Consider the following 230,686-nt stretch of genomic DNA (forward strand, 5'->3'; position numbering starts at 1 on the left):
TGGGGTGAAACCAGTCCCCAAAGATTCCCAAGCGTGACGTAAGTAATCAGCGTGATGGGTGCCCTCTTCGTCGACGGTGATTTGAGCTTGCAGTGGAATTCCTAGCGACTCGATATCGACCAGGTGCGCAGGATCAACTCGACCATCAACACCCATCAAGGTGATGTGCTCAAGCTTAAACGGTACAAAGAGGTGGATTCTATCGAGCATCTGTATACACGCAACAAATCACAATTCAGGCAATCGTATGCGAGTGATTAGTTACGTGTCAATACGCAACTTGTATACGCGCAACAGTTAAGCAAGAATCATGTTTTACGTGACTAACTTCGGCTTACAGGAGGCGCGATGAGCACCGTCAGAATCGACCAGGATCGCTGGGAGCGGCTGGAAAAGAAGGAGGTAGAATTCACCCTGAAAAGGAAAAAGCTGACCAAAAAGTCAGAGATCATCAATATCTTGTTGGACAGGGTTCTCGACAAGGTAAAAATGAACGCCGATGGGGAAATCTACATCGAACAAGAAGACGGGAAGCCACCAATAAAAGTCTAACCGTTAGACAAGAGTCCACCATTAGAGATATGGGTCGAATACTGCCAATCACGCAATCGACAACAAAGGGGGATCATCTTAGGGTTGACCGAGCTAGACGTGGGGGAATACATCAAAGTGGTGGGAATCTATTAGAAGGCTGGTCAATCATCGAATTTGGTAATAATCCATTTCAAAAAACTACGTAAAAAAGACCCGCAAGCGGGTCTAAAAAGGAATTCAATTAATCACATGAAACTGTTCCTGCTCCTTATTCCTCAGATGCCACCAGTCGCACACCTTGACGCGTAACCTGTTGCCCGACTTCAAAACTCGCATTGGGTGAGCGCACCGTACTAATTTCGCCTTGCGCGTTTTTCACTTCATAAGCGGTTTCAGACTTGCCAATGCCTGCCTGCACCGCACTGCCGGCGAAAAAACCGCCAGCTGCGCCGACTAGTGCACCGATCGGCCCGCCTGCCGCGCCAACCATCATTCCGGTCAAGGCGCCAAAACCCTTGCCAGCGGTTGTATCGGGTGCTTCACGGATTATCTGGTCTGCCTGGCATAGCGGAGACAGCAGTGCACACAGGGTAAAACTGAGCGCGATTGAACGAGTCATGACATTGTCCCTTTGAGGTTGACATTTAAATGCGCTAACCAATACACAAAACGGGCCAATGTTCTTTATTGCACGTTATCAAATACTTATGAAATTGAATAGTCGTTATGACGTAATGCAGCATTGGTCATTATGACAACATAATAGTCAATATGACTACTAGGTTGACAGCTTTTACATGGCGCGTGGCTGGACCATTGATATTCGATGAGTGACTTTTACGTGGGGCGCAGTACCCAATGCCAGGGATATTTCAACGCCTCCAGCGGCGGGCCAACTTGAGCGTCTGCATGATGCCTTTCCCTCAAGTCGGCGGTCGAAATAAAATTGTGCGGGTACTGTTGCACCCCAAGAAACTGAATTTATTGATCTCGATCAAAAAGAAAAACGATTTTTATTCGTATGATCGTTATTAGCGAGCCGAGCAAAGAAAATAAGTCTTGCCCGGGAACCCCTGATCTAACATCGGATTAAAGAAACCATTTCTGTTTCTGCCAACGACAACAATGGCGTTTTCCGAACAACATATGTTATTTAAATAGCATCGCCACACCTTGCAATAACTGGGGAAGAGTTTTTACTTCTGCTGTTTCAATACATCAGGCTCTATAATATTAACATGGCGGGACTCGTCATTATTTCGAACTCGCCTGCGTCTAATGTAATCCTTTATTATTTTGATAGTATCTACAACAGTCACAACCTACAGAAAATATTCTATTAATATGCAGGCCTTCTGTTTAAATTTTGAAAGGTGTTAAAATGCGTCCGTTTTGGCGAAAAAATATACACCAAACCAATTCAGTCTCAGAAGATACAACAATAACTTTTCCAACGCCCGTTGCGATCGAACCCGCCCTCCCTGAAGTGCGCCCGGAAGACCTCAGCCCGGGAGACTTCTATCGTGGACTGTCTGAGAACCTTTTGACATGTGGTAATTCTCTATCGCATGTAAGTGAGTCTTTCTCCACGCTTAACCAACAACTCGAACACAATTACCAGCGTGCAGAAAACGTAGCTGATTCAGCGATCAGCAATCGTGGACAGATCAAAGAGTTGCAGGATCAATCTCACGTCCTGGAAATGGGGGTAGAAGCGCTAGAAAGCGTGATAAATAATTTGGTCGTTCGTGCTGGCGAAATTGATCGCATCGTCGATATGATTAGGGATATCGCACGTCAAACTAACCTTTTAGCACTCAACGCGGCGATCGAAGCAGCTCGGGCGGGAGAATCGGGTCGAGGTTTTGCCGTCGTGGCTAACGAGGTTCGTAATCTGTCGGAAAGGACGGCCCAAGCTACGCAAGAGATAGTCAACGAAACATCGGCTATCCAAAAAGAAGTCAGCATCGCCAAAGACGCTATTTCCAGACAAAGTAAGGCATCAGAGATATTCACCACCGTGATTGACCATACCGCACAGGCAATGACGAGTATGTTCGAAGAAGCGCAAACTATGCAGGTTGAAATTGATCGATCTCATGTTCTTTCAAGAATAGAACTTGCCAATATGGAAGAGCTCACTATTAAAGTAGCAGTCTATGATCGACTCATCAACCCTCGCCCAGAACCCCTAGTCCTTCCAGATGAAACCGAATGCCTATTTGGTCAATGGTACTTAGAGCAAAAAAACTCTAAAAGCTCCCATGATGCTGAGTTACGTCGTTTGGAAATACCCCACAAGCTTGTGCATAGTAGTGGTTTGGCGGCCATTATTGCTTATACTAAAGGTGATCTGAAAAATACGCTTAAACATGTGAGCATCATGGAAGCGGCAAATCTGACTGTTATGCAAACAGTTAAAAGCATCAGGAAAATACTACCTCGCTGATGCATATTACAGCCAGGTTTATTGAATTAGTGGGGCAGCTGCATCGCCAATGACGAAATCGATGGAACAAATCCGGACAGCCATCGTTAGACGATAAGAGCCGCCCTTCGCTGCTCCAACCAACAGGAGTCACCCAGATGATCAGCAAACCCAAAGCCTTCGCTCTCGCCTTCATCCTCGGCAGCGGCACGCTGGGCTATGCCGGCATCGGCCTCGCCGCTACAGATCACGATCACGGCCATGCCGACGGCGCGACGACGCTGCAACTCGACGAGGGCACCCGCTGGGACACCGATGCGCCGCTACGCAAGGCGATGGGCAAGGTAAACGAGAGCATGCGCCAGGCCCTGCCCGCGATCCACGAGAACCGCCTGTCTGCGGTGCAGTATGACCAGCTCGCTGAAGAGGTCCGAAGCCAGGTCGCCTACATGGTCGAGAACTGCAAGCTGGGCGCCGAAGCCGATGCGCAGTTGCACCTGATCATCAGCCGGCTGCTAGCCGGCGCCGATGCCATGGCAGACACTCGGGCCACACAGCGCGACGGTGCAATCACCGTAGTGGGCGCATTAGGCGACTACGCCAGCTATTTTGCCGACGACACTTTTACCCCGATCAAGCATTGACAGGCTGCCAGGTCACCCCTTGTCCGGCTGCGCTAGCGCGCTCGCAGGGATGACCGACTCGGTCGCTAGAGGCATGCCGACCGCACCTTTTTCGCGGTCGCCACTACGGTTGGCCAGCAGGCTGGTAGTGGCTGGCGTCGCAGCATCGTATCGACCACCCGCCCTGGCGATCCGCTCACCACCCGGCACCCGCCCTGGCGATCCGCTCACCACCCGGTTCGCAGCCCAGCCGATAGCGATACAGACGCGCCACTCTGGGCCGACAGTTGCCCGCCATGATAGGCGGTAAATGGACAGACGCTGACGCTCGCCGGTATCTGATGGCCCTTTACCACTTCAGGTCTGACCCCAGCGATGTTTTGCTACAGAGTCCGGCCATCCTGATAGAATCGATCAGGTTATAGATAACACCCTTCTGAGAAATGGTATGAATACAGAATTGATGGAAGATGAGATGCGCCGGGCGCTATTCGGTGATTCTGAGTCCTCTGCGCCTGCAATCAACTCAGACGTGCAGGACACAGTCCCGGATGTTGTGATCGTGCAACCGGTGAAGGCAGCGAAGAAAAAGACAGTCTCAAAAGGCTTTACACCTAGGTTGAGAGTCACGCTCCGTGTAGGAAACGAATTTGAAGGCGAGATGCACGAGATGGTACATGAGGCCGATACGCTGAGTTCCCTAGTTACAGAGCAAGAAGCTACTAAGACAGCCAGAAAAAAATTCAGGTTTGTGGAAGTGGTCTCGGTCAAGTCGATGTAAGTGGCTACTCTCACTTAGTTCGCCCGCCTGGCATTGAACCGCATTCGGTTACCGCGGGTCACCCAACAGGTTCGTGTCGATTGAGGCCTCAAACATTAGGGGCGGTAGTCGTATCCCGGACTGGATTTAACACCATCACTCCATCCAACTCTCAATGTTTAACTGGTCGCCAGCCCCTGCCATATAACTTAGGGTGGCGACAGGCAGAAATCGGCCAATTGCTGACGGTCGCGAAGGAGCGGTGTCGGCCAATAGCACTCGCCTCTGTCCTCCTGACAACGCGACTGGAAGCAGCGCTACCCTCACTGCGCTTAGGTTTCCTGCGGATCATCAAATTAAGTAGTTAGGAACTACCACGGTTGCCGGCCATGGCTTCCAAAGAAGCCACCAGTAGGACCGTCGGATTCGAGCAATGCCATCTTGATCGCGATAGCCGCACCCTCTTCAGGGGTTAGCACACCCGAGTTGCCATTAAGGTCGGTCCTTACATGACCAGGCTCGACCGCGTTCACCTTGATGCCCAACGGCGCCAGCTCCTTGGCGAAGGAGACGGTGACCGCGTTGAGCGCGACTTTCGACGAGGTGTAGTCAAGCAGGTTGACGGTCGAATAGAGCGAGGTGGGGTCGGTGATCAATGTGAGCGAGCCGACGCCGCTACCCATCATGACAATCCGCGCCTGATCGGCGGCCCTGAGCAACGGCAAAAACACTTGGGTGACGCGCACTGGGCCAAACAGGTTGACCTCATAAACAGCCTTCATGTCCTGCATGCGCACCTGGCTGGGCGCCCGCGTCATGTCGACTGCAATGCCCGCATTGTTGACCAGCACATCAAGCGCCTCAATGTGCGCAGCCAGAGTCGTGGCAGCGTCTTGCACGCTGGCGTCGTCTGCAACATCCAATTCAAGAAAGCCGGCGTCGAGCCCTGCTTTACGCAGCTCAGCAACGGCGTGCTCGCCACGTGCAACGTCGCGTGCGCCGATCCAGACAAAAAAACCGGCCTCGGCAAGACCTTTGGCAATCGCGAGCCCAATGCCTTTGTTGGCACCGGTGATCAGCGCCTGTCGTTTGTTATTCAAATTTGAATTCCTCGGGAGTAAAAACGCCTTGGCGAGACAGGCATTTATGCGAAATGAGCGAGAAGCCAAGCCGCCCCCCACCATTCAGGAACGGCGCGGGACGTGCTTTTCCCATCAGGCGCTCTAAGCAACTAGATGGCGCTGCGCGCCTTGCACGTGGTGCTGAAGGTCACCTGCGAAGCGCAACGTCACCTCGCGACGACTGAATCGCCATTCGCCATCGTGCAATTCAAATTCGTCGAGGTACTTGCCGGTGCAGATAGGCTGCAAGGGAAACCCATCAAGCTGTTGATGCACGGTGTAATAGCTGGCCGAACTCGCCTTGTCGCCCGAGGGCGCGACATCAATCAGCACGTTGGTGATCGAGTGCCAGGTGCGTGGCGTGCCGTCTTCATGCACTTGCAGGCCGGCTTCGAAGAACGCCAGCAAGCCCTCCCGAGTGGACGCTTCGGTGCCAAGAACATGAAGCACGGCATGCTGAAGCACGTCTGCCACACCGGTAAAATCGCCACTGTCCAGACGATGAATATAGGTAGCGTGAAGGCGGTGGATGGCGCTCTCGGCGGCGAGACGTGCAAGCAGTTGTGGGGTATCACTCATGTTTTTCTCCAGGGATTAAGGGCGAGCCGGGGTGACAGCGATGGGGTCACACCTGAGAGGCGCCGCCGTCGGCGAATAGCTCCACGCCATTGATGTAGCTCGCGGCATCACTGGCTAGAAAGGCCACGGCCTTACCGATTTCGTGGGCCTGGCCGATACGGCCGATGGTGCTTTTTTCACTCAATGCCTTGATGACTTCATCGGCCTGCTCGGCCAGCATCTTGCGCAACGAATCGGTGTCGACGGGGCCCGGACTGACCATATTGATCCGCACCCCACTGCCGCGAATGTCGAGCACCCAGCTTCTTACCAGCGCTCGCAGTGCGGCCTTGGTCGCGCCATAGACGCTCAGGCCTGGGCCCGGATCGATAGAGGCCGTTGAGCCAATAATGACGATGCTGCTGCCTTTTCCCATAAGGGCGAGCGCCCCCTGAACGGTGAAGGTCACGCCTTTCACATTGGTGTTGAACACCCGGTCGAAATACGCTTCGGTGATGCTGCCCAAAGGCTCTACTTCGCCCATACCGGCGTTTGCCACGAGTACGTCAATGCGGCCGTGGCGCGACTTGATCTTGCCGAACAACACCGCCAAATCTGCCGCGATTGAAACATCCGCCACGATTGCGGTGGCACGATCACCCAGGATGGCCACGGCATCATTGAGCTGCGCCTCCCTGCGACCGGTGATGACTACATGAGCCCCCTGCTCCACCAGCTCCTGGGCAATGGCGAGCCCAAGGCCCGACGACCCACCGGTGACCAGAACGACTTTGTCTTGAAATTGCATTGCGATGTCCTCTACAGGCGATTTGGAAGATTGAATTTATGTAGCGAACACTACATACGCACGATCAACCACGCAACACATTTAGTAATCGCTACATAAATTGAGCGATCCGCATCGGACAATTGATGTTGAATTTAGTGATCGCTACACTGGACGCTTATCCACGAGGTCACCATGAACGAGAAAACTCGCCAACGTCGCCCGGCCTTCGACAGAGAAGCGGGAGTCGCCATCGCTCAGGCCATGTTCCATGAACACGGTTTCGACGCGGTGAGCCTTACCGACCTGGTCGACGCCATGGATATCAAGCCGCCAAGCTTCTACGCGGCATACGGCAGCAAAGCCGAGTTGTTTGAGCGGGCGATGCAGCTCTACGCCAGCGAAAACGCCCTCCCGCTGGACAAGATCCTCGCGCCGGAGCACCCGCCCGGCGAGGCGCTTTGCGCGCTGTTGGTCGCCGCTGCAAAGCAATATGGAAAAGACACCACATTGCGTGGCTGCATGATTACCGAGGGCCTGCGTGCCGATGACGAAGTGGCCCGCACGATGGCTGAAACCCTGGCTAACGGCGGCCTTAAGATCATACGGGCGTACCTGGACAACGTGCAGCCGGGTAACGCGCAAACCCTCGCGGATTACATTACGGTTACGTTGCGCGGGCTTTCAGCCTCCGCGTGCAATGGCATGTCGCGCAAACGACTGATCGACGTGGCGCAGACCGCAGGCAGGTTCATCAGCCATGAACTAGCAGACCCGCAGGATTGAGCGCTATTCGCGTAAGAATGATCAGCGGCCCATCTACCGGTCAGTCACCCACGTACCAGGAATGCTTTGAGCAAAGCCGACGCCAAACACCTGTGCCGGCGTTGCAAAGCCCTGCCTGACTTCACCTCCCAATACCCTGCGCGCTGCCTCTACTGCGGCCAGAGGCGTATAGGAATAACCGTTCACCGTCCCGATCACCGAGCGCGCCACGGTTCCGTCAGCGCCGGTCACTTCAGCGACCGCGTGAGCGGGTTGCGCCAGCCGCTGCTCGGCGCTCGGGCCATCAGGGAGTTGTGCCAGATCACCTGTGGGAAATGCATCACCGGTGACGTGAACGTACATTGCGATATTGGGGATAGCCGTCGAATGCCATGCGGTAATCAGGTCACCAAAAGACAGCGGTGCGCAGAGGACCGGGCCGTTACCAAAGTCGAACAACTGTGGCTGGGCGTCGGGGGTGGCAACCAATCGCCCATCGATCCGCGCCATCAAGCCTGCGCCGATGATTTCGCTGGCGCTGATTGCCGAACCTCTCGACATGGACCCCGCCACCTGAAGTGCAACACGCAGTGATTGAGGGCTACGCACACGCTCCGCTACGTGCATGGCCAGGCAGTCGGTTGGCACCACGTCCCAGCCAACACCGGGCAGCAACATCACCCCCGCTTTGGCAGCCTGCACGCTGAGCCGCTCAGCCAATCGGTAAACGTTGATTTCGGCGGTGATGTCCAGGTAGCTGACGCCGGCCTCAATGCAGGCGTGCATCAAGGGTTGCGCGGTGAGTGCAAACGGTCCCGCGCAGTTCAGGAGTACATCCACTCTTTCCAAGGCCCTAGACAGCGGCTCATCGAGCGAAAGTACCCGATAGGGCACGCCGAGGCGCTCGGCCAGTTTTCGCAGCTTGGCGGCATCGCGACCGGCAATTTCAACGTTCAGCCCAGCGGCCTTGGCTTGTTCTGCAACCATGGCGCCGGTGTAACCCGCAGCGCCGTATATCAATAGTTTTTTCATGCGCTGTGCTGCCATTTTTTGTAGACGAATTCGAGGCTATAGCCGTCCGGGTCCAGCACATCGGCGGCGTAGTACTCGGGGTCGTAGTGCAAACGGGCGCCAGGCGGACCGTTGTCTGTGCCGCCGGCCTGAATAGCGGCGGCGTAGGCGGCATTTACCTGCGCGCGGCTATTGGCGACAAAGCCGATATGCGCCGCGCGCCCTTCAACAACGCCTTCGCGCAGCCAGAAAAATACGCGCCCGTGAGCCCCAAACCCCTTGAGGTCGGGATGGCCGGGCGGGCCATCCTTGCCGTCGTAGTCAAGACGGCTGGTGATGCCCAGCGGTGGCAGCGCGGCGCTGTAGAACGCGATGGAGCGCTCCAGGTCTGCGACAGAAATAAAGACATGGTCGAGCATGGTGTTTTCCTCGCTTAAAGGGGGTGTGTGGAGGGTTCTAGATCATGTAACCGCCCGCAACCTCAATGGTCTGGGCATTGATCCAGGCACTCTCCGCAGACAGCAACGTGGCGATCACACGGCCCACATCTTCTGGCTCGCCTACCCGGCCCAACGCGGTTTGCCTGGCGAGCAACGCTTCGAACTCATCGTTCAGGCCGCCACCCAACTCGGTACGAATGGCCCCTGGCGAGACGGCGTTGGCGCGAATACGGCGCTCGCCAAACTCCTTGGCCATGTAACGGGTCAGCACTTCCAGCCCGCCTTTCAACGCGGCGTACGGCGCAACGCCCGCCGTGGCCACACGGGTCGTGGCGCTAGTGAGGTTGACGATGCTGGCGCCATCGGCCAGCAACGGCAGCAGTGTCTGGGTCAGAAAAAACGGACCCTTGAGGTGGACGTTAAACAACCCATCGAATTGCGCTTCGCTGACCGTTGCGATTGGATTGAACAGCCCGTAGCCGGCGTTATTGACGACACCGTCGAGGTGCGCCACATCCCATACCTGCTGCAAGACCTGCTGAACTGTTTCAGCAAAAGCGCCAAAGCTGCTCACGTCGGCCACATCCAGTTTCAGCGCAACGGCTTTGCCACCACCTGCCTGAATCTGCTCGACCACTGCCTGCGCCGCTTTCGGGTTGTTGTTATAGGTCAGGACTACGCCCATACCTCGTTCGGCGCAGAGGGTGGCTGTACTAGCGCCGATGCCACGGCTGCCCCCGGTGATCAGAATGACGCTCATGGTGTGCTCCGGTGTGGATTAGATGAGATGCCACAGTAGCTATCACCGTGCGCAGCCACGCAGCCATTCCTACTTGAAACCTGCCTGTTTCTGCTTTTTGCTTGCGCGGCGTACCCGCTCTGGCGTCAGATGCTCAGCATGAATAATCAACTGAACGAACTCCGGGCGCTGGCCGCCCATGCCGAGAACCGGCGTACCGAAACCGGCATTCCCCGTGTCGCCATGGTGCAAGGCGAGGTACCGGAACATCTGTTGGCCGCTGTGTACGACCCGATGATCAACCTGATTTTGCAGGGCAATAAGTCGATGACTGTTGGCGACCGCACCTTGCGCTACGACCCGGCGACCTACTTTGTAATGTCCATCGAGTTGCCGGCCGTGGGCAAGGTGCACCCCGCCGCCACGGGCGAGCCGTACCTGGCCGTGAGCCTGACGTTGGACCCGACGATTCTCGCCACGCTGTTGGCGGATCTGCCCAAACCTGCCGAGCGGGTTGCACAGGAAAACGGCTTTTCCGTAGCCGCTGTCACGCCCGAACTGATGGACGCGTGGGTGCGTATGTTACGACTGATGGAGCGTCCGCAAGACATCACCGCTCTGGCGCCGGCGTATGAGCGGGAAATTCTCTACCGCGTCTTGCAGGGGCCTCTGGGCTGGATGCTGCGTGAAATCGCAGCCCCGGACACCGCCATGGCCCGAGTAAGCCTGGCCATCCAGTGGATTCGTCGCGACTTCGCCGAGCCCATTCGTGTCGACGACTTGGCTGAGAAAGCAGCGATGAGTGTGTCGGCCTTCCACCGCCATTTCAAAGCAGTGACCAACTTGAGCCCATTGCAGTATCAGAAACGCGTTCGGCTGCTCCAGGCCCGCACGCTGTTGGTGTCCAGCGCCAAGAGCGTCACCACGGCGGCCTATGAAGTGGGCTATGAAAGCCCCACCCAGTTCAGCCGCGACTACGCCCGTGTTTTTGGCTTGCCGCCGGCGCGGGATGCCGCGCGAATTTTGGCGGACACACGGGCTTAAGCCGTTTAGCTGTTCTGACCACCATCTACATTCAAGGTGGCGCCGGTGATATATCCAGCGTCAGGCCCCACCAAGAACGCCACGGCGCCCGCCACTTCTTCTGGCTGGCCGTAGCGACCCAATGCCGTCATCTGTTTAACCATGGCAGCCACATCACTTGTTTCTGGGTTCATCTGGGTGTTGATCGGGCCCGGCTGCACGGTATTGACGGTGATATGACGCCCGCCTAAATCGCGCGCCCAACCACGGCTATAAGCAGCGACCGCCGCCTTGCTCGCAGCGTAGTCAGCGATACCTGGGAAAGGCGCACGGCTGGCAAACATGGTGCCGATGGAAACAATTCGTCCACCGTCAGCCAACAGCGGCACCGCCGCACGAACAGCCGCGACAACGCCACCCACATTGATGGCCTGCTGGCGCTCCAGCTCGGCAATATCGGCCTGCGGATCGCCGATTACGCCGGTGACAAACACCCCAGCGCTGTTCACCAGAATGTCCAGGCGACCGAAGTGCGCGTGTACTTGGTTGACCATCGCAGCGACGGCATTAGCGTCCGCCTGATCGGCAACTAGGGCCAACGCCTGCACACCCAGTGATTCGATGTGGTGCGCCACCGTACGGGCATGCTCCGCTGATGTGGCGTAGCTGAACGCCACATCAGCACCTTCGGCGGCCAAACGTTTGGCTATAGCGGCACCAATGCCACGTGAGCCACCGGTAACCAATGCAACTTTACCTGCCAAGGACTTGCTCATGATTTTCTTCCTGTGTAGTGAGGGGCCAGTCGCGAATGACAAACCGTGCCGCCACACTAACCACCACCCAAGCGGGGATAAACTGATCTAATCGGTATGCTCTATCACTGCTTTGGTGATAAACGTACTTCTCCAGATTCCTCAAACGGTGCCCGCGTGGACTACTTTCTTGCCGTACAAGCGTTCAACCGCATTGTCGAAACCGGCAGCTTCGTCAAAGCAGCCACGCAAATGGACCTGCACCCCAATGCCGTGACCAAGCTGGTACAAGCGCTGGAAGCACACCTGCGGGTAAAGCTGCTTAACCGCACCACGCGGCGGGTCACGCTGACCAATGAGGGCGGCGTCTATTACGAACAGATGAGTCGGGTGCTTGATCGCTGGCTGGAGGTGGAGGCGGAAATTGCGCTCACCCAGTCGGCCCCGAAAGGCAAGGTCAGAATCGATATGGGCACCACCATTGCCACCCTACTGGTGATACCGGCGCTGCCTGACTTTCACGCCCGCTATCCGCAGGTGCAGATTGATATTGGCGCGAGTGATCGCACAGCAGACCTGGCCAGCGAAAACATTGACTGCGTGATTCGCGGCGGCGTCCTGCAAGACTCCTCGCTGATTGCGCGACGCCTGGGAAGCCTGCCGTTTGTTACCTGCGCAACGCCGGCTTACTTGGCTAAGCACGGTGTGCCCAGCCACCCAGGTGAACTGGAAGATGGCCATGCGCTCGTACGTTACTTTTTCCCGGGTTCCAGAAGGCAGAACAACCTTGAGTTCATCAAGGGCGATGAACACGTCGCCGTGCAAGGCCATTACGTGGTGGCCGTCAACGACAGCAACGCCTACCTCGCCGCAGGCCTTGCAGGATTAGGGGTGATCCATACGTTACGGTTTATGGCGCAGCGGTATATCGACGCCGGCACCTTTGTGCCGGTGTTGCAAGATTGGCAGGCCGAGCCCAACCCGCTGTCGGTGGTGTACATGCCCAACCGACACTTGAGCGTTCGCGTGCGCGCATTTGTCGATTGGCTGGTGGACCATTTCGCTGCCCACCCACACGTGTTGCCCTAAGGGTCTACCTGGGGAAGCTCGCGACAATCCACAATGTGGCGCCCAACGTACCCGCCACTCCCACCCCCATAGCCATTTGAACGCCGAAGTGATCAACCACTACACCGCCGATCAGTGCGCCGAGCCCCATCGCCAACTGCCCGGCAGCAACGAATAGCGCTGCTACAACCTCAAGTTGATCGGGCGCGGCCTTGAATATCCAACTCTGGATGGCGATAGGCAGCATGCCAAAACCAATGCCCCAGGCGACGACCGCTGCTGCCGCCCACCCTGAACTCGCGCCACAGATAACCAGCGCCAACATGGCACCACCCAAGAATATCGATGTGGCCAGCACCGCTCTGCGTACATTGCGCTCGACAAACCAACCGCAAAAAAGGTTGCCGAAAACTCCCGCCACGCCATAGGCGAGTAGCAACGCACTCAGGCGGCCCGACTCGATACCGCTAATTTGCGTTAGAAACGGTGCGATATAGGTGTAGGCGGCGAACTGCCCGATAAAAATGAGCACAACCGCCACGAGCCCTGCCCGAACGGTGTTCATCCTCATCACCACCGGTACTTGAGCGAAGCCCAGGGATTTTTCAGGTGGAATACGCGGCAGCAGCACCACTAACGACACCACCACCAGCACAACCAGCGCCGCGAAGGCTGCAAACGCTAATCGCCATCCCAGTAGCCCGCCAAGGAATGTCCCTGCTGGTACGCCGACTACGGTGCCCACTGTCACCCCGGAAAAGATGACGGACGTTGCCCGGCCAATGGCGTCGGGCCTTAGTCTGGGGCCCAGTGAAACCCCAATGGTCCAGAAACCGCCCACCGCGACGCCGAGAAGCATCCGAGCCACGAGAAGAACGCCAAGGCTATTGGCGCAGGCGACCAGTGCATTGGAAATGACCAACAGACTGAGCAACACCAATAATGCGTGCTGACGTTGAATACGCTTGCCCACGCTGATGGTTAACAGCGCCGCACCGGCGGCCACGATGCCGGGTGCCGTGACCATAAGGCCGGCCTGCCCCTCACTGACCGCAAGGTTCTGGGCAATTTGCGGCAACAGCCCCACGGGTAAACATTCTGCGGTCACCAGCGTGAACGCGCCTACGCCGATGGCAACAACTGCGCTCCAGGAGGCCGGTGGGGATTGGGTGCTTGGAGTAGTTGATAACGCCAAAGGAGATGCGGCTTTTAAACTATCCGTCATTGTCGAAACCTGAAGGCATACAGGCGCACGTTGCCGAACGCCCGTGGGTTATTCGGCAGACGTTAGTAGCCCACGCCGCGCACACCACCGGATGCCCGGATGGATTCACCTGTCACCCAGTGGGCATCTTCGGACGCTAAGAACACGGCAAGCGGCGCAATGTCCTCAGGCTCGCCAAAGCGACGCAACGGCGTACCGGCGATAAGTTGCTCGCCAAATTCACCGGCGAAATTGCCGTCTGTGGCAGGTGTGTTGGTATGGCCTGGAAGGATGGAGTTAACCCGAATACCCCGTGGCCCCAACTCTCTAGCCAACGCGAAGGCCAACGTATCGACTGCGCCTTTGGTAGCCGAGTAAACGCTCGAAGCAAGGTAGGGGTCGGTGCTGAGGATTGAGCTGATATTGATGATGCTGCCGGATGTGCCCAGCAGTTTCACAGCCTCGCGCGCCGCCAGCAGATAGCCGAGCACATTGAGGTTGAACTGCTTATGGAAGGCCTCTTCGGTTAAGTCTTCAATCATTTGAAATACGGCAACACCCGCGTTGTTCACCAGAATATCCAGCTTGCCGAAGTCAGCGGCAACGGTTGCAAATAGGCGCGTCACGTCAGCGCCGCTGCTCATGTCCGCTTGTATGGCAACAGCATTCGCGCCTTGTGCTTGAATATGTGCGACCACCGATTCCGCGTCGTCTTTGCTGGAGGAGTAATTGACGATGACGGTGGCGCCAGCTGCGCCCAGTGCTTTGGCAATCCCAGCACCGATGCCTTTGGAAGCGCCCGTTACTACCGCGATTTTTCCTTCAAGTTTCATAGGAGACCTTTCTAAAGTGGCAAGTGACGCAGCGTCCGTTATTGGCCTCCGGTCAGTCTCGAAGGCCTAACGCTGCTTGCCATCAGTATTGGCTCGGCGCCGCGTAAAGCCGTTGCCGGTTCTTCTCGCACCCTTGCCTATTCTTCTCACCTGCATTGCTTTACACACCGGTCTACGCCATCGTCACTCGCATGAACGACACCATGAATGAACTGCGCAGCATCGTGATGCGTGCTCAAAGCCAGTGGACGGAAACCGGGTTGCCACGTGTGGCGATGGTCCATGCCGAGGCCTGTGCCAGCCAGGTTTACCAGCCGATGCTGCACCTCGTACTGCAAGGCTCGAAAACCTTGTCCATTGGCGACCAGGTGCTGAGTTACGGAGCGGCCACGTATTTTGTGGTGCCTATTGATGTACCGGCTACCGGGGAGATTTACCCAGGCGGGCCGGACGAGCCCTATCTCGCCATCAGCTTGACCCTGGACCCCAGCATCATCGCGTTGTTGCTGGCGGACAGACCAAAAACGGAAAGTCAGCCTCACCCCAGTTGCTTCGCGCCTGTTGCGGCGCCCACTGAAATGCTTGATGCCTGGTTGCGCATGCTGCGCCTGATTGACCATCCCGATGAGGCGCCGGTGCTTGCCCCGATGATCGAACGCGAGATTTTGTTTCGCGCGCTTCAAGGGCCCATTGGGGAGATGTTGCGCGAGATAGCTCGCCCGGATGGCCGAGTTTCACAGGTCCGCCGAGCTACCCAATGGATACGCGAGCACTACACCGAGCCCTTTCGTGTAGAACCTTTAGCGGCCATGGCCGACATGAGCGTCGCGGCGTTCTATCGGCACTTCAAAGCCATTACCGCAATGACACCGATCCAATACCAAAAGCGCCTGCGCCTACTCAGAGCGCGATGGCTCCTGCTATTCGAAACACACAACGCGGCCGCCATCGCATTCACTGTTGGCTACGAAAGCGCCTCGCAATTTAGCCGTGAGTACGCACGCTTGTTCGGGTTGCCGCCTGCCAGAGACGCCGCAAGGTTTAAAGCGCCGGCGGATGCCAGCGACCCAGACAAGATGAATGTGACGGCATTAGGGGGTTAACGAAGCATTCGAAGGTTGTCAGTCCGAGTCGCCAGATGAAAAGCGCGGCTAGGTTCTGGCCGAGCGGACAGTCCGCTATTGGCCGATTTCTGCCCCTCGTGACAGGCAGAAATCGGCCAGAAGCGGACATTCCATTCAGAGTGATTGGCACCGCCAGTCCGCAACCTCTCGCCTTTTGGGACTCGCATAAACAGCCTAAGATGCGTTTTGAAAACGGCCGGAAAGCTGAGATGAATTCCGAAACTTCAAACGTCCTGCTACCGATGCGGAGCGCCTGTCACTTTGAAATATGGAAAAGACGTTGCGGTTGTAGAGGCCTTTCAAAGGCTTGCGCGCAATATAGACATTGAGTTTCCTGAACGCCTCGCGACTCTCATGGGAATAGCACATACGCATCCAGCAACGGCAGCACTGAGTAGCCTTGAAGATTTTATATGGCTTGATGCCGAACAGGCCGAGCGAGAAATCAATGAGTGGCTTAATCCTGATGACCAGCAAGGTCGAACCTTTCTTCCCTTTGCGGCTACAGGCGGTGGTGAGCCTTATTGCGTGGTTCGATTGGAAAACGGCGCTTCGGGGATTGCTCAGGTACTTCATTTTGCACAGCCATCCCCACTTGCCCATGCCGATATCTCTTCGTTCGTGACAAGGGAATACGTGCGCGTCGCTAGAGATCTATCTTGGCTACCACCTAGAGCAGACTTCAGTGTTGCACTGAAAAGTGAAGTGGCATTGATCCAATCGGCTCTACTACCCGCAGATTATGCACTTCTTGAGTCTATTTTCAGTCGACAGTGTGTTGCCATGAACTACCTAGCTGGGCCTCGAAGTATCCCGAAAATTGTCAAAGCTTTCATTTCTCAAGACGAAGAGGAATCTTTAGCCGCCCGACTGCGCCATCCGAACCCAATTGAGTTCGAAGCTCTTCGTGCCTGGATGCGCTAATTGTCCATCTCGTGCTCGGGGCCTAAAAATGGGCAAGTTTTGGCCAATAAATGGCTGCCGTGAATGGCCGCAATGGGTCCAGAGTGTGTAAAAACGCCTCCGCGAACCCTTGCTATGATTTCTGAGGATTTCATCGCAGGGATCGCCCATGAAGCGCTTTATCCAAGGTGAACATCGAGGCCAAGGCACCTTACTTCCCGAGAACCTCGACGACTACGTCAGCGATACCAATCCGGTGCGTGTAGTCGACGTCTTTGTCGACGAACTCGACCTGGTCAAGCTGGGTTTTGACGGTGCCATCCCAGCCGATACTGGCCGGCCGGCTTACCACCCCGCGATCCTGCTGAAGATCTACATCTACGGCTATCTCAACCGCATCCAGTCGAGCCGACGTTTGGAGCGAGAAGCCCAACGCAACATCGAACTGATGTGGTTGACCGGGCGTTTGATGCCGGACTTCAAGACGATCGCCAATTTCCGAAAAGACAACAGCAAAGCCATCAGAGGGGTCTGTCGCCAGTTCGTTGTGTTGTGCCAGCAGTTGGGACTGTTCGGAGAACATCTGGTCGCCATCGATGGCAGTAAATTCAAAGCAGTCAACAACCGCGACCGCAATTTCACCAGCGCCAAACTGAAACGGCGCATGGAAGAAATTGAATCAAGCATCAACCGTTACCTGGCGGCACTCGATGCTGTCGATCGGCAAGAACCAACAGCTTCCGAGCCCAATGCCGTGCGGCTGGAAGAGAAAATCGCCAAGCTCAAAACTCAAATGAAGGAGCTTCAGGCGATCGAAATCCAGCTCAATGAATCGCCGGATAAACAGGTCTCACTGACCGATCCAGACAGCCGCTCCATGATGACGCGCGGCACAGGAATCGTCGGCTACAACGTGCAGACAGCGGTCGATACGCAGCACCATTTGATCGTTGCGCATGAAGTGACCAACGTCGGTTCCGACCGCGATCAACTCAGCTCGATGGCCAAGCAGGCCCGCGAGGCGATGGCGTCAGGTTCGTTGTCGGTAGTGGCTGACCGAGGTTACTTCAAAAGCGAACAAATCCTGGCTTGTCACGATGCAGGCATCACCGCCTATGCGCCCAAGCCGATGACCTTTGGAGCCAAGGCTGACGGGCGTTTCAATAACGATGCCTTCATCTGTGACGCGGCAAAAAACGAATACATTTGTCCGGCTGGCGAGGCGCTGATCTGGCACTACTCCTACGTTGAAAAAGGCCTGAAGTTGCATCGTTACTGGAGTTCGAAATGCCAGGGTTGCGCGTTGAAGTCGCAATGCACCCCGAGCACGGAACGACGAATTCGACGCTGGGAACATGAAGCTATACTGGAGGAAATGCAGGCCCGGCTGAGCAATGCACCGGAGATGATGCGAGTCCGAAAACGGACTGTTGAGCATCCCTTCGGGACGCTCAAACAATGGATGGGTGCGACGCACTTCCTGACGCGAAAGCTGGCTGGGGTGAGTACGGAGATGAGCTCTGACTGGCCGCCACGCTATGACAATCATTGATATCCAGCTGGATTTGTTGCGAAGTCTGCCCCTTCAGCGGCACGACGGTTTCCGCCCATCCCTGGGTCGACGAAACCGACAATGCGACGCACAGGCTTATGAATGACAGCTTGCTCATGATGACCTCCGACAGGGCCCGGCACTCTGCAAGAACACTGGGTCGGTAGACAGCTGACGACTGATTCCGGGCTTGATTCAGCACCAAAGAGTGTAGATCACCCATCACTCGCCCTCCTCCCCGGTTTTGAGTGACCTTGCCCGTCCAAACGATTCTTTTCGGTCGTTTTGGCCTGATGACCTAACCTCATAGGTTGAGCGATTAACAATAGAGCCGAGCACTCCTATGCGTAATGCATTGAAGTTAATGATTTTCGTCGCGCTCACGCTGCTGGGACCGGGTTGCGGAGTCGTGTCGGCCGCCGATATGCCAGTGCCTTCAACTTCCACGCCAGGCGTATCGTCTTTTGCCGTCTCCCAGAGTGATCTGCAAGCACTGCAAATTCGGCTTGACCGGATCAAGCAACAGGCTTCGCTCGCCAATAACCTGACCCAGATGGTCGGTCTGCAAGATTCGGTTCAATTGTTTATCAGTGATGTGGATAGCCTGCAGTCATCGCTGCTGCCCGAACAGAAGCAATTACAAGCCCAGCTTGACGTTTTGGGCCCCGAATCGGCAGGCGATGTCGCGTTAGAGAAGTCTGATATTGCGACCCAAAGGGTCTATCTTTCCGAACAAAAGAGAACAGTCGATTCCACCTTGAAAACCCTGGCCGCGCTGAGAGCAAGTGCTGCCGACCTCATCACTCAGATTGTCGGCTTTCGCCGTAACCTTCTGGAAACCGAAGTCACGCTTCGCAGCGGCAGTATCCTGGGGCCGGGGTTTTGGGCACCGTTGTTCAACCCGCCATTAGAGGACCGTCAGCGGCTACGCGCCTTCTTCGAGCAGGCTGGCAGCGTCATCAAAACCGCCTGGCAACCCGGCGAAGGTCTGTTTACCACGGCACTGATTGTGCTGGCCCTGGCTATTTGGACCTGGGGTCGAAGGTTCGCGGAGCGCGGGCTGACCTGGGTGTGCATTCACCGAATGCCTGAAGGACGTTTGCGTCGCAGTTCGCTTGCACTGGCGACAGTCGTGGCCACGGTATTGACCGCCGCCTGCGCGATGCACCTGCTGTTTTATGCACTCACTCGACAGCTGACGTTGTCACCCATGATGCAAAACTTTGCCGATGAATTCGAAAAACTCTTCTATACCTGCGTCCTGATCACCGGTTTAAGCCGGGCGCTGCTGTCGATCCAGCATCCCTCCTGGCGGCTACCGTCCATCGCCGATCCCGTCGCACTGGCGATGAAACCCTTTCCCAGACTATTGGCCGCAACGCTTCTGGTGCTGGTAGGGCTGGCGCAAATCTCCAATGTCACCGGGATGAGCACCCCGGCCATACTCTTCGGTCGAGGCTTTATCGCGCTCGTTGTCACGCTGATTATTGGTGCTTTATTCCTGCATGCCAGCAAAGCCCGAAGAGCCGTGGCGGCTACCGGTGAAGCTCCGGAATCGAGTACCACCCTCGCCGGCCTGATTTATTCCTTCGCCAGCATTGCGATTGTGGCATCGCTGTTTGCGCTGTTGATCGGCTATATATCCCTGGCAAGGTTCATCACCTATGAACTGGTCTGGGGGTTCACCATCCTGTCCGGTTTCTACTTGCTCATTCAGCTGCTCAAAGACAGTTGTGAATACCTGTTTTCACCCAAGAGCCCCAGCGGAAAAGCACTTAAACAATTGCTCGGGATTGGCGATGTGCGCCTTGAGCAAGTGTCGATCATTTTGTCCGGCGTGGGTCGGGCTGCACTATTGCTGCTCGCCGTCATTTCACTGTTTGTGGGTGGCGTAGGAACGACACTCGGGCAACTGGTCACCCAAACGTTCGCCATCCTCGGCGGTGATGGCTTGCGCAAGCTGAATATCATCCCGGGCCACTTGCTTAACGCGCTGCTGGCCCTGTTGATTGGTATCTACCTGATTCGCTCTCTGCGCCGGTGGCTGGATAACGAATTCCTGCCCAAAACCGACATGGACCCCGGCATGTGTGCCTCCCTCAGCACACTCTTCGCCAACATCGGCTACGTCCTGGTCTTTCTGCTGGCGTTGTCGTCACTGGGAGTGAAGTGGACCAACCTCGCCTGGATCGTCAGCGCCCTGTCGGTGGGTATTGGTTTCGGCTTGCAGGAAATCGTCAAAAACTTCGTCTCCGGCCTGATTCTCCTGACCGAACGTCCGGTCAAGGTCGGCGACTTGATCAGTATCAGCGGCGTGGAAGGTGACATCCGGCGAATCAATGTCCGGGCCACCGAAATACAACTCAGCGACCGCTCGATTGTCATCGTGCCGAACTCTCAATTGATCTCGCAAAACTTGCGCAACGTAACGTTGGGCGGAAGTGCGCAAGGTGTGGCGACACTCGAACTGATGTTCCCTCTGGACATCAACCCCGAGCAAGTACAAAACCTGTTGTACGACACCTATCGTGAACACGAGACCATCCTTGATAAACCGGCCCCGTTTGTCCGATTCAGCAAACTCTCCCCCGAAGGCATCACGTTGACGGTCACCGGCTACGTCAGCAGCCCGAGAATCGTGGGCACGACCAAAAGCGATCTGCTGTTTGAGATATTGAAGCGGCTGGGCGCAGCCGGCATAGAGCTGGCGAAACCTGCGCCCGTCGCCTGATCGATGGGCTCAATACACCGCGATATGCGAGTCCGTTCTCGGCTCGGTGCCACCGCACAACACGCCGGTATCAGGATCACGCAAGATGATTTGCCCACGCCCGTAACTGGTCAAGTCACACGCCACTTGCACCTCATGCCCGCGCCGCGCCAAGGCTGCGGCCATATCCCGCGAAGCGCCCTGCTCGATACCGACCTTCAGTCCTCCCAGCCACTGCCAGCGTGGTGCATCCAGCGCGGCTTGCGGGTTCAGACCGAAATCCACCAGGTTCATGACCATCTGCACGTGCCCTTGCGGTTGCATGTAGCCGCCCATCACGCCAAACGGCCCCATCGGCACGCCATCCTTGCTGAGAAACCCCGGGATGATGGTGTGGAAGGTCTTCTTGCCCGGCGCCAGACAGTTCGAATGCCCGGGATCGAGGCTGAACTCTTCGCCGCGGTTTTGCAGGGCGATGCCACTGTCGGGCAACACAACGCCGGAACCAAAGCCGTGGTAGTTGCTCTGGATGAACGAAACCATGTTGCCTTCGGCGTCGGCGGTGGCCAGGTACACCGTGCCGCTGGCATGCGGGTCGCCCGGTTGCGGCGCCACAGCCTGATCGCCGATCTGTGCCCGACGGTGCGCGGCATAGGTTTCGCTGAGCAAGTCATCGACCGCGACTCGCATATGCTCCGGGTCAGTGATGTAGTGCAGACCGTCGCTGTAGGCGAGTTTCATGGCCTCAAGCTGACGGTGCCAGGTCTGCTGACTGTCGCGGTGATCGAAGTCGAAACCCTCCAGAATCTTCAAGGTCATCAATGCGACCAGCCCCTGACCGCTCGGCGGAATCTCCCAGACGTCATAGCCCCGGTAATTGGCCTTGATCGGGTCGACCCACTGGGCGCGATAATCCTGTAAATCATCGGCGCGCAAATAACCGCCCGTGGCACGGGAGTACGCATCCAGCCGTTGCGCCAGAGCGCCGCGATATAGGCTTTCGCAGCCTGTGGTCGCCAGTTCCGACAACGTCCGGGCCTGGGCCGGGTTGCGAAACATCTCGCCGGCGCGGGGTGCCCGGCCATCGATCAAAAAGGTCTCGAACCAGCTGTCGAGCACTTCGTTGCGGCTCGGGGTGAAGTCCTCCAGCGCGGCTTGCCATTGCAGGGCAACCACCGGCGACACCGGGAAGCCATCTCGCGCCAGGCTGATCGCCGGTTGCAACAAATCAGCAAAGGGCAGACGCCCGAAACGCTTGGAAAGCTCGGCCCAGGCCGACGGGCAGCCCGGAATCGTCACGGGGGTCCAGCCATGCAACGGCATTTTTTCGTGGCCGGCGGCTTTCACCGCGTCGATGCTAAGGGCTTGCGGTGCCGAGCCGTTGGCATTCAAACCGTGCAACTTGTTTTGCGTCCAGACCAGCGCAAAGGCGTCGCCACCAATGCCGCAACCGGTCGGCTCAACCACCGTCAACGCCGCGGCCGTGGCAATCGCCGCGTCGATGGCATTGCCACCCCGACGCATGATTTCAATCCCCGCTTCGGCGGCCAGTGGCTGGGAGGCGGCGACCATGCCGCGTTTTGCGAAAACACTTTGACGTTGCGAGGCGTAGGGATACTCATGGGCAGAAAATTTAAACATGACAGGACTCACACAAAAGGAATTTTTCGGGCTCACAACACCCGACTGAGAAAGGCGCGGGTACGGGCATGACGCGGTTGGCTGAAGATCTGCTCGGGCGGGCCTTGCTCAATCAACTCACCTTGATCGAGCACCACCACTCGGTCGGCCACCTCGCGGGCAAAGCCCATTTCATGGGTCACCACCACCATGGTCATGCCCTCTTCGGCCAACTCCTTCATCACCTGCAGGACCTCGCCAACGGTCTCCGGGTCCAGGGCGCTGGTGGGTTCGTCGAAGAGCATCGCCTGAGGCTTCATCGCCAATGCCCGGGCGATGGCCACCCGCTGCTGTTGACCGCCGGACAACATCGATGGGTAGTGATCGGCCTTCTCGGCCAGCCCGACGCGCTTGAGCAGCGCCCGCGCCTGTTCCAGTGCCGCAGGGCGGGACACACCCAGCACATGAATGGGCGCTTCGATGATGTTTTCCAGTGCCGTCATGTGCGGGAACAGGTTGAAGCGCTGGAACACCATGCCGATGTCCCGGCGCTGTCGGGCAATATTGCGCTCCGAGTCCCGTACCAGGCTGCCGTTGGCCCGGGTGCGATAACCCATGGGCTGACCACTGACGCGGATCTGCCCGGACTGAATGTCTTCAAGCAAGTTGATGCAGCGGATAAACGTGGTTTTGCCGGAACCGGAGGCGCCGATCAGCACCACCACTTCACCGCGTCGAACCTGCAACGAGATGCCTTTGAGAATCTCCAGATCACCGAAGGACTTGTGAATATCCAGCGCTTCGATGACCAGTTCTTCACTCATGTGCGCCATGTTCAACGCCCTCTCAACAGTTTCATGGTGTTGCGGCCGAACATTCGACTGGCGGCCGCTGCCGGTCGATCAGACTGCCCGAAACGCGCTTCAAGCCAACGCTGGAAAAAGCCCCAGAGTGTGGTCAGCACCAGGAAGTAAATGGCGACCACCAGATACAACTCGAACACCCGGAAGGTCGCCGATGTCACCATTTGTGTACTGAGCAGCAGCTCCTGCACACCGATAACGCTGACCAGCGTGGTGTTCTTGAGCATCACGTTGAACTCGTTGCCCAGCGGCGGCACGATCACCCGGAACGCCTGAGGCAACACAATGCGCCGCATCAATTTGCCAAAGGTCATGCCCAGGGAACGCCCGGCTTCGTACTGGCCCTTGTCCACCGCGCCGATGCCCGCACGGATGATCTCGGCCATGTACGCGCCTTCGTTGAGGCCCAGTGCGATGATCGCTGCCTGGATATTGCCGGGCACGATGAACCAGCCCAGGTCCAGGTCTTCGAAGCGAAAAATCCCCCCGGCCGCCAGTGCCGTGTACAGAAAAACGATCTGCACCAGCAACGGCGTGCCGCGCATCAGCCACACGTAAAAACGCACCGGGTACTGCAACAACGGATTACGCGACAACTTCATCAACGCCGCGACCAGCCCCAACACACAACCCAGCAGCATGGCCGATACGCTAATCAGGCAGGTCAGCCAGAGCCCGGTCAAGTAGACATCGCTGGGCTGCAACAGGTACTGCCAGAACACATCCCAATTGAAATTCATCGAGTCGGTCCTCAGTCCAGTTTGTCGCTGTCGACATGCCATTTGCTGAGCAGCGCAGCGTAGCTGCCATCAGCGCGCATGCCTTGCAGGACTTCGGTCAAGGCAGCCGTCAGCTGCGGATCGTCTTTACGCACGCCAAACCCGGTAAGAATCCGGTTGAACGCCGGCACTGCCGACTGGAACAGGTCAGGAGCGAGTTGTTGATAGTGCCCGGCGGACTCCACTGTGGTGCCGAAGGCGTCCACCTGATGGATGCGCAATGCCTGGAAGGCATCGGCGTCGACGTTGTAGATCACCAGTTTCATCGGCGCCTTGCCGGCCGCTTCGAGTTTTTCGTTCTCCTTGCCGAGCAGCACACGGATCGTTGAACCGTTGCTGACCGCGACCTTCAGGCCCGACAGGTCCTCCAGCGTGCTCACTGATTTCGGGTTGCCTTTGGGCACCACGATCGACTGACTGGAGTACATGAAATTAACGATATTGATCACTTCGCGGCGTTCGGGCTTATCGAACAGTTGATCGACGATCATGTCGCATTGCTGCGCGAGCAGCGCCGGGATGAGGCCGGCGAAAGGAGAGATGCGCCATTCGACTTTCTTGTCGCCCAGGCGCTTGGCAATCGCCTCGCCCATGTCCACCTGAAGACCGACGGGCTTTTGTTTCATGTCGAAAGACACCAGGGGTGGCGAGTCCATCCCGGAGCAATAAACGATCTTCTCGCTCTTGCTTAATCGTTCGGAAAGTTCGGGGACGGCCAGCGCCCATTGTGAGCAGAGACTTAAGGCAAGAACAGCAGCTAACGCGCAAGGCTTGTGCATGGCAATACTCCCAGTTATGTCAGGTAACGAGGTGCTACTCAAGGTCACAACAACCGCAAAATCGCTTGGCAAAAAGGCCCTTTTATTGATGAGCCTCAAGAAACTGAATCAATCGCGGAATCGTCCCTTCGATGTGCTCGCAGACCACCGTCGCGGCTTTGTCCGGGTCACCTGAACGCAACGCGGCGACAATCGAGGCGTGTTCATCCCGGGCGCTACGGAGTTTGTCGGCGTGCTGCAGCCACAGGCGCATGTGCGGTTCGATCACCGAATACAGCGCCGAAATCTGCCGCATCAGCCGGGGTCTTTCGCTCAGGCTGCACAGGTATTCATGGAAGGCGCGGTGACGGCTGACCCACTCGGCGCCGTCTTCGCGGTAGTCGTCCATCTCATCGAGCAAACGCTCCAGATGGCTGAAATGGCGCTCGGAGAGTTTCGTCACGGCCACCCGGATGGCGAGGCCTTCCAGGGCGCTGCGCATTTCGAAAACCTCACGCATTTCGTCGATGTTCAAGCCCCGGACGATGGCGCCGCGATTGGGCCGCAGCGTTACCAGGCCGTCGGCATCCAGACGCCGGAACGCTTCGCGAACGGGCATTCGGCTCATGCCGATTTCACCGGCGATGTCCTCGGCAATCAGCCGCTCCCCGGTGCGGTAACGTCCTTTGCAGATGGCCTCAAGAAGAAAGTTGTAGGCCTCCTCTTCGGCGGTGATGGGTTGGCGCTCGGTGTAGACAGGGGCAAATTTCATCAGGTGCACCTTTTGTATTTTTGTATCCAATTATCCATAAAGCCAAAAAAGCACATTGCATGCCATCTTCCGCGAATGCCATTCAGGTGCTTGATTCGATTGATTTATTGATGATTTAGAGCGTAGACAAAGCCGTTTGCCGGCTTAGGAGAACGGGGCAAAACGCCCCATCGGGTAGCCTGCCGACACGAAAAGAGTGCAGACAGGTAACACCGGTCACAGGATTGAAACATTACGAGGGGTGCCGGCTTGTACGCTTGAGCGTTTCGCTCGGCAATTCCTTGAACAACGCCCGATAGCTGCTGGAAAACCGCCCCAGATGCCAGAACGAGCACTGCATCGCCACTTCGGCAACGGTGGTTTCGTTCGGTGTACGGCTGAGCAATTCACGATGGGCGCTGTTGAGTCGGCGCAAGCGTAGCCAATGGGTTGGCGTCATACCGGTGTAGGCCTTGAACGCATGCTGCAATTGACGCAGGGAAACCCCGGCAACCTGGGAAAGCTGCAACAGGTTCAGGGTTTCTTCCGGCGAATCAGCCGCCCATTCACCAATGCGCTTCATCACCGAGCGCTCTTCGGTCCGGCGCTGTAACCCACCGCGATCAAGGCAAACACAGGCGTTGTCGAGGATGTACAGACAGTCTTCCAGCAACTGCTGAGTCAACGCCTCCTTGCTTGGCGGGTCCAGCGTCTGCGCCAGCCGGGTCAACGTCCCGCTCAGCCAGCGGCTGAACAGCGCGTTCTGTCCCGAATTCAGTGGCGCCATGAACAACCCTTCAAGCATGGCGACATTCAGGCCATGACGCTGCACGAAGTCCGGGCCGAACACCACGGCGATCTCCTGGTAGTTCTCCGGGGTGATCCAGATGTTGCGGCTTTCACCATTGAGGACGTAAAGCGAGTTGTCACTGCGATCGAAACAAAACGCCAGCGAGCCTTGCGGGGCGCTGAAATTCTGCTCGACCCGGGTGTTCATGTGCTCCTCGTAAATCTCCACGCCTTGCAGGTCGAGATAGCGCACCCGTCCGGCGAAATGCCCCGGTGACATCTGCTGGTAATGCTGCACCCAACCCGGCGTGGCGCGGATTTGCTCGACCACATCGGCGGTATTGAACGCTTGAACTTGTAAGGCGTTGCACGTTGTCATGGGAGACCTTACGCACTCGTTTGGTGCGTTTTGGTGCTGTTGAAAGTGGATAGATGGAACCGCAAGGCTCGCCCAAGATAGTCGTCAACGCGCCTCGGGGGAAGTGTGTGGTGGATGAAACCAGCCTCCCCGGCGTCAATAAAACCAATAACGAGGTCTCTATGAATGTCCCTTTCGATCAGCTGTTCACGTGGCTGAAAGATCACAAGATTACCGAAGTCGAGTGTGTCGTCAGCGACCTGACCGGCATTGCGCGCGGCAAAATTGCACCCACCAACAAGTTCCTGCATGAGCGAGGCATGCGCCTGCCGGAAAGTGTGCTGTTGCAAACGGTAACCGGGGACTTTGTCGACGACGACATCTACTACGACCTGCTCGACCCGGCCGATATCGACATGGTCTGCAAACCCGTGGCCGACGCGGTGTACGTGATTCCATGGGCCATCGAGCCCACCGCCATTGTGATTCACGACACCTTCGACAAGTTCGGCAACCCCATTGAGCTGTCGCCACGCAACGTGTTGAAGAAAGTCTTGCAGCTTTACACCGACAAAGGCTGGAAGCCGATTGTCGCGCCGGAAATGGAGTTTTACCTGACCCAGCGCTGCGAAGATCCGGACTTGCCGTTGAAGGCGCCGCTGGGTCGTTCGGGCCGTGCGGAAAGCGGCCGGCAGTCGTTTTCCATCGACGCCGCCAACGAATTCGATCCGCTGTTCGAAGACGTCTATGACTGGTGCGAACTTCAGGGCCTGGACCTCGACACACTGATCCACGAAGACGGCCCGGCGCAGATGGAAATCAACTTCCGTCACGGCGACGCACTGGATCTGGCCGACCAGATCACCGTGTTCAAACGCACCCTGCGTGAAGCGGCGCTCAAACATAATGTGACCGCTACCTTCATGGCCAAACCGATCGGTGATGAGCCTGGCAGCGCCATGCACATTCACCAGAGCGTGGTGGACATTGCCACCGGCCAACCGATCTTCGCCCATGCCGACGGCACTATGAGCGAGCTGTTCCTGCACCACATCGGTGGGCTGCAAAAGTACATTCCCAAAGTGTTGCCGATGTTTGCACCCAACGTGAACTCGTTCCGACGTTTCCTGCCGGACACCTCGGCGCCGGTGAATGTCGAATGGGGCGAAGAAAACCGTACGGTCGGTCTGCGCGTGCCAACGTCCACCCCGGATTCGATGCGCGTGGAAAACCGTTTGCCGGGGGCCGATGCCAACCCTTATCTGGCTATTGCGGCGAGTTTGTTGTGTGGCTATCTGGGCATGGTCGAGCGCGTCGAGCCGAGCGCTGCGGTGCAGGGTCGGGCTTATGAACGCCGCAACTTGCGCCTGCCGATCACCATCGAAGATGCCCTGAGGCAGATGGAAGAGTGCGAAACCGTATCGCGCTATCTGGGCAGCAAGTTCGTTCGCGGTTATGTCGCGGTCAAGCGCGCCGAGCACGAGAACTTCAAGCGCGTGATCAGCTCCTGGGAGCGTGAGTTCCTGCTGCTCAGCGTCTGAGACCTGATTTGTCCGCACGGGCCCCTTCGCGAGCAGGCTCGCTCCCACATTTGGAATGCATTCCCCTGTGGGAGCGAGCCTGCTCGCGAAGACGGCCGCCAGAACACCAAAGAAACTCCGGAAGAATCCAATAACGACAAGAGGTGTCGAAATGCGTCTATTGAAATCAGTGGTTCCGCTCGCGTTGACGTTGTTGTGCAGCGCCGTTGCTCAGGCTGAGCCCACTGTGAGCGTCTACAACTGGACCGATTACATCGGCGAGACCACCCTCGTCGACTTCCAGGCGAAAAGCGGGATCAAGGTGATCTACGACGTGTTCGACTCCAACGAAACCCTGGAGGGCAAATTGCTCGCCGGTCGCACCGGCTATGACGTGGTGGTGCCGTCCAACCACTTCCTCGCCCGACAGGTGAAGGCCGGTGCATTCCTCAAACTTGATCGTTCGCAGCTGCCTAACTTTAAAAACATCGACCCGAAACTGCTGGAGCTGCTGGAGAAAAACGACCCGAGTAACGAGCATTCGGTACCGTACCTGTGGGGCACCAACGGCATCGGCTACAACGTCGACAAGGTCAAGCAAGTGCTGGGCATCGATCGCATCGACTCCTGGGCGGTGTTTTTCGAACCCGAGAACCTGAAGAAACTCAGCCAGTGCGGCGTGTCGATGATGGATTCGGCCGATGAAGTGTTTCCGGCAGTCCTGAACTACATGGGCATGGATCCGCGCAGCGAGAATCCTGAGGACTTCAAGAAAGCCGAAGCCAAGCTACTGACCATTCGTCCTTACGTCACCTACTTTCATTCTTCCAAATATGTGTCGGACCTGGCCAACGGCGACATCTGTGTGGCCTTCGGTTACTCGGGCGACGTGTTCCAGGCCGCCAACCGGGCCAAGGAAGCGAAGAACGGCGTGAACATCGCCTACTCAATTCCCAAGGAAGGCAGCAACCTGTGGTTTGACCTGCTGGCGATTCCGGCAGACGCCAGCAACCCGAAAGAAGCTCACGCCTTCATCAATTACCTGCTTAATCCACAAGTGATTGCCAAGGTCAGCACCTCGGTCGGTTATGCCAACCCGAACACGGCCGCCAAGCAGTACATGGATGCCGAACTGGTGAACAACCCTGAGGTTTACCCTCCCCAAGAAGTCCTCGACAAACTGTACATCTCGACCACCCCGCCCCAGGCGATCATGCGTCTGATGACCCGTTCCTGGAGCAAAGTGAAATCCAACAAATGAATCAGTACAGCAACGAACATACTCACTCCTATTACGCCGCGTCGGTTAATGAAATGGCGCCCTACCCCACGCTGGCATCGGACCGGGTGGCCGATGTCTGCGTGATCGGTGGCGGTTTCACCGGGGTCAACACCGCCATCGAACTGGCCCAGCGCGGGCTCTCGGTGATCCTGCTGGAAGCCCGGCGGATCGGCTGGGGCGCCAGCGGGCGCAACGGTGGTCAGTTGATTCGCGGTATCGGTCACGACGTCAGCGGTTTCGCCCGCCATGTAGGGCAGGAAGGCGTGCGTTATCTGGAGCGCGCCGGGATCGAATCGGTGCAAGTCGTGGGCAATCGCATCCGCGAACACGCCATCGATTGCGACCTGCGCTGGGGCTTCTGCGAACTGGCCAACACCAAGGCGCAGTTCGCAAGACTGAAGGCTGAACACGAGGGGCTTCGCGAGTCGGGTTACGCCCATGAAACCCGGCTCGTCGGACCCGAGCAGATCCGCCAGCAAGTGGTGGCATGCGATGTCTATGCCGGCGGCCTCATCGACATGGGTTCAGGGCACTTGCACCCACTCAATCTGGTCCTCGGCGAAGCGCGGCTGGCGCAATCCCTCGGCGTTCAGATCTTCGAGCAGAGCCCGGTGCTGGAGTTGATCCATGGCCCTACCACTCAGGTTCGCTGTGCCGGTGGCACGGTTCGCGCCGGCAGCCTGGTGCTGGCCTGCAACGCGCACCTGGAAGAACTCGAACCGCACCTGAGCGGCAAGGTGCTCCCGGCGGGCAGCTACATCATTGCCTCCGAACCGTTGGCGCCTGAGGTTGCAGCGCAATTGATCCCGCAGAACCTGGCGCTGTGCGACCAGAAAGTCGGCCTGGATTATTACCGGCTCTCGGCGGACCGGCGCTTGCTGTTCGGAGGTGCCTGCCATTATTCCGGGCGGGATCCGGCAGATATAGCGGCCTATATGCGGCCACAAATGCTCAAGGTTTTCCCGCAACTGGCGGACGTGCGCATTGACTATCAATGGGGCGGCAAGATTGGCATCTCCGCCAATCGCTTCCCCCAGGTCGGGCGTTTGAGCCAGCATCCGAACGTGTTCTACGCCCAGGGTTACTCCGGCCATGGCCTGAACGTGACCCACTGGTGCGCGACGCTGTTGGCCGAAGCGATCCATGCCGGACACAGTCAAGGCTTCGACGTGTTCAGCGCCGTGCCGCACATGACCTTCCCCGGTGGCCCGATGTTGCGTTCGCCGCTGCTGGCCCTCGGCATGTTCTGGTATCGCCTGCGCGAGTTGCTTGGCTGACGCCCTCCCCCAACTGATCGTTTGAGTCTTTCGATTTGCTCAATCGTGAGGCACTTCTATATTGAGGGAGTGCTCATCACTTCCTGCCTCCTGTCGAGCTTGGCCTATGGCAACGACTGAACAGCTGATCATCTGCGAGCACTGCGACTGCGTGTATGAAAAAGTCACGCTCGCCAAACATCAGAAAACCCTCTGTACACGCTGCGGCGGCGTGCTTCAGCGCTATAACGGTCTGACGGTGGAGCAGCGTCTGGCGTTGAGCTTCACCGCGCTGGTGGTATGGATTTTCACCAATTTCTATCCGGTGATGAGCATCAGCCTCAAAGGCCTGAAAAACAGCGCCACGCTCTGGGATTCGGTCCTGGCCCTGAGCCACGGACCCATCACGTTCATTGCGATGGTGGCGGCGATCGCGATGATCATCGCGCCGATTTTCCAACTGGTGCTGCTTATCTGGGTCCTGAGCTTCGCCCTCGCACACCAACGTTCTCCCGGATTCAGGTTCTGCATGCGCTGGCTGGAAACCCTCAGGCCCTGGAGCATGCTGGAGGTCTGTCTGCTGGGCGCAATGGTCGCCGTCATCAAACTCGCCGGGTTGCTGGATGTGTTGCCCGGCATCGGTCTGTTTGCCTTGGCAATTCTCAGCCTGATGATGATCCGTATCGCCGGGCGCGACGTCCGTGACCTGTGGGACACGTTATGAAAAGGCCTCCGGTGGCGAGCGAACTTAATCTGTGCCTGTGTCACAGCTGCGGGCTGGCCTGTGACATGACACTCGAACCCCACGAATGCGAGCGTTGCGGCGCGCCGCTGCATCGATACAAAACCAACTCGCTCGCCCGGACCTGGGCCTACATGTTCACTGCCCTGGCGTTTTACGTCCCGGCCAATCTGCTGCCGGTAATGAACACCCAGATGGTCGGCAACGGCGCCGACAGCACGATCATGAGCGGCGTGCTGGAGTTCTGGCAGCACGGCGCCTGGGACATCGCCCTGATCATTTTTATCGCCAGTATCGCGGTGCCGGGCATCAAGTTCGTCGCCCTGACGCTGCTGCTGGTGACCGTTCAGCGCGGCAGCCAATGGGCGCGCAAGGAGCGGTCAAAAATGTACCGTTTCGTCGAGCTCATCGGTTACTGGTCAATGCTCGATGTGATCGTGGTGGCGCTGGTGGCCGCACTGGTGAAGTTTCAAGCCCTGGCCGATATCGAACCGCGCCCGGGCATTCTGTTTTTTGGTCTGGTGGTGGTGTTCACCATGCTGTCAGCGATGAGTTTCGACCCGCGCCTGATCTGGCAAAAAGAACAGCAAAACCCACAAAACGAGGAGGTCACGGATGAAGTCGCAAGCCACTGACGGGCCGCAAGCCCCCGGCCACGCCCCGATCAAGACTCGTCGTTTCAGCGTATCGCTGGTATGGATCGTGCCAATTGTGGCCGTGCTGGTGGGGATCTCGCTTGTCGTGCACAGCCTTATGCAGGAAGGCCCGACCATCACCGTCACGTTCAAGACCGGTAGCGGCCTGACCGCCAACAAGACCGAGGTCAAATACCGCAACGTGGTGATCGGCCAAGTCTCGGACGTAGAACTGAGCGACGATCAGAAAAGCGTCAACGCCACGATCAAACTGGCCAAGCAAGCGGAAAGTTTCACCCGTGAAGACTCGCAATTCTGGGTGGTGCGACCGCGTATCGGCGCCGGCGGGGTTTCGGGGATCGATACCCTGCTGTCCGGCGACTACATTGGCGCCGACATCGGCCAGTCCAACGCCCGCGCAAAAAACTTCACCGGTCTGGAAAACCCGCCACCCATTACCTATGGCGAGCCGGGCAAGCGTTTCACCCTGCATACCCAGGACCTCGGTTCGCTGGATATCGGCTCCCCGGTTTATTACCGCAAGATTCCGGTCGGCCAGGTGGTGGCCTATGCCCTGGATGCGGACGGCAAAGGGGTCAACATCGAAGTCTTCATTCATTCGCCCAATGATGCTTACGTCACCGAAAACACGCGGTTCTGGAACGCCAGCGGGATCGACGTGAATGTCGGCGCCAACGGCTTTTCGGTGAAAACCGAGTCGCTATCTTCCATCCTGGTGGGCGGCATCGCCTTCCGCGCTCCGGAATACAGCCCCAACGATCAACCGGCCGCAGAGGCAAAAGCGTTCGACCTGTTCGAAGATCAGCTAACCGCCCTCGCCCCGCCCAGCGGCAAGGGACAGTTCTTGAGTTTGCGTTTCGATCAGGCCTTGCGCGGGCTCAGAGTCGGGGCGCCGGTGGAATTCCTTGGCATCGAGTTCGGCAGAGTCGTGTCGGTCAATCTGGATTTCGACGCGAAAAAACGCAGTTTCCCGGTCAATGTCGGCATCGTGATCTATCCGCAACGGCTCGGACAGGCCCACATCAAAATGCTCAAGGTCTTGAAGCATGACCCCGAAGACGAAGCCGCGGGCGTACGCCTGATCGGCAGCTTCATCGACAACGGCCTGCGGGCTCAGGCTCGTAGCGGCAACCTGTTGACCGGTCAGCTGTACATCGCGCTCGACTTCTACCCCAAAGCGGAGAAAGTCGTGTTCGATCCGACTGCCCGGCCGGTCTCTATCCCGACCATTCCTGGCAGCCTGGAACAGTTGCAGGAAAAACTCGAAGGCATGGTCAACAAGATCAACCAATTGCCGATCGAGCGCATAGCCGGCAACCTCGACAGCAACCTCGTCGAACTGCGCAAAGGGCTTGCCCAATTCAACGCCAAGACCCTGCCCGGCGTGCAGACCACCCTCGCGGACGTCAGCAAGACCCTGCAATCGGCCAGTTCGACGCTTGCCGAAGACTCACCGCAACGTGAACAGTTGACCCAGACCCTGGACGAACTCGGACGCATGTCGCGCTCCTTGCGTGAACTCTCGGATTACCTGGGACGGCATCCGGAATCGCTGATCCGCGGCCGACCCGACAATGCCGCGCCAATGGATCTGCAAGGGCCACCACGCAAATGACCACAGGAGCATCACCCATGGCTTTTCCGCTGAAGATCACCTTGGTCGCTGCGTTGCTGCTGCTCGCCGCTTGTCGCAGTGATCCGATTCAGTTTCATACCCTGATTCCGGCGCAACCGGGCCTTGCTGCGCGCAACAGCGGTGCGGAAATCCAGATTGAGGGCATCAGCGTCCCGCCCCAGGTCGATCGTCCACAGATCGTCATTCGCCAGGGCAACAGTGGCATGGCGATTCTCGAAACGGAGTGGTGGGCCGCGAGTCTGGTGGATGAATTGCGCAGCGCGCTGATCGATCAAATGGTCAACAGCAATCCTCGGCGCAACGTGTCGGTGCGGTTAGACGTGCAGCGGTTTGATTCGATTCCCGGTCAATATGCATTGATCGACGTCAAGTGGCGCCTGCGCAATCTGAGCGAGGGTGATGCTGGGCTCCTCACCTGCCGCAGCACTTTGCAGACGCCTTCAGGCGCTTCCATCGATGAGTTGGTGGCGGCGCAACAAAACAACGTCAAACGCTTGGCCGCGCTTATTAGCCAGGCCGCTGGCGGAACACAAAAAGGATGTCCATCGGTCCAGTGATTTGTCGTTTTTTTCTCGTTGGGGCCTTTACATTTGCCGCGCCTTAAACATGCAAATGATTCGTATTGATCTACACTGATCGACGACCTTCCCCGTTGGTTCTGTCGAATCTGCGTGCTCGATTCTAAAAAAAACAGGAGCTGTCACTGCATGATTTCTCACATCCCTTCTTTCCTGAAAAAAGCACTGTTGGCCACCGCGCTGCTGAGCGCCGGTCACGTGTATGCGGCCGATGCCGACGGCATTGTGGTCTACAACGCCCAGCACGAAAGCCTGACCAAAGCCTGGATCGAGGGCTTTACCAAGGAAACCGGCATCAAGGTCACCGTGCGCAATGGCGACGACACCGAGATGGGCAATCAGATTGTGCAAGAAGGCGCCGCCTCGCCGGCTGACGTGTTCCTGACCGAAAATTCCCCGGCGATGGTGCTGGTCGACAACGCGGGGTTGTTTGCACCGGTTGCGCCGACAACCCTGGAACAGGTTGACGCAGCCTACCGCCCGGCTCATGGCAAATGGGTGGGGATCGCCGCGCGTTCCACGGTGTTTGTCTACAACCCGAGCAAACTGCCTGAAGCCGAGTTGCCCAAGTCGCTGATGGACCTTGCCGGTCCGGACTGGAAAGGTCGCTGGGGCGCGTCGCCGGCCGGTGCCGACTTTCAGGCCATCGTCGCCGCCGTGCTCGAACTCAAGGGTGAAGCCGCGACCCTCGAATGGTTGAAAGGGATGAAAACCAACTTTACGGCGTACCGAGGCAACAGTGCGGTGCTTAAAGCGGTCAATGCCGGTCAGATCGACAGCGGCGTGATTTATCACTATTACCGCTTCGGCGATCAGGCCAAGACTGGTGAAAACAGCAAGAACACCGCCTTGCACTACTTCAAACACAAGGATCCGGGCGCCTTTGTCAGCCTCTCCGGCGGCGGCGTTCTGGCGTCCAGCAAACACAAGGACCAAGCCCAGGCATTCCTCAAGTGGGTGACCGGCAAAGACGGCCAGGCCATCCTTAAAACCGGTAACTCGTTTGAATACGCCGTGGGCAAGAACGCTGAGTCCAACTCAAAACTGGTGCCTTTGCCGCAACTCGACGCGCCAACAGTCGATGCCTCAAAACTCGACAGTAAAAAAGCCGTGGAGCTGATGACTCAGGCCGGGCTGCTTTAATTGATGCCTGAAACCCTGCCAGCGAATGTTGCCGAGGCGATACCCGCGAACTTGCGCCGAAGATCCCACGGCCTCTTTGCAGGCCGCGGTGGCGCGTGGGTGATCGGTACGGCGGCGCTGGTTTCGCTGCTGGCGCTACTGCCGATTGCCTTCGTCATCGGCGTATCCTTCCAGACGGGCTGGGCAACCCTTGTGCCGCTGGCATTGCGGCCAAGGGTCGGCGAGTTGCTGATCAACACCGTGTTGCTGGTCGTGCTCACCATTCCCTTGTGCGTCACGTTGGGCTTGGCGCTGGCGTGGCTGACCGAGCGCACCGACATACCGGGACGGCGCTGGTGGTCGCTGCTGGCGACCGCGCCGCTGGCGGTTCCGGCCTTCGTTCACAGCTATGCCTGGGTCAGTCTGGTGCCACCGATTCATGGGTTGTTCGCCGGGGTTCTGGTCTCGGTGATCGCCTACTTCCCCTTCCTGTATTTGCCGATTGCAGCGACCTTGCGCCGGCTCGATCCGGCCATCGAAGATGTCGCCGAATCGCTGGGCCTCAAGCCCTGGGCGGTATTTTTCCGGGTGGTGGTGCCGCAATTGCGCCTGGCAATCTGCGGCGGCGCCTTGCTGGTTGGCCTGCACTTGCTGGCCGAATATGGCCTGTACGCGATGATCCGCTTCGACACGTTCACCACGGCGATCTTCGACCAGTTCAAATCCACCTTCAACGGGCCTGCCGCCAACATGTTGGCCGGCCTGCTCGCGCTGTGCTGCCTGGCAATGCTGACCGTCGAATCCGCGGCTCGTGGCAACGCGCGTTATGCCCGGGTCGGTTCGGGAAGTGCCCGCGAGCAGCGGGTCGTACATCTGAAAGCGAACACAGCCGCACTCGCACTGACCTTGCAAATCGTCACCTGTGCACTGGCGCTGGGTGTGCCATTGCTGACCCTGAGCAAGTGGCTGATCGCGGGTGGTACGCAAGTCTGGCAGATGACCGAACTGTTGCCGGCGCTAGAGCAGACACTGCTGTTGGCTGTCTCGGGGGCTGTTTTGACCACGTTGGCGGCTATCCCGATTGCCTGGCTGTCGATTCGTTCACCGGGCCGACTGCAGCGAATCCTGGAAAGCTGTAATTACATCACCAGTTCGTTGCCGGGCATTGTCGTGGCCCTGGCACTGGTGACCATCACGATTCATTTTGCCCGGCCGATTTACCAGACCACCGTTACGGTGTTGCTCGCGTATCTACTGATGTTTTTGCCCCGTGCGTTAGTGAGCTTACGTGCCGGTATCGCCCAGGCACCGGTGGAACTGGAAAACATGGCCCGCAGTCTCGGTCGCTCACCCGCCCGGGCACTGTGGCTGATCACCTTGCGTTTGGCCGCACCCGGGGCTGCCGCGGGCGCGGCGCTGGTGTTTCTGGCGATCACCAATGAATTGACCGCCACGCTGCTGCTTGCCCCGAACGGTACACGCACCCTGGCCACCGGGTTCTGGGCCATGACCAGCGAAATCGACTACGCCGCCGCTGCACCCTACGCCCTGCTGATGATTTTGCTGTCGCTTCCGTTGACCGGACTTCTTTATCACCAATCCAAACGAACGGCTGGCCGATGAACGCTCTTGAACTGCACTCGATCTGCAAGACCTACGGTTCCCAACGAGCCCTGGAAAACATCAGCCTGTCGGTACCGACGGGCAGTCGTACGGTGATTGTCGGCCCTTCAGGTTCGGGCAAGACCACCTTGCTGCGGATGATCGCCGGCTTCGAATTCCCGGACACGGGGCGTCTTTCACTCAATGGCCAAACGCTCGTCGACAGCACGCATGAGGTGCCGGCGCATCAACGTTTGATTGGTTATGTTCCCCAGGACGGCGCCCTGTTCCCGCACATGACCGTGGCCGCGAACATCGGTTTCGGGCTATCGATCAAGGGCCGTGCAAAACAGGAGCGAGTCGCAGAGTTGATGGACAGCGTGGCGTTGGATGCAAACATGGTCAACCGTTGGCCCCATGAGCTTTCCGGCGGCCAGCAACAACGCGTGGCACTGGCGCGGGCGTTGGCGCAACAGCCGCGCTTGATGTTGCTGGACGAGCCGTTTTCGGCCCTCGATACAGGCCTGCGCGCCGCCATGCGCAAATTGGTCGCGCGGCTGCTGGCTGACGCTGGCGTCACCACCATTCTGGTCACCCATGACCAGAGCGAAGCGTTGTCATTCGCCGATCAGCTGGCAGTGATGCGCCAAGGCCGGCTCGTGCAATCGGGGCATCCACTGGATCTGTACCGCTACCCTGATGACGAACAAACCGCACTGTTCCTCGGCGAAGCCGTGGTCATGCCCGCCAGAATTGAAGCGGGCTGGGCCCATTGCGACCTGGGTCGGATACCGGTCAACAACCACAGGAACAATAAATCAGCGCAGATCATGTTGCGGCCCGAACAGTTGCAGCTGGTCAGCATTCAGCCCGGTCCCGCAGAGGCTGCCGGGTGTCGCGCGTTGGTGACCGAGCGGGATTTCAGCGGCAATACCTGCACGGTGACCGTGGAGCTAGAGTCGCTTGTTTTCGGGGCTCCGCCAGGTCGATCACTCATGGTGCGCAGTTCGGGCATGTATGCGCCACCCACGGGTAGCGCGGTTCACGTCTCAACGATCGGCCATGCGCATGTCCTGAGCGAAGCCTGAACCTGTGCGTCAAAGATCGAAGCGATCAACCGCCCGCCGCCGCTCGTTGTCATCGCGCACATCGTAGTTGGCTGTCGTCTGGATATTGCTGTGATGGGCGAGTTTCTGGGCGATCGACAAGTCGTACTCCTCAATCACTCGAGTAATGAACGAGCGTCGAAAGTCATGCGGCATGATTTTCACCCCGACCTGCGCGCCCCGTTGCCGGGCAATGTAATAGATCGCGTGCTTGGTGATGCGCTCGCGGGTGATGTGACTGCCGCGGCGGATGCGGTTGAACAGGAACGAATCGTCCACTTCACCCTCCTTCAGTAGCGAGCGCCGCAGCTCCAGCCAGTCATTGAGTTTGGCGAACGCCCAGGCCGGTGCGTACTTGATCAATTGCTTGTTGCCCTTGGCGGTCACACGAAGGCTGCGCTCGGCGAAATCGACCTGGTTCAGGTCCAGGTTCACCGATTCCGATTTGCGCATGCCCGAGCCATACAAAATGCCGATGATCGCCGCATCCCTCAACCCTTGTGGCCGTGGATCGGCAGCGCAGACCGCCATCATTTCCTGGATCAGCGTGCGCCTGAGGTTGCGCCCCTGTGACAGCCGGGTTCCGGCAATCCCCTTGACCGAGCGCATTTTCAGCAGGTGTTCCTGACTGATCAGGCTCATGCGCCACGCTTCGTTCATCACCCCGCGCACCGCGTTGACGTACAGCGAAGAGGTGTTCGGTGCATAGCCGTCGGTGCGCAAGGTGGCCACCAGCGCGATGACATCTTCCGGTTGCAGGTTGTGCCAGGGAATCTCCTCGACGTTCATGTCTTCAAAGCCCAACCGGTCAGCGGCGTCCTGCAACACATAACGCATGGTCAACTGGCTGGAGGGCGCCAGACGTGCCAGGTACAGGGTCAGCGGGTTGGTCTTTGAGGGAATGGAGTCGGTAGCGGGTAAGTCAATCAAACGAAACGGCCTTAAGTGGAAAACAGTTCATTAAACAACTAAGGATTGAAACATCCTTCATATAACGCGGAACACTTCTGTAGGAATTTCCACTAAAAAACTCGATGAACGGCAGAAGTCTGAACAGTGACTGTATGACTTTCAGGTAAGCAATTCACCCACCGGTTTTTTCATGCCCCTTTCACAAAACCAGACATAACCTTCAATCAATCCAGTGAGCCTCGGTGGGCTCCCAACCTGCCGGCCACGGCTGTAAATGTCAAATACAGTGTGCGTCTGGCCGTTAGCTAAATCATTGAAATCACGTTTCTTTCGGCATTGGCGCTGAAGGATGGCTTACGCCCGAAAGTTCTCCAGGAGCCAGGCTTTTCCCCGTTGTCCCGTTCCAGTACCGGCGATGAAGAAACTGCCGTCGTAAAGCAAGTATTGCGTTTCGCTCAATACAGCCGCGAGGCCGTGGCTTGAGGTCTGAAACGTCCGGACGTGGCGTTGTACAGCACGATAGACGAATTGAAATATGACCCCGCCTATCCTGACGCCGCCCCCCAACTCTCGCCCTGCTCTCGCGTCCGAACTCAGGAGTGCCCCATGAAAATCAGTGTATTTGGTAGCGGTTACGTTGGCTTGGTGCAAGCGGCTGTCCTGGCTGAAGTCGGCCACGACGTGGTCTGCATGGACATTGACGAGCGCAAAGTCGAACGGCTGCAACAAGGCCACGTGAGTATTTTCGAACCGGGGCTGGCCAGCCTGGTGCGCGAAAGCCTGGAGGCCAATCGTCTACAATTCACCACTGACGAGAAGTTTGCGGTGCAGCATGGCCAAGTGTTGTTTATCGCCGTCGGCACACCGTCGCGGGACGATGGTTCGGCGGATCTGCGTTATGTGCTGTCGGTGGGCGAAGCCGTGGCGCGTCATCGTGAACACCCGGTGATTCTGGTGGAGAAATCCACCGTGCCGGTGGGCACCGGCGATACCTTGCGCGCGCACATCGACAAGTGCCTGATCAAGGTTGGCCGGCTGCTGCAGTTCAATATCGTCTCCAACCCGGAGTTTTTGAAAGAAGGCTCGGCCGTCGCCGATTGTCGGCGTCCGGACCGGATTATCATCGGCTGCGAAAGCGATGATGTGCGTGACGTGATGCGCGACCTCTACGCACCCTTCAACCGCAACCATGACCGGATCATGTTCATGGACCTGCGCAGCGCCGAGCTGACCAAATACGCCGCCAACTGCATGCTGGCAACCAAGATCAGCTTCATCAACCAGATCGCCGAACTGGCCGAGCACCTGGGCGCTGACATCGAATCGGTGCGCCTGGGCATCGGTGCCGACTCGCGCATTGGCTACCACTTCATCTACCCCGGTTGCGGTTATGGCGGTTCGTGTTTTCCCAAGGACATGCGCGCGCTGATCCACAGCGCCGAAGAAGCCCATTGCTCCAGCGACCTGCTGCAAGCGGTGGAAGCCATCAACCAGCGGCAAAAACACAAACTGTTCGAGCGTATCAATGCGTTCTACAAAGGCGATTTGCGTGGCAGGACCTTTGCCGTGTGGGGCCTGGCATTCAAACCGAACACCGACGACATGCGTGATGCACCGAGCCGGGTGCTGCTGGAATCGCTGTGGGCAGCCGGGGCCAATGTCCGCGCGTTCGACCCGGAAGCGATGCAGGAAACCCAACAGCTGTATCCCGATGAGTCCCGATTGATGCTGATGGGCACGCCGGAATCGGTATTGGCCGGCGCTGATGCCCTGATCATTTGCACCGAGTGGCAGCAGTTCAAGGCGCCGGATTTCGACCTGATCCGGCAGCGACTCAACGCACCGGTAATCTTCGACGGACGCAACCTGTACGACGCCGATCGACTGGCCCGCGCCGGTTTCATGTACTTCCCGATGGGCCGTGGTGAGTCGCGCAACTTGCCGATTCCGCATCAGCAGTGGCCCGCTGCTTCGGTCGTCGCTTGAATGCGATGTGAACCGCTATCAGAGCGACGCCTTCAAATCGACCCCCAACGCCTGGGCAAACGCCTTGACCAGCGGACTGCGCACAGTGTTGTGACGAAGGATCAGATTGAACGGGGTGATGATGTTGATCAGGTCCGGGCGCACCGCGCGAAATTGTCCCTGAGCGACCATCGATGCAGCGTAATGCTGTGGTAGAAAACCCACGAAACGCCCGGTCTTGATCAACAATGCCACCGCTTCGACCTGGCTGGCCGAGGCGGAAAAGCTGTCGTAGTAGGCAAAATTCAGTTTGTCGCGATGAATCGCATAGCGGTGGTTGATGCACTCGTAATCCTTGAGCACATGACTGCCGATTTCTGCGTCCGGCACCGTGAATAACGGATGACCGACTGCGCAATAAACTTCGGAGCGTTCTTCATAAAGCGCGTAGTAATCAAACTCTTCGCGTTTCTGATACACCGGCACGATCCCCGCCACTAACCGTCCCTCTACCACGCCTCTTTCCACCTCATCCAGCTGAGAGGCTTGAAGTTGAAACCTGACTTTAGGCGATGTCTCATTAATTATTCTAAGCGCAGCAACTAACGGGGAATTAGCATCGGAAATCGTATTATCAATAACCCCCACGCCAAGATCACCGATCAGTTCGTTCTGCGCTGAACTAAGCCGATCACGAAAGTTGTCGACCGAGGCAAACAAATCGATCGACGCCTGATACACCAGACTGCCTTCTTCGGTCAGGTGAAAGCCCTCCCGCCCTCGGGTACACAGGCGCATGCCGATGCGAATCTCAAGGTCGGAGATCTGTTTGCTGATGGCTGCCAGCCCCACATTCAGTTCATTCTGGGCCGCACTGAACCCTCCGGCCTCGACCACCGCCTTGAACACTTTGAGCAACTTGAAGTCCAGACCGCTGAGGGTCAGCGGTGCCCGATGTGCCGTTTTCGGTGGCGGGTTTCCGGAATTGGAAAGTGGGGTTTCCATAATGCTTATTTACCTCTGGTGCCCAATTCAACACTCTGTGCTCAACAACAAAAATAGTGCTGGCCAATAATAATGAACACAGAAAACCAGGCTTGGCAACCGCTAATAAATCCCGCACATCAGTGCCAACTCACTGATTTCGAACTACTAAAAGCTGACACTTCGATCAGCTCTCGCACGCTGCAACTGCCCTCTTGAAAACTGCTTTGGCCTAACCACGCCCGGTTGAATTTTTTTGACCAACGGCAAGTGTTCGGGGCCCGGCACACCGATTTCAGTTCGCTTTACCGACGAGGAAAACAACAATGTCTCAAACCACCGACCGTCTCTGGGGTGCCCGCTTCAAAAGCGGGCCGTCCGAAGCCCTGGCGGCCTTGTCCCGTTGCCCTGAGCGCTACTTTCGCCTTACCCCGTACGACCTCGCCGGTTCCAAGGCTCATGCCCGTGAATTGCAGCGCGCCGGGCTGCTCGACGAGCAAGAAACCCAAACCATGCTCGACGCGCTTGAGCGCATCGGTGATGACTTTCGCGCCGGCAGCATCGCGCCGACCCTGGACGACGAAGACGTCCACACCTTCATCGAGCGACTGCTGACCGAACGCCTCGGCGCGCTGGGCGGCAAGCTTCGCGCCGGCCGTTCGCGTAACGACCAGACTGCCAACGACCTGCGTCTGTTCCTGCGTGACCACGTTCGTACCCTGGCCGTTGAAGTGCTGGCCCTGCAACAGGCGCTGGTGGATCAGGCCGAGCAACACATCGAGAGCATCTGCCCCGGCTTCACTCACCTGCAACAAGCCCAGCCAATCGTTTTCGCTCACCATTTGCTGGCCCACGCCCAATCAATGTTGCGCGACGTGCAACGCCTGGTGGATTGGGACGTGCGCACTTCGCTGTCGCCACTGGGCGCTGCGGCCATGGCCGGCTCCGCCATCGCTCGACTGCCTCAGCAGTCAGCCAAGGAAATGGGTTACAGCGGCGTCTGCGAAAACTCTATCGACGCGGTGGCCAGCCGCGATCACGTCGCCGAATTCCTGTTCATCGCCAGCATGCTAGGGATCAACATCTCCCGCCTCGCCGAAGAGTTTTGCCTGTGGTCGTCGCGGCAATTTCGCTGGGTCGCACTGGACGATGCCTACGCCACCGGCAGCTCGATCATGCCGCAGAAAAAGAACCCGGACATTGCAGAACTGGCCCGGGGCAAGGCTGGTCGCTTGATAGGTAACCTCACGGGTCTGCTGTCCACGCTCAAATCCTTGCCGCTGTCTTACAACCGTGACTTGAGCGAAGACAAAAACGGCGTGCTCGACAGCGTCGACACCCTGCTGCTGGTGCTGCCAGCCATGGCCGGGATGGTCGCGACCATGAAAGTCAACGTCGAAGAGCTGCGTCGTCAGGCGCCGCTGGGCTTCACACTCGCCACCGAAGTCGCCGACTGGCTGGCCATGCGCGGCGTGCCGTTCAAGGAGGCTCACGAAATCACCGGCGCGCTGGTCCAAGCCTGTGAGAAACACGACATCGAGTTGTGGGAAGCGTCTCCGGCGTTGCTTGCAGAGATTGACCCGCGCCTGACCGCGCAAGTGCGCGAGAGCCTGACCCTCGAAGCCGCCATCGCCGCCCGCAGTGGCTGGGGCGGCACTGCGCCGCAACAGGTGCGCGAGCAGATCGGCCGTTTGAAAACCGCCCTCGCTGCGCAGCACGAATGGACCGAGAACTATCAGGGCTTTCGCCTCTGAAGCAGCACGCAAAACCTGTGGGAGCGAGCCTGCTCGCGATAGCGGTATGACATTCAACCCCCTGTGCCTGACCCGCCGCCATCGCGAGCAGGCTCACTCCCACAGGGATTGTGTGTGACCTGAAAGAACAGTGTACGGAGAACCAACATGAGCCAGACTCAGGCAGAACGACTCCAGTCGGAGCGAAAACTGGCGGAAAACCAGTTCGATATCACCCAGTACCACCATGTGCCACGGCGATACTACGGACGGATTTTCTTCGCGACCGTGATCGTTATTGCGATGCTCGGACTGGTACGCGCCTTCGCCGAAGGCAAGATTGAATGGTCATACATCGGCCAGTTCCTCACTTCCCAGGCGATCATGTGGGGCTTACTCAACACCATCGTCATGGCGGTGTTGGCGATGGCGTTGGGCATTGTCTTTGGCGTGATCACGGCGATCATGCGCATGTCGGCCAACCCTATCCTGCGCTACGTGGCGGTGACCTACACCTGGCTGTTCCGCGGTACGCCGCTGATTCTGCAACTGCTGCTGTGGTTCAACCTGGCGCTGATCTTCCCCACCATCGGCATCCCCGGCCTGGTCGAAATGGACACCGTCAGCCTGATGACGCCGTTCGTGGCCGCCCTCCTCGGTTTGAGCATCAACCAAGGCGCGTACACCGCCGAAGTGGTGCGCGCCGGCCTGCTATCGGTGGACACCGGTCAGTACGAAGCCGCCAAGTCGATCGGCATGCCGCGCCTGCAAGCGCTGCGCCGGATCATCCTGCCCCAGGCCATGCGGGTCATCATTCCGCCGGTGGGCAACGAGTTTATCAGCATGGTGAAAATGACCTCCCTGGCGAGCGTCATCCAGTACTCGGAACTGCTCTACAACGCCCAGAACATCTACTACGCCAACGCCCGGGTCATGGAGCTTCTGATCGTCGCCGGTATCTGGTACCTGGCCACGGTCACCGTCCTGTCCTTCGGTCAAAGCCGTCTGGAGCGCCGTTTCGCTCGCGGCGCCGGCAAGCGTTCTTGAGGAGTTCAACATGAGAAGCATCGTCAAGGCCGTGAGCCTGAACAAGTACTACGACCATTTCCACGCGCTCAAGGACATCAATATCGAAGTCGAGCAAGGTGAAGTGCTGTGCATCATCGGCCCGTCCGGCTCCGGCAAAAGCACCTTGCTGCGTTGCATCAACCAGCTGGAAAAAATCGACAAGGGCGGCCTGTGGGTCGACGGCGAACTGGTGGGTTACCGGATCGTCGGCAACAAACTGCACGAACTCAACGAGTCACAGATCGCCCGTCAGCGCCTGTCCACCGGCATGGTGTTCCAGCGTTTCAATCTGTTCCCGCACATGACCGTGCTGCAAAACATCATCGAAGGGCCGTGCCAGGTGCTCAAGCGTTCGCCCAAGGAGGCGCATGAAGAAGCCGTGGAATTACTCGCTCGCGTCGGTCTGGCCGACAAACGCAACAGCTACCCGATCGAACTCTCGGGCGGTCAGCAACAACGCGTCGCCATTGCCCGTGCATTGGCCATGCGACCCAAGCTGATGCTGTTCGATGAACCCACTTCGGCACTCGACCCGGAACTGGTCGGTGAGGTGCTGTCGGTGATGCGCGATCTGGCGCAGACCGGCATGACCATGATCGTCGTCACCCATGAACTGGGCTTCGCTCGCGAGGTGTCCAACCGCATGGTGTTCATGGACGATGGGCAGATCGTGGAGGCTGGGAGCCCCGAAGAAATACTAATAAGTCCGCAAAACCCACGCACCCAAAGCTTCATTTCTGCCGTTCGAACCTAAGGGCCGTGCTTGGAAAACAAGAGCCGCCTCACAACACTCATAAGAGAACGACCATGAAGAACATAGTTATCCCAGCTGTACTCGCAGGCCTGATGGCTTCCAGCGTCAGTTTCGCCGCCGAATTGCCGGCCAGCATCAAGGCCAAGGGCGAGATCGTGGTAGCGATCATGCCGAACTACCCGCCGATGGACTTCAAGGACCCGGCGACCAACACGTTGACCGGGCTTGACTATGACCTGGGCAATGCCTTGGCCGAGCGTCTGGGTGTGAAGATCAAATGGCAGGAAACCGGCTTCGAACAGATGATCAATGCGCTGACCACCGACCGTGTGGACATGGTGCTCTCGGGCATGACCGACACCGTTGAACGTCAGGCCAGCGTGACCTTCGTCGATTACTTCACCAGCGGGCCGCAGTTCTACACCTTGCAGAAGAACAAGGATTTCAACGAAATCACCGACCTGTGCGGCAAGAAAGTCGGCACCAGCCGACGTACCACCTTCCCGGCGGAAATTGCCGAATACAGCAAGGCCAACTGCGAAGCCGCCGGCAAACCGGCCATCGTCGTTATCGGCACCGAAGGTTCGGCCGATGCTCGTGCGCAACTGCGCCAGAGCCGTATCGATGCAGCAATGCAAGGCAGCGAGACCTTGTCGTACCTGAAGACTCAGGAAAAAGACATGTACAAGACTGTGGGCCAACCGATTTCCGTGCAGTTCACCGGTATGGGCGTGAGCAAGAAAAAGCCTGAGTTGAGTGAAGCGGTGAAAGTCGCGTTGCAGAGTATGGTCGATGACGGCACTTACCAGACCATCCTGAAAAAATGGGACCTGGAGCTGGGTGCGATCAAGACTGTGACCATCAACGCCGGCAAGTAATCTGGTTCGAAATCGCCCCCTCACCCCAACCCTCTCCCCAAGGGGGAGAGGGGGAAAGGGAGCTGATCTTCATGTTTTTCAGAACCTGAGCTCGACTCAATATTTCAGGTCGCAGTAACTCGAGAGATCACCTCGGTCAGCTCCCTCTCCCTCTGGGGAGAGGGTTGGGGTGAGGGGTCGATTTTGACCGCACCAACGATCAGCAACCGGAGCGCCACACCCATGTCCTCCTCGCCACAACCCACCTGGCCCGTCCAGCACAAAGCATGCCTCGCCCTGGCCTTCGACCTCGACGGCCCGACCGGCGATGCCATGCTCAACGGCTCGATCTGGCGCAAGCCCGAGTACTTCGGTTTCGGTGGTTACGGCCCTTACCGCGCATTGCCGCGAATCCTCGATTTGCTCGACGAGTACCAGATCCCGACGACATTCTTCGTCCCGGCCTGGGTCGTGGAGAACTGGCCAAAACAGTGCCAGGCGATTGTCGAGCGCGGGCATGAAGTGGCCTGCCACGGCTACAAACACGAATCCTTTTACGCCCTGACGCTGGAACAGCAAAAGGACGTGATGAACAGATCCCGTGAAGTGTTCTGGAAGCACCTGAACATCCGCGCCGAAGGTTTTCGCACCCCGTCCGGGGACTGGCGGGCCGAGACCCCGGCGATGCTGGTGGAAGCCGGCGTGACCTACTCCAGCAGCATGCGTGGCGATGACCGCCCGTACCTGGTGAAGGTCCCGGGCTTTGAAACGCCGCTGGTGGAAATCCCCGGCCGCTGGGAAATGGATGACTACGCCTCCATCGCCTATACGCGAGCGCCGGACTTCCCCTCGGGCTTGGACCGCACCGCCAGCTACGCGCTGACGCTGGACAACTGGTGCCGCGAGTACGACGGCGCCATGAATGAAGGGCTGTGCCTGACCACCCTGTTCCACCCCAAGATCACCGGTAAACCGGGGCGCATCCTGTTGCTGGAAAAACTTTTCGAACACATGCGCCAGCGCGACGATGTCTGGTTCGCCACGTGCCGCGATGTCGCCCAATGGTGGCTGAAGGCGCATCGCCATGGCTGATTCCACTGTCTGGCCCAAAGGCTACCGCTGCGCCGTGGTGCTGACCGTCGATTACAACGACATCCACGGCATCCTCACCCAGGCTCCGGAAGTCGCCGGGCGTGACAAGACCCTGTCGGTCTGGCGCTATGGCAGCCAACGCGGCGTCGACCGCTTACTCGGATTGTTCGCAGAACTGGGGGTATCCAGCAGCTGGCTTATTCCCGGCATCGTCGCCGAGGAAAACCCGGAACACATCCGCGCGATTCAGGCCGGCGGGCATGAGATTGCCTGCGCCGGGTATCGCCACCAGAACTACGACACCCTCGACCTGGCCGCGCAGAGCGCCGAAATCGCCAAGGGCTGCCAGGCATTGACGGCACTCACTGGCCAGCGTCCGACAGGGTTTCGCATCCCGGCCGGTAACGGTGCGCCGGGTTTTATCGAGGCGTTAAAGGATCACGGCATTCACTGGTCTTCGTCGTGGCGCGGCGATGATTTGCCATTTGCGCACCCGACGGCGCCGGAAGTGATCGAGCTGCCGTTGCACTACGAACTCGAAGACGAGCCCTACTTCGCCTTCAACCTCAGCCCCGCCGTGCCACCGGCGCAATCGCGGATCGCCTCTTACAGCCACACCCTGGGCAACATGCAAATGGACTTCGCCGGGTTTCACCGGTTCGGGCTGTGTTATGTGCTGCGACTTCACCCCGAGATCATCGGCACACCGGGACGGATTGGCGTGTTGCGCGAATTGCTTGAAGGGATTCAACAGCACAATGACGTGTGGATTGCCACAGGTGCCGAAGTTGCCCAGTGGTGGGCGGATTCGGCGGCACCGGTCACGGAGGATCATCCGGCGGCGGTGTATGAGCGCCATTATCGGGATTACATCTGATGAGTGAGCGAATGCAGCGATTGGCGCAATTTTGTGTCGACACGGGATTTGAAGACTTACCACCGGCATTGGTGGCACAAGCCAAACGGCACATTCTCGACACCTTCGGCGCGACATTGGCCGGGGCCGACAGCGATATCGCGAAACAGGCGCGTCAGGTGTTTGCCGGGGAAACCGGCGGCACGTTGATCTGGGGCACCGATCAGTGCATCGGCGCCGCTCAGGCGGCAATGCTCAACGGTATCGCCACCCATGCGCAGGAACTGGATGACACCGGCGGTTGCGACCATTCCGGCGCGGTGGTGTTGCCAGCCGTGATGGCGGCGGTGTCGATGTCTGAGCAATCGGTGAGTGGCCGAGAATTGATCATGAGCCTGCCCTATGCCCTCGCGGCCCGACTGGTCCAGGGCCATTGCCGGCTGGAGGCTTATGACGATGAACAACGGAGCGATCCACGGATTGCCCACTGGATGTCGCGCATCCGTCTTGAAGTGGACCCGCAACTGTCAGAGGATGGCGAGCCCGTCGTCAGCGTGCGGACCGTGGACGGTCGGCAGGCTAGCCTGTGCGTTGACGTGCCGCTGGGTGCGCCGGGCAATCCGTTGAGTGATGTGGCGCTGGAGGAGAAGTTTTTCAGTCTGGCTGGGCGGGTGATGCCGCAGTTGCAGGCTCAGGAATTACTCGGGCAGTTGTGTCGGCTGGAGGAATCGAATTGCATTGAGACCTCGATCATTCCCACGCTCCGCGTGGGAATGCAGCCCGGGACGCTCCGCGTCCCAGAAGCGGACGCAGAGCGTCCGGTGAGGCATTCCCACGCAGACGGTTCGACGCCTCGACGTGGGAACGATCAAAGCCAAACACCAAAATAAGGATATTTGCACCACCGTGGCCACTTACTCACTCGTTATCCGCCGCTTGATGATCGTTTCACTGACCATCGTCGTCAGCCGCGCCATCACCAGCCCGTTGCTCACGCTATTCCTGAGCAACAAACTCGGCCTCAACCAACAGGACGTTGGCTTGCTGCTAGGCATTGCGGTGTTCATCGCCACCCTGCTCGCCCTGTACGGTGGTTACATCATCGACCGTCTGGAGAAGCGTCGGCTGCTGATCCTCGCGATGCTCTCCAGCGCCATCGGCTTCGTGCTGCTGACCTTCGCCGACAACCTCTACCTGACCACCGCCACCCTGGTGATCACCGAAACCGCCTCGGCGTTGTTCCTGATCGGTTCCAAGGCGATCCTCAGTGAAAACCTGCCGATGGGCCAACGCGCCAAGGCGTTTTCCCTGCGCTACACCCTGACCAATATCGGTTACGCCACGGGCCCGATGCTCGGTGTGGTGATTGCCGGCGTGTATCCAATTGCACCGTTCCTGATTGCCGGTGGCATCGCGTTCTTCAGTATTTTCTTGATGATCGGGATTCCCAAGGATTCGGCCCAGACACCCGCCATTGGTCAGCCCCAGAGTTTCCTCAAGACACTGGTGACCCTGAAGAACGACCGGACGCTGATCATGTTCACCTGCGGCTGCTTGCTCAGCACCGTGGTGCACGGCCGTTTCACCCTGTACCTGTCGCAATACCTGCTGGTGACTCACGACTCCAAGCGCGCCCTGGAAACCATGGCCGCCCTGCTCGCCTGCAACGCTATCAGCGTGATCCTGCTGCAATACCAGATCGGCCGTTTCCTCAAGCGCGAACAATTGCGCTACTGGATCGCGGGCGGTACCAGCCTGTTCATCGTTGGGCTGATCGGGTTCAGCATGGCCGACAGTCTGGTGTCCTGGTGCCTGGCGATGTTCATTTTCACCCTCGGTGAAATGATCATTTATCCCGCCGAATTCCTCTTCGTCGACACCCTGGCGCCCGAAGAACTGCGCGGCAGTTACTACGGCGCGCAAAACCTTGCGGCCCTCGGCGGTGCCCTGAGCCCGGTGATTTGCGGTTTTCTGCTGATGCACACCCCCGCGCCCACAATGTTTTATGCCTTGAGCGCGCTGACGGCCATGGGTGGTTTCCTGTGTTTCATGAGTGGGCGCCGGGTGGCAATAGCGCAAAATTAATGCACTGAAACCTCATTAATATGAATTTGTCAGCATCAGGAATGATCGGCACACTGTGCTGGTTCCTCCCCCAATAGTGGGAACAACTTCAAGGGCTTTCTGGGTATCCCAGCTAAGCCTTTTTTTTGCCTCGGTTTTTTTTGGTAATGGATCGATTTTTATAATGTTCGCTCGCTGGTTTCCCTCCGCCATCAATACCCGTCCCTCCGAATGGAGCCGTGCCGCCATTGGCATGTCCTTGGGCACGATGTTCAGCGTCTGGCTCTGTAGTCAGGTGTTCGGCATGCAGGTGGCGCAGCACTTGATCGGTCCGCTGGGTGCATCGGCGGTGCTGCTGTTCGCCGTGTCCTCCGGCGCCCTCGCCCAACCGTGGTCGATTCTGGGTGGTTACTTGAGCGCCGGAGTGGTTTCGCTGCTGGTCGCTCACGTACTCGGACGCACGCTGGGCAGCGCTTGCCTGGCGGCCGGCATGGCGCTGATTCTGATGTGTTGGTTGCGTTGCCTGCACCCGCCGGCCGGGGCACTGGCGTTGCTTTTAGTGTTGGCGGACCCGGCAACGATTGCCCTTGACTGGAGAGCGCTCGGTCCGGTCATGCTCAGCGCAGCGACCATGTTGCTTAGCGCCCTGGCCTACAACAATCTGACGCGCATTCGTTACCCCAAGCGCGCCAGCGAACCGGTCGCTTCGGTGCCCGCCGATCACCCGCCCATCGACAGCCAGGCAATCACCGCCCAAGACCTGAAACTGGCTTTGGCGCAGATGGAAGCGTTTTTCGATGTCACTCCCGAAGACCTCGAACAACTGATCCACATCAGCGAGCTGCACGCCAAGCGCCGTAGCATCGGTGAGGTACTTGCGCCACGGCTCTGAGCACGCCGCGGATGCATTTCACCGGTAGCGGTGGGTTTTTGGACTACGATCAAGCGGCGCTGGAAGCCGACAACCATCATGCAAAAATGCACAGGCAACCTGCACTTATCCGGGTTGTACATCACAAATTTGCACTGGTACGATCCAGCATCGCTCGCGCGCGAGCTTCTCTATAAAGAACAATAAAAGCAGGGAGTTACTGATGACTGCTCAGGTTTCATCGAAAGGGACTTCGTCCATGGATGCCACGCAAAACGAAGTGCTGGCCGAGGTTCGCAACCACATCGGTCACCTGACCCTCAATCGCCCCGCCGGCCTCAACGCCCTTACCCTGGACATGGTTCGCATTCTGCAGCGTCAGCTCGACGCCTGGGCTGTGGATCCACAGGTGCACGCAGTGGTGTTACGCGGTGCTGGCGAGAAGGCTTTCTGTGCCGGTGGCGACATTCGATCGCTGTATGACAGTTTCAAAAGCGGCGACACGCTGCACGAAGATTTCTTTGTCGAGGAATACGCCCTCGACCTCGCGATTCACCACTACCGCAAACCGATACTGGCCTTGATGGACGGTTTTGTCCTGGGCGGTGGCATGGGTCTGGTGCAGGGCGCGGACTTGCGGGTGGTCACCGAAAAAAGCCGTCTGGCGATGCCAGAAGTCGCCATTGGTTATTTTCCGGACGTCGGTGGCAGCCACTTCCTGCCGCGCGTTCCCGGTCAACTGGGTATTTACCTCGGCGTCAGCGGTGTGCAGATCCGCGCGGCCGATGCGCTCTATTGCGGCTTGGCCGACTGGTATCTGGAGAGTGAAAAGCTGGGCGCACTTGACGAGCGACTCGATCAACTGCAATGGCACGAAACCCCGCTCAAGGATCTTCAAGGCCTGTTGGCGAAACTCGCCATGCAACAACTGCCAGCCCCACCATTGGCGGCGTTACGCCCGGCCATCGATCACTTCTTCGCCCTGCCCGATGTGCCGAGTATTGTTGAGCAACTGCGTGAAGTAACAGTCGCCGACAGCCATGAATGGGCCAAAACCACGGCCGACCTGCTGGAAAGCCGCTCACCGCTGGCCATGGGCGTGACCCTGGAAATGCTGCGGCGCGGTCGGCACCTGAGTCTGGAAGACTGCTTCGCCCTTGAGCTGCACCTGGACCGTCAGTGGTTCGAGCGCGGCGATCTGATCGAAGGCGTGCGCGCCTTGCTGATCGACAAAGACAAGAAACCGCGCTGGAACCCGCCGATCTTGCAGGCGCTGGACGCCGAGCACGTCGCGAGTTTCTTCACGGGTTTTGACCGGAGCGGGAGCTGAGCCATGCACGATATCGAATTGAGCGAAGAGCAAGTCATGATCCGCGACATGGCCCGGGACTTTGCCCGCGGCGAAATCGCACCCCACGCCCAGGCCTGGGAAAAGGCCGGCTGGATCGACGACGGTCTGGTGGCGAAGATGGGCGAACTGGGGCTGTTGGGCATGGTAGTGCCCGAGGAATGGGGCGGCACCTATGTCGACTACGTTGCCTACGCGCTGGCGGTGGAAGAGATTTCTGCGGGCGATGGTGCTACCGGCGCGCTGATGAGTATCCACAATTCCGTAGGCTGCGGGCCAGTGCTCAATTACGGCACCGAAGAACAGAAACAGACTTGGTTGCCGGATCTGGCCAGCGGCCAGGCCATCGGTTGCTTCTGCCTGACCGAACCCCAGGCCGGTTCCGAAGCCCACAACTTGCGCACCCGTGCCGAACTGCGCGATGGCCAGTGGGTGATCAACGGCGCCAAGCAATTCGTCAGCAACGGCAAACGGGCGAAACTGGCGATTGTGTTTGCGGTGACCGATCCGGATCTGGGCAAGCGCGGTATCTCGGCGTTTCTGGTGCCGACGGATACAGCGGGTTTCATTGTTGATCGCACTGAACACAAGATGGGCATTCGCGCATCCGATACCTGTGCAGTGACTTTGAACAACTGCACCATCCCCGAAGCCAATCTGTTGGGTGAACGCGGCAAGGGACTGGCGATTGCCCTCTCCAACCTCGAAGGCGGTCGCATCGGCATCGCGGCGCAGGCATTGGGCATTGCTCGTGCAGCATTCGAAGCGGCGTTGGCCTACTCGCGCGACCGAGTGCAGTTCGACAAGCCGATCATCGAGCACCAGAGCATCGCCAACATGCTGGCCGACATGCACACGCGGTTGAACGCGGCGCGGTTGCTGATCCTCCATGCCGCACGGTTGCGCAGTGCCGGCAAGCCGTGTCTGTCGGAGGCTTCACAGGCCAAGCTGTTTGCGTCGGAAATGGCCGAGAAGGTGTGTTCGTCGGCGATGCAGATTCATGGCGGGTACGGGTATCTGGAAGATTACCCGGTGGAGCGTTATTACCGGGATGCGCGGATCACGCAGATTTATGAAGGGTCGAGCGAGATACAGCGGATGGTGATTGCCCGAGAGCTCAAGCACTATTTGGTGTAAAGCCTAAAAGCATCGCGGGCAAGCCCGCTCGCACAGGGATCTTCTGTGTACACCTGGGACACTGTGGGAGCGGGCTTGCCCGCGATGACGTTCGCAAGAACGCCCTATTACTTACCGACGAACTCAGCCTCACGCTTGGCAATAAACGCCGCCATCCCTTCTTTCTGATCCTGCGTCGCAAACGCCGCATGGAACACCCGACGCTCAAAGCGTACGCCTTCCGACAGGCTAACTTCGAACGCACGGTTAACGCTTTCCTTAACCATCATCGCAATCGGCAAGGACTTCTTGGCGATCAACGCAGCAACTTTCAACGCTTCTTCCAGCAATTCATCTGCCGGAACAATCCGCGCGACAATCCCGCAGCGCTCCGCTTCTACCGCATCGATCAGTCGACCACTGAGGCACATTTCCATGGCCTTGGCCTTGCCCACGGCGCGGGTCAGGCGCTGGGTGCCGCCCATGCCTGGCAGCACGCCGAGGTTGATTTCCGGCTGACCAAATCTGGCGTTGTCGCCAGCCAGGATGAAGTCGCACATCAGCGCCAGCTCACAGCCACCGCCCAGCGCGAAACCGTTGACCGCCGCGATGATCGGCTTGCGGCGGTTGGCCACGCGATCGCTGTCGCTGAACAGATCGTCGAGGTAGATCTGCGGATAGGTCAGCTCAGCCATTTCCTTGATGTCGGCGCCGGCGGCGAAGGCTTTTTTCGAGCCGGTCAGCACGATGCAGCCGATGTTCGAATCGGCTTCCAGGCCATCAAGCGCGTGGTTCAGCTCACTGACGATTTGCGCGTTCAACGCATTCAGGGCTTGCGGACGGTTGAGGGTGATCAGGCCAACACGGCCATGGGTTTCCAACAAAATCGTTTCGTAGCTCACAAGTACTTTCCTTCTTAAAGATTGCGCGAAATAACCATGCGCTGAATATCGCTGGTGCCTTCGTAAATCTGACAGACCCGCACGTCGCGGTAGATCCGCTCCAGCGGGAAGTCGTTCAAGTAACCGTAACCGCCAAGCGTTTGCAACGCCGAGGAGCAAACCTTTTCGGCCATTTCCGAGGCAAACAGCTTGGCCATGGACGCTTCGACCAAGGCCGGTTTGCCGCTGTCTCTTAACGCCGCAGCGTAATGCACCATCTGCCGGGCGACGGCGATCTGGGTCGCCATATCGGCGAGACGGAACGCGACCGCCTGGTGTTCGATAATCGGCTTGCCGAAACTCTCGCGCTCACGAGCGTAATCGCGAGCCGCTTCAAACGCGGCGCGGGCCATGCCCACCGATTGCGAAGCGATGCCGACACGGCCACCTTCAAGGTTGGCCAGAGCGATCCGGTAGCCTTCGCCCTCCTCGCCCAACCGGTTAGCCACTGGCACCTTCACGTCTTCAAACAGGATCTGGCAGGTGTCGGAAGCATGTTGACCGAGTTTGTCTTCGACCCGCGCGACTTTGTAGCCCGGCGAATCGGTCGGCACGATCAACGCCGTGATGCCACGCTTGCCGGCACTCGGGTCAGTCACCGCAAACACGATCACCACGCCGGCGTTCTGCCCGGAGGTGATGAACTGTTTACAGCCGTTGAGCACGTAGTGATCGCCATTCAACTTGGCGCGGGTTTTCAGGCCGCTGGCGTCGGAGCCGGCCTGTGGTTCGGTCAGCGCAAAGGCGCCCAGCATCGAACCGCTGGCCAAGGGTTTGAGGAAGCGTTCTTTCTGCTCATCGGTGCCGTACTTGAGGATCGGTACGCAACCCACCGAGTTGTGCACGCTCATGATGGTCGAGCAGGCGCCGTCGCCGGCGGCGATTTCTTCCAGGGCCATGGCGTAGGCCAGGTAGCCGGTGTCGCAACCGCCCCACTGCTCCGGCACCAACATGCCGAAGAAGCCCAGTTCGGCCATCTCGCCGATGGCTTCCTTGGGAAAGCGATGCTCGCGGTCCCATTCGGCGGCGAACGGCTTCAGCCGTTCCTGGGCAAATTGCCGGGCGGCTTCGCTGATCTGAAGTTGTTCGTCATTGGGAATCATGCCAAGTCCTTAAAAATCAAGTTGAAACGCAAGACTTTGTGGGAGCGGGCTTGCCCGCGATAGCAATCTGTCGGACGACATCGTTGGCGTCTGGAAAACCGCCATCGCGGGCAAGCCCGCTCCCACAGTGATTGGCGTCAGCCTTAGTACAGGCATTCCACGGCCATCGCCGTGGCTTCACCGCCGCCGATGCAGATCGCTGCAATCCCGCGTTTCAGGCCTTTCTGGCGCAGGGCCGAGAGCAAGGTCACGAGGATCCGCGCACCAGACGCACCGATCGGGTGGCCCAGGGCGCAAGCCCCGCCGTGCACGTTGATCTTCTCGTGGGGAATCTCCAGTTTGCTCATGGTCACCAGGCTGACCACCGCGAAGGCTTCGTTGACTTCGAACAGCTCGACTTCGTCCATGGACCAGCCGGTTTTTTTCATCAGCTTTTTGATCGCACCCACCGGAGCGACTGGAAACAGGCCCGGGGTATCGGCAAACGCCGCATGGCCATGAATCACTGCCAGCGGCTTGAGGCCGCGCTTTTCAGCTTCAGACCGGCGCATCAGCACCAGTGCCGCCGCGCCGTCGGAGATCGAGCTGGAATTCGCCGCGGTGACGGTGCCGCCGTCGCGGAATGCCGGTTTCAACGAAGTGATCTTGTCGAGTTTGGCTTTCGGTGGCTGTTCGTCATTGCTGATCAGCACCTGCTCTTTACCGACGGTCACGGTGAGCGGAACGATTTCGTCCTTGAAGCGGCCGTCCTTGATCGCCTGCTGCGCGCGGGTGGTCGAGGCAATGGCAAACGCGTCCTGGGCTTCGCGGGTGAAACCGTTGGTTTCGGCACAATCCTCGGCGAAGGTGCCCATCAGGCGACCCTTGTCGTAGGCGTCTTCCAGACCGTCGAGAAACATCGAATCGAGTACCCGACCATGGCCCATGCGGTAACCGCTGCGGGCGCGGTCCAGCAGGTACGGCGCGTTGGACATGCTTTCCATGCCACCGGCGACGACAACGTCGGCGCTGCCGGCGATCAGCATGTCGTGGGCCAGAATGGCCGCTTCCATCCCCGAACCGCACATCTTGTTCAGGGTGGTGCAGCGGGTCGACTTATCCAGCCCGGCGCCCAATGCAGCCTGACGTGCAGGGGCCTGGCCGAGGCCGGCGGGCAGTACGCAGCCGAACAGCACTTCTTCAACGGCGTCCGGTGCAACACCGGCGCGTTCTACTGCTGCGCGAATCGCGGCAGCACCGAGTTGCGGCGCAGTCAGGCTTTTCAGTTCGCCCTGGAAACCGCCCATCGGGGTGCGGACGGCGCTGACGATAACGATTGGATCGTTGGCAATAGTCATGACAAATCCTCCTTACTTGGCGGCCATGCGCAAGGCACCGTCGAGACGGATCACCTCGCCGTTGAGCATGCTGTTTTCAATGATATGCCTGACCAGCTCGGCATACTCGCTCGGTTTGCCCAGACGCGGCGGAAACGGCACGCCGGCAGCCAGGGACTGTCGGACTTCCGGGGTCATGCCGGCCATCATCGGGGTTTCGAAAATACCGGGGGCGATGGTCATCACACGGATGCCGAAGCGCGCCAGTTCGCGGGCGGCGGGCAAGGTCAGGCTGACGATCGCGCCTTTGGAGGCCGCGTAGGCCGCCTGGCCGATCTGGCCGTCGTACGCGGCCGCCGAGGCGGTATTGATGATCACGCCGCGCTCACCATCGGCATCCGCTTCGGTTTCGGCGATGGCCGCTGAAGCCAGACGCAGCATGTTGAAACTGCCGATCAGGTTAACGTTGATCACCTGGCTGAAACTGGCCAGCGCGTGCGGCCCGGTCTTGCCGAGGATCTTCTCGCCGCGCACGATGCCGGCGCAGTTGACCAGACCGTTGAGGCCGCCGAAGGCTTTGACCGTCGCCTGCACCGCCGCTTCCGCCGCCGCTTCGTTGCTGATGTCCGCCACCACGCTTTGGGCGCCGAGACGTTCAGCCTGGGCGGTAACCGCCTCGACGTTCATGTCCACGAGCATCACTTTGGCGCCCGCAGCCACCAGCATTTCAGCCGTCGCGGCACCGAGACCGGAAGCACCACCGGTGACGAGAAAAACCTTGTTTTCGATCTGCATCATTGTTTCCTTGGATTCAAGCTTAAACGTTCTTCGCGGCGGCCTCTTGAGCCTTGGCGATTTCCTGGTTGCGCAAGATAAAGCGCTGCAATTTGCCGCTTGGGGTTTTCGGCAACTCGCTGACAAATTCGATTTCACGCGGGTACGAATGCGCCGCCAGACGCTTGCGCACGTGTTGGCGCAGTTCTTCGGCCAGTTCCGGTGCGGCGCGGTGTTGCGCGCTGAGCACGACGAAGGCTTTGACCAATTCGGTGCGCTCCGGATCGGGCTTGCCGACCACCGCCGCTTCGACCACCGCCGGGTGTTCGATCAACGCACTTTCCACATCAAACGGGCCGACCCGGTAGCCGGAGGTGGTGATCACATCGTCACTGCGGCCGACGAAGCTGATGCTGCCGTCCGGGTTCCATTCGACGGTGTCGCCGCTCAGGTAGTAGTTGCCGACGAAGGCCTTGGTGGGCGCGCCTTCATAACCGCCGAACCAGCACATCGGCGACTGGGTGCGGTCGATGGCCAGAATGCCGGGCTCGCCGATGCCCAGTTCTTTGTAGTCATCATCCAGCACGACGATGCGGTGACCGGGTGAAGCAAACCCGGCGGCGCCGACATGCACCGGGTGTTCAAGCGCATGGTGATTGCACAGGACCATGCCCAGTTCGGTCTGACCATAGTGGTCGTGAATGACTACGCCGAGGTTGTCGGCGAACCAGCGAATCACTTCCGGGTTCAGCGGCTCACCAGCGCTGCTGACGATCCGCAGCTTGCCCTTGATCGACTTGGCAAATTCGTCTCCGCCAGCGATCAGCAAACGATAGGCCGTCGGTGAACCGGTGAGGTTGGTGATCCCGTATTTGTTGATCACCCGGCAGGTGCTTTCGAGCGTGAACGGTCCATCGTAAAAGGTAATCGGATGCCCCATGGCCATCGGTCCGGTGACGCCGAAATAAATGCCGTAGGCCCAGCCCGGGTCGGCGACGTTCCAGAAGGCGTCTTCGGGGCGCAGGTCCACGGCGTCGCGGGTGTAGCTCTGGAAGGCGACGATGGCTTTAAGTGGTACCGACAGCGCTTTCGACGGGCCGGTGGTGCCCGAGGTGAACATCAGCAGGAACGGGTCTTCGCCGGTCAGCAGCACCGGTTCGCACTCAGAGGGATAATTGGCCAGTTCGGCCCAGAAGCTGTAATCGCCACGGACAATGCCCTGCCCCTTGGGGCCCGCGACGGTGACGATGGTCGGGCAGTCGGCGACGTCGGTGAGTTTGCTGCGATTGACCGCGTCGGTCACCACGACGTTGGCGCCGGAGCAGCTGAGGCGGTGCTCGATGGCTTTCGGGCCGAAGGCAGTGAACAGCGGCTGATAAACCGCGCCGATGCGCCACGTGGCGAACACAGTGATCAGTAATTCGATGTTGCGTGGCAGCAGGCCGGCAACCTTGTCGCCCTTCTTTACGCCCTGAGCCAGCAGAAAATTGGCGAATCGTGCGGCTTTATCCTGCAGATCGCTGAAGGTGTACGTCGCGCTGGCGCCGTCGCGGCCTTCCCAGAACAGCGCGATTCGACCCGGCAACGCATGCCGGTCGCAACACTCGACGCAGGCGTTGAGGGCAGTCAAATCGCCGGCGAGTGCGGCGTCGACGGTGTGCTGATAATTGAACTGTGACGTGGCAGACAAGTAATCGAGCATTGCCAGAATCCCTCTGTATTTTTATTAGGTTGGGGGAACCGTAATTAACAGGGAAATACTCGCTCTGCGCGGGGCGCGGGACAATGGTCAAAGCTATCAAGTTGCGTGACTGGTTTGGCCAAGGTGGCCAATGATCGTTCCCACGCTGTGCGTGGAAATGCAGCCCGGGACGCTCTGCGTCCCATCAACAGCCGAACGCGGAGCGTCCGTTGAGGCATTCCCACGCAGAGCGTGGGAACGATCGGTGTCTAGCTGGCTTCGTTGAGGATCAGGCTGCGGTAATGCCCTGGATTTGAACCGGACCACTTGCGAAACGCCTTGTAGAACGAGCTGGCATCGGCAAACCCCAAACGCGTGGCGATCTCGGCGAAGCTGATGGCAGGCTCGGCCAGCCAGACGATGGCCAATTCCTTGCGCACGCTGTCCTTGAGCCCTTGGTAGGTCTGGCCCTCTTCGGACAGTCGCCGGCGCAGGGTCGATGCCGACATGCATAACTGTTGCGCCAGCGCCTCGGTTTCCGGCCAGTGTTCGGCGGGCAGTTGCCGTAAATCATGCTTGATCCGGCTGGCAAGGCTCTGAGGGTCGCGGTACTTGACCAGAATATTCGCTGGCGCATGAGCCAGAAAACGCTTGAGTTCTTCCGGGCTGCGCTTGATCGGCAAGTCCAGGCAGTCGGCGGAGAAAATCATCCGCGTGCGCGGGCGGTCGAAACGCAGGTTCTCGGAGAACATCACCTGATAATCATCGCAAAAATCCGGTGCAGGACACCGCAACTCAATGGCCAGGATCGGAATCCTTCGCCCCGCCAGCCAGCAGGCCACACCGTGCACGATCATCCAGTAGGTGAAATAAGTGAAGGCCCGACGCGGGTCCTGGTCGTCCTCCAGCAGGACGATTTCCGCGAGGCTTTGCTGACGCACCAACTGTGCTGGCATGTATTCGAGCATCAACGATAGAAAGCTCAGGCCCGAGGTCAGGCCCGCCGCCAGGCTCGACTGGACCATCGAGCAGCGACACAGAAACTCCAGGCTGCCGGATTTGAGCTTGCGCGGGTCCATGCCAAAGAACTCGTCGTCCCCACGCCGCGCCAGCAAACGCCACAAGCGCGCATAAGCCGTGGCCGGGACGCGGGCATCGGTGGTTTGCAGCAATACCGGATCGATGCCGACCTTGTTCAACACCTCTTCGGTGGCGACTCCCGGGGCGCAGCTTTGCAACAGCGCTTCACGCACCAGTTGAATGGAGATGGTGTCCTTTTCCGACATTGAGTGTTGCGCGCTCTGTTGTTTGCGTGGTGGGCATATTAGCGCAGCCGCCAGCCCGACGCAGGGTGGTGCGGCGCCTGGAATGGCCGCCGCTGTGATTGATCCGCGTCGGCGCACTCGTAGCGGCCGCGGGGTTTTCCAGCAGCATGATGGCCGATGCCGCGTGGGGTCTGTGGCTGTGTTGCTTTTTGTCTCGGCAGGCGGCATGGGGCTGATTTTCCCCTCCTTCGCCGCACTCGCGACCAACGCAGTCGAAGCCTCGGAGCAAGGTGCTACCGCAGGCTCCATTGGTGCCGCTCAGGGTTTAGGCGTGGTCATCGGACCATTGGCCGCAACGCTGATCTATGGCATCGAGCCGCGCTTGCCCTACCTGATGGCCGCGGTGCTGTTGCTGCGGGTAGCCCTTTGGCCGGGGCCCCGGCAGCGCTGAGTCTCACAGAATGCGATAGAGCAAGCGTTCGATCCGCACGCGACTGACACGCTTGAGGAACTTGGCCACCGCCACCGGGTATTCCAGCAGTGTGTCCAGGTCCTGATAACGTTCGATGCGATGGGTGTGCTGAAAAATCTCGTCCAGCTCTTTTCGCCTCGGCTCGAGCAGCTCACCTTTCGGATCATCGATCAGCAATGCGTTTTCCAGATCGAGACGAAACGCCCGCGGATTGAGGTTGTTACCGGTCAGCAAGGTGTAGCGCTGATCGATCCACATGCCCTTGAGGTGATAGGTGTTATCGCCATCCTTCCACAAGTGCAGGTTCAACTGGCCGCTGTCGACGCTGCGATGATGACGCTTGGCAAAGCGGCGCAGGCTGATTTCATACAGATACGGCAGCGCTGCGATCACCTTGAACGGCTCGCTTGGCGGGATGTAGAAGTCGTTGGCAGTCTTGTCGCCGACCACGATGTCGATCTTCACACCCCGCGCCAGCGCGCGGTTGATTTCCCGGGTCACCGCCAGCGGCAGGTTGAAGTACGGCGTGCAAATCGTCAGTTGACCCTTGGCGCTGGCGATCAACTCGCAAATCACTCGACTCAGCGGGTTGTTCTTGCCAACACCCAGTAGTGGGCTGACGGACAAACCGCCCTTGGTCGTGGTGCCGGTCGTGATGTCGTACGTCGCGTGCTTGAGGCGACTGCGCAAGTCGCCGATATCGTTGCGCAAGCTGCGGGTGGTCGGCAGGTTCGGCAAGTCGAGACGATGCACGGCTTTGGAGGCGATCAGACCGTGCTGGACCAGATGCTGCATCGAATCGGCCAGGGCGCGGTTGTGCAGCAGGTGATAGCGGTCGTAGCGGTATTTGTCGAATTTGTGCAGATAGACGTTGTTCAGACTCGCGCCGCTGTAGATCACGCAGTCATCGATCACGAAACCTTTCAAATGCAGTACGCCAAACAGCTCGCGGGTCTGCACCGGAACACCGTACACCGGCACTTCACTTGCGTGGGTGCGGGTGGTTTCCTGATACCAGGCCGAGTTACCGGGCTGCTTGCCGGCACCGATCAAGCCGCGCTGGGCACGCAACCAGTCAACAACCACCACCACATCCAGTTCCGGACGCGCCAGTTTGGCCGCGTGCAAGGCATCGAGAATTTCCTGGCCCGCTTCATCCTGTTGCAGGTACAGCGCGACGATATAGATGCGTTGGGTGGCGCTGGCGATTTTTTCCAGCAGGCAACGACGGTACTCGGCAGCGCCTGAGAGGATGGTGACGGCATCGGCAGTCAGCGGAAAACTGCGCAGTTTGGGCAGCAGAGAGCGTTTGAAAAGCGACGGCATAGGGCTCGCAAAAAGGTCAAATCCGAAGAACCCGAGAGCTTACACCATGGATTGCCTTGGGTCTTGTTAGTGACTGTAATGGCCCCTTCGCGAGCAGGCTCGCTCCCACATTTGAAATGCGTTCCCCTGTGGGAGCGAGCCTGCTCGCGAAGGCAATTTCGCAGGCAACAAAAACATTCGCTTGACCAAGAAGAACGATCGTTCTACTGTTTGCTCCATGAACGAAATAACCCGCAACGACACACGCGACATTATTCTGGATGTCACCGAAAAGTTGATCTACAAAAGTGGCATCGCTGCCACTGGAATGGACCTTCTGGTGAAAACCGCCGGCGTCTCCAGAAAAAGTATCTATCGCTACTTCGCCAACAAGGAGGAGCTGACCGTTGCGGCCCTGCAACGCCGTGACCTGCGCTGGATGCACTGGTACAGAAGCGCAGTCGATCAAGCACAAACCCCGGCCGAGCGGCTGCTCAACCTGTTTACTGTGCTCAAGGCCTGGTTCGCCTCCGAAGGCTTCCGTGGCTGCGCATTCATTAACACCAGCGGCGAAACCGGCGACCCGCAAGACCCGGTTCGCCTGGTCGCCAAAGACCATAAACAGAAACTGCTCGACTACCTGCGCGAGCTTTGTACCGAACATGGCGCTGCAGACCCGGAGACGCTGGCCAAACAGCTGCTGATCCTGATCGACGGAGCCATTACCGTGGCGCTTGTCATGGGTGATCACAGTGCCGCCGATAATGCGCAATGCATGGCGCGAAAGTTATTGGACCTGTAACACTTTAAATAAGCCCGACAACGTGTTTGAACTTTAACTTGAGAGGGAGACTATAAATGTCTAACGCCGAAGTTCGTCCGCCATTGCCGCCCTTCACCCGTGAATCGGCCATCGAAAAAATTCGCCTGGCCGAAGACGGCTGGAACTCTCGCGACCCGGAGCGCGTGTCCCTGGCCTACACCCTGGACACCAAATGGCGTAACCGCGCCGAGTTCGCCTACAACCGTGAAGAAGCCAAAGGTTTCCTGACCCGCAAATGGGCCAAGGAACTGGATTACCGTCTGATCAAGGAACTCTGGGCCTTTACCGACAACCGCATCGCCGTGCGTTATGCCTACGAATGGCACGACGATTCGGGCAACTGGTTCTGTTCCTATGGCAACGAAAACTGGGAGTTCGACGAGAACGGTTTGATGGCCAATCGGTTTGCCTGCATCAATGACATGCCGATCAAGGAAAGCGACCGCAAATTCCACTGGCCGCTGGGCCGCCGGCCGGATGATCATCCGGGCCTGTCCGACCTGGGCCTATAGGCTCACAAAGATCCAATGTGGGAGCCGGGCTTGCCCGCGATGACGGTTTCACATTCAACACATAGGTTGCTTGTGACATCGCCATCGCGGGCAAGCCCGGCTCCCACAAGGTTTGGGGGTGTTCAGGCGACCGCGGCTTGCGGCGTTACACCTGCCGTGGCCTCAAGCTCGCGCACCAACGGCAACACACGCTTGCCGAAGTACTCCACCTCTTCCTGAAAATGCAGAAACCCCGCCAACACCAAATCCACGCCCACGGTTTTGAGCGCGACGATCCGCTCGGCGATTTGCCGGGGTGTGCCGATCAGGTTGGTTTTGAAGCCGTCGTTGTATTGCACCAGATCCTCGAAAGTTGACTTGGCCCAATGGCAGGATCGCCGCAATGACTTTCAACGTCGTCGCCGCCAGCAACGCATGGCTGAAGGCGACCGATTCATGCTGGTACTCGGCACCGTAACCGGCGGTGAAACGGATCTGCGTCAGGGCGTATTCGAATCCTGCGGCTTCGGCCAGTTGCGCCAGTTTGCGGTTGTAGTCGATCCCCCAGTGGGTGCGTTGTTCGATTTTGCTGACCACCAGCCCACCGCTGACGTTCGGCACCCAGTAGGCAAATTTGACGGCTTGCTGACTCATTGGCGTGTCCTCGGGACATTGGGGAATGTCCTTGGGCAAGAGCAGCAACCGTGCCAGCGCCGACACCGCCGTATACCGGGCACTCGACGGGATTTGGCTGACAACTCTCGGGACGTTTTGCTGATGCGCTGTTGTTGCAGCAACAGTTCCAGCGGGCCCGAACGATGCAGAGCGTGGGAACGATCAGCTGTAAGAGGATAACTTTCTAGGTAAGATACCGGCCCTTCCCCGCAGCCCTTTCCTGCACCCTGCCGAATAAGCCAATTCCATGCCTTTCGAACTCAGCGTTGACCTCACCACCCTGGCCATCCTGGCCTTTGTCGCTTTCATTGCAGGTTTCATCGACGCCATTGCTGGCGGTGGCGGTCTGTTGACCACACCGGCGCTACTGACCGCCGGCCTGCCGCCGCACATGGTATTGGGCACCAACAAACTCAGTTCGACGTTCGGTTCAGCCACCGCCAGTTTCACCTTCTACCGGCGCAAGCTGTTCCATCCCAGGCAGTGGATGCACGCCATCGTCGGCACGCTGGTCGGCGCGCTGACCGGTGCCGTGGTCGCGCATTACCTGCCAGCGGAATGGCTGAACAAGATGCTCCCGGTGATCATTTTCGCCTGTGGTGTCTACCTGTTGTTTGGCGGAACGCCGAAAGCGCCGCTGGACAGCGACGCACCGATCAAGAAAAAGTGGCAATCGACCCAAGGCTTCAGCCTCGGTTTCTACGACGGTGTGGCCGGCCCCGGCACTGGAGCGTTCTGGACGGTCAGCACCATGCTCATGTACCCCATCGATCTGGTGAAGGCCAGCGGCGTGGCGCGCAGCATGAACTTCGTCAGCAACATTGCGGCGCTGTCGGTGTTCGTGTTTTCCGGGCAAGTGGACTGGATCATCGGCCTGAGCATGGGCCTGTCGGTGATGGTCGGTGCATTCTTCGGCGCTCGCACCGCCATCAGCGGCGGCGCGAAGTTCATTCGCCCGGTGTTCATCACCGTGGTACTGGGCTTGACCGTGCGGCTAGCCTGGCAGCACTGGTTCAGCGTGGCCTAAGCGCCGCGCCACGTAGACATCGATCAGGTAACGGGCAATCGATTTTGACGCCGGCAACGGCGGCAGCTCGTGCACGTTGAACCACTGGGCGTCTTCGATTTCGTCTTCCTGACACACGATCTCGCCACCGGCGTACTCGGCGTGGAAGCCCAGCATCAGCGAATGCGGGAACGGCCAGCATTGGCTGCCCATGTACTGAATGTTCTTGACCTCGATCTGCACTTCTTCGCGGACTTCGCGAATCAGGCAGTCCTCAGCCGACTCACCCGGTTCGGCAAACCCGGCCAACGTGCTGTAAACCCCGGTCACGAAGCGCGGTGAACGGGCCAGCAGGACTTCATCGCCCCGGGTAATCAGCACGATCATGCTCGGCGAGATCCGCGGGTAGTAGCGTATATCGCACGGCTGGCAATACATCGCCCGTTCCCGCGTAACCTGGTTTGTCGCCTGCCCGCAATTTCCGCAAAAACGGTGCTCGCGAGCCCAGGTGCCGACTTGTGCGGCATAACCGAGCACCTTGTAGACCGTGTGATCGCCTTCCAGCATGAACGCCCGCAGGCCTTTCCAGTTGCAGCCCGGTACTTCGCTGTGACTGCGCAGTTCCAGCAGATAGACCGGCTCGCCATCCAGATGACCAATGCCATGTTCGGCGAGAATCGACAAGTCCTGACGCTTGAGCCATTCGCGCGGGAACAACGCGCCATTGTCATCGAACAGAAAGCCTTCAGGGCTGCGAGCGACCGCCCAGCCGCCGGGTTGGTCGGTATCCAGTACTGCAGTGGTCCAGCGTGAAGTCATTTTTCATCAATCCAGAAATTCGGGTTTCTGTTTGCTCATATGGGCGGCCATGGCTACGCGCAGATCGGTGGATTGCAGCATGGCGGCGTTCCAGGTGGCGACGTATTCGAGGCCGTCATCAATGCGATGGTCACGCATGTAGCTGATCATTTCCTTGGTACCGGTGATCGCGATCGGCGACTTGCTGGCGATGTCGCGGGCAATGCCCATGACGCCGTCGAGCAGGCTGGCGGTGTCGCTGTAGACGCGATTGACCAGGCCCATGCCCCGGGCTTCTTCGGCACCAAAAGTGCGACCAGTGTAAGCCAGTTCACGCAGCATGCCGTCACCGATGATCCGCGGCAAGCGTTGCAAGGTGCCGACGTCGGCCGCCATGCCGATGTCGATTTCCTTGATCGAGAACTGCGCGTCCTCAGCGGCGTAGCGCATGTCGCACGCCGAGATCAAATCGATGGCACCCCCCAGGCAATAGCCCTGAACCGCCGCCAGTACCGGTTTGCGGCAATTGTCGACGGCATTGAACGAAGCCTGGAGGGCGAGGATCTTGCGGCGCAGCAGACGGGCGTTGCGACCGACATCCTTGCCCAGTTCATTGGCCACGCCGGCCAGCATCATCAGATCGATACCGGAAGAAAAGTGTTTGCCCGCGCCACTGAGGACCACCACCCGGACTTCGTCAGTGTCGTCGACCCACTGGAAAATCTCGATGATCTCGTTCCAGAACGCAGCGTTCATGGCGTTGATTTTTTCCGGCCTACTGATCTGCACGTGGGCGATTTTGTCGGCGAGTTCGACGGTGAACGCGGTGTACTGAGACATGCTAGTGATCCTTTACCGGGCAAAAATGTGTGCCGAACTATAACAAGGCATCAACACCGGCTGTAGGCAGCGGTTCAGCCAAATGCGGGACTTGCCATGCGCGCACCACAACAGTGCGCGAGTACACCTTTGCTTCGCACATTTATGTGACCGTCCGAATACGTTTTGAGGCAAAACCACAAAAAAACCTGCCCTTCGTCGGTGCGTTTCTTCCTCTAACGGGTACGTCCGTACCTCTTTAAACCGATTGTCGAACAATTTTGCCATTTGCCCTCCCCCGCTCTAACTTCTGGCCTAGACTGATTTTCGCGAGACGAAACCGGTCGGTCACAAAGTGGAAAAAAAGTCGGAACGTTTGCTCGTCGCGACGGGTCAGCTGAAAGGTAGGTACGTTGCGACTGGTGCAATCCTTGCAATGACTACTTCACCCATTCTGCTTCAGCGTATTGGGCAGCGCTTGCTCACCGATGCGTGGCGCGTTTGCGCCCGGCCACGGAATTGGCCACGGAACACCGTTTGCCAGGCCTAAGAATTAGATCAATAACACGGGAGATTCATATGATAAGTGCGGCTTTAGATATTCAGGGAGAACGTGCTCATCAGCAGGTCGGCGAATCGAGCGCCGTGACTGCCCCCAGTGCCCAATCGATCAGCGTCCCCGGCACCAGGATGCTGGCACCCGTGGCCAGTCAGAATCCCAACAAGAAAAAAGTGTTGTTCGTTACCTCCGAGATTGCCGATCTGGTGAAGACCGGTGGCCTGGGCGACGTTTCCGCCGCCCTGCCGCGAGCCATGGCTCACTTGCACGATGTGCGCGTGTTGATCCCCGGTTACCCGCAAGTGCTCCACAGCGAAAACCCGATTCATATTATTGGTGAACTGGGCGGGCACGCCGCGTTGCCCCCCTGCAAGATCGGGCGCATGGACATGCCCGACGGCCTGGTCATTTACGTGTTGATCTGCCCCGAACTCTACGAGCGCGAAGGTTCCCCTTACGGCGCCAACAACGGCCGCGACTGGCCGGATAACCACATTCGCTTCGCCCGCCTGGGCCTGGCGGCCGCCGATATCGCCGCCAACCTCGCTCAAATTCACTGGTGCCCGGACCTGGTGCACGCCCATGACTGGCCGGCTGGTCTGGCCCCTGCTTATATGCACTGGCGTGGACAACGCACCCCGACACTGTTCACCATCCATAACCTGGCCTACCAGGGCGTCACCAGCCTGGGATCGTGCCCAGAGCTGGGCATTCCCACTCATGCCCTGCAACAGGACGGCATGGAGTTCTACGGCAAGATGTCGTTCCTCAAGGCCGGCATGGCTTATTCGAGCCACATCACCACCGTCAGCGCGACCTACGCCCAGGAAATCACCACCCCGGCCTTCGGCTGCGGCCTCGACGGCTTTCTCGCCGCCAAGACCCAGCAAGGTTTGCTCAGCGGTATTCCTAATGGCATCGATGAAAGCTGGGACGCCGCCACCGATCCACACCTGTTCTGCCCCTTCAGTATCGGCGATTGGGACGGCAAGGCGGTCAACGCCGCCCACGTGCGTGATCTGTTCGGCCTGGACGATTGCGAAGGTCCGCTGTTTGCCGTGGTTTCACGACTGGTCTATCAAAAAGGCCTGGACCTGACCGAAGCCGTCTCCGAATACATCGTCGAATCGGGTGGTCAGATCGCGATCATCGGTCGCGGCGAGCCGGAAGAAGAACAAGCCATGCGCGAACTGGCTCTGCGCTTCCCTGGCAAGATCGGCGTACGTATCGGCTTCAACGAAACCGACGCCCGTCGCATGTTCGCCGGCAGCGATTTCCTGCTGATGCCTTCGCGTTACGAGCCTTGCGGCCTGAGCCAGATGTACGCTCAGCGCTTCGGTTCATTGCCGGTGGCACGCAACACCGGCGGGTTGGCCGACACCATTGAAAACGGCGTGACCGGTTTCCTGTTCGACGAATCCACGGCCGAGAGTTATCAGGAAGCTCTGAGCCGGGCATTCAAGGTTTTTGCCTACCCCGACCTGCTCAATGCCATGCGTTGTCGAGCCATGGCGGCGCCGTTCAACTGGTGCAAGGCGGTCGAGCCCTACGCCGAACTCTACGAGCAGCTTGTCACCAAAGCATTGGGTAAATCGGGCCATAAATAATAGTAAGAGGTTTTCATAGATGCCGTTACGGACCCTTGAGACCTGGCCCCACGGCGCAATCATGCTGGACGCAGAGCACACGCGTTTTGCCTTGTGGGCGCCAGATGCGTTTTACGTCAGTGTCGAACTGGACGATGGACAATCCCTGCCACTACTGCCTCAGGCCGATGGCTGGTTCGTGATCAACACCCGCTGCCCGGCGGGCACGCGTTATCGCTACAACATCGACGGCGAGCTGGAGGTGCCTGATCCGGCCTCCCGCGCGCAGGCCGGTGATATCCATCTGCACAGCGTGGTGGTCGACCCCCTCGCCTACCCGTGGCAACACAGCACCTGGCTGGGTCGACCCTGGAATGAAGCGGTGATCTACGAATTGCACGTCGGTGCGCTCGGCGGCTTCAGTGAAGTCGAGCAGCACTTGACGCGCCTCGTCGAGCTGGGCATCACCGCGATCGAATTGATGCCGCTGGCGCAGTTTCCCGGTGACCGAAACTGGGGCTACGACGGCGTTCTGCCCTACGCGCCCCAGGCTTCATACGGCTCCCCCGAGCAACTCAAACACTTGATCGACACCGCCCACGGCCATGGCCTGGCGGTGATTCTCGACGTGGTCTACAACCACTTCGGCCCGGACGGCAATTACCTGCATCGCTACGCCAAAGGCTTCTTTCGCGAAGACAAACACACCCCTTGGGGTGCTGCCATCGACTTCCGGCGACGCGAGGTGCGGGACTTCTTCATCGAAAACGCGCTGATGTGGTTATTGGAGTACCGCTTCGACGGCTTGCGCCTGGACGCGGTGCACGCTATCGAAGACCCGGACTTTCTGCAGGAACTGGCACGAAGGGTTCGCCAGCAGACCGACCCTGCGCGGCATGTGTGGCTCAATGTCGAGAACGAGCACAACCAGGCCAGTCTTTTGGAGGAAGGCTTCGACGCCCAGTGGAACGACGATGGCCACAACGCCTTGCACGTGCTGCTGACGGGCGAGACCGACGCCTATTACGCCGATTATGCGCAAAACCCCACCGAACAATTGGCTCGCTGCCTGAGTCAGGGTTTTGTGTTCCAGGGCCACCTCACCCGCCACGGCACGCCACGCGGCGAGCCCAGCGGGCACTTGCCACCCAGCGCTTTTGTGCTGTTCCTGCAAAACCACGATCAGATCGGCAATCGGGCCTTTGGCGAGCGACTGCACCAACTGGCCAACCCGCAAGCGTTAAAAGCCGCCACAGCGCTGTTGCTGCTGTCACCGATGATCCCGCTGATGTTCATGGGCGACGAGTTTGCAGCCGAGCAACCTTTCCTGTTTTTCACCAGCCATCACGGTGAACTGGCGGAGTTGGTCCGCGAGGGACGGCGTAACGAGTTCGCAGCGTTCAGCGCATTTACTGATCCGCACAAACGCGAACAGATCCCCGACCCGAACGCGCGCCAGACCTTTGAAGCTTCAAAGCCCACGCTGACACCCCACCGTGAATCCGCCATGCACGACCTGTATCGCCAACTGCTGCAGATCCGCCATCAGCAGATCATTCCCCGCCTGCCCGGCGCCCAGGCCTTGGGTGCCGAGGTGCTGGCCGAGGGTGCGGTGACGGCTCGTTGGCGACTGGGCGATGGCAGTCATCTGCGCATTGACCTGAACCTCAGCGACACGCCTGTGGTCCACACCCCACAGGCCGACGCTGTGCTGCTGTTCGAACACCCAGCGAAATCAGCCGGCCTGTTGGATCGGGGCAAGCTTGCCCCGTATAGCGCGCTAGTCAGCCTCACGGCCGCAGCCCCTTTGCTACCCCCGGATGGAGAGCGCCAATGAGCGATGCGCAACTGGAAATACTGGCCGGTCGAGCCGGCTTGGCAGTCGACTGGATCGACGCCAACGGCCGTCCACAGAAAGTCGCTCCATCAGTATTACGCAACGTCCTCACCGGACTCGGCCACCCGGCAAGCAGCGCCCAGGAAATCGACGCCAGCCTGCTGCAATTGCAGCAGGTGCAACAGACCCGGCACCTGCCGCCGCTACTCACCGCAGACTTCGGCGTCGGCCTCAATCTGGCGCATTACTTTGAGCCAGAAACACCGTGCGAGATTCACCTTGAAGACGGCTCACGGCTCAACCTGAAACTGGATGCCGAGGCGATGCTGCCCGGCTTGGTCCCGGTCGGTTATCAGCACGTCAGCATCGACGGCCAATCGTTTACCCTGGCCGTGGCACCGACGCGCTGCTACAGCGTGGGCGATGCCGTCGACAGTCCGATTCCGCGTGCCTGGGGCCTGAGCGTTCAGCTGTACTCTCTGCGCCGCTCCGGCGATGGCGGTTTCGGCGATACCCAGGCACTCGAAGACCTCGCCCGCGTGGCCGGCGAACGCGGTGCCGAAGCGTTGGCCATCAGTCCATTGCATGCGATGTTCAGCAGCGATACCCAGCGGTACAGCCCTTATTCACCGTCCAGCCGTTTGTTTCTCAACAGTCTGTACGCCGCACCGGGCGCTGTCCTGGGTGAACGAGCGTTGCGTACCGCGATTGATGCAACCGGCCTGGCAGCAGAACTCAAGCAACTCGAAGCGTCGCCGTTGATTGACTGGCCGGTTGCCGCTGAAGCCAAACATCGTCTGTTGCAGGCGTTGTACGAAGGCTTTGTCCAGGGTGAACACCCGTTGCACGCCGACTTCAGCAGCTTCCGCCACGCTGGCGGCGAAGCCCTGGAAAATCATTGCCGCTTCGAAGCCATTCAAGAAGCCCGCGCCGCCAAAGGTGAAAGCCTCGACTGGCGCGAGTGGTCCGAGCAATGGCGAGACCCGCGCAGTGCTGCCCTGGCCGAATTCGCCGAAGAGAACGCCGGGCGTATCGGCTTCTTCGCCTTCTGCCAATGGTTGATCACGCGCTGCCTGGAGCGTGCGCAAACAGCCGCCCGCAGCAGCGGCATGAGCATTGGCCTGATCGCTGATCTGGCGGTGGGTGCCGATGGTGGTGGCAGCCAGGCCTGGAGTCGACAGGACGAATTGCTCGCCTCGCTGACCGTGGGCGCACCACCGGACATCCTTAACCGCACCGGTCAGGGCTGGGGGATTTCCGCGTTCTCGCCCGAAGGCCTGGTGCGTAATGGTTTTCGCGCCTTTATCGAAATGCTCCGGGCCAATTTCGCCCATGCCGGTGGCCTGCGCATCGATCACGTCATGGGCCTGCAACGGCTGTGGGTGATCCCCAACGGCGCGTCACCCGCCGACGGCGCTTACCTCTATTACCCGGTAGACGACCTGCTGCGGTTGCTGGCCCTGGAATCCCATCGCCATCAGGCCATCGTTCTCGGTGAAGACCTCGGCACCGTGGCAGATGGCTTGCGAGAAAAGCTCATCGCCCGTTCGATCCTCGGCATGCGCGTGCTGCTGTTCGAACAGGACAACGCCCACTTCAAAACGATTCTCGACTGGCCGGACAACGCGCTCGCCACCACGAGTACCCATGACCTGCCGACGCTCAATGGCTGGTGGCATGGCCGCGATATCGACTGGAACGCCCGGCTGGGCCTGGTCGACGCCGCGAGTGAAATCGAATGGCGCCAACACCGCGAACGCGAGCGCGAAGGCCTGCGCCGGGTGTTGAGCGAGGACCCGCAAAACTTCCGCGAAGAGTCCCATGAAACCGATCAGGTGCTCGACGCCGCGATACGTTTCCTCGGTCATACCCGTGCGCCGCTGGTGTTGCTGCCACTGGAAGATGCCTTGGGTATCGAGCAACAAGCCAACTTGCCTGGCACCATCGACACACACCCCAACTGGTCCCGGCGCCTGGCGGGTGACAGCGACGCCTTGCTCGATGATCCGGACGCCGCCCGGCGCCTGGAACTGCTCGCCTGCGCGCGACTTCAGGCGGCCGAGCGTGACCAATGAATCAAACGATTATCCAACCGCTGCGGGCGACCCAGCGGCTGCAATTTCATAAAGGCTTTACGCTGGACGATGCGGTGCCACTGGTGCCGTACTTCGCCAGCCTCGGCATCAGCCATGTCTATGCCTCGCCACTGCTGAGCGCCCGTGCCGGCTCCATGCATGGCTACGATGTTGTGGACCCGACCACCGTCAACCCGGAGCTGGGCGGCGAAGCGGCATTACGGCGTTTGGTCAGTGCGTTGCGCGAGCAGAACATGGGGCTGATCCTCGACATCGTCTCCAATCACATGGCCGTCGGCGGTGGCGATAATCCCTGGTGGCAGGATCTGCTGGAATGGGGCCGCTTGAGCCCTTACGGCGAGTTCTTCGATATCCAGTGGCATTCGCCCGACCCGCTGATGGAAGGCCAGTTGTTGCTGCCCTTCCTTGGCAGCGACTACGGCATCGCCTTGCAGGACGGCACCCTGCCCTTGCGCTTTGATGTGCACAAGGGCGCGTTTTATGTCGAGCACTATGAGCATCACTTTCCGATCTGCCCGACCCATTACGGCGAATTGCTCAGAACCGATGATCCACTGACCGCCGAATCACTCAAGTCATTGGCAGACCGTTTCAGCACCCTGAGCTACCAGACCGACGCCCATAGCCTGGCGGTACCGCTCAAAGCTGAGCTGCGTGAACTGGCTAGTGATCCGGCGATTCTGCAAACCATCGAACAAAATCTCAGCGCTTACGACTCGATCACCCCCGAAGGTTTCCAGCGCCTGCACCAGTTGCTTGAACACCAAAGCTATCGCCTGGCCAGTTGGCGCACGGCGGCAGATGACATCAACTGGCGGCGTTTTTTCGATGTCAACGAACTGGGCGGTCTGCGCGTCGAACGCCCGGCGGTGTTCGAAGCGACCCACGCGAAAATCTTCGAGCTGGTGGCCGAAGGCCTGATCGACGGTCTGCGCATCGACCACATCGACGGCCTCGCTGACCCTCGGGGTTACTGCCGCAAACTGCGGCGGCGGGTGGACAGCCTGTCACCGGATCGGCACCTGCCGATCTACGTCGAGAAGATCCTTGGCGAAGGTGAAACCCTGCACCGCGACTGGTCGGTGGATGGCACCACCGGGTACGAGTTCATGAATCAGTTGTCGTTGCTGCAACACGCACCCGAAGGCGCCGACACCCTGGGTGAACTGTGGAACCGTTACAGCGAACGGCCCGCCGATTTCCGTCAGGAAGCGCAACTGGCTCGCCAGCAGATCCTCAACGGCTCCCTCGCCGGCGACTTTGAAAGCGTCGCCCAGGCCCTGTTGCAAGTAGCCCGGGATGACCTGATGACCCGCGACCTGACCCTCGGCGCGATTCGTCGCGCGTTGCAGGAGCTGATCGTGCACTTCCCGGTGTACCGCACCTATATCAACCCCCGGGGTCGTTCGGCGCAAGACCATGTGTTTTTCCAGCAAGCCATGGACGGTGCCAGGCAAACCCTCGGCGAGGCCGACTGGCCGGTGCTTGATTGCCTGGCCCGCTGGCTGGGTGGTGAATCATGGCGCAAACGCCCGCTGGGTCGGCCGCGCAAGATGCTCAAGCATGCCTGCGTACGTTTTCAGCAACTGACCTCGCCGGCGGCGGCGAAGGCTGTAGAAGACACCGCGTTCTATCGCTCGGCGGTTTTGTTGTCGCGCAATGACGTGGGGTTCAGCACTGAGCAGTTCAGTGCACCGGTGGCCGATTTCCATGCGGCGTGCGCCAATCGCCTCGAAGAGTTCCCCGATAATTTGCTGGCCACCGCGACCCACGACCACAAACGCGGTGAAGACACCCGCGCGCGCCTGGCGGTGTTGAGCGAGCGCAGTGCCTGGTACGCCGAGCAAGTGCCGCTCTGGCAGGCCCTCGCCCGGCCCCTGCGCGACGATGACCTGATGCCGACGACGGGCGATGAGTTGATCCTCTATCAAGCGATCCTCGGCAGCTGGCCGCTCGATCTGCGCAGTGACGATCAAGCAGCGCTGGAGAACTACACTCAACGTGTGTGGCAGTGGCAACAGAAAGCCTTGCGCGAAGCCAAGTTGCAAAGCAGCTGGAGCGCCCCGAACGAGGCTTACGAACAAGCGGTTCACCAATTCCTGCAACGACTGTTGCTCAGCCCTGAAGGTGAACTGTTGCGCGCAGCCCTCGGCAAAGCGGCCAAAAGCATCGCCGCCCCCGGCGCACTCAATGGATTGGCGCAAACCTTGCTGCGCATGACCGTGCCGGGGGTGCCGGACCTTTATCAGGGCACCGAGTACTGGGACTTCTCGCTGGTCGATCCGGACAACCGTCGGCCGGTGGATTACGCCAGCCGTCAGCAGTCCACGCAGGCACCGCTGGAATTACCCGGGCTGTTGGCTAACTGGCGTGACGGGCGGATTAAACAAACCCTGATTGCGCATACGTTGAACCTGCGGCGCGACCACACCGAGCTGTTTCGGCGAGGGGCGTATCAAGCCCTTGAAGTCGTCGGCAGCCAGGCTCACCGGGTGCTGGCATTTGCTCGCTCGCTGGAAGGAGAACGAGCCATCGTGATCGTACCGATACGCTGCGCCGAACTGCTGAAAAACAGTGCCCAACCCCTGATTGACGCGCCGCTGTGGGGCGATACACGGGTCAAATTACCGTTCACCACCCCTGATGAAAATTTGAGGGGACTTTTTTCAAGCGTCGCAGTCACACCCCAAAGGGAGCTGAACATCAGCGTCGCGTTGGGAGATTTCCCGATTAATTTTTTTATCCAGACTACCCACACTTGAGTTCAGTTCAGGAGCATTGCGATGAGTACCAACGATAAACGCATCCGCGAATTTGCCTATCAGATCTGGGAATCGGAAGGAAAGCCCGAGGGCCAGGAAGCCCGTCATTGGGAGATGGCCCGCAAACTGGCGGAAGCCGAAGCGCTGTCACCAAGCAAATCGGCAAAAGCGGCTGGCAGCAAAACCTCCAGCACCAAGGCCCCTGCCAGCAAATCCACCAATGGCAAGGCGGCCGAGCCTAAAACCAAAGCCAAGGCCAAACCCGCCGCCGCGTCGAAAGTGATTCCGCCCGGCGAAAAAGCCACCGAGAAAAAGCCTCGAGCAGCGCGTAAACCGCCCGCTGTTTGATACCTGATACCTTTGCCCTGATTGACGTTGTGGCGAGTTTTCTCACCACGAGGGCTCGCTCGCCCTCGAAAAAAACCAGAGCCAAGAACTGTCCCCCCTTTGTAGGAGCACCTATGACCAGTCCAAAAAAAGCCGCGCCAGAACCTCACGCCGAGGCCTCGCGAATTCGTGAAGGCTTGCCCTTCCCGCTGGGCGCGACCTGGGATGGGCTTGGGGTCAACTTTGCCTTGTTCTCCGCCAACGCCACCAAAGTCGAACTGTGCATCTTCGACGATGCCGGTGAAGTCGAACTGGAACGCATCGAGCTGCCGGAATACACCGACGAGATCTACCACGGCTACCTGCCTGACGCCCATCCGGGGCTGATCTATGGCTACCGCGTGTACGGCCCGTACGACCCGGCCAACGGTCATCGATTCAACCACAACAAACTGCTGATCGACCCCTATGCCAAACAATTGGTCGGCCAATTGAAATGGTCTGAAGCGCTGTTCGGCTACACCATCGGCCACCCCGACGCGGACCTCAGTTTCGATGAGCGCGACAGCGCCCCGTTTGTACCCAAGTGCAAGGTGATCGACCCGGCTCACACCTGGGGTCGCGACCATCGGGTCAGCGTGCCGTGGGACAAGACCATCATTTATGAAACTCACGTGCGCGGCATCAGCATGCGTCACCCTTCCGTCCCCGAGAACCTGCGTGGCACCTTCGCCGGGTTGATGGTCGATGACGTGCTGGAACACATCCGCAAGCTCGGCGTGTCGACCGTGGAGTTGCTGCCCATCCACGCCTTCGTCAACGACCAGCATCTGTTGCACAAAGGCATGACCAATTACTGGGGCTACAACAGCATCGCGTTCTTCGCCCCCGACCCTCGCTACCTCGCCAGCGGCAAGATCGACGAATTCAAGGAGATGGTCGCGCACCTGCACGAAGCGAATCTTGAAGTGATCCTTGACGTGGTCTACAACCACACCGCCGAGGGCAATGAGCAAGGCCCGACCCTATCGATGCGCGGCATCGACAACGCTTCCTACTACCGCTTGATGCCCGACGACAAGCGCTACTACATCAACGATTCCGGTACCGGCAACACCCTGGACCTGAGTCACCCGTGCGTGCTGCAGATGGTCACCGACTCCTTGCGTTACTGGGCGACGGAAATGCACGTGGACGGTTTCCGCTTCGACCTGGCGACCATTCTCGGGCGCTATCACGATGGCTTCGATGAACGTCACAGCTTCCTCGTCGCCTGCCGTCAGGACCCGGTGCTGCGTCAGGTGAAGATGATTGCAGAAGCCTGGGATTGCGGCCCCGGGGGCTATCAGGTCGGTAAGTTTCCGCCGGGCTGGGTCGAGTGGAATGACAAATTCCGTGACACCGTGCGGGCGTTCTGGAAAGGCGACGACGGCCAACTGGCAGATTTCGCCAGCCGCATGACCGCCTCCGGGGAGATGTTCAATCAGCGTGGCCGGCGACCGTATGCCTCGGTCAACTTCATCACCGCCCACGACGGTTTCACCCTTAACGACCTGGTGTCGTACAACGACAAACACAACGAAGCCAACGACGAGAACAATCAGGACGGCAGCAACAACAACCTGTCCTGGAACCACGGTGCCGAAGGCCCGACCGACGATCCCGAAATCAATGAGCTGCGTCAGCGCCAAATGCGCAACTTCTTCGCCACGCTGCTGCTGTCCCAAGGCACACCGATGCTGGTGGCCGGCGACGAATTCGCCCGCACCCAGGAGGGCAATAACAACGCCTATTGCCAGGACAGCGAGATCGGTTGGGTCAATTGGGACCTGAGCGAAGACGGCAAAGCCCTGCTCAAGTTCGTCAAACGCCTGATCAAGTTACGTCTGACCTACCCGATTCTGCGTCGCGGGCGGTTCCTGGTGGGCAATTACAACGAGGACATCGGCGTCAAGGACGTCACCTGGCTCGCGCCGGATGGCAGCGAAATGTCCATTGAGCAGTGGGAGGAAGGCCACGGCCGCTGCCTCGGCATGCTGTTGGATGGCCGCGCCCAGGAAACCGGTATCCGCCGCAAAGGCGCGGACGCCACCTTGCTGTTGGTGGTCAACGCGCATCACGACGTCGTCAATTTCCTGCTTCCGGAAGTGCCCGACGGCGCTTTTTGGACCTGCATGATCGACACCAATCAACCGTCGATTCGCGGGCAGGAACGCTTCGAGTTCGATCACGAATATTCGGTCACAGGCCGTTCGCTGCTGCTGTTCGAATTGCAGCGTGAGGAAGAAGAGTGAAATGGACCTTCAAGGATTTCTCCAGCGTCAGCCAGCGGACTACGCCGACACCCGAGCGTTAGGCCGGTGCCTGCGGGCGATGGTGGAGGCCGGTCTCGACCAGCTTCCGCTACCCGGCAGCGGCCAGACGCTGGAGAGGTTTCAGCGGTTGGCCGAAGTCGGCGGTCATGACCTCGGGCTGTGCAAGCTGTACGAGGGCCATACCGATGCACTGGCGATCATCCAGCAACTCGGCGGCTCGCCGACACCTTCCAGCACGTGGGGCATGTGGGCCGCCGAACCGCCACAAGCGCGGGTGCGGGTCAGGCCTCATGGCCATCTGGTTACATTGAATGGATGCAAGGCCTGGTGTTCGGGTGCGGCGGTGTTGAGTCATGCCTTGCTCACCGCGTGGGATGAACAGGACCGACAGCAATTGGTCGCGGTGGCGCTGGACCAACCCGGCGTCACTGTCACCAATCACGGCTGGCAAGCAGTGGGTATGGGTGCTACCGGTAGCGTCGAGGTGCTGTTCGAAGGTGCCGAAGCGCAAGTCATCGGCAGCGCCGGCGACTACCTGCAACGCCCGGGTTTCTGGCAAGGCGGAATCGGCATTGCCGCTTGCTGGTACGGCGCGGCGCAGAGCATTGCCGAACGCCTGCGCCGTCATTGCGCACACCATGAAGAACCCCATGCCCTCGCTCATCTCGGTGCAGTCGACAGCGCGTTACATGCCGCTGCCGAGGTGCTGCGGGTCAGCGCCCTGACCATCGACGCCGCGCCACTGGACGATGCCGAACTCCTGGCCCGTCGTGCCCGGGCGGTGGTCGAACACTGCGCTGAACACGTCATCCGACACGTCGGCCGAGCCTTGGGTGCCGGACCCTACTGCAAGGATGGCCAGTTCGCCCGGCTGATCGCCGACCTGCCGGTATTCCTGCGCCAAAGCCACGCCGAACGGGACCTTGCGGCGCTTGGACAGCAGGTTCTGACGGAGTCATGGACGTTATGAAAGCCAACCCTATTGTCGGCCAGGGTACGCCCCTGCACTTATGGCAAACCTCAAGCCACCTGGCGCAATTGCCGGTCATCGACATTCTTGAATGGGTTCCTGAAGGCGCTCGTGCCGTGATCATTGCCCCGCACCCGGATGACGAAGTGCTGGGCTGCGGAGGTTTCCTGCAATTACTGGCCGCTGCCGACCGGGCACTGCAGTTGATTTCTGTCACCGATGGCAGCGCCAGCCACCCCGGCTCCGAGCGCTGGCCGGTGGAACGACTTAGCGCAGTCCGTCCACAGGAATCGGTGGAAGCCTTGCGTCGTCTCGGTCTGCCGTTGCACAGCTTGAAATGGCTGCGCGGCGGTTTTGCCGACAGTCAGGTAGCGGCTCGGGAAGCTGAGTTGAGCGCGTTTATCGAACGTCATCTGCGCCCCAACGATGTGGTCTTCACCACGTGGCGCGAAGACGGTCATTGCGATCACGAAGCCGTTGGCCGTGCCAGCGCCGAGGCGGCGAAACGGGTCGGTGCCACCCTGCATGAACTGCCCGTCTGGACCTGGCACTGGGCAACGCCCGAAGACAGTCTGGTGCCGTGGCACCGGGCGCGAAAAATCCCCCTGGCACCGGCACTGGTGGCACGTAAGCGCCATGCGATTCACGCCTTCGCCAGCCAGCTGGAAGGTGACCCGCAAATCGGCTTGCCTCCGGTGTTGGCGCCCTATGTGCTGGATCGTTTGCTGCAACCGTTCGAAGTGGTGTTTCTATGAGCGTCGAAGATCGCTATTTCGACGGTTTGTTCGCCGGTAACGACGATCCCTGGGCCTTTCGTCAACGCTGGTACGAGCAACGCAAACGTGCGGTGACCCTGGCCGCGCTGCCTCGACCGCACTACCGCGCTATCTTCGAGCCCGGGTGCGCCAACGCTGAACTCAGCGCTGATCTGGCATCACGATGCGATCGCCTGTTGTGTTGCGACACTGCAGCCGCCGCCGTGGCACTGGCTCGCACGCGGCTGAGTCTGTTTGAGCATGCCGAAGTCCGCCAGGGCCGCCTGCCGGGCGATTGGCCGAACGAACAGTTCGACCTGATCGTACTCAGCGAAATTGGCTACTACCTGGATGCCGAAGACCTCAAGTGCCTGATCGAACACGCTGCGCAGTCGCTGACCGCCGACGGGCAGCTCTTGGCCTGTCACTGGCGCCCACCGATCGATGGCTGCCCGCTGAACGCCCGACAGGTCCACGACATGCTCCATGAGCATTTGCACTTGTCGCGTCTGGTGCTGCATCAGGAGGCCGATTTCCTGTTGGAACTCTGGAGCCGCGAACCGCGCTCCGTGGCTGCTCTTGAGGGTTTGCGATGATTGGCATTTTGATCCCGGCGCATAACGAAGAAGACTTGCTCGAAGAGTGTCTGCAAGCCGCTCTGCTAGCGGCGCAACACGAGTCGCTGCTCGGTGAAACCGTTGAGGTGCTGGTGGTGCTCGACAGTTGCACCGATCGATCATCAGAGATCGTTGGCAGCTACCCGGTACACAGCATGGCTATCGAGGCGCGCAACGTTGGCCAGGCACGCGCGGCCGGTGCGAGGTTCCTGCTGGATCGGGGGGTACGCTGGATTTCCTGCTCCGATGCCGATAGCCGGGTGGCTCACGACTGGCTCGTGGCGCAACTGGCCCTCGGTGCCGACGCGGTTTGCGGCACCGTTACGGTGGACGCATGGCACGAGTCATTCGATGAGTCGGCGCAGATTCGCTATCACCAGCAGTATCAGCCCCGCGAAGGTCATCGGCATATCCACGGCGCCAACCTGGGGATCAGCGCTGAGGCTTACCGGCGTGCCGGCGGCTTCGAACCGCTGGCTTGCGATGAAGATGTGCAACTGGTGCGGCAACTCGAGCGCTGCGGGGCGAACATCGCCTGGAGTCAACGACCGCAGGTGCTCACAAGTGCCCGATTGGACAGTCGCGCGCGGGGTGGTTTCGGTGATTTTTTGCGGGACATGGCGCAGATCGGATAAAAAAACGTACCGGATGGAACATCGAGGCGACGAATAGCATGACATGAGCAATACTCTGCTCGCGGCAATCCAGGGTTTGGAGCGCAGCACATTGCTATCGACGAAAACAAGGACGTAGCCTATGAAACCTGTATCCATCAGTGAAAGCAGCCAGCCAGCACAGATCTGGAACAGCGCCCCGCAACTGGACAACATCCCCGTCATCAGCACTCAAACCCTGGTTCCCGCCGGCGCACGCGCCGTGGTGATTGCCCCGCATCCCGGCGATGAAGTCGTCACTTGCGGCGGCCTGCTGCAATTGCTCAGTGCTCTGGGGCATCCGCTGCAATTGATCTCGATTACCGACGGCAGTGCCAGCCACCCGGGGTCGCAACAGTGGTCAGAGAAACGCCTGAGTGTGTTCCGTCCCCAGGAAAGCGTCGAAGCCTTGCGTCGGCTCGGGTTGCCGATGCACAGCCTGAAGTGGATTCGCGGCGGCTTCACCGACAACGCCCTGGCCGAGCGGGAACTACAATTGACTCAATTCATCACCCGCTATTTGCGCCCCGGCGATGTGGTGTTCAGCACCTGGTGCGAGGACGGTAACATCGACCACGACACCGTCGGCCGGGCCAGCGCCAGGGCCGCGGCCCTGGTTGGCGCGGCGTTCAACGAAATGCCAGTCTGGGCCTGGCACTGGCCAACCCGCGAAAGGGGGCTGATCCCCTGGCATCGTGCGCGCAAAGTGCGCCTCGACACCTGGACCGTCGCGCGCAAAAGCCACGCCACTCACGCCTACGCCAGTCAGCTCGACGGCGAACCGGCCATCGGCCTCGCCCCGCTACTGCCCCCGGTGCTGTTGGAACGGATGCGGTTGCCTTATGAAATTGTGTTTGTGTAGCAGCTACATTTCACTGAGTGCTCGATACGACGAATCGCTCTGAACTGCCTGCCAGCTCATCAGTCGCATACATAAGCAACCCTGATTCAGAGGAGTGAACGTGACCAGCGATTCCAAGCAGCAGACGGTCGAACCGATCCCCCCGAACACGGATGCGGCGATTCATCGGCTCAGGGTGCTGACGGTTAACACCCACAAGGGGTTTACCGCACTGAACCGACGCTTCATTCTCCCGGAGCTGCGTGAGGCGGTGCGCAGCACCTCGGCGGATCTTGTATTTCTGCAAGAAGTGGTCGGTGAGCACGACCGCCATTCTTCCCGCTACAACAATTGGCCAGCCACCTCGCAATACGAGTTCCTCGCCGACAGCATGTGGAGCGACTTCGCCTATGGCCGCAACGCGGTCTACCCCAATGGTCACCACGGCAATGCGCTGCTGTCGAAATACCCGATCCGCGAATACCGCAACCTCGACGTCTCGATCACCGGCCCCGAACGTCGCGGGCTGCTGCATTGCGTGCTGGACGTACCGGGTCACGCCGAAGTCCATGCGATCTGCGTGCATCTGAGCCTGCTCGAAAGCCATCGTCAGTTGCAGCTCCAGTTACTTTGCCAACTGCTCGAATCCCTGCCCGACGATGCACCGGTGATCATCGCCGGCGACTTCAACGACTGGCAGTTGCAAGGCAACGTCGCCCTCTCCCGCCGTGACTACCTGCACGAAGCCTTCGAGCGCCACCACGGCCGACCTGCGAAAACCTACCCGGCACGGTTTCCGTTGCTGCGTCTGGACCGGATTTACCTGCGCAATGCCAGCAGTCATGACCCGCGCATACTGGGCAACAAGCCCTGGACGCATCTGTCGGATCACTTGCCGTTGGCGGTGGAAGTGCATCTTTGAAACACCCGATAGCTTCGTTGAATACGGTATCCGAGAAGGAAATTCGCGGCCCTACCTGTTATTTCTGACAGTAGCGCCGTTCACAATCTGTTGTTACGTTGCGCATGTCCATACCCATTGCATGTACGGACATACAACCGTAGCAGCCAACGTTGCCGAAGGTTTTCCAGTTCGGGTACTTGTGTTCTACCGATGTCGTCTCGCAATTCGCGCTGCCAAGGACGCCTGACACTTTTTCACTTACGACGAGTGAAGGGATCGGGCGCCGATCGATGCGTGGAGACAAGCATGATATTTTCGACAGAACTGCCCAAGTACCGTTACTCAGCCTGCGCCGTTTCTCTCTGGCTATGGATAGGCTGGTCCCAGACCGCCCAGGCGGCCTGTACGCTCACACCGACCGCCGGCAACGACAACTACGTGTGCGACAGTGCCAGCACTGGCCCGCTGACCGATTTGTCGGGCAACAACACCCTGACCTTTCCTGCCAATGGCACCGGCACCATCAATGGCGACGTCATCTTCGGCGCGGATGTCGACCGGGTGTTCATGGGTTCAGGCACCGTCGCTGGCGTACTCGATCAGGGCGACGGCGCCAACATTCTGCAAATCGACAACGGGCAGATTACCGGCGAAGTCCACCAGCACAGCGGCATCGACACCTTCATCATGAATGGCGGGAGTATTCAGTCCCTGGCGCAGGGCGATGGTTTCGACCAGTTCCTGATGACCGGCGGCACGATTGTCGGCGGCTTTGAAGATGGTGACTTTGCGCAGATGACGGGTGGCACGATCGGTCGCGTCGACATGAAACTCGACGACAACACTTTCGACATGTCCGGCGGGCAGATCCTCGGCAACCTGGTGACCGGTTTCGGCACCGATACCATCATCGTGTCCGCCGGGCGTATTGGCGGCAACGTCAGTGTCAGCGGCGGCAACGACAGCATCACGGTGAAGGGTGGCGAGATCGTCGGCGAGGTCCGCGCCAGCGCCGGCAACGACACGTTGGGGTGGAACGGTGGCGGTATCATCCGCTCGGCCATCCTCATGGGCGTCGGCAACGACAGTGCCACCCTGGAAAATCTCGGCGAAAACACCCTTGCCCTCACCCCGAGCATCGACGGTGGCAACGGCACAGACCTGCTGACCTTCGATCACACCACCTCAGCGGGCGCTGCCCGGTACATCAACTGGGAAACGGTCAACCTGAACAATTCGCAGTTCGATCTGGCCGGCAATTTTGTAGTGGGCGACAGTGCCAGCGGCACCGGTGTGTTCAATATCGATGGCAGCAGCACGCTGACGTCCACCCAGGGCAGCATCACGCCATTCACCGCCGGCCAGCGTGCAACCTTGAACAACGCCGGGCGGATCGACCTCAGCAGCGGTAATACCCGCACCAATGACTCCCTGACCGTGCAAGGCAATTACGCGGGCAATGGCGGCCAGTTGCTGTTGCAGAGCGCGGTGGGAGACGACAACTCCCCCAGCGACAAACTGGTGGTGAACGATGGGACATTGACCGGCAGCACATTGATCACGGTCACCAATCTGGGCGGAACCGGCGGGTTGACGCAGCAGAACGGTATTGAGTTGGTGCAGGCTCAAGGCACCGCTCTCAGCACCCCCGATGCGTTTGCCCTCAAAGGTCCGGTATCTGCCGGTGCCTTCGATTACTACCTGTTCAAGGGTGGCGTTACCGCAGGCAGCGAAAACAGTTGGTATTTGCGCTCTGCCGTTGTGGCCCCCGCGACCGTCACCCTCCCAAACCCGGATCCGGCCTTGCCACCGATTGTCGTCCCGGTCGTCGCAACGCCGGTGGCCGCACTCGCTCCCGCCGGCAGTCCACCGCTACCGGTTTTACCGACAGCCGTACCGGGCGCGTCGCCGATTCCGCTGTACCGCCCCGAGGTCCCGACCTGGTCGGTACTGCCACCCGCTGCCGCGCAACTGACCCTGAATGCACTCGGCACTTTCCATGATCGGCAAGGAGATCAGCGCCTGCTCAACGAAACCGGGGCCTTTGGCGCTGGCTGGGGCCGGGTCTACGGCAAGAACGTCGATCAGACCTGGGCCGGCACCGTAACGCCAAGGCTCGACGGTTCGCTCAGCGGTTTCCAGGTGGGTAACGATGTGTACAGCTCACAGACTTCCAATGGACAGACCCAGCGCAGTGGTTTTTTTGTCGGGCATACGCGTTTGCAGGGCGATGTCGACGGTTTCAACCAAGGCTTTGAAGACAAGCGCGCTGGCAAAGTGGAACTTGAAGGCGACAGTTATGGCTTGTACTGGACGTTTACCGACCCCAAGGGCTGGTACGTCGACACCGTCATCATGGGCACCCGGCTCGACGGTGACAGCCACTCCGAACGCGGCCTCAAACTGGATAACCGAGGCCACGCCTTGACTGTTTCGGCAGAAACCGGCTATCCGATTCAAGTGACGGGTAACTGGGTGGTTGAACCCCAGGCGCAGGTCATCCATCAAAAAGTTTCGCTGGACAGCCAGGACGACGGCATTTCCCACGTCTCATTCGACTCCGACAGTGCCTGGACCGGTCGCCTCGGCGCTCGACTCAAAGGCCGCTACCAAGTCAGCGGACGACCACTGGAACCTTATATACGAGCCAATCTGTGGCACACCCTTTCCGGTACGGACTCGGTGACTTTTGATGGCGCGAACCGGATCGATACCGAGCAAAAATCGTCATCGGCCGACCTCGGTGTCGGCGTTGTGCTTAGCCTCGCGAAAACCGTGAGCGTGTATGGCGGAGTTGACTACACCGGCAATATCGACAGCAATCAGTTGCGCGGAACGGCCGCAAATGTCGGTATCAGGGTGCGTTGGTAGACCGGTAGCCCACTATCAAAAGCGCTCTGGAACGCGGATTCTTTGACGATTTTCCGAACAAACAAGAACTTAGATGGCCGTCGAAAATCAGTGACTTGGAATCGCTAAAATACCCATACCATTTATCGGCCATTTTCTTGACGCAGCCGCATCGGTCTTCTTAGCTACACGTTACTACCCCCGGAAACACCACCCGGGACAAACCTCCAGACACCCGTTAAAACGGGCGGCCAGTGGCTTGCCCCAATTCATTCGGTCGCCCCTCATTCGGGGTAGGAGAGACGCCAGAGCGAGATACCGCATGCGATTGCAAGGTAGACCTCCATGAAAACTTCATTCACCCAACAAGAGATCAAAGTTACTTTTTGCACTGTCTCGAGCTCACTCCTTCTGTGCTCGTCCATGGAAGTACAGGCAGGGCCGGCAGAGAATGAAACCACGCCTTGGTACCGTCAGGATGTTCCCGTCATGACCTTACCAGCCGTCACTATCACCGCCCCCTACCCCGGCCGCTTCAGCGCCGCTTCCGATACACGAAGTTCACGCCTGACCATAGAAGACGCTGCGCCTTCGGCCTGGGATCAGGTCTACGGCACCGCTTCGCGGCAGGCACAAACCGATTATCTGGCCCAGGATTCTTCAATCTTTGGCGCAAGCGCATTCAAAGGCCCGGCGATCCTGACCCTGCAAAGCGGCAGCGGCCATACCCAACGGGTTGGGCTGGTCGGCGGTATGAACCAGATACAGGGCAACAGCAACGGCCTTCTGACCACCCGTGCTCCTGCCGACCCCGGCAACGACACACTCAACCTTCAAGGCCAGAGCCTCGGCGCCTACTGGAGCCTGACGGGGCCTGAAGGCTGGTACGTGGATTTGACGGCCAGCGGCGGCCGGGTCAATGGCTACAGCCGCAATGATAAGGGTGCCAGACAAATCACCGAGGGCAGCGCGGTGACGCTGTCGGTGGAAGGCGGGTTTCCCATTGGCATCAGCGAAAACTGGGTGGTCGAGCCGCAGGCGCAGTTGATCAACCAGCGCATTACCCTGGACACCCCATATGCGGGCTCGGCCAATGCATCGTCCAGCGACCTGACGTCCTGGAGTGGTCGGGTCGGTGCCCGGTTGAAAGGTAGTTACGACATCAACGGCCTGCCGGTCGAACCCTATGTGCGGACCAACTTGTGGCACACGGTGCACACCGGTAATACCGTGACCCTCGATCAGGTCGACAAGATCAGCAGCAGCCGTAATTCATCGACGGTGGATGTAGGTCTGGGGCTGGTGGCCAGAGTGACACCGTTGGTTAGTCTGTATGTCAGCGCCGATTACAGCAGTGACGTGGATGACAATGATTTGAACGGGTTGATTGGCAGCTTGGGTGTGCGGATGCGTTGGTGAGGGTCAGGCAGTAAGAGATCTGTTGTCTGGGCTAACGCCATCGCGGGCAAGCCCGCGATGGGCATGACTCGGTGTTAGATCAACCCTCTGGACGCAGGATCAGCACAGCCAGCGGCGGCAAATTTAGCACCAGAGAAAGCGCCTGCCCATGGCTTGGCTCATCTTCGGTAAACGCCCCGCCACTGTTGCCGTAATTGGAACCGGCATACGTAGCAGCATCGCTGTTGATCACTTCCGTCCAGCGCCCTCCAAAAGGCACGCCGATGCGATAAGCCTCACGCGGCACCGGGGTAAAGTTAGCCACCACCAGCGCTGGCCGACCTTCCTTGCTCCAGCGCAGGAACGCGTAAACGCTGTTGATAGCATCATCGCCGATCAACCACTGGAAGCCTTGCGGAGCATCGTCTTGTTCATGCATCGCCGGCTCTTCCCGGTGCAGGCGATTAAGGTCGCCGACCAGTTTCTGCACGCCTTTGTGCTCGGAGTATTGCAGCAAATACCAATCGAGCTGCTGATCGTGGTTCCACTCGCGCCACTGACCGAATTCGCAGCCCATGAACAACAGCTTCTTGCCCGGATGCGCCCACATGAAACTCAGGTAGGCCCGCAGATTGGCGAATTTCTGCCAGCGGTCGCCTGGCATCTTGTCGATCAGCGAATGCTTGCCGTGAACTACCTCGTCGTGGGAGATCGGCAAGATGAAACGCTCGGACCAGGCATACATCAGGCCGAAACTCAGCTCGTTGTGATGATGGGCGCGGTAGACCGGATCCTGCTGAATGTAATGCAGCGAATCGTGCATCCAGCCCATGTTCCACTTGTAGTTGAACCCCAGCCCCCCCTGTTGCGTGCTCTGGCTCACGCCCGGCCACGCGGTGGATTCCTCGGCGATGATCAGCGCGCCCGGCGCCTCCAGAGCGACCACGTCATTGAGATGACGCAGGAAGTCGATGGCCTCCAGGTTTTCGCGACCGCCGTGACGGTTCGGCACCCATTCGCCGGCCTTGCGCGAGTAATCGCGATAAAGCATCGAAGCGACTGCATCAACCCGCAGACCGTCAACGTGGAAATGTTTGAGCCAGTGCAGCGCCGAGGCCAGCATGTAGCCGTGCACTTCGGTGCGGCCCAGGTTGTAGATCAGCGTGTCCCAGTCCTGGTGAAACCCTTCCTGCGGGTTGCCATATTCATACAGCGCAGTGCCGTCGAACTGGGCCAGGCCGTGGGTATCGGTAGGGAAATGCGCTGGCACCCAATCGAGGATCACGCCGATGTCGGCCTGGTGGCAGGCGTTGACGAAGGCAGCGAAGTCATCCGGCGAACCGTAGCGCGCGCTCGGGGCGAACTGCGACAACAGTTGGTAACCCCATGAGCCGCCGAACGGGTGTTCCATGATCGGCATCAGCTCGATGTGGGTGAAGCCCAGTTCCTTCACATAAGGAATCAGTCGTTCGCCCAATTCGTGCCAAGAGTACTGACGGGCGACCTCGCCCAAATCATCCAGTTCGCACTGCCATGAACCGGCGTGCAATTCGTAGATCGACAGCGGCGAGCTCGGCCGATGACGGTCGCCACGCGATTGCATCCACGCGTGGTCCTGCCAATCGATGTTCAGCGGTGAAGCGACTTTTGACGCGGTATCCGGCGGTAACGAAGTGGCCAGGGCCATTGGGTCGGCCTTGAGCGGCAGAATGCCGTGGCTGCCGAGGATTTCGTATTTGTACGTTTCCCCCGCTTGCATGCGCGGGATGAAAATTTCCCACACGCCGGTAGGATGCCGCAGGCGCATCGGGTGCCGGCGGCCGTCCCAATTGTTGAAGTCTCCCACCACCGAGACCCTTTTGGCGTTCGGTGCCCACACCGCAAACCGTACGCCATCAACACCGTCAACCGTCCTCAGCTGCGCACCGAGGCAAGCGCTGAGATCCCGGTGATTGCCTTCGGCGAACAGGTACAAATCCATCTCGCCGAGCAACGGGCCAAAGCTGTAAGGGTCCTCGGAAACCTGTTCGCCGCCGGCCCACCGGGTTCGCAGCAGATACGGCTGCGACCGGTCGAAGTGCCCGACGAACAAGCCTGGGGTCTGGGTGGCCTCAAGGTTGCCGAGTTCTTCCCCGGAGTCCTTGGCCAGTACCTGCACGCTCAAGGCGTCCGGCAAATAGGCCCGAATGAATTGCCCGCCGGCGCCATCGCCGTGGGGGCCGAGAATTGCAAAGGGGTCATGGTGTTCGGCGCGAACCAGCGCGTCGATGTCCCGCGATCTGGGCAGTAGCGCCTCTTTAGCGTGACCCTGTTCCTTGTTCGAGAAACTCATAACTACTCTCCACCAAGATCGGAAAAGGGTTTAAGCCCACTCAATAGTCCATATAAGCCGTGCAATGGCACAGGCAGCCAAGTGGGGCGATTTTCCGCCTCATACGCCACCTCATAAGCTGCCTTTTCCAGACCGAACAACGCCAATGCGGCGTCCTCGCCTTCCGGATCTTGCCACGCATGAGCAAGACTAGCTGCCGCCAGCCGATAAGCGTCGACAAATGCTTGTTTGGCTTCAATTAAATAGCGTTCGGCGACGCGCTGACGAGCGGCCTGGGCTTGGGCGGTGTTGTCGACGTTGTGCACGTTGATCGTCATCGCGGCGGCGTAGTCGAAGGAACGCAAAACGCCGCTGACGTCTTTGTACGGGCTGTGTTTGCCCCGGCGTTCGTGCAGCGGTCGCGCAGGCTCGCCTTCGAAGTCGATCAGGTACGCATCGCCCTTGATCACCAACACCTGACCCAGGTGCAAGTCGCCGTGCACGCGAATGCGCAAACCGCCAGCGGCTTTTTTGCCCAACTCTTGAACATGGCTGAGGATGGCTTTTTTGTTGTCCAGTAAACGACTGACCAATGCTTTGTCTGCCGGGGTCAGTTCATTTTGATGCTGCTTGAGCAACTTCAGCGCGTGTTCCAGTTGCGCCGCCACATCCTTGGCCGATGCCAGGGCATCCTTTTGCGTGGTGACCTGAGGTGCAAAGTCCGGGTTATTGCTCGGCGCCGCCAGGACCTGATGCATTTCACCCAGACGCTGGCCGAGCATGCCGGCAAAGTCTCGCAACTCAGCGAGGGCGTTGTAGTGCTGTTCCTGCTCGGACATGGCGTCGGCGAGTTCATCGCGCAGCGCCCGTTCGAGGTTGTTCTGCGTCCATTCCCAGGCATCGCCCTGATTGCTCAGGTAGCCCTGGGCAATCATCAGCAGATTGTCTTCACCCGCCGCATCGCGGCGAATCACGGAACCCAGCAGCGGCGAAATGTTGAGGAAACCGGCGTGGGTCAAATACGCGCTCATCTCCAGCTCCGGGTGCACACCAGAAGCGACCTTGCGGATCAGTTTCAGCACCAGGCTGTTGCCAATCACCACCGAACTGTTGGACTGTTCGGCGGACAAGTAACGCACCTCCGATTCGGCTGTCAGGCCCAGTTTCTCCAGTTCGGCGGTCGGCTCGAACCGGATCTCGCCGCCATCCGAATGCAACAGGAGGCTGTTCTGCATGCTCTGCAACACAGTGTGGACAAAGTTCTCAAGGCTGAATGCGTCGGTGATCAAACCGACCTGAGGCCCACGTCGTACCCGAGACAGCGCCAGTTGCTGCGGTAACGCGGCACCGACCTGGTCTTCGGCAATGAAGCCGAACGGCAGTTGGTAACGGTTGGTCTGGCCGCCACTGGTGACTTCGATTTCACTCAACAGCACCGGATGCTGCGCATCACCGAAGCGCACGCCATAGGCCAGGTTGACCTTTTCGATGGCCGCGTCCTTACCGGCAAACCAGCGGCGATTCTGCAGCCAGCTCGGCAGGATGCCCTGCTCCAGCGTGCCGCGGGACGGCGCTTCGAGCAGTTCTTCCATGCGTTTTTTCAATACCAGCGTGGTGAAGTCCGGAAGGCTTTGCGCCGGTTCCACGTGCCAGGTCGGCATTTGATTTTCTGCCGCCAGACCGAACCAGTAGAAACCGTAAGGCGCCAGGGTCAGCAGAAAATTCAACTGACCAATCGGCGGGAAGGCGTTACCGCCGAGCATCTCCACCGGCACCATGCCGACGTAAGCCGACAGGTCCAGCTCTGCGGCTTGCGCGCTGCGCGAAACGTTGGCCACGCACAGAATGATTTCGTGCTTGCCGTCCGCCCCGGTGAACTCGCGGGTGTAGGCCAGAATCCGTCGGTTGCTCGGCGACAGCATTTTCAGCGTGCCACGACCGAAGGCCTTGGACTGCTTACGCACGGCGAGCATGCGCCGGGTCCAGTTCAACAGTGAATGCGGGTCGCCAGCCTGGGTTTCAACGTTAACGGACAAGTAACCGTATTGCGGGTCCATGATCGGTGGCAGCACCAGGCTGGCCGGGTCGGCGCGGGAGAAGCCGCCGTTACGGTCAATCGACCACTGCATGGGCGTGCGCACGCCGTCACGGTCGCCGAGGTAGATGTTGTCGCCCATGCCGATTTCATCGCCGTAATACAGGGTCGGCGTGCCGGGCATCGACAGCAGCAAGCTGTTGAGCAGTTCCACGCGACGACGATCACGTTCCATCAATGGCGCCAAGCGGCGGCGAATCCCCAGGTTGATCCGCGCGCGACGGTCGGCCGCGTAGTAATTCCACAGATAATCGCGCTCCTTGTCGGTGACCATTTCCAGGGTCAGCTCATCGTGGTTGCGCAGGAAAATCGCCCATTGGCAGTTGGCCGGAATTTCCGGGGTCTGGCGCAGGATGTCGGTGATCGGGAAACGGTCTTCCTGGGCCAGCGCCATGTACATGCGCGGCATCAGCGGGAAGTGAAACGCCATGTGGCATTCGTCGCCGTTGAGGCCCTTGGCGTCGGTGTCGCCGAAGTACAGCTGTGTGTCTTCCGGCCACTGATTGGCTTCGGCCAGCAGCATGCGGTCCGGGTAATTGGCGTCGATCTCGGCACGGATCTGCTTGAGGACGTCGTGGGTCTCGGACAGGTTTTCGTTGTTGGTGCCGTCGCGTTCGATCAGGTACGGAATCGCGTCGAGGCGCAGACCATCGATACCCATGTCGAGCCAGTAGCGCATCACTGAGAGCACTGCTTTTATGACTTGCGGGTTGTCGAAGTTCAGGTCTGGCTGGTGGGAATAGAACCGGTGCCAGAAATACTGGCCAGCGACCGGATCCCAGGTCCAGTTGGACTTCTCGGTGTCCAGGAAGATGATGCGGGTGCCGTCGTATTTTTGATCGTCATCGGACCAGACATAGAAGTCCCGTGCCGCCGAGCCCTTCTTGGCCTTGCGTGCACGCTGAAACCAGGCGTGTTGGTCAGACGTGTGGTTGATGACCAGCTCGGTGATCACCCGCAGGCCACGTTTGTGGGCCTCGGAGATAAAGCGCTTGGCGTCGGCCATGGTGCCGTAGTCGGAGTGAACACCCCGGTATTCGGCAATGTCGTAGCCATCGTCACGGCGCGGCGAGGGATAGAACGGCAACAGCCAGATGGTATTGACGCCCAGATCGGCAATGTAATCGAGTTTGGCGATAAGACCAGGAAAGTCACCGATTCCGTCGTTGTTGGAGTCGAAAAAGGATTTAACGTGAACCTGGTAGATCACTGCATCCTTGTACCAGAGCGGATCCTTAATAAAGGTGGCTGCCTTTGGTTTCTTCGCCATTTGAAACTCCTGTTGAAAACTGGAAAGCGCCTGGCCCAGATCATCGTTCCCACGCGCCGCAAAGGAATGCCTCCACGGACGCTCCGCGTTCGGCTCTGGATGGGACGCAGAGCGTCCCGGGCTGCATTCCCACGCAGAGCGTGGGAACGATCGTGTTAAACAGAAATGCGCCAGATCCCGAACGGTTGATTCGCCGGGTCGATCCGCATGAATTGGTACTTGCCGTGCCAGGTCCAGCGGTGGCCACTCATCAAGTCTTCACCCTGGGTGCTGGCGTCGTCGGAGAGGCCCATTTCCCACAGTGGCAATTCGAAATTCGCTTCCTGCACGTTATGTGGATCAACGCTGATGGCCACCAGAATGAAGTTGCTGCCATCCGCGCTGCGCTTGCCGAAATACAGAATGTTGTCGTTCCAGGCGTTGTAGACCTTCAAGCCCAAATGAGTCTGCAGCGCCGGGTTTTGCCGACGGATGCGGTTGAGCTGGGCGATTTCGGCAATGATGTTGCCCGGCGCGTTGAAATCCCTTGGACGAATTTCATACTTCTCGGAATTGAGGTATTCCTCCTTGCCCGGCACCGGCGCTGCTTCACAGAGTTCGAAACCTGAATACATGCCCCACAAACCGGAGCCCATGGTCGCGAGCGCCGCACGGATCAGGAAACCTGCGCGGCCCGATTCATGCAGAAAAGCCGGGTTGATGTCCGGTGTATTAACGAAGAAATTCGGCCGGAAGCATTCGCGCCATGGCGACTCATTCAGCTCCGTGAAGTAGGTCGACAGCTCCACCTTGGTGTTGCGCCAGGTGAAGTAGGTGTAGCTCTGGGAATAACCGACCTTGCCCAGCCGCGCCATCATCGCCGGGGTTGTAAAGGCCTCGGCCAGGAAAATCACCTCGGGATGCAGCGCCCGCACATCAGCAATCAGCCACTGCCAGAACGGCAACGGTTTGGTGTGAGGGTTGTCGACGCGAAAGAGCTTCACGCCCTCCTCGACCCAACCCACCACGATGTCACGCAATTCGACCCAAAGACTGGGGATCGCGTCCGCGGCATAGAAGTCGACGTTGACGATGTCCTGGTATTTCTTCGGCGGGTTTTCCGCGTATTTGATCGTGCCGTCCGGCCGCCAGTTGAACCAGCCCGGATGCTGTTCGAGCCACGGGTGATCCTGGGAACACTGAATGGCGAAGTCGAGGGCGATTTCCAGTCCATGGTTAGCCGCCGCCGCCACGAGCCGCCGGAAATCCTCACGGGTGCCCAGCTGCGAATGAATCGCTTCATGCCCGCCCTCGGCGCTGCCGATGGCATACGGGCTGCCCGGATCGTTCGGCCCGGCCGTCAGAGAATTGTTCGGGCCTTTGCGGTAACTGCGGCCGATCGGGTGGATCGGCGGGAAGTACAGCACGTCGAATCCCATGTCCTGGATCATCGGCAGTCGTGAATGCACATCGTTGAAGGTGCCATGGCGAGCCGGATCGTCAGTGATCGAACGCGGAAACAATTCATACCAACTGGCGAACTGCGCCAGGTCCCGTTCAACATCGAGCGGGTACTCAGGGCTGAGGCTCAGGTATGCACGGAGATCGGCCTCGGCCATCAGGTCGGCGCTACGCTGGTGCATAAACAGCGCGACCTGTTCGGTTTCGAGCAGTCCCGACAGTTCATGATGCAGCGCTGCCAGTTGCTCACTCAGCTGTCCTTCGGCGCGTTCGGCCGCTTGCTGGACCATCGTGCGACCTTCCTGCAATTCCAGGCTGATCGGCACTCTGGCGGCGTGTTTCTTCTCCAGCTCATAACAGAAGCTGGCGCATTGATCGATCCAGGCTTCGATGCAAAACACATAGCGGCCCTGGCGCGTGACCCGGAACTGACCCTGCCAGCCGTTATTGCCCAGCTCGCCCATGACGTCGCTATGCCAGGCTTCGTCGCCCTCGGCGCGCCAGCGGATGCGTACCGCCAGTTTGTCGTGACCGTCGGCAAACACTTTGCTGGTTACCACCACGTCCTGCCCCACCACGGCTTTGACGGCAAACTGCCCGCCATCGAGGGTCGGCATGGTGTTTTCAATCGCGATGCGCGGCAGCAATAAGGCCTGCGACAGCGGCATGTGAGGGTTGTAGTTAAGCTCTGTCGGTTTTTCAGCAGTCATCGAGCATCTCTCCTTTACGCCCCATGGACGCTCTTGTGTCTGGTATTCCTTGAATAAACTCACTTAGGTTCCGAGCGACAGGTGCCGGTAAAAGTTCACGAGGATTTGCCTGTGTCTTCGGGGGAATCAATTCCTTTGCGCGGCGGTCAACTCACTTAAGCACGACTTGCGCCATCTGCCACTGGAGGCTTTGACAATGAGTATTCCGATTCCGGCCGAAACACCCGATCCGAACATCGACAACCCGTCAGTTCCAGAGACCGAGCCTGAACCGGTGCCAGAGCGAGACCCGCCGGGCACCACCCCGCCGCCGCGTGAAGAGCCGCCAGAGACGATGCCGCCGGTGATTGTTACGCCGGAGTAATGATCGTGCTGCTACGGCTTACTGTCCTGATCGTCCTTTTCAAGCATCTTCACAACCCTCGGCATCGCGCTAAGGATGGCCAGCGCCAAAAACGTACTGAACACCGCCGTCGCCTCTCGCCCCATTCCGGCCGAAACGCCAATCGCGGCGGTCATCCACAACCCGGCGGCGGTGGTCAGGCCTTTGACATGACCCTCATCGCCTTCAGTGTTCTTGAGTATCGTCCCGGCACCCAGAAAGCCGATCCCTGCGATCACGCCCTGCACAACCCGGCTCATGGCGTCGGCCTGGGAGCCGGACATCTGCGGCACCAGCACAAACAGCGCCGCACCTAAAGCCACGAGCATGTGCGTGCGCACCCCGGCGGCCTTGCCCTTTTGTTCGCGCTCGAAACCAAGAATCCCGCCCAGCAGCGCGGCCATCAGCAAGCGCACGGTAATGCGCGTGAGTTGCGAGGCGTCGCCAATGTCGGCGAACTCTGCTCGCAGCGTCACCCAAACCTCATGCCACCAGGCGTTCATGGTTGTTGTCCTTGTCAGGTTGTTAGAGGGTGGACCGCGCCGACCATTAATCGGTTGCACAGAACGATGTCCGCCGGGCGCGTCCTAACACTGTAGAACCCGCAGCAAAACCCGCAGAAAAAAGGATATCTCCATGACAGTGCGCATCGAAAACCAGACCTGTTTCTTCACTACCGAAAACGGCGAAGAAATTCGTCTGTGTCCCGACGTCACCATCATCACCGACTCGGAAAAAGCAATGTCGGCGGTGGACGTCAACGGCCAGCGCGTTTACATCACCGAAGCAGAAGCCGACGCATTGACCGTAGCAGGCGCAGTCGACGGTCGTAAGCATTTGAAGGAAACCGACAGTGATTCGGTGATTTGACTGTCCTGGATCAACAACAGCCGCTAGCGCCTGATATAGGCGCCTGTAGCCTGCTGCGCGGAGTGCATCAACTTGTCGCAGGTAGCGGATCAACACCCATCTGATCCGCTTTTTATTGCAATAGCTGAGTCTGTTATGCAAACAGATCGCCGCTCATAGTGCTCACGCCTGATGGAGGCTGATGAGCGAAAGACCATGAGCAATAGAATCCCCGCCCGAATCGTTGAAAGTGCCCCTGTAGTGCAGAGCTATGAGCCTTCGCGTCCAAAGATGAAGGCCAAGTCCAGCGACAACCTGATCCATACCCGCAGCTTCACCGGCCTCTTTAGGACCTTGCGCATGAGCGGCGCGGGGTTTCTGTTTTTGCTGTTCTTCGGCACGGTATGGTTGAACTGGGGCGGCCGCCAGGCGGTGCTTTGGGATCTTTCCGAAAGCAAATTCCACATCTTCGGCGCCACCTTCTGGCCGCAGGATTTCATCCTGCTCTCGGCGCTGTTGATCATTGCCGCGTTTGGCCTGTTTGCGATCACCGTGTTTGCCGGGCGGGTCTGGTGCGGCTACACCTGTCCACAGAGTTCCTGGACGTGGATCTTCATGTGGTGCGAGAAGCTCACCGAGGGCGAACGCAACCAGCGGATCAAGCTGCAAGCCGCACCCTGGGGCCTGAACAAACTCATGCGCCGCTCGGCCAAGCACACGTTGTGGCTGGCCATCAGCCTGCTGACCGGCCTGACCTTCGTCGGTTATTTCACACCGATCCGGCCGCTGGCCGAAGAGCTGCTGACCTTGCAGATGGGTGGGGTCAGCCTGTTCTGGGTGCTGTTTTTCACCGGCGCCACCTACATCAATGCCGGCTGGCTGCGTGAAGCGGTGTGCATGCACATGTGCCCGTATGCACGGTTTCAGAGCGTGATGTTCGACAAAGACACCCTGACCATTTCCTACGACGTGGTCCGCGGCGAAAACCGTGGCCCGCGCAAACGTGACGTGGCACCGGTTGAAGTGGGCCTGGGTGATTGCATCGACTGCCAACTCTGCGTGCAAGTCTGCCCAACCGGCATCGACATCCGCGACGGCTTGCAGATGGAGTGCATCGGTTGCGCCGCGTGCATCGACGCCTGTGATTCGATCATGGACAAAATGGGTTATGCCCGCGGGTTGATCAGCTATACCTCGGAGCACGAGTTGCAGGGCGGCAAGACTCACCTGTTGCGGCCGCGACTGATCGGCTACACCGCGGTGCTGCTGGTGATGATTGGTGCGCTTGCCCTGGCGCTGGTGGAACGGCCGATGGTCTCATTGGACGTGAGCAAGGATCGCGGTCTGTTCCGCGAAAACAGTCAGGGGCAGATCGAAAACATCTATAGCCTGAAGGTCATCAACAAGACTCAGCAACGTCAGGACTATCGTCTGACCCTGGTCGACGGTGACGGCTTCCAGTTGCAAGGCAAGACAGAGTTGAGCCTGGCCCCCGGTGAAATTGTCGATGTGCCGGTGTCGGTGGCGATGACCATCGAACGGCCGAGCAGCAGCTCCCAAAGCATCAGCTTCAAGATTGTCGACAGTGATGAAGCGGACATTTACAGCATGGCGAACAGTCGCTTTGTTGCACCGATGAATCGATGATCCCTTAGACTGCGGTGCTCGCGAATGAAGGCGACTCGGTCTTCCAGAATAAAATCAATCCGGCCCCTAGATGAAACGCTACGAAAAATTCGCCGACGACATCGCTGAACTGATCCGCTCCGGCGTCCTTGGCCCCGGCCAACGCGTGCCATCGGTGCGCTACGCCAGCCAGACTTACGGGGTCAGCCCATCGACGGTGTTCCAGGCCTATTACCTGCTTGAACGCCGTGGGCTGATCCGCGCTCGACCGCGCTCCGGCTACTTCGTTAACACCCACGCGCCGAGCCCGTTTTCAGAGCCGGTCATCAGCAGCCAGGTCAGCGAATCCACTGAGGTCGACGTCAGCGAACTGGTGTTCTCGGTGCTCGACTCGATCAAGGACCCGAACACCGTGCCCTTCGGCTCGGCGTTCCCCAGCCCTACCCTGTTTCCACTGCAACGGTTGTCCCGCTCCCTGGCCAGTGCCGCCCGGGACATGGACCCGCGCATGGTGGTCACCGACATGTCGCCGGGCAACCCGCAATTGCGTCGCCAGATCGCCCTGCGCTACATGGTTGGCGGCCTGATGCTGCCCATGGAAGAACTGCTGATCACCAACGGTGCCCTCGAAGCCCTGAACCTGTGCCTGCAAGCGGTGACCGAACCCGGCGACCTGGTGGCCATCGAAGCGCCGGCGTTCTATGCCTGCCTGCAAGTGCTGGAACGGTTGAAACTCAAAGCCGTGGAAATCCCCGTGCACCCGCGCGATGGCATCGACCTTGGTGTACTCGCGCAAACCCTGGAGCGGCATCCGATCAAGGCTGTCTGGTGCATGACCAGCTTCCAGAACCCGATGGGCGCCACCATGCCCGAGGCGAAAAAGCGGGAACTGGTGGAGCTGTTGCGCAGCCATCAGGTGCCGCTGATCGAAGATGATGTCTACGCCGAACTCTATTACGGTCAACAGGCGCCAAAGCCGGCCAAGGCCTTCGACACCGAAGGGCTGGTGATGCATTGCGGCTCCTTCGCCAAAAGCCTGGCCCCCGGCTACCGTATCGGCTGGGTCGCCGCCGGACGCTATGCGCAGAAGATCGAACGACTGAAACTCATGACCTCGCTCTGCGCCTCGATGCCGGCCCAGGCTGCCATCGCCGATTACCTGCAACATGGAGGCTACGATCGCCACCTGCGCAAGCTGCGTTATGCCCTTGAAGAACAGCAAAGCGCGATGCTCGCGGCCATTGCCCGCTACTTCCCGGCGCAAACCCGCGTCAGCCAGCCGGCTGGCGGCTACTTTTTGTGGCTGGAGTTGCCGGCGCAGATGGACTCGTTGAAGTTGTTTCAGATGGCATTGGCCCAGGGCATCAGCATCGCGCCGGGGCCGATTTTTTCACCGACGCAAAGGTTCAGGAACTGTATTCGGTTGAATTACGGAAGCCCATGGGATGAGGCTGCGGAGAAGGCGATGGAGACGTTGGGGCGGATTGTGCGTTCGTTAGTGTTATGAATTGAGAAAAGCTTCAATAAAAAAATCCTGCCAGCAGAAGCTGGCAGGACTTTTCTGAAAGATCGTTTGCAACTTGCCCGAAATGACCAGGCACAGCACCGGACTAAAATTATTTAACAATAAGGATCGATATTATTCGCCAGGCTGTTTTTTAATTATTTCCCACACTCAGCCAATGTCGCTCAATTCCATAACACCAGCACCTCTGACCTCTACGTAAAACTGCACAGCCTGCGGATCCCAAACCACATGATCACTTCGCACAAATGTGTCAGCAAAATATTGCTGCCCTTCATTTTCAAGATTTCCTTTATTTTTGTAGAGATAAGTCGGGCCGCCTATCTTGTTTTCTATCGCATTTAATACTGCAAAAACGGTGGTATTTTCCAGTAATCTCACACTTACATCGATTGCCGACTTCCTATCGACATTCAACATTCGCACAACATCCGGAGAGACCTTCTCAAGGTAAAACCGGGAAGGACTACCCTCTTTCAGCACTACGAGATTACGAGTTGATTGCTCTTCGCCGTAGGTATTCTGTATATTTTCCATGCTTAGAAAATACCCATAAAACTTACCGGGTGTTGCAACACGCAACGTATAGCGATCATCTTCCGAACGAAAGTGAATCAATAAAGGCTCGTCCTTTTCCTTATCGGCAACCGTCAGGAACCCGCCTTCACTATGCAGCTGACGACTATACTCCGCACGTTGAGCGGGCGTCAGGCGTGGTCGCTTCAGCCTGTTCTCCATGAGTTGATAATTCAACACCAAAGGTTTTCCTTCAAGGAAAAGATTGGCAATCATCGACTTGCTTTCATCTTCCGCATTCATTTAAATATATCCCTATGTGATATTTGGCATCCTGCCGGCAGACCGCTTAGTTTGCAGCGACATCAGACTCTTCAATCACGTCACGCTTGCGTCGCTCCAGAACCATCTTGTCGGCAAGATTGGCTACATTTACGTATTCTTGAGGAGACGTCAATGCGGAAAAATTACTATAAATATAATTCAGCACCACACCATCCCAAAAAGCAACTTCATCCTTATAAAGATCCATACCATATACTCCGTTATTTTATTTAAATAATTCGCCTCTTGCGAATCAGGCAAAAGAATAAGCAGTTCTTTTTTGAAGCTCAATAGTCATACACCACAAACACAATACAGAGCGTGTCAAAAACTAAAAACACTTCAAAGATCATAAAGAACAACGCGCCTTAAGATACAAGGCGCGCCAACTTGAGAAACAGCAATTAAGGACGGGATAACTTTATAGCTAAAACAGTGATTTATTTTCGAGCCTGATCAACTCGATGATACTCAGGCATTCCAGGCGCCCGTTTCAGCGCCCGCCGCCCAAATCAACAAAAGTCCCCGTCGCATACGACGCCTTGTCCGACAGCAACCAGACAATCGCCTCAGCCACTTCATCCGGCCGTCCACCCCGCGCCATGGGAATCGCGGATTCCAGCTTGCTGACCCGATCCGGATCACCGCTCAGCGCATGGAAATCGGTATAGATGTAACCAGGACGCACGGCGTTGACGCGGATGCCTTCGCCGGCCACTTCCTTGGATAAACCTATGGTGAACGTATCCAGCGCACCCTTGGAGGCCGCGTAGTCGACGTATTCACTTGGGGCGCCCAGACGTGAAGCGACCGATGACACATTGACGATGCTGCCGCCCTGCCCGCCATGCTTGGGCGACATGCGCAGGATCGCGTGTTTGGCGCAGAGGATCGGCGCCAGGACGTTGGTTCTGAGGATTTTGAGAATGCGGAACTCAGACATTTCGTCGACCCGGGACTTGTGCCCGACGGTGCCGGCGTTGTTCACCAGTGCCGTGACCCGGCCCAACTCAGTGTCCACGCGGTGGAACAGCGCGATCACTTCATCTTCGATGCTGACGTCAGCACGCACTGCGATGGCTTGGGCGCCGAGGGCGCGGACTTGCTCCAGCACCGTTTGCGCAGCGGATTCGTCGGCCAGGTAGTTGATGCAGATCCGATAGCCTTGTTCGGCGGCCAACAGGGCTGTGGCGGCACCGATGCCGCGGCTGCCGCCGGTGATGACGATGACTTTGTCCATGCAAGCTTTCCCCTATTCCAAGCGTAAGCAGTCGGGGCCAAGAATAACCGCCATCGCTGGCTTTTGCATGGGCTCACATCAATCACATTGCTTTCAAGCCGTCGCCAGTTGCTCGGCGCGATGAATATCCACCATGAAGCGTTCTGCAGGCAACGGGTGCCCGAGCAGGTATCCCTGCAATGAGTCGCAACCGAGTTGAGTCAGGAAGTCCTGCTGCACGTCGGTTTCCACACCTTCAGCGACAATCCGCAAACCCAGCGCCTGGCCGAGGGCGACGATGGCGGAAACGATGGCGGCGTCATCACTGTCACGCTCCAGATCGCGGACAAATCCCCGGTCGATCTTCAGTTCGTTGGCCGGCAGGCGCTTGAGGTACATCAAACTCGAATAGCCGGTGCCAAAGTCATCGATGGACAGGTCAACGCCCATTTCCGACAGTTCCTGAAGCACCGTCATGCTCGCATCCGCATCGCTCATAGCGGTGGTTTCGGTGATTTCCAGGGTCAGGCTGTTGGCTGGCAAATGGTGCGTAGCCAAGGCTTTGGCGACACTCTGGACCAGTCCCACGTGGCAGAACTGCAAGGCCGAAAGATTCACTGCAATGCGCCAGTCGGTGTAACCGAGCACGTACCACTCGCGCATCTGACGGCAGGCTTCGTTGAGTACCCACTCGCCAATCGGAATGATCAGACCGGTCTTTTCCGCCAGTTCGATGAACTTGTCCGGTAGCAGCATGCCTTGGGTCGGATGCACCCAGCGCAGCAGCGCCTCGGCGCCGACCGGCCGACCGTTGGCGGCATCGAATTTGGGTTGGTAATAGAGACTGAATTGCTGCTGATCCAGAGCGATGCGCAAGTCTTGCAGCAATTGCAGCTGCTTGCGCGCGTTGCTGTTCATCGAGGCATCGAAGAAGCTGTAGCCGTTTTTCCCGGAACCCTTGGCGTGATACATCGCCGCGTCGGCGTTCATCAGCAATTCTTCGGCGGTTTCACCGTTACCCGGATAAAGCGCGATGCCGACGCTGGCGGAAATCTGCAAGTCATTTTCGGCGACCCGGAACGATCGCGCGATCAGCCCAACCTGGCGGGCCGCCAGATTCAATGCATCATTCTGCTCGCCGAGTTGCACCAACAATACGAACTCATCGCCGCCGATCCGCGCGAGGGTGTCCTGGCTGCGCAAGTCCTCGCGCAGGCGCAGGCCCACCTCACGCAACAACAGGTCGCCCATGTGGTGACCGAAGGCGTCATTGACCGGTTTGAAACCGTCCAGATCGATAAACATCAACGCAAAACAGCCGCCTTGCTCCTGCACTAGCGACATCGCCTGATCGATTCGGTCGGCCAGCAACACCCGATTAGGCAGGCCGGTCAGGGTGTCATGCAAGGCCAGTTGGGTCAGTTCGCGGTTAGCCTCGGTCAGTGAGAGGGCAAGGCTTGCCGTACGCGCCTCCAGGCGCGCATCGAGTATCGAGGTGAGCAACGCAATACTCAACACCGCCAGGGTGGTGATCAGCACCAGGTTGTCCAGGCCCTTGCCGTTCAAGCCGTCAACAGCCGCGCCACAGAAGCTGCCATCGGGAAAGCGCGCCGCCGCCATGCCGGTGTAGTGCATGCCGACAATCGCAATCCCCATGATCACCGCCGCGCCGCCACGGATCAGGCCGACATAAGGTGTGTGCTGGCGCAGGCGGAAGGCAATCCACAACGCCGCGCCCGATGCACCTACCGCGATGAGCAGAGAGGCGCCAAACAGCGTCGGGTCGTAATCGATGCCCGGCTGCATGCGCATGGCAGCCATGCCGGTGTAATGCATGGCGCTGATTCCGCTACCCATGACCAGCGCGCCGAACGCCAGTTGCCACGCCGGCAATTGTGGCTGGCTGACCAGCCACAGGGCAAAGCCGCAGGACAAGATCCCGATCAGCAGCGACAGCACCGTGATGCTGACGTCGTAACCGAGGTCAATGGGCAGTTTGAACGCGAGCATACCGATGAAATGCATCGACCACACGCCAACGCCCATGGCAAAGGCACCGCCCGCCGTCCATAGATGCACCGCGCGGCCCTTGGCCGTGGCGATGCGCTCTGTCAGGTCAAGCGCGGTATAGGAGGCGAGAATCGCTACGCAGAGCGAAATGATAACCAGCGTGGGGGAATAGCTACCGATGAGCATGGGACTTCTCGCAACTACCCCACCGTACTGCTTCCGTTCTCGGCGGGGAAAATCGGGCGATTGTACTGATTGCGCAAAAGAACGCACTGACAAAATAAGCAAAGGGCCATCAAGCCGATGAAACGCTTGTTTTAAGGTTTTACATTAACTGCCACCCTGCTCGATGATCGTTCCTACGCTCCGCGTGGGAATGCAGCCCGGGACGCTCTGCGTCCCTTTCGATAGCTGGAACGCGGAGCGTCCCTAGAGGCATTCCCACGCAGAGCGTGGGAACGATCAGTTGAGCGGGCGCTTTACTCTTTTTCGCTCACCTGCAACGCCCCATCCCAGCCACCGCCCAGCGCCGCAATCAGCTGCACACTGGCGATCAAGCGGCTCTGCAACAAGTCCAGCACGTTGCGTTCGTTACTCAGCGCCGTGGCCTGGACCACCACCACCTCCAGATAAGCAATCACCCCGGCCTTGTACTGGTTCTCGGTCAACCGCAGGGACTCACGGGCCGAATCCAGTGCCTGTTGGCGCACCTGGGATTCGTTTTCCAAAACCTTTAGCTGAACCAGGTAATTTTCCACTTCGCGGAAGCCATCGAGCACGGTCTGACGGTATTTGGCCACGGTTTCGTCATAGGCCGCTTCGCTGCGGTCGACTTCCGCCGAGCGTTGGCCGCCGTCGAACAAGGTCATGGCCAGTTGCGGCCCGACCGACCAGAAACGGTTCGGCACGCTGATCCAGTTGGAAGAGGTGCTGCTGCTATAGCCACCGTTCAAACTCAGCGTCAGGTCCGGGTAGTACGCCGCCTTGGCCACGCCGATGTTGGCATTGGCCGCCATCACCGAGCGTTCGGCAGAGGCGATGTCCGGGCGGCGCTCGAGCAGTTGCGAAGGCAGGTTCAGCGGAATCTGCGGCAGTACCGGGATGTCTCGGGTTTCAGCCAGGCTGAACTCGGCCGGTGGCAGACCGATCAGTACGGCAATAGCGTTCTCGAACTGAGCGCGCTGCCAGATCAGATCGATCATGTCAGCCTGAGTGCTTTTAAGTTGAGTCTGCGCCTGGGCCACCGCGTCCTTGCCGGAGACACCCGCGCGGTACTGGTTTTCGGTCATTTTCAGCGAGCGCTGATAGGCCTCGACCGTCGCTTCCAACAGGCGTTTCTGCTCGTCGATCACCCGCAATTGCAAGTAGTTCTGCACCAGTTCCGACTGCTGGCTCAGGCGCATCGCGGCCAGATCGGCGAAGCTCGCTTCGGCGTTGGCAGTGTCGGCCTCCAGTCCACGGCGCAGTTTGCCCCAGACATCGGCTTCCCAACTGACTCCGGCCTGAGCGGTGTAGGTGTCGCGAATACCACTGGAGGAACTGGTCAGGCTCGAACTGCTGCTACCGGTGCCCTGACTGGAGCGGTTCTTCCCGACAGTCAGGTCTACAGTAGGAAAAAACGCACCCCGGGCACTGCGTACCAAGGCCTGAGCCTGGCGGTACTGGGCTTCGGACTGCGCAACGGTCTGGTTGGCGCTGTTGAGTTTTTCGATCAAACCATTGAGCTGCTGATCGCCATACAACTCCCACCACGCACCGCGGGCCAGGGAATCGCTCGGATTGGCCTGACGCCAGCCTGCCGCTTCCTTGTACTGAACCGGCGCGGCGGTTTGCGGGCGCTGGTAATCCGGGCCGATGGCACAGGCGCTGAGCATGGCCACGCACAGTGACAGGCTCAACAAACGCGAGCCTCGGGTCGTGACCAGTGGTGCAGCCAGATTGATAAGCGAACGGTCAGTCATAGCGGAGTTTCCAGAGCAGCATCGGTACGCACCCCACGCCAGTGGTTGAAGCGATGGCGCAGTTTGTCGAGATAGAGGTAAACCACCGGGGTGGTGTAAAGGGTCAGCACCTGACTGAAGATCAGGCCGCCGATGATGGTCAAGCCCAATGGTTGACGCATTTCTGCGCCTTCGGCGCGGCTCAGCAACAACGGCAAGGCGCCGAGAATTGCCGCCAGGGTCGTCATCAGAATCGGCCGCAAACGTTGCAGGCAAGCACTGCGAATCGACTCCAGCGGCGCCATGCCTTGATGGCGTTCGAGCTGCAATGCCAGGTCGATCATCAGAATGGCGTTTTTCTTCACCACGCCGATCAGCAGGAACAACCCGAGCAGCGAGATCAGGCTGAACTCACCGCCCAATGCATAGATCGATAGCAACGCGCCAACCCCGGCCGACGGCAAGGTCGAAAGAATGGTCAGCGGATGGATGTAGCTTTCATACAGCACACCCAGCACCAGATACACCGCGACTAACGCGCCGAGAATCATCCACGGCTGGCTCTTCTGGGTCGCGGCGAAGGCGTCGGCGGTGCCGGACATTTTCGCGATCACGCCTTCGGGCAGGCCGACCTTGGCAATCGCCCGTTCGATAGCGGCGGTGCCCTGCTCCACCGTGACGCCTTCAGCCATGTCGAACGAAATGCTTTCCGAGGCGAACTGGCCTTCGTGGCTGACCCGATCGTCTTCCAGGCTGTTTTCGTAATGGGCGATGGTCGACAGCGGGATCCGCGCGCCGTCAGCGGTGATCACCTGAACCTGCTTGAGGGTGATCGGATCCTGGGCGTATTTCGGATTGACCTCCATGACCACCTGATACTGGTTGAGGCTGTCGTAAATCGTCGAAATCTGCCGCTGACTGTAGGCGTTGTTCAGCACCGAAGTGACCATATCCATGTCGACACCCAGGCGTTTTGCCTGATCGCGATCGACAATCAGTGTCACCTGCTGCGCGCCACGACCTTCGCGAGCATCAATCGCCGTCAGTTCCGGCAATGCCTTGAGCGCCGTCACGACTTTTGGGTACCACTGGCGCAATGCCCCCAGATCACCGCTTTGCAGGATGTAGGAATACTGCGACGTGGTCTGTTCACGACCGCCGCCAAACTGCAGGTCCTGATCCGCCATCAGCATCAGTTGCGCACCAGCGACCTTGGGCATTTCCTTGCGCAGGCGTTCGATGACTTTTTGCGCGGAAAGGTTACGTTCCTTGATCGGCTTCAGGCGTACCAGCATGAAGGCATTGTTGGTGCCGTTGGTGCCACCGATGAAGCCGGCGACGCTTTCTACGGCTTCGTCCTTGAGCACGGCGCGGCGGAAGATCTCCATTTTAGGCTGCATCACGCTGAACGACAGGCCGTCGTCGCCGCGTACAAAACCGATCAGCTGACCGGTGTCTTGCTGAGGCATAAAGGTTTTAGGAACAACCACATACAGAGCAATGTTAACGCCAACTGTCACGATCAGGCTGAGCAAGGTCAGTCGGCGATGGCGCAATACCCAGTCGAGGCTTGTCGCGTATTTGCCGACCATCCACTCGTTGGCTCGCTGGCTCCAGCGTTGCAGACGGTTCTCCTCACCCGGCGTATGCGGCTTGAGCCAACGGGCACAGAGCATCGGCGTCAACGTCAACGAGACGACCAGCGATACCACGATGGACGCCGCCAGTGTGATGGAGAACTCACGGAACAGACTTTCGATGATCCCCCCCATGAACAGAATCGACAGAAATACCGCCACCAGCGAAACGTTCATCGACAGCAACGTGAAACCGACTTCCTCGGCCCCCAGGTACGCGGCCTTCATCGGCGGCACGCCTTTATCGATGTGCCGGGATATGTTCTCCAGCACCACAATAGCGTCGTCCACCACCAGCCCGGTAGCCAGAATCAGCGCCATCAAGGAAAGATTGTTCAGGGAAAAACCGTAGAGGTACATCACGGCAAACGTGCCCACCAGGGACACCGGCACTGCAAGCGTCGGAATCAAGGACGCGCGAAAGTTACCGAGGAACAGGAACACCACCAGAATCACCAGCGCCACGGCGATCAGCAGAGTCATTTCCGCTTCATGCAGGGTGGCCTTGATCACCGGCGAGCGGTCCATCGCCAGGTTCAGCTTGACGCTGGCCGGCAGCACGGCCTGCAACGCCGGCAACTGAGCCTTAATATCGGTGACCGTCTCGATGATGTTGGAGCCCGCCTGGCGGTTGATCACCAGCAGTACTGCCGCGTCATTGTTGAAGAAACCGCTGTTGTAGCGATCTTCGACGCCATCGCTGACCTTCGCCACATCCTTCAGGCGCAGGGCCGCGCCGTCCGCATAGTGAATGATCAGCGACTCGTAATCCTTGGCTTTCTCCAATTGATCGTTGGCCTGCACCTGCCACAGCCGCTGACCGTCTTCGACCGAGCCTTTTGGCCTGCGCACGTTGGCATTGGCGATGGTGTTACGCACATCGTCCAGGGCCACGCCGTATTGGTTAAGCGCCTGGGGTTCGAGTTCGATGCGCACCGCCGGCAAGGAGCTGCCGCCGATCTGTACTTCGCCGACGCCCTGCACCTGGGACAGGCTCTGGGAAAGAATCGTCGAAGCCAAATCGTAGAGCTGGCCTTTTTTCAGTACGTCCGAGGTCAGCGACAACACCATGATCGGCGCTTGGGACGGGTTGACCTTTTTATAGGTCGGCATGCTGCGCATCCCGCTGGGCAGCAGATTGCGCGAGGCGTTGATTGCCGCCTGCACTTCCCGCGCCGCGCCATTGATGTCGCGGTCCAGATCGAACTGCAAAATCACCCGGGTCGAACCCTGGCTGGAACGGCTACTCATGGTATTGATCCCGGCGATAGCGCCGAAGGAACGCTCAAGCGGCGTGGCCACGGTCGAGGCCATCACCTCCGGACTCGCGCCGGGAAGGCTGGCCTGAACCACGATCACCGGAAAGTCCATCTGCGGCAGCGGCGAAACCGGTAACAGACCGAAGCTCACGCCGCCCAGCAGCATGATCGCCAGGCTCAGCAACAGGGTCGCGACCGGGCGCTTGATGAAGGGACCGGAAAGGTTCATGGCTGCTCTACCGGTTCCACAGATTCAGACCTGCGGCCCCAGCGCCGACCGAGACGGTCGAAGTACAGATAGATCACCGGCGTGGTGAACAAGGTCAGCACCTGACTCACCAGCAAACCACCGACCATTACCAGACCCAGCGGCTGACGCAACTCAGCACCGGAACCGGTGGCCAGCATCAACGGGACCGCGCCAAACAACGCCGCGAGCGTGGTCATCAGAATCGGCCGGAAACGCAGCAACGCCGCCTGATAGATCGCTGTCTCCGGGTCCATGCCCTGATTGCGCTCAGCGTCGAGGGCGAAGTCGATCATCATGATCGCGTTCTTTTTCACGATGCCGATCAGCAGGATGATGCCGATGATCGCGATCATCCCCAGGTCATTGCCGCTCAACAGCAACGCCAGCAAGGCCCCGACCGCTGCCGAGGGCAAGGTCGAGAGAATGGTGATCGGGTGGATGTAGCTCTCGTAAAGCACGCCAAGCACGATGTACATGGTCACCACCGCCGCCAGAATCAGCAGCAAGGTGCTCGACAGCGACGCCTGGAAAGCCTCGGCGGCGCCCTGGAACTGAGTCTGCACGCCGATCGGCATGCCGATGTCCTTCTGCACCTGGTCGATGAGTTCCACCGCATGCCCCAGCGCCACGCCGGGCGCGAGGTTGAACGACATCATCACCGCCGGGAACTGGCCGATATGAGTGATCGCCAGTTGCGCCTGACGCTCCTCCATGTGCGCAAGACTGGACAGGCGCACTTGCCCGCCGTCGGTGGTTTTCACGTGAATCTGGTTCAGCGCCTCCGGGCCGATCTTCTCGCCCGACTGCGATTGCAGCACCACGCGGTATTGGCTGGCCTGGGTGTAGATGGTGGAAATCTGCCGCTGACCGAAGGCGTCGTACAGCGCATCGGTGATGTTCGATACCGATACCCCGACCCGCGACGCCGCATCGCGGTCGATCACCAGATAGACCTGCAACCCCTTGTCCTGCAAATCGCTGGCAACATCGGTCAGCTCCGGCCGCTGGGCCAGGGCCTCAACCAGACGCCCGCTCCACAGGCTCAACAATTCGGAATCCGGCGACGACATGCTGAACTGGTACTGCGTACGGCTGACCCGGTCTTCGATGGTCAAATCCTGCACGGGCTGCATGAACAGGCGAATGCCGGTCAGCTTGTCGAGCTCCGGTTGCAGACGGGCAATTACCTCAGTCGCGCTCAGGTCACGGTTGCTGTGGGATTTGAGGTTGATCAGCAAACGACCACTGTTGAGCGTGGAGTTGTCACCGTCCACACCGATGTAGGACGACAGGCTCTCGACTGCCGGATCAGCCAGGATCACCTTGGCCAGTTCCTGCTGCCGCTCGCTCATGGCGGCAAAGGAAATCGACTGCGGCGCCTCGGAAATACCCTGGATCACCCCGGTGTCCTGCACCGGGAAGAAGCCCTTGGGTACGACCATGTACAGAAAAACTGTCAGCGCCAACGTGCCGATGGCCACCATTAATGTCAGCGGTTGATGCTTGAGAACCCACTTTAACTTGCGCCCGTAAGCCGCGATCATCCAATCAATTGTGGCGCCGCTGGCCCGGTAAAAGCGGCCTTGTTCTTCTTCCTTGGGTTCACGCTTGAGCAACCGTGCGCACATCATTGGCGTCAGCGTCAGCGACACCACCAGGGAAATCAGGATCGCCACCGCCAGAGTGATGGCAAATTCGCGGAACAACCGCCCGACCACGTCGGCCATGAACAACAGCGGAATCAATACGGCAATCAGCGACAGGGTCAGGGAAATCAGGGTAAAGCCAATCTGCTTGGCGCCCTTGAGCGCCGCATTCAGGGGGCTGTCGCCCTCTTCGATGTATCGGGAAATGTTCTCCAGCATCACGATCGCATCGTCCACCACGAAACCGGTGGCGATGGTCAGGGCCATCAGGGTCAGGTTATTGACCGAGAAGCCCGCCAGGTACATCACGCCGAAGGTGCCGATCAGCGACAACGGCACGGCCACCGACGGAATGATCGTGGCGCTGGCCCGACGCAAGAAGAGGAACGTGACCATGACCACCAACGCGATGGCGATCAACAATTCATGTTGCACGTCGGTGACAGAGGCACGGATGGTCTGGGTGCGGTCGGTGAGGACCGTGACTTCGAGGCCGGCCGGCAGGTTGTCGGTAATGCTCGGCAACAACGCCTTGATCCGGTCGACCACTTCGATAACGTTGGCGCCGGGCTGACGCTGGATGTTCAGCAACACCGCCTGGTTTTCATTCGCCCAGGCTGCCAGACGTTCGTTTTCGGCGCCGTCGACGATCTCCGCCACATCTTTGAGCCGCAACGGCGCGCCGTTGGCGTAGGCCAAAATCAGGTTGGCGTAGTCCTTGGGTGAGGTCAGCTGGTCGTTGGCATCGAGCATCGACACCCGGGTCGGGCCGTCGAAGTTGCCTTTGGGCTGGTTGACGTTGGACGCGCCGACCAAGGTGCGCACATCTGACAGGTTCAAACCATTGGCCGCCAGGGCCTCGGGGTTGACCTTGATTCGCACCGCCTGACGCTGGCCGCCGGCAATGCTGACCATGCCGACGCCGCTGATCTGAGCGATTTTCTGCGCCATGCGCGTGTCGACCAGATCATTGAGCTTGGGCAACAACATCGTCCTGGAGGTAATGGCCAGGGTCAGCACCGGCGTATCTGCCGGGTTGACCTTGTTGTACACCGGGGGGGCCGGCAAGTCCTTGGGCAGCAAATTGGTTGCGGCGTTGATGGCCGCCTGTACCTGCTGCTCGGCGACGTCCATGTTGATGTCGAGGCTGAAACGCAGGGTCAGTACCGAGGCGCCGCCGGAGCTGGTCGAGGCCATTTGGGTCAGGCCGGGCATCTGCCCGAATTGACGCTCAAGGGGCGCGGTCACGGCGCTGGTCATGACATCCGGGCTGGCGCCGGGGTAAAGCGTCATGACGCGGATAGTCGGGTAATCGACCTGAGGCAATGCCGACACCGGCAACAACCGATAGGCGATCACGCCGGCCAGAATAATGGCCAGCATGCTCAGGGTGGTGGCTACCGGGCGAAGGATGAACAGCCGCGAGATGTTCATGCGCCGCCCTTTTTCGCCTTGTCGGTGGCGGTCGCATCAGGCGTAGTGGCGGCCGACTTGCCTTGCAGGTGCCCGGCCGGGGTGGCCGGCACGTCTTTGCTGTCGTTGACCACTTCCACTTCGCTGCCATCCTTGAGGCGGTCGGTGCCTTCCAGGACGACGCGATCACCCGCGGCCAGGCCTTCGGTGATCACGGTGTTTTCACCGTCACTGGCGCCGATTTTCAGCTGACGGATCGTCACCTTCTTGTCGCCATCCAGGGCGTAGACAAACGTGCCGTTGGTGCCGAACTGGATCGCTGCCGAGGGTGCGAGCACCACGTCTTTGAGGGTATCGGCCAGCAGGTGGACGTTGACGAACTGGTTGGGGAACAGCGCTTGATCGCGGTTCTCGTAGCGCGCCTTGAATTTAAGGGTGCCGGTGGTGACGTCGATCTGGTTGTCCAGGCTCTGCAAAACGCCGGTGGCCTGCAACTTGGTGTCGCCGCGGTCCCAGGCTTCTGCCGGCAGCTTGGCACCGGTGCGATAGCGGGCCAGCACAACGTCAAGGGTGTTTTCCGGCAAGGTGAAGGCGACGCTGATCGGCTGGGTCTGGGTGATGATCGCCAGCGCGGCGGTGTCGTTGGCGGCCACAAGGTTGCCGACGTCCAACTGACGCAGGCCTACACGCCCGGTGATCGGGGCGCGGATCTTGGTGAATTCGAGATTAAGCTTGGCGTCGTTGACCGCTGCCTGATTAGTTTTCACGGTGCCCTGATACTGGCCCACCAGCGCTTCGGCAGTGTCCAGGGTCTGCTTGGCGATGCTGTCTTCGCGGTACAGGCCGCGGTAGCGCTCGACATCGACCTGGGCGTTTTTCAGTTGCGCCTGATTCTGCAGCAAGGTGCCTTCGGCCTGAAGCAAGGCGTTCTGGTAAGGACGCGGATCGATCTCGGCCAACAAGTCGCCGGCCTTGACCATCTGCCCTTCTTCAAAGGAGATCTTCATCAATTCGCCGCCAACTCGGCTGCGCACATTGATGGTGTTCAGCGCGGTGACGGTGCCCAGCGCCTTGTAATACAACGGAAAGTCGCCTTTGACTGCCGGCGCCACACGCACCGGGACCGGTCCGGACGCGCCACCGAAACCCGGGCGCATCCCCCCTGACCTGCCGGTGTGCCCGGCAACGGCTTTTTGCCCGGCACCGTCTTTTGGCGTAGCGCTGCCGGGCCAGAATTTCCAGCACAGGCCAGCGATGACCAACAGGACAAGCAGGCCAAACAGCCAGCGACGGGGGCTACGGGGAGCGGAGGATTGCATTGAATGATCAACCATTGGGCGCGCGGGCTTCTTTTACAGGAGGCTGAACGATAAGCACTGGCGGGGATTAAGCAAAGCGCCTTTACCGGCAATTTACCTTCGTCTTACGTAACAGGAGTTTTATCTAAGACACTGAAGCACAAATGAAAACGGCCTGGACAGGGCCAGGCCGTTAACAATTGTAATGCTTTACTTATTTCAGAACGGCAAGTGCCGCTTCGTAGTTCGGTTCGTCAGCGATTTCCTTGACCAGTTCGCTGTGCAGGACGTTGTCGTTTTCGTCCAGAACCACGACGGCACGGGCAGTCAGGCCTTTGAGTGGGCCATCAGCGATGGCCACGCCGTAGTTCTCGATGAACTCGGCACCGCGCAGGGTCGACAGGTTCTGTACGTTTTCCAGACCTTCGGCGCCGCAGAAACGCGCTTGTGCGAACGGCAAGTCAGCGGAGATGCACAGCACGACAGTGTTGGCGATGTCACTGGCCTGAGCGTTGAACTTGCGAACCGACGTGGCGCAGGTCGGGGTGTCGACGCTTGGGAAGATGTTCAGCACTTTGCGCTTGCCGGCGAAGCTCGCCAGGGTCACGTCGGACAGATTGCCGGCAACCAGGGAAAAGGCTGGCGCCTTGGAACCGGCTTGTGGCAGTTGGCCGTTGACTTGAACCGGGGAGCCTTTAAGAGTGACTTGAGCCATGAACTGAGTCCTTCTGAACGTTGTTGATGAGAATTTTGAAGAGGCCGAAGTTAACCACGAAATTGTCCGACGACCTATGCCCGGATACAAATTGTGATGTGTTGTCGCACCAATTGGATACAACTTTGGCAACCAACACAAAACCTTGTGGGAGTGAGCTCGCGATGGCGAACTGACAGTCACCCCATATGTTGAATGTTTTACCGCTATCGCGAGCAAGCTCGCTCCCACAGGACCGCATACAGGCGGCTTCAGCAAATTGCGGTGTCCAGCGTACCCCCCCTCACCCACTCCAACACGGTATTCATGACGAAAGGCGCGCATCGGTCGTTGATCCCGGATGTCGAAAACAAGTCGGATTCTTCTTCCGTTAAAAACCCTGTCGATTGGGTGCACCGCCATTCGACTAGACAATGAATCACTCAATCCAGCGGAGATAAGACCATGCGATTCATGATCATTGTGAAAGCCAGCCAGGACTCCGAGGCCGGTGTGTTGCCCAGCGAGGAGTTGATGACCGCGATGGGCAATTTCAACGAAGAACTGGCCAAGGCCGGCATCCTCATCGACTGCGATGGCCTGCAACCGAGCAGCAAAGGCGCCCGCGTGCGTTTCTCGGGTGACAAACGCACGGTGATTGATGGCCCGTTCGCCGAAACCAAGGAGCTGATCGCCGGCTATTGGCTGTGGCAGGTGAAATCAAAGCAAGAAGCAATCGAGTGGGTCAAGCGATGCCCTAACCCGATGCCAGGCAGCGACGCCGAGATCGAGATTCGCCAGGTGTACGAGGCCGAGGATTTCGGGGCTTGTCATCGACAGACGTGATCGCGCGTTTGGCGCTCACCCACTAAACCGGGTACTCACGCCGGTCCCTGAACATGACGTAAAGCGGGTCCAAACCTGACTCAGGCGGGAAGACCACAACATAGTCATCGAACTGAATCGCTTTGATATCGCTGAACGGTTCCAATAGTGGCGCGGACGGAGATTGCAGGAATCCCAACCTGTATTCCGGCGCTGGCGCCAGGTCAGGAATGTTTTCAAGGGTGCCTGGCGCAATCCAACTGATCGTTACCGGTGCCACTCCGTCGGCAGTGAAACGGAACGCGTGCAGATGCTCATCCCAAACGGCAGCACGTACTCGGACAGTTGATGGCAACACATTGCCATTGGTGGGTGTGAGAACGACCTGTAGCAACATCGTTATTTCTCTCAGACCTCTGATCAGGGTGCCCGCGGGTACGGAGCAAGAACCGCTGCTGACTCTAAAAGGAATGTCGACTTCGGCCTGAGTCATGGCCAATCTTTGCCAGTCCTGCCCCTCAATCGGCAGCAATTCGACAAGGGGGATGCTCAACCCATAGACCTCGGTTTCCGCACGACTGGAAAAATCAAATTGCAGGACCGCTGCGTACTGCCCCAAATGACTGTCGGTCGCGGCTGTAATCTGCCACGTGAACTCCGCAACGGCCGAGCGTATGGCTTTTTGCAGGGCGACCCGATGAGTTTCCAATGGCTGCGACAAAGCACCATTGAGCAAAACACTGGGACGCGAATTAACAAAACCCAGTGGCGCTGTAAGAAGGCCCGGAGCCTGGGTTGGCCCAACACCCTCCAGACGGCGTTGGCGAACCAGTTGCGTTTGCGCGTTGATCAGTAACGCTTCGGCCTCGACTTGCAGGCCTTGCAGACGCTGCTTGATGGCGCTCAACGTCGTCAAATAGTGCGCCTCAGTGGCGGTGATCTGCTGGAGGATGTTTTGCCACTGTGCTTGCTCGACGCGGCTGTAAGTCAGATCGCGCTGGGCAGCTTCTCTTTTGAACCTGAGCCTCATTTCCCAGAACTCGTAAAGCCTGACCGCCAGACGCGATTCAAATTCAGCAGTTTCGAGACCACGGATGCCCGCCTCACGCCCACGGATGTCTACATCAGCGCTCTGTTGACTACGCAGATGCCTGATACGTCGCTCGAAAAGGCCGAACGCAGGTTCTAGAACCTGCTTCGAAGCCGCGACGTCTACGGCGACTTTTTGTACCTCGGCCAGACTTTGAGCTATCCGCAGTTGCGTCACCTGCGCAAAAGTCATCGGCGTAGACGGCCATGCGGCAACGGGTGCCCGAACGGGAACTCCCTCGCCCTTGAATGCGGGCACTCCCCGTTTGTGGTGCCAGTCTTTGACGTAGTACATGACCGAGCCCGTGCTGGTGCCGCTGTAATCATTCTCTGCGGGATAGAACAACAAGTCTGCGCCTTTGGGGTGGCCAACGATCTGGTCGAAATGATTGATCAATCGGTCGTGGTCCTGTTTGGGTAAGTCGACGGCCCAGATTCTGTTTACCAGAGCCTGGAATTCCGGCTCGGTGTAATCCTTGAGCGTTGCTTTAAGTTCCATCTTTGGTTCTTCCTTTTGTCTTTTGGCAAACTTCCGAAGAGACTGGCACCTGCTCATTTCCTTATGAGCAGGTGCCAGTTAGTCATGGGTGGCAAGTTACTCGGGTTTGAAACCAGGTTTGTTATTGGCTGCCCGCCACTTTTTGACTTCTTTCAGAATCCCTTCGGGACTGTCCTCCTGACCGTCCTTGGGATAGAAAATGACGTCTGATCGGTCTGGGTGTTCGGTGATTAACTCAAAATGGACCAACAGGCTATCCAGATAAGCCTCCAACTCTTCTCCCTCCAATTCATCCGGATAATTATTAAACCCTTGTAAAAAAGTCAAAAATTCCGCTTCTGTATAGTCTTCCAACTTCTTTTTAAAGATCATTTTCTTTTTTTCCTCCATGCAATTGGATGTGCCGCTTGGGTGTCATCACTAAGATGTTATCCATCCCATACACCTCCCCACCGTCTGCAATTCCAACTTCGTGGTGAAGCTCAAACGTTTTGCGACCACCAACCTGATCAGCAGCCAAAGGGTATGGAGAAAGGCCTGATCGCATTCTTTTTAAATTGTGAACACTAAACTGTTTGCTCAATGCCACATCCTCTGCAACAGCCTTCCAAAACGCCCGTCTGAACCCATGGAAATCCCTGAACTCCTGCCACCGCAATTGATCCGCAATGTGCGAAGGAATCGGTGCACCCACTCCCCTCGCATCATCCCCTAACCAAACCTCCGAGGCATGAGATCCCCAACCTGTCGCAGTCCCCGGATCATCTCGCCGATCAAGAAACAGAACATCCGGCGACGGCAGTTCCATATCCCCCGGATACCCAGGAATACTGGCACCAATCTGCCCTTCGTCAACAGCCGGAAACGTCTCGTTTTGCGGTAGGACGGGGATGGCAGGTGCGCCCGGATAAACCGCAGCAATCGGTGGTGTGATCGGCGAGGTCGTTGGCCCGAGATGTTCGATGCCTGGTGGAACCAAAGGGGTCCAGGTACCGCCTCCCACGGGGCGAATCGGCCAGGGTGGAACCGCCGGAGTAATCCCCAGTCGCCCCTGGGTACTTTGCGGTGTGGTGATACTTATTTTGTCGAGGTTGAAGGGGTTCGCCCCGAGTTCTGCCCGCTCCTGATAACGCAGCTCGAATTCACGCCGTTCACCGACCCAAGTGCTTTTCGGCGCGTAAGGTGCAAAGCCTTGTTCGAGGCGTTTTTTGTTCACCTCATCGAATTCGGCGACAAGCGCCGGATGTTCGCCAACCGTGCGCCACAGCGCTTGATCGAAGGCGCTGAACGACGGGATTTCCCGACCTCGGAACTGATCGCCAATCTGCACGGGAATGGCCGCACCCAGGGCCTGGCTTGCGGCTTTCCACCAATCATTCGCAGCAGGTTGACCGGTCCCGGTGACAACGCCCGAGCCCATGGGCGGCAGGTTGAAGGACAGGTACGTCGGTGGCAGGCCCGGCACGCAAACGATGCAATCCTGAATACGCAAGTCGACACCCGCCGGGATGTCCTGGATCTGCGGTGCCATCACCGCCAGGCCGGCTTGGTCAGAAGTGGTCACCTGAGGTGTGGACTCGGGTGTGAACTGCAGGAGTCGTGGCGGTGAACCCGGGACCTCGGCGCTGTAGACACCGGTCAGCGGGTCAAGTACGGCATTGATGACCGGTACACGAGCGTCCACTTCACCACCGGTGCTGGTGACGATAATCGCGGTACCTTCCGGCACAGCTTCGGGTTTGAGCCGGTACGCCACCTCCGCCGAACCGCCCGCATCTGCGATTGACTGCAGCGCCCGACTGTCAGTAAAACCCAGCGCTTGGGCCGGAACGCCAATGCCCTGCAACAAACGCCCGCGCTGTTCCGTAGTCAACTCGCCATTGCCAAGGGTTGGCGAATAAAACATTGCAGTGACAAATACCGGCCCTGTCCTGACTACGATGCGTCCGGCATCGATGAGGGTGTCGATGGCAGCCTGGACAGCCCTTTCAAGTGCAGCGGCGACGTCTTGCGCAACCAACACGCTTTCTCGAGTCAAAAACATTCCGCCAGCGGCCACCGAAGTTACCGGCGCCGTCAGCGTTTTGGCCTGCCTGACCCGTTCAATCCGCGCATCTTCATCGACTTGCTGCTTGAACCGAACTCGCGCTTCGCGCTGCTCGACGAACTGCCGCTGTGCTTCCCAGATGGCCTCCCGCTTACGCCAGACAATGGTCTGCTCGGCGTGGTGCTCGGCCAGCGCAATGGATTTACCCGTGAGAGCGCTTAGCTGTGCAGATAGCTGTCGAGCTTCATGGGCTGCGTTGTAGGCGTTTTCCCATGTCTGGTGACCGTGAACGAGCGCCTCGCCGAATTGCTCCAGTCGGGCCCGGTAATCGTTCACCGTGCGGGTGAGTGGATCGTGCCCATCGAATGATCGGGCAATCGCGTTCTTTGCGTTCAGTTCTGCCGTTTTGCGGGTGATCAGCCCATCGATTTCTTGTTTTTTTCTGGTGATGTTGTGAAGCTGCAAGCGCTCGCTCAAGTGGATATCGGGCGGTCGTCGCGCCGCCAGGACTTCCTGCTCAAGGGCGGGCGCAAGTTGCGCTGACCGGGCAGCAAAACGTTGGTCTACCTCGACTCTTACAGCGGTATGACGCTGCGTCAGCCCCGCGAGTTGATGATGCCGGGCCTGCACGCGAGCCTGTTCCTGCGCTTGTGCAGCGGCAGCCTGTGCTTGTGCAGCCTCGGCTTGCGCCTGAGCCGCTGCTTGCGCACTCGCTTGTTCCCTTGCCTTACGATCAGCTTCTATGGCTCGCTTTCGGGCTTTTCGCTTTCCCTTGCTGGTTTTACCAAAGCCACCTGAAACCCCACCGCCGCCACCGAAACCGCCCCCCGAACCGCCACCCGAAGCGGGTGGTCCCGACCTGATGACAACGCTCCCTGATGATCCATCGTTAAATGTGTTTTGTGCCATACAGTCACTCCTTGTCTGTAGGGCACAGCATGTCGATGAGTTAATGGTCTGGTGCGGTACATATTTATGTCGGTGGGATTCGGTGCAATAGGTGGGACCACCGCGTCATCGTTTTTCGCGGGCAAGCCTTGCTCCTACAGATCAAGGGCGATGCCTGCCTGTGATTATTTTTCGAGCTATGCTCCCCAACCCATGATTCGCATTAACTTTTTAGTTCGACTGGCGAACCCGAAGTTAGCTGCTAATTTCAACAGACGTGTCCTAAAGGATTGATAGGAAAGAGATTACGCAGTAACGGCCGAGAAGTGCCGAGTCGTCCAATGAGGCCACCAAGGAACCGGGGAAGCATGTCGATGAAATTGGCAGTACACGTCTTGGTGTTGGCGGCATCGGTTGCGCCTGTTGTTTGTGCCCACGCGGACAACGCCGATACCGCCAATAAAAGTAACAATCCGCTGAACCTGGCGCCCGGCGCCAACCTTCAGGATTACTACACGCCCAAGCTGTTCGACAGCAATGCCCACATCGGCCCGCAGATCACCGCGCCCACTGCCGATCAGGACGAACTGGGTACCGGCAAATGGCAAGCAGGCCTGGCCGCGATAGCGATTGATTCATCGCCTCGCGGTTTGCTCGGTGCGCTGGTGCAATACCAGAGCTCCTTCGCCGGCGACCACGATCGCGCCCACGTCGAAACGACCACGCTGCAACCCGTCATCATTCATAACCTGGAAAAAGGCTGGTACCTGCGCTCGACCGGCACCTGGACCTTCGACCTGAAAAACAACCCCCATTACATCCCACTCGGTTTGGGTGGCGGCAAAGTGTGGAAATCCGGCTCCAATATCCTCAACGCCTTCATCGAACCGCAGTGGACCGTGGAGCGCAAAGGCGGTGGCCTGCCGAAATTCACGTTGTTCACCGGGACCAATGTCACGTTCGGCAACTAAGGATTTTTATATGCACTTTGTGATTCGCGCAGCCGGTTTCAGCCTGATGACCCTGTTCGTCAGTTGCGGCGTCGGCGCCCAGGACCTTGATACCCGCCTCGGCAAAATCGCGATGGAAGGCGAACTGCCGGCCCATGAGTCCGTTGCCAAACTGTACGCCGAACTGGATTTCCAACAGGCGACCCAGAGTTATTTGTGGGCGTTGCCGTTGGTGTCCTACGCACAATGGCAGGAAGCATTTCGCGACAAGCTGGGTGCCCAAAGCGGCGACCTGATGGTGCTCAACAATTACCAAGACAAGCTCGGCGTGATCACCGCCAACGCCACCACACCGTACATCCTCGGCTTCGTCGACCTTAATGAAACCGGCCCGTTGGTGATCGAGCTGCCACCCGGCCCGACGGCAGGCGGCATCGGTGATTTCTGGCAACGGGCGATCATCGACATGGGCCAGACCGGGCCGGACAAAGGCAAGGGAGGCAAGTACCTGGTCCTGCCACCGGGTGCAGAGCCACCGGCCGACGCCGGCAAGTATTACCTCGCCAAATCGGAAACCATGAACGTGCTGGTGGGCTTTCGTGTCCTCGATCCGGACCCGGCCAAAGGCAAGGCGCTGGTCGAACAGTTCAAGATGTACCCGTACGCCAAACGCGCCACACCCGCCACAACCAAACTGCTCTCCCCCGGCGGCAAAGCCTGGTCCGGTACCCAACCACGCGGCCTGGCCTATTGGGAACGCTTGCACCAGATCATCCAGAAAGAACCGGTCAACGAACGTGACCGCTTCTACATGGCGATGCTCGCCAGCCTGGGCATCGAGAAGGACAAACCCTTCAACCCCAACGACAACCAACGCAAGGCACTGGAACAAGGTGCGCAAATCGGCGAGCTGATCGCCAAGGCCAACACCTTCGCCAAGCGTTTCCCCGATGCGCAGTACTGGCCGGACCGCCAGTGGGACACCGTGTTGAACATCGCCGAGCCGTCGCAACGCGTGGCTTATTACGACCAACTGTGGGAACGCAGCGCCTGGTTCTATGAAGCGGTGACCAACACCAAAGGCATGGTCTCCAAAACCCCCGGCCTGGGCCAGACCTACCTCGGCGCCTACACCGACAGCAAGGGCAACTGGCTCGACGGCGCCAAGAGCTATCGCCTGCACGTCGGCGCCAATCCCCCGGCCAAGCAGTTCTGGTCGATGACTGTTTATGACATCGACAGTCGCTGCCTGATCGACAACCCCCAGCGCAAGGCCGATCTGTCATCCCGTCAGGACCTGAAAAAGAACGCCGATGGCTCGGTGGACCTGTATTTCGGCCCAACCGCGCCTAAAGGTTTCGAAAACAACTGGGTGCAAACCGTGCCGGGTAAACACTGGTTCAGCTACTTCCGTTTGTACGCCCCCACCGAAGCCTACTTCGACAAAAGCTGGAAGCTCGACGACATCACGGCCGTGGAATGACGCCCATTGCTTCAAAAGGAAGTCTTATGAAGAACCGCCTGTTGCTCACCGCACTCTCTCTGACCCTGAGCACCAGCGTCTGGGCCGATTTCACTGCCACCCCGCAAGAGGCCCGAGGCATCGCCAAGGAAGCCTACCTCTATGGCTTTCCGATAGTGGAGATGTACAAGACTCTCTACACCCAGACCGTGGACGAAAAGAGCCCGAACTTCGAGGCGCCATTCAACCAGATCGGCAATACCGCCAAAGCGTTCACCGCGAGGGACACCGCGTTTGTCACCCCGAACGCCGACACACCCTATTCGTTTGTCTGGATGGACCTGCGCTCCGAACCCGTGGTGCTGACTCTCCCGCCCATCGAGGAGCACCGTTACTACTCGGTGCAATTGATCGACGCCTACACGCAAAACTTTGGGTACCTGGGCACTCGCAGCACCGGCAACAACGGTGGCAATTTCATGATCGCCGGGCCGAATTGGCAAGGTCAGCAACCGGAGAAAATCGACCGGTTGCTGCGCAGCGAAACTGACATCGCTTATGCGCTGTATCGCACACAGCTGTTCGACAAGAAAGACCTGGCCAACGTCAGACATATCCAGGAGGGTTACACGGTCGAGCCGCTGAGCAACTACGTCGGGGAACAGGCTCCGGCGCCCGCACCGACCGTCGACTGGCCGAAACCGGCGCCCACCATGAGCGACACCCCGGACCTGTTCCGCTACCTCAGTTTCATGCTGGCCTTCGCCCCAGCGCAGAGTGTGGAAAAAGACCTGCTCGGGCGCTTCAAGAAAATCGGCATCGAAGCCGGCAAGCCTTTCACGCTCCAGAAGTTCAGCGACGAACAGCGCAAAGCCCTGGAGGATGGCATCGCGGATGCCAAAGCCGAGTTCGCCCAGTTCAAAAGAAACAAAGTCGATACCCACCAGGTCTCCAATGGTGACCTGTTCGGCACCCGCGACCACCTCAATGGCAACTACCTGTACCGCTACGCCGGCGCCAACATGGGCATCTTCGGCAACTCCGCCGAGGAGGCAAACTACATCGGCTACTTCGTCGACAAGGATGGCCAGCCAGTCGATGCCTCGAAGCACGATTACACCCTGCATTTCGACAAAGGCGCCCTGCCCCCGGCCGACGCGTTCTGGTCGCTGACCCTGTACAACGCGAAGAACAAATTACTGGTGGCCAACCCGCTGAATCGTTACCTGATCAACTCGCGCATGTTGCCCGATCTCAAGCTCGACGCCGACGGTGGCCTGACGCTTTACGTGCAGAACAAGGCGCCGGCCAAAGACCTGCAAAGCAACTGGCTGCCGGCGCCGAACGGACCGTTCTATGGGGCCTTGCGTCTGTACCTGCCAAAACCGGAAGTCGCCAATGGCCAATGGAAAATGCCGCTGCTGACCCCCGTAAACCAACAACAGTAAGCGGAGTCAGTCATGGTCAGGCCTTTTGTTGTGCGTCCTTTACTGGCTTTGTGTGTGCTCGGCGGCAGCCCTTTGGTCCTCGCGACCGAGGGCGGCGTCGGCCGGCCGATCAGATGCTCGACCGTTTGCTCGACAAAGTGGCGATTCCCGCATGAATGCGCAGCGTCTGGCTTATGTCTCTCTGGCGCAGTTGATGGCGCGGGAGTTCAAGGCCCATGACCTGAGTTTCCTCGCCCGTCAGCCCCAGGGCAGCGTACTCGCCGGCGACCATGCTTCGCGTTTGCGTGGTGCGGTCGGCTCAAGGGTGTCGCCATGTTGCTGCGCCGCTGCCAGGTGCCGTTAATGATGTTCAGCACCGCCACCGATGCCCAGGAACAACTGCGGGCCGAATTGGGCAAACCCGGTGGAGGGCGGCGATCAACGCGGGCGTGCCGAGCATCGAGCAACTCAAGGAGATCGGATTGCCTGCGTTGATCAGCTATGCGCCGCAGACGTGGCGTTGGTGGGTGTTGCTCGGTTTGCTGGTGGTTACTGCGTTGCTGATCGGTGCCCGGCGTTACTGGCAATGGCGGCGGGATCGTTATCGGCGTGACGCGTTGGTGCGGCTGGCGCAGTTGCAAAGCCGAAGTGATGACTTGAGCGCGTTGCGCGAATTGCCCGCGCGGCTTAAACGCGTGACCCGCTCCATGCCGACCACAATCCTTGTGGGAGCGGGCTTGCCCGCGATGAGGCCATCAGCCCCAACGCATCACTTGGACTTGAGCTTCAGATACGACTGATGCAGATCCGAAGCCCACCCATCGATCACGCCTTTGACGTCATCGGCCTTCATCACCTGCGACTCGTTTTCCAGCGGTTTGCCGGTGCCCTTGCGCACGACCTGCGCCAGGACATGGTTGTTGCTGCCATCAAGAAACACCGCTTCAGTGGCCAGGTCAGTTTCCTGATCGCGGATGCCGCTGGCGGTGCTGACTGCCGCTGCCACCAGGGCGATCGGGATCACTTCATAAGGTTTCAGGCCTTCGGTCTTGCTGCTCACGGCGGTGATCGCAGCACGCACCACGATCACACCAGGGCCGGGGCCTGCGGCCAACGGCAAGGATTTGCCCACTTCACGCTTGAGCGCCTGATCGTAGTAACTGGTGATTCCATTCAGGGTGACCTGAGGGATTTTCACCGTCGGTTGAGGCTTGGGATAGAGCTGCGTCGGTTCGATATAGACACTGGTGTATTTGTTGATGTCGAGTTTGGGGTCCACCCAGCGCATCACCGTGGCGCCGGATGGCGACTTGGCTTCCTTGAGCTGGCTGTAATCCTTGAGAAACCCCGAATACTGATCCGGGTCGACGACTTTGCTGGAGCAGCCAACCACTCCGATCGAGGCAACGCACAGAGTGCTCATCATTAACGCTAACTTCATGCTGTAACTCCTGTAAGGCGATCGACAACGGTGCGAGAAAGGGTGTTACAGGTATAGCCAATCCAGAGCATTTTGTTTTCAAAAATCACAATATTCATCTATGGCTGCGCAGAGGATCACCACCGTCATTTGACCGACGCCGGTCATCCGGCAAAGCTGCATCGAGCTTGTTGGCATCGCGCCTTTGCAACAATATTTGATCGAGGTCGGCGTAGGTCGGCTGCAGCCCTGGGCGTGGCCTGGGATACCGAGAAGCATCGCTGGTTTCACCTCTGTTCAGGCCAGGGCGTGAACGTCAAAGACCCGTTGCACTGGAGCAAACCCAGCCAGAACGCCAACTTCATGTGCGTCGAGTGCAACACCACCGGGTACAAGCGCAATTTCGATGCCGCAAAAAACACCTTCGAGAGCCACTGGAACAGTCTCGGTGTCGGCTGCCAGGCCTGTCACGGGCCGGCCTCCAATCACCTGGAATGGACAGCGAAAAAAGGTGACCTGATCCATGCCGGTTTTGCCGTCGACCTCAAGGACAACAACGCCACTGTCGAAATCGAAACCTGTGCTCGCTGTCACTCGCGCCGCGCGCCCTTGGGCGACGGCTTTACCGTCGGCAAGCGCCTGATGGATGACTACTTGCCGAGTACGCTGACCCGCGAGTTGTAGTCGGGCTTTGGCTGGCGGTGGAATACTGCCTGAAGCACCAGACAGCTGAAAGTCTGGAAGAGGCGAGCCTGATACCGTTTACCGATGACCCGGAGGTGGCGCGGCGGGTGGAACTGGCGACAGGCAAGGCTGTGAAGGCGGTTGCGCCTGAAGTCGCCAAGCCAGACTGGGGAGATCTGGAGGTTTGATCGTTCCCACGCTCTGCGTAGGATGCAGGCCGGGACGCTCTGCGTCCCAATGGAATGCGGAGCGTCCCTTGAGGCATTCCCACGCGGAGCGTGGGAATGCTCAGTAGGCTCAGCCGCGCTCGCGGGGAATCAGGCTCTGCAACTGCTGCGCCAAAAAGTTCGCATCGAAGGCAAAGGTATCCGGGTCTTTCAGGCCGTTGGTCTTGCGCCACTGCCAGCTGCTCGATGGCGGCAGGCACACCAGCGAAATGCTGCCGTAACGCGCGGCCGTCAACCCCATCACCGCCAACGAAATCTGACCGCCCACGCCCATCACATCCGGCACGAATTCCACCGGTTTGCCGGCGATCACAATGGTCAGTTTTTCAGTGTTGAAGGTCGATGTCTCGACCGGTACGCTCGGCCCCGATGCCACATACACCTCGCGGCTGACCTCCAGCAGATTCGGCGTCTTGACCGGTTCCAGCCACTGCTGGATCTGATCGAACAGCGCCCCAATGCGCGTCGCCCACACGGCCGATTGCGACTCAAACAATTGTTTCTTGTGCGCTTCGCTTTCTGCGTAGTGGCGAAGCATCTCACCCAGTTGCTGTACGTCGTCCATTGCGGTGTTCCTTTGGTTGAAGCAGTGCTGCGGACTTTGAGCATGGCAGATGCGCGTCGCCGGCGTACGACTAAAAGTGTGAGTGGTAATGGCTGGGCGTCAGTCGCGCAGAAAGCGCAACTCGTTTTGCCCGCGAGTAAAAGCCCAAAACCCAACGCACATTGCTCAAGCACCAGCAGGTCAGGCACTCTTGCGCAAACGGTTGCCATCAACAGGAGCACGTCATGCGCACCATCGGCCTTATCGGCGGCATGAGCTGGGAGTCCAGCGCCGAGTATTACCGCCTCATCAACCAACAGGTGCGTGAACGCCTCGGGCCGTTGCGTTCGGCGAAATTGCTGATGTACAGCGTCGACTTCGGGCCTGTCGAACAGGCTCAACATGCCGGGCGCTGGGACGATGCGGCGTTGATCCTGGTGGATGCGGCGCAACGGCTGGAGGCCGGCGGCGCCGAATGCGTGGTGCTGTGTACCAACACCATGCACAAGGTCGCCGGGCAGATTCAGGCCGCGATCAGTATTCCGTTCCTGCACATCGCCGACCCGGCCGGTCAGGCGGCGGTCGAGGCCGGTGCGCTCAAAGTCGGCTTGCTGGGCACCGCGTTTACCATGGAGCAGGACTTCCTGAAGGATCGCCTCACCGCGCAAGGGTTGACCGTGCTGGTGCCGGAGGCCGATGAACGTCAGGCCGTGCATCGGATCATCTATGACGAATTGTGCGTGGGGGTCATCAGCGAAGCGTCGCGCAGGATTTATCAGCAGGTCATCGAATCGCTGACCCGGCGTGGCGCCCAGGCAATCATCCTCGGCTGTACGGAAATCGGCATGCTGATCAAACCCGAGCACAGCGCCCTGCCCCTGCTCGACACCACCGAACTGCATGCGCAGGCGGCGGTGGCGTTTGCGCTGAAAGACTGACTCAGCCAGCCTTGGGCGTGCGACGCAGGCGCGCCATGCTCAAGGCATCCACCAGCCCGCCATCACGCACTGCGTAGTCGCGAAACACGCCTTCGGTTTCGAAGCCAAACTTGCGGTACAAGGCGATGGCAGCTTCATTGTCGGTGTAGACCGAAAGCTCGACCCGCTGCAGGTTCATCCAGTTGTCGGCGATATCCAGCGCCGCCGCGAGCAATTTCGAGCCGACGCCCTTACCCTGCCAGGCCACCGCGACACCCATGCCGAGGTTACCGGCATGGCTGCGACGGATCCGGGAAAACTGCTCAAGGCCAAGGTTGCCGATGACCGTTCCCTGATACAACGCCACCAGCTGAACCACCCGTTCGTTGTCCGATGCCAGGCGTTTGCGCCAGACTTCGGTGGACTGAAACGGCATTTGCAGCACCTGACGGGTGATGGTCGGGTCGTTATAGAGCGCGGTAATGCCGTCGAGGTGGGATTCGTTGAAGCGTTCGAGGGTAATGACAGGGTCGGTGATAGTCATGAGTGATTCATCCTTGAGACAGACATGGCCGCTCACTCTACAACGCATTCTTCCGGCATGGCGAGAGCCAATGTGGGAGCGAGCCTGCTCCCACATTTGAGGGTGGGTCAGCCTTCGAACCATTCCCCGCGCTCATTGAAAGTGTTGTGAATCAGTTCGACGATCATTTGCACCTGCTCGTGCCCCTCGGCCCCGGCATTGACCGCCATCCACACCTGACGCTGCATCGGCTGGCTGAACAGCCCCGGCAATGCGATCAACCCCCGGTCGAAGCTACTCATGTAGCCCGGCAGCAGGCCAATGCAGGCGCTGCACCGGATCATTTCCAGCATCAGTTCATAGGCGTGCAACTGCACCACACCAGCCAGACGTTGGTCAACGAGGGTATTCCACGGCCGGAAGCTGTCGACTTGGCGATCATGCTGCCATTGCACCAGCAGGAAATCGGCCAGATCATCGAGGCTGTCCGGGCGTGAGGCGACGCGTGAGTAACGCTTGGCGATGTGTGGCAGGTAGTCCAGCCGCGCCAGACGTTGCGGTTCGCTGACGGCGAAACTCGGGCCTGGCAGCGGCGAATCGGTACCCGCCAGCCACACCACCACATCGGCACTGATTGCTTGCAAGGACAATTCGCTGTCCAGGGTGATGATGTCCAGACGCACGCTGGCGTTGCGCCGCAGCAAGGCCACCAGATCGCGACCGAGAATGTCATGCAGGATCGATTCGGCAACCGCCAGGCGAACCAACGGCTGTTCGATCACCGGCAAATCGCGCTCGTGGGCCAGCGCAATCAATTGCGATTGCAGCTGCAATCCGTCACGACTGAGGGCAAAGCCATTATCTGAATGGCTGAACAGCGAGCACTGCAGCTGTGATTCAAGCTGCGCCAATTGTTTACGCAGCTGGGTAGCTTTGATGTTGAGACTGCGCGCAGCCTGCATGAAGCAGCCGCAACGGGCACTGACCCGGAACGATTGCGCCAGCACTGGATCGAGCCCCGCCGCCAGCGTGCGCCAGGATGAGGTTTTTTCTACCGGAGCGCGATACTCGGCAACACGCTGACGGCCGGTGGTTTCCATGAATGGCATCGATGACTCCCTGTCTTTCTGTCCCTGAACGTTTCATCCTGCGCACCGTTCATGAAACTGGTGTGACAACAGCTCAGCCACTCGGGGTTTGCCGAAAACTCACGGCCAGGCGATTCCAGCTATTGATGGTGGTCACGGCGATGGTCAGGTCGACCATCTCGCTTTCGTTGAACTGCTCCCGGGCTTGAGCGTAAACGTCGTCCGGCACATGGCTTTCGGAGAGCAAGGTCACCGCTTCGGTCCAGGCCAGCGCCGCGCGTTCTCGAGGGTTGAAGAAGCCGCTGTCGCGCCAGACCACAATCGAATACAGGCGGCGGTCGGTCTCGCCGCGCCGACGGGCATCCACCGAATGCATGTCGGTACAGAAGGCGCAGCCATTGAGCTGCGAGGCGCGAATTTTGATCAGGTGCAGCAGGGCCGATTCGATACTGAGGTTGCTGGTCAAGGCCTCCATGGCAATCATGGCTTTCATCGCTTTGGGCGACGCGTTGTAGTAATCCAGACGGACATTCATGGAAAAGTCTCGCAAGCGAATGGGTACGCCTCAAATGTAGGCGTTGATGCACAGGCGTTACAGATCCAATTCTGCGAAATTACCGCGCACCACCCGCGAGCAGACCAATCGCCGGTTTATCGCCCACGCAACTTCTGCACAGCGGCTCATGCGGGTAATCTGGCGCGACGCACACGCGCCCCAACCGCCCCAGGAGCCTCGCCAGTATGGAACTTCACGTCGTCATCAACGGCCGCAAGGACCTGGCAGGCCAGTTGTACAACCAATTGCGCAGCGCTATTGAATCCGGTCGCCTGGCAGCCGGGACGCAGCTGCCACCCAGTCGGTTACTGGCAGAACAGCTGGGCATCTCCCGCAAGACCATTTCCGACACTTACGCGCAGCTGACGTACGAGAACTTCCTCACCGGGGTGGTCGGCAAAGGCACCTACGTCAACGCCCGGGCAGCGAAAATCACCCGTCAACAAAGCCATTCAGAGCTGGCGAGCTTCGAAGTCATCGAATCCTGGCGCAATCTGCCGCAGTTTCTGCGTCACCCAACCCTTGAAGGCTCTTTGCGCTACGACTTCATCGGCGGCGCTACCAGCAAGGGTCAATTTCCGCAGGATGACTGGCGGCGTTGCACCTCGCATGCCTTACGCCAGATCGCCGGTTCCAAGGGTTTCTACAGCCTGCCTGAAGGTCTGCCGGCGCTGCGCAATGCGATCGCCCGGCACATCGCGTTTTCTCGCGGGGTCAATTGCCAGGATGAAGACGTGGTGGTCTGCAACGGCGCCCAACAGGCACTGGACTTGATATCCCGCGTGCTGACGCGTCCCGGCAACCTTGTGGCCATGGAAGACCCCGGTTACCCGCCGGCGCGCTTGTTGTTCGCAAGCCACGGGGCCACGGTGGTCGGCGTGCCGGTGGATGCCGAAGGCATTGAGGTGGATAAAATCCCCGATGGCACACGACTGATTTATGTCACGCCTTCGCACCAGTTCCCGCTGGGCATGCCCATGAGCCTGGAGCGTCGGATCGCGCTGCTCGCCAAGGCCTATGAGCTGGGCGCGATCATCATCGAAGACGATTACGACAGTGAGTTTCGCTACGAAGGCCGGCCCACCGACTCGCTGCAAAGCATGGACGAGCGCGGGATCGTCGCCTATGTCGGGACCTTCTCGAAAACCCTGCTGCCGGAGCTGCGGCTGGGTTATGCGATCCTGCCGCCGGCGATTCTCGAAGCGGTGATCCGTGCCAAGCAGCTCACTGACCTGCACACCTCCACCCTGCCCCAATGGGCGTTGGCCAAATTCATCGCCGAAGGCTGTCTGCTCAAGCACATTCGGCGCTGCCATACGATCTATGCCGGGCGTCGTGAACGGATCCTCACGCGCATCGCCGGCGACCTTTCACCGTGGCTTGAGGCGGTGCCAAGCACGGCCGGGTTCCACATGGTGGTTATGTGCAAAGTGCCTATCGATATTCCATTAGTGATCGAGCTTGCAAAAAAGGTCGAAGTCGGCCTCTACGCCATCGATACCTTTTTCTACCAGCACGCCCCGCGGGCCGGGCTTTTCCTGGGGTTTGGCGCGATTGAAACCCTGGACATCGACACCGCCCTGGACCGCTTGCGGGACATTTTGCAGCAGGTTGCGTGACGGATTGGTCTGCGGTTTTATCCGGCGATTGGCTATTGGTGGTCCAAAGGGGCAGGCCTATCCTGCATAAGCGTTATCCCTCAATGAGTAGGATTCGTCCGGCCTGATTCAGGAGTGTGAGTAATGTCCAACGAAGTGATCAATACCGTAAAGGTGCAAGCCGCCGCCGGCTGCTCGGATGAACTGGGTAAGCAACTGCAGAAGATTGTCGATACCCTGCGCGAACTACCGGGCTGTGGTTCCTATATGGTCGACCGCTGCCCCGAGGACGACAATCGCTGGACTGTCAGCGCCCGCTGGCAATCGGAAGCGGCCATGCAAATGCATTTCAACTGCCCCGAAGTACAAGGCTTTATCGGCCTGATCGACAGCCGTCTGGCGAACTCCGTCGACTTCAACAGCTTCCCTATCGTCTAACCAGTCAGATCGCAGTCTTCGGCCACTCCTACAGGGCAATGGGTACGCCTGCAGGAGTGGCTGGAGGCTGCGATCTTCTGTGTGTGATGCCCTGATTGGCCCCCTCGCCTTCCCGAAAATTGGCTGTTTGATTGCCCCGGTTTGCGGACTACTGTGATCCCTGACGACTAACCAACGCAGGTGATGATCCATGAAAATACTCCGTTTTTTTACCGCCCCTCTCGCCGTCCTGGCCGTGACCCTTTCAGCCCCGGCATTCGCCCACGAAACCGCAGGTTCGTCGGAAAAAGTCACGGTGTTGCAGGACCAGATGCTGAAAAACGTCCCCGGCAAAAAAGCTTTGATGATCGAAGTCGATTACAAGCCCGGCCAAGAGTCGATAGCCCACATGCACCAGGGCACGGCCATGGCCTACGTCCTTTCGGGAGAGATCACTTCTCAGGTGAAGGGTGAAAAAGCGGTCACCTACAAGACCGGCGAGTACTGGTACGAGGCTGCCGGGTCGGAGCATTTGGTTTCGAAAAATGCCAGCGCTACCAAACCCGCCAAGCTGCTGGTGTTCATGGTGTTGTCCCCGGACGAGAAAGTGTTGATCCCCTTGCAAAACTGATGACTGAACGAGCAGCCATAAATAAAAAGGCCCAAATGACAAATTCCGGCCTTTTTAGGTCTCGACGTCATTAACCGCAAATGTTTAAACCAAACAAAACTATTGGCCACCTGACAAGTGCAGTTATTGGCTATTTCATTGCGTCGAGACAGGTTTAGTCTGGAATCACCGCCGGACACTTCTGGCAACTTATACTTTCAGACTGAAGCTGTTGCACTGGAGAAATACCATGAAACTTGCGCTAGTCAGCACATTGACAATGACTGTTCTTTTAACAGGCTGTTCAATTCCCACCGCGCCAAAAGCGGTGTCTTCACTGGACGGTATCTTCACTGAACCGGTTGGCCGCAGCAGTGCTACCAGCGTCGCCAACGGCGGGAGTGTTTCGCTGGGCATCGTCTACAGTCGAAACACTCAGACCAACCGTGCGTACCTGCAGGACTACCAGGCCAATGCCGGGACCGGTTTCGGCCAGAGCCTGCTGGTGCAATCGATTCACGACGCCTACGTAGCCACCTCCAAACCCGACCTTGCGGTGGACTGGGTCAAAGCGTCCTTGCAACGTCAATTTGGCTCGGTGACGGTGTACCCGGACATGCAAAGTCTCCGGGGCGCGAAACCGGACGTGGTCGCCATTGTCGATACGCGCAGTCAATTGATGACGTCGCGCAGTTCGGATATCAAGGCCGATGTCAGTGCGGCTTTCTATGATTCGAACTTCAATTACATTGGCACTGCGCAAGGTCATGACGCCAAAGTACTCAGCCCGTTATGGGCGGACTATAAACGCAGCGAAGAGATAGTTGCAGACATTAACGAACAACAGAATGTTCAAGTTAGGGCGCTGCAAAAGTTTGACCTGTCGCTCAGTAATTTATTGACCAGGCCGACAGATAAAGTATCGATGATCAATAATAAAACAGGCAAAAAGTTGTATTGAGGCCCGACCAGACAGCACAAACCTTCAGACAAAAAAAAGCCCCGCCTCTTTCAAGGCGGGGCTTTTTCATTCAGCGGCTAATCAGGCAGCCGGCTCCAGCTCAGCGCTGACAGCAGCAGTGACAGGCACTACCGCTTGACCGCTCAGCGCCAGGTCCAGCAACTCACGGTTGGCTACCGCATACATGGCGTAATCAGTGCCGCTGGCGGCACGGATTTCTACCAGCATGGCGCGCCAGCGTTCGATCATGCCGTTGTGCTCTTCCATCCACAGCGCCAGGCGTGTTTCCACGTCCTGGGTACCGTCGCCCTGTTGCAGGACCGAGATGGTGATCGCACGTTGCTGCCAGTCGACGTCATCGCGGAACGCTTCACGGGCCAGGGCCTGCCAGTTGTTTTCAACCGGCAGAGCGCTGATCTGTTGCAGGTACCAGGTGATGTCCAGCGCGCTGCCCACGGCGAAGTAGGCCTTGGCCACGTCCGCTGCGTTCTGGCCGGTCACGTCGGAGGCTTCGATGATCGGCAGCAAGGTGTACAGGTGAGTGGTGCCTGCAACCATGCGCGCCAGCAACTCAGGAACGCCAGCCGCGACGTACGCCTGGTAACGGGTCTGCCAGCCTTCGCGGGTCGGGCCTTCCAGCAGTTCGTCGAGCTTGAGGCCCAGCGCCGCCAGATGCGGACCAAAGTGCGCGACGTCACGGGCAGCATTTTGCTCATTGCGACGGCTGCGCAGGAACCAGCGCGTAGCGCGACGGCCCAGACGCATCAGCTCGTCCATCAGCTCCAGTTGTACGTCGGCCGACACCTGGTAGTCCAGGGCTTCGATCTGACGGAACCAGTGCGGGAGATGGAAGATGTCACGCACGATCACGTAGGCGCCGGCCACGTTCGCCGGGCTCATGCCGGTGGACTCTTTGAGTCGTTGAACGAAGGTGATGCCCATGTGGTTGACCAGATCGTTGGCGATCTGGGTGCTGACGATTTCGCGCTTCAGACGGTGACGGCGCATGGCGTCGGAGAACTTGCTCACCAGTGTTGGCGGGAAAGCGGTTTCCATGTCGCGCGTCAAGTAATCGTCGTCCGGCACCTGAGAGTTGAGCAGCGCTTCCTTGAGGTCGATCTTGCTGTAGGAGATCAGCACCGACAGTTCCGCACGAGTCAGGCCATGGCCTTCCGCGAGACGCTCGTTGATCGCCTCTTCACCCGGCAAGAACTCGATGGCGCGATCCAGCTTGCCGCGACCTTCCAGATCGTTCATCAGACGCTTGTACTCGGCAATCCGCACGAAGGCACGGCGTGCCGCCAGGGACAAGGCCTGAGTCTGCTTGTAGTTGTTGCCCAGAACCAGGTTTCCGACTTCGTCGGTCATGCTCGCCAACAACTGGTTACGTTGCTTGTCGGTCATGTCACCGGCATGAACCACTTCGTTCAGCAGGATCTTGATGTTCACTTCGTGGTCGGAGCAGTCCACGCCACCGGCGTTGTCGATGAAGTCGGTGTTGGAACCGCCGCCATTGAGACCGAATTCGACACGACCCAGCTGGGTCATACCGAGGTTACCGCCCTCGCCCACGACTTTGCAGCGCAGTTCATTGCCGTTCACGCGCAGCGCATCGTTGGCCTTGTCGCCGACATCGGCGTGGCTTTCGGTGCTGGCTTTGACGTACGTACCGATACCGCCGTTCCACAACAGGTCTACCGGGGCCTTGAGCAAGGCATTCAGCAGTTCGGTCGGGGTCAGCTTGTCAGCCTGAATGTCGAAACGCTCTTTCATCTGCGGGGAAATCGCGATGCTTTTCGCACTACGGGAGAAGATCCCGCCGCCTTCGGACATGATGCTGGTGTCGTAATCCGACCAGGCCGAACGCGGCAAGTCGAACAGGCGCTGACGCTCGGCGTAGCTGTTGGCAGGCTCCGGATTCGGGTCGATGAAGATGTGCAAGTGGTTGAACGCTGCGACCAGTTGCAGTTTGTCGGACATCAACAAACCGTTACCGAACACGTCACCGGCCATGTCGCCGACGCCCACCACGGTGATGCTGTCTTCCTGGACATTGATGCCGCGTTCGCGGAAGTGACGTTGTACGCCAACCCACGCGCCCTTGGCGGTGATGCCCATTTTCTTGTGGTCGTAACCAGCCGAGCCGCCGGATGCAAACGCGTCGCCGAGCCAGAAGCCGTAGTCGATGGCGATACCGTTGGCAATGTCGGAGAAGGTTGCAGTGCCCTTGTCCGCCGCCACGACCAGGTACGGGTCATCGTCGTCATGACGCACGACGTTGGTTGGCGGCACCAGTGCGCCGTCTTTCAGGTTGTCGGTGATGTCCAGCAGGCCCGAAATGAAGATGCGGTAGCAGGCGATGCCCTCGGCCGCGATCTCGTCCCGACCGCCGCCCAATGGCAACCGACGCGGCAGGAAACCGCCCTTGGCGCCCACTGGCACGATGACCGAGTTCTTCACTTGCTGGGCTTTTACCAGGCCCAGGACTTCGGTGCGGTAGTCTTCTTCACGGTCGGACCAGCGCAGGCCGCCCCGTGCGACGTTGCCGAAGCGCAGGTGCACGCCTTCGACACGCGGCGAGTAGACGAAGATTTCGAACTTCGGCACCGGCTTCGGCAGCTCTGGAATCTGGTGCGGGTTGAACTTGAAGCTGAAGTAGGACTTGTTCTGACCGTGGGAATCGGTCTGGTAGAAGTTGGTCCGCAGGGTGGCCTTGATCAGGTCCAGGTAGCGACGCAGGATCCGGTCTTCGTTCAACACCTGGACGTCGTCCAGTGCGCTCAGAATCGCGTGTTCCAGGCGTTGCTGCTTGTCTTCCAGATCGTCAGTACCGAGCTTGCGGGCAAGGTAGAAACGGGTTTTGAACAACCGGGTCAACTCGCGAGCGATGTCGGTGTGGTTGTTCAGGGTGCTGGCGATGTAACCCAGGTCGAAGCCCAGGCGAATCTGCTTCATGTAACGGGCGTAGGCACGCAGCAACGCCACATCGCGCCATGGCAGGCCGGCGGTCAGCACCAGACGGTTGAAGGCATCGTTCTCGGCATCGCCACGCACGATATGGACGAAAGCGTCCTGCAAGGTGTCGTTGAGTTGCTGGATGTCGAGTTCCAGGCCTTCGGCGGCGGTGAATGCGAAGTCATGGATCCAGAATTCGCGGCCATTGTTGTGACGCAGGCGATACGGGAACTCACCCAGCACACGCAGGCCAAGGTTCTCCAGGATCGGCAACACGTCGGACAGCGCCAACGGGGTGTCGGCGTGATACAGCTTGCAGTGCAGCATGCGCTGGCCGGAGACCTGGGCCAGTGGCTGATAGAAGCTCATCACCAGTGGATTTTTTTCGCTCAGGCTCAACAGGTGCTGCATGTCGACCACAGCCGAGTGGGCTGCGAAACGCTCGCGGTAACCGGCCGGGAAGCCTTTCGGGAAGTCGGCCAGCACGTTGGTGCCGCTCGCCTCGCCAAAACTTTCAACCGTCAGGCTGGCGTAGTCGTCCTGCCAGCTGCGGCAGGCCTGTACCACTTCTTTTTCCAGCAGAACCGGGTCGATGTCCAGACGGTTTTTCGGATCAACGCGCAGGATCAGTTGCACACGAGCCAACACGGATTCGGAGAAGAAGGTCCAGAACTCGCAGTCCGACGCTTTCAGACGGTCCATCAGCACTTGCTGGATCTTCTGGCGCACCTCGGTGGAATAGATGTCACGCGGCACGTAGGCCAGGCAGTAGCAGAAACGGCCGTACGGGTCTTTGCGCAGGAATACGCGGATCTTGTTGCGTTCCTGGATCTGTACGATCGACATCACGGTGGTGAACAGCTCGTCCACCGGAGTCTGGAACAGATCGTCGCGCGGCAGCACTTCGACCACCTGCGCCAGTTCCTTGCCCAGGTGAGCCTTGGCCTGGAAGCCGGAGCGGCGTTCGATTTCTTCGACCTTGCGGCGGATGTACGGGATGACCCGCACGCTCTCGCCATACACCGACGAGGTGTACAGGCCCATGAACCGGTATTCCTTGAGGACGTTGCCCTCGGCGTCGATTTCACGGATCGACACGTAATCCGGGTAGGCCGGACGGTGTACACGGCTCGGGTGTGCAGCCTTGGCGAACGACAACAGCGTCGGTTCACGCAGGTAGTTCACGGCGTAATCTTCGATGCGCAGGTCATCGTAGGTCAGGCCGGTACGCAGCAGCTTGGTCAGGCCCAGGAAGGAATCCTGGTCATAGACGATATGGCCGCCGTCGGCTTCATCGCGCACCACGAATTCTTCGTAGCCCAGGAAAGTGAAGTGGTTGCCCACCAGCCATTCCAAAAAGCTTTTGATCTCGGCTTTTTCTTCGGAATCGACAGCGAACTGGCTGTTGTCCAGGCCAGTGAGAATTTCCTGGACCTTGGCTTTCATCGGTTCGAAATCGGCGACCGCAACGCGGACTTCACCGAGAACCTGCTCCAGCTCTTTGCTCAGTACATTCAGTTCAGCGGTGTTGGCGCAGCGGTCGATTTCCAGGTACATCAACGATTCTTGAAGGATGTCGTCGCCCTGGGTGCCTTTGGGCAGGACTTCCAGCAGCTCGCCCTTGCTGCCGCGACGCACGCTCAGCACAGTGGTTTGCAGGGTATGAATGCTGTAACCGCGACGGTTCAGCTCGGTACGCACCGAATCCACCAGAAATGGCAGGTCGTGGTGCAGTACTTCGACCGCGGTGTGGGTCGATTGCCAGCCATGACGCTCGTAATCAGGGTTGTAGACGCGCACTTGCGGTTGCGCGTGATCGAAACGCTCAAGCAGGCGCCACGCAGAAAGGGTGCAGCCGGCGAGGTCGGACAACCGACGCTGGGTCAGTTCGTCCAGGGAAATAATGCCAAAGAATTGTTCAGCGAACAGCGCCACTTGTGGCAGTGCCTGTTCACTGATGTGCTGCGCCAGTGCCGCTTGCAGTTGGTGCTGGAAGTCGGCTTTGCTGGCTGCGGTGAAGAACGCCATCTGTGGTACTCCGCTTGGGCTTGTTATTGATGGAAGCGTCGCGTGCAACCCCCTTCCGGGGTAATCCGTCACCCTGTTCCTGATTCTCGGGCAGAGGAAACAGGATGACAGGTGGGTGAAGCTGGACGAGACACTCAGGTCACATTCACCTTCCATGAATGGGCATCTGCAAAAACGACTCTGCGATCAATTGCACAATGTCTTTACAGGTATCCATTCGATGCGCAGCTTAACCAGTGCGGCAAGGCCCGTGCTTGCGGTGCTGCGACATATTCGGTCATCGGTACGCAGTTCAACGCGCGTGCATCGAACAACACTAGCAGCCGCTGGGGAAAATGGAGGTTTTGCGCCCTGTTTTACGGCACTTGCGTACCAGAAATGGCCGGTAACACACTGGGTGTTCGGCGCGAGGCTTTGGATGCGCGTATGAGCAGAGACTTTTTTTGGGGGAGTACGAAGCTTGATGGCGCCAGATCCAGTGATCTACGAAGACGGGATGATCTAGCGTGCCGAAAGAGCACTGATCCTTCAGTGCTCTCGCGGCAACTGGAGTTTACGGCAGAGACAACACATACCCGGCAGATGGCTTGTTATGGGCAATCCACCCCTAGCTTCCATTCCTTGCCAAACTCCGCTGAATGGAGATCCGGTTGCTTGTTTTGGTTCCAGAAGTTCTGTATGTATTTTTTTTCCTTGAACGCCACTTCTTCTTTGGCGACGTCATAAACTTTTCCGTCATCCCAGGCCGGGATATCGCCGCACTCACCGCCCCCGGCAGGTGCTTTGATATTGAGATGCTCAGTTAGCGTAATGGTATGCGTGCCATCAGAAACGTCTACAGAAAGGGTACCTCTAGTATCCGCAGTGACTGTTGGCGCTGTGAAGGACATCGTTTGCGTATTACCTATCGGAGGCATGAATCTGGTTGCGGTCCAACGATAAGTCAGGGGCTTGTTTGTTGGAGACTGCGCATAGACATGTGCGCTAAACGTCTCACCCGATGCTACTTCCTCTGGCACGGCAAGCCGTCCTGTAGGCGGTTTGTCCGCCCCGTCTGCCAACATTTTTTCGATAGCGACCTCCAGATCGGGTTGAACGCCGATTTCTGTACGATTGCCGTTGATCTGCGGGTAGCCTGTTTCGACGAGGAGTTTACGGAGTTCTTTCGGTGGAATATTGCCTAGTCCTTTGGCGCGGGCTATTCCTTGTAATGAGGCAACAACACCGGCAATGATTGGATTCGCTGAAGAGGTGCCACTAAACGTATGCGTATAGCCCGTGGTTGGATTGCTCACACTCCATGCTGTCGTTGTGACATTGAGACCCCAACTGAATAAATCGACGCGACTTCCAAATTCGGAATAGTACGCTCTAAGGCCAGTTTGTGGATTAACAGCTCCCGCATAAATTGCACCGCTATCGAAAACATTACGATCATAGTAACCATCGAAAAATGGATGATCCAAATTTATATTGCCATTCGCCGCAGCCTCCACCACATGCACGCCCTTTTCTTCAACAAGATAAGAAATAATATCGCGCACTGTTCTATTATCTTCGATCGGCATAAAACAGTTATCCGTGCAACCTACCTCACTAAAAGGCTCCTTTTTTCTGATATGAACACCTATCTGCACTACGTCACCCTCACTCAGCTTATCCGCCAACTGGAGCAACCTGTCCGTACCCCAGTGCAAATAACCCAACTTGGTATAGGGAACAATCCCCGTAGTGCCAAAACCATTTTCCTGTGATGCAATAATGCCTGCACTGGCCGTATCATGAGAGCCTGTTACGGCCCCGACATCAATTTCCAAATTGGCTTTTGGCAAATCAACATGTTCCTCCGCCCAACGATCTATTTCTGCGGAGACCACTTGCATATCCTGGCCTTTGCCACCCGAAATTTTCCAGGCTTCAACCGCGTTCACGCCACCAATCTTATAGGTGCCTACTGCAGCTTTGCCGTGCAGATAGTTTTGTTGGCCCGTGAAATCAGGGATATTTTTGCGCGCGAGCTTTTCAATAGGCTCACCATTATCTTCATCCATTCCTTCTACACGGGGCTCAAACTCGGCGCTTTCGACCAAAGGATTCTGTCTTAACTTATCAAGCAATGACTCAGCCTGATGCTCAGTTAGTTTGTGGGTATCAACGATGAAGTAACGATCCAATCGATGTCTCTGCAGTGCCTGTAACTGGGCATTGGTTCTCTCTCGGGAAGCTGGAACCAGCGGCCGCATATCAGGCACAAGAACTTTGAGCGCCTTTAACGAATCTACACTACTGCCAGCTTTTTCCTGATCACCGGAAGCTAAAACGCCGCGCTTAACTAAAATCATCACATGTGAATAATCAGGAGTAGCTGCATTCACCCATAAAGGCAACAAAGCAACACATAAAACTATTGCGCCCAGCCATTTACTCATCGACTTCATATCCATGCCTCGCAACTGTCATATACATCGATTAAACACTTGCCAGCCACCAACCCTGGCCCACACAACATAAAACAAGCTCAACCAATACTTATTAAATGCTCGAGCTACAGCTAACACTTCAAGCCGGAGAATGGCTACTGTCAGAAATTACAGTGTCGACGACTGGTCAATGCTCTACGGCCATTCTTGGACAGGCAACTTGTCCGGGTAACGAGTCAGCACGAGCATTTCGCCTTTGCCGCGGTAACGTTTCAGACTGGCCAATGCGGTCGAGCAGAAATTTCCAAAGGCAGGCAGAATCGCCCTTTGTTCGTCTTCATAACGCTCGCAGAGCCAGGAATTCCCCATGCAAATGACCACCGCCCTCTTGATCGTCAACCCGTGTGATGACGAAGAAGACAACATGGCCATGCTTTGCTGCCACAGCGATCAGGGCGATATGTTCCTGATGACCCGCTACCCGGACGAGGACGCGCTGGACATCACCCTCGATGGCGAGCCTTCGACGCTGGATGGCGTGAAAGTCACCCTCAGCCCTACCCGTTTGCTGATCGAAATCGCTGCCGCAGATGCTGATGCGCTCAATGGCGATGATTCGCTGGAAATCATTCACAGCACGGATGCGAGCGATCTGCCGGAAGTGGAAGAAACTTTGCAGAACATCCTCAAGGGGACCGGCACCTACATCAGCGAGCTCTGATGGTGTCTGGGCGGGCCCCATCGCGGGCAAGCCCGCTCCCACAGGGTTCTGATGTGTTGGATAGATCGCAAGTCCACCTCAGGTCCTTGTGGGAGTGGGCTTGCCCGCGATGGCGTACGCAAGAACACCACTGACCGGCTTACCTCCCAATTTCAAACGGCTTTGCCAATTATTTCCCGCAGATTGCGCAAAATGCCGTTAGTCGCCGCCCCCCGCGATAGATTAAAGTAACGCCCCCAGCCCTGGCGTTATTCGAACGTCTTCGGTCACCCTTTCCAGGAACAGTCATCGATGGAACATCGTGAAGCGCTGCTAGCGCTGCGAACTTTTCTTTCAACGCAGATTCTCGGCCAGGAAAAACTCATCGAGCGCTTGCTCATCGCCTTGCTTGCCGACGGCCACATGCTGGTCGAGGGCGCCCCGGGCCTGGCCAAGACCAAGGCCATCAAAGAACTCGCCGAAGGCATCGAAGCACAGTTCCATCGCATCCAGTTCACCCCCGACCTGCTGCCCGCCGACATCACCGGTACAGAAATCTATCGCCCGGAAACCGGCAGTTTCGTGTTCCAGCAAGGCCCTATCTTCCACAACCTGGTGCTGGCGGACGAAATCAACCGTGCCCCGGCCAAGGTTCAGTCGGCTCTACTTGAAGCCATGGGCGAGCGCCAGGTCAGTGTTGGCCGCAGCACCTACGAGCTATCGCCCTTGTTCCTGGTGATGGCCACGCAAAACCCGATCGAGCAGGAAGGCACTTACCCGCTGCCCGAAGCCCAGCTCGACCGCTTCCTGATGCACGTGAAAATCGGCTTCCCGGACGCCGCCGTCGAACGCCGCATCCTGCAACAGGCCCGCGGCGAAGCGCTGAACGGTGAAACCAAGCCCGAGCGCCGGGTCAGCCAGCAGGCGATCTTTGCCGCACGCAAGGAGATCCTCGGTTTGTACATGGCCGACGCCGTGGAGGAATACCTGGTGCAATTGGTCATGGCCACGCGCACCCCGGCCAAATTCGACCCGGAGATGGCCGAGTGGATCGCCTACGGCGCCAGCCCTCGCGGCTCCATCGCCCTCGACCGTTGCGCCCGGGCCCACGCCTGGCTGGCCGGTCGCGACTTCGTCAGCCCGGAAGACATCCAGGCCGTGCTGTTCGACGTATTGCGCCACCGCATCATTCTTTCTTTTGAAGCTGAAGCCGCCGGCATCGACCAGGACCGGGTGGTCCAGCGGATTCTCGACGTCGTAGCCGTCGCTTGACCCCGATGAACGTCATCCTGCCGCCCGAGCCGGGCATCCGTGTCAGCCTCGCCGAGCTGATCGAGATGCGACATCGCGTGCGCGAAGTGCAGTTGTTTTCCACACCGAGCCAGCGCAGCCCGCTGATCGGTCTGCACCACTCCAAGCTGCGCGGCCGTGGTGTGGACTTTGATCAAGTGCGGGTCTATCAGGCCGGTGACGACGTGCGCAGCATCGACTGGCGCGTCACCGCCCGAACCCAGGAACCCCACACCAAGCTGTTCCACGAAGAACGCGAACGGCCGATTTTCATCATGGTCGAGCAAAGCCGTCGACTGTTTTTCGGCTCAGGGCTGATGTTCAAATCCGTGCTCGCCGCCCAGGCCGCGAGCCTGATCGGCTGGGCGGCGCTCGGCCATAACGACCGGGTGGGCGGGTTGGTGTTCGGCGACAACGAGCATTACGAGATCAAGCCGCGACGCAGCAAACAGAGCCTGCTGCAATTGCTCAACCGGCTGGTGCGGGTCAATCAGTCGTTGCACACCGAAAGCGAGACAGACCGCGACGCCTTCAACATGGCCCTGCGCCGTGCCCGGGAAGTCCTGCGTCCGGGCAGCCTGGTGATCGTAATCTGCGACGAACGCGCCCTGACCGAGGGTGCCGAACAGCAGCTGAGCCTGTTGTCGCGTCATTGCGACCTGTTGCTGCTGCCGGTGTCCGACCCGCTTGATCACGCCCTGCCCGCCGCCGGGCTTTTGCGCTTCGCCGAACGGGGTGCGCAGCTGGAACTCGATACGTTGAATTTCGACTTGCGCCAGACCTACCGCGCTCAAGCCGAAGCCCGTATCGCTCGCTGGGAGCTGCTCGCGCAAAAACTGCGCGTGTTGCTGATGCCGTTAAGCACTCAGAGCGAAATGGTCGAGCAACTGCGCGAGTACCTGAACCCACAAAAACCGGGGAAAGCTCGATGAGCAGCCTCGATCAACTGCAACCGCTGATCTCACCGCCGCCAATCGACTTCTGGCCACCCGCGCCCGGCTGGTGGCTATTGCTGTTGTTGCTGCCGCTGATCGGCTTCGGTCTGTGGCACCTACGGCGTTTCATTGTCAACAAACGCCCTGTCGTGCGCGCCGAACAACCGCTGGACCCGGTGCGCATCGCCGCGCTGGCCGAACTCGCACTGATGCCCAAACCCTACGACGGCGCCCCGGCCGGTGCCTGGTTGCAGCAACTCAACGGCTTGCTCAAGCGCTTGTGTCGCAACCATTACCCCTACAGCCAGAGCCACACCCTCAATGGTCGCAAGTGGCTGGCGTTCCTCGACAACCGCTGCCCCGCCGCCGGCCTGACCCGCTGGATGGTACTGGTGGAAGGCGCTTACAAACCCGAATGCAAACTTGACGACAAGGCCATCGCCGGCCTGACCCAGGCCGTCGATACCTGGATTCGCAAACATGTTTGAGTTCGCCTGGCCGTGGATCTATGCCCTGTTGCCGCTGCCCTGGCTGATGCGGCTTGTGCTGCCCGTGGCCGACAGCGGCGAACCGGCGCTCAAAGTCAGCTTCCTCAGCGACCTCGAAGGCCTGGCCCGACGCCGCGCCCGTGCGAACCTGCCGGCCTGGCGTCAACAAGCACCGTTCATTCTGCTGTGGCTGTTGTTGCTGATCGCCGCGGCGCGCCCGCAATGGCTCGGTGAACCGTTGCCGATTGCCGCCAGTGGCCGCGACTTGCTGGTGGCCGTGGACGTGTCCGGTTCCATGGATTTTCCCGACATGCAGTGGCAGGACGAAGACGTCAGCCGCCTTTCACTGGTCCAGCACTTGCTGGGTGATTTTCTCGAAAGTCGCGAAGGCGATCGGGTCGGCCTGATCCTGTTCGGCAGCCGGGCGTACCTGCAAGCGCCGCTGACGTTTGATCGGCACACCGTGCGGGTGTGGCTCGATGAAGCGCGAATCGGCATTGCCGGCAAAAACACCGCCATCGGCGATGCCATCGGCTTGGCCCTTAAACGTCTGCGCATGCGTCCGGCACAAAGCCGCGTGCTGATTCTGGTCACCGATGGCGCCAACAACGGCGGCGAAATCGACCCGCTCACCGCGGCGCGACTGGCCGCTCAAGAAGGCGTGAAAATCTATCCGATCGGCATCGGCGCCGATCCGGAGCAAAGCGGCACTCTGGGGTTCCTGGGTATCAATCCGAGCCTGGACCTCGACGAGACCTCATTGAAGGCTATCGCCGAAGCCACTGGCGGTCAGTACTTCCGTGCCCACGACGGCAAGGAATTGCAGGTGATCAAGGACACCCTCGATCAACTGGAACCGGTGACCCAACAACCGACTCAGGCTCGCCCGGCTCAGGCGTTGTATCACTGGCCATTGGCGATTGCGCTACTTTTGAGCATGTTGCTGGTGATCCGCGAGCTCTGGCCGGATAACCCGTTGCAGCGTCTGTTTACCAAGGATCTGTTCTTGCAATCGCAACTGCCCGACTGGCGCCAGCGGCTCAAACGCCTGCGTCTGCGGAGGCGCCGATGAGTGCGCTCTGGCCCTACTGGTTCCGCCCCTGGTGGCTGCTGTTGTTGCCGTTGCTCGGCTGGTTGCTTTGGCAACTCTGGCATCGGCAGAAACGCGCCGGGCGCTGGCAGATGATTCTGCCGCCAGCCTTCCACGCTGCTTTGCTCAGTGGTGGCAACGGTCGCGACAGCAAATTGCCGTGGGTCGCGCTGGGCCTGGCCTGGGTGCTGATCATCCTGGCCTTGCTGGGGCCGAGTTGGGAACGTGTCGAGCAAACCAGCCAGAAACCTGCCGACCCCCTGGTGGTGATACTTGAGCTGACCCCGGAAATGCTCGCCACCGACGTTACGCCCAACCGGCTGGAACAAGCCCGGCGCAAGCTGTTCGACCTGCTGCAAAACCGCAGCGACGCCCAGACCGCAATCGTCGTCTACGCCGGCAGCGCTCATACGCTGGTACCCCTGTCGGATGACCTGTCCACCAGCCGTAATCTGCTGGATGCCCTCAAGCCGTCGCTGATGCCCCAAGCCGGTCATCGCGCCGATCTGGCGGTGGTCAAGGCCCTTGCGCTGCTGGATCAGGGGGCTCTCGGCGACGGGAAGATCCTGCTGATCGGCTCAACCCTGACTGAACAGGAACGCCAAGGGGTTCAGCAGGCGCTGCACGGCAAATCGACGCAATTTCTGATGCTCGGTATCGGTACGGCCGAAGGCGCGCCGATTACTCAGGAAGACGGGAGTTTCCTCAAGGACGAACTGGGTGCGATTCTGGTGCCACACCTGGACGAACCCGGTCTGAATGATTTTGCCAACGGCCTGGACGGGCGCTATCGCCATGCGCGCCTGGACGATGCCGACCTGCGCGCCCTGGGCCTGCTCGACGGTCCACGCAATCTGCGCAACGACGGTCAGACACTGCGCCTCGACACCTGGGCCGATCAGGGTTACTGGTTGTTGTTGCCACTGTTGCTGCTGGCGGCCTGTGCCGGCCGTCGGGGTTGGTTGTTCTGCCTGCCACTGCTGTTCCTGCTGCCTCAACCGAGTTATGCCTTCGACTTCGAGGATTTGTGGCTGCGACCCGACCAACAAGGTTTGCACTTGCTTAAGCAGAAGCGCCCTGCCGAGGCTGCGCAGCATTTCGACAATCGACAATGGCAAGGTGTGGCGCTCTATGAAGCGGGTGATTACAGTGGCGCCGCCCAGCGGTTCGCCGAAGGCAGCGACGCCCATGCCCACTACAATCGTGGCAACGCTCTGGCCAAAAGTGGTGAACTGGAAGCCGCGCTGGATGCTTACGATCAGGCGCTGGAACGTCAGCCGGATTTACGTCCGGCCCTGACCAACAAGGCGCTGGTGGAAAGTCTGCTCAAGCAGAAAAAAACACCGCCACCGGCTGATCCGGACAAAAACGCCGGCGACGAGGTCGAGCCCACTACGCAAGAGCCGCCACCGGGCACAGCCACGCAACCATCGGATAATGGCGAACCGAAAACCGACGCCCAACAGAGCGCATCAGACGCCGAGGAGCAGCCCACAACCCCGCCCAGACCCGGTACCAACGAAGTCCCGGGCAGCGAGTTAGGGGACGAACAAAGCACCAAGCCACCGTTGCGCCCAGCCAGCGACAGCATCAATGGCGAACAGCGCCAGGCGCTGGAGCAATGGCTGCGCAAGATCCCGGATGACCCGGGTGAATTGCTCAGACGCAAATTCTGGTACGAACAGCAACAACATCAGGATCAGGGAAAAACTCGATGACCCGCTTCACCACCTTCATGCTCGCTCTGCTGTTCTCGACTGCTCAGGTCCAGGCTGCGGGGCTGGTCGCCAGTGTGGATCGCAGTCGCCTGAACTCCGGTGAAACCGTCGAACTGATCCTGGAATCCAACGACGTGACGCAATTCGGCAAGCCTGACCTGGCGCCGCTGGAACCGCTGTTCGAAGTACGCGACACCCGCCAGGTCAACCAGTTGACCACCCTGAACGGCGACAACCGGGCGACCACCCGCTGGATCATCACCCTGCTGCCTCGGCAGAACGGCAGCGTGGTGATTCCGTCGCTGCAACTGGCTGACGTCCAGAGCCAGCCAATCACCCTCCAAGTGATCGAGAGCGAAACCCAGAACACCACGAATAAACTCGCGCCGGTGTTTATCGACGCCAGCCTCGATCAAAGCAGTGTGTATGTGCAGGCCCAGGCGATCCTGACCTTGCGCATCTACCACTCGGTTTCGCTGTACGACGACAGCAGCCTGCCCCCTTTACAGATCCCTGACGCACGCATCGAACAATTGGGTGAGTCGCGCACCTACGAGAAAGTCATCAATGGCCTGCGCCATGGCGTGATCGAAAAGCGCTATGCCATTTATCCGCAGCACAGCGGTGTATTGACCATTCCGGCGCAGATATTCAACGCCGCACTGGTGGATGCACAGCCCGCTCAGGACAACGCCACCCAAGCACCGAAATCGGGCAAGCTGATGCGCGTCAGTTCCTCCGAAATCCCGCTGACGGTCAAGGCCAAGCCCTCCACTTACCCCGCCGACGTGCCATGGCTACCCGCCCGCAGCCTCAGCCTGAGCGAAAGCTGGAACCCGGAGCCGGATCACGCTCAAGTAGGCGATTCGCTGACCCGCAGCCTGACCTTGAAGGCCGAAGGCCTGGCCAGTTCGCAACTGCCACCGCTGCCCGGCACCGACGTCAACGGCCTGCGGCGCTACCCGGATCAACCGGTGCTGGGCAACCAGAACAGCGAGCGCGGCTTGATCGGCAGTCGCGAAGACCGTGAAGCCCTGGTGCCGACGCGTAGCGGCGCAATCGAGTTGCCGGCGGTGGAAGTGGTTTGGTGGAACACCTTCGAGGACCATCTTGAACACAGCAGCCTGCCTGCCCAAACCCTGCAAGTCGCGAACAATCCGAGCCTGATGGTCGACACTCCGGCCGGCACGTCGCAGGTCATTTCCGCTGGAGACAGCGAAGCCCTTTGGTGGTGGAAACTAAGCACCCTGATCCTGGCCTTCACCACCTTGCTGGGTTTCGGTCTGTGGTGGCGCGCCCGCTGGCAACCGGCCATCCTGCGTGCGGCGCAGACGGGGCCGAGTCCGAGAACCGTGCTCGACGATCTCAAGCGCGCCTGCCAGGCCAACGACTCCCACGCCACCCGCCAGGCCCTCGACGCCTGGGCTCGGCAACAACCGGAAACCCTGGCCGACATGGCCGCCCGCTTCGTACCGCTGTCCGACGCCCTCGATGGCTTGAACGGCGCGCTCTACAGCGAAACCGGCCAGCACTGGCAAGGTGAAGATCTGTGGCGGGCGATTCGGGCGATCCCGATTGCCGAGCGGGTTCAAGACCCGGTGGGCGACAGTGGGCTGCCGCCGCTGTACCCGAAATAAACACTCTCCGCAGTCCATCCAATTACAAAAAGAGTGCGTGGCCACATGCAACCTGTTTGCCAGTAAACTCTCTCCCCTTTCGCCGCTGCCCATTTCCTCGCGGCCATCACCTTATTTCCTACGGAGTCCGCCTTGCGTCTGTTCCACACCTCCGACTGGCACCTTGGACAAAACCTGCACGGCCAGGAACGCGATTTCGAGCACGGCTGTTTCCTTGAGTGGCTGTTACGCCAGCTGAAGCTGGACCAGCCTGATGTGCTGCTGATCGCCGGCGATATCTTCGACACGGTCAACCCACCGGTCAAAGCCCAGGAGCGCCTCTACGATTTCATCGTCAGCGCCCATGAACAACAGCCGAAGCTGACCATCGTGATGATCGCCGGCAACCACGACTCCGGCTCACGGATCGAACTGCCCGCCCCGCTGATGCGCCGTTTGCGCACTCACGCCCTCGGTCGTGTGCTGTGGCTGGATGACGGCCAGCTCGACGCCGAGCGCCTGCTGCTGCCACTGCCGGATGCCAAGGGCAAAGTTGTCGCCTGGTGCCTGGCGCTGCCGTTCCTGCGACCAGCGGAAGTGACCGGCGCGCATTTGGGCGACAACTACTTGCGCGGTATCGGCCAGGTACACGAATGGCTGATCGAAGCGGCCAACGCCAAGCGCAAACCGGGCCAGGCACTGATCGCTATCAGCCATGCGCACATGGCCGGCGGTTCGGTTTCCGAAGACTCCGAGCGCAGCCTGATCATCGGCAACGCCGAAGCCCTGCCCGCCAGTCTGTTCGGGCCGAGCATCAGCTATGTCGCCCTCGGTCACCTGCACAAACCACAGAAGGTCAACGGTGAAGAGCGCATCCGCTACAGTGGCTCGCCGATTCCGTTGTCGTTCTCTGAAATCGGTTATCAGCATCAGATTCTCGACATCAAGCTCGACGGCGAAACCCTGGTCAGCGTCGAATCAAAATTGATTCCCCGGGCCGTCAATCTGCAACGCCTCGGCCCTGCCCCTCTGGCAGAAGTCCTGCTGCAACTGGCGGACCTCCCAAACATCGACTTGCTTGCCGACTTCCAGCGCCAACCCTGGCTTGAAGTGCGGGTGCGCCTTGATGAACCGCAACCCGACTTGCGCTACCAAGTGGAAACCGCCCTGCAAGGCAAAGCCGTGCGTCTGGTGCGCATCGCCGCCGAGTACGCCGGCAACGGCAGCCGTGATGGCATCGATGACGGCGCTACCTTGATCGAACTGGACCAGCTCACGCCCCAGGAACTGTTCAGCCGCGCCTGGCAGGATAACTACGGCAGCGAGGTCGATGAGCAAACGCTGAAGGACTTTGCCGAGCTGTTGCAAGACGTACAGATGGAGCGCGAACAACCATGAAGATTCTCGCGATCCGCCTGAAGAATCTCGCCTCACTGGCCGGGCCCTTTGAAATCGACTTCACCGCCGAACCCCTGGCCAGCGCTGGATTGTTCGCCATCACCGGGCCGACCGGCGCCGGCAAAAGCACCTTGCTCGACGCCTTGTGCCTGGCGTTGTTTGGCGCCGTGCCGCGCCTGAACAACACCGGTCGCGATGCCAAGGTCCCGGACGCCGACGGCGAAATCGGCACTGGCGACCCACGCACCCTGTTGCGTCGCGGCACCGGTGAAGGCTATGCCGAAGTGGATTTCGTCGGCATCGACGGTCGCCGTTATCGGGCGCGCTGGGAAGCCAATCGCGCTCGTGAGAAGGCCGGCGGCAAGCTGCAAGCCAGTCGCCAGAGCCTGCGCGACATCGATCAGGATCAACTGCTGGCCAGTCAGAAAGGTGAATACAAAACCCAGCTCGAAGCCGCGCTGGGCTTGAACTTCGAGCAGTTCACCCGCGCCGTGTTGCTGGCCCAGAGCGAATTCAGTGCCTTCCTCAAGGCCGACGATAATGACCGCAGCGAGTTGTTGGAAAAGCTCACTGACACGGCGCTCTATACCCGTCTCGGTCGCCGGGCCTTTGACAAAACCAAAGATGCCCGCGAAGCCCACAAACTGTTGCAGGACCAGGCCACCGGCGTCACGCCGCTGCCGCCAGAAGCCCGCGCGGAGCTCGACGAGCGCTTCAACGAAGCCCAGCAGCAACTCAAAACCCAACAGGCACAGCTCAAACAATTAGAGCTGCAACACACCTGGCTCAAAGACTTGCGTCTGTTGCAGGACGCGCAACTCAGCGCCACCGAACAGCTGACCAGCGCTCAGCATCATTGGGAAAGCCTCACCGGCGAACGCTTGAAACTGACCCGTCTGGAGCAACTGGCCCCGCAACGGCACCAGTTCGCCCGCAAGACAGAGCTCACCGCTCAGCTCACTCCGCTGGACGCGCAGATTTCGCAGCATTCACAGCAACAAGCCGAGCTGAACGAGCGCCAGGCTCAACTTGAACAAAGCCTGAGCGCCGCACAGACCGCACTCGCCGAAGCGCAAAGCCAACACACGACAAGTGCTCCGTTGCTGCGTCAGGCCTTTGAAGAGCAAAGCACCCTCGCCCGCCTGGTCAAGGACGCAGGCGTCAGTGCCGACCTCAAGCAGCAAGCAGAACTCGCCTGTACTCAGGGCCAACACACGATTCAAGGTTTGCTCGATCAACAAAAACTGGTCGCCGAACGCTTGCTGCGGATTGCCGGGGAGCTTGAGCAAAGCACTGACCTGGCGCCCTTGAGCGATGCCTGGAACGCTTACCGCGATCGCCTGAAACAGCTGATGCTGGTCGGCAATCGCCTGAACAAGGGCCAAGCCGAACTGGCCGCCCTGGAACAGAGCGCCACCCAAGCGGGCGAGGAACTGGCCACCCAGCGCCAGAGCCTTGAAGTGTTGTACAAAGAGGCCGGCGCCGAACCGGAAGCGGTCACCGAGCAGGTGCAGATTCTCGGCAGTCTGTTGCAGGACAACCGCAAGCAGCAACGAGCCTTCGAAGAGCTGACCCGGCTGTGGTCCAGTCAGCAGGACCTGGACAAGCGCGCCGCCGAACTCCAGCAGCGCCAGCTGACCGCCCAGCAAGAACGTGAACGTCTGACCCAGGACGGCGTGAAAACCAAGAACGAACTGACTGTCGCCGAGCAAACCCTGACCGTCACCCGTGAACTGCTGGAGCGCCAGCGCCTGGCCCGTAGCGCCAGCGTCGAAGAACTGCGCGAGCAGTTGCAGGACGATCAACCGTGCCCGGTCTGCGGCAGCCCCGACCATCCTTATCATCAGCCTGAAGCACTGCTGCAAAGCCTGGGCCGGCATGATGAAAACGAACAGGCCAACGCCCAGAAAGCGGTCGACCTGCTCAAGGAAAAACTCACTGACCTACGCGCTGAAGTCGGCGGTTTGATTGCTCAGCAAAAGGAATTGCTGCAACAGCAAGAACACCTCGCGACCCAACAACAGAGCCTGGCGCCAAGCCTCGACGCCCATCCGTTATCAGCACAGCTGCTAGCGCAGGACGCAGCCAAACGCGATGCCTGGTTGACACAACAAAGCAACCAGTTGAACCAGAGCATCACCCAGGATGAACAACGACAAACCGCCCTGCTCACCCTGCAACAGGATGCCGCGCGACTTGCCCAGCAACTGCGCAGCGCCGAAGCGGCGAGCCAGCAAGCGACCCAACACCTGACCAACCAGCAGCGTGAGTTGAGCAGTGATCGCCAGCGTCTGGACGAGGAGCTGACCGCGTTCAGCACCCTGCTCCCGGTCGACACCTTGCAAGCGTTACGCAACGAGCCTGCCGCCACGTTCATGCAACTCGACCGGCAGATCACTCAGCGCCTGGAACAACTCGATCAGCAACGCGACGAACTCAGCGAACAGCAACAACGTCAGCAAACGCTGGAGAAAGAACAGGACCGCCAGCAGACCCGTGCCCAGCAACTGCAAACCGCCCAGCAGCAGTTCACCGCCCTCGCCGAGCAGCAACACACTTGCGAGCAGAAACTGGCGCAATTGCTCGGCGAACACAGCAGCGCAGAGCAGTGGCAACAGCAACTGGATCAGGCCGTTGATCAAGCGCGCAATGCCGAGACGACAGCCAACCAGGAACTGCAAACCGTCCGCACACGGTTGGTGCAACTGGCTGCAGAACTGAAAGCGCAGCAAGAACGCCGGACGGCACTGGAAACCGAAGATCGCGAATTGAGCGGCAAGATCGCCGACTGGCGCGCATTGCATCCTGAACTGGACGATGGCGGCCTGGAAGAGCTGCTGAGCGTCGACGACCAGCAGGTCAGCCAGCTGCGTCAACAATTGCAGCAAAATGAAAAAGCCATTGAACAGGCCAAGGTGCTGTTGCAAGAACGCGACCAGCGCCTGCTCGATCATCAAGCGCAGCAAAACGGCAACCCTGATGCCGATCAGCTCGCAACGGCGCTGACTGAACTGCAAATCCAGTTCACCGCCAGCGAACACCGCTGCGCAGAACTGCGTGCCGAACAGACCGAGGACCAACGCCGGCAAAACGCCAATCAGGCGCTGGCGCAGCAAATCGCCGACGCCTACACCGAATACCAGCGCTGGGCGCGTTTGAACGCGCTGATCGGCTCGGCGACTGGCGACACCTTCCGCAAGATCGCCCAGGCCTACAATCTTGACCTGCTGGTGCACCACGCGAACGTACAGTTACGGCAACTGGTGCGGCGCTATCGCCTGAAACGTGGCGGCAGCATGCTCGGGTTGCTGGTGATGGACACCGAGATGGGTGACGAACTGCGTTCGGTGCATTCGTTGTCCGGTGGCGAGACGTTCCTTGTGTCGTTGGCCCTGGCCTTGGGCCTGGCATCGATGGCGTCGAGCACGCTGAAAATCGAATCGCTGTTCATCGACGAAGGCTTTGGCAGTCTCGATCCGGAATCCCTGCAACTGGCCATGGATGCACTCGACGGCTTGCAGGCTCAAGGGCGCAAGGTCGCGGTAATTTCTCATGTTCAGGAAATGCATGAGCGAATCCCGGTGCAGATCCAGGTCCGCCGTCAGGGCAACGGCCTGAGTACCCTGGAGGTGAAATGAATACGCTGTATTCCTTCCGCCGCTGCCCCTACGCGATGCGCGCGCGTATGGCCCTGCGCTACTCCGGGGTTGTAGTGGACATCGTCGAGATCAGCCTGAAGGCCAAACCCGCGCAAATGCTTGCGCTATCGAGCAAAGGCACGGTGCCGGTGCTGAGCGTTGACGGCCAGGTGATCGATGAAAGCCTGGCGATCATGCACTGGGCCGTCGCACAGAATGATCCGCAGGATTGGTTGCTCAAGGATGATCCTGTCGGGCAGCAACAGATCGCCGGGCTGATCGAAGAGAACGATCAGGTGTTCAAAGTACATCTGAATCACTACAAGTACGCCGAGCGTTATCCCGGACAACCGATGGAGGTTTATCGCGCCGAAGGTGAGGTGTTTTTACGCAAACTCGATGAGCTGCTGGAGGGGCGCGACTATTTGCTGGCAGAGCATCCGAGCCTGGCGGATGTGGCCCTGATGCCGTTCGTGCGGCAATTCGCCCATGTCGATCGCGAGTGGTTCGGGCAAACGCCCTATCGCCGTTTGCAGGCTTGGTTGCAGCGGTTTCTGGAGTCGGAGTTGTTTGTCGGCGTTATGCAGAAGGAGCCGCACCGCCCCCTGTAATTGGGGCGCGTCTAGGCGACTCAGGCGAACACTGCACACATCTCTAACGCCGAGCAGTCCACGCGGAACGGCCCGAAAAAACTGCCTTGGCGTTTGATCGGCGGATTGCCGGCCAGCAACCCCAGGGCCTTCGCGGTTTCAATGTTACGAGCAAGGTTGTGATTGGCTTCGATAGACCGTGCCACCGACCCCGCTGAGGCCTGTCCGATCCCCAACAAGGAAGATCCATTGGTCATGAATGCCAGGAAGGCGATGACCCAGAGTTTGTGCCCTTTCATGCCCCGGCGACTCCCGCGAGTTCAGCCTGATCGACCATCGCGCTTTGCGAACGGTGTTCAAACTGGATGCCGGGATGAGCGACTTTGATCGGCGCTTCAAGGGGCTGACGCGACTGCGGTGAAAGGCTGAAAACCAGCACCAGGGCCAGGTAAAGACCGATCGCCACATAGGCGCCGCGTTTGGCAGAAGTGAGAATTGCGCTGGCCATGATGTTCTCCGTGGACATGTTTCGATGTCCACAGAATCGATCAAAAAAGCCGAACAAACCACTCAGGGATATCCATAGTGACCATCAGCTTCGTTGATCATTAAGCCAATCTATTTCAGTCTTCAATAAAACTCATCAAGCGCTCGCGGGCCGCATCCGGCTCGTTAACAACGGGCTGGTCAGCCGAAAGAATAGGGGTGGAATAGAGAAACAGAAGAACCAATGCCAGACGCATCGCCATGCTGTCGATCCTTGTCATAAGAAGGAGTCAAAAAATCAGCGTCAAATCTAAACGCATGGCCATGTGATATCAAGCGCTAGATTGATGGCAATATGATGCTGTCGTAAACGCGTTATGCAGGAGCGACATCACTCAGGGTTCCTCGACGCTTCTCAGGTCGATTGGCACAAGTGACTTCGCTCCTGCATAAAAGGTGCAGGGATTGAATTTCAGGCTTGGGTTTTGTGATCCAGAGCCGCGTAGAAGTTGGCGCTCTGTTGCAGGTATTTCTGGGTGTAGCTCTGGGCGTGGGATTTTTTATCGCTGATTTCAACGTTGGCACTGGCTGGCAGAGCAACGGTGGCGGAGATGGCGGAAGCGGCGATTACAGAGAAGAGATTGAAGTTCATGGCGGTATTCCTCGAAGTCAGTTGGCTTGCTTGCCCGGTGGGGCCGTGAAGCAAACTTAACCTTCGAGGGTTCTCGTCTGAAATCTTTTGTAGCATTAGCAGATATCAGCGTCATTAATAGAAGGTTGCAGGCCCCATCAACCGGGGCCTGCGGTCTATTGACGCAGCAGGAACTTGAGGTCGCTGGGGGCATCCATCGGTAATTTATGCACGGTTTTACCCAGCAAGCCGGTCTTGGCATCGCGCTCGACGACGACAATCTGGTTGCTCTTCTGGTTGGCAATCAACAGGAATTTACCACTCGGATCGAGGCTGAACTCACGCGGGTGATCACCTTCCACCGCGCGGCGCTGCAGCTCTTTGAGATGGCCGGTTGCAGGGTCGATGGCGAACACCAGCAGCTGATTGGCGGTGCCACGGTTGCTGACGTAGAGGAACTTGCCATCGGCTGAGGCGTGCAGCGCAGCCGCAGCCTTGCCCGAGGTCGGCTGACCCGCCGCCAGCTCGATCATCTGCGTTTGCTCAAGTTTGCCGTCCTTGTAATTGAACACGGCCACCTGCGCGCTCATTTCCATGGTCAGCCAGGCGTGCTCGCCATCAGCACTGAACAGCAAATGGCGAGGACCGCTGCCTGGTGGCAATTGCACTGACGCGGGGGTAGCGGCGGTCAACGGCAGGTCCGGATTGGCCTTGGGATCGAAGCGGTAGACAAAGATCTTGTCGGCACCCAGATCATTGGAAAACACGTATTTGCCGTCCGGCGACGAGACCGTCGAATGCACGTGTGCCGACATCTGCCGCTCCGGATTGACCCGGCTTGATGGATGACTGCTCATCTGCACCACGGGTTGGAGTTTGCCATCGGCGCCTACCGGCAACACCGCCAGGGTGCCGCCCGGATCCTCAGCCACCGAATAGTTGCTGACAAACAGGTGACTGGCATCACCGCTGACGCTCGAATGCGTTGGCTCGTTACCCAGGCTCAGCACTTGGTTGATCAGGCTCAGCTCATGGGTTTTGGGATCGATCGCATAACTGCTGACGCGCCCTACCGGATCAACCTGCCCCGGGCCGTTTTCGTTGACCACGAACAGGTGACGCTGGTCCTTGGACAGGGTCAGCCAGGACGGATTTTCGCTTTTAACCACTTGCAGCGGTTTGGCGTTGATCTGCCCGGTGGCGGCGTCGAAGTTCAGGCGATAAGTACCTTGGCTCTGACCGGCCGTGTAGGAACCGACCAGCAACTGATAGTCGTCGGCCGACGCAACCTGAAAACCCATCGCGCCGACGCTGCCGGCCATCAACAGTGGCCAGAGCTTACGCACCCTCATTCCCCTCTTCCTCGTCGTCATCACCGCGGAACGCGGTCATGCACACCAGCCGGTGCTCACCTGAACTGCCGGTGATGACCCAACTTTGCAGGGTTGGATCGAAGGTCGCGGCCTCGACTTCGGCCAGGGTGAACTCCCAGTGCTTGGACACACGACCGTCCAAGCATTCGATGTGCAGATTATCGTCTTCATCGAAGGAGAATTCGAAGGCGTGCAGCCCGTCGATTTCCACCATATCGCAGTGTTCGAGGGTGGCGAGCAAGGTGTCGGTTGCGGAAGTCATGGCAGTCAATCTTTGAATGGGAAAGACGCAATGATAGCTCATCACACCGCAATGATTGTTCCCACGCTCTGCGTGGGAATGCAGCCCGTGACGCTCCGCGTCGCATCAGAAGCCGAACGCGGAGCGTCCGTTGAGGCATTCCCACGCAGAGCGTGGGAACGATCAGTTACAGGATTACAGTGCTTCGCGGGATGGCTTGCCATCCACCAACCGCTGAATGCGCAGCGGATTGCCATTCTTCAACGCCTCCGGCAGCAGGCTGTCGGGGTAGTTCTGGAAGCACACCGGGCGCAGGAAACGGTCGATGGCCAAGGTACCCACCGACGTGCCGCGCGCATCGGACGTTGCCGGATATGGCCCGCCGTGAACCATCGAATCGCAGACCTCCACACCAGTCGGATAACCATTGAGCAGGATCCGCCCGACCTTCTGTTCCAGCAACGGCGTCAGTTCGGCGAACTGTTCGAAATCCGTCGGTTCGCCAATGATGGTCGCCGTCAGCTGCCCATGCAGGCCGTTCAACGCAGCACTGAGTTGTGCCTGATCGGCGACTTCGATAAACACCGTGGTCGGGCCGAAGACCTCTTCCTGCAAGACTTCATCGCCGTTGATCAACAGACTGACATCGGCCTTGAACAGTTGCGGCTGGGCCTGATTGCCTTGTTGCGGGCTGCCGGCCAGATGTTCGATGCCCGGATGTGCGAGTAGTTTTTGCAGGCCTTTGCCGTAGCTGCTCAAGGTCCCGGCGTTGAGCATGGTTTGCGCCGGCTGATCGCCCATAAGTCCGGCCACCTGCTGCACGAACGCACTGAACTGCGGTGAACGAATACCGATGACCAAACCAGGATTGGTGCAGAACTGACCACAGCCCTGAACCACCGACGCCGTCAGGTCACGGGCAACGGTTTCTGCCCGAGCGTCCAGCGCCTGCGGCAACACGATCACCGGGTTGATGCTCGACATCTCGGCGAACACCGGGATTGGCTGCGCACGTGCGGCGGCCATGTCACACAACGCGCGGCCACCCTTGAGCGAACCGGTAAAGCCTACTGCCTGAATCGCTGGATGCTTGACCAGCGCTTCACCGACTCCGGCACCGTAGATCATGTTGAACACACCGGCCGGCATCGCGGTTTTGTCCGCCGCGCGGATGATCGCATTGGCAACGAGTTCGGCAGTGGCCATGTGGCCGCTGTGAGCCTTGAACACCACCGGGCAACCGGCGGCCAATGCCGACGCGGTGTCGCCGCCAGCGGTGGAAAACGCCAATGGAAAGTTGCTGGCGCCAAACACCGCAACCGGTCCGAGACCGATGCGGTACTGACGCAGGTCAGGACGCGGCAGCGGTTTGCGCTCAGGCAGTGCCTGGTCGATCCGCGCACCGTAGAAATCACCGCGACGCAGCACCTTGGCGAACAGACGCATCTGGCCGCTGGTGCGACCGCGCTCGCCCTGAATGCGCGCGGCAGGCAGCGCGGTTTCGCGGCAGACCACGGCCACGAACTCATCGCCGAGGGCGTCCAGTTCATCGGCAACGGCATCCAGAAATTGCGCACGTCGCTCGGCGCTCAGACTGCGATAGGCCGGGTAAGCCGCCGCAGCAGCCTTGGCCGCGGCATCAACTTCTTGCGCAGTGGCCTGGTAGAAATCGTGGGGCAACGCCTCGCCAGTGCTGGCGTCGACGCTCTGGAGTTTGACGGTGCCGGCGCCGCTGCGCTGGCCATTGATGTAGTTGTGACCAAGGATCTGGGTCATGGGTATCTCCTTAAAGGGTGCCGACGGTGCCGGGCTCGAACGCCGATTCGACGGGCGCGATGCCATTGATCAACGGCGCGCCGAACTCGGCTTGGCTGATCTCGAATACATCACCCGGTTGGGTGCGGATGCCGTCGGCGAAGGACAGGGTCGCAGTGCCGAAGAAGTGAATGTGCACATCGCCCGGACGCAGGAACTGGCTGTACTTGAAATGGTGGTACTCGAGGTTCGCAAGGCTGTGGCACATGTTGGCTTCGCCACTGAGAAACTCGTTCTGCCAAAGCACCTCGCCGTCACGCAGGATGCGGCTGGTGCCTGCCAGGTGTTGGGGTAGCTCACCGACCCGAAGTTCCGGACCGTAACTGCAACTGCGCAATTTCGAGTGGGCCAGGTAGAGGTAGTTCTTGCGCTCCATCACGTGATCGGAGAATTCGTTGCCCACCGCAAAACCGAGGCGATAGGGTTTGCCGTCATGCCCGATGACATACAGGCCGCTGAGCTCAGGCTCTTCACCGGCGTCTTCGGCAAACGGCGGCTGCGGAAACGGGTGGCCCGGCCGCACGACAATGCTGCCGTCGCCCTTGTAGAACCATTCCGGTTGCACACCGGCCTGGCCAGCCGCAGGTTTGCCGCCCTCCACGCCCCACTTGAAGATGCGCATGGTGTCGGTCATCGCCGCTTCATCACCGGCCTGCTGGTGCATTTTGTCTCGGGCCGAGGCGCTGCCCAAATGAGTCAGGCCGGTACCGCTGACCAGCAGGTGCGCCGGGTCCGGGTGATCCAGCGGGGGCAGGATGCGCAGCGTCGCCAGCAGTTCTGCATAGTCGTGGCTGATGCCCAGGCCCAGGCTTTTCACCTGCTGCTCAAGATTGACGCCCGCCTCGATCGCCGCCAGGGCCAGATCGCGCACCGTGCGCGCTTTCTGCACTTCGCGCACCAGCCCTTCCTCGACCACGCCAACCCGGCGCTCGCCGTTACTTAATTCGAACTGAACCAAACGCATGATTTTCTCCTGTTATTCAAAACACCACCGTCCCCTGTGGGAGCGGGCTTGCCCGCGATGACGGCGGCACATTCACCAATGATGTGTCAGGCCGATTGCTATCGCGGGCAAGCCCCGCTCCCACAGAGATGGTAGGCATCACAAAATGTGTGTCAGGTGCGGGTAGCACCGCGGGCACTGGCTGCAAACTGATCAGCTGGCAGCACATGCTTGCGCTCCAGTACGCGATAAACCACGCCCGTCAGCACCAGGCCGAACACCATCACGCCGGACAAGAAATACAACCCCGAAGCCAGATTGCCGGTGTACTCCTTCAGCGCACCGATCACGAACGGACCGATGTAGCCGCCAAGGTTGCCCACCGAGTTAATCAAGGCAATCCCGGCCGCCGCACTGGCGCCGGCAAAGAAGCGACCCGGCAAGGTCCAGAACACCGCGGTGCAGGAAAACAACGCAAACGCCACCAGGCACAGGGCCGCCAGTTGCAGCATCGGCACGGTTAGCCACGCGCTGAGGAACAGGCCGATGGCACCCAACACGTAAAGCACCGCCAAGTGGCCGTAGCGATCATTCAAGCGGTCGGAACTGCGTGGAATGATCAGCAAGCCGATGATCCCGAAGATGTACGGCACCGACGATACGAACCCGGTCACCAGGTCGGTGCCACCGAACTGTTTGATCAAGGTCGGCAACCACAAACCCAGGCCATAAATGCTCAGCGTCACCGGGAGATAGAACAGCGCCAGCAGCAAAACGCGCTTGTCCTTTAGGGCGTGCAGCGGATTGCCATGGCGGGTCTGGCCGTACTGCGCAAGGTCCTTTTTCAGCTCGCCCGTCAGCCAGTCTTTCTCGGACTGATCCATCCATTTCACCTGTTGCGGGCCATCCGGCAGGTAACGCAGTACCGGCCAGGTCAGCAGGATCGCCGGCGTACCGATGACGATGAACAGCCACTGCCAGCCGTGCAGGCCGAGGATGCCGTCCATGCCGAGCAGGCCGCCGGACACCGGGCCGGTGATCAACATGGCGATCGGTTGGGAAAGGATGAACAACCCGAGGATCTTGCCGCGATGGCGAACCGGGAACCACTGGGTGATGTAGTAGAGAACGCCCGGAAAGAAACCGGCTTCGGCCGCGCCAAGCAAAAAGCGCATCACATAGAAGCTGTGCGGACCCTGGACAAAGGCCATGCCGATGGTGATGACGCCCCAGGTGACCATGATCCGCGCAAACCAGCGCCGTGCGCCGAAGCGTTCGAGCATCAGGTTGCTGGGGATTTCCAGCAGGAAATAGCCAATGAAGAACAGCCCGGCACCCAGACCGTACGCCGCATCACCGATGCCGATGTCGGCGCCCATGTGCAGCTTGGCGAACCCTACGGCGGAGCGATCCACATAGGCAATCAGGTACAGCAGGACCAGGAAGGGAATCAGTTTCAGCGTGATGCGACGTATAAGCCGCAGTTCCTGGCTCATGAGATCGGTCTCCGATTGTTGTTGTTATAGCACCTCGGGGGACGCCTCTCGCAGAAAACCGCCAGGGCAATCCCTCCGTTCAAACCGACTATATAGTAATACTATTTGATCAACAACACTTCCAAATAGTCGAATTAGCGCTTATGTTACGCTTCAGCTTGAACTATATAGTCTTACAATAAGAGAACCGATCATGTCTGATAAGAAACCCACCCTGCGCTCCGCCCAATGGTTTGGCACCGCCGACAAAAACGGCTTCATGTACCGCAGCTGGATGAAGAATCAGGGCATCGCCGACCACCAGTTCCATGGCAAGCCGATCATCGGCATTTGCAACACCTGGTCGGAACTGACCCCGTGCAACGCGCATTTCCGGCAAATTGCCGAGCACGTCAAACGCGGAGTGATCGAGGCAGGTGGCTGGCCGGTGGAATTCCCGGTGTTCTCCAACGGCGAATCCAACCTGCGCCCCACCGCCATGCTCACCCGAAATCTTGCGAGCATGGACGTCGAAGAAGCCATTCGCGGGAACCCGATTGATGGCGTGGTGCTGCTGACCGGTTGCGACAAAACCACCCCGGCATTGTTGATGGGTGCAGCCAGTTGCGACGTGCCGGCCATCGTCGTCACCGGCGGACCAATGCTCAACGGCAAACACAAGGGCCAGGACATCGGCTCGGGCACCGTGGTCTGGCAGCTCAGCGAACAGGTCAAGGCCGGCACCATCACCATCGACGATTTCCTCGCAGCCGAGGGCGGCATGTCCCGCTCGGCCGGCACCTGCAACACCATGGGCACCGCCTCGACCATGGCCTGCATGGCCGAAGCGCTGGGCACTTCCCTGCCCCACAACGCGGCGATTCCGGCGGTCGATGCTCGCCGCTATGTGTTGGCGCACATGTCCGGCATGCGTGCGGTAGAGATGGTTCGCGAAGACTTGAGACTGTCGAAAATCCTGACCAAGGAAGCCTTCGAAAACGCCATTCGGGTGAACGCGGCAATCGGCGGATCGACCAACGCGGTGATCCACTTGAAAGCCATTGCCGGACGCATCGGCGTGGAACTGGATCTGGACGACTGGACCCGCATAGGCCGCGGTATGCCGACCATCGTCGACCTGCAACCGTCCGGGCGCTTCCTGATGGAAGAGTTCTATTACGCCGGAGGCCTGCCAGCCGTGCTGCGTCGCCTCGGTGAAGCGAACCTGATTCCGCATCCGAATGCGCTGACCGTCAACGGCAAGACCCTCGGCGAGAACACCAAGGACGCGCCGATCTACGGCCAGGACGAAGTGATCCGCACCCTCGACAACCCGATCCGCGCTGACGGCGGCATTTGTGTATTGCGCGGCAATCTGGCCCCACTCGGTGCCGTGCTCAAGCCGTCCGCCGCCAGTGCCGAACTGATGCAGCACCGCGGGCGTGCGGTGGTGTTCGAGAACTTCGACATGTACAAGGCGCGAATCAACGATCCGGAACTGGATGTGGATGCCAACTCGATTCTGGTGATGAAAAACTGCGGGCCAAAGGGTTATCCGGGCATGGCCGAAGTCGGCAACATGGGCTTGCCGGCCAAGCTGCTGGCGCAAGGCGTGACCGACATGGTGCGTATTTCCGATGCACGCATGAGCGGCACGGCGTACGGCACGGTGGTCTTGCACGTGGCGCCGGAAGCGGCGGCCGGCGGGCCGTTGGCAGTGGTGCAGGAAGGCGACTTTATTGAGCTCGATTGCGCCAGCGGGCGTCTGCATCTGGACATTCCGGACGCTGAACTGGCGGCGCGCATGGCTGATCTGCAACCACCGCAAAACCTGATCGTGGGCGGATATCGTCAGCTCTACATCGACCACGTGCTGCAGGCGGATCAGGGCTGTGATTTCGACTTCCTGGTCGGCTGCCGCGGCTCCGAAGTGCCGCGTCACTCTCACTAACTCCTTCCCTCGAGCATTCCCACGCTCTGCGTGGGAATGCAGCCTGTGACGCTCCGCGTCACTTCCCCCGTGGGACGCAGAGCGTCCCTTGATGCATTCCCACGCAGAGCGTGGGAACGATCACCGCGCGCCTGCTATCATGCGCGGCACCTCCATCGCACAGGATCGCGCCGCTCCCCATGGATTACCGTAAACCCTCCGACCGCAAAAGCATGCACTCGCGCATCGTCCAGGAACTGGGCATGCAGATCGTCTCGGGACGCTTCAAGCCGGACGACAAACTGCCAGCCGAAGCCCTGTTGTGCGAGGAGTACGCGGTCAGCCGTCCGGTACTGCGCGAAGCCACCCGGGTCTTGGTTGCCAAGGGCCTGGTGTACTCCCGTCCGCGAGTCGGCACCGTGGTCAAACCGCGTCGGGAATGGCACATGCTCGACCCGGACGTGCTGCACTGGCTGATGCAAAGCAGCCCGCAGAATGAGTTCTTCAGTCTGCTGACCAGCGTGCGCAGCATCATCGAGCCGGCTGCCGCTGCGTTGGCCGCGCAGTTCGCCACCGACGAGGACATCGCCTCCATCGGCGAAGCCTACCAACGGATGGAAGCCGCAGCGACCCCCGAAGCGCTGTTGCAACCCGACCTGGATTTCCACAGCCGCATCGCCGATGCGACCCACAACGACCTGTTGGCCAACCTTTGCAACATGCTGTCGGTCGCGATTGCCGAAGCGTTGAAGCATTCCAACCAGCGGCCGAATCTGCATGAGCTGGCGTTGCCACGGCATAAGGCGATTCTGACGGCGATCGAGAACCGTGATGCCTTGGGTGCGCGGCATGCGACGTTGGTGCAGCTGGATGATGCGCGCAGTGCGTTGAACGTCGTGCTCGGTACTGATCCCTCCTGACCACCAAAGAAACCTGTGGAGCGGGCTTGCCCGCGATGGCGGCTTAACATTCAGTATTTGTATCGACTGACACTGCGTAATCGCGGGCAAGCCCGCTCCCACAGGTTTGGTGTAAACCTTTCAGGCATAAAAAAGCCGCAACCTCAGGTTGCGGCTTTTCTGTTCAGCCAGGGATCAGTGAGCAAACAACGAATTGCCCTTCTGCCCCGCCAGTTTCTCCGGTTTGATCAGGAACCGCGCCAGCGCTGGCAGCAGCCACAGTGCGCCGAACATGTTCCAGAGCAGCATGAAGGTCAGCATCAGGCCCATGTCGGCCTGGAACTTGATGGCCGAGAAGATCCAGGTGCACACGCCGATCGCCAGGCACAGACCGGTGAACAGCACGGCTTTACCGGTGGACTTCAGCGTCTGATAGTACGCCTCTTGCAGCGGCAGGCCGGCACGCAAGAAGCTTTCCAGACGGCTGTAAATGTAAATCCCGTAGTCCACACCAATCCCCACACCGAGCGCTACTACCGGCAGGGTCGCGACTTTCACGCCGATGCCCATGAAGGCCATCAGGGCGTTGCCGAGTACCGAGGTCAGCACCAGCGGCAGCACGATGCAAAAGGTCGCCGCCCAGGAACGGAAGGTGATCATACACATGGTTGCGACACAGATGTACACCAGGATCAGGATCGTCAGTTCAGATTCCTTGATCACTTCGTTGGTGGCCGCCTCGATCCCGGCGTTACCGGCCGCGAGGATGAATTCCAGGCCTTCCTTGTTGTTCTCCTTGGCAAAGTCCTGCACCGCATGGACGGCGCGATCCAGCGTTGCGGCCTTGTGATCGTTGAGGAACACCAGCACCGGTGCCAGGGAGCAACTGTTGTTGTACAGACCATCAGCCCGAGCGATGGAATTGTTCAGCACGTCCGGGTTGCGCGACAGGGTTTCCCACTTCAGGTTGCCTTCGTTCATGCCTTTGATCATCTGCTTGGACACGGTCACCAGAGAGATCGCCGACTGCACGCCCTCGGTGTTCTGCATCTTCCACATCAGCTCGTCGATCGGCGCCATGGCTTCGTAGCGCGAGCAACCTTCGGACTTGGTCTTGACCATCACCACCAACACGTCGGAACTGGTGGAGTAGTTGCTGATGATGAAGTTGTTGTCCTTGTTGTAACGCGAGTCCGGACGCAGTTCGGGCGCACCCTGGTCGAGGTCACCGATTTTCAGGTTCTGGCTGTACCAGAGGCCGCCGCCGAAGGCGATCAGTGCCAGGGCAATGGAAATCGGTGCAACTTTCGGGCTGGCAAAATTCGACAGCAGGCGCCAGAACGGGTGTTCGCGGTGTGCGTCTTTCTTGCTGCGCTCTACCGCTCGTTTGCTGATGCCGACGTAGGAAATCGCTACCGGCAGCAGGATCAGGTTGGTGAACACGATCACCGCCACGCCGATCGATGCGCCGATGGCCAGCTCACGAATCACGCCGATGTCGATGATCAGCAGCGTGATGAACCCCACCGCATCCGCAAGAATCGCGATCATCCCCGGCAGGAACAGTTGACGGAAAGTCCGCCGCGCGGCGGTCAGTGCGTTGTCGGCCTCACTGGACTGCAAGGCGATGCCGTTGATCTTTTGCACGCCGTGGGAAATACCGATGGCGAAGATCAGGAACGGTACCAGCATCGAGTAAGGATCGAGCCCGAAGCCGAAGAAGTGCATCAAGCCGAGTTGCCAGACCACCGCCACCAGCGTCGTACTCAACACCGCCACGGTACTGCGCATGCAGTTGGTGAACCAGTACAACAGAATCAAGGTAATGACGAAGGCGACGCCAAAGAACATCACCACCATGACCAGGCCATCGATCAGGTCGCCGACTTTCTTGGCGAAACCGACGATGTGGATTTGAACGTTAGGGTTCTGTTTTTCAAACTTGTCGCGGATCTTGTCTTCGAGTTCGTGGGAGAACTTGCGATAGTCCAAGGCCAGCAACTTGCCCTGGTCCTGCGGGTCTGGATAGGACTCCAGCAACGGGATGTCGACGATGCTTGACTTGAAGTCGTTGGACACCAGGCGCCCGACCTGACCGGACTTGAGCACGTTGTTGCGCAGCAGATCGAGGCTTTGCTGAGAGCCGTTGTAGCTCTGCGGAATCACTTCACCACCGGCGAAGCCCTCTTCCGTCACCTCGGTCCAGCGTACGCTCGGGCTCCACAGTGACTTGAGGCCGGAACGGTCGACGCCGGAGATATAAAACACCTCGTCGTTGATCTGACGCAGGGTTTCCATGTACTCCTTGGAGAAGATGTCACCGTCGGTGGCTTCCACCGAAATCCGCACGGTGTTGCCCAGGTTCGCCAGATCGTTGCGGTGCTCCATCATCTTTTGAATGAATGGGTGCTCGAGCGGGATCATTTTTTCGAAGCTGGTGGACGGCCGGATCAGCGTTGCCTGCCAGAACAGGAAAATACTCACCAACAGGCAGATCACGATCACTGCCGGGCGGTTGTTGAAAATCAGGCGTTCAAGAAACGTCGCCTTGTCTTGATGATGGCTGCTCAAGGATGTCATAGACCCGCCTTCTCATTATTTGCCCGGCTCATTTGGACGACCCGTTTTTTCCATTCTCTGCGCCGGTTGGCGACGTAACGCGAACGCCGCCCTGTCCTGCCAGAATCAGATTGCCGTTGCCCGCCGCCGTGACCGCCGAAACAGAAATGCGATCCGGGCGGTTGAACACGCTGAAGGTCTCACCGTTGTCGTTGCTGCGGATCACCGAGCCGCCGTTGCCGACGATCACGATGGAAGCGTCGTCGAGCAACGTCGCGCCGGACAGACCGAATTCCAGCGCGCCGCGAGCAGCCTTCAACTCAACCGGCTCCCAAGTGGTGCCAAAATCGGTAGAGCGAAACAGATTGCCCCGCAGCCCGTAGGCCAGCAGCGTGTTGGCCTGAGCGGTGCCGATCACGCCGAACAACGAACCTTGATAGGGGCCTTCAAGTTTCTCCCAGGTCTGCCCGCCATCGGCGGAACGGAACATGCTGCCCTGTTCGCCGACGATGAATAGTCCGGAGTCCTTGACCGCGGCAATGGCGTTGAGGTGGTACTGGTCTTCGTTATCGAGGCGATCGCTGACGTCTTCCCAATTCTTGCCACCGTCGGTGGTTGCCAGCAACGCGCCGTATGCGCCCACGGCAAAGCCGCTGTTGACGTCCTGGAACCAGACGTCGAGCAGCGGCGATTCACGTTTCAAATCTTCGAATTGCTTGGTCCAGGTGACGCCACCGTCCTCACTGGCGAGGATCTGCGCATCATGGCCGACGGCCCAACCGTGCTTGTCGTCGACAAAAAATACCGACGTCAGCAGTTGCCGGGTCGGTACCTTGGCCTGGGTCCAGGTTGCGCCCTGGTCATCGGAATACAAAATGTGCCCGCGATCCCCCACCGCCACCAGGCGCTCGCCTGCATGAACCACATCGAGCATCAGGCTTTTAGGGGCCTTGGCGGATTCAACGGAATAAACGATATCGGATGCCGGCGCGGCAGCGGCCAGCACAGGTGCCGACAACGCGGCACAGCCCAACAGCGAGAGCGCTGTAGCCAGCAACGCGAATTTGCGTAATGCCGGCGGGCGGCAAATACCCACACCCATGACAGGCTCACTCATAGACCTTCCCCCATTATTATTGTTAGGTCGTTCAACCTTTCTGGGCGCCATAAGGGGTACTCATTGCAATTGCCTGTTCTGGAGCATAGTCCTGAAATGCGCAATCTAGAGCCCCTTCGGAAGCTGGCTTATCCTATCGGGGTTTGGAAAGGTCTGACAATCGACGCCACGTTATGTTTTGTTAACCTGGGGGGTATGGGGTTTGGCTGAATGATTGGGTATTAGGTGGGGTGATTGGGGTTCGGGGTTCGGTGTACATATCCGTTTCTTTGGTAACGGCGGCTTATGGTTTCGCTCTTACAGCGAGTCACTTTCGAAAAGCGCGAAAGTAACCAAAGCGCTTTGCCCCTGACGTTCGGTGCCTCGCTGTGGCTCGGCATGCCCTCGCTCCGGTCCTGCTCCGTGGGCCCGCCGCCATCGGCCATCCATGGCCGGGGGCGGCTAACCCGGCATCCATGCCGGGTTGCCCACTGCGCAGAACCTCCACTCGGCCTCTCGAGGGGGCGTGCACCTCAAAAGCTGGCGAGGCGAGCTAACGCTCGACCTGTAGTTTGTGGGTATACCCAACCTGATCGTTCCCATACTCTGCGTGGGAATGCCGCCGGGGACGCTCCGCGTCCCGCTCTCGACGTAAGACTTAGCCCTGCGCACTGGTGACGCGGAGCGTCACGGAATGCATTCCCACGCAGAGCATGGGAACGATCAGTAAACTTGGTCGACCGTCAGGTCGCCTTCGCGACCAGGCTCACTCCCACAGAAAAGCACAAACAAAGCTGCGAACACCCGCCCTTCACCACTCATCAGGCCGAGCGTTAGCTCGCCTGCAGCTTCTGATCTTGATCCACCCGCCCCTTCGGGAGGCTGAGTGGAGGTGTTCATCTGGGGATTGGCGCGCAGCGCCGTTCGACGCAGTCGAACACATTGCATGTAGGTCGTAGCGAAGCAGACCGGAGGGTAATGCCCCAAGATGGATACCGGAACGAAGGAACGCCGAGCCCAAGCGAGGAGCCGGACGCTCGGGGCGAGCCTTTTTTTGCTTACTTTTTTTGGCGTTTGAAAAAAAGTGAGTCGCCGTAAGGGCGAAACCATAAGCCGCCGTTACCGCAGAAATGGATATGTACCCAGTCAACAAGAGCTTGGTCGGCCCGTAGGCCGCCAAGACAAAAAACACGACACCAACCTCAAGCCAGACTTTTGCTGACCACTTCAAACACATCGCTAGACAACTGACCCGAAGCACGAATCCGCTCCAACTCACCTTTCATCAACGCCTGACGAGCGTCGTCATACTTGCGCCAGCGAGTCAGCGGCGCCAACTGGCGAGAAGCGATCTGCGGATTAAACCCGTTCAACTCAATCACCAGATCCGCCAGGAAGCGATACCCCGAACCATCCGCCGCGTGGAAGTTGATCAGGTTCTGCCCGGCAAACGCGCCGACCAGTGCCCGCACCTTGTTCGGGTTCTTGATGTTGAACGTAGGATGTTCCATCAACGCCTTCACTCGTGCCAGACCACCCGGCAACACACTGCCCGCCTGAACACTGAACCACTGATCCATGACCAGCGGGTTGTCCTTGAAGTGCTCGGCAAAACTCGCCAGCGCCGTGGCCTTCTGCTCCTCGAACGGCGAGTTCACCAACACCGCCAAAGCTGTCAGGCGCTCGGTCATGTTGTCGCTGGTCTCGAACTGCTCAAGCGTCGCCGCCAACACTTCCGGTTTACCGCTGAGCATCAGGTACGACAATGCGATGTTCTGCAACGCACGACGAGCGAAATGCTCGGCCTCGGCCATGTACGGGGTTTTCTTCGACAAATCACGGTTAGCTTGATATCGCAGCCACAACGCTTCGAACAGATTGTCCGCCAGTTGCTTACGCGCAAACTCGCGAGCGATGTGAATGGCGTCTACGTCAGCCACTTCGCTGATTTCAGTCAGATACGCCTCGCCCGGCAGCGAAAGCATTTCCGCGACCATGGCCTGATCCAGCGTCTCATCGGACAGCACGGTGCGCAGAGCAGAAATCAGACGCTGATCCAGCACCAGAGCCTCGCCCTTCTGCTGCTGAGCGATCAACTCTTGCAGCACCTGCACCGACAATTGCTGACCGGCATCCCAGCGGTTGAAACCATCGCTGTCGTGCTGCATCAGGAACATCAGTTGGTCGCGGTTGTACGGGAAGCTCAGTTTCACTGGTGCCGAGAAACCGCGCAGCAACGAAGGCAGCGGTTGTTCAGCGATGTCGATGAAGATGAACGTCTGCTCGGCTTCGGTCACCGAAATGACCCGTGACGTGCCCTGAGCGCTGGCTTCACCGGAAAGACGCAACGCAATGGCCGCGCCTTTGGAGTCCAGCAGGCCTAATTCAACCGGGATCACGAACGGCAACTTCTCAACCTTGTCCGGGGTTGCCGGGCAGCTTTGACGGAACGTCAGGCTGTAGGTTTTCGCCGCCGCGTCGTAGGACTCGCTGACCGCCAAACGCGGTGTGCCGGCCTGGCTGTACCAGCGCTTGAACTGGGTCAGGTCGACACCGTTGGCGTCTTCCATGGCTTTGATGAAGTCGTCGCAGGTCACGGCCTGACCATCGTGGCGTTCGAAATACAGGTCGCTGCCTTTACGGAAGCCTTCGGCCCCGAGCAAGGTGTGGATCATTCCGACCACTTCCGAACCCTTTTCGTACACGGTCAGGGTGTAGAAGTTGGAGATCTCGATGAAGCTGTCCGGGCGTACGGCGTGGGCCATGGGACCAGCGTCTTCAGCGAACTGGTGGGTGCGCAGGTAAGCCACGTCCTGGATGCGCTTCACAGTCGCCGAATTCATGTCGGCGGAGAAAGCCGAATCACGGAACACGGTGAAGCCTTCCTTCAGCGACAACTGGAACCAGTCGCGGCAGGTCACGCGGTTGCCCGACCAGTTGTGGAAGTACTCGTGGGCAACAATCGCCTCGACCCGCTGGTGCGCGGCATCGGTCGCGGTTTCAGCGCGGGCCAGCACGGCGCTGGAGTTGAAGATGTTAAGGCCCTTGTTCTCCATGGCGCCCATGTTGAAGTCGTTGACCGCCACGATCATGAAGATGTCCAGATCGTACTCGCGACCGTAAACCTCTTCGTCCCAGCGCATGGACTTTTTCAGGCTGTTCATGGCGTGCTGGCACTTGTCGATGTTTTCCGGCTCGACATAAATGCGCAGTGCGACGGAGCGCTCGGTCATGGTGGTGAAGGTGTCTTCGACGCACCACAAATCACCGGCCACCAGCGCGAACAGATAAGCAGGTTTCTTGAACGGGTCTTCCCAGGTCGCCCAGTGCCGGCCGTCTTCGCCCGGACCCGAGGCAATCGGATTGCCGTTGGACAGCAGCACCGGATAGCTGTGTTGCTCGGCGACCACCGTGGTGGTGAACTTGCTCATCACGTCGGGGCGGTCGAGGTAATAGGTAATCTTGCGGAAGCCTTCGGCTTCGCACTGGGTGCAGAACATCGTGCCGGACTTGTACAGGCCTTCCAGCGCCGTGTTGGTTTCCGGGTGGATCCTGACGCTGGTGTCGACCGTGAAGGTGGTGCTGGTCGGGTGCAGGGTCAGGTGATTCTCGGTCACCTGGTAGTCGGCATCGCTCAGTTCGCGGTCGGCCAACGTCACCGACAGCAGGTCGAGTTGCTGACCGTCCAGCACCAGTGGTGGCAGGCCCGTGCCACGTTCAGGATTGCGGCGCATCACCAGTTGCGCATGGACCAGACTGTGGTCCTCGTACAACTCGAAGGTCAGGTGCGTCTCGTCGATCAGGTACTCGGGCGCCTGATAGTCTTTCAGGTAGATCATCTTCGGTTGTTCGGTGCGCATGCTGGAGTCCTTACTGATGCACGGCGAGCTGATAGGCCGTGTATTTACGAATGTTGATCACGCCGGTATCGAAGATCAGGTACTGGCCCTTGATCCCCAGCAGCGTGCCTTCGGCAATCGGGTTCTTGTCCAGATTGAAGCTGACAATCTTTGCCGGGTATTGCTCGATCGGATAGCGGATTTCTAGCGGTTCGACATCGGCAATGGTCTGGATCGCCTGCAAGCCGAATCGTTCCTGCAAGGTTTGCAGGCCCTCTGCACAACTGTCGAACAGTTGATCGCGAACTTCGGCAAGATTGACCGATACCGCGTCGCCCTTGAGTAAAGCACGCCAATTGGTCTTGTCAGCCACCTGGCTGCGGAACAGGTCTTCGACGAAGCCCGACTGCTGGCGGGTCGAGACACGCATGATCGGCAAGGCCTGACGGGCGCCTTGATCGATCCAGCGCGTCGGCAGCTGAGTGGCGCGGGTAATCCCGACTTTCACCCCTGAAGAGTTGGACAGATACACAATGTGATCGGTCATGCAGAACTTCTCGCCCCACGCCGGCTCACGGCAGGTGCCAGCGTCATAGTGGCAACGCTCCGGGCTCATGATGCAGATATCGCATTGGGCCAGTTTGGTCATGCACGGGTAGCAGTAACCCTGACTGAAACTGGTTTTGGTCTTGCGTCCGCAATGGGAGCAAAAGATCGCCCCAAGGTATTCCAGGCGAACCGTGCTGCCGATCAACGGATTGACCGGTACCTCGACGTCGCCCAGACGAAACGCGTACTGCACATTCGGCCCGTCAAGGCGCGCCGACATTTTGCTGATTGCACCGCGGCCAATCTCAATCAATGGACGGCATCCGACTTGAACAGGATGTTCGGCACTTCAATCGACTTGGAGCCGCACTCCTGCACGCCCATGTAACCGGTGCGCTGGTCTTCGGGCAGGTTCCGGATTTCCCAGGCGATCATCGCTTGCAGCGACAGTTCGCGTTGTTCGGCGGTGAGTTTGCCACCGTCGGACCATTTACCGATTTCCACCGCCAGTTTCAGGCTCTGGTAAATATCGGGGGTGATGTTTTGGATCATTTCGTTAAAAGAGGACATCAAGGGCTCCGCGATCTTCAATTCATAACTGTTTTAGACGGCCAGTTTACGGCGGTTGTACAAACCGCCCAACAAACCGGTCAAGCATCCGACGAGCAACCCGCCGACGTGCGCCGCGTTGGCAATTTCACCGAAGCCGATCATCGAGACCAACCCGGACAGGCACAGCACCAGCCACACCAGCATCATCACCAGCACGCCACGCGGCAGGCGATAAGCCGGGTTTGGCGACAAGATCTGGAAAATCCAGCAATGCCCGAGCAGGCCATACAGCACCCCGGACAACCCGCCAAACAAGGTCGGGCCGCTAAAATAATATTGGGCATAGTTGGAAACCAGGGCGAACAGCAACGTCAGGCCGATCAGGTTGATACTGCCTTGGCGCGACTCGATGCGCCGCCCCAGCTCCCAATACCACATGCCGTTCATGGCCAAGTGCAGGATGCCGAAATGGATCAGCATAGGCGTCACCAGACGCCACCACTGCCCCGCCGCCAGGCTGTCGGCCAACGGCACGAAGTGGATGTACTCGCCGACGACGCGAAAATCGAGGAAGGTCAGCCAGCGCATCGTGTCGAGGTTTTCGCCCAACAGCGTTACTGCACCGACGATCAGGCTCAGCAGCAACACCAAAGCAGTCGCCTTGGCGTGACTCAGTTGCTCGACGAAACCGGGACGCTTCATGGTTTGCGCAACCGGAATGTCCAGCTGCTGATCGGGATCACCGGCCGGGAAGCGCTCGTACAACGAACGAACGTCTTCGCTGATGTTGGCCGGCACCCAGAGCACCTGCTCACCCGCCTCTTCGCTGACCCGGTGCGGCACCTGCATGCGTTGCAGCAGTTTGACGAAACCGCTCAGGTCCACGGCCAATGGCAGGCGTAATACGGCGACGGTACTCATTGCAGCACCTCCGGGCGCTCGACATCGACCCAGACGAACTTGTTCGGATCGAGGCGGGTTTCCTGGTCCAGGCGATAGGCGACCAGTTTGCCGTATAGCACCGCGCTGTAATCCAGGCAGCCCAGGTTCGGGCGGATCGGCGCCGGCTTGCCGCTGCGCCAGTAATGCCCGACAAAGAGCAACGGCTCGTCGGCACCATAGCGCAGCAAGGTGGTTTTTTCCGAAGAGGACAGCGGCGTCCGGGCCACCGGATCAGGCAAGGCGTCAGGCTGGAACACAATGTCTCCGTAGGTTTGCGGGTCGTCTTCCCAGAACTTGGTGCGAAAGAACGACCGCGTCAGGCCATCGCCGCTTGTCATGGTCAAGCCATGGGGCAGGCGCATGTCAGTGCCGCGCAACAGCCGATCGAACACGGTGCAGGCGAAACTCCCGGGAACGGCCGAGGACTGGAGGAAATGCTCATCGACACAGCCGTCGGGGAACAGCGCCCGTACCGGCTCGATCAGGCCGGCGTCCCAACAGGCATGCACCACCCGGAAGCGCCCGGCATCGACGAACAGCGGCATCTCATAGAACCACTGCAGGAAGTCGTGCCAATCCGCGGGATGGTCCTCGAACTGGGTCAGGGTTTCGTGCAGCAATCGGGCATGGCGCGGGGTGTGTTCGCGCACGAACTGCTTGCCGCTGCCGGGCGGTGCCGGAGTGCTCCAGCCCAGGGCGTTGAATTCGTGATTACCCATGATGCACAGCGCCTGCCCCGCCTCGACCATGTCATGGACGATGTGCAGCGCTTCGCGAATTCGCGGGCCGCGGTCGATGATGTCACCGACGAACACCGCCATACGCGATGGATGTCGCCAGACGCCACCTTGTTTGTGATAACCGAGCCGGTCGAGCAAGTGCTCAAGGGTCAGAGCGCAACCGTGCACGTCACCGATCAGGTCGTAGCTACGCGCGGGATCGAGCATCAGTCGCCTCCACCACCCAACCGACTGCCCCAGCCGAGCTTGGTCCGGCAGACTTCATAGTAGTTGTGGTCGAGCGGGTGAATCAGCCGCAGCTTCTGGGCCTTTTTGCTGATGGTGATGGTGTCACCCGGCGCGCAGGTGAAATGGTTCTGCCCGTCACAGGAGACCTGAGGGTAAATCTGCATATCTTTGGACACGACGATTTTCAGCTCACTGTTGCCATCGACCACAATCGGCCTTCCCGACAAGGTATGGGGGTACATCGGCACAATCACAATAGCGTCGAGCTTGGGATGCATGATCGGGCCACCGGCAGAGAGCGCATAGGCCGTCGAACCGGTCGGCGTCGCGACGATCAGGCCGTCAGCCTTCTGGCTGCAGACGAACTGGCCATCGATGTACAGCTCGAACTCGATCATCCGCGTCGATTTGCCGGGGTGTAGCACCACGTCGTTCAGTGCATCGCCCTGGCCAATGGCCTCGGCGTGGCGGCGAACTTCGGCTTGCAGCAGGAAGCGGTTTTCCACCAGATAGTGGCCGTCAAGCACTTCGGCGACTTTGACTTCCAGTTCATCGGGGCGGATATCGGTCAGGAAGCCCAGGCTGCCACGGTTGATGCCGAGTACAGGAATATTGTGCCGGGCCAGCGCGCGTGCGGCGCCAAGCAGGCTGCCGTCACCGCCGACCACAATCACCATGTCACAGACTTCGCCGAGCATCTTGCGTGACGAGGTTTGCAGGCCATGACCCGGCAGCACTTCGGCGATGGTGTCTTCGAGGATCACGTGCAGGTGACGATCGAGCAGAAACCGTTTCAGTCGGCGGACGGTATCCAGCACCTGAGAACTGCCCAGGCGACCGATGATGCCGATATTACGAAATTGCTCCATGGGGCCCCTACGGTCAGCGACGGCGAAAAACACGATTATGGGCGAAAGCGCGGGATAGACAAAATCCTTTCAGCCACAACGGTGTACTCACTATTAAGGCTATGCTCGCAAGATGATCCTATTTCCAGATTTGCTCCAGTTGCCCCACCAGTTACGCCATCCCGAAGTGCGTGACCTGGCGTGGGTCATCCTCGCGCCGCCGATGCTCAGCCAAACCCCGTGGCCGCAGCGCCATCCGCTGGCCGGCAGTGACTGGGTAACGGCGCCGGAGCGGCTGGAACAATGGCTTCGGCAACTCGACCGCGACAGTTATGACTTGCTGCACTGGCTGGCCCAGGCCAGGACCCGGCGGCTGGGTTTGTACTATGAACGTCTATGGCAATACGCCGTGCGACACGCACCGGGTATCGAACTGATTGCCGCCAACATGCCGATTCGTCGAGCAGGCCACACTCTGGGCGAGCTGGACATGGTGCTGCGCGACTGCGATGGCGTGCATCATCTGGAACTGGCGATCAAGCTCTACCTCGGCCCGCAGAATGGCGACGGACAGGACACGGCGCAGTGGCTCGGCCCCGGCTGTCATGATCGGCTGGACCGCAAACTCGCGCACCTGACCCAGCATCAATTGCCGATTTCCGCGCGCCCGGAGAGCCGCGAAGTATTGGCGGCGCTGGATATCCAGCAGTTCAGTGCACATTTATGGCTGGGCGGCTACTTGCTGTATCCGTGGCCGGGGCTGTCCGCATCACCGGACGGCGCTCACCCGCAGCATTTGCGCGGTAGCTGGTTGCATCAAAAGGATTGGCCAGAGTTTGTCGTGCAACGTCCGGTCGGTCGCTGGCAGCCCCTGCCCCGCCACGCCTGGCTGGCGCCGGCGCACTATCCTGTCGAGCAAACCTGGAGCACTGAACAGCTGGAGGCGTGGCTGAGTGATCTGGAACCGCTGGCGCCGGCGCAATTGCTGGTGCGGCTGACCGAAAATGCCACTGGGGATTGGGAAGAAGCCGAGCGGCTATTTCTGGTGGCGGATCTTTGGCCGAATGTGCCGGGGCAGGGTTAAGTTTTTTGTGGTGACTGGACTGGCCCCATCGCGGTTCAGATGGACAACCGCACAGCCAAAGCAGCCAAAGTCGCCAACAAAACCGGCACCGTCAACACGATCCCGACCTTGAAGTAATACCCCCAGCCAATCCGGATATTCTTGCGCTGCAGCACATGCAACCACAGCAACGTCGCCAGACTTCCGATCGGTGTGATTTTCGGTCCCAGGTCGCTGCCGATGACGTTGGCATAAATCATCGCTTCCTTCACCACCCCCGTTGCCTGGCTGGCATCGATCGACAGCAGACCGATCAGCACCGTCGGCAGATTGTTCATCATCGATGACAACAGCGCCGTCAACACACCGGTGCCCATCGCCGCCCCCCAGACGCCGTAACCGGCAAACCCGTCGAGCCAGCCGGCCAGATACCCGGTGAGCCCGGCGTTGCGCAGGCCATAGACCACCAGGTACATGCCCAGCGAGAAGATCACGATTTGCCACGGTGCTTCTTTCATCACCTTGCGCGTGGAAATCTTGTGGCCACGCGCGGCGATGGCCAGCAGTAACGCCGCACACACCGCAGAAATGGCGCTGATCGGAATGCCCAGCGGCTCAAGGGCGAAGCAGCCGATCAACAGAATTACCAACACCGCCCAACCGGCATAAAACGTGGCCTTGTCATGGATTGCGGACTCTGGAGACTCAAGCTGTTCGGGGTCGTAATTCTTGGGAATGTCGCGTCGAAAAAACCACATCAGCATCGCCAACGTTGCCGCGACACTCACCAGGTTGACCGGGATCATCACCGCGGCGTAACGGTTGAAGCCGATGTTGAAGAAGTCCGCGGAAACAATGTTCACCAAATTCGACACCACCAACGGCAGGCTCGCGGTGTCGGCAATGAAACCGGCGCCCATGACAAACGCCAGCGTTGCCGCCGGGGAAAAGCGCAACGCCAGCAACATGGAAATCACGATGGGCGTGAGAATCAGCGCGGCGCCGTCATTGGCGAATAACGCCGAGACCAGCGCGCCGAGCAGCACCATATAAGCAAACAGTTTTCGCCCACTGCCCCGTCCCCAACGAGCGACATGCAGCGCCGCCCAGGCAAACAGCCCCGCTTCGTCCAGTAACAGGCTGATGATGATCAGCGCGATAAAGGTGCCGGTGGCGTTCCAGATGATCTGCCACACCAGTGGGATATCGCTCAGGTGCACCGCGCCGAAAATCAGCGCCAACACCGCGCCTAATACCGCGCTCCAGCCCACACCCAAGCCTTTGGGTTGCCAGATCACCAGGGTGATGGTCAGCAGGAAAATCAACGACGCGATCAGCATCCGCAGCAGCCTTCAAAAGAGTGGAGAAAAAATCAGCAGCAGCGAACTGGCCTATCAGCCATCGCCTGCAAACGTGCAACATCGCCGGCGAGCCATTCAACGCTGGCGGCCAGCGCCCCCTGCAACAGAGTGATGACCCAGGGCGACAATTGTGGGTGCAGCCGATAAAAAACCCATTGCCCCTGACGACGGTCCGCCAGCAGCCCGTGGCTGCGCAGTAGCGCCAGATGACGGGAGATTTTGGGTTGACTGAGGTCCAGCCCAGCAGTCAATTCACATACGCACAACTCGCCTTCACGGGCGATCAGCAGTGCGATACGACTGCGAGTGTCATCGGCCAGGGCCCTGAAAATATCGACGGGACCGGGGGAATTGGACATGAGGGAACACGCTTCTGGACAAACGAAGCGTGGAATATATGGAATTTCGAATATGCAGTAAAGCAAAGTCTGGAAAACGCTGGTTTATGTAGCGGCTGCCAAGCCTGCAAGGCTGCGCAGCGGTCGTGAGATCAGATGCGGTGTTTTTGCATGACCGCGTGCATGGATTTTTTGCGACTGCTTCGCAGCCGAACGCAGCCTCGCAAGCTCGGCAGCTGCTACAGGGACCCAACTGACTTCACAACCGAATCACTTGCCCCTCCACCGGTGCGACCTGTCCATGAAACAGACGGGAAATGACGTTTTGTGCCGCTTCATAGCCCTGGCTCTCGATCACTTCCAGCAACGGCTTTTCAGTTGCGGATACTTTCTGGATAAACCGTTGCAGGCCCTCACCAATATGCTGACTGACGCCTTCCGGCCCCCAGTCGGCGTTTCGTTTGCGGATCTGGATTGGCGCGAAGAAGAACACCGGTTTTGGTCCCTCGATGGCCGTCAATTGCGCCTCATCGGTACTTTGCGCAGAGCCGGCGAAGCAGCTGTAAACCAACTTCCCGGCAAAATGCCGGTGCACCTGATCACGTAAATCCAGGTCGCCGGAAAAATCCACGTACAGCGTCGGCCGGTCATTGGCCAGGCTTGCCAATTCTGTGTAGGACACCGTTCGCTCGTAACAACCGAGACTCTCCACAAAAGCTTTGTTGCCATTGGAAGTCAGCGCCACCCGCTCCAGATCGGGCTGGTTTTCCAGACATACCGCCGTGCCATAGGCGGTTTTGCTCGACGCACTGGAGAACACCAGCCGAGTGGCGCCGAAGAACTGCTTGTCCTGGAGAAAGTCCGCCAGCATCGACGACGTCAGAAACAGCGGCTTGAGTAAAATCTGCAGGTTTTCGGTTTCCGGGCTGTAGTACGAATCCCAGCTGCAACGGGTGTATTGGTTGTAAGCCGACGTCAGTGCCTGCCGATGCTCGGCGGCATCGTAGAAGCCGCGCTCAGTCACCCGCTCCGGGCGCATCGATAGATGGCTGGCAATTGGAAAATACCCGTAAAACCGCTCCCCTGTTTTAATGCCTGTCACATCAGACGCCACAACATCGGCAAAGCCCCACGCCGGGATGTGCCCCCACTCCGTCAACCCTGTAGGAAAGAATCCCCAGTAGTTCATGGAATTGCCATAAGCAGCGTAGGTAATGTTGTTGGTGGTCAGTGCGCAACGGTCGATCTTTAAAATCACCTCTCCAGCCGCCGGAATCAGGCTACGTTGTTCTTGCTCAATTCGGCTTTGATCGAGGGCGTCTTTGCGGGTAATCAACCGTGTTACCGTGCCGGGACTTTGCATTTTTCAGACTCCTGCTGCGAGTAAGTGGCGGGTCGCACCAGAGTAGTCCCAGCCTATGAAGAGCGGGTTCGGAAACGCCAGGGGCAGTCCCCCCACCCTCAATCCCCGCGCCAAGCCGCTGAAACGGCCGACCCAGGCTCGGGCGATTTTCACCGTGGAGGCCATTTACGAGGCCTTTGTTCGGATTTGGCAACGTGACGGCTGGTCAGGATTGACCACGCGTGAGGTGGCGCTGGAAGCAGGCGTTGCGATTGGCACGCTGTACGACTACTTCCCGAGCAAGGAAGCTTTGTTGTCAGGCTATATCCGACATGCACTGGATGCCTTGTTACAGCACCTGGACAAATACGTCGTACAAGCGAACAACCTGGACTGGCCAACCCGAATCAAGCATCTGGTACGCCTGACCTGCGACCCCAACGATGCCCGTCAGCCACTGTTCAACCATGAAGTGCTGGCGATCGAACACCAGATTGCCGAGCCCAAACATCATCGACGGGTGTTCCAGGAGCTGTCACACAAATGGCGTGAGGCCTTCGCAGCTTGTAGCGACTTGCCCACACAACCTTCAGAAACAACCATCGATGCCTGGGTGATCATGGTCTGGGGAGGCCGTCGTTATTGCGTCACCGCGCAACCGGCGGCGGAGCAAACCGCCGCATGGCTGTCGGAAATGGAAACGATGATCTGTAGCCGCTTGGCTCATAGGCCGTAGTCCGAAGCGCCGACAAAGATCCCGTCAGAGCTTTTTATGCTGCTCGACCCACAGTCCATAAGCATTGATGAAACTTTGCAGGAATGGCTTGACCGACTCGGACAACTTGCCCGACTCGTCGAACGCCTTTCCGGCACCGCTCAGGTAGGCTTCCGGTTGCTGCATGCACGGCACATCAAGAAACACCATGGACTGGCGCAGATGGTGGTTGGCACCAAATCCACCGACCGCGCCCGGTGAAACGCTGATCACCGCCCCCGGCTTGCCGCTCCAGGCGCTCTTGCCATATGGACGCGAACCGACGTCTATTGCGTTCTTCATGGGTGCCGGCACCGAACGGTTGTATTCGGGGGTCACGAACAGCACCGCGTCGGATGAGCTCACTTGTTGCCGGAAAGTGCTGTAGGCTGCCGGCGGTGAAGCACCATCAATGTCTTCGTTGTAGAGCGGCAGATCGCCAATTTCGACGATAGTGAGCTTGAGATTGGCAGGCGCCAGGTCGGCCAGGGCCAGTGCAACCTTGCGATTGATCGATTCCTTTCTCAAGCTGCCGACCAGTACGGCGATCGTATAAACGTTGCTCATGGAAGTTTCTCGACTGTGCGATAGAAAGAGCTAGTAGTTATAGATGACGTTTCAAGCAGTGGGCGACTGAAAGCACCGCCCCTGATTATTTTTTTCCTGTAGGAAAACTTACCTCGCCCAACCACGGTCTACAGAACCGCAAATTGAGTGATTTATCCCCAGAGGTTCTAAGCAGATGGCAGCAGTACTCGTCGGTCAGTTCCATGCAAGAGACGCGGAAGGCCGCGTTTATTCCGTGCATGAGTTCCAGGAATCCACCCCGTCGGCAGACGGTCTCACCGGCTCGGTGCCTGTCACCACTTATAAGCTGGCCATTGGTGATCGCGTCAAAAAGCTCGATGACAACCAGTTTCTGCTGGTTCAATCGGACGTCACTATCGTGCGCGAACCCGACACGTATATCGGCAGCCTGCCGGAAACCACCGTCGCCTCATAACCTCGCGTTATGAGCAGAAGTCATATGCGCGCACTTGAGTTAGGATTCAGTCACTGACTCCCTCACCTGCTGAACATGGACTTCACGCATGCGTTTACGTCATATCGAAGTGATCCACGCGCTCTTGCAGACCGGTCACCTGGGCACCGCCGCCGAATGGCTGCAGTTGCCGGTGGCCGAGGTCGAACGCATTTTGCGCTACGCCGAGGATCAGTTGGGTTTCATGCTGTTTTCCAGCGTGCGTGGACGCTTGCAGGCTACGCGCGAGGCGCGGGAGCTGCAGGTCGAAATCGCCCACGTCTATGACGCACTCGAACCGGTGCAGCGCCTGGCCAACAGCCTAAAGCAGTATCAGGCACCGCCGTTACGAGTCATTTGCACGCCACCGCTGGCACAACAGTTGTTGCCACACAGCATCGCAGCCCTGCGTCGACGTCTGCCCGATGCACCTTGCACCCTCCTGAGCCAACCCACCCGCGAGATCGTCAGAAGCCTGTTGCTGCGCGAGAGCGATCTGGGCCTGAGCCTGCACGATCCCGATCATGCCGACATTCAATGCCAGGTGATTGCCCAAGGCAAACTTCAGTTGCTGGCGCCCCATGGCTGGCTGCAACCGAAACAGAAATACATTTCACTGCAGGACCTGGCCGGTCAGTCGATGGTCGGGCTGGAAGGTCACGATCCGCTGAGTCCGGCGCTCGACAACAAATTGCATGCCCTGCGCCCCGCCCCGGTGATTCATACCCGGGTACAGACTCACCAGATGATGCGCAGCATGGTCGAAGCCGGTGAAGGCCTGGCCATCGTCGACCCCTTCACCGCTCTCGGCGCCAAATCGGCTGGACTGGATGCCTGCCCGCTCGCGCCAGCAGTGCCGATCAGCCTCTATGCCTTGACTCTGAAGAACGGCGAGCCCTATTCGGCCGTTCAGGCATTGCTGGACATCATCACGGAACAAGCCGTGGCGATGCTGGCGAGCTGAACGGGTTTTCCAGCGAGAATATTCGATACCAGAACAGCGCCACTTCGGCGGTGTTCGGGTCGATGCCGCGATAACGCAGATAATCGATCCCGCCAATCGTGTAACCGCAGCGCTCATAGAGTCGGCAGGCACCCAGGTTGTTGTTCTGGGTTTCGAGCATGATGCCCGGCAATTTCTTTTTGCGGCTCCAGAACTGCGCCACGTCCAGCAGTGCCTTGGCCACGCCATGGCCCCGCGCCGGGGCATGCACCGCCAGCTCGTCAATGTGGGCAAAACCGTTCCAGTTGGTGCTGACCACCAGGTGCCCCACCGGCTCGTCATCGAGATAAGCCATGAAAATCGCGCTGTCAGCGGCATCTCGGAAACTGCTGAATTCCTCAGGATCGATGCCGTAGCACTTGCGATAAGGGGTGATTGGCGTCACCGGCCACTGTTCCACCGGTTTGCCGATTTCAGCGGCGCCATAGGCGGCGACTTCAAAACTGAAGTCACTGCCCCAGATGTAGGCCGCGAAACCATCGTCGGCAACGCGCACCGACAGCCCTGGGTATTTCGGATTGATAACCGGCTGCATACTGGGAAACGTCCTCATTCCTTGATGCAATCGACAGTGTAATGCCGTCCATTGCCCTCATCTTCGTGTTGCAAGCCGTGCACATCTACGACAAACCCCGGGAAGCTGCTGTCGAAGGTACGGGCAAACGCCAGGTAATCGATAATCGAACGGGTCGACTCGGTGAAACGCTCGCCGGGCATGATCAACGGGATCCCCGGCGGGTACGGCACCAGCATGACCGCAGCGATCCGCCCATCCAGAGCATCGATCGACACCGCTTCAACCTCGCCTCGCACTAAATGGTCATAGGCGTCAGCCGGCTTCATGGCGATTTCCGGCAACACGGTATACATGCGCTTGAGGTGCTTGGCGGTGGCATTGCTGCGATAGCAGGCGTGCAACTGATCGCACAGATCACGCAAACCGATCCCCTGATAACGCGCGACGTTCTGTTGCGCCACGCAGGGCAGGCAGGTCGCCAGGCTGACGTTGGCATCGTAGCTGCGCTTGAATTCCAGCAACTCAGTCAGCAACGTGCTCCATTTGCCCTTGGTGATTCCCATGGAGAACAGCACCAGGAACGAATACAACCCGGTCTTTTCGACCACCAGTCCACGTTCCCAGAGGAATTTGCTGACCACTGCGGCCGGAATTCCTCGCTCACTCAGGGCACCACCGGCAGTCAGACCCGGCATCACCAAGGTGACTTTGATCGGATCGAGCAGCACGTAGTCGTCGGTGACGCCGCCAAAGCCGTGCCAGTCGGCGTCGGGTTGCAGCAGCCAGTCTTCGGTGACAACGCGGTCGATGCCTTCCACTGACGGCGGCTGCCAGATGGAAAACCACCAGTCGTCAGCGGCGATGTGCAAACGCAGGTTGGCCAGGGCCCGACGAAAACTCAGGGCTTCGTCGAACATTTCCTGCAACAGAGAACGCCCGGCCGGACCTTCCATCATGGCCGACGCCACATCCAGCGAAGCAATGATGCTGTACTGCGGAGAGGTGGAGATGTGCATCATGAACGCTTCGTTGAAGCGATCACGGTCCAGCTGCCGCGCACCGCCGTCCTGAACGTGAATCATCGACGCCTGACTGAATGCCGCCAGCAGTTTGTGGGTGGAATGGGTGCTGAACACCAGCGGGCCGTCTTCACTGCGGGACGTGCCCATGCCATAGCGCCCGGAGAAGAACTCGTGGAACGCGGCATAGGCGTACCAGGCTTCGTCGAAGTGCAAGACCTCAACGCTGTTCCCCAGATTCTGCTTGATCAGTTCTGCGTTGTAACAAAGGCCGTCGTAGGTCGAATTGGTGACCACCGCGAGTTTGACCTTGGGTTCTCGGCCCTTGGTCAGCGGGCTGGCGTCAATCTTGGCCTGAATCGATTCGCGGCTGAATTCGCTCAACGGGATCGGGCCGATAATCCCTAGCTCGTTACGCTCCGGGCACAGATACAACGGGATGGCACCGGTCATGATGATCGAGTGCAGCACCGACTTGTGGCAGTTGCGATCCACCAACACCAGATCATCGCGGGCAACCATCGAGTGCCAGACAATCTTGTTGGCGGTCGAAGTGCCATTGATCACGAAAAAGGTGTGATCAGCGCCGAAATTGCGGGCAGCACGGGCTTCTGCTTCTGCCAAGGGTCCGGTGTGATCGAGCAGCGAACCGAGTTCCGGCACCGACACCGATAAATCCGAGCGCAGGGTGTTTTCCCCGAAAAACTGATGGAACGCCTGCCCAACGGGACTCTTGTGATAAGCCACACCGCCGCCATGACCGGGGGTGTGCCAGGAATAGTTGGAGTCAGCGGTGTGTTGCACCAGCGCCTTGAAAAACGGTGGCAGCAAACCATCCAGGTATTTGCGCGCTGCCCGGGCCACCTGCCGGGCGAGGAACGGCACGGTGTCTTCAAACAGATAAAGAATGCCGCGCAACTGATTGAGCTCCGCCATGGCGTCGGCAGGCGCATTTTCCAGAGTGACTTGCTCGCCCAGGGCGAAGATTGGCAAATCCGGCGCGCGAACCCGCGCCAGGCCGATCAATTCGGCCATATTCTGTAACAAATGGGAATTGGTGCTGGCGTCCTCAGAGGCAATCAACATGCATGAGAGGCCGTGATGGGTCGACGCGACCAGACGTCCTTCGGCGTAATTTACCGCCGAGACAATACTGAAGCCTTCCTGCTCCAGTTCCCGGGCGATACCACGCACACGATCACCGGCGACGGTGTCGGCCTTGATGTCGCGATGGACGATCAGGACCGGGAATTTCAGATCTTTATACATGAGGCTCAGTGTCCTGAGGCGGCAGACCGCGGTCTGTCAATATCCTCAGGGTAGAGGGTTCAAGTGGATGTGGCGAGCGCGACGCCCCGAAGGAGGTCAGCGCACGCACCATTCTGTGGCAGGAAATCAGGCCTGAGCCTTGGCCTCGGCCAGTTGCTGCCACAGTGACGGCGCGCCAGCGGACTTGGCGATGGCCTCCAGGCGCGCCACATGCTGGGCGAGATCATCTTCGCTAGCACGAATGATTCGCGTCGACTGACGATCGGCTGGCAAACGACGAATTTCGGTCGCCGAGTTGTCCGCGCCTTCACCGGAACCGTTGCCATCAGACGCATTACCGGCAAGGGACAGGCTGGTCTGGCCGCCAGTCATGGTCAGGTAGACGTCGGCGAGGATCTCGGAGTCGAGCAAGGCGCCGTGCAGCTCGCGGCCGGAGTTGTCGACGCCATAGCGTTTGCACAAAGCGTCGAGGCTGTTGCGCTGCCCCGGATGACGCTCCCGGGCCATCATCAAGGTGTCGAGGATCGAGCAGTGTTGCGTGATGTCCGCGCGATCCTGGTGGCCCATCAGGGCGAATTCGTTGTTGATGAAGCCAACGTCGAACGCCGCGTTATGGATGATCAGTTGCGCGCCCTTGATGAATTCGAAGAACTCATCGGCCACTTCATTGAAGCGCGGCTTGCCCACCAGGAACTCGTTAGTGATGCCGTGGACGCCAATGGCACCTTCGTCACTCTCGCGATCCGGTTGCAGGTAAACGTGGAAATGCCGGCCCGTCAGGCGCCGACCGATCAACTCAACACAACCGATTTCGATAATCCGGTGGCCGTCGGTCACCGGCATGCCGGTGGTTTCGGTATCGAGTACAACGGATCTGGTGGCCATCAGTGCTCAGCTCTCAACGGGTCATTCGTGCAAAAGCGGGGATGTTAACACGCTCGCCAGGTCTTTCAGATACACCGAGCTACACCCATTCGCGAGCAGGCTCGTCCCACTGATCGTTCCCACGTTTCGCGTTCCAATGGGACGCAGAGCGTCCCGGCTGCATTCGCACGCAGAGCGTGGGAACGATCAGTGAAGGAATCAGGCCTGCTTGTACCCGCGCACTTCATCCACGCCACGGTTGGCCAGTTGGTCTGCACGCTCGTTGCCGTGGTGCCCGATGTGCCCGCGCACCCATTTCCAGGTGACGTTGTGTCGGTTGACCTGCTCATCCAGCAACTTCCACAGATCAGCGTTTTTCACCGGTTCTTTCGCAGCGGTTTTCCAGCCGCGCTTTTTCCAGTTGTCCATCCACTCGTTGATGCCTTTCATCACGTACTGGGAGTCGGTCACCAGCAGCACGTCGCAAGACCGCTTGAGCTCTTCAAGGCCACGGATCGCGCCCATCAGCTCCATGCGATTGTTGGTGGTGTTTGCTTCGCCGCCCCAGAGTTCTTTCTCAACACCCTTGCACACCAGCAACGCGCCCCAGCCGCCTGGGCCAGGGTTGCCTTTGCAGGCGCCGTCAGTGAAGAGTTCTACGTTATCGCTCATGCCAATCTATCCAGAAAATGCGGTGGCTCGCCGATCCGTGACCGACGATGCCCGAGGCCGGGGCAAGCCCGGCCGGGAATATAAAAAGGGTATTACGGTTCGATGCGACGACGGTTGACCTTGGCCATCGGCAACGGAATCAGCTTGCCCATCGGTTCGCGTCGTTCCTGCCGGACGGGTCGCAGGCCCACCACGATCTTGCGTGCCACTAATAAATAGAAGCCGCCGCCAGACAATTGCCAGTCACCGGCCTTACGCTCCCAACCGGCCAAACGGGCCTGCCAGGCGGGTGACGCAAGCGGCGGACGATAGCACCCGAAGCGGCGTTTCTCCAGAGCGAAGCCGAGCAGGTTCAACCAGTCACCGACCCGCGAGGGGGAAATGCAACGGGCCTTGCGCAACGCGTCATGGGCGAATACGTGGCGCAAACCCCAGGTGCTCCAGGGATTGATGCCGAGGATGACAAGATGCCCGCCGGGCCGCACGCTGCTCGCCGCCTCTCGCAGCAAACCGTGGGGCGATAGGCAAAAATCCAGCCCATGCTGCAACACCACCACGTCGGCGGCATGCTCGCTCAAGGGCCACGCCTGCTCTTCGCAGACGATCTCGACACCTGGCAACGGCGCACCGAGACGCACATTGCGCTGCACTTGCGGCGCCGACGGCGGGGTCTGGGCCGACGGACCGTAATGCACCAGGTAGCCACCGAAGAACCGTCCCAACTCGTCTTCAAGCATGCGGCGTTCTTCGTCCAGCAGAAATTGCCCGATGGGGCCGGACAGCCATTCACGGGCCGCGCTGATCAATGTCAGCCATTCAGGATCAGCCTGAGCGAACGCTTTATCGGTCATTGCATTCTCCAACGCGCCAGGAAGTTCTAAGATGCGCCATTGTTTTCCGCTTGGCGAATCCGACGATGATACAGATCAGTGCCCTGCCCGCCTTTACCGACAACTACATCTGGTTGTTACAAGACCCCGACACTCGACGCTGTGCCGTGGTCGATCCGGGCGATGCCGCGCCAGTGCAAAACTGGCTCAAGGCCAATCCGGAATGGATATTGAGCGATATTCTGATCACTCACCATCATCATGACCACGTCGGCGGCGTCGAGCAGCTTAAAAAAGCGACAGACGCGAAAGTCTACGGCCCCGCCAGCGAAACCATCCCGGTCCGGGACATAGCGCTCAAGGAGAACGACCGAATCAGCGTGCTGGGCTGTGACTTTGATGTCATCGAAATCCCTGGCCACACGTTGGGGCACATAGCCTTTTATCATCAGGGCATGCTGTTTTGCGGCGACACCCTGTTCGCCGCCGGTTGCGGGCGCTTGTTCGAAGGCACGCCCGAACAGATGCACACCTCGCTGACACGCCTCGCGGCGCTCCCCGAGGATACGCAAGTGTTCTGCGCGCATGAATACACCCTGAGCAATCTGCGCTTTGCCATCGCGGTCGAACCAGGCAATCGAGATACCGCTCAGCGGTTGGCCAAAGTCGCTCAACAACGGGACGCCGGAATCATCACGCTGCCTTCTACTCTGGGCCTTGAAAAGCGGACAAACCCGTTTTTGCGGACCGGCGAAACATCCGTTAAAGAAAAAGTGGACGAACGGAATGGAACTCATAACCAGGCTCCGAGTGCGGTTTTTGCTGCTCTTCGTGCTTGGAAAGATAAGTTCTAAGTGGTGAGCCTGATGGTACAAAAATTCTGAATGGTTGACCGCAGGGGGTGCGCTTTCTAGAATCGCCCGACATTTTTGCCCGGAACTCACTTCCAGCCAATGTCGTCATCTATTCGTAAAGCCATCAATTCAGACGCATTGACCCGCTTGGCTCAAGCCATCGCGGTGGCTGTGTCCGCCACTTTGGCGGGCTGTTCAAGCCATGTGCCGCAGACCGAAGCGACGCACACGCCGAACATTGCTGCTCGAGCCAAGCAGAAACCTATCTGGCTCACCGAAAAACCAACTCCACAAGTACCGCAGGATGTCTGGGAGCGCATGCGCCAGGGCTTCCAGTTGCAGGACAGCCTGGGCGTCAACCCGCGCATCGAGCAACAGCGCCTGTGGTTCGCCAGTAATCCGTCGTTCCTCGAAAACGCCGGCGAACGCGGCAGCCTCTACATTCATTACATCGTTGAACGCCTTGAAGAGCGCAACATGCCGCTGGAACTGGCGTTGTTGCCGGTGATTGAAAGCGCCTACAACCCCATGGCCTATTCCCGGGCCAACGCGGTGGGTCTTTGGCAATTCATTCCTTCTACCGGTCGTTACTTCAACCTGCGTCAGACCCGTTTCTACGATGGCCGTCGCGACATTACCGCGTCGACCACCGCAGCCATGGATTACCTGACGCGTCTGCACGACATGTTCAACGGTGACTGGCTGCTGGCCCTGGCGGCGTACAACGCCGGTGAAGGTACGGTCAGCCGCGCCATTGAGCGCAATGAAAAACTCGGCCTGCCAACCGATTACTGGAACCTGCCGCTGCCGGCCGAAACCCGGGCCTACGTGCCGAAGTTGCTGGCCCTGTCGCAAGTAGTGCTGGCACCGGAAGCCTACGGCGTCAACCTGAACCCGATTGCCAACGAGCCGTACTTCCAGGTCGTCGAAATCAACCAGCGCATGGATCTGTCCAAAGTTGCCGCGGTGGCCAACATCGACGAAGACGAACTGTTCCAGCTCAACCCGGCGTTCAAGCAGCGCACGACCATCGATGGCCCTCAGCATTTGCTGGTGCCAACGTCCAAGGCGCAGCTGCTGACCACCAGCCTTTCGACCATGCGTCCCGACGAGCTAATCAGCAAGAAGTCGCTCAAGCCCGTTTTCGATGGCGCAGACAGCTCCAAAATCGCCAGCCTCAAGCGTGCCTACCGTGTTAAACGCGGCGACAACCTGGGCACCATCGCCAAGGCCAACAAGGTCGACATCAAGGACCTGCAGCGCTGGAACAAGCTGACCGGCAAGAATCTCAAAGTCGGCCAGACGCTCGTCATGCAAGACACCACCAAACGCAACAGCGGACGCGTCAACACCGTCGTTGCGTCGAACAGCAAGGCAGCCAGCAAGAAACAGCAGACCCGGTACAAGGTCAAGCAAGGCGACTCGCTGTACATGGTCGCCAAGCGCTTCAACGTTGAGATGCAGCACCTCAAGCGCTGGAACCCGCGTGTCGGTCAAGCCCTCAAGCCTGGACAGATGTTGACGGTTTCTTCCCCGCGTTAAAAATGAGCCCCTGATTTCAGGGGCTTTTTTTGCCAGACGTGTACAAAAAGGCTTACCGCCTGGGCAATTAACAACGCATTAAGCCCCCATCTTTTTCCTGTCGATACAAGCTGTTACTGTACGGGCCACAAAGCCCAAGCCGCCTGGATCGGATCTCTGACTTGAAGCGTCCCCTCCTCCTGCTCCTGATCAGCCTGGCCTTGAGCTCCCCCGCAAGCGCGACGATCAGCGAAAGCCATGGTTATGCGCAGTTCGGCACGCTCAAGTACCCGGCCAGATTTACCCACTTCGACTGGGTTAACCCGCAAGCGCCCAAGGGCGGTACGTTGCGGGTGATGGCGTTTGGCACCTTCGATACGCTCAACCCCTACACATTCAAGGGATCGAGCCCGGTTTCCACACCGAATTTCTTGCAATACGGCATCAACGAGCTAAACGAACCATTGATGGTCGGCACCGGGCAGTACGCGCCGTCCGGTGATGAGCCGACGTCCAGTTATGGCCTGATCGCCCAATCGGTCGAATACAGCGAAGACCGCAGCTGGGTAGTGTTCAACCTGCGCCCCGAAGCGCGCTTTCACGATGGCACGCCGATTACCGCGTACGACGTGGCGTTTTCCTACCGTTTGCTGCTCAAGGAAGGTCACCCGCAGTACCGCACCAATCTTCAGGAAGTATCGCGGGTCGATATCCTCAACCTCCATCGCATCCGTTTTGTCTTCAAGCGCGCCGGCAACCCATTGCTGATCCTGCGCCTTGGCGAATTGCCGGTGCTGTCCCAGCATTACTGGAAAGATCGTGACTTCAAGGCCACAACCTTCGAACCGCCACTGGGTAGCGGGCCATATCGCATTACCTCGGTAACGCCTGGGCGACAGATAGTTTTCGAACGGGTCAAGGATTACTGGGGTAAAGACCTGGCGGTCAATCGCGGCAAATACAACGTTGATCGCATGGACGTGGAGTTCTACCGCGACAGCGACGTCGCGTTCGAAGCCTTCAAGGCCGGCGAATTCGACATTTACATCGAGCACCAGGCGAAGAACTGGGAAAACGGCTACAACTTCCCGGCCGTGCGACGCGGCGACGTCATCAAGGCACAGATCCCGCACCAGATCCCGACCCAGAGCCAGGGTCTGTTCATGAACACCCGCCGCCCGGCCTTCTCCGAAGCCAAGGTCCGTGAAGCGTTGGGGATGATGTTCGACTTCGAGTGGACCAACCGCACGCTGTTCAGCGGCGCTTACAAGCGCGCCATGAGCTATTACCCCAACAGCGAGTTCTCCGCCACCGGCCTTCCGGTCGGCCATGAATGGCTGATGCTCAAGCCGTATCGTGAGCAGTTGCCCGCCAAGCTGCTCACCGAGCCGTTCAGCTTGCCGCAGACCCAAGGTCGCGGCATTCCAAGGGAAACCATGCGACAGGCCCTGGGGCTGCTTGCCGAGGCCGGCTGGAAGCTCAGTGGCCAACGCGTACAGAACGCTGCCGGGCAACCGTTGCGTGTGGAAATCCTGCTGGTCAATCCCAACCTTGAGCGAATCCTTCAGCCGTACGTCGAGAACCTCGCCAGCATCGGCATCGATGCCCGGTTGCGTACCGTCGATCGCGCCCAATACAAGCAGCGCCTCGATCAGTTCGATTTCGACATGATCCTGATAACCCTCAACCAGACCCTCAGCCCGGGCCTGGAGCAATGGCAGTACTTCCACTCCAGCCAGGTCGGGGTCAAGGGCAGCAAAAACTACGCCGGCATCGCCAACCCGGTCGTCGATCATTTACTCGAACAACTGCTCGCCGCCCAGACCCGCGATGAACAGGTCGCCGCCGGCAAGGCGCTGGACCGGGTGCTGCTGTGGCAGCACTACATCATTCCCAATTGGTACCTCAATTATCACCGCTTGGCCTACCGCAACCGGTTAGCCTTGGTCACCACGCCGCCCTACACCCTGGGCCTCTGCGCGTGGTGGCTGAAATCTTCGGAGAAAGATCGATGAAACCCGTACGCGCCCTGCTCTTGCAGGCCAGCGGCCTGTTGTTCGCCGGGCTGGCCTGTGCCGCCCCGCAACATGCCCTGACCCTGTACAACGAGCCACCGAAATACCCGGCCGACTTCAAACACTTTGACTACGTGAACCCGGACGCGCCCAAGGGCGGGATCTTCCGTCAGGCGGGTTTCGGCGGCTTCGACAGTCTCAATCCGTTCATCAGCAAGGGTGTACCGGCCGACGACATCAGCTTGATTTACGACACCCTGGCCAAACAGGGCCTGGATGAACCGTTCACCGAGTACGGCCTGGTGGCCGGCAAGATCGAAAAAGCCCCGGACAACAGCTGGGTACGTTTTTACCTGCGCGCCGAAGCACGCTTCCACGACGGTCATCCGATCCGTGCCGAAGATGTGGTGTTCAGCTTCCAGACGCTGACCAAGGACGGCGCGCCGATGTTTCGCGGCTACTACAGCGATGTCGACGAAGTGATCGCTGAAGATCCGCTGCGGGTGCTGTTCAAGTTCAAGCACAACAACAACCGCGAACTGCCGTTGATCCTCGGTCAATTGCCGGTACTGCCCAAGCATTGGTGGGCAACCCGGGATTTCAACAAAGGCAATCTGGAAATGCCGTTGGGCAGCGGCCCGTACAAGGTCAGCGAAGTGAAGGCCGGGCGCTCGGTGCGCTATGAGCGGGTCAAGGACTACTGGGGCAAGGATCTGCCGGCCAACCGTGGGTTCTACAACTTCGATGTGATGACCACCGATTACTACCGCGACAACACCGTGGCGCTCGAAGCACTCAAGGCCGGGCAGTTCGATTACTGGCTGGAAATGACCGCGAAGAACTGGGCCAACGCCTACAACATTCCGGCAGTGACCGAAGGCCGCTTGATCAAGGAACAGATCCCCAACGGCAACCCGACCGGCATGCAAGGCTTCGTGTTCAACCTGCGCCGTGCGGCGTTCCAGGACGTGCGCGTGCGCCAGGCCCTGACCCTGTTGCTGGACTTCGAATGGACCAACAAACAACTGTTCAACGGCGCCTACGCGCGAACCCGCAGCTATTTCGAGAATTCGGAAATGGCCGCCACCGGCCTGCCGGACGCCGATCAGCTGGCGATCCTTGACCCGTTTCGCGGCAAGATCCCCGAGCAGGTGTTCAGCGAGTCGTTTCAGAACCCGGTCACCGATGCCAGCGGCATGATCCGCACCCAGCAACGCAAGGCCTATCAACTGCTGCAAGAGGCTGGCTGGCGGATCGTCGACGACAAGATGGTCGGCGCCACCGGCAAACCGGTGACCATCGAATTCCTGCTGGCCCAGACCGAGTTCGAGCGCGTACTGCTGCCGTTCAAGCGTAACCTCAGCGACCTGGGCATCGACCTGGTGATTCGCCGGGTCGACGTCTCGCAGTACATCAACCGTGTGCGCTCCCGGGACTTCGACATGATTGTCGGCAGCTTCCCGCAGTCCAACTCACCGGGCAACGAGCAGCGCGAGTTCTGGATGTCTGCCGCCGCCGACAAGCCCGGTAGTCGCAACTCCATGGGCCTGAAAGATCCGATCGTGGACCAATTGGTCGAGCAATTGATCAGCGCCGATTCGCGTAAAAGCCTGGTGGCCCACGCCCGCGCGCTGGACCGCGTGCTGCAATGGGGCTATTACGTGATCCCCAACTGGCACATCAAGACGTGGCGCGTGGCTTACTGGAACCACATCGGCCATCCGAAAATTTCACCCAAATACGACATCGGCATTAACACCTGGTGGGTCAAGCCTGACGCGAAACCTGCGGTAGAAGTCGAAACCAAACTGCAAGCCGACCCTGCGGGCACGGAGTAATCAGATGCTGGCGTATATTTTTCGGCGACTGCTGCTGATCATCCCGACCTTGCTCGGCATTTTGCTGATCAACTTCGTGATCATCCAGGCCGCCCCCGGCGGGCCGGTGGAACAAATGATCGCCAAGCTCGAGGGCTTCGAAGGCGCCACCAGCCGCATCGCCGGTGGCGGTGCCGAAGTCTCGGTCGCCGGCTCGGCCTATCGCGGAGCCCAGGGCCTGGACCCGGCGTTGGTCAAAGAGATCGAGCACATGTACGGCTTCGACAAATCGGCGCCGGAACGCTTGTGGATCATGATCAAGAACTACGCCACCCTGGATTTCGGCGACAGCTTCTTCCGCGACGCCAAGGTCATCGACCTGATCAAGGAAAAAATGCCGGTATCGATCTCCCTCGGGCTGTGGAGCACGCTGATCATGTACCTGGTGTCGATCCCCCTGGGGATCGCCAAGGCTACGCGACACGGCAGCCACTTCGACGTCTGGACCAGCTCATTGATCATCGTCGGCTATGCCATCCCGGCATTCCTGTTTGCCATCCTGCTGATCGTGGTATTCGCCGGAGGCAGTTATTTCGACTGGTTCCCGCTCAGAGGGCTGACCTCCAACAACTTCGATGAGTTGGGCATGGGCGGCAAGATTCTCGACTATTTCTGGCACCTGGCCTTGCCGGTGACGGCGCTGGTCATCGGCAACTTTGCGACCATGACCCTGCTGACCAAAAACAGCTTCCTCGATGAAATCAACAAACAGTACGTGGTCACCGCCAAAGCCAAGGGCCTAACCAATCACCGTGTGCTCTACGGCCATGTATTCCGCAACGCGATGCTGCTGGTGATTGCCGGGTTTCCGTCGGCGTTCATCGGGATTTTCTTTACCGGCTCGTTGCTGGTGGAAGTGATCTTCTCCCTCGATGGCCTCGGCCTGATGAGCTTTGAAGCGGCGATCAACCGCGATTACCCGGTGGTCTTCGGCACGCTGTTCATCTTTACCCTGCTGGGGCTGGTGGTGAAGCTGATCGGCGACCTCACGTACACCTTTGTCGATCCGCGCATCGACTTCGAAAGCCGGGAGCATTGAGATGAACCTGTCCCCTCTCAATCGCCGACGTTTCGAACTGTTCAAGGCCAACAAACGTGGCTGGTGGTCGCTATGGCTGTTTCTGCTGCTGTTCGGGCTGAGCCTCGGCGCCGAGCTGATCGCCAACGACAAACCCTTGGTGGTGCACTACGACAACGGTTGGTACTTCCCGGCGCTCAAGCGTTATCCGGAAACCACCTTTGGTGGTGAATTCCCGCTGGAAGCCAACTACAAGAGCCCGTACATCCGCGAACTGCTCAAGGCCAAAGACGCTTGGGTGCTGTGGGCGCCGATTCCCTACAGCTACCAGAGCATCAATTACGACCTGAAAGTCCCGGCGCCCGCCCCGCCTTCGACCGACAACCTCTTAGGCACGGACGATCAGGGTCGTGACGTATTGGCACGAGTGATTTACGGCTTCCGCATTTCGGTGCTGTTTGCCCTGACGCTGACCATTCTCAGCTCGATCATCGGCGTGATCGCCGGCGCCTTGCAGGGTTTCTATGGTGGCTGGGTCGATCTGGCCGGGCAGCGTTTCCTGGAGATCTGGTCCGGGTTGCCGGTGCTGTACCTGCTGATCATCCTCGCCAGTTTCGTCCAGCCTAATTTCTGGTGGCTGCTGGGGATCATGCTGCTGTTCTCATGGATGAGCCTGGTGGACGTGGTGCGCGCCGAGTTCCTGCGCGGGCGTAACCTGGAATACGTGCGCGCGGCCCGGGCGTTGGGCATGCAAAATGGTGCGATCATGTTCCGCCACATCTTGCCCAACGCCATGGTCTCGACCATGACCTTCATGCCGTTCATCCTGACCGGCGCCATCGGCACCCTGACAGCGCTGGATTTTCTGGGTTTCGGTTTACCACCGGGCGCGCCGTCCCTTGGTGAACTGGTGGCTCAGGGCAAATCCAACCTGCAAGCGCCTTGGCTCGGTATGAGCGCGTTTGCGGTGCTGGCATTGATGTTGAGTTTGCTGGTGTTCATCGGCGAGTCTGCTCGCGATGCCTTCGACCCGAGGAAGTGAAATGAATCAGGACAATCTGATCGAAGTGCGCGACCTGTCCGTCGAATTCGGCGTCGGGGATCGCTTTCAGCGGGTGGTCGAAGGCGTGAGCTTCGATATCAAACGTGGTGAAACCCTGGCGCTGGTGGGCGAAAGCGGCTCCGGCAAATCGGTGACCGCCCATTCGATCCTGCGGCTGCTGCCCTACCCGCTCGCCCGGCACCCGTCCGGGACTATTGAATATTCCGGGCAGAACCTGCTGAGCCTGAAAGAGAAGACCATTCGTCACATCCGTGGCAACCGGATCGCGATGATTTTTCAGGAGCCGATGACGTCGCTGAACCCGCTGCACTCGATCGAGAAGCAGATCAACGAGGTGTTGGGCATCCACAAAGGCCTGGTCGGCAAAGTCGCGACCAGGCGCACGCTGGAGCTGCTGGAAATGGTCGGCATCCCGGAGCCCGAGAAGCGTCTCAAGGCGCTGCCCCATGAATTGTCCGGCGGTCAGCGTCAGCGGGTGATGATCGCCATGGCGTTGGCCAACGAGCCAGAGCTGTTGATCGCCGATGAACCGACCACCGCCCTGGACGTGACCGTTCAGCTGAAAATCCTCGAATTGCTCAAGGAATTACAGGCCCGATTGGGCATGGCGCTGCTACTGATCAGTCACGATTTGAACCTTGTGCGAAGAATTGCGCATCGCGTATGTGTCATGCAGCGCGGTTGCATCGTCGAACAGGCATCGTGCGAAGAGTTGTTCCGCGCGCCGCAGCATCCGTACACTCGGGAACTGCTGGCAGCGGAGCCCAGCGGCAAGCCGGCAACCAATGTGATTGGCCCGCCCTTGCTGCAAGTCGAGGACCTGAAAGTCTGGTTCCCGATCAAGAAAGGCTTTTTGAAAAAGACTGTGGATCACATCAAAGCGGTGGACGGAATCAACTTCAGCCTGCCCCAGGGCCAGACGTTGGGGATCGTGGGAGAAAGCGGTTCCGGCAAGTCGACACTGGGCTTGGCGATTTTGCGGCTGATCGGTAGCAAAGGCGCCATCCGTTTTGAAGGCAAGCAGCTAGACTGCCTGACGCAACAACAGGTTCGGCCGCTGCGTCGGCAGATGCAGGTGGTGTTTCAGGACCCGTTCGGCAGCCTGAGCCCACGGATGTGCGTGAGCCAGATCGTTGGCGAAGGCCTGCGGATCCACAAAATGGGCACCGAGGCAGAACAGGAACTTGCGATTATTGCGGCATTGAAGGAGGTAGGCCTGGACCCGGAAACCCGGAACCGCTACCCCCACGAATTTTCCGGTGGGCAACGGCAGAGAATCGCCATTGCCCGGGCATTAGTGTTAAAACCGGCGCTGATTCTGCTGGACGAGCCGACCTCGGCCCTCGACCGGACAGTGCAACGCCAAGTGGTAGAGCTGCTGCGTTCACTGCAAACCAAGTACAACCTGACGTATCTGTTTATCAGCCATGACCTGGCTGTCGTCAAAGCGCTGAGCCACCAGTTGATGGTGGTCAAGCAAGGCCAAGTGGTCGAACAGGGAGACGCGCAAAGTATTTTTGCCGCCCCCCAACATCCGTATACACAGCAGTTGCTGGAAGCCGCTTTCCTGGCTCCAGCCACTGCGCAATAACCTGAAAGAGAGGAGCAACACATGGGTTTTCTCGCCGGTAAGCGCGTACTGATCGTCGGTGTCGCCAGCAAGCTGTCCATCGCATCCGGCATCGCTGCCGCCATGCATCGCGAGGGCGCTGAGCTTGCCTTCACTTATCAGAACGACAAACTCAAGGGTCGTGTCGAAGAGTTCGCACAAAGCTGGGGTTCCAACCCTGACCTGTGCTTCCCGTGCGACGTGGCCAGCGATGAAGAAATCGCCAAGGTTTTCGTTGAGCTGAGCAAGAAGTGGGACGGCCTGGACTGCATCGTGCACTCCGTCGGCTTCGCACCGGGCGACCAATTGGACGGCGACTTCACCGAAGCCACCACCCGTGAAGGTTTCCGCATCGCTCACGACATCAGCGCCTACAGCTTCGTGGCCCTGGCCAAAGCCGGTCGCGAAATGATGAAAGGCCGCAATGGCAGCCTGCTGACCCTGTCGTACCTGGGCGCCGAGCGCACCATGCCGAACTACAACGTAATGGGCATGGCCAAGGCTTCCCTGGAAGCTGGCGTTCGTTACCTGGCAGGCTCCCTGGGCCCGGACGGCACCCGCGTCAACTGCGTATCGGCTGGCCCGATCCGCACCCTCGCCGCTTCCGGCATCAAGAACTTCCGCAAGATGCTGGCCGCCAACGAAGCGCAAACCCCGCTGCGTCGCAACGTCACCATCGACGAAGTCGGCAACGCCGGCGCCTTCCTGTGCTCTGACCTGGCGTCCGGCATCAGCGGCGAAATCATGTACGTGGACGGTGGTTTCAACACCACGGCCATGGGCAGCCTGGAAGAGTAATCTTGCGGCTGTAATGAAAAACCCGCCTCTACAGGCGGGTTTTTTTGTGCTCGCAATTAAGGCGCGACACAGTCTCCTGTGGGAGCGGGCTTGCCCGCGATAGCGGTGTGCCAGGCAACATAGAATCTCCCACAGGGGTAGTGCTTAGCTGTCGATTTGAGTCAGGCACCGGGCAAACAACTGCTGAATCGGCTGCATGCGCTGGCTATAACGCTGCAACAACACAATCTCCCGATAAAACGTCAGCTCACCCAGCGGGATCACCCTCACCTTCGCCCCATGCTCAAGCCACAGCCCCGCCTCGGGCAGCAACGACACCCCCAAACCGCATTCGACCATTTTCACGATAGCCTCCAGTTCATCCAGCTCCAGCGCAACGTGCACGTCGATCTGCTGCTCGCGCAGAAACCGCGTCACCAAACGTCCACCGAACGAGTTGCGGTCGTAACGCACATGGGAATGTTCGGCAAGTAACTGCAGCGGGTCATCACCTTCCATGTCCGCCGGCACGATCAACACAAACGGTTCACGGAGAATGACTTGCGCCGACAGCTCTTTGGGCAATTCGAACGGTGGCTTGATCAGGATCGCCAGATCCACTTCGCCGGTATCCACCTGACTCAACAGATGCAGCGACACACCCGGCACCAGTTTCGGCTCCAGTAAGGGCGCCTGTTGGCGCAATCGCAACAACGCCTGGCGCAGCAGCCCGGTTTGCACGGTAGCCACCGCGCCAATTTTCAACTCTCCACGATACTCGCTGACTTCATCGCTGACGGCCATGCGGCTGAAGGTTTCCAGGATTTCCCGGGCCATCGGCAACGCCCGTTGCCCTGCGGCATTGAGCAGCGCCTGACGTCCGGTGCGATCGAACAGACGAATGCCCAAAGCCTGTTCCAGATTGCGAATCTGCGCGCTGACCGCTGACTGCGTCAGGCCGATGTGCATCCCGGCCGCCGCGAAAGTGCCGTAGCGCGTGACGGCGATGAAAGTTTTCAGTTCTCGCAGCATACGGCCCTCGATTGATCGAAATAATTTGAGCTCGATGCAAAAATTATCGTCTTTTAATCAAAAAGCACAGGATTAAACTCAACGTGAACTCTCCACAGCCGAGCACAGTCAATGCAACTTTCCCCTTTCCACCTGGCCATCCCGGTCTACGACTTGACGGCCGCTCGCCATTTCTACGGCGAAGTGTTCGGCCTCGAAGAAGGTCGCTCCAGCGATCATTGGGTTGATTTCAACTTTTTTGGTCATCAACTCGTCATTCACCTGGCGCCTAAGAATGCCTCTCAGGAAGCCGCCCACACCAATGCCGTCGATGGTCATGACGTGCCGGTACCGCATTTCGGCGTGGTTCTGGGGATGGGGCAATGGGAGGCGCTGGCCGAGCGACTGAAGTCACTCGATACGCGCTTCGTGATCGAGCCAGGGATTCGCTTTCAGGGTTTGGTGGGCGAGCAAGCCACGATGTTTCTCTTCGACCCCTGCGGCAATGCGCTGGAGTTCAAGGCGTTCAAGGACATCAACCAACTCTTCGCCAAATGATCCGCCAAGACCTTGATGCCACCGCCCTCAGTCAGGCCGTGGTCACGGGTGAAACGACTGCAACCAGCGTCGCCGAAACCTTCCTTGAGCGCGTCCAGGCGCACGAGCCGGACATACAGGCCTTCGTCGCGTTCGATGCTCGGCAGGTACGCGCCGATGTGGCACAAAACAGCGGCCGAGGTCTGCTGGCCGGGGTACCGGTGGGCATCAAGGACATTTTCGACAGCGCCGACTATCCCACGCAATTTTACTCGCCCATCTATGCGGGAAATCAGCCATCCCGGGATGCCCATGCGGTGACACTGTTGCGCCAGGCCGGCGCATTGATCATGGGCAAGACCCACACCACCGAATTTGCGTACATGCACACCGGCCCGACCCGCAATCCCCACGACCTGGCTCGCACGCCGGGCAGTTCCAGCGCTGGCTCGGCGGCCGGGATGGCGGCGGGTTTCTTTGCCGTGGCGCTGGGCACCCAGACCGCTGGATCGCTGCTCAAGCCAGCGTCCTACTGCGGGCTCTTCGCGTTCAAGCCGTCGTTGGGACTGGTGTCGCTCGAAGGCGTGAAGCCGCTGGCGCCCAGCTTCGATACTGTGGGTTGGTACGGGCGATCGGTGCGTGATCTGCACCTTGTTGCGCGCGTGTTGATTCCCGGTTTCCAGATGCCGGACGTCGAGCCAAGTCCGCTGCAATTGGGTTTCTGCCGCACATCGCGCTGGGATCAGGTGGAGCCAGAGGTGGCGCACGCACTGGAGCAGGCCGTGGAACAGTTGCGTAACGCCGGCCATCACGTTGAGCAAGTGCTGTTACCGGAAGAATTTGCCGGTGTGTTTGACGATCATCAGCTGATCAACGACTGCGAAGGTGCCCGCTCGCTGGCGAAGGAGTTTCACCAACACCGATCGCAATTAAGCCCTTCGACGCTGGCAATGTTCGAGCGCGCGGCGGCGACCACATGGGAACAGGAATCCGCGTCCAAGGCGCGCCTGGCAACGCTCGCCCCCCGCCTGGATGAACTGTGCCAGCCCTTCGATGCCATGCTCGGTCCGTGTTGCGCGATGGTCGCGCCTCTGGGCCTGGAAAGCACCGGGCCGTCAGACTTCATCAAGTTTTGGGGCGCATTCGGCTGGCCGCAGGTGAATATCCCGCTGATTCGCGTCGATGCACAGTTACCGATCGGGCTTCAAATGATCGGTAGATTCAGAAATGACGGCGTGTTGTTGCGCGCCGCGCAATGGGTTGCAGCCGACCTGCAGGCCGGCGCTTAAAAGTTGACCGCTCCTTGATTACGCGCACGTTCGAGCGCGTCCATAAGGCCATTCACTGATTTGTGAAGCTCAGGATTGAACTCGACCTGGTCGATGCTGAAGCGAATGTCGTAACAGCGATGCACCGTGGCGTTGCGCTCGTCGAGCATCTCTTCGAGCCGCGCCCTGATTCCGGCGACTTCTACAGCGGCTGAGCCGGTCAACAGCACAGCGAATTCGTCGCCGCCCACCCGCCCGACGACATCGCTCTCGCGAAAGGCGATACGCAGCACGTCGGCAAACGTTTTAAGGGCATCGTCGCCTTCGGCACGGCCGTACAACGCGTTGATGCGCTTGAAATAATCAAGGTCGAAAAACAGCAGGCTCGCCGGTTTGTCCATGTGCAGGCATGCATCCAGCCATAACTGAGCCAGCGCCAGGAAGCCGTGCAGATTGGTCAACAGCGTCAACTCGTCCATGCTTGCCATTTGCACCGCCGTCAGCTCTTGCTCGAACTTGCGTGCCAAGTCGCGCATCACTTCACGCTCCTGCACCCCAGTGTCGAGAACGTTAAGCCCGCGCAACGTATCCGCGCAAGCGTCGGGTTTGCCCGGTTTGCCTGGAACCTGCATCACTCACTCCTGTGAAGGGTATGTACGTTAGAGGCGCCCACACCCGGTTTGACTCCTAATGACTTTACCGTTGGTCAGATCCCCTCCACCGGACAGGGTCCGCCAGCGTCCGCCCAGAGCTTGAACTGGGCTACAAAAATGTCGTGCGGCACCGGCACTGGCGCTCGGCCCGTGCCCGGGTTCCAGCCCCAGAGCACCAGTTTGTCGTCGCTGACATGCTTGATCAGCGCCGCGAAATCACGATCGCCGTTGCTGGAACGGTCCTTGATCATGGCGCACAACTTGTCGGCGGGCAGGCCGATCCAGGCCATTTTGTGCGCCGCTGGCGGCAGGCTCCAATGCGGCGCCCCGGGCGGTGCATTAGGCCCGTAACTGGCCGGCGGGTTGCTTTCGGCGTGGCAGGTGGCGCACGGCAAACCGGCCGCGCCCTTGCCGTCCATGCCGCGCACCACGTTCATCGCGTGGGGAACGCCGGCATCGAACTGCAATGGCGAGTCGCCGGGAATATGGCAATTCTGACAACGCGGGCTCTGGAAGACTTTTTGCACGGTATCGAATGCCTTCAACGCTTCCTTATCGTCAGCGAACAAGTCCTCGGCATAGCCGACCAGGCCAATCAATACCACCGCGCCAAGAATCAGATGTCGTCTCATCTCATACCCCCGACAGTTGCAACGGCAGCTCCCGCAAGCGCTGCCCGGTCAGGGCGAACACTGCATTGGCCACTGCCGGCGCCGTGGGCGGCACACCGGCCTCACCGATGCCGCCGGGCTTGTCGCTGCTGGGCACGATATGCACTTCGACCAGCGGCATTTCGTTCAGCCGCAGCACTTGATAGTCGTGATAGTTGGACTGGACCACTTGCCCGTCCTTGAAGGTCAGTTTGCTGTGCAAGGTGAATCCGAGGCCGAAGGTGATGCACGATTCCATCTGCGCCGCGATGCTCTGCGGGTTGACCGCGATCCCGCAATCCACCGCACACACCACCCGATGCACACGGATCGCCAGATTGTCCTGGGACACCTCGGCAACCTGGGCGACGTAACTGCCGAAGGATTCATGCACCGCCACACCCAACGCATGGCCGTCCGGCAATGGCGCGTCCCAGTTGGCTTTCTCAACGGCCAGGTTCAGCACGCCGAGATGCCGCGGATGCGCCTTGAGCAAGGTTCGTCGGTATTCCACTGGATCCTTGCCGGCTGCCTCGGCCATTTCATCGATCAGCGATTCCATGACAAACGCGGTGTGGGTATGCCCCACCGAACGTAACCACAGCACGCTGATGCCGGTTTTTGGTGAATGCAGCTCAACTTGATGATTAGCCAACCCTGCTATGTAAGGACTGTCGACCATTCCCTCGACCGACGTTTTGTCGATGCCATCCTTGACCATGGCCGCCTCGAGCATGGTCCCGACCATGATCGACTGCCCGACCATGACATGCTTCCAGGCCAGCGGCAGGCCGTCGGCGCCCAGACCGATTCGTGCCTGATGCAGGAATGCCGAGCGGTAATAGCCGCCGCGGATATCATCCTCTCGGGACCAGACGGTTTTCACCGGCCCGCCCGCAGCGTTGGCGACGTACACCGCTTCGCTGACGAAATCAGAGGTCGGGTTGGCCCTGCGCCCAAAGCCGCCACCCAGAAACTCGGTATGAATCTCGACCTGTTCAGGTTTGAGCCCGGTGATTTTCCCGGCGACCATCTGATCCAGCGTCTGGAACTGGGTCCCGGTCCAGATTTCGCATTTGTCCTTGCTGATTTCCACCGTGCAATTGAGCGGCTCCATCGGCGCGTGGGCCAGGTACGGCACGCTGTACTCGACGTCGATGGTCTTTGCCGCTTTGGCTAACGTCGCGTCGGTATCACCGGCCTTGCTCGCGGAAGTGCCGGGTGTAGTGGCGAGTTTGCGGAAGCTCTCCAGCAGTTTTTGACTGTCGAGCCCGGCGTTCGGCCCCAGATCCCACTCGACCTTCAGCGCATCGCGCCCCAGCTTGGCCGCCCAGTAGTGATCAGCAATGACGGCGACGCCCGTGGGCACCTGCACCACTTTGTGTACGCCCGGCACTGCCAACGCTTCGGCGCCTTCAAAGGATTTGACGCTGCCACCTAACACCGGCGAGCGCGCGACCATAGCGGTCATCAACCCCTCGAACTGCACGTCCATGCCGAATTTGGCTCGACCGGTGATTTTTTCCGGCGTGTCCAGACGTTTGGTGGGTTTGCCGATGAGCTTCCAATCCTTCGGTTCCTTGAGTTTGATCGACGCTGGATCAGGCACCGGCAACTTGCCGGCGTCGTCGGCCAGCTCGCCGTAAGTGGCACGTTGATCGCCGGCAATGACCACGCCCGATTCGGTGCGAATCCCGGAGGGTGCGACGTTAAAGCGTTTGGCCGCCGCGTCGATCAGCATCAAACGCGCCGCAGCGCCGGCCTGGCGGTAGCGGTCGAATTCCATCCAGGTCGAGGTCGAACCGCCGGTGATTTGCATCCCGCCAAACGCCCTCAGCCCATAATCGGCTGCGGAGGCCGGTGAATGTTCGACGCGGATCTTCGACCAGTCGGCGTCCAGCTCTTCGGCGATCAGCATGGTCAGGCCGGTCCAGATGCCCTGGCCCATTTCCGAATGACCGAGCAGCACCGTGACGCTGTTGTCATTGCCGATCCGCAAAAAAGCATTAGGCGCGAAAACGTTGCCTTGATTCTCAGCGCCCAAGGCAAAACGGTGAGCACCAGGGATGACAAACGCCACCACCAGACCACCGCCCAGCAGTGCGCTGCCCTTGAGAAAACCGCGGCGCGATAACGGATTGATGCTGTTCATGACTCAGACTCCCATCGACGTGGCATCAACCGATCTCGGCGGCGCGTTTAACCGCGGCACGGATCCTTGGATAGGTGCCGCAGCGGCAGATGTTGCCGGACAGTGCCTGATCGATGTCGCTGTCAGTGGGTTTGGGGATTTTTGCCAATAAGGCCGCTGCCGACATGATCTGCCCGGACTGGCAGTAACCGCACTGGACCACGTCAAGTTCGGCCCAGGCTTGCTGCACCGGGTGCGTTCCGTCGGTGGACAGCCCTTCGATGGTGAGAATTTTCTGCCCATGGGCCACGGCAGTGGCAGGCGTAATGCAGGCGCGCAGCGGCGCGCCGTCGACGTGCACGGTGCAGGCGCCACACTGGGCCATGCCACAACCGAACTTGGTGCCCGTCAGGTGCGCGACATCGCGCAGAACCCAAAGCAGCGGCATGTCCGCGGGGACATCCAGCTCCTGGTCCTTGCCATTAATGTTAAGGGTCAGCATGACTATTCCTCAGACGCACGGTGTTCTGAAGGGGCGTCGCTGTGACAGTACAGAGCCTACGCGCGCCTCGGGTTATCCCTACAGCTAAGCGCAATTTGCCCCGCAGGAAAGGTTCATCGACCACCGGTCACACAAAAGCCGCCTCGATGGGCGGCCTTTGGTAGCAGGTGTAGCAACTGCCGAGCCTGCGAGGCTGCGTTCGGCGGCGAAGCTGTTTTTGGCTTCGATCGCCACGACGCAGTCACTGCCCAGCGGCAAGCGCAACGGGGCTTTTTGCGCTTCTACCAGGGTGATCATGGCTTGGGCGAGCTTGTCCGGATCGCCAGGCTGATTGAGGGTCACTGCCTTGGCGATTTTGCGCACCTCGCCCGCCGTGCTGTCGTAATCGGCAATCGTGGACGGAGATTCGACCAGCGAATTGCCTTCGAGGAATTCGGTGCGGAAGTAACCGGGCTCGACCACGGTCACTTTGACCCCCAGCGGTGCCAGCCCAGCATGCAACGCCTCGCTCAAGCCTTCGACGGCAAATTTGGTCGAGCAATAGACGCCGAAGCCCGGTCCCGACTTCTAGCCGCCCACCGGTGTGGCAGGACGTCGCGAGTGACATTCAGCAGGCCGAAGACTGCGCTGTACCTGTACTTTCCCAGCCGCACCCAGACTCAGCCGAAAACTGCGGGCCTTTATTGATTTGGCCACTCGCTGGATCGCCGGAAAAGGAGGGCGTGGCCGTCTCTGAGCAGTCGCGTTCAGGCCACTGCGGCTATCGGATGTTTACCCAGCCGATGTTGTGCGAGCAGTCGCATCACATAGCCGATTTTGAGCAAGGTCGGCCCGATGATGGTCATCGCATGCATCGACACCAGCACCATGATCGGCAAATGGCCGTCGTAGAGATACGCGCCGTAGATTCCGGCCAAGAGCAGCGCCAGGCCAGCGCCGAGCACTCGGCTCGACAGGTGTAGAACATTCTGAGGATTGGTGAAGAAATCGAACATATTTTCGTACTCCTGAAGCAGTTCAGTTGTACGTGGGATGTATCAAGTCTCGTGCCAGATTTTTAGTCCTTATAGATCAATAGCCTGAGATCACCAGAGTCATAACGACCACGTCCGAAAATAGTCTTTATGACTCATTAGTAGTCATACCGACTTCATCAGACTTAAATACCATAGGCACTTGTCGATCTACGGTACGGCCAGAGCATCCGAGGCTGACTACGCTGAAAGTCCAGCCTGTGTAACTCGTAGAGGAGCAGCACCATGCAACGTGTTCAAAAACTCACGCCTTGCCTGTGGTTCGACGATCAGGCCGAAGACGCGGCGAAATATTATTGCAAGATCTTCGATCATTCGAAAATCACCGCCACCACTCACTATGGCAAAGCCGGTCAGGAGATCCATGGCCGGCCTGATGGTTCGGTGATGACGGTCAGTTTCGAACTCGACGGGCAGAGTTTCACTGGGCTCAATGGCGGCCCCATCTTCAAATTCAACGAAGCGATTTCGTTCCAGGTCAATTGCCAGACCCAGGAAGAGGTCGATTACTTCTGGGGGGAACTGTCCGTAGGCGGCCCTGTCGAGGCCCAGCAATGCGGCTGGGTAAAGGACAAATTCGGCGTGTCCTGGCAGATCGTACCGGTGGCCCTGATGGACATGATGAAAGACCCCGACACGGCAAAATCACAGCGCGCCATGACGGCAATGCTGCAGATGAAAAAACTCGACATCGCGGCCCTGCAGGCAGCCTTTAACGGTGAGAGCTAATACACTGCGAAGCTGACCTGCCGAGGACTGACCATGAAGCACGCCGTTGCCAAAGACGCTGACAAGGCCCCGCGCTTCTGGCGCGATGATGCCCTGCCCTTCATTGAAGCCCGTTCCATCGCCGACGGGCGCGAGGTTTGCTACACCCGGCATTCCCACCAGCACTTTTCCATCGGTGCGATTACGTCCGGACGCAGTACTTACATCCACGAGCAATCGCAGTTTCAGGTCAGCGCCGGCACCGTAGTGCTGATGAATCCCGGCGATGTCCATGCCTGCAATCCGATCGACGACCAGCCCTGGTCGTACCTGATGTTGTATATCGATACACCGTGGCTTACCGATTTACAGCACCAGCTCGGGTTCAGCCATGACTTGGCGTTTCGCCGCTTTTCCATCACCCATCATCGCGATGCCAGTCTGTTTGAAGGGCTGAAGACGTTGTATGAAGTGTTGGTCGATCATCAGCAAGACGTGTTGCGTAAACACAGTGCGGCGGTTCAGTTTTTCACTGACGTGCAGCTACGGCTCAACCCGGCTGATCAACCGTTGCGCGAGCCCAATTTCAAACTGGAGCGGGCCGCTGATTACATCCGCGACAACTGCACGCGCATGCTCAAGCTCGAAGACATTTGCGAGGCGGCGCAACTGTCGCCGAGCTACCTGATCCGCGCGTTCAAACAGCATTACGGCATGACGCCTCACGCGTTTCTGGTCAACCGGCGTATTCAGTTCGCCCAGGATCAACTGCGCAGCGGCAAGCTGATCGCTGATGTAGCACTGGAAGCCGGGTTTGCCGATCAGGCGCATTTTCAACGGGCATTCAAACAGCATCTGGCCGCGACCCCCGGGCAGTATCGCGGCTGAAAAACACGCTAAGGCAACAACAGATAAACCGCGCTCACAGCCAACAACAACGCCATGATCCGGTTGAACCACCGCATGCCCGCCGGGTTATTCAGATAGCCGCGCAAAAACGTCCCGGCATAGACCCAACAGCCAACGGACACATAACAAATCACCAGATACACCGCAGCAAACTGCCAGACCAGCCGCGTCTCGCCGTCGGCGACGAAGGCGCCCATGCCTGCCACACAGGCCAGCCAGGCTTTCGGGTTGAGCCATTGCATGACAGCGCCGTACAGCATCGACGGTGCCCGGCCTGATTCCCTGGCGTCGAGGCGACCATCGTCCGCGGCCAGTTTCCAGGCCATGAACAACAGGAACGTGACGCCCGCCCATTTCACTACCTGCGTCAGCGCTGGCCATCGCTGCAACACCTCGTGCAGCCCCAGCCCCATCAACACCAACAGTAAAACAAAACCCAGCGTGGCCCCGGCGACATGCCTTTGACTGGCGCGAAAGCCGAACTGTGCACCGGAACTCAACGCCACAATGTTCACCGGCCCCGGTGTAATCGAGGCGACAAGGGCAAACGCCGCCATGGAGATAATCAGACTCATTGCATACCTTCTTCAACTCAGTGGAATCAGTGCCCAAGGTAAGAGCAACCTGCCCCCGCGTATTGAAGAAAACTGCCCAACGCGCTGACTCAATCGTCCTCGTGCAATTTGATGCCTCGGGCGTGAAGCAGATGGGGAACCACCAGCACCAAAAGCGTCAGCGCGAGGAACGAGGCCGCAATGGGTTGAGTGACAAATATCAGCCAGTCTCCCTCGCTGATGGACAAGGCATTGCGCAGTTGTTTTTCGGCCATCGGGCCCAACAACATGCCCACAATCACGGGCGCTACAGGGAAATCAAAACGCCGCATCAACACCCCGCCCCAACCGATGGCGAGCATCAGCAGGAGGTCGAAGGAGGAGTGGCGCATGCCGTACACGCCAATGGTGGCAAACACCAGAATGCCGGCGTTCAGGTAGGGTCGCGGGATTTGCAGCAGCTTGACCCAAAGGCCCACCAACGGAAGGTTCAACACCAGCAGGATGACGTTGCCAATGTACAAGGAAGCCACCAGCGTCCAGACCAGCTCACCGGAAGTCTGGAACAGCATCGGCCCCGGTTGCAGGTTGTAGTTCTGGAAAGCGGCCAACAAAATCGCCGCGGTGGCGGATGTCGGTATGCCGAGCGTCAGCAAGGGCACTAAAGAACCCGTCGCGCTCGCGTTGTTGGCCGCCTCGGGACCGGCAACACCTTCGATCGCGCCCTCGCCCTTACTTCCTGCAAACTCTTCAGGGTACTTACTCAGTTTGCGTTCGGCCGAATACGACAGAAAGGTCGGAATTTCAGCGCCACCGGCGGGGATCGATCCAAAGGGGAAACCGATCAGCGTTCCCCGTAGCCAGGCAGGAATCGATCGTTTCCAGTCGGCGCGAGTCATCCACAACGAGGTCAAGCGGTGCCGACCGGCCGTTTCCTCTTTCTGATAAAGCAGGCTGTACAAGGCCTCACCCACTGCAAACAAGCCGACCGCCACGAGCACGACTTCGATGCCATCCACCAACTCCGGCACCCCCAAGGTGTACCGCGCGATGCCCGAGGTCGAGTCCAGGCCGATCAAGCCGATGGTCAGCCCGATGCCCAGCGAAACGAAGCCTCTGAGCATCGAAGCGCCGAGCACCGCAGACACCGTCGTGAACGACAGCACCAGAATCGCGAAATACTCCGCCGGACCAAATTTCAACGCCAGTGTCGCAACGATAGGGGCAAAAAGGGTCAGCAGCACCGTAGCGATGGTGCCTGCGACAAATGATCCGATAGCTGCAGTTGCCAAGGCTGGCCCTGCACGTCCGTTGCGGGCCATAAGATTGCCTTCCAGCGCCGTGACCATGGAAGATGACTCGCCTGGGGTATTGAGCAAGATCGAGGTCGTAGAGCCCCCGAACTGGGCGCCGTAGTAGATCCCGGCGAACATGATCAACGCCCCGGTCGGGTCGACCTTGGCAGTAATCGGCAACAGCAGGGCCACGGTCAGCGCCGGCCCGATGCCCGGCAGGACACCAATCGCGGTGCCCAGCAAACAGCCGATGAACCCCCACATCAAATTGATCGGCGTTAGCGCCGCGGAAAAACCGATGGCCAGGTTCGCGAGCGTTTCCACCTTGTTTATCTCCTTCGGCCCGGGTCAGATCCAGGCGTTGACAAGGGGCGGAAGGGAAACCCCTAGCCCGGCGTTGAACAGCCAGTAAATCGGTAGCGTCAAGGCAATGCCGATGGCCAGGTCGCGCACCGGACGACGACTGCCAAAGCCCCGTGCCGAGCAGGCAAACAGCAACCCGGCCGACAGGACGAAACCGATGAGGTTAATGAGCAAGGCCACGCCCACAAGTCCCGCTGTCACCCAGGCTGCACCGGCTTTGCCGCCGGGCAGCGTTTTGGCGGATTCGTCATCGTGGTCGGCCAGTTCTCGGAAACCACCGGTGAACGCCTGATAACTCAGCACCAGGCCCACAACCCCGAGGAACGCCGCGACGGCATAGGGATAGACGTGCGCCCCCAGAATCACGAACCCCATCTCAGGGGGAAAGCGAAATGCACCGAACGCCAATACGGCGCTGATGGCAATCACACCGGCGCCGATTACCAGTTGCACCGGCACTATTGCGCGAGGTTGAGTCATTTCGAAATCAATCCGACCTCGACCAGCATCGCCCGTAGTCGCACGTGTTCTTCGTCGACGAATTTGCCGAACTCATCGCCGGTCAGAACGTTGGGTGACCATTTGTTGGTGCCGATATTTTCTTTCCAGACGTTGCTATTGGCAGCGGCCACGACGGCGTCGATCACGTCTTTGCGCTGCTCGGGCGTGAGGCCCGCTGCGCCATAAACGCCACGCCAATTGCCAATTGTCACGTCGTAGCCTTTCTCTTTGAGGGTCGGAGCATCGATACCTTCAATGCGCTCCGGCGCGCCGATGGCGAGTACACGGAACTGGCCGTTTCTGATGTATTGACCCAGCTCGGCATATCCGCCCGTGATGACCTTGATCGAGCCTCCCAGTGCCTGGGCAACGACTTCACCCCCTCCGGCGAAAGCCACGTAGTTCACCTTGTTGACGGGAATACCCATTTTGCTGGCCAGGTCGGCGATGCCGATATGATCGATCGAGCCCTTGGAGCCACCGCCCCAAGTGATGCTGGTCGGCTTGTCTTTGAAGGCTTTCAGCAAGTCTTCCAGGGTTTTGAATTCGGATTCCTTGCGTACTGCAATCACGTTGTACTCGGTAAAAAGCCGGGTAATCGGTGTCACATCCTTCAAGCTGATTTGCGGCTTGTTCTGTTCAATGCCCGCGACCATGATCGCGCCGACAACGAGCAAGGCATTGGGATCGCCCTTGGTGCTGTTGGCAAATTGCGCCAGCCCCAGCGTCCCGCCTGCGCCCCCCTTGTTCTCGAAGGTGACGGCTTTGGCCACTTTGGCGTCGATCAAGGCTTTGCCCAGAACGCGTGCGGTCTGGTCATAACCGCCGCCCACCGAACCTGGAGCCATGAACTTGACGGTATCCAGCGCAAAGGCAGGTGTCGCGAGTGCGGCAGCGGTGACGGCAACTGCGATGGAGCGGTGGAATCGACGGAACAAGGCCTGCATGAGTTGTCTCCCGATACTATTGTTGTTTTGGGTGCCGGTTGGATTTCGCTCAGGAGCATCCCCGCTCACTGAACATGCGTCTGTGAACAAGCGTAGGTCATAGTTCTGTTTTCGACGTGACAGGGGAAAGTGTACGGCGACTTGTGTCCGTGGCTGTATGGGCAAAACCACCCGCCATCCATGATAAAAATACGGCTCTCGCCCCAGGAGCCCCGTCATGGACCTCGCCACGCTCACCTTATTTCTCCCGGCCTGCTTCGCCCTGAACATGGCCCCCGGCCCGAATAACTTACTGTCCGTCAGCAACTCGACCCGCTACGGCTATCGCACGGCATGCCTGGCCGGGATCGGTCGGCTGCTGGCCTTTGCCGGGATGATCGCCCTCGCCTCGGCGGGCCTGGCGGTGGTACTGCAAACCTCGGAGTTGTTGTTCTACGGAATCAAGATTGTGGGGGCGGCGTATCTGTTCTATCTCGCCTGGCAGTTGTGGCGCGCGGATCCCGGGACGGAAAACGTGCGGGCGGGTGCGCCGGTAGGCATGCTGGCGCTGGCTCGGCAGGAGTTCCTGGTCGCGGCGGGCAATCCGAAAGCGATCCTTATTTTCACCGCGTTCCTGCCGCAATTCGTCGACTCGACCCACGCAATAACGCCGCAATTTGCCGTGTTGGGCGCGTTGTTCCTGATGCTGGAATGGATCGCCATCGGCGCCTACGCCTACATGGGCCTGCACATGCGGCGCTGGTTTGCCGAGCCACGGGGCAAACGGATGTTCAACCGTTGCTGTGCGGGATTATTATCGACAGCTGCTTCGGTGTTGCTGATGGCGCGCAGGGCCTGAGCGGTCCTCCATAGTCTGTCCTCATTCGACCAATATGAATCGCGGCCTGTGCCCGTGACTTAATAGGTACTCGCGCCATTGCCGCGAAAGCGACGAGCCTTCAATGAACCTGAACATTATTTATGCCGTTGGTGCAGCGGCGCTTTTCGGGGTGAGCACGCCGTTGGCCAAGGTGTTGGGTCTTGATCTATCGCCGATCCTGCTGGCCGGCTTGTTGTACCTGGGCAGCGGCCTGGGCTTGACGCTCGTCAGATTGATCCATGACCGCTGCTGGAAGCCCAGCGGCCTCAAACCATCGGAGTGGCCATGGCTGATCGGCGCAATCGCGTTGGGAGGCGTTCTTGCGCCGGTGGCGCTTATGTTCGGTTTGACCCTGACCTCGGGCGCCACGGCGTCACTGATGCTCAACCTGGAGTCGGTACTGACTGCTGTGCTGGCCTGGGTGGTATTCAAGGAAAATGCCGACCGCCGAATCGTTGCCGGAATGCTCGCAATCGTCGCCGGAGGCTTGCTGCTGGCCTGGCCTCAGGATTCGGCGCAACCCCAGGGTTGGCTTGGACCGTTGATGGTCGCCCTCGCCTGTGCCTGCTGGGCAATCGATAACAATCTGACGCGCAAAGTGTCGGCCTCGGATGCCCTGTTCATTGCCGGCATCAAAGGATTGGTCGCCGGCATGGTGAACTGTTCTCTGGCACTGTCGCTCGGCGCAAAAATGCCGCAAATAACGGTGCTGGCCTCGACGTTAGCCGTCGGTTTCCTCGGGTATGGCATCAGCCTGGTGCTGTTCGTTCTGGCGCTGCGCGGACTGGGCACAGCACGCACCGGCGCCTACTTTTCCACCGCACCTTTTCTCGGTGCGGCGATTGCCATCCTGCTGCTGGGTGAGCCGGTCTCGCTGACGTTCTGGCTTGCTTCGCTGCTGATGGGCCTCGGCGTCTGGGTTCACCTCAAGGAGAACCATGACCATGATCATCAACACGTGGCACTCAAACATGGCCATCGACACGTTCATGACGAACATCATCAGCATGAACATTCATTCCGGTGGGACGGCACCGAGCCCCACAGTCATGAACATGAGCACATGCCGATCCGCCACAGTCATCCGCACTTTCCGGACATTCATCACCGGCACAAACACTAATTTTCAGAAACAGGGCGTTGGCATTACCTATCGGTATACGTATATTCGGATATCCATATATATGAGCAGACACGATGAACGCACGCCCTACCCCAACCAAAATCCTTTTCATGTGTACTGCCAACAGCTGTCGCAGCGTGTTGAGCGAAGCGCTATTCAATCACTTGGCGCCGGCGGGTTACGCAGCGGTGAGTTCCGGCAGTTTCCCCAGCGGCCGGCTCAACCCACAGGCTGTGCAAACCCTGCATAATCTCGGTATCTCAACCGAAGGCCTGTACAGCAAAGACTCCTCGACCTTCGCCGATGCCCCGCCCGATATTGTCATCACTGTGTGCGACAAAGCTGCCGGGGAAGCCTGTCCGGTTTACTTCGGCCCGGCGATCAAAAGCCACTGGGGACTGGCCGATCCGTCGGACGTCCATGGCACCGAACAGCAAATCCAGGCCGCTTTCGACACTACCGTCGAAACGATCAAACGGCGTTTTTCAGCGTTTTTCACCTTGGATCTGAGCGGCCTGTCGGACGTCGAATTAAAAACCGAACTGGACCGCATCGGAGCCCTGTGATGAACGACGACCTGCCCAATCTGAACCTGGAACTGCTGACGCCTCCCAACGAAAGCACCCACAAACCGCGCATCCTTCTGCTTTACGGATCCACTCGCGAGCGCTCTTTTAGCCGCTTGCTCACCGAAGAAGCCGCACGGATCCTGCGTTTGCTGGGCGCCGAAACGGTGATCTTCGATCCCTGCGGACTGCCGCTTCCCGATGACACGCCCAGCGACCACCCGAAAGTCCAACAACTGCGCGACCTGGTGCTCTGGTCCGAAGGCCAGGTCTGGTGTTCGCCGGAGCGCCACGGCTCGATGTCGGCGGTATTCAAAGCGCAGATCGACTGGATTCCCCTGACCATGGGCGCCGTTCGTCCGACTCAAGGCAAGACCCTGGCAGTGATGCAGGTTTGCGGCGGATCGCAGTCGTTCAACACCGTCAATCAACTGCGGGTGTTGGGCCGCTGGATGCGGATGTTGACCATCCCCAATCAATCCTCGGTGCCGAAGGCGTTCATGGAATTCGACGAAGCAGGAAGGATGAAGCCCTCTTCGTACTACGATCGGGTAGTGGATGTGATGGAGGAACTGATCAAGTTCACGTTGCTGGTGCGTGGTCGCGAGGAGTTTCTGGTGGACCGCTATTCGGAGCGCAAGGAAAGCGCCGAGGAGCTCTCGAAACGAGTCAATCAACGATCGATCTGAGACCACGGCGCCTGACCGGAATTCTCTGTCGATTTTTCGGTGGAGGCACTCAGCGCCGCGCCTTATGCTCAGCCCATGAACCTACAAAACGCTTTGCTTCCGCCCCACGCCGAGATGGTTCGCGCCATGCTCGAACGAGACACCGCCTACGAGGGGGTGTTCTTTACCGCGGTCAAAACCACCGGCATTTTCTGCCGCCCCAGCTGCACGGCGCGCAAGCCGAAACCGGCGAACGTCGAGTTCTTCGCCCATGCCGATGAGTGCCTGTCCGCGGGCTACCGCGCCTGCCTGCGGTGCAAGCCGCTGGACGCCGCGGCCATTGCGCCGGACTGGGTGCAGAAGTTGCTCAAGTCGGTGGACGCTGACCCCGAGCTGCGCTGGACTGACGCGCACTTACAGGCAGAGGGCATCGAGCCGCTGAAACTGCGCCGCTGGTTCAAGCAGCATTTCGGCATGACCTTTCATGCCTGGCTGCGCACCCGGCGCCTCGGCATGGCGTTGGGCGGGATCAAACAGGGCGATTCCATTGACAACGCGGCGTTCGACTCGGGCTACGAATCCCTGAGCGGTTTTCGCGATGCGTTTCAGAAATCCTTCCACATCACGCCGGGCCGCACTGCCAACAGCGAACCACTGCTGTTCACGCGGTTGACCACGCCGCTGGGGCCGATGATCGCCATGGCCGAACGCCGCGGGTTGGTGCTGCTGGAGTTTCTGGATCGGCCTGCGCTGACCAAGGAAGTCGAAGAGCTGCAGAACCGTTATGGCTACGCCTTGGCCCCTGGGCACAACGGCCACTTGCAGACAATCGAAGCGGAGCTGGCGCAATACTTTGCCGGCAAGCTGAGCGAATTCACCGTGCCACTGCACCTGCCCGGCAGCGCGTTTGCCCGGCAGGTCTGGGCCGAACTGGCGAAAATTCCCTACGGCCAGACCAGCACCTACGGTGCCATCGCCGCCAGATTGGGCAAGCCCGGTGCCAGTCGCGCGGTGGGCCTGGCCAACGGGCACAACCGTCTTTCGATTGTCTTGCCCTGCCACCGGGTGATCGGTGCAGATGGCTCGCTGACGGGCTATGGTGGAGGACAACCGCGCAAGGCATTTCTGCTCAGACTGGAAAAAGCCGCGGTTCAGGTCACGCAACAACTCGCGTTCTGAACGTCTGCTGTTTTTTCTCACAAGGTCATAAGGAAGGACATTCGATGGACAAGCAATTTCACCAGCTGCACCACAATGGCTTGCTGATCCTCACCAACGTCGGCGATGCCGCCGGAGCGCGGCTGGTCGAGCAACTGGGCTGCCAAGCCGTGGCCACCAGCAGCGCCGCGGTGGCCTGGGTTCACGGGTATCAGGACGGCAACGCCCTGCCCCTCGAACGCCTGGTGTCGACGGTCGAGTCCATCGCCCGGGTGATCACGGTGCCGTTGACCGTGGACATCGAGGCCGGCTATTCCGATGACCTGGCGCGGGTGGCCCAAGTGATCGATGCAGTCATCGCCGCCGGCGCTGTCGGGATCAATATCGAGGACGGAGCTTCCTCGCCCGAGCTGCTGGTGCGCAAGATCGAAATCGCTCGTCAGGTTGCCGAACGTCGCGGCGTGAAGCTGTTCATCAATGCTCGGACCGACGTGTACCTCAAGGGCCTGGTGCCCGCCGAAGACCGCGTGGCCGAGACACTCAAGCGCGCCGCCTTGTATCAAGCCGCCGGTGCCGACGGGCTGTTTGCTGCCGGGGTCACCGCCGAGTACGAGATCGCTGCGCTTTGCCAGGGCACCTCGCTGCCCGTCAATGTTCTCGGCCTCCCGGGCGTGCCGTCGCCCGAGACTTTGAAGTCGCTCGGCGTGCGCCGTTTAAGCGCTGGTTCACGCATTGCCGAGTTTCTTTATGGCGCCATGGCCACAGTGGCCAAGAGTTTTCTGCAAACAGGGCAGCTCGACAGCCGCGAACTCAAGGCCTTCACCTATGGCGAAGTGAATGCGCTGTTGGCGCCGTCCGGGAAAGTCTGACCCCATGCCCGACAACTACCTGCCCGCCACTGAATTTCTATCGTCCATCGATGAGGACTGGCGCCGCCACATCGCCACCATCGGCCCGTGCCTGCATCAGCCCCACGCCGCTCGCGATCCCTATGAGTCGCTGGTGCGGGCGATTGCCTACCAGCAACTGCACGCAAAGGCCGGGGATGCGATTGTCGGTCGGCTGTTGGCATTGTTCCCTTCGGACAGATTCCCGAGGCCTGAACAGATTGTTGCGACGGACTTTGACCGGATGCGCAGTTGCGGGTTTTCCGCCAGCAAGATCGCGACCATTCAGGGCATCGCCCAGGCCGCTCTGGACGGAGTGGTACCGGATTACGCCACGGCGTTGGCCATGGAGGATGAGGCGTTGATCGAACGGCTGATCACCTTGCGCGGGGTTGGTCGCTGGACGGTTGAGATGTTGCTGATTTACAGCCTGGAGCGGCCGGACGTTTTGCCGGCCGATGACTTTGGGGTGCGTGAGGGGTATCGGCGGCTCAAGGGATTGGAGGTACAGCCGACGCGTAAACAGATGATTGAGATCGGGTTGGCGTGGAGTCCTTATCGGACAGTAGCTTCCTGGTATTTGTGGCGGTTGACCGGCAAGTAGACCGCGTTATCGTTCTTCGCGAGCACGTCGGATCGCCGCACCGCCGCTCTCACATTTAATGTGGGAGCAACTGTCATGTTGGTTTCTATTTTGGAGACTTTTCAGAAGACAACCGGGTATCCACAGTTTCGTAGAGACTCGCTGACGGTCTAGGCTGTAGGGGTCAGTTCCAGCCACGTCGGAGGTTCCCATGCAGCTCGAAGGCTCCTGCCATTGCGGCGCGGTGTCGTTCAGTTTGACCAGCGCCCACCCCTACCCGTATCAGCGATGCTACTGCTCGATTTGCCGCAAGACCCAGGGCGGTGGCGGTTATGCGATCAATATTGCGGGTGATGCCAACAGCCTGAAAGTGCGCGGGCGCAAGCACATTGCGATTTACCATGCGCTACTCAAGGACCAAGGCGCTCAACGCGCCCACCGCAGCACCGCCGAGCGGCATTTCTGCTCGGTGTGTGGCTCGGGTTTGTGGCTGTTCAGCCCGGAATGGCCAGAGCTGATTCACCCGTTTGCGTCGGCCATCGATACCCCGCTGCCGGTGCCGCCGGAACATACGCATTTGTTGCTGGATTCCAAGGCCCCCTGGGTGGAGGCAGAGGTGCAGCCTGGCGATAAACGGTTCGATGAATACCCCGAAGAGTCCATTGCCGAGTGGCATGAGCGCCTGGGTTTGAGCTGCTAAGCCCGTTCACGGTCGTTGACAGTTTCCCGACAAAGCTGCCAAAGATTGCGCGCCGGCAGCCGCCTGGCATGGGCGCATCCATTTCCCCTCGGGTGCTCCCATGTTTCGTTCGTCGTGTCCGCCATCAAGAGTGTGGGCAGTTTTTCCAGATCGCGCCAATGCGGCCGAACCCAGAAGAACAGCACGACGCCGATCATCACCGCGATCATCAGGTAAGCCGCGGCAATGTAGAACAGCATCAGACTCAGCTCGGCCGGCAGCTTGATGCTGAGCAACCGCGGGCCGCCGTCGATGCGGGAGATAAATTGCATGTATTTGTCACGAATGACTAACAATCCCTGGGCCAGCTCGGTTTTTTCCTGATCACTCAGCGCCAGTTGATCAGCCTCGACCACCGTCAGCCCCAGGCCGTAATGGGGACGCACCGCTGTCCGGGGTTTGGCGGCGTTGCAACGCACGCAAACGGGCTAGCAGCACGGGCTTTCGGAGATGTTTCATACTTTTAAGAGTTTTTTACACTTTCGGTCTAATGAGTCAGGCCGCGGCTGGTACACCGCTGTGGAAACGGAACTCCACGTCTGGCGACTCGATCAGCTCCTGCTCGGCGGCACGGACTTTGTCGATCACTTGGGCGATGTCCTTGGCATCGCCATACTGGTAGGCCAGTTTCAGGTAACCCTGAAAATGCCGGGCCTCACTTTTCAGCAGGCCGAAGTAAAACTTGCCCAGATCTTCGTCCAGATGCGGCACCAGTGCCTCGAAACGCTCGCAGCTGCGGGCTTCGATGAAAGCGCCGACCACCAGGGTGTCCACCAGTTTGACCGGCTCGTGACTGCGCACCACTTTGCGCAAGCCCGAGGCGTAACGCCCGGCGGACAATTGGCGCAGCTCGATCTTGCGCTTTTTCATCAGGCGCATGACCTGTTCGTGGTGCACCAGCTCTTCCCGGGCCAGGCGCGACATCAGGTTGATCAGGTCGACGTGGGAGTGATACTTGGCAATCAGGCTCAATGCCGTGCTGGCCGCCTTGAATTCGCAGTTCTTGTGGTCGATCAGCAGGGTTTCCTGATCGGCCAGCGCGGCCTGGACCCAGCCATCGGGGGTGCGGCAGCCGAGGAACTCGTGGATTTCGGGAAGGATCATGGGGCTCACGGATAAATGGTTCAAAACGAAGGGCGCCGATTATACCGGCCTGCCGACAGACCACCAGTCGCGACCGTTGATATGCATCAACTCCCGGGATGCCGGGCAGCAACTATAGTTGTGCAACGCCATGCTTTTTTATTCTCTGGAGATCCCGCTCATGCAAGCCATTCGCAGCATTCTGGTGGTCCTCGAATCCGAACACTCGGAAAGCCTGGCGCTCAAACGGGCCAAATTGATTGCCGGTGTGACTCAGGCCCACCTGCACTTGCTGGTCTGCGATCCCAAGCATGACCACAGCGCGATGCTGGGCGTGCTCAAGGCCGCCCTGCTGGAGGACGGTTACAGCGTCACCACCGAGCAGGCCTGGAACGAAAGCCTGCACGAAACCATTGTCGATGTGCAGCAGGCTGAAGGTTGCGGACTGGTGGTCAAGCAACATTATCCCGACAGTCCACTGAAAAAAGCCCTGCTGACCCCAGCGGACTGGAAACTGCTGCGTTACTGCCCGACGCCAGTGCTGCTGGTCAAAACCTCGAAACCCTGGACTGGCGGGGTCATTCTGGCGGCAATCGACGTGGGTAACACCGATGGAGAACACCGCACGCTACACGCCAGTATCATCGATCACGGCTATGACATCGCCAGCCTGGCCAAGGCTCACCTGCACGTGATCAGCGCCCATCCGTCACCGATGCTCTCGGCGTCCGACCCGACTTTGCAACTCAGCGAAACCATCGAAGCGCGCTATCGCGAGCAGTGCAAAGCGTTTCAGGCCGAGTTCGACATTGATGACGAGCACCTGCATATCGCGGAAGGTCCGGCGGATGTGTTGATTCCGTTCATGGTCCACAAGCTGCAGGCGGCGGTGACGGTAATCGGTACCGTGGCTCGGTCCGGATTGTCAGGGGCGTTGATCGGGAATACGGCGGAGGTGGTGCTGGATGCGGTGGAGAGCGATGTGCTGGTACTGAAGCCGGATACGATCATGGATCATCTGGAGGAGATCGTTACCCAGCATTGAGATTTGCGGCGTCAGGTAGTACGCCATCGCGGGCAAGCCACGCTCCCACAGATTTTGTGTTGATCACACCCGTTGTGTACGACACAAAACCTGTGGGAGCGTGGCTTGGTCCGGGCGGTGTTCCGACGATGCTTTTCAGCCGTCGAAGGCGTCCCGGAGAAAGCCCGGGGCAATGTAGCGCTGGTAATGCGCCTCGGAGAGCAAAAAGAACTCCCGATCAATGGCATCGCGCAACTCCGGCAGATTCCAGTCGCGAAACTCCGGCATCAGCACCATTCCGTAGGCTTCCAGGTTGTTGATGACCCGCGCCCCCCGGGCAATCAGCTGATACGCCCAGCAATATTCCGATTGATGCGGCACAAAGCGGATCTTGCGCTGCTCCAGTTGCAGCCGCAGGCGCTGGGGGTCGAAAACCTCCAGTTTACCGGCCATCACCTGGGACAACAGCTGCTCAAGACGCAGCCACACCGCGCGCTTTTCTTCCTCGTTGTAACCATTCCAATTGATCACTTCATGGTGGAAACGCTTGCAGCCACGGCACACCAGATCACCGTAAACAGTGGAGCAGAGGCCGACGCAGGGGGTTTTGATGGTCTGATTGGGCATAGGTAGGCAGAACACGGGAAAGCAGAACAGGTCGGCATGTTAGCCCTTTGTCTAACATTCATCACCCCTCAAAGTTCAGGGGCTAACTTACGTTTATATTTTTTTTGCCGTAGAATCAGCCAGCCTTTTAAGGCGCCAATGTCCGTTAGAAGCTGTTTTCAAAGCGTCACGAGCACAGTCGTTCCTTCAGAGCGGTGTTGGCGAAGGGTTTTTCCAGCGGGGAAAAGCCCAACGCCAACCCTCATCAGCTCCCGTTCTGCAGGCGTAAAACTTTGAAAGCAGCTTCTGTAAGGAATTGCCGGTAATTCTGGCTAAGTGGCCCACAACGCCATGCAGCGCATGAGTACGGCAATTTCGGGATGAGCGTCCCGGACACCCATTTGGGACCACTGATGAGGGTAATAACTGTGCTTGAAGCCTACCGCAAACATATCGAAGAGCGTGCAGCACTGGGTATCGTTCCCCAGCCGCTAAACGCCGAACAAACTGCAGGCCTGGTCGAGCTGCTGAAGAATCCCCCGGTTGGCGAAGAAGCTTTCCTCGTTGACCTGATCACCAATCGCATTCCGCCAGGTGTGGACGAAGCGGCCTATGTAAAGGCCGGCTTCCTGTCTGCCCTCGCTGAAGGCGAAGCAAAATCCCCTCTGATTGACAAGAAACGCGCTGTTGAACTGCTCGGCACCATGCAGGGCGGCTACAACATCGTGACGCTGGTCAATCTGCTGGAAGACGCCGAGCTGGCGCCAGTCGCTGCCGAAGAACTCAAGCACACACTGCTGATGTTCGACGCTTTCCACGACGTCGCTGAAAAAGCCAAGAACGGTAACGTTCACGCTAAAGGCGTGCTGCAATCCTGGGCTGACGGCGAGTGGTTCAAGAACCGCCCGACTCTGGCCGACAAGATCAGCCTGCGCGTGTTCAAGGTTACCGGCGAAACCAACACCGACGACCTGTCCCCTGCTCCGGACGCCTGGTCCCGCCCGGACATCCCGCTGCACGCCCTCGCCATGCTGAAAATGGCCCGTGAAGGCATCGAGCCTGACGCCCAGGGCGTTACCGGTCCGATGAAGCAGATCGAAGAAATGCGCAACGCCGGCTTCCCGATCGCCTACGTCGGCGACGTGGTTGGTACCGGTTCTTCGCGTAAATCGGCTACCAACTCGGTGCTGTGGTTCTTCGGCGACGACGTTCCTTTCGTACCGAACAAGCGTGCTGGCGGCTTCTGCTTCGGCAGCAAGATCGCTCCGATCTTCTACAACACCATGGAAGATGCCGGCGCACTGCCAATCGAGTTCGACGTCACCAACATGAACATGGGCGATGTGATCGACCTGTACCCGCATGCTGGCAAAGTCTGCAAACACGGCACTGACGAAGTCCTGACCACCTTCGAAATGAAAACGCCGGTGCTGTTGGACGAAGTTCGTGCTGGCGGCCGTATCCCGCTGATCATCGGCCGCGGCCTGACCGACAAGGCCCGTGCAGAATTGGGCCTGGGCCCTACTGACCTGTTCAAACTGCCTGAAGCACCTGTCGACACCGGCAAGGGCTTCACCCTGGCACAGAAAATGGTCGGCAAGGCTTGCGGCCTGCCAGAAGGCAAAGGCGTTCGTCCAGGTACTTACTGCGAACCGAAAATGACCACCGTCGGCTCTCAGGACACCACCGGTCCTATGACCCGTGACGAACTGAAAGACCTGGCGTGCCTGGGCTTCTCGACCGATCTGGTCATGCAGTCCTTCTGCCACACCGCGGCTTACCCTAAGCCGATCGACGTGACCACCCACCACACCTTGCCAGACTTCATCATGACCCGTGGCGGCGTTTCCCTGCGTCCGGGCGACGGCATCATCCACAGCTGGCTGAACCGCATGCTGCTGCCGGACACCGTCGGTACCGGTGGTGACTCGCACACCCGTTTCCCGATGGGCATTTCGTTCCCGGCCGGTTCCGGTCTGGTAGCGTTCGCCGCAGCCACTGGCGTTATGCCGCTGGACATGCCGGAATCGATCCTGGTGCGCTTCAAAGGCAAGATGCAACCGGGCGTCACCCTGCGTGACCTGGTTCACGCCATTCCTTACTTCGCGATCCAGGCTGGCCTGCTGACCGTTGAAAAGAAAGGCAAGAAGAACGCCTTCTCCGGCCGCATCCTGGAAATCGAAGGCCTGGACAACCTGAGCATCGAGCAGGCTTTCGAGCTGTCCGACGCCTCGGCTGAACGTTCGGCTGCCGGTTGCACCATCAAGCTGTCGAAAGATTCCATCACCGAGTACCTGAACTCCAACATCACCCTGCTGCGCTGGATGATCGGCGAAGGCTACGGCGATGCTCGTACTCTGGAACGTCGCGCTCAAGCGATGGAAGCCTGGGTTGCCAACCCTGAGCTGATGGTTGCCGATGCTGACGCCGAATACGCGGAAATCATCGAAATCGACCTGGCTGACATCAAAGAGCCTGTGCTCTGCGCACCAAACGATCCGGACGACGCCCGTCTGCTGTCCAGCGTTGCTGGCGAGAAGATCGACGAAGTGTTCATCGGTTCGTGCATGACCAACATCGGTCACTTCCGCGCTGCCGGCAAGTTGCTGGAACAGGTCAAAGGTCAGCTTCCAACCCGTCTGTGGCTGTCGCCGCCGACCAAAATGGACGCTCACCAGTTGACCGAAGAAGGCTACTACGGCATCTACGGCAAGGCCGGCGCACGCATGGAAATGCCGGGCTGCTCGCTGTGCATGGGTAACCAGGCACGGGTAGAGCCGAACTCGACTGTTGTGTCGACGTCGACCCGTAACTTCCCGAACCGTCTGGGTGACGGCGCAAACGTCTACCTGGCTTCGGCCGAGCTGGCGTCTGTTGCTTCCATCCTGGGTCGCCTGCCGACCGTCGAGGAGTACATGGAATACGCTGGCAAGATCGACAGCATGGCGGCTGATGTTTACCGCTACCTGTCCTTCGACCAGATCGCCGAGTTCCGTGAAGCTGCTGCGAACGCCAACATCCCGGTCGTTCAAGCCTAACGCTGCAACGCAATAAAAAACGCCGCCCATCGTGAGATGAGCGGCGTTTTTTTATGCCTGATCGTTGCTTGATCGTCCTGATCGTACCCACGCTCCGCGTGGGTACGATCAGTGTAGGACGGTCAGGCGCTCAGCGAATAGATCAACGCCGAAATCGCCACCAGGCCCACCGCCGTCACGAAGACGTTGGAAGCCTGACCGCGATAACGCGCCATGGCCGGAACCTTGCGAATCGCGTACATCGGCATCAGGAACAGGATCGCGGCGATAACCGGGCCACCGAGGGTTTCGATCATCCCCAGAATGCTCGGGTTCAGCGTGGCGACGATCCAGCAGACCACCAGCATGAACGCTGCAGTCATACGGTCCAGCGTCTTCGGTGCCGGGCGTTTGCCGCTCTTGGCGATCAGGCCTTTCAAACCCTCGCTGGCACCAATGTAATGGCCCAGGAACGACTTGGAGATCGCCACGAAAGCAATCAACGGCGCCGCGAAGGCGATGGTCGGGTTGCTGAAGTGGTTGGCCAGGTACGACAGGATCGACAGGTTCTGCGCCTTGGCTTCCGCCAATTGCATCGGCGACAGGGTCAGCACGCAGCTGAAGACGAAGAACAGCACCATCACCACCATCAAGGCGTGAGCGCGGGACAGGATCTGCGAGCTGCGCTCTTCGGCGTGGGGGCCGTAACGACGCTTCTGGTCCACCGCGAACGCCGAGATGATCGGCGAGTGGTTGAACGAGAACACCATCACCGGAATTGCCAGCCACAGCGTGTGCAGCAGTGCCGACGGTTCGGGCAGCGTCGACGCGGTGGCGAGAATGCCGCCGTTCCAGTGGGGAATCAGGAACACCGCGAGGAACAGCAGCGCCACAATGAACGGATAAACCATCAGGCTCATGGCCTTGACGATCGCCTGCTCGCCGCAACGTACCACCGCCAACAGGCCGAGGATCAGCACCAACGACAGCACGGCGCGCGGTGGCGGCATGATGTGCAGTTGATGCTCGAGAAAACTGCCCACGGTGTTGGTCAGGGCCACGCTGTAAATCAACAGGATCGGGAAGATCGCGAAGAAGTACAGCAAGGTGATCAGCGCGCCAGCCTTGATGCCGAAGTGTTCTTCCACCACTTCAGTGATGTCCGCGCCTTCGCGTCCGGACAACACAAAACGTGTCAGGCCACGGTGTGCGTAAAACGTCATGGGGAACGCCAGCACCGCCAGGACCAGCAACGGCCAGAAGCCGCCCAGACCCGCGTTGATCGGCAAGAACAGCGTGCCGGCCCCGATGGCCGTGCCAAACAGGCCCAGCATCCAGGTGGTGTCATGGCGATTCCAGCTCGTGAGAGTCGCTGGTGTCGCCGCTACATAGCGTTCGTCGACGCTATTGGCCTGATCATTCATCCGGTGGGATCTCCGCATTCCGGTCAGTTGCTACCCGGTCAGGACGAGTCGGAAAAATCCGACAGGCAGCGCCCTGGCCGAAACAGGGGCACGATTGTCCGGGATTGATGAACAGAAGCAAAGACTTAGCTGAGGAGCGGTTGTACGTATCAGTTTCACTGGCGAGATTTATTTAATAGATGTTCATAAAAATCTATTTAACAAAAGACTGGCCCGCTGTACTTTCGATGCTACCGGCTGATCAACAGCTCTCATTGATGGAGTCACTCATGCCACTCGTTCGCGTCGACATCAAAAAGAACCAGAACCCCACGTTCGCCAAAAGCGTCGGCAAACTTATCTACGCTGCCATGCACAGCACCATCGGCGTGCCGGAGAACGATAATTTCCAGATTCTGGCGGAACACGATGAACAACATTTCATCTTTGATCCCGGATACTTGGGCATCAATCGCACCGACAACCTGGTGGTGATTCAGATAACGATGAGCGAAGGACGCACCATCGAGCAGAAAAAACTGCTCTACAAAACCATCGCCGAAAGCCTTAACGCAGAACTGGCGATTCGGCTGGAGGATGTTTTCATTAATCTGGTGGAAGTGAAAAAAGAGAACTGGTCCTTCGGCAATGGCATTGCCCAGTACGCCCTCTGATTTCTACTTTTTATTTACCTGTGAGCCCCCAATGCCTCGAGTCTCCCGCAAACAAGCCGAACTCAACCGCGAGATCATCGTCGAGGCCGCCACGCGTCTGTTTCGCGAGCGCGGCCTGCACGGGATCAGCGTGGTCGATGTGATGGCGGCTGCAGGCCTGACCCATGGCGGCTTCTATGGTCACTTCGAATCCAGGGACGCGCTGGCGCAGGAAGCCAGCAGCCGGGCGTTCGAGGAGGCGGCAGGTCGCTGGAAGGAGCGGATCGCCGCCCATGACAATAAAAATGCTGCCCGCCAAGCCTTGATCGACCCGTACCTGTCCGCCGACAGCCGTGACAATCCAGGGGAGAGCTGCCCGGTCGTAGCCTTTGCCGGGGACATGTGCCACGAAGCGGCAGAAAGCGGCTTGCGTGAAACGTTCATGCAAGGCCTGAACAACCTGCTCGACACGTTTGGCTCGTTGACGGATTCAGACGACTCTGAACGCAATCGCCAGCAAGCGCTGGTGCAATATTCGCTGATGGTCGGTGCCTTGACGCTGGCCCGGGCCACCCGCGGCGATGCCCTGTCGGATGAAATCCTCAAGGCTGCGCGAACCTTCCTGATGACGCAAAAATCTTTCTCTCCTGTTCCGCTATGATCATCTGGAAGTGCTGCAACCTTTGGCGATTGCCAAAGCGTTCTGGACCCAACAATCGCAAGCGACGTTCGAGCCTCCACATTCCGACGCCCACAGGAGCCCAGCATGCCCGCAACCGTTCTGGTACTGGTTGAAACCATCAATGATTACCTGCCGATTCTCGAACATCAGGGCTTTCACCTGATACTGGCTCCCACGCCTGCCGAACGCGCTGCTGCCATCAACCGTCATGGCGCTCGGATCGATGCGGTACTGACCCGCGGCCCATTGGGCTTGTATGCCGATGAAATCGCCGCCCTGGCGAACCTCAAGATCATCTGCGTGATCGGTGCCGGTTATGAACACGTCGACCTGCAAGCGGCGGCCAACCGTGGGATCACCGTCACAAACGGCGCCGGGGTCAACGCCTCTTCGGTCGCCGACCACGCCATGGCGATGCTGCTGTCGCTGGTGCGCGACATTCCTCGCTGCGACGCTGCCGTGCGCCGGGGAGAATGGCCGAAAATCATGCGCCCTTCCCTGGCCGGCAAACGTCTGGGCATCCTTGGCCTTGGTGCCGTGGGCATGGCCATCGCCAAGCGCGCCGCCGCAGGCTTCGACATGACAGTGAGCTACCACAACCGCCAACATCGCAGCGACGTGCCATACAGCTTTTGCTCGACGCCCACCGAACTGGCGCGAGTCTCGGACTTTTTGGTGGTCGCGACCCCTGGCGGACTGGGCACCAAACACCTGATCAACCGGCAAGTGCTCGAAGCCCTCGGTCCCCAGGGGTTCGTCGTCAACATCGCCCGTGCCAGTGTGATCGTCACCAGCGACCTGGTCAGCGCACTAGAACAACGGCGTATTGCCGGTGCTGCGCTAGATGTCTTCGATGCCGAGCCCCGTGTGCCGGACGCACTCAAGTCCTTGACCAACGTAATCCTCACCCCACATGTCGCCGGCCTGTCTCCGGAGGCCACTCAAGGCACCGTGGAGCTGGTGGGTCGCAATCTGGTGGCGTTCTTTTCTGGCAAACCGGTGCTCACTCCCATCGACCTGCCGACTAGCGAGATGAAGGCTGTACTGTAAGAGCCATTCAAACAGGTGTATCAAAAGCAATGATTAACCGGCAACACGCTCACCTATAAGGGCCGTTCGTGGTTGTGGGTGTCGGGTGTGCGCATTAGATTAGCCAATAGTCTCAGGCCTCCAGAATAAGCAGAAGGGATAAGCATGGCGCTTACTGACCAGTCCACCCGTATCCGCACCGGTGAAGAACTCGATGCCAGCCTGATCGATCCGTACCTCAAGGCCCACATTCCGGGCCTGAGTGGTTTGCCGCAGATCAGCCAGTTCCCGGGCGGTGCGTCTAACCTCACCTACTTGCTGGAATACCCCGAGCAGGAGTTCGTCCTGCGTCGGCCACCGTTTGGTCACAAGGCCAAGTCCGCCCACGACATGGGTCGCGAGTTTCGCATCCTCAATCAGCTCCGTGATGGGTTTCCGTACTGTCCGAAAGCGTATGTGCACTGCACCGATGAATCGGTGATCGGCGCCGAATTCTATGTGATGGAACGGGTCAACGGGATCATCCTGCGCTCCGAACTGCCGCCGGAACTGGGCCTGGATTCGGCGCAAACCGAAGCCCTGTGCAAGAGCTTCATCGACAAATTTGTTGAACTGCACCGGGTCGACTACAAGGCCTATGGCCTGGGCGACCTCGGGAAACCCGAAGGCTATGTCGCGCGGCAGATAAAAGGTTGGAGCGATCGCTACGAGAAAGCCCTGACCCCCGATGCGCCGAAGTGGGAAGCAGTCAAAGCCTGGCTCAACGACAAAATGCCGGCCGATCACCCGACTTCCAGCATCGTCCACAACGACTATCGCTTCGACAACGTGATCCTCGACCCGAATAACCCGATGCAGATCATCGGCGTGCTCGACTGGGAGCTGACCACCCTTGGCGACCCGCTGATGGACCTGGGCAACACCCTCGCCTACTGGATCGAAGCCGACGACCCGGCACCGGTGCAACTGATGCGCCGTCAACCAAGCCACGCCCCGGGCATGCTGACCCGCCGCGAGTTTGTCGATTATTACGCCGAGCGCTCAGGCATCCAGATCGACAATTTCGACTTCTACTACACCTACGGCCTGTTCCGCCTCGCCGGCATCGTGCAGCAGATTTACTACCGCTTTTTCCATGGTCAGACCCAGGACAAACGCTTTGCGCAGTTCATTCACATGAACAAACTGCTGGAGCAAATGAGCCTGCAGGTCATCTCGAAATCCAGCCTCTGATCGCGCCACTGGCCCCCAACAACAAGGAAAACCCATGTCCAAGACTCAGTTGTTCGACCTCGACGGCAAAATCGCATTCGTGTCTGGTGCCAGCCGCGGCATCGGTGAAGCCATCGCCAAACTGCTGGCCCAGCAAGGCGCCCACGTGATCGTCTCGAGTCGCAAACTCGACGGCTGCCAACACGTGGCCGACGCGATCATCGCCGCCGGCGGCAAAGCCACCGCCGTTGCCTGCCACATCGGTGAAATGGATCAGATCACTCAAGTGTTCGCCGGCATCCGCGAACAGTTCGGGCGCCTGGACATCCTGGTCAACAACGCAGCGACCAATCCGCAGTTCTGCAACGTACTGGACACTGACCTCAGCGCCTTCCAGAAAACCGTCGACGTGAACATTCGCGGCTACTTCTTCATGTCGGTTGAAGCCGGCAAGCTGATGCGCGAAAACGGCGGCGGCAGCATCATCAACGTCGCCTCGATCAATGGCATCTCGCCGGGGATCTTCCAGGGCATCTACTCGGTGACCAAGGCCGCCGTGATCAACATGACCAAAGTCTTTGCCAAGGAATGCGCGCAGTTCGGTATCCGTTGTAATGCCCTGCTGCCGGGCCTGACCGACACCAAGTTTGCTTCGGCGCTGGTGAAGAACGAAGCGATTCTGAATACCGCGTTGCAGCAGATTCCGCTTAAACGTGTGGCGGACCCGAGTGAAATGGCGGGGGCTGTGTTGTATCTGGCGAGTGATGCGTCGAGCTATACGACTGGGGTTTCGTTGAATGTGGATGGGGGGTTCCTGTCCTGACCTGTTCTTGCAGATGAAAGAAAGGCAGCCTCAGGGCGCCTCAGGGCTGCCTTTTTTATTCTGTCCCCGCCCCCCCTGTCGATCGTTCCCACGCTCTGCGTGGGAACGATCAACTATAAAGAAATTCAATTCTATAATTTGCAATTAACGAATATTTATTCCATAAATAGCCATCCTGAAAACAAAATTCCAAAAAGGACCCGGCTATGCGCGAACTCGGTATCGGACTCATTGGCACAGGCTTCATGGGCCGCGCTCATGCCCTGGCGTTTCGCAATGTCAGCGCGGTTTTCGAACTGCCCCTGAAGCTCAAACTCGCAGCCTTGGCCGACGCCGACCCGCAGCGCGCCCGGCACTGCGCTGATACCTGGGGTTTCGACACCGCTCACAGCGACTGGCAAAAACTGATCGATGACCCCAAGGTCAATCTGATCGCCATCACCACGCCCAATCATTTGCACTACCCCATGGCCATGGCCGCTCTCGCCGCCGGCAAACCGGTGTACTGCGAGAAACCCTTGGCGGTAAGCCTGGAACAGGCCAATGCCATGCGCCTGGCGGCTAAAGCGGCGGGTGTGGTGACGCGGGTGGGTTACAACTATCAGCACAACCCAATGATCGGGCTGGCCCGGGAGCTGATTCAAAACGGCGAACTGGGACAGATCATCAGTTTCCAGGGTGAATTCAGCGAAGACTTCATGGCCGATCCTGCTTCGCCGTGGTCCTGGCGCTGCGATGCCGAACATGCCGGCGGCGCTTTGGCCGATCTGGGCAGCCACCTTTTGGCGATGGCGCGTCATTTGGTTGGTGATATCGAAGCCGTGTGCGCCGATACCCAGACTGTCCACGGGCAACGTCCTGCGACGGCTGGCAGCCAGGAGCAACGCAACATCGCGGTCGACGATCAGGTCCACGCCCTGTTGCGGTTTGCTAACGGTGCCCGTGGGACGTTCAGCAGCAGCTGGCTCAAACACGGTTACAAGAACCATCTGAGCTTTGAAATCAGCGGCACTCGGGGGACGTTGGCGTTCGATCAGGAACGCTTGAATGAACTGCGTTTATATCGCGCCGGGCAGGACGGCTTCCAATGCTTGCTGGCGGGGCCGAACTTGCCGGGGTACGCAGCGTTCAGCCCGGCGCCAGGACACCAATTGGGGTACAACGAACTCAAGACGCTGGAAGTCCATGATCTGGTGATGGCTTTGGCCGGGGTCGGTCAGGAAGGGACGGATTTCGAACAGGCATGGGAAGTCGAACGCCTGGCGACGGCGATTCGCCTGGCAGCGCAGGAATCGCGGTGGGTCAGGATCGAGGAAGTTTGAGCGCCACCCGGGTGGTCCCCGCCAGCAGCGCAGTGCCGCCGGCGGTACACACAAACAAATGGGTGCTTACTGCGTGACGCAACGCGTCAGCGTCGTTTCCCGAGTCACCTGCCCGTCCGCCCTCATATCGCCTTGCACATCGACGTTCTCAGTGGTCTGGCAGGTACGTACAGGAGGTGGAGGCGGTGCGGCGGGAGGGGGCGGCGGCGGACTGGCGCAACCACCCAAAATTGCAGCGCACAGAGCGAACGACAGTGGAGCAAAAGCGCGTATCCCAAGAATTTTCATCGGTTGACCCGCGGTAAGTGATCGACACATTTCCGCGA

At 59.1% G+C, this 230,686-nt stretch carries 198 protein-coding genes and 12 pseudogenes; 114 read left to right on the top strand and 96 right to left on the bottom strand.

Features of this window, described 5'->3' with window-relative positions; translation table 11 throughout:
- Positions 1-210 (bottom strand): annotated as a pseudogene (locus tag FQ185_RS30320) (replication initiation protein); the annotation flags it as partial.
- Positions 211-348: 138 nt separating this feature from the next.
- On the opposite strand from FQ185_RS30320, the gene FQ185_RS00010 reads away from it, so the two are divergent.
- Positions 349-552, top strand: a complete 204-nt coding sequence (locus FQ185_RS00010) for a hypothetical protein (protein ID WP_149415638.1) — start codon at positions 349-351, stop codon at positions 550-552.
- Positions 553-802: 250 nt separating this feature from the next.
- Here FQ185_RS00010 and FQ185_RS00015 read toward each other — a convergent pair whose 3' ends face one another.
- Positions 803-1,153 carry a hypothetical protein gene (locus FQ185_RS00015; protein WP_149415639.1) on the bottom strand — a complete coding sequence of 117 codons (351 nt, stop codon included), beginning with the start codon at positions 1,151-1,153 and terminating at the stop codon, positions 803-805.
- Positions 1,154-2,290: 1,137 nt separating this feature from the next.
- On the opposite strand from FQ185_RS00015, the pseudogene FQ185_RS30925 reads away from it, so the two are divergent.
- The 3 genes and pseudogenes from FQ185_RS30925 to FQ185_RS00025 form a co-directional block, all read left to right on the top strand.
- A pseudogene (locus FQ185_RS30925) lies at positions 2,291-2,566 on the top strand (methyl-accepting chemotaxis protein); the annotation flags it as partial.
- 96 nt (positions 2,567-2,662) lie between these two features.
- Positions 2,663-2,983, top strand: a complete 321-nt coding sequence (locus tag FQ185_RS30930) for a CZB domain-containing protein (RefSeq protein ID WP_371926592.1) — start codon at positions 2,663-2,665, stop codon at positions 2,981-2,983.
- A 137-nt stretch (positions 2,984-3,120) separates the two neighbouring features.
- Positions 3,121-3,606 (top strand): hypothetical protein, encoded by a 486-nt coding sequence (locus tag FQ185_RS00025; RefSeq protein WP_149415641.1) that lies wholly within the window; start codon positions 3,121-3,123, stop codon positions 3,604-3,606.
- 12 nt (positions 3,607-3,618) lie between these two features.
- Here the strand turns inward: FQ185_RS00025 and FQ185_RS00030 are convergent, their stop codons facing one another.
- On the bottom strand, positions 3,619-3,816 hold the full coding sequence (locus FQ185_RS00030; RefSeq protein WP_149415642.1) for a hypothetical protein: 198 nt from the start codon (positions 3,814-3,816) through the stop codon (positions 3,619-3,621).
- 217 nt (positions 3,817-4,033) lie between these two features.
- Between FQ185_RS00030 and FQ185_RS00035 the strand changes: the two genes are divergently transcribed.
- Positions 4,034-4,366, top strand: coding sequence for a hypothetical protein (locus FQ185_RS00035; protein WP_149415643.1), 333 nt, complete (start codon positions 4,034-4,036; stop codon positions 4,364-4,366).
- A gap of 350 nt (positions 4,367-4,716) precedes the next feature.
- Here the strand turns inward: FQ185_RS00035 and FQ185_RS00040 are convergent, their stop codons facing one another.
- The 3 genes from FQ185_RS00040 to FQ185_RS00050 all read right to left on the bottom strand — a co-directional run bounded on the left by FQ185_RS00040 (position 4,717) and on the right by FQ185_RS00050 (position 6,832).
- The gene (locus FQ185_RS00040; protein ID WP_149415644.1) at positions 4,717-5,445 is read right to left on the bottom strand and encodes an SDR family oxidoreductase; all 729 of its coding nucleotides are present in this window, start codon (positions 5,443-5,445) and stop codon (positions 4,717-4,719) included.
- A gap of 123 nt (positions 5,446-5,568) precedes the next feature.
- Positions 5,569-6,045 carry a nuclear transport factor 2 family protein gene (locus tag FQ185_RS00045; RefSeq protein WP_149415645.1) on the bottom strand — a complete coding sequence of 159 codons (477 nt, stop codon included), beginning with the start codon at positions 6,043-6,045 and terminating at the stop codon, positions 5,569-5,571.
- A 46-nt stretch (positions 6,046-6,091) separates the two neighbouring features.
- Positions 6,092-6,832: an SDR family NAD(P)-dependent oxidoreductase gene (locus FQ185_RS00050; RefSeq protein WP_149415646.1), complete on the bottom strand. Its 741-nt coding sequence runs from the start codon at positions 6,830-6,832 to the stop codon at positions 6,092-6,094.
- A gap of 174 nt (positions 6,833-7,006) precedes the next feature.
- Between FQ185_RS00050 and FQ185_RS00055 the strand changes: the two genes are divergently transcribed.
- Positions 7,007-7,597 (top strand): TetR/AcrR family transcriptional regulator, encoded by a 591-nt coding sequence (locus tag FQ185_RS00055; protein ID WP_149415647.1) that lies wholly within the window; start codon positions 7,007-7,009, stop codon positions 7,595-7,597.
- Between the two features lie 33 nt (positions 7,598-7,630).
- On the opposite strand, the gene FQ185_RS00060 is transcribed toward FQ185_RS00055, so the two are convergent.
- The 3 genes from FQ185_RS00060 to FQ185_RS00070 are packed head-to-tail and all read right to left on the bottom strand — an operon-like array spanning position 7,631 to position 9,787.
- Positions 7,631-8,608 carry a trans-acting enoyl reductase family protein gene (locus FQ185_RS00060; protein ID WP_149415648.1) on the bottom strand — a complete coding sequence of 326 codons (978 nt, stop codon included), beginning with the start codon at positions 8,606-8,608 and terminating at the stop codon, positions 7,631-7,633.
- The gene (locus FQ185_RS00065; RefSeq protein WP_149415649.1) at positions 8,605-9,006 is read right to left on the bottom strand and encodes a VOC family protein; all 402 of its coding nucleotides are present in this window, start codon (positions 9,004-9,006) and stop codon (positions 8,605-8,607) included. The genes FQ185_RS00060 and FQ185_RS00065 overlap by 4 nt, the downstream gene beginning before the upstream one ends.
- Before the next feature lie 37 nt (positions 9,007-9,043).
- Positions 9,044-9,787, bottom strand: coding sequence for an SDR family NAD(P)-dependent oxidoreductase (locus FQ185_RS00070; RefSeq protein ID WP_149415650.1), 744 nt, complete (start codon positions 9,785-9,787; stop codon positions 9,044-9,046).
- Between the two features lie 138 nt (positions 9,788-9,925).
- On the opposite strand from FQ185_RS00070, the gene FQ185_RS00075 reads away from it, so the two are divergent.
- Entirely contained in the window at positions 9,926-10,810 is an 885-nt protein-coding gene (locus FQ185_RS00075) for an AraC family transcriptional regulator (protein WP_178113476.1), read from the top strand.
- A gap of 5 nt (positions 10,811-10,815) precedes the next feature.
- On the opposite strand, the gene FQ185_RS00080 is transcribed toward FQ185_RS00075, so the two are convergent.
- Positions 10,816-11,565, bottom strand: a complete 750-nt coding sequence (locus tag FQ185_RS00080; protein ID WP_149415651.1) for an SDR family NAD(P)-dependent oxidoreductase — start codon at positions 11,563-11,565, stop codon at positions 10,816-10,818.
- A gap of 156 nt (positions 11,566-11,721) precedes the next feature.
- On the opposite strand from FQ185_RS00080, the gene FQ185_RS00085 reads away from it, so the two are divergent.
- A complete protein-coding gene (locus tag FQ185_RS00085; RefSeq protein WP_149415652.1) occupies positions 11,722-12,633 on the top strand; it encodes a LysR family transcriptional regulator in 912 nt (303 codons plus the stop codon).
- A gap of 4 nt (positions 12,634-12,637) precedes the next feature.
- On the opposite strand, the gene FQ185_RS00090 is transcribed toward FQ185_RS00085, so the two are convergent.
- Together FQ185_RS00090 and FQ185_RS00095 are read right to left on the bottom strand one after the other, a co-directional pair.
- On the bottom strand, positions 12,638-13,837 hold the full coding sequence (locus FQ185_RS00090; protein ID WP_149415653.1) for an MFS transporter: 1,200 nt from the start codon (positions 13,835-13,837) through the stop codon (positions 12,638-12,640).
- Positions 13,838-13,899: 62 nt separating this feature from the next.
- Entirely contained in the window at positions 13,900-14,649 is a 750-nt protein-coding gene (locus FQ185_RS00095; protein WP_371926590.1) for a glucose 1-dehydrogenase, read from the bottom strand.
- Between the two features lie 203 nt (positions 14,650-14,852).
- Here FQ185_RS00095 and FQ185_RS00100 point away from each other — a divergent pair, with 203 nt between their 5' ends.
- The 3 genes and pseudogenes from FQ185_RS00100 to FQ185_RS00110 form a co-directional block, all read left to right on the top strand.
- Positions 14,853-15,752 carry an AraC family transcriptional regulator gene (locus tag FQ185_RS00100; RefSeq protein WP_178113477.1) on the top strand — a complete coding sequence of 300 codons (900 nt, stop codon included), beginning with the start codon at positions 14,853-14,855 and terminating at the stop codon, positions 15,750-15,752.
- Between the two features lie 282 nt (positions 15,753-16,034).
- Positions 16,035-16,697, top strand: a complete 663-nt coding sequence (locus FQ185_RS00105) for a hypothetical protein (RefSeq protein WP_149415656.1) — start codon at positions 16,035-16,037, stop codon at positions 16,695-16,697.
- Positions 16,698-16,845: 148 nt separating this feature from the next.
- Positions 16,846-18,195: pseudogene (locus tag FQ185_RS00110) on the top strand (IS1182 family transposase); the annotation flags it as partial.
- Here the strand turns inward: FQ185_RS00110 and FQ185_RS30935 are convergent.
- A pseudogene (locus tag FQ185_RS30935) lies at positions 18,149-18,346 on the bottom strand (hypothetical protein); the annotation flags it as partial. The pseudogenes FQ185_RS00110 and FQ185_RS30935 overlap by 47 nt on opposite strands.
- 225 nt (positions 18,347-18,571) lie before the next feature.
- Here FQ185_RS30935 and FQ185_RS00120 point away from each other — a divergent pair.
- Positions 18,572-20,959 carry a DUF3772 domain-containing protein gene (locus FQ185_RS00120; RefSeq protein WP_149415659.1) on the top strand — a complete coding sequence of 796 codons (2,388 nt, stop codon included), beginning with the start codon at positions 18,572-18,574 and terminating at the stop codon, positions 20,957-20,959.
- 9 nt (positions 20,960-20,968) lie between these two features.
- Here the strand turns inward: FQ185_RS00120 and FQ185_RS00125 are convergent, their stop codons facing one another.
- The 6 genes from FQ185_RS00125 to FQ185_RS00150 all read right to left on the bottom strand — a co-directional run bounded on the left by FQ185_RS00125 (position 20,969) and on the right by FQ185_RS00150 (position 26,877).
- Complete coding sequence (locus FQ185_RS00125) at positions 20,969-22,579, bottom strand: gamma-glutamyltransferase family protein (RefSeq protein ID WP_149415660.1); 1,611 nt, start codon at positions 22,577-22,579, stop codon at positions 20,969-20,971.
- A gap of 32 nt (positions 22,580-22,611) precedes the next feature.
- The gene (locus tag FQ185_RS00130) at positions 22,612-23,391 is read right to left on the bottom strand and encodes an amino acid ABC transporter ATP-binding protein (protein WP_149415661.1); all 780 of its coding nucleotides are present in this window, start codon (positions 23,389-23,391) and stop codon (positions 22,612-22,614) included.
- A gap of 2 nt (positions 23,392-23,393) precedes the next feature.
- Positions 23,394-24,161 (bottom strand): amino acid ABC transporter permease, encoded by a 768-nt coding sequence (locus FQ185_RS00135; protein WP_149415662.1) that lies wholly within the window; start codon positions 24,159-24,161, stop codon positions 23,394-23,396.
- 11 nt (positions 24,162-24,172) lie between these two features.
- Positions 24,173-24,979, bottom strand: coding sequence for an ABC transporter substrate-binding protein (locus FQ185_RS00140; RefSeq protein WP_149415663.1), 807 nt, complete (start codon positions 24,977-24,979; stop codon positions 24,173-24,175).
- A gap of 82 nt (positions 24,980-25,061) precedes the next feature.
- On the bottom strand, positions 25,062-25,730 hold the full coding sequence (locus FQ185_RS00145) for a GntR family transcriptional regulator (RefSeq protein WP_149415664.1): 669 nt from the start codon (positions 25,728-25,730) through the stop codon (positions 25,062-25,064).
- 232 nt (positions 25,731-25,962) lie between these two features.
- Positions 25,963-26,877, bottom strand: coding sequence for a helix-turn-helix domain-containing protein (locus FQ185_RS00150; protein WP_149415665.1), 915 nt, complete (start codon positions 26,875-26,877; stop codon positions 25,963-25,965).
- 161 nt (positions 26,878-27,038) lie between these two features.
- Here FQ185_RS00150 and FQ185_RS00155 point away from each other — a divergent pair, with 161 nt between their 5' ends.
- The 10 genes from FQ185_RS00155 (at position 27,039) to FQ185_RS00200 (ending at position 38,338) form a co-directional block, all read left to right on the top strand.
- The gene (locus FQ185_RS00155) at positions 27,039-28,397 is read left to right on the top strand and encodes a glutamine synthetase family protein (protein WP_149415666.1); all 1,359 of its coding nucleotides are present in this window, start codon (positions 27,039-27,041) and stop codon (positions 28,395-28,397) included.
- Between the two features lie 151 nt (positions 28,398-28,548).
- Positions 28,549-29,637: a polyamine ABC transporter substrate-binding protein gene (locus tag FQ185_RS00160; RefSeq protein ID WP_149415667.1), complete on the top strand. Its 1,089-nt coding sequence runs from the start codon at positions 28,549-28,551 to the stop codon at positions 29,635-29,637.
- A complete protein-coding gene (locus tag FQ185_RS00165; RefSeq protein ID WP_149415668.1) occupies positions 29,634-30,935 on the top strand; it encodes an FAD-binding oxidoreductase in 1,302 nt (433 codons plus the stop codon). The genes FQ185_RS00160 and FQ185_RS00165 overlap by 4 nt, the downstream gene beginning before the upstream one ends.
- 106 nt (positions 30,936-31,041) lie before the next feature.
- Complete coding sequence (locus tag FQ185_RS00170; RefSeq protein ID WP_149415669.1) at positions 31,042-31,638, top strand: paraquat-inducible protein A; 597 nt, start codon at positions 31,042-31,044, stop codon at positions 31,636-31,638.
- On the top strand, positions 31,635-32,291 hold the full coding sequence (locus FQ185_RS00175; protein ID WP_149415670.1) for a paraquat-inducible protein A: 657 nt from the start codon (positions 31,635-31,637) through the stop codon (positions 32,289-32,291). The genes FQ185_RS00170 and FQ185_RS00175 overlap by 4 nt, the downstream gene beginning before the upstream one ends.
- The gene (locus FQ185_RS00180) at positions 32,272-33,927 is read left to right on the top strand and encodes an intermembrane transport protein PqiB (protein WP_149415671.1); all 1,656 of its coding nucleotides are present in this window, start codon (positions 32,272-32,274) and stop codon (positions 33,925-33,927) included. The genes FQ185_RS00175 and FQ185_RS00180 overlap by 20 nt, the downstream gene beginning before the upstream one ends.
- 17 nt (positions 33,928-33,944) lie before the next feature.
- Entirely contained in the window at positions 33,945-34,505 is a 561-nt protein-coding gene (locus FQ185_RS00185; protein ID WP_149415672.1) for a membrane integrity-associated transporter subunit PqiC, read from the top strand.
- Positions 34,506-34,655: 150 nt separating this feature from the next.
- Positions 34,656-35,669: an iron ABC transporter substrate-binding protein gene (locus FQ185_RS00190; RefSeq protein WP_149415673.1), complete on the top strand. Its 1,014-nt coding sequence runs from the start codon at positions 34,656-34,658 to the stop codon at positions 35,667-35,669.
- 3 nt (positions 35,670-35,672) lie between these two features.
- Entirely contained in the window at positions 35,673-37,271 is a 1,599-nt protein-coding gene (locus tag FQ185_RS00195) for an iron ABC transporter permease (RefSeq protein WP_149415674.1), read from the top strand.
- The gene (locus FQ185_RS00200) at positions 37,268-38,338 is read left to right on the top strand and encodes an ABC transporter ATP-binding protein (RefSeq protein ID WP_149415675.1); all 1,071 of its coding nucleotides are present in this window, start codon (positions 37,268-37,270) and stop codon (positions 38,336-38,338) included. Before FQ185_RS00195 ends, FQ185_RS00200 begins: the two co-directional genes overlap by 4 nt.
- A 9-nt stretch (positions 38,339-38,347) precedes the next feature.
- Here the strand turns inward: FQ185_RS00200 and xerC are convergent, their stop codons facing one another.
- Positions 38,348-39,286, bottom strand: a complete 939-nt coding sequence (xerC, locus tag FQ185_RS00205; protein WP_371926591.1) for a tyrosine recombinase XerC — start codon at positions 39,284-39,286, stop codon at positions 38,348-38,350.
- Positions 39,287-39,874: 588 nt separating this feature from the next.
- On the opposite strand from xerC, the gene FQ185_RS00210 reads away from it, so the two are divergent.
- Entirely contained in the window at positions 39,875-41,254 is a 1,380-nt protein-coding gene (locus FQ185_RS00210; RefSeq protein WP_149415676.1) for a UDP-glucose/GDP-mannose dehydrogenase family protein, read from the top strand.
- Positions 41,255-41,272: 18 nt separating this feature from the next.
- Here the strand turns inward: FQ185_RS00210 and FQ185_RS00215 are convergent, their stop codons facing one another.
- Entirely contained in the window at positions 41,273-42,238 is a 966-nt protein-coding gene (locus tag FQ185_RS00215; RefSeq protein ID WP_149415677.1) for a LysR family transcriptional regulator, read from the bottom strand.
- A 305-nt stretch (positions 42,239-42,543) separates the two neighbouring features.
- On the opposite strand from FQ185_RS00215, the gene argH reads away from it, so the two are divergent.
- The 11 genes from argH (at position 42,544) to FQ185_RS00275 (ending at position 53,997) form a co-directional block, all read left to right on the top strand.
- Positions 42,544-43,971 carry an argininosuccinate lyase gene (gene argH, locus FQ185_RS00220; RefSeq protein ID WP_149415678.1) on the top strand — a complete coding sequence of 476 codons (1,428 nt, stop codon included), beginning with the start codon at positions 42,544-42,546 and terminating at the stop codon, positions 43,969-43,971.
- 147 nt (positions 43,972-44,118) lie between these two features.
- The gene (locus FQ185_RS00225; RefSeq protein WP_149415679.1) at positions 44,119-44,997 is read left to right on the top strand and encodes an amino acid ABC transporter permease; all 879 of its coding nucleotides are present in this window, start codon (positions 44,119-44,121) and stop codon (positions 44,995-44,997) included.
- Between the two features lie 10 nt (positions 44,998-45,007).
- A complete protein-coding gene (locus FQ185_RS00230) occupies positions 45,008-45,772 on the top strand; it encodes an amino acid ABC transporter ATP-binding protein (RefSeq protein WP_149415680.1) in 765 nt (254 codons plus the stop codon).
- A gap of 53 nt (positions 45,773-45,825) precedes the next feature.
- Positions 45,826-46,650: an ABC transporter substrate-binding protein gene (locus tag FQ185_RS00235; RefSeq protein ID WP_149415681.1), complete on the top strand. Its 825-nt coding sequence runs from the start codon at positions 45,826-45,828 to the stop codon at positions 46,648-46,650.
- A gap of 222 nt (positions 46,651-46,872) precedes the next feature.
- Positions 46,873-47,721: a polysaccharide deacetylase gene (locus FQ185_RS00240; RefSeq protein ID WP_149415682.1), complete on the top strand. Its 849-nt coding sequence runs from the start codon at positions 46,873-46,875 to the stop codon at positions 47,719-47,721.
- Positions 47,714-48,598, top strand: coding sequence for a polysaccharide deacetylase (locus tag FQ185_RS00245; protein ID WP_149415683.1), 885 nt, complete (start codon positions 47,714-47,716; stop codon positions 48,596-48,598). Before FQ185_RS00240 ends, FQ185_RS00245 begins: the two co-directional genes overlap by 8 nt.
- The gene (locus FQ185_RS00250) at positions 48,598-49,467 is read left to right on the top strand and encodes an MmgE/PrpD family protein (protein ID WP_218575879.1); all 870 of its coding nucleotides are present in this window, start codon (positions 48,598-48,600) and stop codon (positions 49,465-49,467) included. Before FQ185_RS00245 ends, FQ185_RS00250 begins: the two co-directional genes overlap by 1 nt.
- Positions 49,468-49,483: 16 nt before the next feature.
- Entirely contained in the window at positions 49,484-50,662 is a 1,179-nt protein-coding gene (locus tag FQ185_RS00260) for an MFS transporter (protein ID WP_149415684.1), read from the top strand.
- A 163-nt stretch (positions 50,663-50,825) separates the two neighbouring features.
- A complete protein-coding gene (locus FQ185_RS00265; protein ID WP_149415685.1) occupies positions 50,826-51,533 on the top strand; it encodes an HPP family protein in 708 nt (235 codons plus the stop codon).
- Positions 51,534-51,735: 202 nt separating this feature from the next.
- Positions 51,736-52,842, top strand: coding sequence for an enoyl-CoA hydratase/isomerase family protein (locus FQ185_RS00270; RefSeq protein ID WP_149415686.1), 1,107 nt, complete (start codon positions 51,736-51,738; stop codon positions 52,840-52,842).
- A 3-nt stretch (positions 52,843-52,845) separates the two neighbouring features.
- On the top strand, positions 52,846-53,997 hold the full coding sequence (locus FQ185_RS00275) for an acyl-CoA dehydrogenase family protein (RefSeq protein ID WP_149415687.1): 1,152 nt from the start codon (positions 52,846-52,848) through the stop codon (positions 53,995-53,997).
- A gap of 107 nt (positions 53,998-54,104) precedes the next feature.
- On the opposite strand, the gene FQ185_RS00280 is transcribed toward FQ185_RS00275, so the two are convergent.
- From FQ185_RS00280 to FQ185_RS00305, 6 genes are all read right to left on the bottom strand, one after another.
- On the bottom strand, positions 54,105-54,878 hold the full coding sequence (locus FQ185_RS00280) for an enoyl-CoA hydratase (RefSeq protein ID WP_149415688.1): 774 nt from the start codon (positions 54,876-54,878) through the stop codon (positions 54,105-54,107).
- Positions 54,879-54,892: 14 nt separating this feature from the next.
- A complete protein-coding gene (locus FQ185_RS00285; protein WP_149415689.1) occupies positions 54,893-56,020 on the bottom strand; it encodes an acyl-CoA dehydrogenase in 1,128 nt (375 codons plus the stop codon).
- A 143-nt stretch (positions 56,021-56,163) separates the two neighbouring features.
- Positions 56,164-57,357, bottom strand: coding sequence for an acetyl-CoA C-acyltransferase (locus FQ185_RS00290; RefSeq protein WP_149415690.1), 1,194 nt, complete (start codon positions 57,355-57,357; stop codon positions 56,164-56,166).
- Between the two features lie 12 nt (positions 57,358-57,369).
- The gene (locus tag FQ185_RS00295; protein WP_149415691.1) at positions 57,370-58,131 is read right to left on the bottom strand and encodes an SDR family NAD(P)-dependent oxidoreductase; all 762 of its coding nucleotides are present in this window, start codon (positions 58,129-58,131) and stop codon (positions 57,370-57,372) included.
- 22 nt (positions 58,132-58,153) lie between these two features.
- On the bottom strand, positions 58,154-59,812 hold the full coding sequence (locus FQ185_RS00300) for an AMP-binding protein (RefSeq protein WP_149415692.1): 1,659 nt from the start codon (positions 59,810-59,812) through the stop codon (positions 58,154-58,156).
- A 248-nt stretch (positions 59,813-60,060) separates the two neighbouring features.
- Positions 60,061-61,077: an AraC family transcriptional regulator gene (locus FQ185_RS00305; RefSeq protein WP_149415693.1), complete on the bottom strand. Its 1,017-nt coding sequence runs from the start codon at positions 61,075-61,077 to the stop codon at positions 60,061-60,063.
- A 65-nt stretch (positions 61,078-61,142) separates the two neighbouring features.
- Here FQ185_RS00305 and FQ185_RS00310 point away from each other — a divergent pair.
- A pseudogene (locus FQ185_RS00310) lies at positions 61,143-61,507 on the top strand (MFS transporter); the annotation flags it as partial.
- 3 nt (positions 61,508-61,510) lie between these two features.
- Here FQ185_RS00310 and pssA read toward each other — a convergent pair.
- Positions 61,511-62,854, bottom strand: coding sequence for a CDP-diacylglycerol--serine O-phosphatidyltransferase (gene pssA, locus FQ185_RS00315; protein ID WP_149415694.1), 1,344 nt, complete (start codon positions 62,852-62,854; stop codon positions 61,511-61,513).
- A 217-nt stretch (positions 62,855-63,071) separates the two neighbouring features.
- On the opposite strand from pssA, the gene FQ185_RS00320 reads away from it, so the two are divergent.
- Together FQ185_RS00320 and FQ185_RS00325 are read left to right on the top strand one after the other, a co-directional pair.
- Entirely contained in the window at positions 63,072-63,635 is a 564-nt protein-coding gene (locus FQ185_RS00320; RefSeq protein ID WP_149415695.1) for a TetR/AcrR family transcriptional regulator, read from the top strand.
- 56 nt (positions 63,636-63,691) lie between these two features.
- Positions 63,692-64,168: a nuclear transport factor 2 family protein gene (locus tag FQ185_RS00325; protein ID WP_149415696.1), complete on the top strand. Its 477-nt coding sequence runs from the start codon at positions 63,692-63,694 to the stop codon at positions 64,166-64,168.
- A gap of 122 nt (positions 64,169-64,290) precedes the next feature.
- Here the strand turns inward: FQ185_RS00325 and FQ185_RS00330 are convergent.
- A pseudogene (locus FQ185_RS00330) lies at positions 64,291-64,801 on the bottom strand (hypothetical protein).
- A 268-nt stretch (positions 64,802-65,069) separates the two neighbouring features.
- Between FQ185_RS00330 and FQ185_RS00335 the strand changes: the two are divergent.
- Positions 65,070-65,849 carry a TSUP family transporter gene (locus tag FQ185_RS00335; RefSeq protein ID WP_149415697.1) on the top strand — a complete coding sequence of 260 codons (780 nt, stop codon included), beginning with the start codon at positions 65,070-65,072 and terminating at the stop codon, positions 65,847-65,849.
- Here FQ185_RS00335 and nudC read toward each other — a convergent pair.
- Entirely contained in the window at positions 65,817-66,647 is an 831-nt protein-coding gene (nudC, locus tag FQ185_RS00340; protein ID WP_149415698.1) for an NAD(+) diphosphatase, read from the bottom strand. The two genes, FQ185_RS00335 and nudC, sit on opposite strands and share 33 nt — an antisense overlap.
- Positions 66,648-66,653: 6 nt before the next feature.
- The gene (locus tag FQ185_RS00345) at positions 66,654-67,466 is read right to left on the bottom strand and encodes a crotonase/enoyl-CoA hydratase family protein (protein ID WP_149415699.1); all 813 of its coding nucleotides are present in this window, start codon (positions 67,464-67,466) and stop codon (positions 66,654-66,656) included.
- A gap of 558 nt (positions 67,467-68,024) precedes the next feature.
- Between FQ185_RS00345 and glgA the strand changes: the two genes are divergently transcribed.
- The 14 genes from glgA (at position 68,025) to FQ185_RS00415 (ending at position 87,936) form a co-directional block, all read left to right on the top strand.
- Complete coding sequence (gene glgA, locus FQ185_RS00350) at positions 68,025-69,611, top strand: glycogen synthase GlgA (RefSeq protein WP_149415700.1); 1,587 nt, start codon at positions 68,025-68,027, stop codon at positions 69,609-69,611.
- Between the two features lie 19 nt (positions 69,612-69,630).
- Positions 69,631-71,427, top strand: a complete 1,797-nt coding sequence (gene treZ / locus FQ185_RS00355; RefSeq protein WP_149415701.1) for a malto-oligosyltrehalose trehalohydrolase — start codon at positions 69,631-69,633, stop codon at positions 71,425-71,427.
- Positions 71,424-73,502, top strand: coding sequence for a 4-alpha-glucanotransferase (malQ, locus tag FQ185_RS00360; protein WP_149415702.1), 2,079 nt, complete (start codon positions 71,424-71,426; stop codon positions 73,500-73,502). The genes treZ and malQ overlap by 4 nt, the downstream gene beginning before the upstream one ends.
- Complete coding sequence (locus FQ185_RS00365; protein ID WP_149415703.1) at positions 73,499-76,285, top strand: malto-oligosyltrehalose synthase; 2,787 nt, start codon at positions 73,499-73,501, stop codon at positions 76,283-76,285. The genes malQ and FQ185_RS00365 overlap by 4 nt, the downstream gene beginning before the upstream one ends.
- A 21-nt stretch (positions 76,286-76,306) precedes the next feature.
- Entirely contained in the window at positions 76,307-76,633 is a 327-nt protein-coding gene (locus FQ185_RS00370; RefSeq protein ID WP_149415704.1) for a DUF2934 domain-containing protein, read from the top strand.
- Positions 76,634-76,746: 113 nt separating this feature from the next.
- Positions 76,747-78,906, top strand: coding sequence for a glycogen debranching protein GlgX (glgX, locus tag FQ185_RS00375; RefSeq protein ID WP_149415705.1), 2,160 nt, complete (start codon positions 76,747-76,749; stop codon positions 78,904-78,906).
- 1 nt (position 78,907) lies between these two features.
- Positions 78,908-79,897 (top strand): acyl-CoA dehydrogenase family protein, encoded by a 990-nt coding sequence (locus FQ185_RS00380; RefSeq protein WP_149415706.1) that lies wholly within the window; start codon positions 78,908-78,910, stop codon positions 79,895-79,897.
- Positions 79,894-80,652: a PIG-L deacetylase family protein gene (locus FQ185_RS00385; RefSeq protein WP_149415707.1), complete on the top strand. Its 759-nt coding sequence runs from the start codon at positions 79,894-79,896 to the stop codon at positions 80,650-80,652. Before FQ185_RS00380 ends, FQ185_RS00385 begins: the two co-directional genes overlap by 4 nt.
- Positions 80,649-81,248: an SAM-dependent methyltransferase gene (locus tag FQ185_RS00390; RefSeq protein WP_149415708.1), complete on the top strand. Its 600-nt coding sequence runs from the start codon at positions 80,649-80,651 to the stop codon at positions 81,246-81,248. The genes FQ185_RS00385 and FQ185_RS00390 overlap by 4 nt, the downstream gene beginning before the upstream one ends.
- Complete coding sequence (locus tag FQ185_RS00395) at positions 81,245-81,904, top strand: glycosyltransferase family 2 protein (RefSeq protein ID WP_149415709.1); 660 nt, start codon at positions 81,245-81,247, stop codon at positions 81,902-81,904. The genes FQ185_RS00390 and FQ185_RS00395 overlap by 4 nt, the downstream gene beginning before the upstream one ends.
- Before the next feature lie 121 nt (positions 81,905-82,025).
- Complete coding sequence (locus tag FQ185_RS00400) at positions 82,026-82,784, top strand: PIG-L deacetylase family protein (protein WP_149415710.1); 759 nt, start codon at positions 82,026-82,028, stop codon at positions 82,782-82,784.
- 100 nt (positions 82,785-82,884) lie between these two features.
- Positions 82,885-83,685, top strand: a complete 801-nt coding sequence (locus tag FQ185_RS00405) for an endonuclease/exonuclease/phosphatase family protein (protein ID WP_149415711.1) — start codon at positions 82,885-82,887, stop codon at positions 83,683-83,685.
- 288 nt (positions 83,686-83,973) lie between these two features.
- Complete coding sequence (locus tag FQ185_RS00410) at positions 83,974-86,538, top strand: autotransporter outer membrane beta-barrel domain-containing protein (protein ID WP_149415712.1); 2,565 nt, start codon at positions 83,974-83,976, stop codon at positions 86,536-86,538.
- A 324-nt stretch (positions 86,539-86,862) separates the two neighbouring features.
- On the top strand, positions 86,863-87,936 hold the full coding sequence (locus FQ185_RS00415; protein ID WP_149415713.1) for an autotransporter outer membrane beta-barrel domain-containing protein: 1,074 nt from the start codon (positions 86,863-86,865) through the stop codon (positions 87,934-87,936).
- Positions 87,937-88,015: 79 nt separating this feature from the next.
- On the opposite strand, the gene glgB is transcribed toward FQ185_RS00415, so the two are convergent.
- The 3 genes from glgB to FQ185_RS00435 all read right to left on the bottom strand — a co-directional run bounded on the left by glgB (position 88,016) and on the right by FQ185_RS00435 (position 95,741).
- A complete protein-coding gene (gene glgB / locus FQ185_RS00420; RefSeq protein ID WP_149415714.1) occupies positions 88,016-90,247 on the bottom strand; it encodes a 1,4-alpha-glucan branching protein GlgB in 2,232 nt (743 codons plus the stop codon).
- Between the two features lie 2 nt (positions 90,248-90,249).
- Entirely contained in the window at positions 90,250-93,591 is a 3,342-nt protein-coding gene (gene treS / locus FQ185_RS00425) for a maltose alpha-D-glucosyltransferase (protein ID WP_149415715.1), read from the bottom strand.
- A 155-nt stretch (positions 93,592-93,746) separates the two neighbouring features.
- Positions 93,747-95,741 (bottom strand): alpha-1,4-glucan--maltose-1-phosphate maltosyltransferase, encoded by a 1,995-nt coding sequence (locus tag FQ185_RS00435; protein ID WP_149415716.1) that lies wholly within the window; start codon positions 95,739-95,741, stop codon positions 93,747-93,749.
- A 196-nt stretch (positions 95,742-95,937) separates the two neighbouring features.
- Between FQ185_RS00435 and FQ185_RS30110 the strand changes: the two genes are divergently transcribed.
- Positions 95,938-96,105, top strand: coding sequence for a hypothetical protein (locus FQ185_RS30110; RefSeq protein WP_178113478.1), 168 nt, complete (start codon positions 95,938-95,940; stop codon positions 96,103-96,105).
- Positions 96,106-96,116: 11 nt separating this feature from the next.
- On the opposite strand, the gene FQ185_RS00440 is transcribed toward FQ185_RS30110, so the two are convergent.
- On the bottom strand, positions 96,117-96,626 hold the full coding sequence (locus tag FQ185_RS00440; RefSeq protein ID WP_149415717.1) for an MgtC/SapB family protein: 510 nt from the start codon (positions 96,624-96,626) through the stop codon (positions 96,117-96,119).
- A 133-nt stretch (positions 96,627-96,759) separates the two neighbouring features.
- Here FQ185_RS00440 and FQ185_RS00445 point away from each other — a divergent pair, with 133 nt between their 5' ends.
- The 3 genes from FQ185_RS00445 to mapR all read left to right on the top strand — a co-directional run bounded on the left by FQ185_RS00445 (position 96,760) and on the right by mapR (position 100,105).
- Complete coding sequence (locus FQ185_RS00445) at positions 96,760-96,993, top strand: DUF3203 family protein (protein WP_149415718.1); 234 nt, start codon at positions 96,760-96,762, stop codon at positions 96,991-96,993.
- 195 nt (positions 96,994-97,188) lie between these two features.
- Positions 97,189-98,619 (top strand): cytochrome c oxidase accessory protein CcoG, encoded by a 1,431-nt coding sequence (gene ccoG / locus FQ185_RS00450; RefSeq protein WP_149415719.1) that lies wholly within the window; start codon positions 97,189-97,191, stop codon positions 98,617-98,619.
- Positions 98,620-98,689: 70 nt separating this feature from the next.
- Complete coding sequence (mapR, locus tag FQ185_RS00455; protein ID WP_149415720.1) at positions 98,690-100,105, top strand: GntR family transcriptional regulator MpaR; 1,416 nt, start codon at positions 98,690-98,692, stop codon at positions 100,103-100,105.
- Positions 100,106-100,273: 168 nt separating this feature from the next.
- Here the strand turns inward: mapR and FQ185_RS00460 are convergent, their stop codons facing one another.
- The 9 genes from FQ185_RS00460 to tpx all read right to left on the bottom strand — a co-directional run bounded on the left by FQ185_RS00460 (position 100,274) and on the right by tpx (position 114,350).
- The gene (locus FQ185_RS00460; RefSeq protein WP_149415721.1) at positions 100,274-100,942 is read right to left on the bottom strand and encodes a hypothetical protein; all 669 of its coding nucleotides are present in this window, start codon (positions 100,940-100,942) and stop codon (positions 100,274-100,276) included.
- A 46-nt stretch (positions 100,943-100,988) separates the two neighbouring features.
- Positions 100,989-101,171 carry a hypothetical protein gene (locus tag FQ185_RS00465; RefSeq protein ID WP_149415722.1) on the bottom strand — a complete coding sequence of 61 codons (183 nt, stop codon included), beginning with the start codon at positions 101,169-101,171 and terminating at the stop codon, positions 100,989-100,991.
- A 285-nt stretch (positions 101,172-101,456) separates the two neighbouring features.
- Complete coding sequence (locus FQ185_RS00470) at positions 101,457-102,203, bottom strand: SDR family oxidoreductase (protein WP_149415723.1); 747 nt, start codon at positions 102,201-102,203, stop codon at positions 101,457-101,459.
- Between the two features lie 93 nt (positions 102,204-102,296).
- Complete coding sequence (locus tag FQ185_RS00475) at positions 102,297-104,378, bottom strand: bifunctional diguanylate cyclase/phosphodiesterase (RefSeq protein WP_149415724.1); 2,082 nt, start codon at positions 104,376-104,378, stop codon at positions 102,297-102,299.
- Positions 104,379-104,671: 293 nt separating this feature from the next.
- Positions 104,672-106,153 carry an efflux transporter outer membrane subunit gene (locus tag FQ185_RS00480; RefSeq protein WP_149415725.1) on the bottom strand — a complete coding sequence of 494 codons (1,482 nt, stop codon included), beginning with the start codon at positions 106,151-106,153 and terminating at the stop codon, positions 104,672-104,674.
- The gene (locus FQ185_RS00485) at positions 106,150-109,257 is read right to left on the bottom strand and encodes an efflux RND transporter permease subunit (protein WP_149415726.1); all 3,108 of its coding nucleotides are present in this window, start codon (positions 109,255-109,257) and stop codon (positions 106,150-106,152) included. Before FQ185_RS00485 ends, FQ185_RS00480 begins: the two co-directional genes overlap by 4 nt.
- Complete coding sequence (locus FQ185_RS00490) at positions 109,254-112,358, bottom strand: MdtB/MuxB family multidrug efflux RND transporter permease subunit (protein ID WP_149415727.1); 3,105 nt, start codon at positions 112,356-112,358, stop codon at positions 109,254-109,256. Before FQ185_RS00490 ends, FQ185_RS00485 begins: the two co-directional genes overlap by 4 nt.
- Complete coding sequence (locus FQ185_RS00495) at positions 112,355-113,671, bottom strand: MdtA/MuxA family multidrug efflux RND transporter periplasmic adaptor subunit (protein ID WP_149415728.1); 1,317 nt, start codon at positions 113,669-113,671, stop codon at positions 112,355-112,357. The genes FQ185_RS00490 and FQ185_RS00495 overlap by 4 nt, the downstream gene beginning before the upstream one ends.
- Before the next feature lie 178 nt (positions 113,672-113,849).
- Positions 113,850-114,350 carry a thiol peroxidase gene (tpx, locus tag FQ185_RS00500; protein WP_149415729.1) on the bottom strand — a complete coding sequence of 167 codons (501 nt, stop codon included), beginning with the start codon at positions 114,348-114,350 and terminating at the stop codon, positions 113,850-113,852.
- A gap of 444 nt (positions 114,351-114,794) precedes the next feature.
- Between tpx and FQ185_RS00505 the strand changes: the two genes are divergently transcribed.
- A complete protein-coding gene (locus tag FQ185_RS00505) occupies positions 114,795-115,175 on the top strand; it encodes a YciI family protein (protein WP_149415730.1) in 381 nt (126 codons plus the stop codon).
- A 22-nt stretch (positions 115,176-115,197) separates the two neighbouring features.
- Here FQ185_RS00505 and FQ185_RS00510 read toward each other — a convergent pair whose 3' ends face one another.
- The 3 genes from FQ185_RS00510 to FQ185_RS00520 all read right to left on the bottom strand — a co-directional run bounded on the left by FQ185_RS00510 (position 115,198) and on the right by FQ185_RS00520 (position 119,698).
- The gene (locus FQ185_RS00510) at positions 115,198-116,742 is read right to left on the bottom strand and encodes a bacteriocin immunity protein (RefSeq protein WP_149415731.1); all 1,545 of its coding nucleotides are present in this window, start codon (positions 116,740-116,742) and stop codon (positions 115,198-115,200) included.
- A 96-nt stretch (positions 116,743-116,838) separates the two neighbouring features.
- Positions 116,839-117,114 carry a bacteriocin immunity protein gene (locus FQ185_RS00515; RefSeq protein ID WP_149415732.1) on the bottom strand — a complete coding sequence of 92 codons (276 nt, stop codon included), beginning with the start codon at positions 117,112-117,114 and terminating at the stop codon, positions 116,839-116,841.
- Complete coding sequence (locus FQ185_RS00520; RefSeq protein WP_149415733.1) at positions 117,104-119,698, bottom strand: S-type pyocin domain-containing protein; 2,595 nt, start codon at positions 119,696-119,698, stop codon at positions 117,104-117,106. Before FQ185_RS00520 ends, FQ185_RS00515 begins: the two co-directional genes overlap by 11 nt.
- Positions 119,699-120,045: 347 nt before the next feature.
- On the opposite strand from FQ185_RS00520, the gene FQ185_RS00525 reads away from it, so the two are divergent.
- From FQ185_RS00525 to FQ185_RS00550, 6 genes and pseudogenes are all read left to right on the top strand, one after another.
- A complete protein-coding gene (locus FQ185_RS00525; protein ID WP_149415734.1) occupies positions 120,046-120,648 on the top strand; it encodes a hypothetical protein in 603 nt (200 codons plus the stop codon).
- A gap of 10 nt (positions 120,649-120,658) precedes the next feature.
- Positions 120,659-122,110, top strand: a complete 1,452-nt coding sequence (locus FQ185_RS00530) for a DUF1254 domain-containing protein (protein WP_149415735.1) — start codon at positions 120,659-120,661, stop codon at positions 122,108-122,110.
- Positions 122,111-122,136: 26 nt separating this feature from the next.
- Entirely contained in the window at positions 122,137-123,537 is a 1,401-nt protein-coding gene (locus FQ185_RS00535; RefSeq protein WP_149415736.1) for a DUF1254 domain-containing protein, read from the top strand.
- A 12-nt stretch (positions 123,538-123,549) separates the two neighbouring features.
- Positions 123,550-123,669 (top strand): annotated as a pseudogene (locus FQ185_RS30395) (transporter); the annotation flags it as partial.
- A 19-nt stretch (positions 123,670-123,688) separates the two neighbouring features.
- Positions 123,689-123,826, top strand: a pseudogene (locus tag FQ185_RS00545) (DUF58 domain-containing protein); the annotation flags it as partial.
- A 127-nt stretch (positions 123,827-123,953) separates the two neighbouring features.
- Positions 123,954-124,286, top strand: a pseudogene (locus FQ185_RS00550) (DUF4381 domain-containing protein); the annotation flags it as partial.
- On the opposite strand, the gene FQ185_RS00555 reads toward FQ185_RS00550, so the two are convergent.
- Positions 124,286-124,957, bottom strand: coding sequence for a DUF3313 domain-containing protein (locus FQ185_RS00555; protein ID WP_149415737.1), 672 nt, complete (start codon positions 124,955-124,957; stop codon positions 124,286-124,288). The pseudogene FQ185_RS00550 and the gene FQ185_RS00555 sit on opposite strands and share 1 nt — an antisense overlap.
- A 172-nt stretch (positions 124,958-125,129) precedes the next feature.
- Here FQ185_RS00555 and FQ185_RS00560 point away from each other — a divergent pair.
- Positions 125,130-125,617, top strand: a pseudogene (locus tag FQ185_RS00560) (multiheme c-type cytochrome); the annotation flags it as partial.
- A gap of 14 nt (positions 125,618-125,631) precedes the next feature.
- Positions 125,632-125,808 carry a cbb3-type cytochrome c oxidase subunit 3 gene (locus tag FQ185_RS00565; protein WP_149415738.1) on the top strand — a complete coding sequence of 59 codons (177 nt, stop codon included), beginning with the start codon at positions 125,632-125,634 and terminating at the stop codon, positions 125,806-125,808.
- 109 nt (positions 125,809-125,917) lie between these two features.
- Here FQ185_RS00565 and FQ185_RS00570 read toward each other — a convergent pair whose 3' ends face one another.
- Positions 125,918-126,412: a hypothetical protein gene (locus FQ185_RS00570; protein WP_149415739.1), complete on the bottom strand. Its 495-nt coding sequence runs from the start codon at positions 126,410-126,412 to the stop codon at positions 125,918-125,920.
- 224 nt (positions 126,413-126,636) lie between these two features.
- Here FQ185_RS00570 and FQ185_RS00575 point away from each other — a divergent pair, with 224 nt between their 5' ends.
- Positions 126,637-127,329, top strand: coding sequence for an aspartate/glutamate racemase family protein (locus tag FQ185_RS00575; RefSeq protein ID WP_149415740.1), 693 nt, complete (start codon positions 126,637-126,639; stop codon positions 127,327-127,329).
- 1 nt (position 127,330) lies between these two features.
- Here FQ185_RS00575 and FQ185_RS00580 read toward each other — a convergent pair whose 3' ends face one another.
- From FQ185_RS00580 to FQ185_RS00590, 3 genes are all read right to left on the bottom strand, one after another.
- A complete protein-coding gene (locus FQ185_RS00580) occupies positions 127,331-127,852 on the bottom strand; it encodes a GNAT family N-acetyltransferase (RefSeq protein ID WP_149415741.1) in 522 nt (173 codons plus the stop codon).
- 107 nt (positions 127,853-127,959) lie between these two features.
- Entirely contained in the window at positions 127,960-128,940 is a 981-nt protein-coding gene (locus FQ185_RS00585) for a LysR family transcriptional regulator (RefSeq protein WP_149415742.1), read from the bottom strand.
- Positions 128,941-129,013: 73 nt separating this feature from the next.
- A complete protein-coding gene (locus FQ185_RS00590) occupies positions 129,014-129,454 on the bottom strand; it encodes a carboxymuconolactone decarboxylase family protein (protein ID WP_149415743.1) in 441 nt (146 codons plus the stop codon).
- Between the two features lie 206 nt (positions 129,455-129,660).
- Here FQ185_RS00590 and FQ185_RS00595 point away from each other — a divergent pair, with 206 nt between their 5' ends.
- From FQ185_RS00595 to FQ185_RS00610, 4 genes are all read left to right on the top strand, one after another.
- The gene (locus FQ185_RS00595) at positions 129,661-131,094 is read left to right on the top strand and encodes a PLP-dependent aminotransferase family protein (protein WP_149415744.1); all 1,434 of its coding nucleotides are present in this window, start codon (positions 129,661-129,663) and stop codon (positions 131,092-131,094) included.
- Positions 131,095-131,217: 123 nt separating this feature from the next.
- On the top strand, positions 131,218-131,511 hold the full coding sequence (locus FQ185_RS00600) for a putative quinol monooxygenase (protein ID WP_149415745.1): 294 nt from the start codon (positions 131,218-131,220) through the stop codon (positions 131,509-131,511).
- A 190-nt stretch (positions 131,512-131,701) separates the two neighbouring features.
- On the top strand, positions 131,702-132,121 hold the full coding sequence (locus FQ185_RS00605) for a cupin domain-containing protein (RefSeq protein WP_149415746.1): 420 nt from the start codon (positions 131,702-131,704) through the stop codon (positions 132,119-132,121).
- Between the two features lie 229 nt (positions 132,122-132,350).
- Positions 132,351-133,061, top strand: a complete 711-nt coding sequence (locus FQ185_RS00610) for an ATPase (protein WP_149415747.1) — start codon at positions 132,351-132,353, stop codon at positions 133,059-133,061.
- An 81-nt stretch (positions 133,062-133,142) separates the two neighbouring features.
- On the opposite strand, the gene FQ185_RS00615 is transcribed toward FQ185_RS00610, so the two are convergent.
- The 3 genes from FQ185_RS00615 to FQ185_RS30115 form a co-directional block, all read right to left on the bottom strand.
- Positions 133,143-138,044, bottom strand: a complete 4,902-nt coding sequence (locus tag FQ185_RS00615) for an NAD-glutamate dehydrogenase (RefSeq protein ID WP_149415748.1) — start codon at positions 138,042-138,044, stop codon at positions 133,143-133,145.
- A gap of 590 nt (positions 138,045-138,634) precedes the next feature.
- Positions 138,635-140,473 carry a S8 family serine peptidase gene (locus FQ185_RS00620; RefSeq protein ID WP_178113479.1) on the bottom strand — a complete coding sequence of 613 codons (1,839 nt, stop codon included), beginning with the start codon at positions 140,471-140,473 and terminating at the stop codon, positions 138,635-138,637.
- A 186-nt stretch (positions 140,474-140,659) separates the two neighbouring features.
- Entirely contained in the window at positions 140,660-140,833 is a 174-nt protein-coding gene (locus FQ185_RS30115) for a hypothetical protein (RefSeq protein ID WP_178113480.1), read from the bottom strand.
- On the opposite strand from FQ185_RS30115, the gene FQ185_RS00625 reads away from it, so the two are divergent.
- The 10 genes from FQ185_RS00625 (at position 140,832) to FQ185_RS00670 (ending at position 153,948) form a co-directional block, all read left to right on the top strand.
- Positions 140,832-141,185 (top strand): hypothetical protein, encoded by a 354-nt coding sequence (locus tag FQ185_RS00625; RefSeq protein ID WP_149415750.1) that lies wholly within the window; start codon positions 140,832-140,834, stop codon positions 141,183-141,185. The genes FQ185_RS30115 and FQ185_RS00625 overlap by 2 nt on opposite strands.
- Positions 141,186-141,476: 291 nt before the next feature.
- Positions 141,477-142,436, top strand: a complete 960-nt coding sequence (locus FQ185_RS00630) for a MoxR family ATPase (RefSeq protein WP_008150800.1) — start codon at positions 141,477-141,479, stop codon at positions 142,434-142,436.
- A gap of 5 nt (positions 142,437-142,441) precedes the next feature.
- Positions 142,442-143,386, top strand: coding sequence for a DUF58 domain-containing protein (locus FQ185_RS00635; protein WP_149415751.1), 945 nt, complete (start codon positions 142,442-142,444; stop codon positions 143,384-143,386).
- Entirely contained in the window at positions 143,383-143,877 is a 495-nt protein-coding gene (locus FQ185_RS00640; RefSeq protein WP_149415752.1) for a DUF4381 domain-containing protein, read from the top strand. Before FQ185_RS00635 ends, FQ185_RS00640 begins: the two co-directional genes overlap by 4 nt.
- Positions 143,870-144,949 carry a VWA domain-containing protein gene (locus FQ185_RS00645; RefSeq protein WP_149415753.1) on the top strand — a complete coding sequence of 360 codons (1,080 nt, stop codon included), beginning with the start codon at positions 143,870-143,872 and terminating at the stop codon, positions 144,947-144,949. Before FQ185_RS00640 ends, FQ185_RS00645 begins: the two co-directional genes overlap by 8 nt.
- Complete coding sequence (locus FQ185_RS00650) at positions 144,946-146,685, top strand: tetratricopeptide repeat protein (RefSeq protein WP_149415754.1); 1,740 nt, start codon at positions 144,946-144,948, stop codon at positions 146,683-146,685. Before FQ185_RS00645 ends, FQ185_RS00650 begins: the two co-directional genes overlap by 4 nt.
- A complete protein-coding gene (locus FQ185_RS00655; RefSeq protein ID WP_149415755.1) occupies positions 146,682-148,322 on the top strand; it encodes a BatD family protein in 1,641 nt (546 codons plus the stop codon). Before FQ185_RS00650 ends, FQ185_RS00655 begins: the two co-directional genes overlap by 4 nt.
- Before the next feature lie 132 nt (positions 148,323-148,454).
- The gene (locus FQ185_RS00660; protein WP_149415756.1) at positions 148,455-149,699 is read left to right on the top strand and encodes an exonuclease SbcCD subunit D C-terminal domain-containing protein; all 1,245 of its coding nucleotides are present in this window, start codon (positions 148,455-148,457) and stop codon (positions 149,697-149,699) included.
- The gene (locus FQ185_RS00665; RefSeq protein WP_149415757.1) at positions 149,696-153,337 is read left to right on the top strand and encodes an AAA family ATPase; all 3,642 of its coding nucleotides are present in this window, start codon (positions 149,696-149,698) and stop codon (positions 153,335-153,337) included. The genes FQ185_RS00660 and FQ185_RS00665 overlap by 4 nt, the downstream gene beginning before the upstream one ends.
- Positions 153,334-153,948: a glutathione S-transferase gene (locus FQ185_RS00670; protein WP_149415758.1), complete on the top strand. Its 615-nt coding sequence runs from the start codon at positions 153,334-153,336 to the stop codon at positions 153,946-153,948. Before FQ185_RS00665 ends, FQ185_RS00670 begins: the two co-directional genes overlap by 4 nt.
- Before the next feature lie 20 nt (positions 153,949-153,968).
- On the opposite strand, the gene FQ185_RS00675 is transcribed toward FQ185_RS00670, so the two are convergent.
- The 9 genes from FQ185_RS00675 to FQ185_RS00710 all read right to left on the bottom strand — a co-directional run bounded on the left by FQ185_RS00675 (position 153,969) and on the right by FQ185_RS00710 (position 160,912).
- On the bottom strand, positions 153,969-154,226 hold the full coding sequence (locus FQ185_RS00675; RefSeq protein ID WP_149415759.1) for a hypothetical protein: 258 nt from the start codon (positions 154,224-154,226) through the stop codon (positions 153,969-153,971).
- Positions 154,223-154,435, bottom strand: coding sequence for a hypothetical protein (locus FQ185_RS00680; protein WP_149415760.1), 213 nt, complete (start codon positions 154,433-154,435; stop codon positions 154,223-154,225). Before FQ185_RS00680 ends, FQ185_RS00675 begins: the two co-directional genes overlap by 4 nt.
- A gap of 115 nt (positions 154,436-154,550) precedes the next feature.
- Positions 154,551-154,676, bottom strand: coding sequence for a hypothetical protein (locus FQ185_RS30400; RefSeq protein ID WP_256730343.1), 126 nt, complete (start codon positions 154,674-154,676; stop codon positions 154,551-154,553).
- A 209-nt stretch (positions 154,677-154,885) separates the two neighbouring features.
- A complete protein-coding gene (locus FQ185_RS00685; protein WP_008030101.1) occupies positions 154,886-155,065 on the bottom strand; it encodes a hypothetical protein in 180 nt (59 codons plus the stop codon).
- A 155-nt stretch (positions 155,066-155,220) separates the two neighbouring features.
- Positions 155,221-156,396 carry a lactonase family protein gene (locus FQ185_RS00690; protein ID WP_149415761.1) on the bottom strand — a complete coding sequence of 392 codons (1,176 nt, stop codon included), beginning with the start codon at positions 156,394-156,396 and terminating at the stop codon, positions 155,221-155,223.
- Entirely contained in the window at positions 156,383-156,679 is a 297-nt protein-coding gene (locus FQ185_RS00695) for a DUF5629 family protein (RefSeq protein WP_149415762.1), read from the bottom strand. The genes FQ185_RS00690 and FQ185_RS00695 overlap by 14 nt, the downstream gene beginning before the upstream one ends.
- 174 nt (positions 156,680-156,853) lie before the next feature.
- Positions 156,854-158,434 carry an aldehyde dehydrogenase (NADP(+)) gene (locus FQ185_RS00700; RefSeq protein WP_149415763.1) on the bottom strand — a complete coding sequence of 527 codons (1,581 nt, stop codon included), beginning with the start codon at positions 158,432-158,434 and terminating at the stop codon, positions 156,854-156,856.
- A 10-nt stretch (positions 158,435-158,444) separates the two neighbouring features.
- Positions 158,445-159,437: an AraD1 family protein gene (gene araD1 / locus FQ185_RS00705; protein ID WP_149415764.1), complete on the bottom strand. Its 993-nt coding sequence runs from the start codon at positions 159,435-159,437 to the stop codon at positions 158,445-158,447.
- A 152-nt stretch (positions 159,438-159,589) separates the two neighbouring features.
- Positions 159,590-160,912 (bottom strand): MFS transporter, encoded by a 1,323-nt coding sequence (locus FQ185_RS00710; RefSeq protein WP_149415765.1) that lies wholly within the window; start codon positions 160,910-160,912, stop codon positions 159,590-159,592.
- Positions 160,913-161,105: 193 nt separating this feature from the next.
- On the opposite strand from FQ185_RS00710, the gene FQ185_RS00715 reads away from it, so the two are divergent.
- Positions 161,106-162,842 carry an IlvD/Edd family dehydratase gene (locus FQ185_RS00715; protein ID WP_149415766.1) on the top strand — a complete coding sequence of 579 codons (1,737 nt, stop codon included), beginning with the start codon at positions 161,106-161,108 and terminating at the stop codon, positions 162,840-162,842.
- 179 nt (positions 162,843-163,021) lie between these two features.
- Positions 163,022-163,741, top strand: a complete 720-nt coding sequence (locus FQ185_RS00720; protein ID WP_149415767.1) for a FadR/GntR family transcriptional regulator — start codon at positions 163,022-163,024, stop codon at positions 163,739-163,741.
- Between the two features lie 174 nt (positions 163,742-163,915).
- Here the strand turns inward: FQ185_RS00720 and FQ185_RS00730 are convergent, their stop codons facing one another.
- The 8 genes from FQ185_RS00730 to FQ185_RS00775 all read right to left on the bottom strand — a co-directional run bounded on the left by FQ185_RS00730 (position 163,916) and on the right by FQ185_RS00775 (position 175,094).
- The gene (locus FQ185_RS00730; protein WP_149415768.1) at positions 163,916-166,300 is read right to left on the bottom strand and encodes an RND family transporter; all 2,385 of its coding nucleotides are present in this window, start codon (positions 166,298-166,300) and stop codon (positions 163,916-163,918) included.
- Between the two features lie 28 nt (positions 166,301-166,328).
- A complete protein-coding gene (locus tag FQ185_RS00735; protein WP_149415769.1) occupies positions 166,329-167,396 on the bottom strand; it encodes a YCF48-related protein in 1,068 nt (355 codons plus the stop codon).
- Positions 167,397-168,577: 1,181 nt separating this feature from the next.
- Positions 168,578-171,235, bottom strand: coding sequence for an aminopeptidase N (gene pepN, locus FQ185_RS00750; protein ID WP_149415770.1), 2,658 nt, complete (start codon positions 171,233-171,235; stop codon positions 168,578-168,580).
- 10 nt (positions 171,236-171,245) lie between these two features.
- Complete coding sequence (locus tag FQ185_RS00755) at positions 171,246-172,076, bottom strand: DUF2797 domain-containing protein (RefSeq protein WP_149415771.1); 831 nt, start codon at positions 172,074-172,076, stop codon at positions 171,246-171,248.
- On the bottom strand, positions 172,073-172,333 hold the full coding sequence (locus tag FQ185_RS00760; RefSeq protein WP_149415772.1) for a YeaC family protein: 261 nt from the start codon (positions 172,331-172,333) through the stop codon (positions 172,073-172,075). Before FQ185_RS00760 ends, FQ185_RS00755 begins: the two co-directional genes overlap by 4 nt.
- Before the next feature lie 33 nt (positions 172,334-172,366).
- Complete coding sequence (locus tag FQ185_RS00765; RefSeq protein WP_149415773.1) at positions 172,367-173,236, bottom strand: rhomboid family intramembrane serine protease; 870 nt, start codon at positions 173,234-173,236, stop codon at positions 172,367-172,369.
- Positions 173,233-174,207: a metallophosphoesterase gene (locus FQ185_RS00770; protein ID WP_371926593.1), complete on the bottom strand. Its 975-nt coding sequence runs from the start codon at positions 174,205-174,207 to the stop codon at positions 173,233-173,235. The genes FQ185_RS00765 and FQ185_RS00770 overlap by 4 nt, the downstream gene beginning before the upstream one ends.
- Positions 174,204-175,094: an NAD(+) kinase gene (locus tag FQ185_RS00775; protein ID WP_010459816.1), complete on the bottom strand. Its 891-nt coding sequence runs from the start codon at positions 175,092-175,094 to the stop codon at positions 174,204-174,206. Before FQ185_RS00775 ends, FQ185_RS00770 begins: the two co-directional genes overlap by 4 nt.
- Before the next feature lie 112 nt (positions 175,095-175,206).
- On the opposite strand from FQ185_RS00775, the gene FQ185_RS00780 reads away from it, so the two are divergent.
- On the top strand, positions 175,207-176,157 hold the full coding sequence (locus FQ185_RS00780; RefSeq protein WP_149415775.1) for a DUF1853 family protein: 951 nt from the start codon (positions 175,207-175,209) through the stop codon (positions 176,155-176,157).
- A 35-nt stretch (positions 176,158-176,192) separates the two neighbouring features.
- On the opposite strand, the gene FQ185_RS00785 is transcribed toward FQ185_RS00780, so the two are convergent.
- The 3 genes from FQ185_RS00785 to FQ185_RS00795 all read right to left on the bottom strand — a co-directional run bounded on the left by FQ185_RS00785 (position 176,193) and on the right by FQ185_RS00795 (position 179,198).
- Positions 176,193-177,476, bottom strand: a complete 1,284-nt coding sequence (locus FQ185_RS00785) for an arsenic transporter (RefSeq protein WP_149415776.1) — start codon at positions 177,474-177,476, stop codon at positions 176,193-176,195.
- Between the two features lie 32 nt (positions 177,477-177,508).
- Positions 177,509-177,856: a metalloregulator ArsR/SmtB family transcription factor gene (locus tag FQ185_RS00790; RefSeq protein WP_149415777.1), complete on the bottom strand. Its 348-nt coding sequence runs from the start codon at positions 177,854-177,856 to the stop codon at positions 177,509-177,511.
- 238 nt (positions 177,857-178,094) lie between these two features.
- Positions 178,095-179,198: a DUF2855 family protein gene (locus tag FQ185_RS00795; protein WP_149415778.1), complete on the bottom strand. Its 1,104-nt coding sequence runs from the start codon at positions 179,196-179,198 to the stop codon at positions 178,095-178,097.
- Between the two features lie 55 nt (positions 179,199-179,253).
- Between FQ185_RS00795 and FQ185_RS00800 the strand changes: the two genes are divergently transcribed.
- Positions 179,254-179,913, top strand: coding sequence for a TetR/AcrR family transcriptional regulator (locus FQ185_RS00800; RefSeq protein ID WP_149415779.1), 660 nt, complete (start codon positions 179,254-179,256; stop codon positions 179,911-179,913).
- A gap of 24 nt (positions 179,914-179,937) precedes the next feature.
- Here the strand turns inward: FQ185_RS00800 and FQ185_RS00805 are convergent, their stop codons facing one another.
- The gene (locus FQ185_RS00805) at positions 179,938-180,498 is read right to left on the bottom strand and encodes an NADPH-dependent FMN reductase (RefSeq protein WP_149415780.1); all 561 of its coding nucleotides are present in this window, start codon (positions 180,496-180,498) and stop codon (positions 179,938-179,940) included.
- A 175-nt stretch (positions 180,499-180,673) separates the two neighbouring features.
- Here FQ185_RS00805 and FQ185_RS00810 point away from each other — a divergent pair, with 175 nt between their 5' ends.
- Both FQ185_RS00810 and FQ185_RS00815 read left to right on the top strand, forming a co-directional pair.
- Entirely contained in the window at positions 180,674-180,934 is a 261-nt protein-coding gene (locus FQ185_RS00810; RefSeq protein WP_149415781.1) for a hypothetical protein, read from the top strand.
- Positions 180,935-181,022: 88 nt separating this feature from the next.
- Positions 181,023-181,916, top strand: a complete 894-nt coding sequence (locus tag FQ185_RS00815; RefSeq protein ID WP_149415782.1) for a LysR substrate-binding domain-containing protein — start codon at positions 181,023-181,025, stop codon at positions 181,914-181,916.
- Here FQ185_RS00815 and FQ185_RS00820 read toward each other — a convergent pair.
- From FQ185_RS00820 to FQ185_RS00840, 5 genes are all read right to left on the bottom strand, one after another.
- Positions 181,882-182,490 carry a GNAT family N-acetyltransferase gene (locus FQ185_RS00820; protein ID WP_149415783.1) on the bottom strand — a complete coding sequence of 203 codons (609 nt, stop codon included), beginning with the start codon at positions 182,488-182,490 and terminating at the stop codon, positions 181,882-181,884. The two genes, FQ185_RS00815 and FQ185_RS00820, sit on opposite strands and share 35 nt — an antisense overlap.
- 14 nt (positions 182,491-182,504) lie before the next feature.
- Positions 182,505-184,760: an Orn/Lys/Arg decarboxylase N-terminal domain-containing protein gene (locus FQ185_RS00825; RefSeq protein WP_149415784.1), complete on the bottom strand. Its 2,256-nt coding sequence runs from the start codon at positions 184,758-184,760 to the stop codon at positions 182,505-182,507.
- A 126-nt stretch (positions 184,761-184,886) separates the two neighbouring features.
- On the bottom strand, positions 184,887-185,645 hold the full coding sequence (gene dnaQ / locus FQ185_RS00830; protein WP_149415785.1) for a DNA polymerase III subunit epsilon: 759 nt from the start codon (positions 185,643-185,645) through the stop codon (positions 184,887-184,889).
- A 198-nt stretch (positions 185,646-185,843) separates the two neighbouring features.
- Positions 185,844-186,296 (bottom strand): ribonuclease HI, encoded by a 453-nt coding sequence (gene rnhA / locus FQ185_RS00835; protein ID WP_149415786.1) that lies wholly within the window; start codon positions 186,294-186,296, stop codon positions 185,844-185,846.
- Positions 186,297-186,388: 92 nt separating this feature from the next.
- Positions 186,389-187,147: a methyltransferase domain-containing protein gene (locus FQ185_RS00840; protein ID WP_149415787.1), complete on the bottom strand. Its 759-nt coding sequence runs from the start codon at positions 187,145-187,147 to the stop codon at positions 186,389-186,391.
- 65 nt (positions 187,148-187,212) lie between these two features.
- On the opposite strand from FQ185_RS00840, the gene gloB reads away from it, so the two are divergent.
- The 8 genes from gloB (at position 187,213) to fabI (ending at position 197,881) form a co-directional block, all read left to right on the top strand.
- Complete coding sequence (gloB, locus tag FQ185_RS00845) at positions 187,213-187,980, top strand: hydroxyacylglutathione hydrolase (RefSeq protein ID WP_149415788.1); 768 nt, start codon at positions 187,213-187,215, stop codon at positions 187,978-187,980.
- A 99-nt stretch (positions 187,981-188,079) separates the two neighbouring features.
- Entirely contained in the window at positions 188,080-189,522 is a 1,443-nt protein-coding gene (locus FQ185_RS00850; RefSeq protein WP_149415789.1) for a transglycosylase SLT domain-containing protein, read from the top strand.
- A 161-nt stretch (positions 189,523-189,683) separates the two neighbouring features.
- Positions 189,684-191,516: an extracellular solute-binding protein gene (locus tag FQ185_RS00855; RefSeq protein ID WP_149415790.1), complete on the top strand. Its 1,833-nt coding sequence runs from the start codon at positions 189,684-189,686 to the stop codon at positions 191,514-191,516.
- Positions 191,513-193,354, top strand: a complete 1,842-nt coding sequence (locus FQ185_RS00860; RefSeq protein WP_149415791.1) for an extracellular solute-binding protein — start codon at positions 191,513-191,515, stop codon at positions 193,352-193,354. The genes FQ185_RS00855 and FQ185_RS00860 overlap by 4 nt, the downstream gene beginning before the upstream one ends.
- Before the next feature lie 4 nt (positions 193,355-193,358).
- Positions 193,359-194,432: a microcin C ABC transporter permease YejB gene (locus FQ185_RS00865; protein WP_149415792.1), complete on the top strand. Its 1,074-nt coding sequence runs from the start codon at positions 193,359-193,361 to the stop codon at positions 194,430-194,432.
- Between the two features lies 1 nt (position 194,433).
- Entirely contained in the window at positions 194,434-195,453 is a 1,020-nt protein-coding gene (locus FQ185_RS00870; protein WP_123364351.1) for an ABC transporter permease, read from the top strand.
- Position 195,454: 1 nt separating this feature from the next.
- A complete protein-coding gene (locus tag FQ185_RS00875; protein WP_149415793.1) occupies positions 195,455-197,065 on the top strand; it encodes an ABC transporter ATP-binding protein in 1,611 nt (536 codons plus the stop codon).
- Positions 197,066-197,086: 21 nt separating this feature from the next.
- Positions 197,087-197,881 carry an enoyl-ACP reductase FabI gene (gene fabI, locus FQ185_RS00880; protein WP_077749640.1) on the top strand — a complete coding sequence of 265 codons (795 nt, stop codon included), beginning with the start codon at positions 197,087-197,089 and terminating at the stop codon, positions 197,879-197,881.
- Between the two features lie 144 nt (positions 197,882-198,025).
- Here fabI and FQ185_RS00885 read toward each other — a convergent pair whose 3' ends face one another.
- Positions 198,026-198,892, bottom strand: a complete 867-nt coding sequence (locus FQ185_RS00885) for a LysR family transcriptional regulator (RefSeq protein WP_149415794.1) — start codon at positions 198,890-198,892, stop codon at positions 198,026-198,028.
- A 111-nt stretch (positions 198,893-199,003) separates the two neighbouring features.
- Here FQ185_RS00885 and FQ185_RS00890 point away from each other — a divergent pair, with 111 nt between their 5' ends.
- Positions 199,004-199,429, top strand: a complete 426-nt coding sequence (locus tag FQ185_RS00890) for a VOC family protein (RefSeq protein ID WP_149415795.1) — start codon at positions 199,004-199,006, stop codon at positions 199,427-199,429.
- Positions 199,426-200,697: an amidase gene (locus tag FQ185_RS00895; RefSeq protein WP_149415796.1), complete on the top strand. Its 1,272-nt coding sequence runs from the start codon at positions 199,426-199,428 to the stop codon at positions 200,695-200,697. The genes FQ185_RS00890 and FQ185_RS00895 overlap by 4 nt, the downstream gene beginning before the upstream one ends.
- Here the strand turns inward: FQ185_RS00895 and FQ185_RS00900 are convergent.
- The 6 genes and pseudogenes from FQ185_RS00900 to FQ185_RS00930 form a co-directional block, all read right to left on the bottom strand.
- Positions 200,694-201,308: a GGDEF domain-containing protein gene (locus tag FQ185_RS00900; protein WP_149415797.1), complete on the bottom strand. Its 615-nt coding sequence runs from the start codon at positions 201,306-201,308 to the stop codon at positions 200,694-200,696. The genes FQ185_RS00895 and FQ185_RS00900 overlap by 4 nt on opposite strands.
- A 74-nt stretch (positions 201,309-201,382) precedes the next feature.
- Positions 201,383-201,961 (bottom strand): hypothetical protein, encoded by a 579-nt coding sequence (locus tag FQ185_RS00905; RefSeq protein ID WP_149415798.1) that lies wholly within the window; start codon positions 201,959-201,961, stop codon positions 201,383-201,385.
- A 1-nt stretch (position 201,962) separates the two neighbouring features.
- Positions 201,963-204,131: a xanthine dehydrogenase family protein molybdopterin-binding subunit gene (locus FQ185_RS00910; protein ID WP_149415799.1), complete on the bottom strand. Its 2,169-nt coding sequence runs from the start codon at positions 204,129-204,131 to the stop codon at positions 201,963-201,965.
- 25 nt (positions 204,132-204,156) lie between these two features.
- Positions 204,157-204,612: a (2Fe-2S)-binding protein gene (locus FQ185_RS00915; RefSeq protein WP_149415800.1), complete on the bottom strand. Its 456-nt coding sequence runs from the start codon at positions 204,610-204,612 to the stop codon at positions 204,157-204,159.
- Between the two features lie 198 nt (positions 204,613-204,810).
- A pseudogene (locus FQ185_RS00920) lies at positions 204,811-205,235 on the bottom strand (SDR family NAD(P)-dependent oxidoreductase); the annotation flags it as partial.
- A gap of 123 nt (positions 205,236-205,358) precedes the next feature.
- Positions 205,359-205,607, bottom strand: a complete 249-nt coding sequence (locus FQ185_RS00930; RefSeq protein ID WP_149415801.1) for a transmembrane sensor/regulator PpyR — start codon at positions 205,605-205,607, stop codon at positions 205,359-205,361.
- Between the two features lie 264 nt (positions 205,608-205,871).
- Between FQ185_RS00930 and FQ185_RS00935 the strand changes: the two genes are divergently transcribed.
- Both FQ185_RS00935 and FQ185_RS00940 read left to right on the top strand, forming a co-directional pair.
- Entirely contained in the window at positions 205,872-206,375 is a 504-nt protein-coding gene (locus tag FQ185_RS00935; RefSeq protein ID WP_149415802.1) for a VOC family protein, read from the top strand.
- A gap of 33 nt (positions 206,376-206,408) precedes the next feature.
- On the top strand, positions 206,409-207,242 hold the full coding sequence (locus FQ185_RS00940) for an AraC family transcriptional regulator (protein WP_149415803.1): 834 nt from the start codon (positions 206,409-206,411) through the stop codon (positions 207,240-207,242).
- An 8-nt stretch (positions 207,243-207,250) separates the two neighbouring features.
- On the opposite strand, the gene FQ185_RS00945 is transcribed toward FQ185_RS00940, so the two are convergent.
- The 4 genes from FQ185_RS00945 to FQ185_RS00960 form a co-directional block, all read right to left on the bottom strand.
- Positions 207,251-207,838, bottom strand: coding sequence for a LysE family translocator (locus tag FQ185_RS00945; protein WP_149415804.1), 588 nt, complete (start codon positions 207,836-207,838; stop codon positions 207,251-207,253).
- A gap of 89 nt (positions 207,839-207,927) precedes the next feature.
- Complete coding sequence (locus FQ185_RS00950) at positions 207,928-209,436, bottom strand: tripartite tricarboxylate transporter permease (RefSeq protein ID WP_149415805.1); 1,509 nt, start codon at positions 209,434-209,436, stop codon at positions 207,928-207,930.
- A 24-nt stretch (positions 209,437-209,460) separates the two neighbouring features.
- A complete protein-coding gene (locus FQ185_RS00955; protein ID WP_149415806.1) occupies positions 209,461-209,955 on the bottom strand; it encodes a tripartite tricarboxylate transporter TctB family protein in 495 nt (164 codons plus the stop codon).
- Positions 209,952-210,923: a tripartite tricarboxylate transporter substrate binding protein gene (locus tag FQ185_RS00960; protein WP_149415807.1), complete on the bottom strand. Its 972-nt coding sequence runs from the start codon at positions 210,921-210,923 to the stop codon at positions 209,952-209,954. Before FQ185_RS00960 ends, FQ185_RS00955 begins: the two co-directional genes overlap by 4 nt.
- Before the next feature lie 217 nt (positions 210,924-211,140).
- Here FQ185_RS00960 and FQ185_RS00965 point away from each other — a divergent pair, with 217 nt between their 5' ends.
- From FQ185_RS00965 to FQ185_RS01000, 8 genes are all read left to right on the top strand, one after another.
- Positions 211,141-211,761 (top strand): LysE family translocator, encoded by a 621-nt coding sequence (locus FQ185_RS00965; protein ID WP_149415808.1) that lies wholly within the window; start codon positions 211,141-211,143, stop codon positions 211,759-211,761.
- Positions 211,762-211,864: 103 nt separating this feature from the next.
- The gene (locus FQ185_RS00970; RefSeq protein ID WP_149415809.1) at positions 211,865-212,905 is read left to right on the top strand and encodes a DMT family transporter; all 1,041 of its coding nucleotides are present in this window, start codon (positions 211,865-211,867) and stop codon (positions 212,903-212,905) included.
- Positions 212,906-212,979: 74 nt separating this feature from the next.
- Positions 212,980-213,471, top strand: a complete 492-nt coding sequence (locus FQ185_RS00975; RefSeq protein ID WP_149415810.1) for an arsenate reductase ArsC — start codon at positions 212,980-212,982, stop codon at positions 213,469-213,471.
- Positions 213,471-214,160, top strand: a complete 690-nt coding sequence (gene arsH, locus FQ185_RS00980) for an arsenical resistance protein ArsH (protein ID WP_149415811.1) — start codon at positions 213,471-213,473, stop codon at positions 214,158-214,160. The genes FQ185_RS00975 and arsH overlap by 1 nt, the downstream gene beginning before the upstream one ends.
- Positions 214,161-214,235: 75 nt before the next feature.
- On the top strand, positions 214,236-215,318 hold the full coding sequence (locus FQ185_RS00985) for a bifunctional transcriptional activator/DNA repair enzyme AdaA (RefSeq protein WP_149415812.1): 1,083 nt from the start codon (positions 214,236-214,238) through the stop codon (positions 215,316-215,318).
- A 44-nt stretch (positions 215,319-215,362) separates the two neighbouring features.
- Positions 215,363-216,166 carry an isocitrate lyase/phosphoenolpyruvate mutase family protein gene (locus FQ185_RS00990; RefSeq protein ID WP_149415813.1) on the top strand — a complete coding sequence of 268 codons (804 nt, stop codon included), beginning with the start codon at positions 215,363-215,365 and terminating at the stop codon, positions 216,164-216,166.
- A 4-nt stretch (positions 216,167-216,170) separates the two neighbouring features.
- Positions 216,171-216,788 carry a DNA-3-methyladenine glycosylase gene (locus tag FQ185_RS00995; RefSeq protein WP_149415814.1) on the top strand — a complete coding sequence of 206 codons (618 nt, stop codon included), beginning with the start codon at positions 216,171-216,173 and terminating at the stop codon, positions 216,786-216,788.
- A 190-nt stretch (positions 216,789-216,978) separates the two neighbouring features.
- Complete coding sequence (locus FQ185_RS01000) at positions 216,979-217,467, top strand: GFA family protein (RefSeq protein WP_149415815.1); 489 nt, start codon at positions 216,979-216,981, stop codon at positions 217,465-217,467.
- 137 nt (positions 217,468-217,604) lie between these two features.
- Here FQ185_RS01000 and FQ185_RS01005 read toward each other — a convergent pair.
- Together FQ185_RS01005 and FQ185_RS01010 are read right to left on the bottom strand one after the other, a co-directional pair.
- Positions 217,605-217,895, bottom strand: a pseudogene (locus FQ185_RS01005) (two-component sensor histidine kinase); the annotation flags it as partial.
- A 106-nt stretch (positions 217,896-218,001) separates the two neighbouring features.
- A complete protein-coding gene (locus FQ185_RS01010; RefSeq protein ID WP_149415816.1) occupies positions 218,002-218,610 on the bottom strand; it encodes a tRNA-(ms[2]io[6]A)-hydroxylase in 609 nt (202 codons plus the stop codon).
- A gap of 160 nt (positions 218,611-218,770) precedes the next feature.
- Between FQ185_RS01010 and FQ185_RS01015 the strand changes: the two genes are divergently transcribed.
- A complete protein-coding gene (locus FQ185_RS01015; RefSeq protein ID WP_149415817.1) occupies positions 218,771-219,634 on the top strand; it encodes a universal stress protein in 864 nt (287 codons plus the stop codon).
- Between the two features lie 135 nt (positions 219,635-219,769).
- On the opposite strand, the gene FQ185_RS01020 is transcribed toward FQ185_RS01015, so the two are convergent.
- Complete coding sequence (locus FQ185_RS01020; RefSeq protein WP_149415818.1) at positions 219,770-220,240, bottom strand: DUF1289 domain-containing protein; 471 nt, start codon at positions 220,238-220,240, stop codon at positions 219,770-219,772.
- Between the two features lie 407 nt (positions 220,241-220,647).
- On the opposite strand from FQ185_RS01020, the gene acnB reads away from it, so the two are divergent.
- Entirely contained in the window at positions 220,648-223,257 is a 2,610-nt protein-coding gene (acnB, locus tag FQ185_RS01025) for a bifunctional aconitate hydratase 2/2-methylisocitrate dehydratase (protein WP_149416140.1), read from the top strand.
- 122 nt (positions 223,258-223,379) lie between these two features.
- Here acnB and FQ185_RS01030 read toward each other — a convergent pair whose 3' ends face one another.
- Positions 223,380-224,660, bottom strand: coding sequence for a serine/threonine transporter (locus FQ185_RS01030; protein ID WP_149415819.1), 1,281 nt, complete (start codon positions 224,658-224,660; stop codon positions 223,380-223,382).
- Between the two features lie 269 nt (positions 224,661-224,929).
- Here FQ185_RS01030 and FQ185_RS01035 point away from each other — a divergent pair, with 269 nt between their 5' ends.
- The 6 genes from FQ185_RS01035 (at position 224,930) to FQ185_RS01060 (ending at position 230,360) form a co-directional block, all read left to right on the top strand.
- The gene (locus FQ185_RS01035) at positions 224,930-225,313 is read left to right on the top strand and encodes a tautomerase family protein (protein ID WP_149415820.1); all 384 of its coding nucleotides are present in this window, start codon (positions 224,930-224,932) and stop codon (positions 225,311-225,313) included.
- Positions 225,314-225,344: 31 nt separating this feature from the next.
- A complete protein-coding gene (locus FQ185_RS01040) occupies positions 225,345-225,953 on the top strand; it encodes a TetR/AcrR family transcriptional regulator (RefSeq protein ID WP_149415821.1) in 609 nt (202 codons plus the stop codon).
- A 105-nt stretch (positions 225,954-226,058) separates the two neighbouring features.
- Positions 226,059-227,024: a 2-hydroxyacid dehydrogenase gene (locus FQ185_RS01045; protein WP_149415822.1), complete on the top strand. Its 966-nt coding sequence runs from the start codon at positions 226,059-226,061 to the stop codon at positions 227,022-227,024.
- Between the two features lie 144 nt (positions 227,025-227,168).
- Entirely contained in the window at positions 227,169-228,236 is a 1,068-nt protein-coding gene (locus FQ185_RS01050; RefSeq protein ID WP_149415823.1) for a phosphotransferase family protein, read from the top strand.
- A 34-nt stretch (positions 228,237-228,270) separates the two neighbouring features.
- Positions 228,271-229,038: an SDR family oxidoreductase gene (locus FQ185_RS01055; protein ID WP_149415824.1), complete on the top strand. Its 768-nt coding sequence runs from the start codon at positions 228,271-228,273 to the stop codon at positions 229,036-229,038.
- Between the two features lie 206 nt (positions 229,039-229,244).
- A complete protein-coding gene (locus FQ185_RS01060; protein WP_149415825.1) occupies positions 229,245-230,360 on the top strand; it encodes a Gfo/Idh/MocA family protein in 1,116 nt (371 codons plus the stop codon).
- The last annotated feature ends 326 nt before the right edge of the window (positions 230,361-230,686 follow it).

The sequence above is a fragment of the Pseudomonas sp. ANT_H12B genome (assembly GCF_008369325.1).
GTDB lineage: Bacteria > Pseudomonadota > Gammaproteobacteria > Pseudomonadales > Pseudomonadaceae > Aquipseudomonas.

What these genes read in the sequence shown, in the direction of transcription:
- FQ185_RS00010 (WP_149415638.1), top strand. Translation starts at nt 349, where the DNA reads ATGAGCACCGTCAGAATCGACCAGGATCGCTGGGAGCGGCTGGAAAAG.
- FQ185_RS00015 (WP_149415639.1), bottom strand. Translation starts at nt 1,153, where the DNA reads ATGACTCGTTCAATCGCGCTCAGTTTTACCCTGTGTGCACTGCTGTCT.
- FQ185_RS30930 (WP_371926592.1), top strand. Translation starts at nt 2,663, where the DNA reads ATGGAAGAGCTCACTATTAAAGTAGCAGTCTATGATCGACTCATCAAC.
- FQ185_RS00025 (WP_149415641.1), top strand. Translation starts at nt 3,121, where the DNA reads ATGATCAGCAAACCCAAAGCCTTCGCTCTCGCCTTCATCCTCGGCAGC.
- FQ185_RS00035 (WP_149415643.1), top strand. Translation starts at nt 4,034, where the DNA reads ATGAATACAGAATTGATGGAAGATGAGATGCGCCGGGCGCTATTCGGT.
- FQ185_RS00045 (WP_149415645.1), bottom strand. Translation starts at nt 6,045, where the DNA reads ATGAGTGATACCCCACAACTGCTTGCACGTCTCGCCGCCGAGAGCGCC.
- FQ185_RS00050 (WP_149415646.1), bottom strand. Translation starts at nt 6,832, where the DNA reads ATGCAATTTCAAGACAAAGTCGTTCTGGTCACCGGTGGGTCGTCGGGC.
- FQ185_RS00055 (WP_149415647.1), top strand. Translation starts at nt 7,007, where the DNA reads ATGAACGAGAAAACTCGCCAACGTCGCCCGGCCTTCGACAGAGAAGCG.
- FQ185_RS00060 (WP_149415648.1), bottom strand. Translation starts at nt 8,608, where the DNA reads ATGAAAAAACTATTGATATACGGCGCTGCGGGTTACACCGGCGCCATG.
- FQ185_RS00065 (WP_149415649.1), bottom strand. Translation starts at nt 9,006, where the DNA reads ATGCTCGACCATGTCTTTATTTCTGTCGCAGACCTGGAGCGCTCCATC.
- FQ185_RS00070 (WP_149415650.1), bottom strand. Translation starts at nt 9,787, where the DNA reads ATGAGCGTCATTCTGATCACCGGGGGCAGCCGTGGCATCGGCGCTAGT.
- FQ185_RS00075 (WP_178113476.1), top strand. Translation starts at nt 9,926, where the DNA reads ATGAATAATCAACTGAACGAACTCCGGGCGCTGGCCGCCCATGCCGAG.
- FQ185_RS00080 (WP_149415651.1), bottom strand. Translation starts at nt 11,565, where the DNA reads ATGAGCAAGTCCTTGGCAGGTAAAGTTGCATTGGTTACCGGTGGCTCA.
- FQ185_RS00090 (WP_149415653.1), bottom strand. Translation starts at nt 13,837, where the DNA reads ATGACGGATAGTTTAAAAGCCGCATCTCCTTTGGCGTTATCAACTACT.
- FQ185_RS00095 (WP_371926590.1), bottom strand. Translation starts at nt 14,649, where the DNA reads ATGAAACTTGAAGGAAAAATCGCGGTAGTAACGGGCGCTTCCAAAGGC.
- FQ185_RS00100 (WP_178113477.1), top strand. Translation starts at nt 14,853, where the DNA reads ATGAATGAACTGCGCAGCATCGTGATGCGTGCTCAAAGCCAGTGGACG.
- FQ185_RS00120 (WP_149415659.1), top strand. Translation starts at nt 18,572, where the DNA reads ATGCGTAATGCATTGAAGTTAATGATTTTCGTCGCGCTCACGCTGCTG.
- FQ185_RS00125 (WP_149415660.1), bottom strand. Translation starts at nt 22,579, where the DNA reads ATGTTTAAATTTTCTGCCCATGAGTATCCCTACGCCTCGCAACGTCAA.
- FQ185_RS00130 (WP_149415661.1), bottom strand. Translation starts at nt 23,391, where the DNA reads ATGGCGCACATGAGTGAAGAACTGGTCATCGAAGCGCTGGATATTCAC.
- FQ185_RS00135 (WP_149415662.1), bottom strand. Translation starts at nt 24,161, where the DNA reads ATGAATTTCAATTGGGATGTGTTCTGGCAGTACCTGTTGCAGCCCAGC.
- FQ185_RS00140 (WP_149415663.1), bottom strand. Translation starts at nt 24,979, where the DNA reads ATGCACAAGCCTTGCGCGTTAGCTGCTGTTCTTGCCTTAAGTCTCTGC.
- FQ185_RS00145 (WP_149415664.1), bottom strand. Translation starts at nt 25,730, where the DNA reads ATGAAATTTGCCCCTGTCTACACCGAGCGCCAACCCATCACCGCCGAA.
- FQ185_RS00150 (WP_149415665.1), bottom strand. Translation starts at nt 26,877, where the DNA reads ATGACAACGTGCAACGCCTTACAAGTTCAAGCGTTCAATACCGCCGAT.
- FQ185_RS00155 (WP_149415666.1), top strand. Translation starts at nt 27,039, where the DNA reads ATGAATGTCCCTTTCGATCAGCTGTTCACGTGGCTGAAAGATCACAAG.
- FQ185_RS00160 (WP_149415667.1), top strand. Translation starts at nt 28,549, where the DNA reads ATGCGTCTATTGAAATCAGTGGTTCCGCTCGCGTTGACGTTGTTGTGC.
- FQ185_RS00165 (WP_149415668.1), top strand. Translation starts at nt 29,634, where the DNA reads ATGAATCAGTACAGCAACGAACATACTCACTCCTATTACGCCGCGTCG.
- FQ185_RS00170 (WP_149415669.1), top strand. Translation starts at nt 31,042, where the DNA reads ATGGCAACGACTGAACAGCTGATCATCTGCGAGCACTGCGACTGCGTG.
- FQ185_RS00175 (WP_149415670.1), top strand. Translation starts at nt 31,635, where the DNA reads ATGAAAAGGCCTCCGGTGGCGAGCGAACTTAATCTGTGCCTGTGTCAC.
- FQ185_RS00180 (WP_149415671.1), top strand. Translation starts at nt 32,272, where the DNA reads ATGAAGTCGCAAGCCACTGACGGGCCGCAAGCCCCCGGCCACGCCCCG.
- FQ185_RS00185 (WP_149415672.1), top strand. Translation starts at nt 33,945, where the DNA reads ATGGCTTTTCCGCTGAAGATCACCTTGGTCGCTGCGTTGCTGCTGCTC.
- FQ185_RS00190 (WP_149415673.1), top strand. Translation starts at nt 34,656, where the DNA reads ATGATTTCTCACATCCCTTCTTTCCTGAAAAAAGCACTGTTGGCCACC.
- FQ185_RS00195 (WP_149415674.1), top strand. Translation starts at nt 35,673, where the DNA reads ATGCCTGAAACCCTGCCAGCGAATGTTGCCGAGGCGATACCCGCGAAC.
- FQ185_RS00200 (WP_149415675.1), top strand. Translation starts at nt 37,268, where the DNA reads ATGAACGCTCTTGAACTGCACTCGATCTGCAAGACCTACGGTTCCCAA.
- FQ185_RS00210 (WP_149415676.1), top strand. Translation starts at nt 39,875, where the DNA reads ATGAAAATCAGTGTATTTGGTAGCGGTTACGTTGGCTTGGTGCAAGCG.
- FQ185_RS00215 (WP_149415677.1), bottom strand. Translation starts at nt 42,238, where the DNA reads ATGGAAACCCCACTTTCCAATTCCGGAAACCCGCCACCGAAAACGGCA.
- argH (WP_149415678.1), top strand. Translation starts at nt 42,544, where the DNA reads ATGTCTCAAACCACCGACCGTCTCTGGGGTGCCCGCTTCAAAAGCGGG.
- FQ185_RS00225 (WP_149415679.1), top strand. Translation starts at nt 44,119, where the DNA reads ATGAGCCAGACTCAGGCAGAACGACTCCAGTCGGAGCGAAAACTGGCG.
- FQ185_RS00230 (WP_149415680.1), top strand. Translation starts at nt 45,008, where the DNA reads ATGAGAAGCATCGTCAAGGCCGTGAGCCTGAACAAGTACTACGACCAT.
- FQ185_RS00235 (WP_149415681.1), top strand. Translation starts at nt 45,826, where the DNA reads ATGAAGAACATAGTTATCCCAGCTGTACTCGCAGGCCTGATGGCTTCC.
- FQ185_RS00240 (WP_149415682.1), top strand. Translation starts at nt 46,873, where the DNA reads ATGTCCTCCTCGCCACAACCCACCTGGCCCGTCCAGCACAAAGCATGC.
- FQ185_RS00245 (WP_149415683.1), top strand. Translation starts at nt 47,714, where the DNA reads ATGGCTGATTCCACTGTCTGGCCCAAAGGCTACCGCTGCGCCGTGGTG.
- FQ185_RS00250 (WP_218575879.1), top strand. Translation starts at nt 48,598, where the DNA reads ATGAGTGAGCGAATGCAGCGATTGGCGCAATTTTGTGTCGACACGGGA.
- FQ185_RS00265 (WP_149415685.1), top strand. Translation starts at nt 50,826, where the DNA reads ATGTTCGCTCGCTGGTTTCCCTCCGCCATCAATACCCGTCCCTCCGAA.
- FQ185_RS00270 (WP_149415686.1), top strand. Translation starts at nt 51,736, where the DNA reads ATGACTGCTCAGGTTTCATCGAAAGGGACTTCGTCCATGGATGCCACG.
- FQ185_RS00275 (WP_149415687.1), top strand. Translation starts at nt 52,846, where the DNA reads ATGCACGATATCGAATTGAGCGAAGAGCAAGTCATGATCCGCGACATG.
- FQ185_RS00285 (WP_149415689.1), bottom strand. Translation starts at nt 56,020, where the DNA reads ATGATTCCCAATGACGAACAACTTCAGATCAGCGAAGCCGCCCGGCAA.
- FQ185_RS00290 (WP_149415690.1), bottom strand. Translation starts at nt 57,357, where the DNA reads ATGACTATTGCCAACGATCCAATCGTTATCGTCAGCGCCGTCCGCACC.
- FQ185_RS00295 (WP_149415691.1), bottom strand. Translation starts at nt 58,131, where the DNA reads ATGCAGATCGAAAACAAGGTTTTTCTCGTCACCGGTGGTGCTTCCGGT.
- FQ185_RS00300 (WP_149415692.1), bottom strand. Translation starts at nt 59,812, where the DNA reads ATGCTCGATTACTTGTCTGCCACGTCACAGTTCAATTATCAGCACACC.
- FQ185_RS00305 (WP_149415693.1), bottom strand. Translation starts at nt 61,077, where the DNA reads ATGTCGGAAAAGGACACCATCTCCATTCAACTGGTGCGTGAAGCGCTG.
- pssA (WP_149415694.1), bottom strand. Translation starts at nt 62,854, where the DNA reads ATGCCGTCGCTTTTCAAACGCTCTCTGCTGCCCAAACTGCGCAGTTTT.
- FQ185_RS00320 (WP_149415695.1), top strand. Translation starts at nt 63,072, where the DNA reads ATGAACGAAATAACCCGCAACGACACACGCGACATTATTCTGGATGTC.
- FQ185_RS00325 (WP_149415696.1), top strand. Translation starts at nt 63,692, where the DNA reads ATGTCTAACGCCGAAGTTCGTCCGCCATTGCCGCCCTTCACCCGTGAA.
- FQ185_RS00335 (WP_149415697.1), top strand. Translation starts at nt 65,070, where the DNA reads ATGCCTTTCGAACTCAGCGTTGACCTCACCACCCTGGCCATCCTGGCC.
- nudC (WP_149415698.1), bottom strand. Translation starts at nt 66,647, where the DNA reads ATGACTTCACGCTGGACCACTGCAGTACTGGATACCGACCAACCCGGC.
- FQ185_RS00345 (WP_149415699.1), bottom strand. Translation starts at nt 67,466, where the DNA reads ATGTCTCAGTACACCGCGTTCACCGTCGAACTCGCCGACAAAATCGCC.
- glgA (WP_149415700.1), top strand. Translation starts at nt 68,025, where the DNA reads ATGATAAGTGCGGCTTTAGATATTCAGGGAGAACGTGCTCATCAGCAG.
- treZ (WP_149415701.1), top strand. Translation starts at nt 69,631, where the DNA reads ATGCCGTTACGGACCCTTGAGACCTGGCCCCACGGCGCAATCATGCTG.
- malQ (WP_149415702.1), top strand. Translation starts at nt 71,424, where the DNA reads ATGAGCGATGCGCAACTGGAAATACTGGCCGGTCGAGCCGGCTTGGCA.
- FQ185_RS00365 (WP_149415703.1), top strand. Translation starts at nt 73,499, where the DNA reads ATGAATCAAACGATTATCCAACCGCTGCGGGCGACCCAGCGGCTGCAA.
- FQ185_RS00370 (WP_149415704.1), top strand. Translation starts at nt 76,307, where the DNA reads ATGAGTACCAACGATAAACGCATCCGCGAATTTGCCTATCAGATCTGG.
- glgX (WP_149415705.1), top strand. Translation starts at nt 76,747, where the DNA reads ATGACCAGTCCAAAAAAAGCCGCGCCAGAACCTCACGCCGAGGCCTCG.
- FQ185_RS00380 (WP_149415706.1), top strand. Translation starts at nt 78,908, where the DNA reads ATGGACCTTCAAGGATTTCTCCAGCGTCAGCCAGCGGACTACGCCGAC.
- FQ185_RS00385 (WP_149415707.1), top strand. Translation starts at nt 79,894, where the DNA reads ATGAAAGCCAACCCTATTGTCGGCCAGGGTACGCCCCTGCACTTATGG.
- FQ185_RS00390 (WP_149415708.1), top strand. Translation starts at nt 80,649, where the DNA reads ATGAGCGTCGAAGATCGCTATTTCGACGGTTTGTTCGCCGGTAACGAC.
- FQ185_RS00395 (WP_149415709.1), top strand. Translation starts at nt 81,245, where the DNA reads ATGATTGGCATTTTGATCCCGGCGCATAACGAAGAAGACTTGCTCGAA.
- FQ185_RS00400 (WP_149415710.1), top strand. Translation starts at nt 82,026, where the DNA reads ATGAAACCTGTATCCATCAGTGAAAGCAGCCAGCCAGCACAGATCTGG.
- FQ185_RS00410 (WP_149415712.1), top strand. Translation starts at nt 83,974, where the DNA reads ATGATATTTTCGACAGAACTGCCCAAGTACCGTTACTCAGCCTGCGCC.
- FQ185_RS00415 (WP_149415713.1), top strand. Translation starts at nt 86,863, where the DNA reads ATGAAAACTTCATTCACCCAACAAGAGATCAAAGTTACTTTTTGCACT.
- glgB (WP_149415714.1), bottom strand. Translation starts at nt 90,247, where the DNA reads ATGAGTTTCTCGAACAAGGAACAGGGTCACGCTAAAGAGGCGCTACTG.
- treS (WP_149415715.1), bottom strand. Translation starts at nt 93,591, where the DNA reads ATGGCGAAGAAACCAAAGGCAGCCACCTTTATTAAGGATCCGCTCTGG.
- FQ185_RS00435 (WP_149415716.1), bottom strand. Translation starts at nt 95,741, where the DNA reads ATGACTGCTGAAAAACCGACAGAGCTTAACTACAACCCTCACATGCCG.
- FQ185_RS30110 (WP_178113478.1), top strand. Translation starts at nt 95,938, where the DNA reads ATGAGTATTCCGATTCCGGCCGAAACACCCGATCCGAACATCGACAAC.
- FQ185_RS00440 (WP_149415717.1), bottom strand. Translation starts at nt 96,626, where the DNA reads ATGAACGCCTGGTGGCATGAGGTTTGGGTGACGCTGCGAGCAGAGTTC.
- FQ185_RS00445 (WP_149415718.1), top strand. Translation starts at nt 96,760, where the DNA reads ATGACAGTGCGCATCGAAAACCAGACCTGTTTCTTCACTACCGAAAAC.
- ccoG (WP_149415719.1), top strand. Translation starts at nt 97,189, where the DNA reads ATGAGCAATAGAATCCCCGCCCGAATCGTTGAAAGTGCCCCTGTAGTG.
- mapR (WP_149415720.1), top strand. Translation starts at nt 98,690, where the DNA reads ATGAAACGCTACGAAAAATTCGCCGACGACATCGCTGAACTGATCCGC.
- FQ185_RS00460 (WP_149415721.1), bottom strand. Translation starts at nt 100,942, where the DNA reads ATGAATGCGGAAGATGAAAGCAAGTCGATGATTGCCAATCTTTTCCTT.
- FQ185_RS00465 (WP_149415722.1), bottom strand. Translation starts at nt 101,171, where the DNA reads ATGGATCTTTATAAGGATGAAGTTGCTTTTTGGGATGGTGTGGTGCTG.
- FQ185_RS00470 (WP_149415723.1), bottom strand. Translation starts at nt 102,203, where the DNA reads ATGGACAAAGTCATCGTCATCACCGGCGGCAGCCGCGGCATCGGTGCC.
- FQ185_RS00475 (WP_149415724.1), bottom strand. Translation starts at nt 104,378, where the DNA reads ATGCTCATCGGTAGCTATTCCCCCACGCTGGTTATCATTTCGCTCTGC.
- FQ185_RS00480 (WP_149415725.1), bottom strand. Translation starts at nt 106,153, where the DNA reads ATGACTGACCGTTCGCTTATCAATCTGGCTGCACCACTGGTCACGACC.
- FQ185_RS00485 (WP_149415726.1), bottom strand. Translation starts at nt 109,257, where the DNA reads ATGAACCTTTCCGGTCCCTTCATCAAGCGCCCGGTCGCGACCCTGTTG.
- FQ185_RS00490 (WP_149415727.1), bottom strand. Translation starts at nt 112,358, where the DNA reads ATGAACATCTCGCGGCTGTTCATCCTTCGCCCGGTAGCCACCACCCTG.
- FQ185_RS00495 (WP_149415728.1), bottom strand. Translation starts at nt 113,671, where the DNA reads ATGGTTGATCATTCAATGCAATCCTCCGCTCCCCGTAGCCCCCGTCGC.
- tpx (WP_149415729.1), bottom strand. Translation starts at nt 114,350, where the DNA reads ATGGCTCAAGTCACTCTTAAAGGCTCCCCGGTTCAAGTCAACGGCCAA.
- FQ185_RS00505 (WP_149415730.1), top strand. Translation starts at nt 114,795, where the DNA reads ATGCGATTCATGATCATTGTGAAAGCCAGCCAGGACTCCGAGGCCGGT.
- FQ185_RS00510 (WP_149415731.1), bottom strand. Translation starts at nt 116,742, where the DNA reads ATGGAACTTAAAGCAACGCTCAAGGATTACACCGAGCCGGAATTCCAG.
- FQ185_RS00515 (WP_149415732.1), bottom strand. Translation starts at nt 117,114, where the DNA reads ATGATCTTTAAAAAGAAGTTGGAAGACTATACAGAAGCGGAATTTTTG.
- FQ185_RS00520 (WP_149415733.1), bottom strand. Translation starts at nt 119,698, where the DNA reads ATGGCACAAAACACATTTAACGATGGATCATCAGGGAGCGTTGTCATC.
- FQ185_RS00525 (WP_149415734.1), top strand. Translation starts at nt 120,046, where the DNA reads ATGTCGATGAAATTGGCAGTACACGTCTTGGTGTTGGCGGCATCGGTT.
- FQ185_RS00530 (WP_149415735.1), top strand. Translation starts at nt 120,659, where the DNA reads ATGCACTTTGTGATTCGCGCAGCCGGTTTCAGCCTGATGACCCTGTTC.
- FQ185_RS00535 (WP_149415736.1), top strand. Translation starts at nt 122,137, where the DNA reads ATGAAGAACCGCCTGTTGCTCACCGCACTCTCTCTGACCCTGAGCACC.
- FQ185_RS00555 (WP_149415737.1), bottom strand. Translation starts at nt 124,957, where the DNA reads ATGAAGTTAGCGTTAATGATGAGCACTCTGTGCGTTGCCTCGATCGGA.
- FQ185_RS00570 (WP_149415739.1), bottom strand. Translation starts at nt 126,412, where the DNA reads ATGGACGACGTACAGCAACTGGGTGAGATGCTTCGCCACTACGCAGAA.
- FQ185_RS00575 (WP_149415740.1), top strand. Translation starts at nt 126,637, where the DNA reads ATGCGCACCATCGGCCTTATCGGCGGCATGAGCTGGGAGTCCAGCGCC.
- FQ185_RS00580 (WP_149415741.1), bottom strand. Translation starts at nt 127,852, where the DNA reads ATGACTATCACCGACCCTGTCATTACCCTCGAACGCTTCAACGAATCC.
- FQ185_RS00585 (WP_149415742.1), bottom strand. Translation starts at nt 128,940, where the DNA reads ATGCCATTCATGGAAACCACCGGCCGTCAGCGTGTTGCCGAGTATCGC.
- FQ185_RS00590 (WP_149415743.1), bottom strand. Translation starts at nt 129,454, where the DNA reads ATGAATGTCCGTCTGGATTACTACAACGCGTCGCCCAAAGCGATGAAA.
- FQ185_RS00595 (WP_149415744.1), top strand. Translation starts at nt 129,661, where the DNA reads ATGGAACTTCACGTCGTCATCAACGGCCGCAAGGACCTGGCAGGCCAG.
- FQ185_RS00600 (WP_149415745.1), top strand. Translation starts at nt 131,218, where the DNA reads ATGTCCAACGAAGTGATCAATACCGTAAAGGTGCAAGCCGCCGCCGGC.
- FQ185_RS00605 (WP_149415746.1), top strand. Translation starts at nt 131,702, where the DNA reads ATGAAAATACTCCGTTTTTTTACCGCCCCTCTCGCCGTCCTGGCCGTG.
- FQ185_RS00610 (WP_149415747.1), top strand. Translation starts at nt 132,351, where the DNA reads ATGAAACTTGCGCTAGTCAGCACATTGACAATGACTGTTCTTTTAACA.
- FQ185_RS00615 (WP_149415748.1), bottom strand. Translation starts at nt 138,044, where the DNA reads ATGGCGTTCTTCACCGCAGCCAGCAAAGCCGACTTCCAGCACCAACTG.
- FQ185_RS00620 (WP_178113479.1), bottom strand. Translation starts at nt 140,473, where the DNA reads ATGAGTAAATGGCTGGGCGCAATAGTTTTATGTGTTGCTTTGTTGCCT.
- FQ185_RS00625 (WP_149415750.1), top strand. Translation starts at nt 140,832, where the DNA reads ATGCAAATGACCACCGCCCTCTTGATCGTCAACCCGTGTGATGACGAA.
- FQ185_RS30115 (WP_178113480.1), bottom strand. Translation starts at nt 140,833, where the DNA reads ATGGGGAATTCCTGGCTCTGCGAGCGTTATGAAGACGAACAAAGGGCG.
- FQ185_RS00630 (WP_008150800.1), top strand. Translation starts at nt 141,477, where the DNA reads ATGGAACATCGTGAAGCGCTGCTAGCGCTGCGAACTTTTCTTTCAACG.
- FQ185_RS00635 (WP_149415751.1), top strand. Translation starts at nt 142,442, where the DNA reads ATGAACGTCATCCTGCCGCCCGAGCCGGGCATCCGTGTCAGCCTCGCC.
- FQ185_RS00640 (WP_149415752.1), top strand. Translation starts at nt 143,383, where the DNA reads ATGAGCAGCCTCGATCAACTGCAACCGCTGATCTCACCGCCGCCAATC.
- FQ185_RS00645 (WP_149415753.1), top strand. Translation starts at nt 143,870, where the DNA reads ATGTTTGAGTTCGCCTGGCCGTGGATCTATGCCCTGTTGCCGCTGCCC.
- FQ185_RS00650 (WP_149415754.1), top strand. Translation starts at nt 144,946, where the DNA reads ATGAGTGCGCTCTGGCCCTACTGGTTCCGCCCCTGGTGGCTGCTGTTG.
- FQ185_RS00655 (WP_149415755.1), top strand. Translation starts at nt 146,682, where the DNA reads ATGACCCGCTTCACCACCTTCATGCTCGCTCTGCTGTTCTCGACTGCT.
- FQ185_RS00665 (WP_149415757.1), top strand. Translation starts at nt 149,696, where the DNA reads ATGAAGATTCTCGCGATCCGCCTGAAGAATCTCGCCTCACTGGCCGGG.
- FQ185_RS00670 (WP_149415758.1), top strand. Translation starts at nt 153,334, where the DNA reads ATGAATACGCTGTATTCCTTCCGCCGCTGCCCCTACGCGATGCGCGCG.
- FQ185_RS00675 (WP_149415759.1), bottom strand. Translation starts at nt 154,226, where the DNA reads ATGAAAGGGCACAAACTCTGGGTCATCGCCTTCCTGGCATTCATGACC.
- FQ185_RS00680 (WP_149415760.1), bottom strand. Translation starts at nt 154,435, where the DNA reads ATGGCCAGCGCAATTCTCACTTCTGCCAAACGCGGCGCCTATGTGGCG.
- FQ185_RS30400 (WP_256730343.1), bottom strand. Translation starts at nt 154,676, where the DNA reads ATGGCGATGCGTCTGGCATTGGTTCTTCTGTTTCTCTATTCCACCCCT.
- FQ185_RS00685 (WP_008030101.1), bottom strand. Translation starts at nt 155,065, where the DNA reads ATGAACTTCAATCTCTTCTCTGTAATCGCCGCTTCCGCCATCTCCGCC.
- FQ185_RS00690 (WP_149415761.1), bottom strand. Translation starts at nt 156,396, where the DNA reads ATGAGGGTGCGTAAGCTCTGGCCACTGTTGATGGCCGGCAGCGTCGGC.
- FQ185_RS00695 (WP_149415762.1), bottom strand. Translation starts at nt 156,679, where the DNA reads ATGACTTCCGCAACCGACACCTTGCTCGCCACCCTCGAACACTGCGAT.
- FQ185_RS00700 (WP_149415763.1), bottom strand. Translation starts at nt 158,434, where the DNA reads ATGACCCAGATCCTTGGTCACAACTACATCAATGGCCAGCGCAGCGGC.
- araD1 (WP_149415764.1), bottom strand. Translation starts at nt 159,437, where the DNA reads ATGCGTTTGGTTCAGTTCGAATTAAGTAACGGCGAGCGCCGGGTTGGC.
- FQ185_RS00710 (WP_149415765.1), bottom strand. Translation starts at nt 160,912, where the DNA reads ATGAGCCAGGAACTGCGGCTTATACGTCGCATCACGCTGAAACTGATT.
- FQ185_RS00715 (WP_149415766.1), top strand. Translation starts at nt 161,106, where the DNA reads ATGTCTGATAAGAAACCCACCCTGCGCTCCGCCCAATGGTTTGGCACC.
- FQ185_RS00720 (WP_149415767.1), top strand. Translation starts at nt 163,022, where the DNA reads ATGGATTACCGTAAACCCTCCGACCGCAAAAGCATGCACTCGCGCATC.
- FQ185_RS00730 (WP_149415768.1), bottom strand. Translation starts at nt 166,300, where the DNA reads ATGACATCCTTGAGCAGCCATCATCAAGACAAGGCGACGTTTCTTGAA.
- FQ185_RS00735 (WP_149415769.1), bottom strand. Translation starts at nt 167,396, where the DNA reads ATGAGTGAGCCTGTCATGGGTGTGGGTATTTGCCGCCCGCCGGCATTA.
- pepN (WP_149415770.1), bottom strand. Translation starts at nt 171,235, where the DNA reads ATGCGCACCGAACAACCGAAGATGATCTACCTGAAAGACTATCAGGCG.
- FQ185_RS00760 (WP_149415772.1), bottom strand. Translation starts at nt 172,333, where the DNA reads ATGTCCTCTTTTAACGAAATGATCCAAAACATCACCCCCGATATTTAC.
- FQ185_RS00765 (WP_149415773.1), bottom strand. Translation starts at nt 173,236, where the DNA reads ATGAGTACCGTCGCCGTATTACGCCTGCCATTGGCCGTGGACCTGAGC.
- FQ185_RS00775 (WP_010459816.1), bottom strand. Translation starts at nt 175,094, where the DNA reads ATGGAGCAATTTCGTAATATCGGCATCATCGGTCGCCTGGGCAGTTCT.
- FQ185_RS00780 (WP_149415775.1), top strand. Translation starts at nt 175,207, where the DNA reads ATGATCCTATTTCCAGATTTGCTCCAGTTGCCCCACCAGTTACGCCAT.
- FQ185_RS00785 (WP_149415776.1), bottom strand. Translation starts at nt 177,476, where the DNA reads ATGCTGATCGCGTCGTTGATTTTCCTGCTGACCATCACCCTGGTGATC.
- FQ185_RS00790 (WP_149415777.1), bottom strand. Translation starts at nt 177,856, where the DNA reads ATGTCCAATTCCCCCGGTCCCGTCGATATTTTCAGGGCCCTGGCCGAT.
- FQ185_RS00795 (WP_149415778.1), bottom strand. Translation starts at nt 179,198, where the DNA reads ATGCAAAGTCCCGGCACGGTAACACGGTTGATTACCCGCAAAGACGCC.
- FQ185_RS00800 (WP_149415779.1), top strand. Translation starts at nt 179,254, where the DNA reads ATGAAGAGCGGGTTCGGAAACGCCAGGGGCAGTCCCCCCACCCTCAAT.
- FQ185_RS00805 (WP_149415780.1), bottom strand. Translation starts at nt 180,498, where the DNA reads ATGAGCAACGTTTATACGATCGCCGTACTGGTCGGCAGCTTGAGAAAG.
- FQ185_RS00810 (WP_149415781.1), top strand. Translation starts at nt 180,674, where the DNA reads ATGGCAGCAGTACTCGTCGGTCAGTTCCATGCAAGAGACGCGGAAGGC.
- FQ185_RS00815 (WP_149415782.1), top strand. Translation starts at nt 181,023, where the DNA reads ATGCGTTTACGTCATATCGAAGTGATCCACGCGCTCTTGCAGACCGGT.
- FQ185_RS00820 (WP_149415783.1), bottom strand. Translation starts at nt 182,490, where the DNA reads ATGCAGCCGGTTATCAATCCGAAATACCCAGGGCTGTCGGTGCGCGTT.
- FQ185_RS00825 (WP_149415784.1), bottom strand. Translation starts at nt 184,760, where the DNA reads ATGTATAAAGATCTGAAATTCCCGGTCCTGATCGTCCATCGCGACATC.
- dnaQ (WP_149415785.1), bottom strand. Translation starts at nt 185,645, where the DNA reads ATGGCCACCAGATCCGTTGTACTCGATACCGAAACCACCGGCATGCCG.
- rnhA (WP_149415786.1), bottom strand. Translation starts at nt 186,296, where the DNA reads ATGAGCGATAACGTAGAACTCTTCACTGACGGCGCCTGCAAAGGCAAC.
- FQ185_RS00840 (WP_149415787.1), bottom strand. Translation starts at nt 187,147, where the DNA reads ATGACCGATAAAGCGTTCGCTCAGGCTGATCCTGAATGGCTGACATTG.
- gloB (WP_149415788.1), top strand. Translation starts at nt 187,213, where the DNA reads ATGATACAGATCAGTGCCCTGCCCGCCTTTACCGACAACTACATCTGG.
- FQ185_RS00850 (WP_149415789.1), top strand. Translation starts at nt 188,080, where the DNA reads ATGTCGTCATCTATTCGTAAAGCCATCAATTCAGACGCATTGACCCGC.
- FQ185_RS00860 (WP_149415791.1), top strand. Translation starts at nt 191,513, where the DNA reads ATGAAACCCGTACGCGCCCTGCTCTTGCAGGCCAGCGGCCTGTTGTTC.
- FQ185_RS00865 (WP_149415792.1), top strand. Translation starts at nt 193,359, where the DNA reads ATGCTGGCGTATATTTTTCGGCGACTGCTGCTGATCATCCCGACCTTG.
- FQ185_RS00870 (WP_123364351.1), top strand. Translation starts at nt 194,434, where the DNA reads ATGAACCTGTCCCCTCTCAATCGCCGACGTTTCGAACTGTTCAAGGCC.
- FQ185_RS00875 (WP_149415793.1), top strand. Translation starts at nt 195,455, where the DNA reads ATGAATCAGGACAATCTGATCGAAGTGCGCGACCTGTCCGTCGAATTC.
- fabI (WP_077749640.1), top strand. Translation starts at nt 197,087, where the DNA reads ATGGGTTTTCTCGCCGGTAAGCGCGTACTGATCGTCGGTGTCGCCAGC.
- FQ185_RS00885 (WP_149415794.1), bottom strand. Translation starts at nt 198,892, where the DNA reads ATGCTGCGAGAACTGAAAACTTTCATCGCCGTCACGCGCTACGGCACT.
- FQ185_RS00890 (WP_149415795.1), top strand. Translation starts at nt 199,004, where the DNA reads ATGCAACTTTCCCCTTTCCACCTGGCCATCCCGGTCTACGACTTGACG.
- FQ185_RS00895 (WP_149415796.1), top strand. Translation starts at nt 199,426, where the DNA reads ATGATCCGCCAAGACCTTGATGCCACCGCCCTCAGTCAGGCCGTGGTC.
- FQ185_RS00900 (WP_149415797.1), bottom strand. Translation starts at nt 201,308, where the DNA reads ATGCAGGTTCCAGGCAAACCGGGCAAACCCGACGCTTGCGCGGATACG.
- FQ185_RS00905 (WP_149415798.1), bottom strand. Translation starts at nt 201,961, where the DNA reads ATGAGACGACATCTGATTCTTGGCGCGGTGGTATTGATTGGCCTGGTC.
- FQ185_RS00910 (WP_149415799.1), bottom strand. Translation starts at nt 204,131, where the DNA reads ATGAACAGCATCAATCCGTTATCGCGCCGCGGTTTTCTCAAGGGCAGC.
- FQ185_RS00915 (WP_149415800.1), bottom strand. Translation starts at nt 204,612, where the DNA reads ATGCTGACCCTTAACATTAATGGCAAGGACCAGGAGCTGGATGTCCCC.
- FQ185_RS00930 (WP_149415801.1), bottom strand. Translation starts at nt 205,607, where the DNA reads ATGTTCGATTTCTTCACCAATCCTCAGAATGTTCTACACCTGTCGAGC.
- FQ185_RS00935 (WP_149415802.1), top strand. Translation starts at nt 205,872, where the DNA reads ATGCAACGTGTTCAAAAACTCACGCCTTGCCTGTGGTTCGACGATCAG.
- FQ185_RS00940 (WP_149415803.1), top strand. Translation starts at nt 206,409, where the DNA reads ATGAAGCACGCCGTTGCCAAAGACGCTGACAAGGCCCCGCGCTTCTGG.
- FQ185_RS00945 (WP_149415804.1), bottom strand. Translation starts at nt 207,838, where the DNA reads ATGAGTCTGATTATCTCCATGGCGGCGTTTGCCCTTGTCGCCTCGATT.
- FQ185_RS00955 (WP_149415806.1), bottom strand. Translation starts at nt 209,955, where the DNA reads ATGACTCAACCTCGCGCAATAGTGCCGGTGCAACTGGTAATCGGCGCC.
- FQ185_RS00960 (WP_149415807.1), bottom strand. Translation starts at nt 210,923, where the DNA reads ATGCAGGCCTTGTTCCGTCGATTCCACCGCTCCATCGCAGTTGCCGTC.
- FQ185_RS00965 (WP_149415808.1), top strand. Translation starts at nt 211,141, where the DNA reads ATGGACCTCGCCACGCTCACCTTATTTCTCCCGGCCTGCTTCGCCCTG.
- FQ185_RS00970 (WP_149415809.1), top strand. Translation starts at nt 211,865, where the DNA reads ATGAACCTGAACATTATTTATGCCGTTGGTGCAGCGGCGCTTTTCGGG.
- FQ185_RS00975 (WP_149415810.1), top strand. Translation starts at nt 212,980, where the DNA reads ATGAACGCACGCCCTACCCCAACCAAAATCCTTTTCATGTGTACTGCC.
- arsH (WP_149415811.1), top strand. Translation starts at nt 213,471, where the DNA reads ATGAACGACGACCTGCCCAATCTGAACCTGGAACTGCTGACGCCTCCC.
- FQ185_RS00985 (WP_149415812.1), top strand. Translation starts at nt 214,236, where the DNA reads ATGAACCTACAAAACGCTTTGCTTCCGCCCCACGCCGAGATGGTTCGC.
- FQ185_RS00990 (WP_149415813.1), top strand. Translation starts at nt 215,363, where the DNA reads ATGGACAAGCAATTTCACCAGCTGCACCACAATGGCTTGCTGATCCTC.
- FQ185_RS00995 (WP_149415814.1), top strand. Translation starts at nt 216,171, where the DNA reads ATGCCCGACAACTACCTGCCCGCCACTGAATTTCTATCGTCCATCGAT.
- FQ185_RS01000 (WP_149415815.1), top strand. Translation starts at nt 216,979, where the DNA reads ATGCAGCTCGAAGGCTCCTGCCATTGCGGCGCGGTGTCGTTCAGTTTG.
- FQ185_RS01010 (WP_149415816.1), bottom strand. Translation starts at nt 218,610, where the DNA reads ATGATCCTTCCCGAAATCCACGAGTTCCTCGGCTGCCGCACCCCCGAT.
- FQ185_RS01015 (WP_149415817.1), top strand. Translation starts at nt 218,771, where the DNA reads ATGCAAGCCATTCGCAGCATTCTGGTGGTCCTCGAATCCGAACACTCG.
- FQ185_RS01020 (WP_149415818.1), bottom strand. Translation starts at nt 220,240, where the DNA reads ATGCCCAATCAGACCATCAAAACCCCCTGCGTCGGCCTCTGCTCCACT.
- FQ185_RS01030 (WP_149415819.1), bottom strand. Translation starts at nt 224,660, where the DNA reads ATGAATGATCAGGCCAATAGCGTCGACGAACGCTATGTAGCGGCGACA.
- FQ185_RS01035 (WP_149415820.1), top strand. Translation starts at nt 224,930, where the DNA reads ATGCCACTCGTTCGCGTCGACATCAAAAAGAACCAGAACCCCACGTTC.
- FQ185_RS01040 (WP_149415821.1), top strand. Translation starts at nt 225,345, where the DNA reads ATGCCTCGAGTCTCCCGCAAACAAGCCGAACTCAACCGCGAGATCATC.
- FQ185_RS01045 (WP_149415822.1), top strand. Translation starts at nt 226,059, where the DNA reads ATGCCCGCAACCGTTCTGGTACTGGTTGAAACCATCAATGATTACCTG.
- FQ185_RS01050 (WP_149415823.1), top strand. Translation starts at nt 227,169, where the DNA reads ATGGCGCTTACTGACCAGTCCACCCGTATCCGCACCGGTGAAGAACTC.
- FQ185_RS01055 (WP_149415824.1), top strand. Translation starts at nt 228,271, where the DNA reads ATGTCCAAGACTCAGTTGTTCGACCTCGACGGCAAAATCGCATTCGTG.
- FQ185_RS01060 (WP_149415825.1), top strand. Translation starts at nt 229,245, where the DNA reads ATGCGCGAACTCGGTATCGGACTCATTGGCACAGGCTTCATGGGCCGC.